The sequence below is a fragment of the Cobetia sp. PDI-12MA genome (genome assembly GCF_059507695.1).
Genome location: NZ_CM183351.1, coordinates 1,374,341 through 1,605,026 on the forward strand (window position 1 = coordinate 1,374,341; position 230,686 = coordinate 1,605,026).

Below are 230,686 nucleotides of genomic sequence, written 5' to 3' on the forward strand. Positions count from 1 at the left end.
GTTCATGAAAAGCGCCCGCCGTGCCGGCCGCATGGAGGCCCCTTACAAGGCCGCGCTGATCAAGGCCGATGAGGATTGGGAGGACCCGGATATCTGGCGTCTGATCAAGCGCGAATCGTCGCCTCTCACCGCTTCCTACTATCTGGCGGCGGTGGATCGCCAGTTCTCACCGACAGGGGAGATCGTCGAGAAACCGGAGTATCTGCAGATCCACGTCTCGCTGTTCATCCGCACCTTCTGGATGAGCGCGGCGATCACCGGGCTGTGTCTGTTGCTGGCCTATCCGGTGGCCTGGCTGCTGGCGACCCTGCCGGCCAGTCGCGGCAATCTGCTGATGATCCTGGTGCTGCTGCCGTTCTGGACCTCGCTGCTGGTGCGAACCACCACCTGGATCGCGATCCTGCAGCAGCAGGGGGTGCTCAACGACATGCTGGTGGGTGTCGGGATGCTCGCCGAGGAGGCGCGTATCCAGATGATCTACAACAAGACCGGCACCATCATCGCGATGACCCACATCCTGCTGCCGTTCATGATCCTGCCGCTGTACTCGGTGATGAAGACCATCCCGCCCAGCTACATGCATGCGGCGCGCTCGCTGGGCGCCGGGCCGATCACCGCCTTCCGGCGCGTCTACTTCCCGCAGACCCTGCCGGGCATCGGGGCGGGCTCGATTCTGGTCTTCATCCTCTCCATCGGCTACTACATCACGCCGGCACTGGTGGGCGGGCAGTCGGGCCGCTTCATCACCAACTTCATCGCCTATCACATGCAGACCTCGCTCAACTGGGGGCTGGCAGCGGCCATTGGCTCGATTCTGCTGGTCGTGGTGATCCTCTTCTATCTCGTCTACAACCGTCTGATCGGTGTGGACAAGGTCAAACTGGGGTGACAGATGGCCATACCTTCCTATGCAACTCGTGGTGAGCGGATCTGGCACTGGGTGTTCTGCGTGCTCTGCGCGCTGATCTTCCTGTTCCTGATCGGGCCGATCCTGGTGATCATTCCGCTCTCGTTCAATGCCGAACCCTACTTCACCTTCTCGGAGAAGATGCTGTCTCTGGACCCCGATGGCTACTCGTTACGCTGGTATCAGGAGTTCTTCACCTCGGATGAGTGGATGCGCTCGATCAAGAACAGCATCATCGTGGCGGTGTGCGCGACGGTGCTGGCCACGGTACTGGGCACGCTTGCCGCACTGGGGCTTTCCAGTCGCTTCATGCCGTTTCGCAATACCATCATGGCGATCCTGATCTCGCCAATGATCGTGCCGTTGATCATCAGCGCCGCGGCGATGTTCTTCTTCTTCTCGAAACTGGGGCTGACCCAGACCTATCTGGGCGTGATCCTGGCGCACACGGCGCTGGGCATTCCCTTCGTGGTGATCACGGTGACGGCGACACTGTCCGGCTTCGATCACTCGCTGACACGTGCGGCACACTCGCTGGGGGCCAGTCCGAGCCGTACCTTCTTCCGCATCATCCTGCCGCTGGTGACGCCGGGGGTGGTGTCCGGTGCTCTGTTCGCCTTCATCACCTCGTTTGATGAGGTGGTGGTGGTGCTGTTCATCGCCGGGCCGGCGCAGACCACCATCCCGATCCAGATGTGGTCCGGTATCCGCGAGGAGATCAGCCCGACGATCCTGGCGGTGGCCACGCTGCTGGTGCTGGTTTCGGTCCTGCTGCTGACGACACTGGAGCTGATTCGCCGTCGCAATGAACGACTGCGCGGCCTGACGCCGAGCTGATCTCTGTCCTCAGCCTTCAGCCCTCAGCCCTCAGCCCTCTGCTCTTGAGTGCCGGGCGATTGATAGCGGTGAGAAACAGGAGTCGCAAGAAACGCCCGCGCCCCCGCAGAGTCTGTCTGCGGGGGCGCGGGCGTTTCAGTGTCGGGCTTGGAGATAGGGTTTGGAGACAGGGCTTGAGGAAAAGCCTGCTGCGTCAGGCCGCGCCGAGTCGCTTGTAGAGCGTGGTGCGGCTTATGCCCAGTTCCCGCGCGAGACGCGAGACGTTGCCGCCCAGCGCATCCAGCGCGCTCTGCAGCTCCTCGGCACTGGAAAGATCCGGCAGCGAGGACAGGCGGCTCGGTTGCGAGGGATGGTGAGCAATCTCGCTCTCTGCTGCGGGACAGTCGTCTTCTACCGCGAGGCAGTCGTTCTGTGATGCGAGACAGTCGCCCGCCAGCATCACATGGCACGGCTCCAGGGCTGACCCATCGCACAGTGCCAGCGCCAGACGCAGCACGTTGTCCAGCTCGCGCACGTTGCCGGGCCAGTCATGACGGGTGAGGCGATCGAGGAAGGCGGGCGTGATGCGCGGCGGCTCACGTCGCTGCTCCCGGCACAGCCGTGTCAGCAGGGCACGACTCAGTCCGGCGATGTCGTGACGCTCCCTCAGCGGCGGCAGGGCGATGGTGGCGCCACACAGGCGATAGTAGAGATCTGCCCGGAAGCGCCCGGCCTTGACCAGCTCACTGAGGGGCTGATGGGTGGCGGCGACCAGTTCGAAATCGACCCGCTGCGGCTTGCCGCCACCCAGTGGGGTGACTTCACGCTCCTGCAACACGCGCAGCAGGCGCGCCTGCACATGCAGCGGCATGTCGCCGATCTCATCCAGAAACAGGCGCCCGCCATTGGCCTCGAGCAGGCGGCCTTCGCGTCCGGCGGGGTCGGCACCGGTAAAGGCGCCGCGCCGATAGCCGAACAGCTCGGCCTCGACCAGCTCATCAGGTAAGGCGGCGCAGTTGATGGCGACCAGCGGTTGATGGGCGCGATGACTGGCCTGATGCAGCGCCTTGACCACTTCCTCCTTGCCGACGCCGGTCTCGCCCTGCAGCAGCAGCGGCAGGCGTGCGTTCACCAGCCGCGCCAGCAGTTCGCAGACCCTGGCCCAGCCGGCATCGCCATGATGCAGGCGCGCAAGGCTCGGGTGGCACGCTGCCTCGCGAGTGGTGGTCTCGGCCGGTGTCTGGCTTTCCGGGGGGTCAGCCGGTGCGCGGGCCACGACCCGTGGCCTGGGCAGGACTGCGCGCAGGGTGTAGCCAGTGAAGCGTGGGTGCTGGGTGAGCGTCACACACTGCGCATCGGCGAGCTGGGCCAGCGGTGCCCAGTCCAGCTGCCAGCGTGCCAGCGGTTGGCCCAGCAGCAGGTGGATGTCGTCGCGAGTGGCGCAGCTATCGCTGTCCACTGCATTGGCCGCGCTGTCGGGGGCGTTGGCTGCGCTGTCGGCGGCGGGCGTGAGTTCAAGGTGAGCCGCCAGCAGCTGCAGTCCCCGGCGACTGGCAGCCGCGACCTGACCTTGCGGCGTGATGGCCAGCAGGGCCGCGCTGGGCGAATCCAGCTGCGAGCAGTTGAGATGCAGGCGCAACAGGTGATGGTCGTGCCCGTGCGCCTCGCCCAGACGGCGTTGCTCGATTTCATCCGCCAGTACGCCGAGCATGCCAAGGCTGTATTGGCGCACACGGTAGGGATCGCAGATCAGTCCCAGGCACCCCTCGCAGGCGCCGGGCGTCAGGCCGCGACTGGCACTCCAGCTGGCGGGTGCCAGCAGAGCGGCACTGGCGCTGGCCAGCCCCTTGAGACATTCGGCGTCATGCGCCTCGAGCGCGATGCGCGCCAGACGATTGGCGCGCGGTGCATTCAGGGTCTCGGCGATGGCGTTGTGGCCCAATGACTCCTCACGCCAGCGCGCGCCGGGGTGCAACAGGGGGGCATCATTGCCCAGCAGCTGTTGATGGCCGTAGCTTGCCAGCACCACGCCGTCGCGGTCGGTCAGCACCAGACACGCCTGCCAGTGATCGAGCAGGTTGAGAGTATGGCCGGTGACTGCTGATGCCACCGTCTCCATCAGGCTGGCGGCCTGACGCTGACGCCAGACGAGCTCCTCCGGCGGGCACCTGAGGGTTGAGGCCGGCAGCGCCGAGGGGAAAGAAGAGGGAGGAGAAGAGGGAAGCGCAGAGGAGAGAGCCGCCGCAGGCGTTGCGGAGGCGGCGCCTGGATCGAGCGCCTGATCCTCCGCGTGGCGGGCTGGATGCTTGGCCGAGTTGTGGGCAGCGTGGCGCGCTGAGTGCTTGGCGGCTTGAGGTAGTGGCATGCGATGTCCCTTGTGCGGCGGGCCTTTCAGGCCTCTGTTGTTATTGGTGCTGTTTTCGGTGCTGTTGTCGGTGCTTTTATCGGTCTGGGGGGAGTGTTCACGGCAATGTTCACTTGTGCGTGGTGAGTGTTCATTTCCGAGAACTTTGGTGTTCAGACATTGTTCACCAGAGTAGCGGCAGACGCGGCGGATGACGGGCTAGACCATGGTCTGCCCCTGCCTTGGTCGCATCTGGCAAGTCACTGAATGATCGACAAAAGAGAGGAATCTGGCGACCTCCGGTGGTCGATGGAGGGTGTCTGTGGGCAGGTGTCTGCGCGCGGCTGGCATAGGGTTCGCTTGAGGAGGGTCACCAGGTGGGCGTGAACACTCGGCAGTGGTTGGCCGTGTCCTTGCCCCGATGACTTTCACCAGACGAGACAGCGCCATGTCCTTGAGCCTTGAGGCGGTCACCCGCCGGGTTGGCCGCGAAACCCATATCGACAGGGTGGATCTGACCTTCGAGCCCGGCTCATTCAATGTGCTGCTGGGACGCACCCTGTCCGGAAAGACGTCGCTGATGCGCCTGATGGCGGGTCTCGATGTGCCCAGTGACGGACGCATCGTGATGAACGGCGAGGACGTGACCGGCCGTCCGGTGCGCGAGCGCAACATCTCGATGGTCTATCAGCAGTTCATCAACTACCCGAGCCTGAGCGTCTACGACAATATCGCCTCGCCTTTGAAGCTGGCGCGCATGGCGCCTGAGGAAATCCGCCGCCGCGTACACGAGATTGCCGAGATGCTGCATATCGAGCAGTTCCTTGCGCGTCAGCCGGCGGAGCTGTCCGGTGGCCAGCAGCAGCGCACGGCCATGGCGCGGGCGCTGGTCAAGGACGCCGACCTGGTGCTGTTCGATGAACCGCTGGTCAATCTCGACTACAAGCTGCGCGAAGAATTGCGCCACGAGATGCGCAGCCTGTTCGCGACCCGCAACACCATCGCCGTCTACGCCACCACCGAGCCCGGCGAGGCGCTGGCGCTCGGCGGCACCACCACGCTGATGCATGAAGGGCGAGTGCTGCAGTCCGGGCCTACCGAGGCTGTCTACCATCATCCGCTGAGTGTCGAGGCGGCGAAGCTCTACTCCGAGCCGCAGATCAATCTGTTCGAGGCCGAGGTGCGCGGGCGTGAGCTGGCGTTCTCCGGCGCGGCCAGTGCCGGCGAGCAGGGCAGCCGTTTCGTGCTACCCGCGCCACTGGCGGGGATCGAGAGCGGGGCCTATCGCTTCGGTATCCGTCCCAGCCACCTGGGGCTGGCGCCGCTGGCCGATGATGATCTGGAGTTCGCTGTCACGGTGGATATCGCCGAGATCTCCGGCTCCGAGACCTTCCTGCATGTCAGCAATGCCGACCACTCGCTGGTCCTGCATCTGGCCGGCATTCACGACTTCGCCGTGGATGACGCCATCCGCGTCTATGCCCCCGCCCACAAGCTGTTCGTCTACGCCGCCGATGGCGGTGACGGTGCGGGACAGCGTGGCGATGGGGCACTGATCCGTTCGCCCGAGCGACCCACCACGACTGGCGGAGGGCTGGCCTGATGGCGGAAATACATCTCAATGATCTGGCGCACAGCTACCTGGCGGCGCCCTCCGCGGACAGTGATTACGCCATCCGGCGCATGAATCATGTCTGGCAGCAGGGCGGCGCCTATGCACTGCTCGGCCCGTCGGGTTGTGGCAAGAGCACGCTGCTCAACATCATCTCCGGGCTGCTGGCCCCCTCCGAGGGCGAGGTGCGCTTCGATGATCGAGTGGTCAATCGGCTGCCGCCGGAAGAGCGCAACATCGCCCAGGTGTTCCAGTTCCCGGTGGTCTACGACACCATGACGGTCTTCGACAATCTGGCCTTCCCGCTGCGCAATCAGCGCCAGCCGGAGCACAAGGTGCAGTCCCGGGTGCGTGAGATCGCTCAGGTGCTGGAGCTGGAAGACCTGCTCACGCGACGTGCCAGCAACCTGACGGCCGATGAGAAGCAGAAGGTCTCGATGGGCCGTGGCCTGGTGCGCGATGACGTGGCCGCCATCCTGTTCGATGAACCACTGACGGTCATCGACCCCCACCTCAAGTGGAAGCTGCGCCGCAAGCTCAAGCAGATCCATGAGCAGTTCAACATCACCATGGTCTACGTCACCCATGATCAGCTGGAGGCCTCGACCTTCGCCGACAAGATCGCGGTGATGTATGAAGGCCGCATCGTGCAGTTCGGCACCCCGCGCGAGCTGTTCGAGGACCCTGCTCACACCTTCGTGGGCTACTTCATCGGCTCGCCGGGCATGAACCTGGCGAGTATCACGCTGGAATCGCAGGGCGTGCGGCTCGGCACGGGGGAGGGCGCACCCCTGCTGCATCTTCCACAAGCGCTGCTGGCGACACTGGCGGAGCGCAAGGGCGAGCTGAAGCTGGGCATCCGGCCGGAGTTCGTCGAGCTCGAGGCCAGCGACAGCTCATCGGCGGCGGTGGTTCCCGACACCCGCGAGCATTGGCTGAGTGGTCAGGTCACGCTGGTGCAGGACCTGGGGACCTACAAGGTGGTGGACCTCGACATCGGCGGCGGCTGCCTGTTCAAGGCGCGTATCGAGGAAGATGCGCCGCTGCCGGAAGGCCGCGTGCGTCTGCGCCTGCCGGCCCGCTGGCAGCGCTTCTATCTCGATGAGCATCTGCTGGATCTGTCACAGGCCGGTGCGTCCGACAGTGGTGAGGCAGAAAGCTTTGCCAGGGGGGAGAGTGGCGGCTCTGTCAGAGGGGAAAGTGGAGAGCAGCCGGGAGGGAATGCCTGATGCAACGCACACACAACAATCGTGCTTGGTGGCTGGTGCTGCCGGTAGTCATCGTGGTGGCATTCTCGGCCATCGTCCCGATGATGACGGTGGTCAACTACTCGGTACAGGACATCTTCGATCCCTCCACGCGATTCTTCGTCGGCACCGAATGGTATCGCGAGATCCTGCGTGACGAGCGCCTGCACGACTCGCTGATCCGGCAGTTCGTCTATTCCTTCGCGGTGCTGGCCATCGAGATTCCGCTGGGGATCGCCGTGGCGCTCTCGATGCCGCGCAAGGGCTTCATGGTCTCGCTGTGCATGATTCTGCTGGCCTTGCCGCTGCTGATTCCCTGGAATGTGGTCGGCACCATCTGGCAGATCATCGGTCGTGAGGACATCGGCCTCTATGGCTGGGCGCTGGGCCAGCTGGGCATCGACTACAACTACGCCTCCAATCCGGCCGACGCCTGGGTGACGGTGCTGGTGATGGATGTCTGGCACTGGACGTCGCTGGTGGCGCTGCTGTGCTATTCGGGGCTGCGTGCCATTCCCGATGTCTATTACCAGGCCGCGCGCATCGACCGTGCCTCGCCCTGGGCCGTGTTCCGCTACATCCAGCTGCCCAAGCTCAAGAGCGTGCTGTTGATCGGCATCATGCTGCGCTTCATGGACAGCTTCATGATCTACACCGAGCCCTTCGTGCTCACCGGTGGCGGGCCGGGCACCACCACTACCTTCCTGTCCCAGACCTTGACCCAGATGGCGATCGGCCAGTTCGATCTTGGACGTGCCGCTGCCTTCTCGCTGATCTACTTCCTCATCATCCTGCTGGTCTCGTGGCTGTTCTATACCGCCATGACCCATCAGGACAGTGACGACGCCTGAGGAGACGAGTGATGACCACACGCAAGCGTCTGGTAATGACGATCTATCTGCTGTTTCTGCTGGTGCCGATCTACTGGCTGCTGATCATGTCCTTCAAGTCGAATCAGGAGATTCTCGGCGGCCTGACCCTGTGGCCCGAGAACTTCACCTTCGACAACTATCGAGTGATCTTCACTGACCCCAGCTGGTACATGGGCTATCTCAACTCGATGAGCTACGTGGTGCTCAACATGCTCATCTCGCTGGCGGTGGCGCTGCCGGCGGCCTATGCCTTCTCGCGCTATCGCTTCCTGGGCGACAAGCATCTGTTCTTCTGGCTCTTGACCAATCGCATGGCGCCGCCGGCGGTCTTCCTGCTGCCGTTCTTTCAGCTCTATTCCTCGGTGGGACTGTTCGATACCCCGCTGGCGGTGGCGCTCGCGCACTGTCTGTTCAACGTGCCGCTGGCGGTCTGGATTCTGGAGGGCTTCATGTCCGGCGTGCCCAAGGAGATCGACGAGACGGCCTATATCGACGGCTACAGCTTCCCGCGCTTCTTCCTGACGTTGTTCATTCCGATGATTCGCCCGGGAATCGGGGTGACCGCCTTCTTCTGCTTCATGTTCTCGTGGGTGGAGCTGTTGCTGGCGCGAACCCTGACCTCGACGGAGGCGAAACCGATAGCGGCGGTAATGACGCGAACGGTCTCGGCCTCGGGCATCGACTGGGGCGTGCTGGCCGCCGCCGGTGCCCTGACGCTGATTCCCGGCATACTGGTGATCTACTTCGTGCGCAACCATGTCGCCAAGGGCTTCGCCCTGGGCCGGGTATGATCGGCACCAGGTCGAGCGCCGCTGTCATTGCCGTCAGCAAGTCTCTGCTGGCGGCTCACAAGAGGACATGATGATGGAATGGATGGCCTGGACACTGCCCACGTCACTCTTCTTTGCCGGTATCGGCATCCTGCTGCTGGGCATGACCGCCTGGCAGTTCGTGACCCCGACGTTGAGTCGTCAGGGCTTTCTGCCCATCGCGACCACGCGGGGCGACAGACTGTTCATCGGCCTGCTCTCCAGTGGCTGGCTGCATCTGCTGTGGTTGGGCTTTACCGACCAGGTGTTGTGGATCATCAGCATCGTGTGTGTCGTCTGGATGCTGGTGTTGATGAAGTGGGGATGACATGCGGGGAGAGGTGGAGAGGAGAGCGCTGACGACAGGCAGCGTCGCCCGGTGGCAACACGGAACTGGACAGCCTGAGGGGAGTCCCAAGCGGTTCTGACTGGCATCCGCCAGTGACATTCGCCGCTCTGGAATCTCGTTGCATGTCGTCATCTCGCTCACCGCATCGCTCGTCTGCAGATAGTGCCTCAAAAGGGGCCTTGAATGGCGATTCTCCCTCGCCGGGCCGCAAGAACCGCCGTCGACTCTGGACGGGCGTGACAGGGCTGAGCATTGCCTGCGTTGTCGTCCTCGGTTGGTGGGCCGGTACACCGCTCGCCACCTTGGACGCCACGACGCCTGATCAGCAGGTTGGGAATGGCGAAACGGAAGATGCAGGGCAATCAACATTGTGGCAGCAGTATCAGCTCCAGTGGCAGGCCAATCAGACCCGCCCAGCCGAGGCGCGCAAGCCACTGCCACTGCCTGACGTTTCCCGCGCCGGCTACCATCAGGGCGAGGCACTGCCGGCACTTGCGCTTGAGCCACATGATGCTGGTGAAGCGCCAGGAAAGGGCGAGGCAGAAAAGGTCACGCCAGACGAGAGCGAAAAAGGCGCGCTGCGCCGATTCGATGTCACGGCCTACGGCGCGGATGGCAGTGACACCCTGAGTGATCGCCGCGCCATTCTCAAGGCGCATGCCGCCATGCGTGACTGGCAGCGCCAGGGCAGTGATGACGCCGACCGCCCCGCGCGCCGCGGCGTGCTGTATTTCCCGGCGGGGGAGTACGTGGTGTATGGGGCGGCCGAACGCGACTGGTTTCATTCCCGCCTGGTGGCACTGAAAGCCGCGGTGGCGGACTCAGAACGCCAGCAGGCGCTGCGCGAGGCACTGCTCAAGATGCAGGGTTTGAGTCTGGCAGGCAGTCACTGGACCTTGATGGGCGCGGGCAGTGATGTCACGCACCTCAGGCAGACCCGGCCGATGCTGCCGTTGCACGCCAGCTGGTACTGGAGCACTCCCTGGCTGCTCCATCTGGGCAATCTGGCCGAGGGTGGCAAGCAGGAAGCATGGCAAGCCGTCACGCCGACGAGTCACCGGCAGCCGGCGGATACGCAGGACACGATCACGCTGGCGGATGAGACGGATGAATCAGATGACGCAGCGCTCGCGCCAGGCGATGAGGTGCTGCTTGAGAGCATCGACAAGCGGCCTGAGGCAGTGGCCCGTGCCCTGGCGCCCTATCAGATGGAAAAGGACGCCAGCACCGGCGAGTCACGCTGGTTGATCGAGCGTGATGGAGTGTTCAAGCGGGCGCGCTACCGCGTGGTGGCACGTGACGGCCACCGCCTCACGCTCTCGCTGCCGGTGGTGCATGAGCGCTTTCCCGGTGAGCAGTGGCGCATCGCTCGTCTGCACCCGGCGCGGGAAGTCGGGGTGCAGGGCATCACGCTCAAGGGCAACTGGCGTGGGCACTTCAAGCATCACCGCAGCGCCGAGGATGACAGCGGCTTCGGCCTTCTGGACCTGGATGGCATCACGGATGGCTGGGTGCGTGACGTACGGCTCGACAGTTTCAATCAGGGGGTGAAGGTGCGCCACAGCTCACAGCTGACACTCGAAGACGTTACGATGACCGGCAAGCCCGGGCATATCGCGATGACGATCAGTGACAGCAATCAGGTACTGGCTCGCCAGGTAGTCGACCAAAGTCATGCCTGGCATGCACCGGGAGTGGCCCGCTACGCGACCCATAACGTCTACCTTGAACTGGAGCACGCCGGTGACAGTGGTATCGAACTGCATGGTCAGCAATCGCGCGACAACGTGTTCGATCAAAAGCGCGGTGGTCATGTGCGCGACCGTTGGGGCGCCAGTGTCGGCCATCAGCCCAATCATCTGCGCGGGCTGGTGCTGTGGAATCCGGTCAATACCGGCAAGCCACATGCTGCCTGGCCCTTCATGCGCGCCGATTCTCATTTCGGCAAGGTGATCATGCCGACGGTCGTCGGGGCGACCGGGCATGCGCTGGGCATCGCCAATCGTCATGACTATGCCCGGGTGATGAATGCCAAGGGCGTGACCGAGTATGACCCCTTGCCGCCGATGGATGCCTTGCAGGCACGCGTCGAGTCACCGGGCGAGGCCGTGAAGCCTGCCTCGCTCTACCGCGCCCAACGCGAGCTGTTGCATGAGACGCAAGAGTGATAGCCAGCCGCTCGGCCCATCGAGCAGCAGGGCCGCAGTGCAACGAGGACAACAGAGCAGCAGCCAACGACAGCAGATTGGAACGGCAGGAGGACGAGCAGCACCGAGAGCAAGCAAGGCGGCGAATCGCGCCGCGCGACACGTGATTGACGGAAGTGGTTGTTGGAAGACGCGACACAACAATAACGCCAATGAAGGGACATCCCATGAGTCAGCACATCATTCGACCCGCACGCCTGCGTTACGCCATCGCCTTCGCCACGGCGGCGGGGCTCGCCGGCCTCTCCAGCCAGGCCACGGCCGATCAGTATCAGGATGCGGCAAGGAAGTGGATCGATCAGGAGTTCTCACCCTCCACGCTGAGCAAGGACGAGCAGATGTCCGAACTCGAGTGGTTCATCAAGGCCGCTGAACCGCTGCGCGGCATGGAAATCAAGGTGGCCTCGGAAACCCTGACCACCCATGAATATGAGTCAAAGGTGCTGGCCAAGGCCTTCAGCGAGATCACCGGCATCAAGCTGACCCACGACTTGATTCAGGAAGGCGACGTCATCGAGAAACTGCAGACCCAGATGCAATCCGGGCGTAATATCTACGATGGCTACGTCAATGATTCCGACTTGATCGGCACGCACTTCCGCTATGGCAAGGTCGTGCCGATCAGCGACATGATGGAAGGCGACGGCAAGGCCTTCACCTCGCCGACGCTGGATCTGGACGACTTCATCGGGCTGGATTTCACCACCGGCCCGGATGACAAGCTCTATCAGCTGCCGGACCAGCAGTTCGCCAACCTTTACTGGTTCCGTGCCGACTGGTTCGAGCGCGAAGACCTGAAGAAGCAGTTCAAGGACAAGTACGGCTACGAGCTGGGGGTGCCGGTCAACTGGTCGGCCTATGAGGACATCGCCGATTTCTTCACCAATGACGTCAAGGAAATCGACGGTGAGCGCGTCTACGGCCACATGGATTACGGCAAGAAGGACCCGTCACTCGGCTGGCGCTTCACCGATGCCTGGTTCTCCATGGCGGGTGCCGGCGACAAGGGCCTGCCCAATGGCCTGCCGGTGGACGAGTGGGGCATTCGTGTCGAGGAATGTCAGCCGGTGGGCTCCTCGGTGACACGTGGCGGCGCGGCCAACGGCCCGGCGGCCGTCTATGCCACCACCAAGTATGTCGACTGGCTGGGCAAGTACGCACCGCCGGAAGCCCAGGGCATGACCTTCTCCGAGTCCGGTCCGGTGCCGTCCCAGGGCAACATCGCCCAGCAGATCTTCTGGTACACCGCCTTTACCGCCGACATGACGCGGGATGGCCTGCCGGTGGTCAACGACGATGGCACCCCGAAGTGGCGCATGGCGCCGTCGCCGCATGGCCCGTACTGGGAAGAGGGCATGAAGCTTGGCTATCAGGACGTGGGCGCCTGGACCTTCTTCGATTCCACGCCGGAGAAGAATCGTCACGCGGCCTGGCTGTACGCGCAGTTCGTCACTGCCAAGACCGTCTCGCTCAAGAAGACCCTGGAAGGGCTGACGCCGATCCGCGAGTCGGATATCCAGTCCCAGGCGATGACCGATGCCGCGCCGAAGCTGGGCGGTCTGGTCGAGTTCTATCGCAGCCCGGCGCGAGTGCAGTGGTCGCCGACCGGGACCAACGTGCCGGACTATCCCAAGCTTGCTCAGCTGTGGTGGCAGTACATCTCCCAGGCCGCCAGTGGCGAAGCCACGCCACAGGAAGCCCTCGATGGCCTGGCCAAGGCACAGGACCGCATTCTCGAGCGTCTCGAGCGCGCCAAGGTGATGGACAACTGTGGTCCGAAGCTCAACGAGGAGCGTGATGCGGAGTACTGGTTCGCCCAGCCGGGTGCGCCGAAGGCCAAGCTGGACAACGAGAAGCCCAAGGGCGAGACCATCGCCTACGACGAGCTGCTCAAGAGCTGGAAGGAGTAAACGCGACTGGCGCGACACTGCGCCTTCGAGCAGTCTCGTGAAAGACAGCAGCAACGACAACGCCCCTGCCGGTTTCCCGGCAGGGGCGTTCTTGTGCCAGAGCGATCAGCGACAGCGTTTCATCACTGCCTCATGGCTGGCTTGCCGTTACGGCCTTCCATTACCGCTCTCAGTCACGGCCCTCAATCGCCGCTCTCAATCACGGTAGAGATCGATGCTCGGGCAGGAGCAGATCAACTGACGATCGCCGTGCACGTTGTCGACCCGGTTGACCGCCGGCCACTGCTTGGCGGCCTTGACGTGCTCGCTGGGGAAGGCGCCGATCTCGCGGGAGTAGCTGCGCGTCCACTCGGCGTCCATCAGGTCGGCCTGGGTGTGCGGCGCGTGCACCAGCGGGTTGTCTTCCAGTGTCCACTCGCCTTGCTCGACACGGGCGATCTCGGCGCGGATCGCGATCAGCGCCTCACAGAAACGGTCGATCTCGTAGAGCGACTCGGACTCGGTGGGCTCGACCATCAGGGTGCCCGCCACCGGGAACGACATGGTCGGCGCGTGGAAGCCGTAGTCGATCAGACGCTTGGCGATGTCCTCCTCGCTGATGCCGGAAGCGGCCTTCAGCGGGCGGATATCGATGATGCACTCATGCGCCACGGTGCCGTTCTTGCCGCGGTAGAGCACCGGATAGTGCCCATCGAGACGCGTGGCGATGTAGTTGGCGTTGAGGATCGCAAGCTCGGTGGCTTCACGCAGCCCCTGCGCGCCCATCATCTTGATGTAGGCCCATGAGATCGGCAGGATCGCCGCGGAACCGAAGGCGGCGGCCGAGACGGCGGTGCACTCCGGTTTCACGCCTTCCAGCGGGGTGACCACGTGGTTGGAGACGAACGGCGCCAGGTGGGCCTTGATGCCGATCGGGCCCATGCCCGGGCCACCGCCACCGTGGGGAATGCAGAAGGTCTTGTGCAGGTTGAGGTGCGAGACATCGCCGCCGAAGTCCCCCGGGCGGCAGATGCCGACCTGGGCGTTCATGTTGGCACCGTCGATGTAGACCTGGCCGCCGTGGTCGTGAACGACCTGACAGGCTTCGCGCACGGTTTCCTCGAACACGCCGTGGGTGGACGGGTAGGTGATCATGATCGCGGACAGCTTGTCGCTGTGCTGCTCGGCCTTGGCACGCAGGTCTTTGATGTCGATGTTGCCGTTGGCGTCACACTCGACCACCACCACCTTCATCGCGGCCATTGCGGCCGAAGCCGGGTTGGTGCCGTGAGCGGAGCTTGGGATCAGGCAGATATCGCGTGCGCCTTCGCCGATGGAGGCCTGGTAGCGACGGATCGCGACCAGCCCAGCGTATTCCCCCTGCGCGCCGGAATTCGGCTGCATGGAAATGGCGTCGTAGCCGGTGATCTCGACCAGGAAGGCCGACAGCTCATCGATCATCTGCTTGTAACCGACCACCTGATCCGACGGTGCGAAGGGGTGGACGTTGGCGAATTCGGGCCAGGTGACCGGGATCATCTCGGTGGTGGCGTTCAGCTTCATGGTGCAGCTGCCCAGCGGGATCATCGCGTGGGTCAGCGACAGGTCCTTGTTCTCCAGACGCTTCAGATAGCGCAGCATCTCGGTTTCCGAGTGGTAGCGGCTGAAGGTCGGGTGAGTCAGGAAGTCGCTGTCACGCTGGCAGGCCGCCGGAATCGCGCTTGCGCCCTTGGCCAGCAGGTCCTGGTCCAGCGCGGCGACGGACAGGCCGTGCTCTTCGCCGAGCAGCACGTCGAACAGCACGCCGACGTCAGCGGCGGTGGTGGTCTCGTCGAGGTTGATGGTGATGCGGCCGTCGCCATGGTGGCGCAGGTTGATCTCGTGGGTCAGTTCGCGACCGTGGATCTTGCCCTCATCCACGCCGGTCACGGTGATGGCGTCAAACCAGCTGTCGTGGGCCAGTGCCATGCCGCAACGGCTGACGCCCTCGGCGAGAATGCTGGTCAGGCGATGCACGCGGGTAGCGATGCGCTTGAGGCCCTCGGCACCGTGATAGACGGCGTAGAAGCCGGCGATGTTGGCCAGCAGCGCCTGGGCGGTACAGATGTTGGAAGTCGCCTTCTCGCGGCGGATGTGCTGCTCGCGAGTCTGCATCGCCATGCGCAGTGCCGGGTTGCCGCGTGAGTCCTTGGAGACGCCGATGATACGGCCCGGGATGGAGCGCTTGAGCTTGTCGGTGGTGGCGAAGAAGGCCGCGTGCGGGCCGCCGAAGCCCATCGGCACGCCGAAACGCTGGGAGGTACCGACGACGATATCGGCACCGAGGCTGCCCGGCGACTTGAGCAGCACCAGGCTCAGCAGGTCGGCGGCCACCACGGTCATCGCGCCATTGGCGCGCGCGGCGTCCAGCAGCGGCGCGAGGTCTCGCACCTGGCCGGTGTTGCCCGGGTACTGGAAGAGGGCGCCGAAGATGTCGTGCTCGCCGACGTTCTCTGCGGCATCGATGACCAGCTCGAAGCCGAAGTAGTCGGCGCGGGTGCGCATGACGTCCAGGGTCTGCGGCAGGACATCATCGGCGATGAAGAAGCGCTTGCTCTTGCTCTTCTTGTTGCCGCGCTGACACAGCGCCATGGCCTCTGCAGCGGCGGTGGCTTCGTCCAGCAGGCTGGCGTTGGCCAGCTCCATGCCGGTCAGGTCCATCACTGCCTGCTGGAAGTTGAGCAGTCCTTCGAGACGGCCCTGGGCAATTTCCGGCTGATACGGCGTGTAGGCGGTGTACCAGCCCGGATTTTCCAGCACGTTGCGCTGGATGACTGCCGGCAGGTGGGTGTTGTGGTAACCCTGGCCGATATAGGTCTTGAACACCTTGTTCTGACGCGCGAGGCGCTTCAGGTAGTCCAGTGCTTCGGATTCCGTGCGTGGCCCTTCGAGATCCAGCTCACGGCCCAGACGAATGGCGGTGGGCACCGTGCGGTCGATGAGCGTGGCGATGCTCTCTTCGCCCAGCGTCGCCAACATGCGCGTCACATTGGCATCGGTCGGCCCATTGTGGCGGGAGATGAAATCGTCGTGTCCGGCCAACTGGGCCAGGGTAAGCGTCTCGTGAGCCATGCAAGAAATCCTGTGCTGCAACGGGGACTGCAGAGGGCAGTCCGCGGGAGGAACATCACCGTGCCAGCGAGGAGGCTGCGGGCAGGGCGTCGGGAATCATGGGGGCATCGACATCACTGCCGAGCATGCTGCAGTTGCTTCACTCCCCGCGCGACCTGCAAGGGCGGTCGTGTCAGGGGTGTCGTGCCATCGAAACGGGGTGGCGCAATCACGAAGGTGGCTGTGCGCGAGTGTGACTTATGCGAGCACGGATACGCGCTGAAACCTCCTGCCCTGAGTGACTGCGGCCTGGACAGGAGGTTGACGGCGATCAGGCTTCGCTTTCGACCAGCTGAGAATAGGCATCAGCGTCGAGCAGCTTTTCGAGTTCGGCGCTGTCAGCGACCTTCATCTTCAGAATCCAGGCATCGTCATAGGGGCTCTCGTTGACGGATTCCGGCGCGTCTTCGAGGCTCTCGTTGACGGCGATGACTTCACCGGCCAGCGGTGCGTACAGATCGGAGGCCGCCTTGACGGACTCGATGACCCCGAACTCTTCTTCCAGTGCCAGCTCACGGCCGACTTCCGGCAGTTCGACGAAGACGACATCGCCAAGCGCCTCCTGGGCGTGGTCGGTGATCCCGATGGTCACGGTGCCATCGCCGTTGTCCTGAACCCACTCGTGACTCTCGGTGTACTTCAGCGTGGCGGGAATATTGCTCATGAGTGTTTTCCTATGTGAAAAGATTTTCTGATTCAGGGAATCGGTACGTCATTATGCCCCAAGGTCCCAGCGTGTGGCAGTGGCAGACTGCCGCGTGATGCTACGACTTTGGGCGTGTGCTGCTGACGGCCGTCCCTCTATCGTGGTCTGTCACTCCTCGGGCGTCCAGTGTCTTGCGTGGTTCACTCATGAAGCCCGCCATCATGGGCCTGCCTGGCCCATTGCTATGCATCGTTGGCCGGGCCGCCCGGCGCCTTGTTAGTGCGCCGTGACACCTCGTGAGAGGTTGAGTACCTCGCAGCAGTGCGGGAGATGGGTCGCGCCAGTGGGCGAGGATGTCCGGGTCACTGTTGCGAGGCGCTCAAACTCGCGTTATGGTGCCGGCAGTTTCTTATCGGAAACTTGTTTCCATGTTGTGTCGTGAAGACTCGGCTGTCAATGCCTGATCCCGGCTTATTCATAAGGCCGACCTGAAAACGAAGATGGCGAGTGGTTTTCTCTTGTAGAATCAGGATGTTCCTGCCAGAACACGATTCAAGAGGACCACTCGCCATGGGTGAAACCCTAACGACCTGGACGCTCTCATGCAACGGCTCTGTCCGTGTCGAGCTGAGCGGCCACCGCACCACCAGCGACAGCGGCGCATTGTTGCTGCGCGAAGCCCTCGACAGCAGTGGCGTGATCGAGGCGCTCGAAGATAACCTGGTCGATCCACGCCATCCGCTGCGTATTCGCCACTCGCTGGCCAGCCAGATACGCACCTTGGTGCTGCAGCGGGCGATGGGGTGGATCGATCTCAGCGATACCGACACGCTGCGCCGTGATCCGCTCTGGCAGCTGGCCTGCAGTGATGCGCGCGGCATGACGCCACTGGTCCAGGATAGGCCGTCCCAAGCCACGCTGTCGCGGCTGCTGACCTGCCTTGGACACAACGACAACATCGATGCCGTGCATGAAGGTCTGCTGCGGCTGGTGGCCTGGCGCCTGACCTCGCTGAAGAACGGCGAGCGTCCCAAGCAGCTGACGCTAGACATCGACGGCCTGCCGATTGAGGTCCATGGACACCAGGGCGGTTCCGCTTATCATGGCCTTTACGGTACGCGGATCTATTCGCCGCTGGTCGCCTCGTTGGCCGAAACTGGCGACATGGTCGGCGGCCTGCTGCGCGAGGGCGACGCCGGCCCCGCCGAGAACGCTGATACGTGGATCCCGCACCTGGTGAAGCGGCTTAACGAGAGCACCGGCGCCCAGGTTCGGGTGCGTATCGACGCCGGCTTCACCGACAACGACACGCTGGAGGCGCTGGAGAAGCGCAGCATCGAGTACCTGGGCCGGCTGCGCAGCCACAAGGGCTTGCAGGCGCTGGCAGCGCCCTACCTGAAGCGGCCACGCGGCCGGCCACCTGAGCAGCCTCGGGAGTGGTGCCACGACCTTGAATACCAGGCCGGTACCTGGCCAACGCCACGACGCGTGGTGCTGGTAGTTCAGGAACGCCCCGATGACCTGCTGCTGCATGCCTTCTTCCTGGTCACCAACCTCGGCAAGTTCGACTGGCCGCCCGAGAAGATCCTGGCACTCTATCGCAAGCGCGGCAGCGCCGAAGCGCACATGGGCGAGGTGAAGTCGGCGCTCGACGTGCATCTCTCGTCGACCGATCGCGGTGCCTCCACCGTCCAGGACGTGATGGCCCGCAATGAGGTGAGCCTGTTGCTGAGTCTCTACGCCTATCAGGTTCTGCATGGCCTTCGCTGCTTGCTGGGGCGCCAGACCCGGCAGGGTTGGAGCCTGAGCCGGATGCGTGAACAGGTGCTCAAGGTGGCGGCGACGCTCTCGCTGCACGCTCGGCGCATCACCGTTCACCTCGGCGATACGGCTGATAAATGGTGGCCTGCCTTGCTGAAGGGGCTGCCGAAACTGACCGCGCTTAGCTGACGTTCGGCGCAACCACCATAGCTTCAAGAATCGAGCGACCGCAGCGACGGTCGACGATGACGGCTGCTTTAACGGCGTGATTAATTCCTGAACGTTATATAGATACGACAGAAGAGCAGCATTTGGGCATGATTCAGCGGGCCGTTACGGCGTAGATAGCACCCCCGGTGCGAGAACCCAACGGCCAGCCACTTCAAGCCGCCCGATCAGGGCACTCGTGAATAAGGCGGGCTGATGCGTTCAAGCAAAGCGAACCTGATGAGAGCGCTGGAGACGCTGAACGAGGTTCACCTGAGCGTGACCGCGCCGGGCATGCGGCTCTGCATCTAGCTCGTCATTCGGTTCGGTTTGTTGTGAGACCTTTTTCGACAGTCTCGAGATCACCGGGCGAAGGATCTGCTGCCAGAAGACACGATGAGGCGATGAAACATGCGAGTTGGCGCAGTCTCATCGTACTTTTTACGCAATGATTGCCTCACCTGCCAGCGTAAAGCCCTGTTAGGCTAGTGAAGTGAGATAGCTTCCGCTAATGTGGGCTGTCCCAACGGTGAAAATGCCGTGGGAGGCTCGTCGCGGGTCGATCACCCACCTGGGGATGGCACCGCCACGAGTCACTGCGCATCGTGTGATAACAACAATTCAGCGGAGGAAATCTGCGTGGAAATGATCAGTTCCGTCTTTAGTGCCATCAATGGCGTCGTCTGGGGTCCATTGATGCTGATCCTGCTGCTCGGGGTCGGCTTCTATCTTCAGGCAGGCCTAAAGGGCATGCCGATCCGCAAGTTGGGTACCGGCTTCAAGCTGTTGTGGAATGGTCGTGCGCCGGGCAAGGATGGCGACGGCGAGATTTCTCCTTTCAATGCCCTGATGACGTCGCTGTCGGCGACCATCGGTACCGGCAACATCGCGGGCGTGGCAACCGCCATCGCGCTGGGTGGCCCGGGGGCGATCTTCTGGATGTGGATCACCGCGCTGGTCGGCATGGCGACCAAGTACGCCGAGGCCGTGTGTGCAGTGCGTTATCGTGAAGTCGATGACACCGGCAACCATGTCGGTGGCCCGATGTACTACATCCGCAACGGTCTGGGTGCCAAGTGGGGCTGGCTGGGCGGTGCCTTCGCCTTCTTCGGTTGCTTCGCGGCCTTCGGTATCGGCAACACCGTGCAGTCCAACTCGGTCGCGGATGCGCTGGAAACATCCTTCGCCATTCCGCACTGGGTCTCCGGTGTGGTGATGATGGTGCTGGCTGGCGCCGTGATTCTCGGTGGCATCAAGCGCATCTCCAGCGTGGCCGGCAAGCTGGTGCCGTTCATGGCCATCGCCTACTTCCTGGCCGGCATCATCATCCTGGTGATCAACGCCGACCAGATCGGTCATGCCTTCGGCCTCATCTTCACCTATGCCTTCAATCCGGTCGCGGCTACCGGCGGCTTTGCCGGGGCAGCAGTGATGGCCGCCATCCGCTTCGGTGTGGCGCGCGGTATCTTCTCCAATGAAGCGGGTCTGGGCAGTGCGCCCATCGCCCACGCGGCGGCGCAGACCAAGAACCCGGTACGCCAGGGTCTGGTCGCGATGCTGGGGACCTTCATCGACACCATCATCATCTGCACCATCACGGCGCTGGCGATCATCACCTCTGGCCTGTGGTCTTCCGGGGAGACCGGCGCGGCCCTGACCTCGATGTCCTTCGATCAGGCGCTGCCGGGTGTGGGCAACCACCTGGTGGCCATCGCGCTGGCGGTCTTCGCCTTCACCACCATCCTTGGCTGGTCCTTCTATGGTGAGAAGTGCTTCCAGTACCTGTTCGGTACGCGTGCCATCATGCTGTATCGCATCGTGTTCGTGATCGCGATTCCGTTGGGTGCGATGGCCAAGCTCGACCTGATCTGGCTGATGGCGGACACCTTCAATGCGTTGATGGCGATCCCGAACCTGATCGGTCTGGCGCTGCTGTCGCCGGTGGTCTTCAAGCTGACGCGTGATTATTTTGATGGCAAGGAAGTGCTGGCTGGCGAAGATCGCTGAACGACGCTGATGACTCGCCTGGCCCTACCGTGCCACTGACTGCCTTGTGCATCGCCCGGGCCACCTGATCTGGGCGGTGCAGGCGCAGGGCGCCCTGTTCAAGTCGACGGTGCTCTTGTGAGCAGTGTCCATGACAACAAGCCTCCAGAGAGCGTGTGCCGTTCGTGTGCCATCTCTGAGAGTCATCGCAAGCCAACCAGGAGAATGACGATGTCCGATTCCGCCGCAGTGACGGGTCTCAAGCAGACCGCCCTTCATGACCTGCATGTCGAGCAGGGGGCCAGGATGGTCGAGTTCGCCGGCTATTCCATGCCCGTGCAGTACCCGCTTGGCGTCAAGAAGGAGCATGAACACACGCGCGCCAAGGCAGGGCTGTTCGATGTCTCGCACATGGGGCAGTTGATCCTGCGGGGCGAGAATGTGCAGGCGGCGCTGGAGGCATTGGTGCCGACGGATATCATCGACCTGCCGGTGGGCATGCAGCGCTATGGCCTGCTGACCTCCGACACCGGCGGTATCCTGGACGACCTGATGATCGTCAATGGCGGTGAACACCTCTACGTGGTGGTGAACGCTGCCTGCAAGGATCAGGACATCGCACATCTGCGGGTAGGACTGCCGATGGATATCGAGCTTGAGGTGCTGGAAGATCGGGCGCTGCTCGCACTGCAGGGGCCGATGGCTCATGCGGTGATGCAGCGTCTGTCGCCCGAGGCCTGCGAGCTGACCTTCATGCATCATGCCCATGTCACCATCGAGGGTATCGAGTGTTGGGTCAGTCGCAGTGGCTACACCGGCGAGGATGGCTTCGAGATCTCCGTGCCCGATGCCGACGCAGTGCGCTTCGCGCGGCTGTTGCTGGCGATGGAAGAGGTGGAGTTCATCGGGCTTGGCGCGCGGGATTCACTGCGTCTCGAGGCGGGGCTGTGCCTGTACGGTCACGATCTCGATACCACCACCTCACCGGTGGAAGGCAGCCTGATCTGGGCGTTGGGCAAGGTGCGTCGTCAGGGTGGCGAGCGTGAAGGCGGCTTCCCGGGGGCCGATGTCATCCTGACCCAGATCGCCAACAAGGATCACACCCGCAAGCGGGTAGGGCTGGTCGCGCACGGGCGTGCGCCTATCCGCGAAGGGGCTGAGCTCTATGATGCCCAGGACAATCGTATCGGTGTGGTGACCTCCGGCAGCTTCGGGCCGACCTATGGCAAGCCGGTGGCGATGGGCTATGTGAGCATCGCTCACAGCGCACTCGAGACCGAAGTGTTTGCCGATGTGCGTGGCAAGCGCCTGCCGATGACGGTGACGAAGATGCCGTTCGTCGAGCAGCGCTACTATCGGGGTTGAGCACGCCGTGGCCAGATGAGACACAGTCAGCGGAATTGCCAACGAGGCGTGACGATCACCCGCTGCTGGACGCACTTTGACCAGACATGAAAAAGGGACTGCCCAGGCAGTCCCTTTTTCATGTCTGGCAGACGGGCATGTGGGAGGGGGCGATGCCCCGCGCCGTGCGCGAACGCCAGACGCAGAAAAGCCCGCCGAAGCGGGCTTTTCTGTCGGAGGAGGGGTTAGCCTCTTCCAGCCAGATCATGATCAGTCAACGATCTTGATGTTGGCGGCCTGGAGGCCTTTCTTGCCCTGGGTGACGTCGAAGGAAACCTTCTGACCGTCTTGCAGAGACTTGAAGCCTTCAGCCTGGATTTCGGAGAAGTGTGCGAACAGGTCGTCACCGTTGTCGTCCGGAGAAATGAAGCCGAAACCTTTGGTGTCGTTGAACCACTTGACTGTGCCAGTTGCCATGATCGTAATTCCTTACTGATGATATTGCCGGGAGTTACCCGATAAACGTGGGTAAAACAAGGAGGATATACACCAGGTACCGAAGTGCTTCGATCACGACTGACGATATTCGACTTGCTAACCAACGAGAGCAATACTGCGCTGCTCGGGCGGCAAGGTCAAATGAAATATCAAAAACTTATCCTTTTGCCTAATGATCGTGTGCAGAATTCGCCCGCAAATCCGTGCCAATAGTGCTGAGAATTTCGCCACATCAAGGGCGGGGAGCTCGCTTGTTTTTTTATCCCGTTATCTTGGTATGAGCGATGACGCCTGTAGGAAAAAGACCATGGTGCGGCTTTGCCTGTGCAGGAGCTTGAATGGCGCAAAGCCCCGTACGACGGGCGATAGACACAAAAAAGCCGGCAGCGATGGCAGCGCTGCCGGCGGATGGCGTCGAAGCCATCAAGGCTCTCGGAGAGAGGATGTGATGCGCCCATCACATCATGAGAGATTTTCCTCAAAAGGGTCGGCAAAAATCCGTGGGATGCCGGGGCCGTGATTCGTCACCCTCGAGCGCAATTGTTTCGTGAGTCAAAAGTGGCTCGAAGGCCAAAGGCGGCGCGAGGGTGGCCAGTGGTCGGAGGCAGAAAGTGCCTCAGGCATCCAGCTGCATTTCCGGCACGTGTTCCGGGACGACCAGCTTGCCTGCGGTCAGACGCTTGATTTCCTCGACGCTCACGCCTGGCGCGCGCTCCAGCAGGTGGAAGGCACCTTCCTTGATCTCGAGGAAGGCGAGGTCTGTCAGCACGCGACGGATGCAGCCGGCGCCGGTCAGCGGCAGTTCGCACTGGCTGAGCAGCTTGGATTCGCCGTGCTTGGAGGCGTGGGTCATGGTGCAGATGATGTTCTCGGCACCGGCGACCAGGTCCATGGCGCCGCCCATGCCCTTGACCAGCTTGCCCGGAATCATCCAGCTGGCGATATTGCCGTTCACGTCCACCTCGAAGGCGCCGAGCACCGTGAGGTCGACGTGGCCGCCACGGATCATGGCGAACGATTCGGCCGAATCGAAGATGGCAGCGCCATCGATGGTCGTCACGGTTTCCTTGCCGGCATTGATCATGTCGGCGTCGACTTCGTCTTCATAGGGGTAGCGGCCCATGCCGAGCAGGCCATTTTCGGACTGCAGCATCACCTCGATACCGTCGGGGATATAGTTGGCCACCAGTGTCGGGATGCCGATCCCCAGATTGACGTAGGAGCCGTCTTGGATTTCCTGAGCCACTCGCTGGGCCATCTGTTCGCGTGTCAAAGCCATGATTGTTTCCTTGTCTTGGGTGCCATCAGCCATGAGGCACTGTGCCTTGTCGTGAAGGCGGTCGAGAAAGTTCGCCGACGGGCCTGTCGCCCTGATGACAGCGATTCATGCCGGCGGAGCCCTGGGCTCAACGCGAGCGGACGGTGCGTTTCTCGATGCGCTTCTCGAAGTTGCCCTTGATGACGCGATCCACATAGATGCCGGGCGTGTGGATGTCGGCGGGGTCCAGTTCACCCGGCTCGACCAGCTCTTCGACTTCTACCACGGTGATCTTTCCGGCGGTGGCGGCCAGCGGGTTGAAGTTGCGCGCGGTGTGGCGGTAGACGACGTTGCCATAGCGGTCTGCCTTCCAGGCCTTGACGATGGCGAAGTCGCCCTTGATGGACTCTTCCAGAATGTAATGGCGGCCATCGAACTCGCGCACTTCCTTGCCTTCGCCGATCGGTGTGCCGTAACCGGTGGCGGTGAAGAAGGCGGGGATACCGGCGCCGGCAGCACGCATCTTCTCGGCCAGCGTGCCCTGGGGAGTGAGGATCACTTCCAGGTCACCGTCGAGCAGCTGCTTCTCGAACAGTGCGTTCTCGCCGACGTAGGAGGCGATCATTGTCTTGATCTGACGGTCTTCCAGCAGGACGCCGAGCCCGAAGCCATCGACGCCGCAGTTGTTGGAAACCACGGTGAGGTTCTTGGCGCCGAGGCGCTTGATCTCAGCAATAAGGTTCTCCGGGATACCACACAGGCCGAAGCCACCGGCGATTACCGTCATGCCATCTTCGAGGCCTGCCATGGCCTCCGCGTAGCTGGTCACCACCTTGTTGAATCCTGCCATGCGAATCTCCTTGAGTATCCAAGCTGTTGTCGTCGGGATGTCTTCATCATTGCCGACAATCCTGAGTCTGTATATATTTAATAAGTTTGTTTTTTCTATCCATTGATCAGTTTTTGATAATAATTGATTCGCGACTTATCGAGCCTGCTCGCGAGGAAAAAGCCTGCCAGACCCCATGCTGGCGGGGCTGATGCGGTAGCGGGGCGGAACGGCCTGAACTGTGCGCTCAGCCAGGTGAGAGCTTCGTGGCTGTCATCTATGACCAATGGCCTAGATGCCCTGCGAGCGCCTGCTCTGCGAGCGACAGCCAACGAACTGCGCCACATCACTTCTTGTGACATCTCTTGAAACAACCCCGGGACAGGACACGACATGACTCTCAAACAGCTGAAGGCCTTCGTGGCCGTGGCGCGCACGTTGTCCTTCGCCGAGGCGGGCACGCTGGTACATCTCTCGCAGCCGGCCCTGTCGTTGGCGGTGAAGAATCTGGAGGAGTCGCTGGGGGGGCGCCTGTTTCAGCGCTCGACCCGACAGGTCAGCCTGACGCCGGAAGGGCGCGCCTTCTTCCCGCTGGCCAGGCGTCTGCTGTCGGACTGGGAACATGCCGAGGATGAGATGCGCCAGCGCTTCAGCCTCGGGCGCGGCCGCGTGGCCCTGGCCGCGATGCCGACCTTCGCCGGCAATCTGCTGCCCGGGGTGCTGGCCGATTTTCGCCGCCAATATCCGGAGATCACCATCGAAGTGAATGACGTCATCGCCGAAGAGGTGGTCGAGCGGGTCACCGATGGTCGCGTCGAGCTGGGGATCTGCTTCGACCCCGGCGTACGCCAGGACCTGGTGTTCGAGCTGCTGTTCGAAGACCGCTATGTGGCGATCATTCCCCCCGGCCACGCCTTGCTGGCAGAGGCGCCGACCTCCATCGAGTGGTCACGGCTGCTCAAGGAAGACTTCATCACGCTGCAGCGGCCCTCGGGGGTGCGTCGCATGCTCGAGAAACGTCTTGAGGATGCGGGCATGGCGCTGCATGTCGCCTTCGAGACCCACCAGCTGGTCACCTGCGGGCGCATGGTGGCGGAGGGTCTGGGTGTCAGTGCGGTACCGGCGATGAGCGCGGCGCAGATGAGCGCGCTGGGCTGTCAGTGCCTGCCGCTGACAGGCCCCGAGGTTCAGCAGCGGGTCGGCGTGATCCGTCGCGGCCGTCATGAACTGTCGGTGGCGGTACAGGCGATGCTGGAGACCCTGCGCGCGCGTTACCCAGCGGCGGATTGAGTCCGGGGCGCAGTGACACAGGGAGCGACAACAAAGAAGGCGTTAGCGCAGGAAGAGGGCAGCAAGAAGGCAAGAGGAGAGCGAGAAGAGAGAAAGCAGAATGCACAAGAAAGCCGACCTCACCGGGAGGGCGTCAGCAGCTGGCGATAGGTCAGGCTGATGCGCAGCCCGTCGAGCTTGCGCGGCGGCAGCGCATGATGGAGGCGATCCTGACAGCCACGGCCCATCACCAGCAGCGAGCCATGTGGCAGCCACAGATTGAACGCCGGCGTGTCGGCATAGGGACTGCGCGGATGGCCCTTGAAGCGCAGGGGGCGTTCTCGTCCCAATGAAATGGCGAGCACGATCGGGCGAGTGCCCAGCTCCGGCTCGTTGTCGCTGTGCCAGCCCATGCGGTCGGCGCCGTCGGCGTAGCGATTGGCCAGCAGGCTGTTGAAATGCTCCGGGATCACGGACTCGCTGCGCCCCAGATCATCGCGTTGCGGGCTGAGCTCATGGTTGATGGCATGACGTGAAAGCTCGCCCAGTTGCCAGGCGGTCATGTGCCAAGGATTGGGTTCGAACAGGCTGCCGGAGTAGCGATAGCGGGCGCCGACATCGCCCATCCACACCTGGCGGCGTGGAATCGGGTGTGTCTTGCCATGCACGCTCAGGCTGGGGCGCTGCCAGTCGAGATCGCCCTCCAGCGTGACGAGGGCCTGATCGGCCTGCAGCGGCGTCAGGGCGCGCGGCTTGAGATAGAGCGGGTGCAGAGGGTGGCGGTACCAGCCGTGCGCGAGGGCAAGCCAGTCCTCGGGCAGCTCGCGCGGGCGAGCTGCCAGGGCCGAGCCATCCGCCGCCGTCTGGTGCGCAGCTCCATCAGCCGCGGACGTGGAATCAGAGGTCGAGAGGGCGGCGAAGAGATCATCGCCAGCAGAAGGAGTCGTCATGCGGCGAGAGTGCCAGAGCCGCGTCAGGTTGGGCAAGTGGCTCTCGATTCGCGCCGACCCGGGGCTGACGCGAGCCTCACAAGCGTCAGGTCGTCAGCAATGTCTCGAAGGTCAGGATGGCCACCTCGGCAAGGCCCAGCCCCAGCAGCGCGCCGGCCAGCACATCACTGACGTAATGCAGACCGAGGATCACTCGGGAAAGCGCGATCAGCAGTGCCAGTGGCGTGACGAGAATGGCAATCTCCGGCAGCTGCTGAGCGGTCAGGCTGGCGAAGAGGGCAGCATGCAGGGTGTGACCGCTGGGAAAGCTGTAGCGATCCAGCGGTGGCATGGTGCAGTTGATGGTATTGAAGGTGATGAACGGGCGTTCCCGACATAGTCGCGTCTTGAGTGCGCGGTAGAGCAGTGCCCCGGCGCCGGCCGCCAGGCCGAATTCCAGAAACAGCCAGCCGCCCATGGCATGGTGCAGCGGCAGGCTCAGCGTCAGCAGCGCCCACGCCGGCCAGTCGCCCAGCCGCGAGACGATACGAAACAGGGTGAGTATCGGCCGGAACAGCGCCAGGCGCGCGACCTGGCGGCACAGGCGCCACTCCAGAAGGTCCAGTCGCTCAAAGACGGGAAGGCTGCGATCGTGCATCGGGCTTCTCCTCGGCGTGACGCAGGCAGGTCAGAAAGCCCTCGGCGATGCGGCTCCAGCCCAATGGTTCGACGCGCACGCGGGCGGCACGTCCCAGTCTGGCGATGCGGGCCGGCCGCTGGCAGGCCTCCACCGCCTGTTCGATGAAGCGCTCCGGCTGGCTGCAGGGCGCCAGCAGGCCCTGGTGATCGTCGCGGATCACCTCGGCGGCCGCCGCGTAATCGAAGGCGATCACGGCCAGTCCGCTGGCCATGGCTTCCAGCACCACGTTGCCGAAGGTCTCCGACAGTGACGGGAAGACGAACAGGTCGGCGCTGGCGTAATGGGCGGCCAGCGCCTCGCCGGTCTGGAAGCCGGCGAAGATCGCCTCGGGCAGGCGCTGTTCCAGGCGCTCGCGCAGCGGACCGTCTCCCACCAGCACCAGGGCAAGGTCCGGTTGCACGGCCAGCATGGCCTCATAGGTACGGATCAGCAGGTCGATGTTCTTCTCGGCGGCCAGGCGCCCGACGTGCAGCGCGACGGGTTGCTGTGAGCTGACGCCCCATGACTTGCGCAATGCTTCGCTGCGATGACGGGGCGAGAAGCGCTCGCAATCCAGGCCGCGCCCCACCACCTGCACATGCTCGAAGCCTTGCTGCATCAGGCTGTCTGCCTGGGTGCGCGTCGGTACCAGCGTCATGTTGGCCGCATTGTGGAAGCGGCGCAGGCCGCGCCGCACCAGCGGGCGTAGCGCCTTGAGCCGGTAGTGGGTGCTGTATTGATCGAAATTGGTATGAAAGCCCGCGACCACCGGCAGGCCCAGACGGCGGGCGACCATCAGTGCGCTGATGCCCAGCGGGCCTTCGGTGGCGATATAGACGACACAGGGGCGATGCTCGCGCCACATGCGCATCAGGCGCTGCGGCGCCGGCACGCCGACCTGCACGCTGTCATACCCTGGCAGGCGGAAGCCGCGTACCTGAAGCTCCTGCTGGACACGCGGCTCCAGGCTGCCATCTCGGGTGGCGGGACGAATGAGTTGGAGCTCACAGCCGTGCGCGATGAGTTGATCGCACAGATGACTCAAGGTATGAGCCACGCCATTGATCTCCGGATGCCAAGTTTCACTGACGAAGGCAATGCGCTCCATGACGTCTCCCTAGATGACTATTGTGGTCATTATCGAGAGAGGGAGTGACGGCGGCATAACAAGCAGGTGACGAAGCGATGACACACCTTCAACCCCTCACAACTCAGAGGTATGAGGGTTGTCTCATGAATCGTCAAGCAAGGACGACAGCCACCGGCGCTATCGTCAACTGGCGGGGACTGGAGGTGGCGCCATGCCGGGCTGGCGCCGCGATGCAACGCAGCTTCAGCGCTTCTCGAGAATTTCGCGCGGGTCGATCGGCTTGCCCCCGTGGCGTACGTCGAACAGCAATTCATGCTGACCGTTGTTGCCGCGTGCGACGCGACAAAGCGGCGTGCCCGGAGTGACCTGCTGGCCCACCTTGACCAGAATCTCGCCGCACTGGGCCAGCACGCTCTGCAGGTTGCCGGAATGGTGCAGGATGACCACGTTGCCCAGTTGGCGCATGGCGTCGGCGAAGCGCACTTCGCCCCGCGCCGGCGCACTGGCGATGCCGCTGGCGGCGGTACGAATCTGCATGGGCGCCAGCTGGCCATTGCCGTTGGTGCCGAATTCACGTGTCACGCTGCCGGCGGCGGGCCAGCGCCACGACTGGCCCGGCTTCTGCAGCGGGCCGGGGTCCGGGCGGGCGACCAGGCTGCCACCGCTGGCGCGCGCGGCCGGGGCGCTGCGGCTCGGGCCACCGTTGAGCGGCACCGAGATCAGCATGCCGACGTCGAGATCATTGGGGTCCTTGCCGGGGTTGGCGGCCTGAATGCGCTGCGGGCTGGCGCCGAAATAGCGTCCGATCTTGGAGTAGGTATCGCCGGGGCGCAGCTGATAGCGATACGGGCCGCCGGAGGGCGCCCGCTCGCGCGCGGTGGGCACCAGGATGCGCTGACCGACCTTGAGGTCACGAATCTTGACGCCCGGATTGAAGCGCGTGAGGCGCAGCAGGGGAATGTCGGCATCGCGAGCGATCTGCCCCAGGGTATCGCCCTTCTGGATGGTGACCCACTGGCCGGCCGGCGAGCCGGAGTAGCTGCTGGTCGCGCAGCCGCTCAGCCACAGGCTGAGGCAGATCAGCGCCAGCCAGCGCAACGTGAGGCCGGCACGCTGCAGAAGTGGACGGTTTACGTCGGGTTCGGCCTGCGCTCGTGCCGTGAAGCCCGCGGCATCCAAGCCACATTCAGTGTTCATCAATGTCATTCCCTGCACGTGACAGTCGGGCATCCTTGTCCTTCCAGACCTGATTGAGCCATTGCTGGAAGCGCTCGCGATAGGCGGCGTCCGCATGATAGTTGCCGTCGAGCATCCAGGGCTCCAGGGGCCGCTGAGTGATGACGAGCGTGATGTTGCCCCCGTGACCGCACAGGAACTGCCAGAAACTGGCATCGGCATGTCGGTAATCGAGAGTGGCATCCAGAATACCGGAAAGTCGATCGCCAAGCGTGTTGATCACCTGGGCACTGCCGCCGGCACGCGGCTTGAGCAGGTGCTGGAAAGGGCTCTGCTGCTGGTTGTGCTTGGCGGGCGTGAAGCGAGTGCCTTCCACGAAGTTGAAGATCGCCATCGGCGCCTGACGCGAGCGCTCGCACATGCGTCGTGTCGCTTCACGATCACGCTCGGCAAGCCGTGGGTTGCTGGCCAGTTTCTGCTGGCTGTAACGGCGCATGAACGGGAATTCCAATGCCCACCAGGCAAGGCCGATCACCGGTACCCAGATGAGCTCCTGCTTGAGGAAGAACTTGGGCATCGGCGTACGGCGGTGCAGGGCGTACTGGAGAACGAAGATGTCAGTCCAGCTGCGATGATTGGCGATCACCAGCCACCAGCGACGCCGGGCAGCCCCATCGCGCAGCGATTGCGGCACTTGGATGTCCCAGCGCGGGCGCAGCACGTGGCGAATCCACAGGTTGTTGGTGCCGATCCAGCCCATGGCGAGACGGTTGAGCCCCTCCAGCATGTGCAACTGCAGGCGGCGCGATGGCGTGATCAGCTTGAGTGCGGCCAGCAGATACAGCGGCAGCGCCCAGCACAGGGTATTGATGATCAGAAAGACAAGGCTGATGACACCTCTGATACTCGACATGCATGACTCCTTCATCAGGTGGCGCCATCGTAATTCACCCAGGAGTGGATGCCCACCCCGCTTGCGTGAGGGGTGGCAACCCTGCGTTGCACGAAGCGAACGCCCCCCTCAGGTCGAATGGCGGGGCGCACGCAGCTGTGGTGAGATGCATCGCCGGTCGTGTGACTGGTCGGTGCAAGGGAGAGGTCGTGGCAGGGTTCACGCTGAAGTCACGCCGGGCACCGTCAATCATCGCCGCCGCTTCGCGGCGATATCTCAGGGAGCGAGAGTGGCATGTGGTTGCAGGGACTGTTGATCGGGCTGGCGCTGGCCGCCTTCGTGTTGATTGCCATCGAGGATGTGATCCATCTCAACAAGGCCAAGACGACCTTGTTGCTGGGCACCTTCAGCTGGTTGCTGCTGTTCATCTTCGGTCCCGCGGCCCTGGCGGTGGAGGATGTCCCCGAGGCCTTGAACGAGAACCTGCTCGAGATCGCCACCTTGTGGCTGTTTCTGATGGCTGCGATGACCTTCGTGGCCTTTCTCAATGCCAAGGGGCTGATCGCCAATCTGATCTACCGCCTGCTGCCCAAACGCATCGGGGAGCGCGGGCTGCTGTATCTGACGGGGCTCTTTGCCTTCGCCTTTTCATCGCTGGCCGACAACATCACCGCGACGCTGGTATCGCTGACCCTGGTGCTGTCGCTGGGCCTGGCGCCGAAGAAGACGCTGCGCTTTGCGGTGCTGGCGGTATTCGCCGTCAACTCCGGCGGCGTGGCGCTGATCACCGGGGATGTGACCACGCTGATGATCTTCCTGGCGGGCAAGGTGCGCATCAGCGAGCTGATGCTGCTGGCGCTGCCGTCCTTCCTCAGCGTTATGCTGCTGGCGACGCTACTGCTGCCCGGGCTGGGAGGTGAGGTGAATCTGGTGCGCGAGCCGCGCGAGACCCGGCGTCTTGATCGTCTGGTCGCCTGGCTGTTTCTGGCCACTATCCTGTCGACCCTCGGGCTCAACGTGCTGTTTGGCGTGCCGCCGCTGCTGACTTTCCTGTTCGGGATGTCGCTGATGTTCCTGCTTGGACATGTCGCTGAACGGCGCAGCGACAGCGAAGAGCGCCGTATACTTGATTACATTCGTATTATCGAATTCGATACATTGCTATTCTTCCTCGGCATCCTGCTGATGGTCGGGGCGCTCAAGGAAGCTCGTCTGCTGGAAGGCCTGGCACAGCTCTATGCCTTGATGCCGGCGATGCAGGCCAATTATCTGGTCGGGCTGCTCTCGGCACTGGTGGACAACGTGCCGCTGACCGCCGCAGTGCTCAAGGCGGATGTCAGCATGAATGATGCAGAGTGGCTGGCGCTGACCTATGCCGCAGGCGTGGGTGGCTCGCTGCTGGTGATTGGCTCCGCCGCCGGGGTGATCGCGCTTTCCAAGGTGCGTGAGGTGAGTTTCATGAGTTATCTGCGCTTCTTCCCGGCATTGTTGCTGGCCTACAGCGTGGGCTATCTGGGGGCGTACTGGCTGGGCGGGCAGATCACGAACACGCCAGTGACATTGGCGCTGTCGTCTCTGGGCTGATGTTGGGTCGCTGGAGGGCGTTCACTACGGCCACAGCCGCTGCCGCAGTCGCTGCCACAGTGGCCGTCTGAGCTACTTTTGGACGCACTGCCGGATGCGCTATCGGGAGAGGAATTGGCGCTGTTCCTGGTCGGCTGATCATTTTTTGATCAATCTGTCTGCGCTCGCCTGATCTCGATGGCGATACCCAGATGTACAGAGATTCTTCACAGCTTTTTCCACAGCTTCTGTTGATAACCTGTCTGCGACGTTAGGTTTAGAGCCTCAGGCACAAGGCGCAGGCATGGCGGGGGGTAAGCGGCGAGTCATGCGGCGATGACACCATGGGGTGTTGCCATGAAGAGTGATGGCAGAAGGGGCGTGGAGGGTATGGCATGAAAGGGCATGCCATCTTCTGCACAGAAGAGCCCCCTGCGCATGCGTAGGGGGCTGAATGCGACTCATCTCATTGCGCAGTGCTGCCAGCAGGCCATCACGCGCTGAGCTGGCACAGCGTATGTTCCGGCAGCAGTTGTTCTGCGGGACGCTGTTTTCCTTCTTGCTGAGTCGTCACCGGTGCCGTCGCCAGCAGGGCGATGCCACCCAGCACCACCATATGCTCGTCACCGTCCGCGAACACCATGCGCTGGGCGTGGGCCGGGTAGTAGTGATATTGCAGCTTGGGATTGATGGGCAGTACCGCATGATGACGCCCGGTCTGCGGTGCCATGCCGTAGGCCAGCATGCCCTCGCAGACCGCTTCCAGCGTTTCGCCAAGCTCTTCGGCATTGAAGCCGACATGGTGCAGGCGCGGCCCCATCACGGAGAGCCAGGCAGCCAGCGGGTTGGCCTCGAGCAGGCGCTCGAAGGTCGGCCAGTCCGGCATGTCCCACGGACGGCAGGGCGCGAGCAGGTTCTGACCCTTGCAGTCATCACGATGACTCTGCCTGATCAGGCGCTTGAGCAGGTCGCGATGCATCGGCGGCAGGCTGTTGGCCTGCAGTTCCGCCAGCATGACGGCAGCGCCACCATCCGGGGGAAGCAGCAGATCGACCAGCAGGCCGCGGTCGGCCATGGCGTACTGTTTCACGCGGCGATAGCCCTGGTGATACAGACTGGGCAACAGCTTCTCGCTTCTGAAGGGCCCCTGGTTCAGCGTCAGGAACATCAGATATTCAGGGTTGATGCTGTCTGGCCAGATATCCAGCGCCCCGATGTCGGGATGGCGGTGGACGAAGTCCAGCCATAGCTGCTGTTGGAATTCCTTGCGTTGCATGATGCCTCCTTGAACGGCCCCTATGACCTCAGTGCTGGAGCGATTATAGGTAGTCGTGCAAAGGGTCATTCAACGCCATTATCCGTTTTTTCGCGTTTCTTGATCGGAGAGTAAAAATGCCAGTGCTGGTGGCGTATTGCGTGGTTCTCATGGTGTGGTCGACGACACCGCTGGCCATCTCGTGGAGCGCTTCGGGCTGGCTGCCTGCCTGGTCGGCGATGGGCAGAATGTTAATTGCCGCATGCCTTGGTTACCCGTTGTTACGCATGATGGGGCTGAAAATGGACCTTTCACGTGGGGCATTGCGCAGCTACTCGGCAGCCGCTCTGGGTATCTGGGGTGGCATGTACTTCGCCTACCTCTCTGCGGCCTGGTTACCAAGCGGTATCATGTCGTTACTGTTTGGACTGGCACCCTTGCTATCAGGGCTTTATGCACGCTGGTGGTTGAAAAGTGCCCCACTTGACAAGTTGCAGTGGATGGGGTTTGCGTTGGCACTGAGTGGACTGGCCGTCGCGGTCTCGGATTCCCTCGCGTTACCGCCGGGCAGCTGGAAGGGGGTCCTGACCATGCTGCTGGCCGTCAACTGCTTTGCCGCCTCGGGGGTACTGGTGCAACGCGAGCGGGCAGGGCTTCATCCGCTGGTGCAGACGGAGGGTGCGCTGCTGGTCTCTCTGCCGCTCTATCTGGTGTGTGCGCTGCTCGTCGATGGCGTGCCGCAAGCCCTGCCGGAGGGACGCCCGATGGCTGCCATCCTCTATCTCGGCATCTTCGGCTCGCTGATCGGCTACCTGTGCTACTACTTCGTGCTGTCACGCCTGTCGGCCAGTACGGTGGCGCTGGCGACCTTGATCACTCCCATCTTCGCCATGAGCCTGGGCGCGGTGCTCAATGATGAGCTGATCTCCAGCCGTGTGCTCGCCGGGGCCTTGCTGATCGTGATCGGGTTGTGCGCCTATCTGTTCGGCCCGCAGTGGCGGGCGCGCCTGACATCCCGCCGCTTGCAGGGCTGAGCAGGCTTCGGGCCGCCATCCTGCCTGTCTCTCGCGCAGCGGATCTGCACGCAATGCCTTGCCGAATGCATCAACGACAAGGGCCGCCCCGGCAGGGGCGGCCCTTGTGTCCTTTCCGGCGCGACTGAGCGCTCTGGCGAGTCGTGCAGGCATCAATCCTGATTGTTCTGGAACAGACGCTTGAGCTCGATCATGGCGGCCTGCTCGCTGTTGACGAGCGCTTTCTGGTCGTGGCGGTGCTCATAGTTCTGCTTGAGCATGTTGTCATCCATTTCCCGGAAGGCGCGCGCCACTTCCGCCGCGCGAGCATTGGGGTAGCCCATCGCTACCAGCAATTCTCCGCCCATCTCCAGGCTGCTGGCATAGGTGTCACGAATCACGTGCTCCACGCCCAATTCCATCAGCTCCCAGGCATGGTGGCGGTTACGGGCACGCACGAACAGCTTCAGGTGCGGGAATTGATGGCGCACCATGCGCACGATGCCGGTCGAGGTCTCGGCATCATCGACCGCCACCAGCATGATCCTGGCCTGCTCGGCACCCGCCGCCCGCAGCAATTCGGCGCGGCTGGCATCGGCGTAGAAGATGCGCGACCCGAACTGACGCACGAACTCGACCTGGGTGATATTGGGGTCCAGCGCGGTGAAGTTGATGCCCTGGCTCTTGAGCATGCGCGCGCTGATCTGGCCGAAACGACCGAAGCCGGCGATCAACACCTGGGGCGTCTCCTCACCGAAGTCCTCATCATAGGGGCGCTTGGCTTCGCTGGTGGCGCCGAGGTGGCGGGCATAGCGATAGAGGAAGGGCGTGGCAGCCATCGACAAGGTCACCGCACTGATCACCAGGCTGGTGAGGGTCTGATCGAAGATGCCGGCGGCCATGCCGGCGGTCAGCAGCACGAAGTCGAACTCACCACCCTGTGACAGGACCGCGGCCAGCGGCAGGGCCTCGGCCATCTTGAGGCGTGCAACGCGTCCGACCAGCGTGATGACGATGACCTTGCCGAACATCAGTGCCAGCGTCAGCGCCAGGACGGTCAGCGGCCGCTCCATCACCAGCGAGACGTCAACCGACATGCCTACGGCCATGAAGAACAGCCCCAGCAGCAGCCCCTTGAAGGGCTCGATGTTGGCTTCCAGCTCGTGGCGGTAGACGGTATCGGCGAGCAGCACCCCGGCCAGGAAGGCACCCAGGGCCATGGACAGCCCCACCCACTCCATCAGCAGCGCCGTGCTGATCACCACGAACAAGGCCGCGGCGGTGAAGATCTCGTGGATCTCGCTGCGCGCGACCATCTTGAGCAGGCGCGGCACGACAAAGCGCCCGACGATGATGACCGCCGCGATCATGCCAATGCCCTCGGCGATGCCGATCCAGTTGGTGCCGGTGGAGGCATCGAAGTTGTCAGCGAACAGCGGCATCAGGGCCAGCAGCGGAATCACCGCCAGGTCCTGGAACAGCAGGATGGCGAAGGTCGACTGGCCGTGCGGCGTCGCCAGCTGCTGATTCTCGCTCAATACCTGCAGCGCGAAGGCGGTCGAGGACAGCGCCAGAATCAGGCCCAGCAACACGGCTGCGGGCAATTCCAGCCCCAGCCACAGGCCGACGGGGGTGAGCAAGGCACCGCACAACAGCATCTGGGCGCTGCCCAGGCCCGCAAGCTTGAGGCGCATGTCCCACAGGCGCTTGGGCTCCAGTTCCAGACCGATCATGAACAGCAGCATGACGACCCCGAATTCGGCGAAGTGCAACACTTCGCCAGGCTCCGAGATGAAGCCGATCAACGACGGACCCAGCAGCACCCCGATGGCCAGATAGCCCAGGATGGAACCGAGGCCCAGACGCTGGAAGAGTGGCACGGCAACCACCGCGCATCCCAGCAGCACGGCGCCTTCCATCAACATGTTCATGTGCGTGTCCTTGTGCATACACGGGCGGAGGAGGCAGCGATTGTCGCTGGCCCCTCCTTTTGTCGCAAGCGTCAAGACGCGCTGGATGCGACCTTGTGCGCAGCGTGTTGCTGTGAGCGGGGCATGAGTGGAGGGGATGTGACGCAGGCACAAAAAAGCCCCCGCCAATGGCGAGGGCTTCAGCAGTGAAACGACTGATGGCGGCGATCAGGCCTGCGGCATAAGAGCTTCGTCCTGCACGTACTGGTTGAACTCGGTGAAGCCACCGATGTGGGTCTGATCGACGAAGATCTGCGGCACGGTCTCGACCGGCTTGCCGATGGTCTTTTCCATGTCGGCCTTGCTGATGCCTTCTGCATGGATGTCGATGTAGCGGAAGTCGAAATCATCGCGCTTGGCGGTGAGCTCTTCCGCGAGGTCCTTGGCGCGGACACAGAAAGGGCAACCCGGACGACCGAAAATGACTGCAAGCATGAGATTCTCCTAAGGTTCGTGATTCTCGTTCAGCCCGTACTAAAGGGGCCGAGAAAATGGCGCCGGCACTGCCGGTGAGTAATCGATGACCGCCATTGTGCTTGAGCCTGCCCGGGTTTGCCAATTGAGCCGTACTACCAAAGTCATTGTGGCAATCAATCACTGCCGTGCCGGGGACTAGCCCATCAACAGCAGATTGGCGCCAAAGCCACCGACGATCAACAGCGTGAACAGGATCAGCGCGAGCAGGAAAGGCTTCATGCCCAGTGAGCGCAGACGATCGATGCGAGTCTCGACGCCCAGGCCCGCCATGGCCATGGTCAGTGCCACGCTGCCGAGGGTAGAGAGGCTTGAGTGCACTGCCGCCGGAATCTCGCCGGTGCTGTTGATGCCGGCCATGGCGATGAAGCCCAGCGCGAACCACGGAATCGTCATGCCGCCGCCGGTCTCGCGGTCATCACCTTCGGTACGGGCACGCATGGCCCACAGCTTCGGCAACAGCAGCAGGAAGGGGACCAGCATCATCACGCGCATCAACTTGACGATCAGCGCATTGGCCAGGGCGTCCGGGCCGACCGCTTCACCGGCGGCCACGACCTGAGCGACCTCGTGGATGGTGGAGCCGATATAGATGCCGAACAGGCCTTCATGCATGCCGCTCAGTGGGTAGAGCAGCGGGTAGACCAGCATCGCCAGCGAACCGAACAGCACCACCGTGGCGACGGCCATGGCGGTGGCCGCCGGGCGAGCCTTGATCATCGATTCGGTCGCCAGTACCGCCGCGGCGCCACAGATGGCGGAACCGGCGCTGGTCAGCAGTGCGGTGTCGCGGTCCAGCCCCAGCCAGCGCGTACCGATGAAGTAGCCGCTGCTCAGCACTGCGGTGATCACCAGCACATCGAGGAAGACGACGCTCCAGCCCAGGCCGAGAATCTGCTGCAGGGTGATGGAGAGGCCGAACAGGATGATGCCGAGACGCAGCAGCTTCTTGGTCGCGATATGCAACCCCGGGGAAAGCGCCGCGGCGTGCCGGCTGGTGATCGGCAGGTTGCCGACCACGATACCGCACAGCAGGGCGAAGACCAGCGGGCTGATGCCGGTGGAGGCCAGCGCCGGAATGGAATGCAGTGCCAGCCCCACCAGGGTCAGGCCGCCACACAGGGCGAGGCCCGGCAACATGCGGCGCAAGCGCTCGGCAGTGGCGGGGGGAGTCAGGGTCTGTGCGTCCATGAGCATTCTCCTTGAGGAAAGTGGCCTATCCCGTGCGGAACATGGCCTGTCTTGTTATGGGGCGTGCGCTGGCGTGGGGGGCACGGCTGTCATCGCCAAGGGCGCTTGAGCTTGCGTTGCTTGCTTAGTGCCTCCGGTTTGATGATTAGTCTATTCGGGAATATTATTCGGCAGTTAGTCGATTATTCTTTTATTACATACCGGAAAAACCGATATGCAGATCCACATCACGCTGCGTCAGTTGCAAGTGTTCGTGGCGGTGACACGCCACGGCTCCGTCAGCGCCGCGGCGCGCGAGATCGGCCTGTCGCAATCGGCGGCGAGTCAGGGGTTATCCGAACTGGAGCGTCATCTCGAGGTGCAGTTGTTCGAGCGCCTCGGTCGCCGCCTGGCCCTGAACGCCAATGGTCGCCGCCTGTTGGCGCGCGCCGAGCAACTGCTGGAGCAGACCCACGCGCTGGAACTTGAGGCCCGTGAGCCCGGCGTGGTGGATGGCAACCTGCGTGGCGAACTGGAAATCGCCGCCAGCGCCACCATCGGCACCTGGTTGCTGCCGGGGCTGGCAGGGGCCTTCATGCGCGAACATCCGGGCACCGAGCTCAATCTGCGCCTGCGCAATACCCACCAGGTGGTGGAGGCGGTGCTCAACTATGACGCCGAGCTCGGCTTGATCGAGGGCGACTGCCACGCGCCGCGCCTGATGAGCCAGACCTGGCGCGAGGATGAGCTGGTGGTGGTGGCGCCGCCGAGCCATCCGTTGGCCATGCGCGGTACGGCGCTCAGCGATGAGGATCTCGCCACGGCCGACTGGATTCTGCGCGAGGGTGGCTCGGGCACGCGGGCGGTCTTCGAGCGTGCGCTGCATGGGCGGATCGAACGTCTCAAGGTGCGAATGGAGTTGGGCCAGCACGAGGCCATCAAGCAGGCCGTGTTCGCCGGATTGGGGCTGGGGTGTCTGTCGCGGCTGTCGGTGGCGGCCGAGATCGCGCGTGGCGAGCTGGTGGTGCTGGCCACGCCCCAGCTCAACCTGAAGCGGCGCTTCTCGATGCTGTGGCACCCGGAACGTTACCGCAGCCCGCTGTGGCAGGCGGTCAAGGTCTATCTGGAAGCCAGTCCGCGCTGAGCCGTCGAGGGCGGAGCCGCCGCGCGCTTGATAGTTTGCTAACATAGGCGCTCCCCGCGATCCGGCTGCCGCCGAGCCACGCCGCTGAGCCTGAGCCACGGGGAGCGTAACGGTCTGTCTAGCGTCCATGGAGATGATGATGAGCACAACGGTCGAGCTTTATTACCACGAGAGCGATGCTCGTGATGGCGCCGAGGAACAGACAACGAGCCAGCAGGACGCGACGCCGCTGGTCATTCTTCACGGCCTGTTCGGCAGTGCCGACAACTGGCGTTCGCATATCAAGTCGTGGTCGCGGACGCGCCGTGTGATCGCGGTGGATCTGCGTAACCACGGCCGCAGCCCGCACGTGGCCGGCATGAGCTACCCCGAGCAGGCCGCGGATGTCATCGCGCTGCTCGACCGCCTTGCCATCAAGCGCTGTGACCTGCTGGGCCACTCGATGGGCGGCAAGGTCGCCATGCAGGTCGCGCTCGAGGCGCCCGAGCGTCTGCGCAGCCTGCTGGTCGCCGATATCGCGCCGGTCGCCTATGGCCACGGGCATGACGATATCTTTGCTGCCTTCGAGGCGGTGCGTGACGCGCGCCCGGCCTCACGCAAGGAGGCCGACACGGTGATGGCGCAGCATGTCGATACCCCGGCCATCCGCCAGTTCCTCGCCACCAATCTGGTGCGTCTCGACGATGGCGCCATGGGCTGGCGCGTCGGGCTGGACCATATCGCCGCGGGCTACCCGCAGATCGTCGAGGCGCCGCACGGTCAGGGGCCGGTCGAGCTGCCGGCGCTGCTGCTGTGGGGGTCGCGCTCCAACTACGTGCAGGCCGAGGGCCTGGCGACGATGCGCGAACACTTCCCTGCGCTGGAAGATGACTCCCTGGAGGCCGGCCATTGGCTGCATGCCGAGCGTGCCAGCGAGTTCCAGCAGGCGGTGGTGGCGTTTCTTGATCGCGTCGCACGCGCTTGAGTACGCCGAGCAGTCACTCCGAAAATCGTCAGCCGGCCGCGAGTGATCGGGTCATCCCGCCGGTGACCACCCACGAGCGCCTGGTGGTGGCGCTGGTCACCCTGCTGCAGTTCGCCGTCATCATGGGCTTCACCATGGTGATGGCGCTGGGCCCTGACTTTGCTACCTCGCTGGGCATTCCGCTGGATCACCTAGGCTATATCGTCGGCAGTTATCCGCTGGCCGCCGCGGTGGGTACCCTGCTGTGGACACGGCACGCCGATCGCTTCGATCGCCGCTGGGCAGTGCTGGGTTTCCTGTTCGGTGCGGCGCTCTGTCATCTGATCGCCAGCTTCGCCACCGACTTCGAGACCCTGCTGGCGGCGCGCATGCTGGGTGGGTTGTTCGGCGGGCCAGCGGCGGCGACGGCGCTGGCCATCGTGATCGACGTGGTGCCGGGAGTCCGCCGGGGGCGTGCCATGGGGCTGGTGATGGGTGCCTTCTCGGTGGCCTCGGTGCTGGGGCTGCCGTTTGCGCTGTGGTTGTCGCAGGGCTTCGGCTGGCAGGCGCCATTTCGCGCAGTGGCGCTGTTGGCGTTGCTGGTGTGCGGGCTGCTGGCCTGGATACTGCCGCCGATCCGCGGTCATCTCGATAACCCCGAGACCCGCCTGCGCAGCCGCAAGGGCACCACGATCCTGAACATCCTGGCCCAGCCCGACCATCGCCTGGGGCTGGCGCTGATCGCCACGGCGATGTTCAGCAACTTCCTGGTGATTCCCAACCTGGCAAGCTATCTGCTGTTCAATCTGGGCCTGCCGCGGGAGGATCTCGGCGGGCTCTACATGATCGGCGGCGGGCTGTCGCTGGTCGGCATGCAGCTGACGGGGCGGCTGTGTGATCGCTATGGCTGTGTCTGGCCGGGCACCATCACCTGCCTGATGACGGCGCTGGTCGGCTGGGCCTTCCTGCTGCATTCGCCGGGGCCGTCGCTGATCTGGATCGGCTTTGGCGCCTACATGCTGTTCTCGTCGGCGCGGCGTGTGACCCAGAATACGCTCAACAGCTTCATTCCCGCCGATCACGAGCGGGCAGCCTTCACCAGCACCCAGAGTGCCGTGCAGCATCTGAGTTCTGCCGCCGGCAGCTATGTGGGCGCCGGACTGCTGGTCAGCACCCCGAGTGGCGCGCTGGAAGGCATGCCGCTGCTGGTCGCGGTGCTGATGATCGCGCTGGTGATCCAGCCGCTGCAGATCCTGTGGCTGTCGCGTCGCCTGGCCCGCCGCTAGCGCTTGTGGAATCGGTACAAGATGGCGAGAGTGAGCCGGACCTAAACCCAAAACGCCCTGTCGGAGATTCCGGCAGGGCGTTTTGCATGGGGCGCGCTCAAGCGCTCAACGTCTCAGGGCGCGTTGACGTCGACGGCCAGGTGGCTCAGCGACTGGCGCTTCTTGATCATGCCGCGCTCGAACAGGAAGTCCTCGAAGTCACGGTAGCGGCCGGCATCCAGCGCGGCAGGACGCAGCGCGAAGCGCGGCAGGGTGGCGTACCAGGCTTCCTTGTTGAGCTCGGTATCCAGTGCCGGATCGGAGTCACGGAACATCTCCCAGCCTTGGTCCGGGTGGTTGATGATCCAGGCGGTGGCTTCGCCGACGGCGGCGAGGAAGCCGGCGTACTGCGCCTGCTTGCGCTCGTAGCTGTCGCTGTTGGCGACGAAGATCAGCTCGTCATAGGTCGGCACGCCTTCTTCCTCGATGTAGAAGGCGCGGCCCTTGACGCCTTCCTGAGCCATCTGGGCCAGCTCGAAGTTGCGGAAGGCGCCGGTGACGGCATCGACCTTGCGCGTCAGCAGTGACGGCGTCAGCGAGAAGTTGACGTTGGTCAGCGTGATGTCATCCAGCGTCAGGCCGCTGTGCTGCAGCATGGTGGAGAGCAGCACTTCCTCGACACCGCCGACCGAGTAGCCGACCCGCTTGCCCTTGAGGTCGGCGATCGACTGGATGTCGCTGTCGGCGCGCACCACCACCACATTCAGCGGCGTGGCGACCAGGGTGCCGATACGCACCAGCGGCAGGCCCTGATCGATCTGCAGGTGCAGTTGCGGCTGATAGCTGATGGCGATATCGACACGCTCGGCGGCAGCCAGCTTGGGCGGCACGCTCGGGTCGGCGGGGGCGATCAATTCGACATCAAGGTCGTGCTTCTTGAACAGCCCCAGCTCCTGTGCCAGCACCAGCGGGGCGTGACCGGGGTTGGTGTACCAGTCGAGCATGACCTTGAACTGCGTCAGCGGCTGCTCGGCGGTGGCAGCGTCCTTGGCAACGTCCTTCGAGTCAGCATCAGCGCTCTGTTCGTCGCCGGCTGGCGTGGCTTCCGCGGTCGGTTCAGCACCGTTCTTCGCCTGCTCGGCGGCGCCGGCAGTCGCTTCCACGGCTTCCTGACTCGCCACCGGCGCGGAGGCGGTTGAGTCGCCGTTCACTCCGACCTCGGCTTGCTGAGCGACGATTTCCGGCGCTGACTGGGTGCTGGTCGCGGCGGGTTCTGCCTCGGCGGCGTGGGCCGACATGGCAGTGGCTGGCAGGCTGCTCAGGCACAGCGTGGTCAGCAGGGTGGCGAAGGCGGTGGACAGCAGCGAGGCACGCGGTGAACGTGTCGGCTGTGCTTTGCGCCGTGGCGCCGATGACGAATGAGACATGGCGGAGTTCCTTGTGATCACAGGGTAGTGGTGCTGCCGTTCGTGGGCGGCAGTCGTCAGGCTCTTGCAGTTTGTGTCGAGCGTCGTTGCGTCTTTCGGTCATGCGGTCATGCGGTCATGCAGTATTTTTCCGAAGGCAAGGCGTGTCAGCTCAGACGTGTCAGCCGGTCGCGGTGCCAGGGCATCAGGGTGCGCAGCAGCGCATCCAGCGAGAAATAGAGCAGCAGGGAAAAGGCAACCAGCACCAGCAGGGCGGCGAACATCAGGTCGATCTCCATGCGCGCGTTGGCGTTGAGCATCAGATAGCCCAGCCCCTGGCTGGCACCGGCCCATTCCCCGATGACGGCGCCGATGGGGGCGGCAGTCGCGGCCATGCGAATGCCGGAGGCCAGCGCCGGCAGTGCGGCGGGCAGCTGGATGTGGATCAATCTGCGCCATGGGCTGGCGCCCAGGGTGTGGGCCAGATCCAGCCAGCCCTGCTGGGTCTGGCGCAGGCCGTCGTAGCCAGTGGAGGCGACCGGGAAATAGATGATCAGCGTCGCCATCACTACCTTGGACAGCATGTCATAGCCGAGCCACAGCACCAGCAGTGGGGCGATCGCGAACAGCGGTATCACCTGGCTGATCAGCAGCATCGGCAACAGCGTACGGCGCAGGCGGGGGATGAAGGCCAGCGCCAGCGCGGTGGAAAGCCCGAGCAGGATGCCCAGCACCAGCCCGGCCAGTATCTCGCTGATGGTGACGCCAGCGTGATGGGCCAGCAGCGGTGCCTTCTGGATCAGCACCTCGAGCACGGCCTGGGGCGTGGGCAGAATGTAGGGCGGTACGGCGGTAACGGCAATGATCAGCTGCCAAAGTCCCAGCAGGAGCAGCGTACTGATGACGAGGTGACGCATGGCGTGCAGACGTTTCATGCGGCCTCCTCGCTATCACGCAGGCGGGCGATCAGTTGCGCCTGCGCCGGCGGCAGGGCCGGGTCATCCAGCGGCACCGGCCGCACGGCGCCAAGCCCCGGCAGATGCTCAAGCTCGGCGCCGTGGCCCGGGGCGCTCGACGGGCGCAGCACCAGCAGTTGATCGGCAAGGCGCAATGCCTCAAGCGGGTCGTGGGTCACCATCAGGACGGTGCGGCCCTTGAGCAGGCGGCTGGCCAGATCGTGCAGCTCCAGACGGGTGATGGCATCCACCGCCGAGAACGGCTCATCCATCATCACGATCGGCGCCTGCTGATAGAGCGTGCGGGCGAGAGCGACGCGTTGGCGCTGGCCGCCGGAGAGGGCGTCCGGCCAGGCCTGCTCACGACCCTCAAGCCCGACCGCGGCCAGAAGCTCATGGGCGAGTTCGCGATTGCGCGGCCGCCGGCGCAGGTCATCGCCCAGCCACAGGTTGTCGATGACGCGCCGCCACGGCAGCAGCAGGTCCTGCTGCGCCATCCAGGCCACGCGGTCGGTCAGCGGCTGACCGTCATCGGTGGCGAGGTCGAGCTGGTGGAGATCTGACATTTCCAGGCCAGCCAGCAGGCGCAGCAGCGAGCTCTTGCCGCAGCCGGAGCGCCCCAGCAGTGCCGTCCAGCTACCAGCCTCCAGACGCGCGGAAATATCGCGGAACAGCGTGTGGCCGGCGTAATCGATTCGTGCGTTGTTGAGGGTGAGTCCCAGCGACACAGGCAATTCCGTGGTCAGGCGGCGTGCCGGCAGGAGGAAGCAGGTGACGCGCCGTGCAGGGCACGCGTCGGGGATTCCCTCCGCCGGTATCAACCGGATCAGGTTCCAGGGGTTGTCGCGCGACGTATCGCTGCGACTCTCAGCCCATTCTCGGGCACCCCCATCCAGGCCGACAGTGTAACGTCACTGTCTTGCCGGTGTCTTGTCCGACGCAAGTCGGGGCAGGGGAGACGGCGACTTTCTTGAGTGGCTTTCCTGATTGGCTTTCCTGAGTGGGGCGAAACGGACTATGCCGATGTGGCACGCCTTGGGTATGCTGAACATGACTGTAACAAGACGTGTTGCCCAAGGAGATCATCATGCCCGACACACCGGATCTCTCGACCTGTTCCAGCTATCCCGTCCCCCCGCGACGGCCGAGCGCAGCTGACGCCACGGGGGAGCCGCACCCCGTGCCCAGGGGCTGGCCCGAGGAGTCACTGACTCGACGGCTCTCGACCTATCTGGGGCAACCGCTCGAACCGCTGGCACTCGCCTGGCCGGATAGCGCCAACTGGCTGTGGCGCCAGCGTGGCGGCACGCCGGGGCTGATCAAGCTGGCGCGAACCGGGCCAGACCACGACCCCTTCTGGCACGCCATGCGCGGGGTCTTCGGTGCCGATCGCTGGGCGACGCCGGAGGGTTTGACGCGACTGGCGGGCGCCTTGCCCGCGCGCCTGCCGATTCCGCCGCTGCCCCTGACCTTCCTGGGGCGTCTCGATGGCGCGCCCATCTGGCACCTGCCGTGGTCCAGCGGTCAGCCGAGCAATCTCAGCATCACCTTCTGTGAGCTGCTGGGCGACCAGCTCGGTCGCCTGCATCAGGATACGGTGTCGGGCTTCGGTCAGCCGCTGGCGCAGCCGATGCCGCTGTTGCACTGGAATGCCCGCGTCACGCGCTTTCTGGCCCATCACCCGCGTCGCGCGGAACTCGGCACGCTGCTCAAGCGCACCTTCCCGGCGCCGACTCGCGCGGTGTGGTGTCTGCCGGACATGCGCGCCGATCAGTATCTGTGCGCCGCCACCGGCTGGGTATGGAGCGATTGGGAAGCGCTGGTGTGGGCGCCGATCGAGTTCGACTGGGCGCTGGTGGAGTTGCTGCTGGAAACGCCGGAGCAGCGTCAGGCCTTCATGAAGGGCTATTCGCGCCATGGGCGCATGGTCGATCTCGATGGCCAGCGTGAGCTGTGCCGTGCGCTGTTGTGGGCGATGGAGGCATTCGGCCCGCGGTCCTATGCTGAGCTTGCGGCAGCCCCTGCCTGGGTCTCGCCGCGCAGCCTGGCGTGAAATTCGCGTGCTGTACACTGCAAGTACATGAAAGGTGTGAAATTTCTCTGCAGCCCCTTCGCTGACATGGAATACTGTGGGTGAGTCGTCATGGACGTCATTCGAGATCTGATGTAGGGCTTGGCGGGGGAGCACTCGTGGTAGAGAACCTGAATTATTATTTCTTGCTGGCAGGCACGCTGATCGCCTTGAGCGTGTTGGCCAGCCGCGTCTCGGCGCGTCTTGGCATGCCGCTGCTACTGCTGTTCCTCGGTCTTGGCATGCTGGCGGGTGAAGATGGCGTCCTGGGCATCCAGTTCGACGACGCCTCATCCGCTTACATGATCGGCAATCTGGCGCTGGCGCTCATCCTGCTCGATGGCGGCCTGCGTACGCGGCTGTCCACGTTTCGTGCCGGCCTGAAACCGGCGCTGGTGCTGGCCACCGTCGGGGTCTTCATGACCAGTGGCCTGGTGGGCCTTCTGGCCATGTGGCTGTTTGATCTCACCCTGATCGAAGGCCTGCTGGTCGGGGCCATCGTCGGTTCCACCGATGCCGCGGCGGTCTTCTCGCTGCTGGGAGGCCAGGGCGTTCACCTCAATGAGCGTGTCGGTGCGACGCTGGAAATCGAGTCCGGCACCAACGACCCGATGGCGATCTTCCTGACCATCACGCTGGCCGAGATCCTGACCGGTCAGCTCTCCGGCGTCGCGTCGGGCATCATGAGCTTCCTGCTGCAGTTCGGTGTCGGCGCCGCCATGGGGATCGCCGGCGGCTGGTTGATCGCACGCCTGATGCGTTATCTGGACCTCGCCCCCGGTCTTTATTCGCTGCTGGCGCTGGCACTTGGCTTGAGCCTGTTCGCCACCACCAACGAGATGGGCGGCAGCGGTTTCCTCGCCATCTATCTGTGCGGCCTGATGATCGGGAATCACCCCGGTCGTCATCTGGAGCACATCCTGCCGGTGCATGATGGCATGGCACACCTCTCGCAGATCGTGCTGTTCCTGATGCTGGGCCTGCTGGTCTCGCCGTCGACCATGCTGCAGTTCGCGCTGCCGGCCGCCATCCTCAGCGTGGCGCTGATTCTGGTGGTGCGCCCGCTGGCGGTCATCCTGTGTCTCAAGCCGTTCTTCCGCTTCCGCTGGCGCGAGCTGTGGTTCATCAGCTGGGTGGGATTGCGAGGGGCGGTGCCGATCGTGCTGGCGATCTTCCCGGTGATCACCGGGGTCGAGAATGCCGGTCTCTACTTCAATGTCGCCTTTTTCGTGGTCATCATCTCGCTGCTGGTACAGGGCTCATCGCTGGCGCCGATGGCGCGCAAGTTGAGGGTGGTGGTGCCGCCGGGCGCACAGCCCAGTCGCCGCAACCTGCTCGGCATCATGCCGGTCAACGACTACGAGATGCTGGTCTATCGCGTCGACAACACGGCGCTGGAAGGCGTGGCGCTGCGCATGCTGCGCTTCCCGTCGGGGGCCAAGGTCGGGGCGCTGTTCCGCAACAAGGTGTTGATCCACCCCAAGGGCAGCACCTGTCTGCATCAGCAGGATGTGCTGTGCGTGGTAGGGCGCTCGTGTGATGTGCCAAGCCTCAACCGCATGTTCAATGGCGAGAGCCTGCAGCATGAGCAGCGCGCCTTCTTCGGGACCTTCACGCTGGAAGGCGATGCCAACATGCAGGATATCGCCGATGTCTACGGGTTGACACTCTCCCAGGGCGAGCAGCATCTGACCATCGCCGAGTTCATCACTCGTCGAGTCGGTGGGGTGCCGGTGGTCGGCGACGATGTGGACTGGCATGGCATCCACTGGGTGGTGAACGAGGTGGAAGGCAATCGCATCACCAAGGTCGGGCTGCGACTGCACTGAGCCTGACTCCGTGTCTGAGCCTGAGCCTCTGTCTGAACTTCACGCACTACGACGCCCCCATTGCACTGCGTGTAATGGGGGCGTCGTGTTTGGACTCATCAATATCGTACTCTGTTGATGTCAGGCCAATTTGTCCGTGACAGCGCCTGGCCATCCTTTGTGGCCAGCGACAAGGAGGTGACTACATGGCCAGCCCACATCCTCATCTCGCGGGCTTTCTGCGACGATTCGAGCAATTCCCGCCCGGGCTCACGGCGGATGAGAAGACCTTTCATGCCACCTTCAACATGGTCTACGTGCTGGCGGTCAGCTGCCATCTGATCTACGCCATCCTGCTGTTGTGGCTGGGTGAGATGGGCATTCTGGCGCTGAATCTGGCGATGCTGATCGTCGATCTGGTCTGCCTGCAGCTGCACCGTGCTCGCCGTGAAGCCCTGGCGGCCACGTTGATGGCGCTGGGCACCTGTGCGCAGATCAGCTTCTCGCTAAGCTATTTCGGCTCGGAGGCCGGATTCGACTACTTCTACTTCGGTGCCTTGCTGTGCATCTACTCGATCCGCATGTCGTTCATGCGGCGCGTACTTCTGTGTGCCGCCTGCCTGAGCATGCCGCTGCTGGCCTATATCATCCTGATGCTGGAAGGGCCGACCCATCTGCTGCCCGCTGGCTGGATGCTGGCATTTCGCATCATCAATCTGGGTGTATTGACCATCTTCTTCACGCTGGTGCTGGTACAGATGGGCTGGTCGGTGGAGCGCCTGCAGCAGCGTTTCGAGACGGGAGGGCGCTTCGATGCGTTGACCGGTGCCCTGAGTCGCGCGGAGCTGGTCGACAGCGGACGCGGCATGTTGATCAACAACGGGCCGCTGAGCCTGATGATGGTCGATGTCGACCACTTGGCGCTGATCAACGAGACCTGGGGTCGCCAGGCCGGTGATCAGGTGCTCAAGGAGCTGGTGCGGCGCATGCGCAGCATCCTGCGCGGGGAGGATCTGGTCGGGCGCTATGGCGGCGAGGAGTTCGTGCTGTTATGCCCGGGGCTGCATGGCGAGCGCGTCGACCAGGTGGCAGAGCGTCTGTGCAAGGGCGCTTCGGCGTTGCCATTCGTCATCAATGACGGCCTCAACAGTCTGGATGTCAATCTGTCGATCGGTGTCGCCCAGCGTCAGTCCGGCGACAAGGACCTGGAAGGCCTGATCGCCAAGGCTGACGTCAATCTGTTCCGCGCCAAGCAGGATGGCGGCAATGGCTTCGTCAGTGACACCCAGCTGGGGCCCGTGGGCGGGCCGGGCATCGCCGCCATCAATTGAGCGCAATGCACTGTGCGTAGCTCTGTCCATGGAGCACTGCGCGCAGAGCTTCGTGCACAAAGCCTGGTATACAACCCGGCGCGCCCCCGCAGAATGACGTTCATGTCTCCGGGGGCGTGCTTGTGTCAGGGCGTCACCAGGCTTGCCCTGAGATAAGTCAGCGGCGGTTGGACTGGCGCCGGCGACTCTTGCTTGCGGGCTTGGGGGCGTAGTCGCTGTTCGAGGCCGGTACCGCGAGCTTGGGTGCAAAGCCTTCCACGACCTCGCGCGTCACGAAATAGCCCAGGTGCTGCTCGATGGCGCACAGGTTGCGGAAGTCATCACGCGAGACCAGCGAGATGGCTTCACCGCTGGCCCCGGCACGGCCGGTGCGCCCGATGCGGTGGACATAATCCTCGGCGGCGTCCGGCAGGTCGTAGTTGACCACGCGCTGCAGATCATCGATGTCGATGCCCCGCGCGGCAACGCCGGTGGCCACGAGATACTTGATGGTGCCGGCCTTGAAGTCGGCCAGCAGCTGCTCGCGCATGGCCTGGCTGCGACCGCTGTGGAAGGACTCGGCGGCGATGTCACGTTTCTCCAGCTGACTCACCAGCTTGGCGGCGCCGCGCTTGGTCTCGATGAAGATCAGCGCCTGCTGCCACTGCTTCTCGTGAATCAGGTGGCTCAGAAGGGCGGACTTGAACTCCTTGTCGACCGTGATCAGATACTGGCTGATGTCGGGCGCGGTGACGTTCTCCGGTGCGATCATGATCTCGACGGCGTCCGTCACTGCGGTCTTGGCGAGCACACGCACCTGGGCCGAGAGCGTTGCCGAGAACAGCAGGTTCTGGCGCTCCCTTGGCAGCTTCTCGATGATCTTGTTGATGTCGGCGATGAAGCCCATGTCGAGCATGCGGTCCGCTTCGTCGATGACGAGAGTGCGTGTCTCGTCGAGATGGATCGCGCGGCGGGTCAGCATGTCCAGCAGGCGGCCGGGCGTCGCCACCAGGATGTCCACACCTTCGATCAGACGCTGCTGCTGGGGCTCGATCTCCACGCCGCCATACATCGCCATGGAGCTGACTTCCAGATGCCGGGCGTAGTGCTGGATGTTGTCTTCGACCTGAATCGCCAGCTCCCGCGTCGGGGTCAGGATGACGGCATGTACGCGCTTGGCGCGCACCTTGGGCGCCTGTTGCAGGGTCTGCAGGATGGGCAGCACGAAGCTTGCCGTCTTGCCGGTACCCGTTTGGGCGGCGGCGATCAGGTTGTCACCGGCCAGCACGACGGGGATCGCCTTCTCCTGGATGGGAGTCGGGGTCTGGTAGCCTTGCTCGGTGACGGCCTTGACGATGGGATCGCTCAAACCAAGGGCAGAAAATGGCATGGTGTCTCGACTTGTCTAAAGGGGGAGGGGCAAGCGCACATTCTGCGGCAAGGAATGTCTGGCGCAGTGATGCTCACTGTAGCCGAAAGTCCGCTGACGGCCCGGCGCATCATTGGGCATCGCTCAGGCAGGGTAGCGAAGTGGCGGCGATGGGCGCTGCGCGGCAACAATGAAAAAGCCCCGCCTACCTGAAGTAGACGGGGCTTTCGGAATTCAAGGTGGTGGAGGGACAGGGATTCGAACCCTGGGTAGGCTATTAACCTACGCCGGTTTTCAAGACCGGTGCATTCAACCGCTCTGCCATCCCTCCGACTCACGGAGCGAAATACTACCGAATCTGATGAGAATAGCAAGAGGTAGGCGAAGAAAAATATTCGGAAAAGCCATCGCGGACAAACACTTGCAGCAGGATGGCGCTGGGGTGAGGCCGCCGGAAGCCGCCTGCTGGTACCAGGCCATGATTCAGCTCATGACTCGGATCATGAGTCATGACCACGAAAAAGCCCCGCCTACCTAAGGTAGACGGGGCTTTCGGAATCAAGGTGGTGGAGGGACAGGGATTCGAACCCTGGGTAGGCTATTAACCTACGCCGGTTTTCAAGACCGGTGCATTCAACCGCTCTGCCATCCCTCCGACTCACGGGATGAAATACTACGGATTTTTCAGTCAGCGTCAAGGACTTGGCGTAAATTTCCTTGTCGTTCAGATGCTTGAAAGGTCGCACATGCCACAATGGCCGCGGAGACTGACGATGTCGTTGCCTTGCGCGCGCCGGATGGTTGCCTCAATGGGGCTTTTCATCGTTCTGTCTCTTGATTAGGCAAACCCCTGAGGGCATGCTGGGGTCAATTCGATGAATCCATCGTAGCAACCTGAGGATAGACACCATGGCTAACAGCTCCTGGCAGGTCTCGCAGGATACCGCGAGCCGCTCGCTCAGTACTCACAAGGTACTGCGCAACACTTACATGATGCTGGCAATGACGCTGCTGTTCTCCGCGCTGACCGCTGGCGTGGCGATGAGCATGGGCGTCGGCCGCATGAACATCTTCGTGCTGCTGATCGGTGCCTACGGCCTGATGTTCCTGGTCCACAAGACCGCGAACTCCACCGCCGGCATCTTCGCGACCTTCGCCTTCACCGGCTTCATGGGCTTCACGCTCGGTCCGGTACTGAATGCCTACCTGAGCCTGCCCAACGGCGGCCAGCTGGTGATGACCGCGCTCGGCATGACCGGCATCACCTTCGCCGGCCTGTCCGCGGTGGCACTGGTGACGCGCAAGGACTTCTCGTTCCTGGGCAACTTCCTGTTCGCCGGCGCCATCGTGCTGATTCTGGCGATGCTGGCAGCGATGATCTTCAACATCAGCGGCCTGGCACTGGCTGTCTCCGCCGGCTTCGTGCTGTTCGCCTCCGCGGCGATCCTGTTCGAGACCAGCCAGATCATCCACGGCGGGCAGACCAACTACCTGCTGGCGACGGTGAGCCTGTACGTCTCCATCTACAACATGTTCGTCAGCCTGCTGGCCCTGCTGGGCTTCGCTTCCGACGATTGATCGTCAAGCGAAGGAACATGAGACCTGCAAACGACCCCGCCTCGGCGGGGTCGTTTGCGTTCGGGTGTCAGGTGGCGTGACTCGCGCTAGAATGGCGGCCATTCATGAGCAGTCACACGAGGTTCGCATGCGTTATGCTCTGGCCGTCTACGGCGGCCCCTACAGCCAGCAGGCCAGCCATTCGGCGCTGCGCTTTGCCGATGCCCTGCTAGCGCGCGGCCATCAGCTGACCACGGTGTTCTTCTATCACGATGGCGTCTACAACGCCGCCAACATGATGGCGCCGCCTCAGGACGAGCCGCATCTGCGTGATCGCTGGCTGTCGCTTGCCGAGAACCACGCTACCCGCCTGCAGGTGTGTGTCGCTGCGGGCCTGAGGCGCGGCATGCTCGATGAGCGCGAAGCGGCGCGGCATGGCAAGCAGGGGCACACCCTCGAGGCGCCGTTCGAGCTGACGGGGCTGGGCCAGCTGGTCGAGGCGACGTTGGACAATGAACACTTGATCACCTTTGCATGACGTCATTTCTTGTCATCACTGATGATGACGCCACTTATCAAGTGAGGAGCAGACCATGAGCGATGTGATGACGGCACCCTTGGCAGGTGAAGACGCCGGGATGGCCGCCGGTGATCTGCTGGTCATGCTGCGCCATGGCCCGCATGGCAGCAGCTGGCTGCGCGAAGGGCTGGAGGCGGCGATGGTCGCGGCGGCCTTCGGACGCGAGGTCGGGCTGCTGTTCACCGGTGATGGTGTGATGGCGCTGCTGGAAGGGCAGCAGGTCGGGCCGCTGGGGCAGAAGGGCAGTGACAACCTGCTGGCGGCGCTTGAGATGTATGACGTCGAGCGCTGCTATGTCGATGCGGCGGCGCTGCGCGCACGGGGCCTGACAGCGCAGGATGTCACGCTGTTGCCGGTCACGCTGCTCGAGCACGACGAGGTGGTCGCGCTGACAGTCGCGTTCTCGCGCGTGCTGAGCTTCTGACACGTCACTGCCGCCAACGCTGGCGACTGATATGCTCGCATCAGTTTCCTGATGCCATGTCGTTGATATCTCTTGATTGATGGCCAGCGTCAGCCCCAGCTTTCCTTGCCTGGATAATTGCATGAATCTACATCTACTCAATCGTTCGCCATTCTCCAGCCGCATCCATGATGATGTGCTCAATGCCATGGGCCCGGAAGACCAGCTGCTGCTGATCGAGGATGGCGTCAATGGCGCCCTCGACAACGCCGAGCAGCACCTTGCCGGGCTTGAGGGGCGGCTGTTCGCGTTGCGCGAAGACCTTGAGTCCCGCGGCCTGCTGGGACGCTGCGCGGAGAACGTCATCGTGGTCGACGTCGACGGTTTCGTCGCCCTGACCGAGGCCGCCGACAAGACCGTCAGCTGGTTCTGAGGCGTCAGGCGCTTCTCCCTTTCAATTTTCATGCAAGACAGTGAATCAGGATCTGTATGGCCAGTAGTGAAACGGTGCGCACACTGACGCTTGATGGACGTGATATCAGACTGGATGCGGAAGGCTATCTGGTCGATCTGGATGACTGGAGCCCGGCGCTGGCGGAAATGCTGGCCGCCGAGGAGGGGCGTGAACTGACGCCGGAGCACTGGGAGGTGATCGAGGTATTGCGTGACTTCTATCAGCGCTTCTCGCTCTCGCCGGCCATGCGCCCGCTGAGCAAGGCGATGACCCAGCGGTTTGGCTCCGACAAGGGCCGCTCGCTGCATCTGATGCGCCTGTTCCCGGACAGCCCGCCCAAGGTGGGCGCGCGCATCGCCGGGCTGCCCAAGCCGACCAACTGTCTGTGACGGTCAGCAGCATGCCTGAGTCGCCTTGCCCGTCGTGGTGCGCTGCGCTCAACGCGCAAGACCCGGCAGGGATGGCGACGTACGGCGTTGTCTGCGTTACTATTCGTCACAGCGTTGCAGTGTCGGCCAGGAGGCCGACACTGCTTCAGGTCCCGCGACATGGTCGCAAGGGCATTTGAATTCAGGCGGACAAGAGTCGACTTGCATGGGAAGAGCATTCCAGAACCGTAAAGAATCAATGGCGCGTACCTCTCTCAACAAGGCACGCGTGTATTCACGTTACGGGCGCGAGATTTACGTCTCGGCCAAGAACGGTGGCCTCGACCCCAACGGCAACCTGAGCCTGCGTCGTCTCATCGAGAAGGCCAAGAAGGACCAGGTGCCGACTCACGTCATCGACAAGGCGATCGACAAGGCCAAGGGCACCGGCGGAGAAGACTTCGCTCTGGCGCGCTATGAAGGCTTTGGTCCGGGCAATGTCATGGTCATCGTTGATTGTCTGACCGACAACAACAACCGCACCTTCGGCGAAGTCCGCACCTGCTTCAACAAGGGCAAGGGCAAGCTGGGCGCGCAGGGTTCGGTGTCGCACATGTTCGACCACCGCGCCATCCTGGCCTTCAAGGGTGCGGAAGAGGATGAGGAAAAGGTCCTGGAAGCGCTGATGGAAGCCGACGTCGATGTCAGTGATATCGAGCTCGACGACGGCATCATCACGGTTCTCGCGCCGACGACCGAGTACTTCAAGGCCAAGGGGGCACTGACCGATATCTACGGTGAAGATCTCGACTTCGAAGTCGATGAGATCAGCTTCATTCCGCAGATCCATACCGAAGTCGGCGGCGATGACGCCGAGCTGCTCAACAAGATGCTCGAGCTGCTGGATGATTGTGAAGACGTGCAGCAGGTCTATCACAATGGCGAGTTCGTCTGAGGCAGCATCTTGAACGTGATGCGACTGGCGGCTTCACGCTGACAGAAATGTGAATGTCAGTGTGGGAGGTCAGTCAGAGAAAAGCCCCGTCGGCATGCCGACGGGGCTTTTTCATGTCTCGACACTCAATACTCAACGCTCGGCGTGTCTCAGCAGTGCACGCGCTTCAGCAATGTGCATGGTGCTGCGCTTGCGGGGCCGTCTCGCGTGGGTCCGCCATGCCACCCTTGACGCCATGCTTCACCAGCCAGACGTTGACGGGCCAGGCGGCGAGCAGACCCAGGCTCAAGGAAATGATCAGCGAGTTCCAGAACAGCGGCTGATGCATGCCGGCGCCGCCCGCAAGCCAGAGGTCCACGGAAATCGCCACCACTTCCATCACCACGATGGAGGCCGTCTCGCTCTTGAAGGCATCACGAATCACCTGCGGCTTGTCGTCACTGCCACCCTGCAGCATCGGGCCGACCGTCAGCAGAAAACCGAACAGGTAAGCGAAGAGGAAGGTGATGATGGCGGTGGAGATATTGCCCATGGCCAACAGGCCCACCGCCAGGCTGACGCCGACGAATTCCCCCAGTCCGCAGCCCGAGTAGCAGTGCGCGACGCTTCTCAGCCCCTTGCGGGCATCACCGTTGGCGGCGATCTGGCGGCGCCCGGCGAAACGATAGACCAGCAGGCCAACGACACCGGAGTAGAGCGTGGTCAGTCCCCACACCCACTTCATCATCGGGGCCAGGTGGGCATTCTTCGTGGTCAGATCGCGCACGACCCAGATCAGCGCCGGTACCATCAGCAACAGCCAGCACAGCAGCAGGCTCCAGTGGGAAAGTGACTCACGTAACAGGTCTTGCATGATGACCTCCGTCGAGTGGATGTTGCAGGTGGCAGCCCGCTGATGGCGCGGCCCTCCTTGATAGCTGGTGGGGGCAGCGCGCCATATCAAGGGTGGCTTGTCATCGCCTGCTCGCAACCGCCAGTTGCTTTCGCCTGACAGGGGGACAGGGGGCAGAAGAACAGGCGAGGGTGTGCTCTCACGCCTTGTTAACCTTGCCGCAAGCCTCCATGGTGAAGGATGTCGGGTATTGTCCTTGCAACGTCGCCACTTTTTCCTGGAGCCATCATGTCGAGACACGCTGCTACATCCCTCGCACGCGCCGCACGTCAATTCGCCGGTATCGGTTTGATTGCCTCGCTTGCCGCGCCAGCCGTGGCCCAGGCGGCAGACGATGAAGTCTTCGGTTGGGTGGAAAAGGCGACCATCGAGCCGTGGGGCGTGATGGTGAAGGCCAAGCTGGATAGCGGCGCGCTGACCTCCTCGATGCATGCCGAGAATATCGAGACCTTCGAGCGTGATGACGAGGAATGGGTGCGTTTCGATGTCGAGGTCGAGGATGAGACCAAGGGTGAAAAGGTCGAGAATACCTTCGAACGCCCCCTGTATCGTGACCTGACGGTGTCCGGTGCAGGCGGACGTGATACGCGCCCGGTGGTGCTGATGACGCTGTGCATGGGCGGCGAGCGCTACGAGGAGCAGTTCAGTCTGCGCGATCGTGACGGCATGAATTATCCCGTGCTGCTGGGGCGTCGCACCATTCAGAGCCTGGGTGTGCTCGATGTGCGCAAGACCTTCCAGACCAGCCCGGACTGTGCCGAAGACGCGCCGCTGCATCGCTATGAAGACAAGGAATATTCCGACCGCATCGGCGCGGCGTCCTGATCTCATGTCGCGCTGAACGCTCATTGAGGAACGCGTACCGCGCATTTTCATCACAAGAGGGGGGCCAGCATGCCGGATGCCGCCAGCCAGCGACCTCAGCGTGACGGTTTGCCACTCATCAAGATCTACTACGACGCGCGCTGCCCGGTGTGTCGTCGTGAACGCGCCCGCTACGAGCGGCTGTCGCGCCAAGACGCCAACGTGGAGTGGTGGGATGCGACGGATAACGCCGAGCATCTCGCCGCTCGCGGCATCGGCCTTGAGCAGGCATTGCTGTCGTTGCATGTCGAGACAGCGCAAGGGCAGATCCGTGAGGGCATGCCGGCGTACCGCCTGCTGCTAGCGCGTATCCCCGGCCTTGCCTGGCTGGGGTGGCTGATCACGCGGCCGCTGATCGAGCCGGCGCTGACGCGAGTCTACGACGCCTGGGTGCGGCGTCGACTGTGTCGGGATGGCAGGTTGTGAGTGCCGACGAGCCTGATGCAGTGAGCTGGCTCCCCCATGGGAAGCCCTGCTGGTTTATCATGCTCTTTTGATATGCAAATGCTAATAGTTTTCGTTAGTATGTGAGGCACTGTCTGTTTCTTCACGTCTGCGAGCTTCCCGATGATCGACGCGCTTTCCCCGCTCTTTGCCGGTCCGATGGTTGCCTATCGCGACCTGATCACTACCTACACTCAGGTGCAGGAAGGCGATGAGGCGTCGCTCCAGCGTGTCGTGCCGGCGCGCGATGTGCTCAGCCCCGGTTGGCTGGCGGCGTGCATCGCCGCGCATGGCATGCAATACGAGACCAGCTCGGCAGACGCCGCTTCTCACCACAGCGGCCCCGATGAGCAGGCGCTGCTTTCCCAGTGGTCCAAGTACCTGTTGTCCTCGATGGTATCGCTGCCGCTGGCGGCCAATCTGCTGCTGGACCATCAACTGCCGCTGGAGCTTCGGCACCTTTCGCTGCGCCTTGGCGAGCATGGCGTAGTCACTCAGCTGATACTTGATGATGCGGCGGGGCAGGGCGCAAGCCTCCCGGCGGAGATCGAGTCGGCCGATGAGGCGACGCGTCTCCAGGCTCGCTTCCAGGGCTACCTGGCACATCTTGAGGCCGTCATCGAGCGCCTCGTGCCGCACACTGCGCTGGGGCCCAAGGTCTTCTGGAGCAACGCGGCGCATTACTTCGTCTATATCGTCGGCATGCTGGAAGAGCAGGGCTGGGTCGCGCAGGCGGCGCCGGCACGTCAGCTGATGGCGACCAGAATTCTGGCCGACGGGCGGCGCAATCCGCTCTATCAGCCGGTCAGCGACGTGATGGACCGCCATGGCGAACGGCATACGCCGCGCAAGGTGTGCTGCGTGCGTTATCGCATCGAGTGTCTGGGCTATTGCAGCAATTGCCCGCTGAGCATCGAGCGTGCACCGGCCCGCCGCGCCCAGACGCGTCGGGTCGATCAGCGTGCCAACTCGCGCGCGGCGCTGATCGGTAGCGACCTGTCCTGATAGATAGCGTCCTGAGTGGCAGCTGAGGGGCAGCGTCCTGTGTTGTTCGGTGCCCTCTGGTAAGATGGCGCCCCCTGTCATTGTTCGGTATGTCGTCATGTCCTCGTCTTCGCGCCGCCCACGCGGTGCCTCCTTCGCCAAGTCCGGCGCATCCTCCCGACACGACTCGGCTGACAGACGTCAGCAGGGCACCGCGGCTGGCCGTCGAGATCCTGCGGCCCGCGAGAAGTCCAGCGCGGCCAAGGCGCCTTCCAACAAGTCGCCTTCCATCAAGGTGATCCCGGCTCGCAAGGGTCAGCTGCATCCCCGCAACCCGCATCGTGGGCGCTATGACATGGCTGCGCTGGTCAAGGCGAGCCCGGCACTGGCGGCCTTCGTGATCAAGACACCCGCTGGCAGCGAGTCCATTGACTTCGCTGATCCCGTGGCGGTCAAGGCGCTCAATCGGGCACTGTTGAGTCGCCATTACGGCATCGCCCACTGGGACATTCCTGCCGGCTATCTTTGTCCGCCCATCCCCGGGCGCGCCGATTATCTGCATTACCTGGCGGACCTGATCAGTGAAGCGAATGGCGGTCAGCTGCCGGCGGGTGAGCACGTGCGCGCGCTGGATATCGGCACTGGCGCCAACCTCATCTACCCCCTGCTGGGCAATCGCAGCTTTGGCTGGCAGATGGTCGGCAGTGATATCAGCGTGCAGGCGATCGACTCGGCTCGCGCGATCGTGAGCGCCAATCTGCGCCTCAAGGGCCAGATCGAGGTGCGTCTGCAGACTGATCGCACGCGCCACTTCGCTGGTATCTGGGGCGCGGATGAGCGCTTCGATCTGGTGCTGTGCAACCCGCCGTTCCATGCCAGCGAAGCCGATATGGCGCGGGAATCGCAGCGCAAATGGCGCGGGCTCGACAAGTCGCGCCAGCAGCGCGGCAATGGCCCACGCAAGAGTGGGTCACGTAACGCGCCTGCGCTGAATTTCGCGGGTCAGGCGGCCGAGCTATGGTGTCCGGGCGGGGAAGAAGTCTTCGTCACCCGCATGATCCAGGAGAGCCGCAACGTCGCCTCGCAGTGCCTGTGGTTCACCTCGCTGGTCGCGCATTCGGCGAGCCTGACCGGTATCAGGAAAGCCCTCAAGCGCAGTGGCGCCAGCGAGGTCCGAGTGATCGAGATGTCCCAGGGGCAGAAGGTCAGCCGCTTCGTGGCCTGGTCGTATCTCACGCCCGACCAGCGTCGGCAGTGGGGGCGGGATCACTGGCAAGGGAAGTGAAGCGTCTGTCATAGCCGTATCAAGAGAGTCTTCGACTCAATGATGTCTTTGCATTGAAGCCCCCGTCGCCCAGCGCGACGGGGGCTTCTTGCATTGGCGGTTGTCATCCGCGCTTCACTTAAGCCTGCCTTAATAGTTTGCGGGCAAACTTTCTGCCAGAAACGCGCAGCCTGCCGGTTCCGATCGCTCCAGGATCTGTCATCTATCCGGCTTGCTCGACGCCCAGTCATTGCTCAGGAGTTATTCCATGAAGTCCGCGATCACCATGACATCGCCTGGTCCAGACCACCCCTTGGCGCAGGGCGAGGAGCCCTTGTGCGGAGGAGTTTCGGTGTTGATACCGGCTCGTGATGAGCGTGACAACTTGCCGAGCCTTATTGCCGAGGTGCATGAGGCGCTTGCGGGGCAGCGCTACGAGATCATCGTGGTGGATGATGGTTCCAGTGATGGCAGTTGGAGTTGGCTCAAGCAGGCTGCGCAGGAAGATTCACGATTGCGTCCCTATCACCATGGCACCAGTTTCGGACAGAGTACTTCGCTGTGGCAGGCTGCCCGGCTGGCGCGCGGTCGATGGTTGGCGACCCTGGATGGCGATGGCCAGAATGATCCAGCGGACTTGCCGGACATGTTGTCACTGGCAACGCTCGAAAAGCTCGACCTGGTAGCTGGTCATCGCACGCAACGCCGCGATGATGCCGTCAAGCGTGTGTCATCACGCTTGGCCAATGCCATCCGACAAGCGCTGCTGCACGATGACACGCCAGATACCGGCTGCGGAATCAAGGTCATGCGTCGTGATGTCTTCCTTCGGCTGCCGTATTTCGACCACATGCACCGTTTTCTTCCGGCGCTGGTTCGCGCCCAGGGTGGCAAGGTGCAGTCATTGGCAGTCCGGCACCGCGAACGAGTGGCAGGAGTATCCAAATACGGCTTCTTCGATCGGCTCTGGGTCGGTATTGCCGATATTGTCGGAGTGATGTGGCTTGTGCGTCGCTCGCGTCTACCGTCACCGCTCGAGAATATCTTTGGCCATGCTGCCAGTGAGGCCATCGACCATGGTTCGCTGCCGTTGGTGGGGACGCACGTGTCGACGCCCTCTGCATCCGCGCCAACAAGCCTGTTTGACTCCCCCTCTAGATATCAGGCTGACGGTCACGATGCAGCAGCAGGTGACAGCAACCCGGACCAGGCCGACGTGGCGCGGGGTGCCTGCTGATGGATGTCAGTCCGTGGTGGGTCGCTGTCGGTTTTGGAGGCCAGGCGCTGTTCTCGGCGCGTTTCATCATTCAGTGGCTGGCCAGTGAGAAGGCACGTCGTTCCATCGTTCCTCGTGCCTTCTGGTGGTTCTCGCTTGCCGGTGGCATGACGCTGCTTGCGTATGCCATCCATCGCGAGGACCCGGTATTCATTGCCGGTCAGGGGGCAGGGCTTTTCATCTATCTGCGTAATCTGAGCTTGATCAAGCGGGATCGCCGGTCACTCACGTCGCCTAGCAGCGAAGCGTCGTCCCAGGCACCGCAGGAGTCCACTGTCGTCGAACACGCTTGTGGCAAGACGGAAGAATGCGCATTGGGCACTGACGACTCCCTGAAGGCCAGGCTCGCGTCGCTGGAGATAGAAAACGCCCGACTCAAGACTGAAGTGGCACACCTCCATGCCAATTCCGTTCGGCACCAAGGGACAGGCGCATGAAGGCAATGACGCCAGCTGGCGGTGTGTACCGAAGACTTTCCCGCCATCCCTGGTGGGTCCTGGGGGCGTTGTATCTATCTGTCTCTGCCATCGGGCTTGGCATGCGTATGCCGTGGCCTGCCGATGAGCCACGCTTCGCGCTCAATGGTCTCGAGATGTGGATCACGGGGGACTGGTGGTTGCCACACCGCGCGGGAGAGCTTTATCCCGACAAGCCGCCGATCTTCATGTGGCTCAGTTCCTTGTCCACTGGCTTGGTGGGGGATATCCGCATCGGCTTTGCCCTGCCATCGCTGGTGGCCGGGGCCGCGACTCTGGGGCTGAGCGTGGACCTGATTCGCCGCCTGCATGGCCGGCACACAGCCTTCATTGCCGGGCTGTGGTTGCTCGCGTCAGTGCAGTTCATCTTGCAGGCTCGTACGGCTCAGATCGACATGCTGGTTACTGCTTTCATCCTGCTGGGTAGCTGGGGATTGTTGCGGCATGCATTGCTCAATGATGGCGTGCGCTATTTCTATCTCGGCTGCTTTGCGATGGGGCTTGGCATCCTCACCAAGGGGGTCGGGTTCCTGCCGTTGCTGATGTTGCCTTTCTGGCTGATGGCTGCGCGTCACGCATCGACTTGGCGCAGCAGTGGTCGTCGCGCAGGGCAGCTGACATCACGCGAGCTGTTGATCGGACTCTGCTGGATGCTGGCGGCTCCGCTGCTCTGGGTAGGGCCGATGCTGGTGATGTCCTTCGTGTCCGGCGATTCGGAGCTTGCCGCCTATCGCGACAACATCCTGCTCAAGCAGACCGCTGAGCGATATACCGACAGCTGGCATCATCTGAAGCCTTGGCATTACTTCCTGACCAGTGTGATTCCCTGGGCATGGATGCCGCTGCTGCTGACGCTACCCTCGTGGCCGAAGGCACTCGCTCGCAGCTTCTCGCGCCGCGATCTACGAGTCTGGCTGCCCCTGGTGGGTGCGGCATTGATGGTGGTCTTCTTCTCATTGTCTCCAGGCAAGCGGGGAGTCTATATCCTGCCGGCGCTGCCGCTGTTGGTGATCGGCCTGGCACCCATGTTGCCGGGGTTCTCACGTAAGCCTCATGTCTCCTGGCTGGGGTTTGCACTTTGCGCCGGACTGGCAGGCATCTTCCTGATCGCGGCACTGCTCGGTGTCTTCGGGTACCCGGCATTGGTGACGCTTGCCGAAAAGGAGGGGGTTGTGCCGTGGGGGTGGTGGGGGCTGCTGGGTGGCAGTGGTATCGCGCTCTGTGCCTGGCTGAAACCACGGAACGGCTTGTTGGCCTTGGGGATTTGGCTCGTGGTGTTCTGGATTCTGTGGGGCACCTGGGGGGCACGATTGATGGACCCGGTTCGCAATCCTGCCCTACTGATGGCGCAGGTTGCCGAGAAGAGCGATTACCAGGCATTGGCTATTCCCGACTTTCGTGAGCAATACATCCTGCAGGCGCGCCAGCCATTGTGGCACTTCGGTTACAAGACGCCGGAGGAAGACCAATTCTCGCGTCTCTATGCATGGCTGAAGGAGGCCCCGCAGAACCGCTGGGTCTTGTTGACACCCCGCAAGCTCAAGCGGCATGCCTGTCTGGATGGTGCACAGGCCATCACATTGAATGAGCCGGATGAGCAATGGGTACTGCTACCTGGTAGCGCGGCCGTGAAATGTCAGGGCAATCCCGATGCTGCGCCGATGTATCTGGCGCCGACCTCGGTCTCGAATGAAGCGGCACAGCTGATCGGACTTCCCCAGCGACATACTCTGATGCCGGAGGTTCAGCCGTGAAGTGTCAGAAGCAACTTTCATGTGCGATATCCCTGGTGGGTAGGGGGTCCCATTCGTTGATCAACCTGAATGCCAGCGAGCGAATATGTTGGACGCTATGGGGAGTGTTGCTGATGTCAGCAGCGCTGGCACGACCCTATCTGTCCATCGATGAAACTCGCTATGTCTCGGTGGCATGGGAGATGTGGCATGCCGGCAGCGGGTTCGTCTCGACCATGAACGGGGCGGCCTACGCTGACAAGCCGGTACTGTTGTTCTGGTTGGTTCACGCCGGATGGGTGGTCTTCGGAGTCAATGATGTCTGGCCAAGATTGGTGATGCCGCTGGTCAGTCTGCTGGGTATCTGGCAGATAGGGCGTGTCGCCCGCACCCTGAGGCCGGCCACTGGCCTGGCCGATGCCGAACGGCAGAGACATGAGCTTTGGGTACGCATGGTGCGTTTGATGCTCGCCGGTTGTCTGATGTGGGTGCTCTATAGCCAGGCCTTGATGTTCGATGTGCTGTTGACGACGTGTCTACTGGGCGCGTTGCGGCCCTGGTGTACACCACAGGGAGGGCAGCCGTTCAGTCTGAGCGTCGTGCTCGAGAGTGGTGTGTGGCTGGGGTTGGCCTTGCTGGCCAAAGGGCCGGTCGCACTCTTGTGGTTTCTGTTGGTGGTCGGCTCGCGCCCCTGGTGGACGCAAGCACAAGCCCGCGAGGTGTGGGGCTGTGAGTGGCGCGGTTGGGTGTTGAGCCTGCTGCTGGGCATCGCGGTGTTGTGCATCTGGTTGCTTCCCGCCGTCATCACTGGTCCTCCCGACTATGTCGAGGATCTGCTTTGGGGCCAGACGGCAAGCCGCGTCATCTCCGCGCAGGATCATGCTCGACCGCCATGGTGGTATCTACCGTGGCTGGCGGTGTTGATCTTCCCGCTCAGCTTGCGCCCGCGATTGCTGATCGAGGGGTTTCTGGCCTCGGTTGCTCGGCGGCCAACGTCAGAGCAACCCTTGCTGAAGCTGGGACGCTTCTGGGCACTGGGCGGACTGCTGGTCTTTTCACTTATCTCCGGCAAGCAAGTGCATTATCTGATGCCGCTACTGGTACCGGTGAGTCTGCTGCTGGCCTGGGCTGCTCTGCGCCAGCCTCCGGCTCGCACATCGCTGAAACTGCTGGCGATGATCAGCGGTGGCCTGGGACTGACAAGCCTGGCGTTGGCGGTCATCGTCATGCCCGCAGGCTGGCTGGCTGATGCCTCATTTCTGCCGACCCATGCAGCGCTGGTGGCTTCGGGCAACGCAAGCCTTGCGTGTCTCATGGCGGGAGCTAGCTTGCTGGCCTTGATGGTATGGCTATGGCCTTCCGTGGATGAGGCGAGACGCTCCATCACGGCTCAAACACCTGCCGCTGAGTCACTGGGCAATAGCGCGCTGAATGCTCAGCGGCGACTGGCGCTGGGCAGCGTGTTGCTGGTGACCTGCTTGCTGGCCCTGACATTACGTCCGTTATGGCCACGTCTGGATCAGACTGCCCTGGCTCAATGGGTTCAGCACCATCAACAGGAGGGCCAGGAGGTGGCCGTCGTTGGCTGGGACTATCAGGCAACCTGGCAGTTTCTGGGGCGACTGACCCAACCGCTGAAGCAATTGAAGCGCGATTCGAGTCAGCTGAATTCCTGGCAGGCAGCGCATCCCGATGGCTGGTTGATAATCGAGGCTGACAAATGTCTGCGTCTACCCGACACGCCAGGCCCTCTGGCCGGCATGCGTGATTGGTGTCAGGCGGCAGTAGACGATGGAGACAATGCCACGCCGGTCTTTCGTCAGGGACGCCACCGATTATTGACGGTACCCGCAGCGGCATTGGGCGGCCCCTCATCAGCACCAACGGCGTTGGTCATGACCGTTCAGGAGAAACGATGAGCATGAAGATACTGGTAACTGGGGCTGCAGGTTTCATTGGTGCTGCTCTGTGTGAGCGACTCTTGAAGGAAGGCCTGCAGGTCGTCGGTCTCGACAATCTCAACCCCTACTATCCGTTGGCGCTGAAGCAGCACCGCCTGACACGTCTCGAAGCACTTGCCGGGCAGTGCGTTGCTGCCCCCGGGAATGCACGCCGGTTGGGCAGCTTTCGCTTCGTCAAGCTGGATCTTGTCGAACGTGAGACGCTTCGCACATTGATGCAGGAGGAGGAGTTTGATGTCGTCGTCAATCTGGCGGCCCAGGCTGGGGTGCGCCACTCCATCGCTCAGCCTTTTGATTATGTCGACAGCAACCTGGTCGGCTTCGTCAATCTTCTTGAGGCTTGTCGTGACACGGCCCCGAGCCATTTGCTCTATGCTTCCAGCAGTTCCGTTTACGGGGATGATACCCGTCAGCCTCTGCAGGAATCCCAGGCGGGTGTACGCCCGCTCTCGCTGTACGCTGCTACGAAGCGCTCAAATGAATTGATGGCTTACAGCTACGCGCATCTCTATGGTTTACCGGTGACAGGGCTACGCTTCTTTACCGTGTATGGTGCCCGCGGGCGCCCGGACATGGCGCCACTTCGTTTCGCACGCAAGCTGCTGGCCGACGAGGTGATCGATGTCTACAACCATGGACAGATGGCACGTGATTTCACCCATGTCAGTGATATCGTGGAGGGCATCTACCGACTTATGCACCTGCCGCCGACGCAGGAAGTGAATGCCGCTCCCTCGCGTGTCCTGAACCTCGGGCGTGGTGAGCCCATCGCTTTGGGGAACTTCATCAATGGCCTCGAGGCAGCGCTGGGTGTCCCGGCTCGCAAGCGTCTGCTGCCGATGCAGCCAGGGGATGTCGAGCGTACCTGGGCAGATACCTCGACACTCGAGACGCTGACCGGCTTTCGCCCCAGTGTCAGTCTTGCCACAGGGCTTGAGGAGTTGGCTGAGTGGGCGCAACAGTATCCGTCATTGCTGAGAGAAACCGATGATGAGCAATCGCCCCGGGTGAGATGTCCTGATGAAGCAGGCGTCGCTGCAGGTGGACATTCTGGACGCATGACAAAGGCCGGCATGTCCGCCATGACGGCCTTGGCCTTCAGTAGTGGAACTCTCTTGAAGGCCTGAGTGGGATTCAGCGGCTGTATATCTGAGGTCAGGTCGAGAAGCGTCCACCCCTACAACGCAAGGAGCCCCGCCAGTGAACTGGCGGGGCTCCTTGTATCTTGCCTGTCAGCCGCTATCAGCAGCGACCCTCGCAATTGGCAGGCTTGTCGTTGGCGATGCGCCAGTCTTCCTCGTTGGCCAGCGTGGCCAGCGGCGACAGCATCGAGAAGTCGAACTCGGTGAGGCAGGTACCGCGTTGTACGCGCTTGGGCCAGTCATGATTGGCCAGCGCCGAGCGACCGATGGCGACCAGGTCCGCGTGCTGCAGGGCGGCCTGGGCCTTCGCGACGCTGGCGACATTGCCATTGGTGATCAGCGTGATGTCTGACTCCAGTGCCTTGCGTGATTGGTCGGCAAGCGCCGTCAGGCTGAGGCTGCGCTCACGCTCGTCGTCTGCCTCGGGGAAGGCGGGGGCATCGACATCACTGCCGGTCAGGTGCAGGAAATCCAGCCCAGCTTCCATTAGCTTGGCGAGGCGCTCGCGGGCCTCGTCAGGGCCGCCCTGCCAGGTGAGCTCAGGCTCGGTCACGGTGCCCTGGGAGAGGCGCATGCCGATGACGAAGTCGGCGCCGACCGCCTCACGCACGCTGCGGATGACCGCCAGTGGGAAGGCCAGACGTGCGATGGCGTCGCCGCCCCAGGCATCGTCACGCTGATTGAAGCGCTCACTGATGAACTGGTGGATCAGGTAGCCGTTGGCACCATGCAGCTCGATACCATCGAAGCCGGCTTCCTTGGCGCGACGGGCGCTGGTGGCAAAGCCGGCGATCGCGTCATGGATTTCCGCTTCGCTGATCTCGCGGGCCAGCGGGAAGGGGCCGGAGCCACCGTAGAAGCTGAGCATCTCGCCACTGGCGCGGCTCTCGGAGGGGGCGACGACCTCGTCCTTGAAGCGGTTGTGCTGGGTCTGGGCGCCGGCATGCATCAGCTGGGCGATGAGGCGCCCACCTTGTTGATGCACGGCGTCGACCACCGGGCGCCAGCTGTCCTGCTGCGCCTGGTTGGCCAGCCCCGGCTGGTTGGCGTAGCCCTGGCTGAAGGCTTCATCGGTGTAGATGCCTTCGGTGATCAGCAGCGAGAAGTTGCCCCGCGCAAAATCGCGATAGTAATCGACCATGTCAAAGTGCACCTGGCCGTCATCCTGCGCGCTGGTGCGCGTCATCGGGGCGAGCACCAGGCGATTGTCGAGCTCCAGCCCGGCGAAGGCATGGGGGGTGAACAGTGCGGTGGTGTCTGTCATCTAGTACGTCTCCCGCGGAAAGCATTCCGCTGTCGTATCCGGTCGTAGGCCCTGAGCAACTGCGTGCACGAAGAGGTGAAGATCGACGCAGTGCGGTGGCCTGAATGAATGATCGACGGATCATCTGTATGCCCTATATCGTGCCTGCCGCACCTGGGGGTCACAAGCCGGAACGCTGGAAGGAGAGTGTTGTCGTTTTGACAACCTGTGCATGTAATTGACTGAATTTGCGAGTTTTTTTCTCAAACAATTCAGGGTTGCTGCATGAAGTGGCAACGCAGTGCTGCTTTCCATGCACATAAGCATATGCGCGCAACGACGCAGGCCCCGCTACCGTGGGTTGCGGGGCCTGCGTCTTGAGCGCCAATCGTGCCTATGGCGAGTGCTCCGTGCTGATGATCACTTGCCGTCGCACTGGGCGTTCTGCTTGCTGCTACCGGAGGGCGGGCAGCCGAACCAGTTCTCGGTCGGCTTGGCCTGGCCCGTGTTGGCGTGGCGGCCGCCCTGGCTGCCGATCTTGCCGCCATCGAGGCTTTTCTGTACCTGGTGCGTGGCGTTGTCCTTGGCTTGCTGCCGTGCCTCGGGCTGTTCGTTCTGTTGATAGTGCGCGCCGTTGTCAGCTGCGCCGTCTGCGGTGCGCTTCGAGTGGCTGGGCGTTGGCTGGCCCTGCGAGGAATGCTGGGAAGAGGCCGCGCCGCTGGTCCCTGTCTCGGTGTTCATCTCGTCGAAGGCCTGAGCCGGGGAGAGGCCCAGCAGGCCCAGCATCACTGCGGCGGCGCCGATGCCACGGCGCAGGCGGGTGCTCGCGGTAGGTCGCTTGCCTAAGAGCAGATCAGTGCGCAGGCGATGGAGAGAGGCATTGTCGTCAGTGATGGCTGTCGAGGTTCTGTAGAACATGATGAGGGGACTCCTTGCGGGTCTGGCTGCCGGTGTCGGCAGCCGCGCGGGTGAGGGATTCACCGGCGACGCATGAGGTGTCGGCAATGCTGCGCTCTCTTGCGAGTGCGCGCTGCCAGACATGAGAGGATGATGTGAGTGACTGTAACTCGGCGTTGCGCGCCGGGTAATCGATGGAACAGTTATCGGGGCATACCAAGGGAATTCAACTCTTGTTCAATAATTGGCCGTGGCGACGGGCGCACTCGTCGGGGTGGGTGGCATGTCTTGCTCACTCGAGTGAGGCGCAGCCGGCACGCGATCGATCAGACACTTGTGATGGCAAAAGGGCAGACGCCCCTTGAAGTCATGGCGTGCCATGACAATGTGGGAGGGACAGGGCAACGGCCCTGAGTGTTCACCCAGTCAAGGAGACAGGCATGACGATCAAGAAAACCGGTTCCGCGCATTGGGAAGGTAGCGTCAAGCAGGGTAAAGGCACTGTCAGCAGTGAAAGTGGTGCGCTCAAGGATCAGCCTTACGGCTTCAATACGCGCTTTGAAGATGGCGCTGGCACCAACCCCGAAGAGCTGATCGGGGCGGCCCACGCCAGCTGCTTCTCGATGGCACTCTCGATGATGCTGGGCGAGGCGGGGCATGAGCCCAAGGCCATCGATACCACCGCCACCGTCCATCTGGACAAGGAAGACAGCGGCTTCAGCGTGACGAAGATAGCCCTGGTGACCAAGGCCGATGTGCCGGGCATCAGCGAGGCAGATTTCCAGTCCACCGCCGAGAAGGCCAAGGGCGGCTGCCCGATCTCCAAGTTGTTCACCGCCGAGATCTCGCTGGAAGCCTCGCTGGTCAACTGAGGCGTCGCCTGCAGGCGAGCCGTTGCAGATGAACAGCCCTCAGGCGCTGATCACGACGACAATGACTCGCGTGACCGCAGGCATCATCTCTGCGATGCGAGCATGAAAAACCGCCCCTCGGGGCGGTTTTTTCGTTGTGCGCGCGGTGAGCTTTCCCAGCGCGTGTACTAGCGCTTGTCTGAGCCGCTTTCAGAACCGTTTGCTGACTCGCTTTCTGCCCCCTTGCCTGACCTCCTGTCTGGGCTCATTTCCATTGCCTCATCCTCGCTGATCTCGCCGGCATGCTGCATGGCATTGCGGCGCGACTGCAGCCGCGTCAGTGGCTTGCGATCCGGCGTGCAATACCAGCGAATGTTCTCGCGTGAGCATTGCTCCAGCTCGGCGATCACCTGGGCGCCGAGCAGCAGGATCACGGCGCCGATCTCCAGCCCCAGCAGCAGCACGATCAGCGTCGCCAGCGAGCCGTAGACGGCACCGACGAAGGACAGGTGGGTGAAGTACCAGCTCAAGGCGAGGCGTGTCAGCTCCCACAGGGTGGCCGCGACCAGACCCCCGACCAGCGCGCGGCGGGTCGAGACGCGGGTCTGGGGCAGTATCTTGTAGATGGCGCTGAACAGCCCGAACATGCCAACGATGCTGATCAGATAGATCACCTCGCTGCCGGCATCGCCCAGGGTCAGCTCGATGCCGGTCAGCAGCGTCAGGGCATCATTCATCGCCGAGGCCAGCGCCACCAGCAGGGTCAGCGCCAGCAGGCCCGCGCCCAGCACCATCACGAAGGCGTAGGGCAGCAGGGCGGAAATCCACGCGCTGCGCTTACGAATCACTGGATGCTGATGGAAGATCAGCGCAATGGCGTCTTCCAGCATGCGAAAGGCCAGCCCGGCGAAGAACAGCAAGCCGCCCATGCCGATCCAGCTGATCACCTCGCGATTGGCCAGCAGCTTGCGCACCGCGTCCAGCAGGATATCTTCCTGGCCCGGCCCCAGATGCTGGACCTGAATGGCGATGATGCTCATCAGGCGAGTTTCATCCACCAGGTGCGTCAGCAGCACGCAGAGCAAGGCGAACAGCGGCACGCTGGACAGCAGGATGTTGTAACCGACGCCCCCGGCCAGCAGCACGCCACGGTTGGCGATGAACTGTCCGATGACGCGCAGGGCGAAGGCCAGCAGGCGCGGCAGAAAGCGCAACAGGCGGCTGCTCACGGAGTCTGCAGCAGGGTCTGGCATGGCTGGGCATCCTCGCGTTGGTTCGTGATGTCGGTTCAAGGGGGATATCAGCCGCGCTGCCGAGCGCGATGCTGGAAGAACGTCGAGGCGGTATAGAGCGCCAGACCGCTCCAGATCAGCACGAAAGTGATCAGCATCGTCGGATGCAGGGTTTCCTTGAAGATCAGCAGCGCGATCAGAAACTGCATGGTCGGGTTGATGTACATCAGAAAGCCCACCGTGGCGAGTCGCAGGCGACGCGCCGCACCGGCAAAGGCGAGCAGCGGCAGCGCGGTGAGCACGCCGCTGGACATCATCAGCACGCTGGCGGGTAGTTCAAGCGGGCCGACATCGCTGGCCGTGAAGTGCGATTCGCCCGAGAACCACTGGCCGCCGATCAGCAGTAGCGCGAGTGGCGCGAGCATCATCGTCTCGACCAGCAGGCCCGACAGGCCATCCAGCGCGATGCGCTTTCTGAGCAGCCCGTAGGTGCCGAAGGTCACAGCCAGCGAGAGCGTGATCCACGGCAGTTCCGTCAGGCCGACCAGCTGCAGGCTCAGGCCGAGGATGGCCAGCCCCAGCGCGAACAGCTGCACGCGCGACAGGCGTTCCTTCAGGAACAGCATGCCCAGCCCGACATTGACCAGCGGCGTCATGAAGTAACCCAAGCTTGCCTGCAGTACCTCATGCACCTCTACCGCGTGGATGTAGATGCCCCAGTTGAGCGCGATCAGGATCGAGCAGGCCAGCACAGGCACAAGCTTGCGGGGTTCGGCGAAGGCAGCGCGCACCGGTGACCAGCGCCGGATGACGCTGATCAGCAGCACCATGAACACGCAGCTCCACAGGATGCGGTGCAGCAGCACTTCCCAGGCGGGAATGCCCTCGAACAGCGCGAAGTAGAGCGGAAAACAGCCCCACATCACATAGGCGCCCAGTCCGAAGCCGACGCCCTTGGCGCTCTCGCGGCGTGCCTTGGCCAGACTCTCGACAGAGGGGCTTGTCTGCTCCCGCCTCATGCGGAGTCGCTCGAACCATCCTGCGCCAGCGGTTTGCCTGCGATCTGCGCCAGCGGTTTACCTGCGATGTAGTAGCCCGACGGTTCAAGCGCGATGAAGAAGCTTTCGGCCTCTGGGTAGCCGGCCTCGTTCATGGCCTGCGCGATGGACTGGGCGCACAGATCGCGCACCTGTTTGCCACGTTCGAACCACAGCACCTCGACGAAGGGGAAGGCATCGACGAGCTGACCATCGAACACATACTGGGTGGTGATGCACTCCAGCGTGAATTCGTCGCGCGCGGTGGCGGTCGCTTCGCTCAGCTGATCGATCAGTGCGCGCGAGACAGGGGCAAGACGGGCAGGCGTGACACCGTGGAAGCGAAGCTGAGGCATGAAGCTCTCCTGTGAGTCGGGATGGGGAGGGGGCGAGCAAGCTCGCGGTGAACTGACGCCGCCGCAACCTGGTGTGGTGGCCTTGCGTTCATCGCCAATATATCACTGGCTTCTGATGCTCACACCCGCCGCCAGGGATTCGTGTGCGTGATGAGCGCTACGGCGATGACAGATCATGCTTTGCCTCTCACATCTGATCGCCACAGACGGTAGAATGAGCGCTTTCAAGGCGTGGCATGACCAGTGGCAGGGTGGGCAAGGCTCACGCCGACGCGCATCCGCCGGTCGCCACTCAAGCGCCCATTCAGTCAGCAGGGAGGCACGACGACCATGACGACACAGCCACAGGCGACTTCCCCACAAGCGAGTGCTGGCGATGCCTCGCGAGGGGCGACATTGCGTGTCAGCCTGGTGCAGACGGACCTGCGCTGGGAAGACCCGGCGGAGAACTGCCGTCTGCTCGGCGAACAGCTGGATGCCGCTGGCCTGGTCTTGGGCGCCGATGGCCGCAATGTCGCAACCGATCTGATCGTGCTGCCCGAGATGTTCGCCACCGGCTTCACCATGAATTCGCGTGAGATGGCGCAGCCGATGGAGTCCAGCGAGAGCGTCGACTGGCTCAAGGCGCAGGCCATCACCCGTGGTTGCGTGATGACCGGCAGCATCGCGGTGCTGGATGACGGCGAGTGTTACAACCGCATGCTGTGGGCCACGCCCGACGGTGAGGTGTCGCATTACGACAAGCGCCATCTGTTCCGCATGGCCGGTGAGCATGAGCGTTATGGCATGGGTTATGAGCGGGTGCTGGTCGAGCTCAACGGCTTTCGGATCCAGCTCTCTGTCTGCTATGACCTGCGCTTCCCGACCTGGCTGCGTCAGCGTCCCGTCATCGGTGGCGTGAGTGCTGCCGAGACCGCCGCCGACAGCGCCTTTGAATATGACCTGCTGCTGTGCGTGGCCAACTGGCCGGGCGTACGGCGTCATCCCTGGCGCACGCTGCTGCAGGCGCGCGCCATCGAGAATCTGGCCTATGTGGTGGGCGTCAACCGTGTGGGTGACGACGCCAACGGGCTGCACTATACCGGCGACTCCATGGTCTGCGACTTCAAGGGCGAGCCCATCCTCGACCCCGCGCCAGACCAGCCCTTCATCGAGACCGTGACGCTTGAACGCGGCGCGCTCGACGAGTTTCGAACCAAGTTTCCGGCGTGGATGGACGCCGATCATTTCACTCTGGAGGCCTGATGCGCCTGGACAAATTCCTTACCGAAACCACGGATCTCAGCCGTAGCGATGCCAAGAAGGTCGTGCACCGCGGCGATGTCACCGTGGATGGTGAGGTAGTCAAGAACACCGCGAGCGCCGTCAAGGACGGCATGCGCGTCGAATGGAATGGCGAGCACCTGGAGCTGATGGGGCTGCGCTATCTGATGCTGTACAAGCCGGCCAATGTGGAATGCACCAGCAAGCCGGGCCTCTATGAGCGCGCGCATGACCTGATCGATCTGCCCAATGTCGAGCGCCTGAGCATCGTTGGGCGTCTCGATGTCGACACCACCGGCCTGGTGCTGATGACGGATGACGGCCAGTGGAACCATCGTGTCACCTCGCCCAAGAAGGCCTGTGCCAAGCGCTATCGCGTCACCCTGGCGCGCCCGCTGGAAGGCGATGAGCTGGCGCGCGCCGTGGAGGACTTCGAGCACGGCCTGATGCTGGATGGGGAAGAGAAGCCGACGCGTCCGGCGCGTCTCGAGATGGAAACCGCCACCGTGGGTCTGCTGTGGATCACCGAAGGCCGTTATCACCAGGTGAAGCGCATGTTCGCGGCCATCGGCAATCACGTCGAAGCCCTGCATCGCGAAGCCATCGGGGCTGTCGAGCTGGACCCGGAGCTGGAGCCGGGCGAATGCCGTTTCCTGCGTCCGGAAGAGATCGCCAGCTTCTGATCGTTGGCTTCTGATGCATCAGCGCATGCATCATCAAAAGCCCCTGTCATTTTCACGAATGGCGGGGGCTTTTTCGTGCGCGTCGTTGGCCGCCGTGTCTTGTATCGATCCAACGATCGCGCTTAAGGTAGCTGTTCGTCTGCTCGCATTGTGATTTCTTTGCGGGAAGCGCGTTTTGCAGAAGTGATGTTTATACAGAGGTCGCCTTCAATCAAACGCTTGTTTCCGGTATTTTCATGACAATGGCGTATCCATAACAACAACGAGGAAAATCCACTATGTCGTCCCCCTTCACCAAGTCGTCTCCCTTTGCCAGATCCTCCCTGATGAAACCCCTGCCGCTGCGCATGGCGTTGGCGGGCAGTGGTCTGCTGCTGGCAACGCTGTCAGCGCCGGCGACTGCCGCGGAAGACGCCAGTGTCGTGTTCGCGGCGCCGCCGTGGCCGGGCGTGACCATGAAGACCGAGATTGCCTCCGAAATCTTCGAGGCGCTGGGCTATTCTCCCACCACCCGCCAACTGGGCGCGCAGATCACCTACGAAGGCATCTCGCTCGGTGAGGTCGATGTCTACCTGGCCGCCTGGTTGCCGGGGCAGAGCACCATGTACGATGCAGCGATGGCAAAGGACGCCATGGTCGACTTCGGCAATAACGTGAACGGTGCACGGGCCAATTTCGCCGTACCGCGTTATGTGGCTGAAGCCGGTGTCACTTCACTGCATGATGTCGACAAGCCGGAATTTGCCGACAAGTTCGAAAAGACCATCTATTCCATCGAGATCGGCTCGGGTTCCAGTGAAATCGCCAACCGTGCCGTCGATGAGGATATCTATGGCCTCGGCGATTGGGACCTCAAGGAGTCTTCCACTGCCGGCATGCTTGGAACAGTCGCCAATGCCATCAAGCGTGATGAGTGGGTCATGTTCGTCGGCTGGACTCCGCACTGGATGGGCGTCGAATACGACATGGTCTTCCTCGATGATCCAGAAGACCTGTGGGGGCCGGGCGGCGGCAAGAGTGACGTGAGAACTCTGGCCAACAAGAAATGGTCTGAAGCGCATCCCAATGCCTCCGTCTTCCTGGATCAGATCTCCTTTACCTCCGAGGAGCAGAGTGAACTCATCTATGGCTATGGCAAGGAAGAGCGCCCGCAGGAAGAGGTGGCGGGAACATGGATGAAGGCCAATCCGGGCAAGGTCAAGGCCTGGCTGGATGGCGTGACCACCCGTGATGGCGAACCTGCCTGGCCGGCCGTCAAGGAGGCACTTGGCCTGCCGGAGGCATGATTGACAGCTTGAAAAGGTGCCGCTGATCTTTGCGGATGCAGCACCTTGAATATAGTGGTAAGAACACGAAGCCCGCTCATTGAGCGGGCTTCGTGCGTTCTACAGCAGCGAACGTGTCAAGAAAGCGCACAGCGTCAGAGACGGGAATAGCTTCGGGTGTGTCGCGCACCAGGGGGTGAAATCACTGTCATGCAAATCTTGCATGGAAAATCCAAATAAAGAATTGGTCGCGAGATAGGGGCCTGTATCACCATCAGTCTGCACTCTGCGCTGCTTCCACGCGCAGCCAAGAACAATGACAAGAAGGAAACACTCATGGCTGATTCAGGTTCTTCCTCCGCCCCGATACCCCGCTCTCCCGGGCCCATTGCGCGCTTTCTGTCTCCCTGGACAAGACTGGCGCTGTGGAAGCAGATCTTCATCGCACTGATTCTGGGCCTGGGGCTGGGCATCGTGCTCAACCAGACCGGGCGCGCCGATATCGCCGCCGATATCAAACCGCTGGGTGACCTGTTCATCCGCGGCATCAAGATGCTGATCGTGCCGCTGGTCTTCATCTCGCTGGTCACTGGCGTGGCCTCGCTCAACAACCTCTCCAAGATCGGGCGCCTGAGCGTCAAGACGCTGGTGCTCTATCTGGGCATGACGGCGGTCGCCATCACCATCGGCCTGGGGCTGGCCACCGTCTTCCAGCCGGGTGTCGGGATCGTCCTGGGCAGCGCGGCCAATGTCGAGGTGCGTGAAGCGCCGACCGCCGTCGATACGCTGCTCGGGCTGGTGCCGACCAATGCCGTCGAAGCCTTCGCCGAAGGCAATGTACTGCAGATCATCGTCTTTGCGATCCTGTTTGGCCTCTCCATCACGCTGGTGGGGGAGAAAGCCCGTCCGGTACGCGTGTTCTTCGAGTCCGCAGCGGAAATCATCTATCGCATGACCAGCATCATCATCGCCTTCACCCCCTACGGTGTCTTCGCCCTGATGACCTGGGTGGCCGGTACCTATGGCCTGGCGATGCTCGCGCCGCTGGCCAAGGTGATCGGCATCGTCTATCTGGGCTGCTTCGTGCATGCCATCGTGGTCTATGGCGGCATGCTGCGCTTTCTGGCGCGCTTGAACCCGCTGCGCTATTTCCAGGGCAGTGTCGAGCCGATCATGCTCGCCTTCACCAGCACCTCCAGTTCCGGCACCTTGCCGGTGACCATGATGGCCGCCGAGCAGAATCTGGGCGTCAAGCGGGGTGTCTCGAGCTTCGTGCTGCCGCTGGGCGCGACCATCAACATGGATGGCACCGCGCTGTACCAGGGCGTCTGCGCGCTGTTCATCGCCCAGGCCTATGGCGTTGATCTGGGCATGACCGAATACGTCACCATCATCATGACCGCGACGCTGGGCTCCATCGGTACCGCCGGTGTGCCGGGAGCCGGCTTGATCATGCTCTCGCTGGTGCTGACCTCCGTCGGCCTGCCGCTGGAAGGGGTCGCCATCATCGCCGGCATCGATCGTGTGCTCGACATGGCACGTACCGGCCTCAACGTGGCGGGCGACTGCGCCGTCAGCTGCCTGGTCGCCAAGAGCGAAGGCGAGCTGGACGAGCAAGTCTTCAATACGCCCCACGTCATGCGCTCAGAGCTCAGTTGAGCGCTCTTGTCTGAACACCAACCGCGTCATCATCATCGGCTTGTCGGCATCCGCGTGATAAGCGTGTCAAGGACATCAGGAGAACATCGTCATGGAACGCCCCAACGCACCTTCACATAAAGCCAGCCCCTCTGTCGTCCGCTACGGCGTCGTGGGCGGCCTGGGGGCGATCGGCAGCGCGGATGTCCTGCTCAAGACGGTGCGCGCGGCGCAGTACTGCAAGCCACCGGGCGGGGTGGATATCGCCTTCGAGCAACGTCACTTCGATGACGGGCCGGGAATCGCCGCGGAGGCCTATGACCCGCTGCGACGCAAGTTCTACGTCTACAACGTGCTCAAGGACATGCAGGGCAAGGTCGAGAACGCAATGGTGCCATGCTTTCTCTCGCATACCTTCCTGGCCGAGATCACCCCGGAAATCAGCGTCAACGTCGTCGATATCTTCGATGCGCTGCTGGCGCGCATTCGCCGCGACTATCCCGAGGTGCGCAAGATCGGCGTGCTGACCTCAAGCTACGTGCGCGCCTCCGGTATCTTCGAGCAGCGCTTCGGGGAGCCGGAGGCCACGATGGCTGTCACGGATGCCACGCAAGACGGTAACCTCGTGGCAGGTGATGGCCTCGAGGTCATCTACCCCGATGCCACGCTGCAGCGTAATGCCCTGATGCAGGCCATCTATGGGGCCAGCGGCATCAAGAGTGGCCATCATGGTGGTGAGTGTCTGCAACTGTTGCTCGAGGCCTGTGATGGCCTGGTCAGTCAGGGCGCGGAGATCATCGTGCCGGGCCTGAGCGAGATTCCGGTGCTGATGGAGTCGCTGCAGCCGCTGGTGCCGGTGCCCTTGCTCGACTCCAACCTCATCTACGCCGAATACGCATTGGGCGTGGACCGCGAGCGCGAGAATCGCAACTTCAAGCTTGGCGTGCTCGGTGGGGTAGGGCCGGCGGCCACGGTGGACTTCATGCGCAAGGTGGTCAGCCTGACGCGTGCCGAGCGCGATCAGGACCACCTCAAGATGGTGGTGGAGCAGAATCCGCAGATTCCCGATCGCACCGCCAATCTGATCGGCAAGGGCGAAGACCCGAGCATCCCGATGCTCGCGACCTGTCAGCGGCTGGAGGCCGATGGCGCCAATGCCATCGCGATTCCCTGCAATACCGCGCATGCCTTCGTGGCGCGTATCCAGCCCTATATCGGCATCCCGATCATTAACATGCTGACGGCGGTGGTCGATCATATCGCGGCGATGCAGGCGCCGGTGGCGCGGGTCGGGTTGATCGCGACCAGCGGCACCGTGATCAGTCGGGTCTACCACGACATCATCGAGGCCTCGGGGCGTGAAACGCTGGTGCCCGATGCGCGCTGTCAGACCCAGGTGATGGAGGCGATCTACGGGCATCACGGCGTGAAGGCGGGCCATACGGCAGGGGAGTGCAGCGAGCATCTGCAGGCTGCCATTTCCCACCTGCTGGCGCGGGGCGCAGAAGTGATCATCCTGGGCTGTACCGAGCTTCCGTTGATCGAGCTCGATGCGGCACTGCGTGAGCGGGTAGCGCTGCTCGACCCCGCGGAAATTCTCGCGCAGCGCTGTGTGGCACTGGCGCAAGCCGAGGCCTGATTGGCGCTTCATCCATCCGATCAGCCAGTGAAGAGAGCTTGAAGAAAAGACACCCAGCGACGCGATATACTGCGCTCACGCAGGCTCGCTGTGTGCCTTTGCCTCATTCATGCCTCTCTTCAGGTGCTTTGCCGTGGAAATGAACTGGCTGGAAGACTTCCTCACCCTGGCGGTGACGCGTAATTTCTCGCGCGCCGCCACCCTGCGCAACGTGACGCAACCGGCCTTCAGCCGTCGTATTCGCAATCTGGAATACTGGGTCGGCGCCACCCTGATCGACCGCAGCCTGTTCCCCGTCGGCCTGACTCCCGCGGGCGAATCCTTCCAGCGCACCGCCCAGGATGCGCTCTCGGTATTGCGCGTCGGCCGTGATGAGGCGCTCGGCTTCGTGCCCAAGATAGAAGAAGTCGTCTCGATTTCCGCCTCGCACACGCTGGCGGTCAGCTTCTTCGTCGACTGGCATGAACAGCTGCAAAACCGACTGGGCAATCTCAAGGCACGCATCGTGCCCGACCACGTCGCCGGCTGTGTCGATGCCCTGATCAGCGGCAATTGTGATCTGATGCTGGCCTACAACAGCCCGCTACTGCCTACGCTCACCGACATCGTGCGCTATCCCTCCATCGTGCTCGGCTCCGAGCGGCTGGTGCCCGTCAGTGCCGTCGATGACGCTGGCCAGGCACTTTACTCCCTCGACAGCGACACGCCGCAACCCTACCTCTGCTACTCCAGTGACAGCTATCTCGGCCGACTGACCGCACTGATCATCGGACGCCAGAACCTCGCCGCGCGTCTCAACTTCCGCTACGAATGCTCGATGTCTGACGTGCTCAAGCGTGGCGCACTCGCCGGTAGCGGCATCGCCTGGGTGCCGGAGCGCGCCGTGCGCGACGAGCTGGCCGCCGGGCGCCTCGTCATCATCAGCGATGACAGCCACACCGCGCCGCTGGATATCTGCCTCTTCCGCCACGCCGAGCACGACCAGCGCGTGGCCGAACGCATCTGGCAAGCCTGTCTGACCGACGAAGACGAGGCCCTCGAATCAGAATGATAATTCGCTGGCGGCGTACCAGGTCAGAGGAAGAAAGCTCAGGGGGTAGGGCTGGAGAAAATGGAAAAGAAAGCCCAGAACAATGACCTGACATCATCGCCAGAGCACGACGCAAGACGGGAGCCACTGGGGCTCCCGTCTTGCATTACTGCATCTAAGCGCATCTGAGCGCATTCAACCGTATCTGATCGCATCTCAGCTCGCAGCTCTATCGACTGCAACTGCATCGGCCGCAACGGCAAGTCATGCATTGCCTCTCACGACAGTCGACGCGAATTGGCCGTCGTGCGCTTGTGCAACGGCTTGATGAAGAGGGTGCCCGTCGTCCACCACGGCGCCACCTTGCCGCCCGTCATCGCGTTCATCCACGCCTTCTGCATCACGAACCACATCTCCCAGCTGGCTGCGATCTTCTCCGACACCATCTTCTGGTTCTCGGTGATCATCTTCGGGTCCAGCGGCGACTGGGTTCCCCACAACTGAGTGCGCGACATGATGGTCGACATGGCTGTCGACCACATCTCCACCGACGTCGTGCCCAGCTTCCAGACATCGAACATCGCAGCCGGCGTCGTCGGGACCAACTCTGACCAGGCAGGTTGTTTAGCCATTGTACTCTCCAGGTAAGGAACATGAATACAGTGATACGCCTGTTTTTGTTGCAGTGCAATATGAGTTTTGACTGTGGGACGAGATCGGGCGATTCGGAGCCTCCCTTATCACCACTTTCTTTATAAATCAGTGGGTTATCGATAGCTGATGGCTCGAGAAGCCGGAATTTTCCGTGCTGAGGCGGAAATTTCCCATGGGCCTGGGGAAAGTGGACTTTTGGGATTTGTTGGCAATGTCTTACGCAGGCGTATGAATTTCCTGAAGCTCGGTACCAGTTCAGTCAGACAGTAGACGTAAGCGTTAGCGAATGGCGCGGAAAATTCCGGCGTGTAGCAGGGCGAGATAGAGGGGAGGGTGCAGCGAGGTGCGCTGAGTATCGAGTCTGGTGTCTCGTTAATGCGACGCCGGATGTCGCATTGAACTAACGATTGCTTCTCGGGCATGTCTCGACTCGGCTATTATTAGGTTTCTTGAAATCTCCTATATTCAGATATGTATTTCTCGCCAAGGCAGGACGCCATGGTGGAAGACCATGAGATGGAGCTCGCCCCAGCGGTAAGCGCCGTGCGGTAGCCGTGCTAAAAGTAGAAGGTCAGTTGATACGCTACCTCGCCGACGTTACCTCTACCAAGAAGCCCAGTACCCAAAAGAGCGAACGCCACAAGGCCAACACGCTCATCGAACACTTGGGAAAATACTCGCTCGCGGCGCTTACGCCGGAGTTGATCGCCAACTTCCGTGACACCCTTTTGAACTGCATTGGCCATCGTGGCCAGTCCATCAGCGGCAATACCGTGCGCTTGGAGCTCGCCTTGCTCGGCCATCTCTACACCGTGGCCATCCAGGAATGGGGCCTCGGCCTGACCTGCAACCCCGTTCAGAACATCCGCAAACCCAGCCCTGGAGAAGGCCGCGACAGGCGCCTGAGCCCCGACGAGGAGAAGCGTCTGTTCGCCGGCTACGGCAGCACAGCAACCCCATGCTGGCTTGGATCGCTAGAATCGCTCTGGAGACGGGTATGCGCTCCTCAGAGATCCTGACCCTCACTCGCTCACAGGTCGACGTGAGACGCCGCGTGGTGCGACTCACCGATACCAAGAACAACGAAGCCCGCCTGGTACCGCTGACTCAGGCTGCCACCGAGGTATTCAAGCAAGCGCTGAACAGCCCCGTGCGCCCGCTTGACTGTGACCTGGTGTTCTTCGGTGAGCCCGGCAGGGATGGAAAGCGTGGCCCTACGCCTACACCAAGCTCTGGAACCAAGCGAAGAAGCAAGCAGGGCTCGATGACTTTCGCTACCACGACCTACGCCATGAGGCCGTCAGTCGGCTGGTCGAGGCGGGACTATCCGATCAGGAGGTCGCCGCGATCAGTGGTCACAAGTCGATGCAGATGCTGCGGCGGTATACGCATCTTAGGGCGGAGGATTTGGTGGAGAAGCTGGATAGACTGAGGGATGTCTAATACATTAGATGATAGTTTGACTACACTGTCAGTAACGCTGAGGCTGCTTTCGACCTACAGAGCCATGCAGGCAAAGGCAATATATACGTTATTGGTGATATGTAGCATAGTTAATAAAAATTCTTGAAATTAGTTGGTTGGGTGATATTGGAAAGTTGAATACGTGAATTCGTTCACGTGGGAAACGCGTGTGCTATCTAATACCTGTTTGTTTATAAGGACGCTGGAGTATAGATGGAAGTAAGAAACATCAAGCTCTACATTGATGGTCGTTGGCAGTTGACTGACCTTAATGTTCTGACGAGAGTCTATATCCAGCTTTACGGACTTCTTTACTCTCTTGATGTCGCCGAAGATTATCTGGATGGAGAAATTCAATATATCTACGGGAAATATCCGTGGCGCGGTGGCTTCAGCGCTGTGAATTTCTATCATAACCTGTTCGTTAAAATGCCTCGAGCCTATAAGCCTGAGATCAAATCAATTCAGTATGCATCTCCAGGTTTTATTGAACTCTCTCAGTTAGTAGAGGTGGCAAGGGACGTGGCCCAAATCGTTGGTTATGTGTCTGCTGCAATCCTTGCGGGGAATAAAACATACAGTACAATCCAAAAGGGTATTAGTGAAAGAAAGCTATCTAAAATTAATTTGCGTAGCGAGGAGCTTTCGTTGCTTGAGAAAGAAAGGGTTTTTATTCACAAGTCTGTGAATGACATAGCTAGAGTCATGGGAATAAAACCTGAGACGCTCTCAAAACTCTATTTCAGAACAGAGAACAACGAGCTGGCTGTCCTCAAGATTCTATCATCTGTTTATCGGAGGGCTCGTGATTTAGCTAAGCTTCAGAATCAAGGTAAGCTGGATATAAAGAGGGATCATATTGAGAGAAGGGAAAATAAAGATCAAAGGAAGGCGGACTCGTAAGTTTTTCTCTGCTTTGAGTTGTTAATACTGACCGGAGGTATGGAGATTTGCCTGAAAGATTAGAGCTTACGAAAAACGCGCAATTCTATGTACCAAAGAACATCATTGATGATTCAATCATAAACGACGTTCTGGTTGCGGCTACTGATAATATGGTGGTAGGCTCAGAGTTTGTAATCGACCTATTCAGATCAGATAGAGTGGTAGAGGAACATGGCATAAATTATATGTGCTCAATTAGAGTCTTTCCTTCTGCCCGCCCTGTATATTTTATCGATGAAGAGCTAGAAGATAGAGTCTTCGCTTTTATTATCTTGATTGAATATGGGAATTACTTGGCTGTGTTTAAAAAAAGTTGTGCAAACATATCGGAGGTGTTAAAAGACCACTTTTCTCTTATTGATAGCAGAGATCTTAGCTCAACATTTGATGATGGCGAAGTAGAATTTCAAAAGTTAGCTTTGAGAAATATGACGGTGTCAGAAAGGGCAATGAGGGCTCGATCATACGAAGCTGCAGATTTGAAAGGCTTGCTATCAACTCATTCAGCCGGAAGGTCAATACCCTATTATTTAAAATTCAGGCAGGGAGCTGTTACAAAAACAATTTCTGGAACAGGTCGTATTGTTGAATCTTCTCAGAGAAAAACTCTTGATGAAATAGCATCTTGGGTTAAAGATCAGGTGGATAGTATTGAAAATCCATCGACTAACAATAGTTTCTTGGACTCTTTCGCAAAGAAAGTAGAGCTGGCTGATGTTCTAGCCATATGTGAGCCTTCAGCAATTCTAATAGAAAGCAATTCTTTGTACGAAAGAATTCAAAAGGATGGGTTGTCAATTCAATATAGAGCATCGAAGGGGCGTAATATCGAAGTTTCTGGGAGAGTCATAAATTCCTTGTTTTCTTCTCTTGAAAAAGTTTATGAGCTCGATTCCGACTACAATGTAGTTGGTAGGAAGGGGTGTTCTAAGCTTAGGAAGAATGAAAAAACCCTCACACTTTCATCGAAAATTTTGAGCAAGTTTCGTGTGGTAGAGAGTGGGAAAGATGTAACTTTACAGAAATTTATTATAAAAAATGGTTTCTACAGCGTAACATTTTCAGACCCCAAGTTCATGTACTTTATGGGGTCTTGTTTCGAGGATATATCGGGTATTTCTGAAATAAGTAGTATTCTTGAAATACTACAACCTAAATACCAAATTTCAGCAGTAACTTCTGAAAAGGGCTTGTTTACAAGTTCTTCCAGTGATTTTGATGCTGATTCAATGTTTGGAGTTGTTGAGAAATTGCATGAGGATGATGATTATATATTTTGCGATGACTTCGGCACGGAGTGGGCTGACCACATAACTCTAAATAAAAAAGATTCAAGTGTTAGCTTTATACACTCAAAACATGGTGATATTAGTACCTCTGCTAGCAATCTCCATGAAGTTGTTGGTCAAGGTATTAAGAATCTAGGGTATATGTATTTCAACAAAAAACAAATGCTTGATCGAATAAATGGTACGTTTTCCAATACCTACAATAACAAAAAGGTTAAGACAAAAATAAATAGAATAAGAAAAGGAAGCGTAAGTGATGCGGATAATTACCTTGATGATCTATTGAAAGATTATAAGTTGCACAGAAGGTGTATTTTGAGCTGCTCTTTCTTATCGAAGTCGTCAGTCGAGTTTGAGTTTAGAAAAATCCAAGCTGGTACGCCCGTGAGAGGCCATATAGTGCAGTTGTTATGGATATTGTCATCATTTGCGCATGCTGTGAGAGATATGAATGCAATCCCAATTGTTTACTGTAACGTGTAGTGTTAATAAGTCATTGAAAACAGAAGAATTTCTCGCTGAGCTCCTAATGTATCAGTGAAGAAGCGTTATATGAGATTTATAGGGGTGGACGAAGATAATCATAAGAGCTGTTACGATATTTTTCGATTTCATCTTTGGTGGTTGCTCGAGCATAGGGTGCTATCAAGAAGAATATTTATTTGAAGGTAGTCTGTTATCCACTGGTTGTATGTCAGATGTTACAAAGCCCAACGTCAATGAACACCGGGAAACTATGGCGAACCTTGGAGACTAACTCTTTGATTCGAAGGAGGCTATGTCAGAGGCGGGATATGTTATCAATGCCTGCAATGTCACTCCCAAGAAAGTACGTTACTGCATGGGAATTAAGAAGGTTTTAGAAGTGCGTGCCAGAGAGGTGTGCCCGACCTATGGCTCTTTCCGTAAAGATGGTACATTTTCTTCGTCCCAAGGGAGGTGGACGTGTTCGCATCATAGGGGAGTAACACGCTAAACATATAACCATGCAAGTTAAGGCGGCGGCTTTTCCTTCGTGGCTACCGCTTCCACTACGAAGCCGCGCTTGCTTACGGCGTTATATTTAGAGGTGCTGATGAAGTACGAGACAAGGGTCGTAGCCTTTATAGATATACTTGGCTTTAAGGCTTTTCTCGAAGACACCATCGATAAAGATGGCTCTGACAACGAGAACAAAATTGATCATTTGATATCTGCATATACGGCTATCAGAGACGTATGGGATCTTGACACTAAGGAGGATCTGCTTGGATCTGATTCTCCGGAATCAAAAAAGGTTTCTATTTTTTCCGATTCCATAGTAGTTTCGTTCAAGGCTGAAGAGCCCAGCGAGGTGTTTTTTACACTTCTTGAGATCAAGTGGCTAATTATGCGACTCATATCCAGAAAGATTTTGGTACGAGGTGCCGTCTCGATTGGGAAGTTTATACACAGCGACCATTACCTTTTTGGACCGGCACTGGTTGAGGCTTACACACTGGAGTCGAAAGCTGCTATGTATCCCCGCGTCATTCTGGATAGTAGTGTCATTGAAGCTAGTGCAAACGCCAAGTCTCCGGATCATTCATCGAGTCAAGAAACAGACTTTGTTAGATCGCTTTTAGAGCAAGACTCTGATGGGATGTATTACATCGACTACTTCTTTAAGGCACAGTCAGAGCTAGATGACCCTCAGTACGATTTTCCGGAGTATATAGATAATTTGGGAGACGTTATACGTAAAGGATTAATGTCTTCAAGTCATCATACTAAGGCAGACCTGCTGGTAAAGTACTCTTGGATGCGAGAGCGATATAACAAGATGGTTGAGATAGTGACCAATAAAAATTCAGTAAACCGATTGAGATCTGAAGGTTTAGAGGAGCTGGCCGACTTTTATCAAGGGCTTAAGAAAATTAGCCCAGGAAAATATAACAAGGCGTTCCAACGGTCGCAAAAAAAGCTGCGCCGTTGAACGGCGGCGTTATATCAGCACACATTGAAGGTCCGCTTTGGCCGATACCAGACCTTTAGACTGTCAAGATTTATGTAACGTGTAGTATGTTGTATTACTATACAACATACTACATCGATTGGAGGGTGGCCATCCCTCAGTGACGCATAGGAAAAATTTAGTGGCTAAAGTTTCTTCTGCCTTTCTGCTGTGACCTCAGTAGTTCGCTACTCAATTCCATCCTTTGCTGCCTAGCATTCCTCATGCTGGATATGTTTTTCCATATGCACATGTGCATGAATGATTGTGGTTATAAAAGTGCCCCTCAAGTGTCAATGAAATAAATTTCACTGACCAACGGAATCTGTCAACATAGTTGGCACATGAAGTGGTGCTGGCTTTTTAAAATCCTGCTGCCTGCGGTATCGGATCCCGCTCCGGATCCAAATGTAGCGAAGGGCGCTGTGCCGATGCTCATGGTTGTACCACTCGGTAAATTGCTGAACCCAGTCCTGAGCTTCGGCCAGGATGGCGAACCCGTCGATGGGGAAGCCCGGCCGGTACTTCAGTGGCTTGAAGGCCGACTCGGCGAAGGCATTGTCGTTGCTGACTCGCGGTCGGCTGTACGAGGGAGTGATGCCCAGGTCATAGAGCTTTTCCAGGAAGGTCGCTGCCTTCATCGGGCTGCCGTTATCTGAATGCAGAATCACGGGTTTATGACGATCTGTCAGGCTCTCTCGCCAGCAGGCTTTCTGGATCAACTCAGCGGCTAGCTCGCCAGTCTCTGTTTCATAGATCTCGTGCCCGACGATCTTGCGGCTGAAGACGTCCATGATCAGATACAGATACCACCAAGTGCCGCGTGCGGGACCGGGCAGCCACGAAATGTCCCAGCACCAAAGCTGGTTCGGCGCCGTCGCCTGGTGAGTGGTCGGTGGGCGCTTACGCTGAGGGGCCTGCTGTCGGCCCCGGTGATGTTGCTGATCATATTCATGAAGCACTCGGTATATCGTCGACTCAGAGGCCAGGTAGCGGCCCTTGTCAGCCTGGTCGGCCACGATGAAGGCCGGAGGGCGACTTCGATACTCTGGAGCGTTGCACAACGCCACGATCGCTTTTCGCTCCTCGGGAGATAGCTTGTTGGCCGGTTCCGGGCGATCGGCGTCGGGGCGGCGGTCGGCCGTCACTTCGCCTTGTGCGACCCAGCGGTAGTATGTCCGCACGTTGATGCCCATCACCTGACAGGCCTTGGCCAGCCGAGCCCCGTCACGCTGGGCGTCTTGCACCAGGGGCACGATGCGCTGGCGATCTGGGAGGCTGGTCAGTCGTCCTCGTCGTGGGTCGTGCCCCAGATCGTCTCGGCTTTTTATGACAGGGTCAACAGGGCCGCCGTCTCGGCGAGGGCCTTGTCCTTACGGTGCAGCTCGCGCTCCAACTTACGGAGCCGCTTTTGCTCCACCTTGCGAGCCTGGCGTTGTTGCTTGGCCTGCGCTGCCACGTCGTCGTTGGCGTTCATGCAGGCATCCCGCCAGGCTTCCACCTGCTCGGGGTAGAGCCCACGCTCGCGGCAATAGGCGCTGAGTTCGGCCTCGTTCAGCGGGGCCGTCTCCAGGACGATCTGGAACTTCTCCTGGCTGGTCCACTGGTCGGGCTGGGTGGAACGTGATGGCAAAACTTGTCCTCGCTCTCTGGCCTGTTTCCGCCAATTGTAGAGAGTTGTTGCAGTGATGCCTTCCTGTTTGGCCAATTCCGGGATGGTCATGCTCATAGGCGGCGCCATCTTCTTGAGGATGGCTTCCTTACGCTCTGTGGAATAACGCACGTTGATCACCTCTCACTCTGTTTAGGTGACAACTACGCTGGCAGATAGGGTTTTCTCGGCATTATAATGCATCATATAACTAAATTTAGTGGTTGTAGTGGTATGGTGAATCTGGCTACTACAGACCACTACACCTTGGGGCTAAATATATATAGGGGAGGGGCATTCATATGCTCCTACCCCCGGTGCTTTCTAGCCCTTATCCCTGCACCCCCTTGCCGCCTTCACTCCGCTGCCGGAGTAGCTGATACATCAGGTGAGCGAAGCGTTTCTCTATCCCGCCGTCTTCCAGTATCGGCATGGACATCTTCTCCTGGTCAGCCAGTGCATCGAGCAGTACGTCGTTTAGGCGCTTGGGCAGCAGGCCCTTCATGGCGTCTTCGAGGCTGTAGCTGTTGACCTGTCCCATGAGATCTTCATCGCGCTCCAGGCGTGTGGCGAGGCCATTGGCGAAGTGGAGCTTGTCGTCGTCTTGGATCTCGGCACCGTAGAGGTCATTCAGGGTATCGATGATTTCATCCAGCTTCTTCTTCTCCGGGTCCTTCGGGGTGCCGGAGCCGACCTCGGTGATCGAGTCCAGCCCGAATTCGCCTTCCTGCTCTTCCAGGCGCAGCTCCTGCTCCTGATGCTTGGTCTGGCGGTAATGCGTCAGCTCCAGCTCACTGACATCCAGTTCCGGGTCCTTGAGGCGGTCTTCCCGCAGCAGTGGGCTCAGGTGCTTGGCGAACACGCAAAGCTGCTCTAGCTCGGTGTCTTCGTAGGAGATGATCTGCGAGAGAAACTCGTAGGCGCGCACGAAGCTCTTGAGGTTCTTGCGGAACAGGTCGAGCTCATCGCGAGAGGTACCCGCATCCTTGAGTTCCTGCTCGGCACGCTTCAGGCCCATCTCATCGCTGTTCTGCTCGGCAATATTGCGCGCATCACGCCAGACGCGGATCTGCTCGGTCAGTGCGACATAGCGCTTGTTGAAGCGATCACGCGCCGGGTCACAGTAAAACGACAGCTTCGATGACGGCGCCTTGGGGTCAAAGAAGGCTTCGGCAAACTGGGTGACTTCCTGGCCATGATAGATGCCCGTCTCGTCCAGGCTCTGTTGCATGTCATAGATGACTTGCGGGTCTGACACCGTGGCCAGCTCGCTTTCCCGGTAGTAGGGCGCGAAGGCATCCAGGATATCCTGAGTGTCATTGAAGAAGTCGAGGATGAAGGTTTCCTTGCCGGGGAAGAGACGATTGAGACGCGAGAGAGTCTGCACGCACTCCACGCCCTGTAGCTTCTTGTCCACGTACATGGCGCACAGCTTGGGCTGGTCGAAGCCGGTCTGGTACTTGTTGGCGGCGATCATCACGTTGAAGTCGTCGCTATCGAGCGCCGTGGCGAGGTCGCGGCCTTTTACGCCGGCATTGAGCAGGGCGCTGGCCTCGGTGACTTCCTCAGGGATGACATCATCGGCCGGTACGCTTCCCGAAAAGGCTACCAGCGGGTGCACGTCGTCATAGCCCTTGTCCTTCACATAGGCGAGCATTGCCAGCTGATAGCGCACGGCTTCCTGCCTACTGCTGGTCACCACCATCGCCTTGGCCTGACCGTTGAGCAGATGACGCACGTTGTGGCGGAAGTGCTCGACGATGACTTCGACCCGCTGATTGATGTTATGCGGATGCAAGCGTACCCAGCGCGCCAGGGTGCGGCTGGCCTTCTTGGAATCTACCTCTATCTCGTCACCATCCGGGTGTGAGAGCTTCCATGCCGTCTTGTAGGTGGTATAGCGGCGCAGTACATCGAGAATGAAGCCTTCCTCGATGGCCTGACGCATGGAGTAGAGGTGGAAGGGGCGAGGCTTGTTGCTATCGCTAGCCGGCAGCTCCGGCTCCGGGCGTACCCCGAACAGTTCCAGGGTGCGGCCCTTGGGCGTGGCGGTGAAGGCGTAGTAGCTGATGCGCTGACTGGCACTGCGCGCGGCCACGGCGGCTTCCATCACCTCTTCGCTGCTCAGCTCGGCTTCCGGGTCATTGGTCTGCCCGGCGCTGTTGAGCAGGGCCTTCAGCTTGCCCGCAGACGAGCCCGTCTGGGAGGAGTGGGCCTCGTCGGCGATGACGGCATAGTGGCCCTCTGCCAGTTTGGGGCGCTTTTCCAGCGCATCGAAGAGGGCAGGGAAGGTCTGCAGAGTGACGATGATGATACGGGTGTTGGCGGCCAGAGCATCCGCCAGCTGTGCTGATTTGCTGGCGCTCGCGCCTTCCCGGCTGATAGGGCACACCACGCCGTAGGCATGCTCAAACTGATAGATGGTGTTCTGCAGCTGGGTGTCCAGCACGGTGCGGTCCGTCACCACGATGACGGAGTTGAACATGCGGCTGCCATCCTCGGCATACAGGTTGGCCAGCTGATGCGCCGTCCAAGCGATGGAATTTGATTTGCCTGACCCCGCGCTGTGTTGAATCAGGTAGCGGTTGCCAGCCCCCTCATTGCGTGTGGCCTCCAGCAGTTGATTGACGACTTGCCACTGATGGAAACGCGGAAAGATCATCGTTTCCTTGGTGATGCGGTTGCCCGCGAAGTCCTCACTGGTCTTCTCCTCCAGGTGGAGGAAGCGGCCGATGATCTTTAGCCAGGCATCTGGCTGCAGTACCTGCTTCCACAGATAGTCGGTGGCATAGCTGTTGGCGTCCTCCGCAGGCGGGTTGCCGGCTCCGCCTTCCTCGCTGCCTCGGTTGAAGGGCAGGAAGAAGGTCTTGTCGCCTGCCAGGCGAGTCGTCATCGCTATCTCATCCTGACGGGCCACGAAGTGCACCAGCGCGCCGCGCTTGAAGGCCAACAGCGGCTCTTCCTTGCGGGTGATGGGATCTTTCAGCGGACGGTCCTTGCGGTACTGACGCTTGGCGGCCTCCAGCGATTGCTTGAAAGCGCTCTTCAGTTCCAGCGTGGCCACCGGCAGGCCATTGACGAACAGCACGAGGTCCAGTCGTGGGTTGTAGCTGGCCTCTCCATTGCTGCTGTCCTTGGCATGCGGGGAGTAGGACACCTCCGGCACCACGCGCAGGATGTTGGCCTGATAGCGCTGCACAGACTCCGGATTCATGGCGTGGTCCGGCATGAAGCTGCACATCACCAGCGTATTACCCGGCATCTTGAAGCCGTGGCGCAACACGGCCAGCGTGCCCACCTTCTTGAGGTGACGCTCCACCTGCTGAATCAGCACCTGCTCAGGCTTCTGTGGATTGCTGGAGCAGAGCTTGTCCCAGCGCTCCGGCCAGGCAGCCTGCTGGTAGGCAATCACATCTTCGGGGTAGAGCGCCGTGGCGCGATCGTACTGACTCGCCTTGCCCAGTTGCCAGCCACTGGCGACGAGGCTATCGACGATGTCCTGCTGAAACTGCGCTTCCTTGCTATCAGCCATGAGGCATTCCTGCTTGTTCGTGAGGAGTCGGCATGCTGGCCTGACTCACTGGTACGTTACTGGGCGTAGCCTTCATCGGTGGCGCTGGGGGTCGTCATTACCACGCTGTCTTGCCAGTCCGCGTAGGTCTGGCCGGTGGCTTCTGTCTTCCAATGCTCGCGCCCATTGGCTGCACGACCGGACACCACCGCGGCGGCGGCGCTGGGGCTCGAGAAGGCCTGATCGGTAGAAAAGCAGCGTAATCCCTTTTCCGCCTCGATCAGCACCCCGTTATCACAGAGTTGCTGGTAAAGGTTCTGATAGCCCCCGCCTTTGCCTGTCCAACTACCCTTGGCCAATGACCCCTTCAAGACATAGAACTCGCCTTCGATTTCTTTGCCCAGCGCCTTGATACCGAAACGTGATACCTCTGCCACAAAGAGTGGTGATGCTTGAGCACTGATGTCTGTCGGTTCGACAATCGTGCTGGAAGCTGAGGGCTTGGGTCGCTCACGCAGGAAGTCGAAGCTGAGCACCGGCAGCACGGTGCGAATCTGTTCCATGAAGAACGCCATGTCGGCGCGGTCCGATTCCGGAAGGCCGCCGTACTCATGGGCGGTGCCATTGAGCAGACGGCATTGGCCGGCCTCACGTGCGGCCTGCATCAACAGGCTTTCGAGATGTTTGACGTGGGCCTTGGTCAGGTTCTGGTCCTTGCTTGTCACCAGGCACACCCGCTCCCAGAAGTCCTTACCGCCTTTGTCCTCCGGGCGGTTGTGCTGTTTGAGGCGGGTAGCCACATCGTCACTTTCGCCGATGTACACCGACGGCAGAGCACTATCCTCGGCGGGTGGGCCGATCAGGAAGTAGATGCCGGTGCGACTGCACTCGGGACGCTGCACCAACTGGCTCAATTTGCCCCGCGGGCCGGTGATGACATGGCCGGTCCAGTTCATGATCTCGGCTGTCATCAGGCCACTCGGTGTGCCATCGACTAGAAATAGCCGGATGCTGCGCCCCTGGCTCATACGCTGGCCTCCGCTGGCTCGGCTGCTGTCTGGTTGGCCTTTGGCGGCTGCCAGTCACGCACGTCAATTTTGCCGGTGACGGCGGCCGAAATCAGGGCAGATCGGCGCTCTTGGAGAAGGTTAGATAATTGTTCCGCTGTATCAATAGTTTGGTTGGTAGAACTAAGAAATCCTGACAGCTTGTCATAGATATCTTGCTGTTCATGTTTAGGTGGTAACGGAACCCAAGTTTCAGATAAGCTGTTAGCATATATTACATCGATAGTTGTAGAGTTGCTTGCTACCTTAAGCTGATCTGTGGCCAATGTTGTTTGGCTAAACATTAAAGTGAAGAAGGATGTAATAACAATGTGGTGGTTCAGTCTTAGTCTTATTATACAAGGATGAATGATTCCTAGACCTGCATCGCTATCAACTTCAGAGATCTTTCCTATAGTGCCTCGAGAAGTGATTAAAACATCCCCTTTTTTCACCATAAAAGAGATTAAATTTTCAAATTTTTCTTTAGTGATAAATGCAGAGTTGTTGAAATCTCTGCTAATTACTGTAGATTGATTGTATACCCTATAATCCGACTCTTCTACAAAATCATTACCCTTTATATCGCTGCCAAAAGGACCTGGTCTAATACTATCTTTGCCAGGCTGGAGAATATTTTTTACTCTTTTAGTCTCCCAATGCGCCGGCACTTCTCCCAGCCACTCCACACCGGAGTCCTTCATCGGTACATTCGGGTCCAGGCCCTTGGTGACAGCGTGCGAGATCACCGCCTGACGCTTCTCCTTGAGGAGGGCGATCAGGCGTTGTTGCTCCTCGATCAGCGCATCGATACGCGCGGTTTCGTGATCGAGGAAGGCCGCGATGGTGGTTTGTTCTTTTTCGCTAGGTAGTGTAATCGATAGGTTATCAATGGCATATTGGCCTAAGCCAACCCTAGTGAGGCCATTCGCAGATGTAGCAAAGTATCCCTTAGCTATATGTGTCTCAAAAAATAGCTTTAGATATAGGCCAACCAGCTCTTTTCTTGGTCTGGCAATAGATAAATGATAGCCGCATACCACGTTATGTAAATCCTCGGGTACATACGCAGGATTCGCTATGTCATCTGAGCTTTCAGAATCTTTGGTAAATAGTACATCGCCTTTGACTAGAGAAAATTTATTTATTTGCTCGCATGTAGCAGTCGCGCGCATGAATGACATGTCTTTGATTATTTTGTCATTGTAATAAACGTCAGTGTAGTTGCACAGGTAGACACCTATCTCTCCATCCTTGCTTTTCTTGTCAATATTGCTGGGCATTACATCGCAGACATACTTTAGGTCTGTGATAGCCCAATGTGCAGGCACTTCGCCCAGCCACTCGACGCCCGAGTCTTTGTATTCGTCATAGGCCTTGAAGCTCATGCCGACATCTCCTCGATCATCTGCTTGATGCGGTCGGTACAGGCCTTGAGGTCGGCATCGATGGCGTCCAGCGGGCGCGGCGGCACGAACTGATAGAAGTGGCGATTGAAGGGGATCTCATAGCCTTCGATGCCGAGACGGCCAGAGAGCGGGTCACGCTTGGTGTCGTCGATCCAGGCATCGGGTACGTGGGGCTTCACTTCACGCTCGAAGTACTCCAGCACCGATTGATTCATCGGCACGTTCTCGTAGTCGCGCAGGCCGCTATCGGCTTCCGGGTTGCCGTGCTTGTCACAGCAGATATCGGCGGTGTCGCTGCGCTCGCTCAGGGCGTTCAAGACGGCCTTGAGCAGCGGGGCACCGACTTTCATGCTGGCGGGAAGCTCCGCCTTGAAGGTGGCCTTGAGCACCTTGGTAAAGGCGTCACGGTTGGTGAACAGGGTGTCCGGCAGGGTGGCGCAGGCGGCTAGCAGGGCACTGCGTTCCTCTTCCTTGAGCTTCTGGATGGCCTTCTCATCATTCAGGCGGGCGAGGCGTTCCTCACTGGCCTGGAAGTCGAGGCGTAGCGGGCGCTCGACGGTGATACGGCGGTAGCCGAAGTCTTCATTGGCGAAAATCTTGCTGCGCGGCGCGCCGTCTTGCGTGAGGCTCTCGTCGTCCCCGGCAAAGCTACCGTAGAGGCGCACCAGCTCTTCAATCTGGCCGTCTTCCAGGTACTTGCGCTTGCTGCCGAGCGACTTGCGCATCTTGCTGCCCATGTCACCGGCGTTGATCAGCTGCACCTTGCCCTTGCGTGCCTGCGGCTTGCGGTTGGAGAGAACCCACACATAGGTGGCGATGCCGGTGTTGTAGAACATGTCCGTCGGTAGCGCGATGATGGCTTCCACCATGTCACGGGTGAGCAGGTAGCGGCGAATCTCGGACTCACCACTGCCAGCACCGCCGGTGAACAGCGGCGAGCCATTGAGGATGATGCCAATACGCGAGCCGCCATCGCTGGGCGCACGCATCTTGGCGACCAGGTGCATGAGGAACAGTAACGAGCCATCGGAGACACGCGGCAGGCCGGGGCCGAAGCGGCCATCGTGGCCCTTGAGGGTGTGCTCATCGGTGATCTGCTTCTGCACCTTTTTCCAGTCCACACCGAAGGGCGGGTTGGAAAGCATGTAGGCGAAGCGCTCACCGGGCAGCTGGTCATCGGAAAGAGTGTTGCCGAGCTTGATCTGGTCGATACCCTGGCCCTTGATCAGCATGTCGCCCTTGCAGATGGCGTAGGACTCGGGGTTGAGCTCCTGCCCGTGCAGCGAGACGCTGACGTTGTGGCTGATGTCCTGAATGTAGGCATCGCCCTCGGAGAGGAAGCCGCCGGTACCGGCTGTGGGGTCATACAGGGTAACGATACCACCGGGCGCGATGTGTTCTTCTTCACCGGTCATCAGCAGTGAAGTGGTGAGATGCACGATATCGCGCGGGGTGAAGTGCTCACCGGCAGTCTCGTTGGAGCTCTCGGCAAACTTGCGGATCAGCTCCTCGAAGATGATGCCCATCTCGTAGTTGCTGACGGCCTCGGGGCTGAGGTCGATCTCCGCGACGCGCTCGACCACCTTGTAGAGCAGGTTATTGTTGCTCAGCTGCAGGACGAAATTCTCGAACTCGAAGTGCTCGAAGATCTCCCGCGCGCTGGGGCTGAAGGCCTGCACGTAGCTCATCAGGTCTTCAGATGTCTGGGTTGCGGAGAGCGTACCCAGGCTAAGCGGTGACGCATTGAAGAACTCGCGCCCGGTGGCACGCATCAACAGTTTCTCGCGCAGGGTATCCGGCTTGTCGGCGTTCTCCTCCGCCACGGCCAGTGTCTTGGCCTTGGTGTCTTGCAGTACGCATTCCAGGCGGCGCAGCAGGGTGAAGGGCAGGATGATGCGCCCGTATTGAGACTGTTTGAAATCGCCGCGCAGCAGGTCCGCGATGGACCAGATGTAACTCGCCAGCTGGGAATGACTTTCCGTGTTCACGATGATGCTCCCGCGTATGGAACTGCTTCAGGATTGCAGATAAGGCTGTAGGGGCATGATAGCGCGTCATGCTCCATGACTAAATCAGGGTATGGCGAGGTGCGTCGCATATTCAGGCAGTTAGCGAAATACCATCGTCCGAGAGGGGGGGGTAGATCGCATGTGATGCGCATATGGAATCTGTGATATCTGTATGACTACCAGCATGTAGCACTGATTATCAGAGGCATAGTGACGAATGGAGTGTCTGGACAAGCGTGCGCTTTACCTTCAAGAGGTCAGCAGTTGTGGTGGGGTTCGAGCGGCAGCGGAACATCTGGATGTGAATCCTTCTGTCGTGACGCGTCAGATCCGCAGTCTGGAGAACGAGCTGGGCGTAGCGTTGCTCGAGAGAAATGGCCGCCACGTATTGCCAACGGAGGCGGGTAGGCTCGTGTTGGAGAGTTATCTCGCACAGCGACAACTCAATTCAGAGCTACGCGATACGCTGTCACGCTGGAAGAATCTGCAGACAGGGCAGGTCACTGTCTCTGTCGGTGATGGTTTCGTGGATAGCTTCATCAAGTCGGTGTTGAGCACCGTCGCAAAGCGTTATCCGGATGTGATGATCGATATACGGACCGGCATCTATGTGCCGCGCGAGCCTCATGAGATGGTGTTACATGATGAGGTGGATATCGCGGTGACTTACGGACCGGTGGTAGACCCACGTCTGGTCGTGCATTCCTTTCCCCGCGGGCCTCTATGTGCTCTCGTGGCGAGGGACCACCCTCTGGCAGATCATGAAAGCGTCTCCGTGGCGGAGTTGGCACGTCACAAGTTGATCTTCTTGCCGGAGGTTTCGGGTTCGCAGCGTCTGGTCAATGACATCTTCCGTACGGCGGGCCAGGTCGCGACGCCTTCCTATCGTTGCAATCTGCATTCCATCTCGCGTCGGATGGCCTGTGCGGGTGTTGGTGTCGCCTTCATGACGGCAGCCGCTGCACATGAAGAGGTCTCGGCGGGCCTCCTGTCTGCCATCCCCATCGAGCATCCTTTGGCAGAGGCGACCCAAGGCAATCTGGTACGCAGAGTCGGCAGACGGCTGACGCCGGCTGCCGACTATCTATGGAAGGTGATGATGGGGATGCACTGACTCAGCTCGCCATCATGTAGACCCCCGGCCCGATGGCCCAGCCCAGCGAGAGCCATAACATCAGGAAGGCCGACCAGGCGATCAGGAAGCCAAGCGCCAGCGGGAGCATGGTGGCAACGAGGGTGCCGAGGCCCATTTCCGGTTGATAGCGCTGCATGTAGACCAGCGCCACCGAGAAGTAGGGGCTCATCGGCGAGATGATGTTGGTACTGGAATCCCCGATACGGAACATCGCCTGCACGAAGGCAGGGTCGAAATCGATCATCATCAGCATGGGCACGAAGACCGGTGCCATCAGCGCCCATTGCGCGGAGCCGCTTGTCATGAAGATGTTGAGCAGAGCCGTCATCACGATGAAGGCACCGACCAGTGGGAGGCCGGTAAAGCCTGTGCTCTGCAGGATATTAGAGCCTTCAATGGCAATGAACTGACCAAGCTCGGACCACTTGAAGTAGGCGATGAACTGCGAGATCGCGAAGAACAGCACCAGTGTCGGGGCCAGCTCGCTGGCAGATTCCGCCATCTTCTGCGGGACATCGCGACTGCTGGTGATCTTGCCGACCGTCGTGCCGTACACCAGACCAATCATGACAAAGTACAGGAACATCAGCGGCACGAGGGACTTGAGGAAGGGAGAGGGGATCAAGCCGCCATCGGCATTGCGTAGCGGTGAAGCCTCAGGCAGAACCGCGATCAAGACAAGTGCTACATAGGCCAATGTGGCCAGGCCGACGCGCTTGATGCCGGTCCATTCCTCAGGCTTCAGCTCAGGCTTTTCGCCTTGTGCCGTGAAGTCCTTGCCCATGGGCAGGACACGTTGCAAACGCGGCTCCACTACCTTGTCGATGATGAGAGTCCCGACGATGGCTAGCACGAACACCGAACAGGCGACGAAGTAGTAGTTGTCGACGGGGGAAATGTAGGCCTCGGGGTCCACGAGCCTGGCAGCATCCGTGGTGATACCGGAGAACAGAGCGTCCCCCACGGTCACGAACAGACTGGCATCGTAGCCGGCGCCGGCAGCTGCATAGGCTGCCGCGGCACCGGCGATGGGATGACGGCCCACGGAGTGGTACACCATCGCCGCCAGCGGTATCAGGATCAGGTAGTTGGCATCCGAGGCGATACTGCCGCAGATACCTGCCATGAAGACGCAGAACGTCAGCAAGACCGGAGGCGCTTTCGCGACGCTGACCTGCATGAGCGTGGACATGAGACCGACCTTGTCAGCCAGACCTATCCCGAACATGACGACCAAGATGAGCCCCAAGGGCGGGAAGTTGATGAAGTTGCTGACCACGCTGGTCAACATGAACTCCAGACCCTCAGGTGATACCAGGCTACGCACATGTACCACCGCATCGCTTTGCGGATTGACGGCAGACACCCCGAGTAGGTCCAGCAGCGCCGATGCGACGATGATCAGTCCTGCCAGAATCGTGAAAAGGATGAAAGGGTGAGGGAGCTTGTTCCCTGTACGTTCGATGGATGCGAGAACGGCTTGCATTGTTGTTGTCCTTGTTATGTTGTTCTGACCGACTTGTTCAATCGCGTGCCAGCAAGTCCTTGGCCAATGACAGGAAGACACCGCCCGCGACCGGCAGGATGTCGTCGTTGAAGTCGTAATGCTCGTTGTGCAGGTAGGCACTGTCGCCGTTGCCGACGAAGAAGAAGCACCCGGGAATTTCCCTGAGGTAGAAGGCGAAGTCCTCAGCGCCCATGGTGGGCATATAATCCAGTTTCTTGATATCACCACTGACCTGATGGTGACGAGCGATCTCGAGGACCTTGTCAGACCATTCGGCGTCATTGAGGAGAGGGGGGATCTCAAGCTCATGCGCCATTCGGTAGCTGGCGCCATGCGCGCTGCACACGCCAGAAATGACTTGCTCAAGTTGACCGGCCAGTGCATCACGCGAGGAAGTGCGGTCACTGCGGATATTGATCAGGATCTCGGCTTCGCCAGGGATGATGTTGGCCGCATCACCTGCATGGAAGGCGGCTATCGTGATCACGCCTGCTTCCAGCGGCGATTTGTGACGTGCGACCAGTCCCTGTAGTTGCTGAATGATCGAGGTGCCCACGTAGATCGCATCCACTGCCAGGTGCGGCATGGCGGCATGCCCGGTTTTACCTTCGACTGTGACCCGGAAGGTGTCGTTACCCCCCATGGCCGGGCCGGGCTTGACGAATACCTGGCCGGCCGGGAAGTTCGGACGATTGTGGTAGCCGAATATCGCGGAGACTTTCGGATTCTCCAGCACACCTTCTTCGATCATCCGCGCTGCGCCATTGCCGCCTTCCTCCGCCGGCTGGAAGATCAGCTTCAGATGCCCGGACAGGGTGCCGCGCTGCTCCATGATGGCTTCAGCCGCCAAGAGGAGTGTGGCGGTATGGCCATCATGCCCGCAGGCATGCATCAGCCCACGCTTGGTGGAGCAGTGCGAAAAGGTGTTGGCCTCATCAATCGGCAGCGCATCCATGTCGGCGCGAAAGGCGATCACGGGCCCAGGACGTCCAGTGTCCAGTTCCGCCAAGACACCTGTTTCCGCAATACCCTCGGTGACCTGGTAACCCAGCTCGCGCAGTCTCTCTGCGACCACCTTCGCTGTCTGGGTCTCCTCGAACTTCAGCTCGGGGTGCTGATGGAAGTGGTGCCTGAGTGATCTGGCCGTCTCTAACTGACTGTCGGTAAACATTGATTGTCCTTGTTCTAGTTTAGGAACTGCTTGACTACGCTAGAACAAGGCGGGAGCACGAAGGGAGGCCAGAGAGCGTCGTGTTTGTTGACCTGAGTGCAACGAATATCAGAGGGCGCTCATTTTCTTGTCTCTGAATTTGCCGGTGTAGCGGGCAAAGGTGATTGCCGGTGATGCATCCTGTCTCGCACAGCTCGGCCCCTAGTGGAGGCTGCAAAAACCAGCTGATCGGCACGCGCAAGAAGCGCTGCCTCGATAACCTATTCAAGAGGTTGGGCAGACGTGTCTACGCAGGGTCGGGTATCGCCCATTCGATGGTTTAAATTCCATGCTAAAAGCGGCCTTAAATGACGACTCTGATCTTGAAGGTAAACCGACATGGTTTATTATTTATCTTAGGAACGGAACTTAAGGTCGCTTTTCTACGTGAAAATAAACCAGTTGCTACAGAAGATCCCGCGTGACGCCGTCGTGACGACCGCGTGGATGGCGTCACACGGCGTCACCTCTGATCAGGCGCGTAAACTGGCCAACAGTGGCTGGCTGCAACGCGTGGGGCACGGCGCTTACTGCCAAGCGGGGGAGCCTCTTACCTGGGAGAGCGCCGTTTTCGCCCTGCAGACGAGCGGCGACACGGACTTTCCACCGTTTTGGCCGGGTGGCCGGACGGCCCTGGCACTGCATGGCTTTGCCCACTATCTGCCGATGGGGGAGAGCACAACATATCTGTATGGCAAGGAGGCCGCTCGGCTGCCCCGGTGGTTGAATGATGCCGAGTGGGCAGGGCGGATGGTGCTCCATTCCGAAAAGGGTCTGCCAGTGCAGCTTCCCGGCAGCTTCACGGACTACGCGCCGGATGGCAGAGCCTTCAGCTTGCAGGTATCGACCCCCGAGAGAGCCGTCCTGGAGTGGATTGCCGTGACATCGAATGAACTGCTGTTCAGCAGTGAGCTGGTGGACACCTTCGACGGGCTTAACACGCTGCGTCCGCGCCGGCTGCAGGCATTGCTGGAGGGATGCCGTTCTGTGAGAACCAAGCGGGCCTTCCTGGTGCTGGCTCGCCACGCCGGGCATGCCTGGTACGCTCGCCTGGAACCACGCCGACTGAATCTCGGCAAAGGCAAGCGGCAGCTCTGCCAAGGCGGCAAGCTGGATAGGGAATATCACGTGACGGTGCCGGAGGCGTTCCTGCATGCCGATTGACGCTCGCTACCACGAACAGGTCAGTCTGTTGGTCTCGCTGCTGCCTTTTCTCAGTGGCGAGCCGTGTTTCGCACTGAAGGACGGCACGGCCATCAACCTATTCGTGCAGCCATTACCCCGTTTATCGGTCGATATCGACCTGGCCTACTTGCCGCTGGAGCCTCGTGACGAGGCTCTTCGACGCTGTCGCGAGGCGCTACAGCGATTGACAGAAAATTTCAGAGATCGACTGCCAGGTGGCAGGCCGAGCTTCAGGATAATCGCCGGGACGAGCTGAGGATCTTGGTGCGTCGAGGTCGCAGCCAGGTGAAGGTAGAGGTATCGCCGGTGCTGCGTGGCACTCTGCACCCGCCTCAGGAGCGCGATGTTGTCGAAGCTGTGAAAGACGATTATGGCTTCGCGGCGGTGCAGGTGGTGTCACTGCCGGATCTGTATGGCGGCAAGATCTGCGCCGCGCTGGATCGCCAGCAGGGAGCTATGGCGATTTTGGTTTGCGGGGGAAGATAGGAAGGGGGGGGGGCGTAACCTGTTGATTGATCTCGCCAGATCACAATCAACATGAACTGGTTGCGCTACGGGCGATCCTACTTCCCAGTCGCTTTCACAACCAGAAGCCGAGATTTCCGATCTACTGCACGAACTGCTACGCCATGGGGTACTAGATCTGATTGCCAAGGTGGAGCGGAATCTGTCAAGATGCATTATATTTTTTTAATATAAATCAAAAGATTCGTAAATCAATGAAAAAGTCAAATGCTTTATATGCAGTCATCTTCCTGCTTGTGTTATTGTCATGCTGCTTGGCCATCTGGGTTTACTATTTAAAAGAAGGGAAGGATTTACTTAACTTTACTATATCCATGGTAGGTTTTTGTATTGCATTGCTGGCTTTATTCATTGCTGTACGTACTTATACCTCAATTGATAGCGTAAATAATATTACTAAAATGGATGGTAATATACTCGACAACGAAAGGTATGTAGTTTCGTTGCCTGAACTTATAGATAAGTTCAGGTCTAAAAATGAGATTCAATTGGAAGGAGAGCTATTTGAGTCTATCGAGTTGAGATTAAAAAAATATTCCAATACAGCTGTGCTGTTTGCTGAAACTTTACAGTATTTGATTGACGTAATTGTAATTTTTCCTGCGATTTTTAATGCAGTCAATACTGACAAGGAATACTATAAGAAACGTATGGATAGAATCCTAACGATGATAGATAAAAAGCGTGATACTCTCCACTCAGTCAGTAGGGGGAATTCAATTCAAATTACTGAGAGCATCAAACTCTTCAAAGCGGTTGTTGCTTATCAAAAATTTGTTGCTGATAACAACTTTAATGTACATGCTAGCCTTCTTCATGTTCGTGGCCCGATATTGCGTAATTCAGTAACTAGAACAATCTATCATAATTATCTGGGATTGTATTATAACAAGAAGGGCATGCATTTACTGAGAGAGTCTTTGTGCGCTGCTTCAGTTGATATCTTATCGGTTGCAGGGCTTGCTCTTGTGGGCTCAAAAGTCAAATGGCTACTCCCTTCAGTTAAAGCTGATGTGCTCATGTATTTGTGGTTTGCATGTGATCACTTTGATAAAGCGCTTGAGATATCAACGGAAGATCTTATGTGGCCAGGGTTTATTAATTATAATAAGTCTAGGACGTTGTATTTTATAAATATGATCTCTGATTCAACAGAAAACTGGGTCGATGCCATGGATGCAGCAATATTATATCGATCTAGATTAAATGTGCTTATAGATGAAGTGCTGACCGAAAATCGCTCTGATACACCAAAAGTGATTAATACACATTTGAAACATTTTTTTACTCATCAAGAGGAGCTTGCTCGACTAGTGAAGTTAAACTTAATTATTTCTGATAGGGCAAGAGGTATAAAGAAACATTCTATGCTCTATAGGGGGGCAAACATAGATAATCTTCAGAAGCAACAGCTAGTTGAGCTGTTTGTAAATTGTGATAGTTTTACTAAAATAGAATCTTACCAGGAAGATGTTATTCAAGCTCTTTTCTAATCTCGATATGGGTTGATGGATTGTTGAGTTTCGGTTTTCGACTTTTCGATGTTTTATATTGACGTAGTTATTGCACTTTGCATCTTTTTCGATTTGGTAGTAAAAGTAAATAGACGCCAGCCACGTTATCTTGTTAGCATTTGCGAACTCGTGGCTGACATATTTTCTCTGGTGAAGATCTGATAATCAGTCTATGTCCCATGCTTGTTTCAATCTCGTCACGGTATGCTCCCATTTCGGTGTTGTGGGCTTGCAGATAGTGTTCTGATTGCCGAATAGGCCGACTTCGCTAAATGCTTGTGAGGCACTGTACGAAGTGATCCAGCGGACTGGCACGAGGTATTCCGCTGTCTCCTCATCCTCTTCATCGAAGGTTCGGTGGAGCTGTGGGTAGGCGGTAGCTGTGGCAATGTCGTGAAGTCTCTGAATCCCTTGATCGGTCTGGACCGTGAAATGCTCGCCTCGGCAACGCTCTCCGGTCACCTCAGCCACGCCTACGTAGCCGGTCTTGGGGATGTTGACCCAGACTCGGTCTCCCTCTGAGAGCATAGCGAGGGTCTTCGAGTACCAGGCGGCGCCACCACCGGCAATGAAGCCATAGCGTCGCGCCAACTCCCATGGACGATTATCACCGAAGGAGGCGTAAAACTCGCCATTCCAGGGCTCCTTGCGTGCCTTGCGTGGGACAGGCAGGGGCGGTTCGTCCGGGTCGATCATCCAAGCACGACTGAGGTAATGATTTCCCTGGTCCTCGAAGGCGCTGAAGAACATAGCGTTGATCGAGAGCTGGGCATGTTCGTTGAGATAGTTGATGATTCTCTCGCTGCTGGCGTCGAGCTGAGTGGCCACGACGACTAGTTGGTGATTTTCGTTGAGGGTGACGCTGTCTAGCGTGATACCGAACTTGGCCTCAAAGGCGTCCTCGAGAGACATATGAGAGCGCTGATAACGTTGGGCAAAGTTTTGATAGATTTCTACCAGCTGGTAGTCGGCCAGGCTGACGACCCAAGAGGCATAGTCGATGGCCTGAGCCACCACGTCGCGGGGTGTCTTGTCGCGCTTGAGTTCGATGACGATAACTGTGCCGTCGGCAGCAATCGCCAGCAGGTCAATCAACTTGTTGAAGTCCGTGCGTACCTGCCGGCCGATCAACAACCAGTCCCGATTGAGGATCGAGACATCCTGCATGATCTGCTCCTCTAGCAGCCCCTCATCCGCTAGCCCAGTGGGCCGCAGCTTTTGCGGCATCTCGCCTGCAGTACCTGCCAGCTTCCAGATTCCTTGTTCTATAGCCATCAGGCGCCTCCTGGTGCTTGTTAGAGAAAGCGTTGCCTCACCCAAGGCGATGCTCTACCATGGATATCAACACGGCCCCCGCCTCTTGGCTCTCACGAGCTTACGCGGGGGTTCTTTTTTTGTGTGCTCCCACCTTCATTATGCCCACCAGCGCTCTAAGCCCGGTGGAGCCCCCATGTTCTCCAGCGTTAGCCCTCTTCTGGAATGAGGCTCCGAGAATAACTCCAGATGTGCCTGTAGACGTCGATGCCACTCGGCTTCTGGGCAAACTATCAACGCCATGTGCTGCACGATACTCAATAGCAGGAAGGGGCGGGCGAGGCGCTTTGCGTCCCTGAACTTCCACGGTACTTCACCTTGCTCGGGTAGCCTTGGCTGGTCAAGGACATTGCAGTTCCAGAGCCGGCTGTTGTGCGCGCAGACGTTACGCAGGTATTCAGCGAGCGAAGTCATCTCTGTAACACCTTCCAGTCCTGAGTGCCGTATTTCTGAGCGATCCTCACTTGGTCCGGCACCTTCATTATGACGAAGAGCTGCGAGAGAGTGCTTAAGTCCGAGGTCTCGACGGCGACCCAGATCGGCAGCCGCGGCCCGTGTTTTTGCCGATAGTGCTTGATCCAGAGGCGTTCATGAATGGTGCGGAAATTTCCGGCGTGGAGTTGGGTGCTATAGAGGGAAGGGCGCAGCTAGGCGCGCTGGGGTACAGAGGCAGCGTATCGTTCAGGCGACGCAGAGTGTCGCATTGAACTGACGACCTATACCCGCAGGTGCACCAATTCAGCTATCATTAGGTTTCATGAAATTTCACATATTCGGGTTTACGGTTGTTGACCGACTTAACAGGACGTTGGGTCGTATGGTCCTTGGACGGAGCTTGCCCTGCTGCAGCGCCGTGCGGTAGCCGTGTATATCAATTTTATAGTGTCATGAAGAAGTTAAATATCCTCTATAGACCTACTTGGCCGCAGATTCTGGGGGTGATGTTTGCTTTAGTTATTGAGCCAGATTTGTTTTGGTATCCGTTTAATGCGGTCCGTAATCTATTGAATGGCTTTGGAGTGATTTAAGATGGGGAGTGGTTTGATGTTAATCAAGGTGGCTTTTTAGATGTTTTTCACTACTAGAAATAACTTAGTTAAAAAAGGCATCCCTACAGTTTGTCTTACAAAAATAAATTGGGATGACTACTCGTATTCAACAAGCTTTGATGCAGTTCTTTATCATGACGGTAAAGTGATCGAGCTTGGAGAAGTGAAGGTGATGACTACCCAGCTAGATGATGAGTCTACGCTGGACAACAGGAAAGAAAACACATCAACAAAACTGCCTGAGACTTTTGAAAAGCTTGGGGAGGATTTTTATTCTTTAGGACAGCATCTCGATTACTATAGAGGGCTTTCCGAATTAGGGAAAGAGTTAGGTGATAAAGTTCTTCATGGTTTAAGAGATACTGCAGTTTATTATCCTCCTGAAGAGGGCGTGAAAGAACATAAAGCTTTCTGGGATTCTTTGCTTAGAGGTTCTGAAGCGAAGAAGTGTTTGAAGGAAGGTCGTGACTACTATTTTGGTTGTACAAAATATTCAAAAATAGAGTTTACTTACAAGGGGTCGGTGTTTGATAAAAGCGATTCCTCGGTGCATTTTGTTTTTGATATGTTTTCGGAGCTGCCAAGCACGATAAACGTACTTATAGGGAGGAATGGAAGCGGAAAGACGCGTCTTTTGAACAGGCTTTCTTATGATATTGTTGAGAATAATGATGACTCGGTTTTTATCCCTGAAAGACCTCCAATAAGTCGAGTTGTCGCCATTTCTTACAGTGCTTTTGATGACTTTAATATTCCTGAAAAAGAAAGAGATTACAAGTACATTGGAATTAGGAAGAGAGACGAAAAGAACGGCGATTTTGTCATTAAGTCCAGCCGAGATCATTGGAAAGATGTGAGTGATGCCCTTTGGGAAATAGAGGATGTTGAGTTACTTGAAGAGGTGGAGAGGTTTATAGAGACTTCTCTTTCAGAGCATATTGAAGATGCGAAAGATTTAAAAAAACTGAAGGCATCATTTGAGAGCATGAGTTCAGGGCAGAAAATATCTTTGAGTATCATCTGCCAGCTCTCAGCATTTTTAGAAGATGATAGTCTCGTGCTTTTTGATGAACCCGAAAACCACTTACACCCAGGGCTCTTGTGGAGTTTAATGGTAAGTTTTGATAGGGTGTTAAAGAAAAAGAAATCATTTTCTATAGTGGCCACACATTCTCCCGTAATCCTGCAGCAAATTCCTAGTGATTATATAAATGTGGTCCATAGATCAGGGGCAGTAATTTCGGCTGAGAATCTTGATAACGAAAGCTTTGGCGAGAACCTTCAGGTTATTATGGAGAAGTCTTTTGGCTTTGTAGAGCCCGAGCATGACTATAAGCAAATAATTAAAAGTTTGATAAAAGACAAGGGGTATGGTAAGGACCAAATTGAGGGATTGTTCTCTAAAAGCCTAGGTCTTCAAGCTAGAGCCTTTCTTTCCACGGCAACAAAGAAGGAAAGAAATGATTAAGTTGGATAGGAAGCCGTTTTATTCCTTTAGAGGAAGCCTGAGTAAGCTGGATGCTAGTGGGAAGTCTAGGGATGTTGTGGCCCCAATAATGAGGATGAAAAGAGACTTGGAAGCGCGTGCTATTCATTACATGAGAAATAGGCGCAGTCTTGAAAATGTAGGAGTTGTTGCTAATTTTTCGAATATATCTAGTGAGTTGAAGTCATGTTACGAGGGAATGCCAGCTCCCCTTAGAGATGAGTTAGATGATTTCAGGGTTAAGGTTTTATCAAAAATAAGGCGATGTCCTTATTGCTTGATTTCTGAGCCCTATACAAACGATCACTATTTGCCTAAAGAAATATACCCGGAGTTTTCTTTTCTGAGCTGTAATTTAATACCTTGCTGTGGTTGGTGTAACGGGAAAAAAGGAACCAGGGTGGTAGAGAATGGAAAAAGGTTGTACTTCAATCCTTATTTTGACTATTTGCCGAATGATTTTTTAGGGGTTGATGTCTCTTTAAGTGAGCTTTATGTGAGTTTTCATCTTTTAAAAGAAGATGAGGTTGTTTCCACTCATGTAGAAAAGCTTGGGTTGATAGAGAGATATAACTTCCAAGGTGTTTCAGTTATAACATACGTTATTGAGATGATGCAGATGGATGAAGATTTAAGAGATACTGAATATTTCAAGCGTGAGATGCGCAGAGAGAGAATTAAATCCGAGTCTAAGTTTGGAGTTAATCATTATGAGGCGTTGATATATAAAAAGCTAGAAGAACTGGGGCCCATGGCTTGAATCAAAACCAAAAGAGGGGCGCCTAGTCAGGTGTGGTTTCTTTTTTTTAAGGGGCGGATGCAGGCTCTGAGTGCAACACTCTATTGAATTGAGGATGGCGCTTCATTGTGTTTTGCCATCAGTTCATTCATCACCTCGATAGGGCATTTGAAGTCGAATCGTTTTCGAGGCCGCATATTCAGTTCGAAGGCAATGGCATCCAGCTCTTCCTGGCTAGTCAGCGACAGATCCGTCCCCTTGGGGAGATACTGGCGAATCAGGCCATTGATATTCTCGTTGCTGCCTCTTTGCCAAGGGCTATGGGGATCACAGAAGTAGATGGCGACGCCAGTATTTTGCGTGATAGCGGCATGCCTAGCCATCTCCCGTCCTTGGTCATACGTCAGGGTTTTTCGTGCTGCCAATGGCATTCTGTTCAGCGCGGCACTGAAGCCCTCTACGGCTGAGGTCGCAGTCGCATCATGCATCTTTGCCAGTATCAAGTATCCGCTACTGAGCTCTACAAGAGTGCCAACCGCTGAGGCATTGCCTTTGCCCTTGATCAGGTCGCCTTCCCAATGCCCAGGCATCTCGCGCTTGTCCACCTCGGGCGGGCGAAGGTGAATGCTGACCATGTCGGGGATCTGACCTCGGCGGTCCGTCTCACCACGGCGAGGCTTACGCGTACTTTTGCCATGCCGCAGGCAATGGATGAGCTCTTTGCGCAGTTGCCCAACTGGCAGCGCATAGATGGCAGTGTAAATTGTCTCGCGACAGACGTAGGCGTCTTCAAGCTTGGGTAAATTCATGTGTCGAAGCTTGCCGGCGATCTGCTCAGGAGACAAGTAGCGGCGGAGAAGGTACTCGATAAGCCTGAACCGCTCAGTACCGATGGAAAGCTTTCGCTTGGGCCGGCAAAAGCGCCGACGCTTGAGTCGCGACACTTGCGCGCGTTCAGCTCGATAGTCGTTGCCCGGCACACTATTTCGGCGAATTTCGCGGCTGATAGTGGAGGGAGAACGACTTAGGCATCGAGCAATGGCTCGGAGGCTTAGGCCTTGAGAGAGGCAAACCTGGATAGTGGCACGATCGGTGATGCTGAGTTCTGAGTATGACATGAGCGCAATACCTTACAGGGAAACTCAGGTGTTGCACTCAGAATCTGCAGCCAAGAGGTTATAGGTTTGTGTTGGCATTAAATTATTTGCCTCCAAAACTTGCTGGTTGCTGATACGGTGTCTACATCGTGTCGATGCCGTATGTACAGTGATGGTGTTCGCCTGACACATGCCCCCGTGGGCTCCCTATAGTTAAGCAGTGTTTGCCGCCGCTTTCCTGAGCTCTTTCTTCGGTGACTTGGGAAGTCCTTTCTTGAACGCGGTATATGGGGGCATCCCCTTTATGTTGCGTTCATAGTGGGGGCGTTTAGCGTTGTAACTGACGAAGCAGTCATCCAGGTCTTTCGGCATCTCCTCCAGGGCTCGTACCACTTGGTACGGTCCTGGATGCGAAAGTACTCGTCCAGTGAAGTGACCCCTCCAGAGCTGCACAGACTATAGTGCAGCGATCAGGTACACCACGGGTACACACACCAGCTTCGTGTGCTATCCTCAACTTTCGCTAACCTACTGATTCAAAAGAACTGTACCTTTCGCTTCATTACGGTTGCTTTTCCTTGTGTATCAGTAGCTTATTTTTTTAAAAGCCAACTCACAATCCCCTGGTCTGATCCTGAAGGTTTCAGCCGACCAGTATCCTCCAGTCTTATTTTTCACCCCCAGCCAAGCCCCCGTACTTCCCCTTGAAATACAACAATGGCCGCGTCGTCCCTGCAACATCCAAGTTCAGTCCCTTCACTTCCCCGATCACGATCAGGTGATCACCTGCAGGGTGCTCTGCGTGAATCTTGCAGTCGAGCCAGTGCAGGCTGTCATTGATCACCGGGTTGCCGAGGGGGGAGAGCTGCCAGTCGATGCTTTGCCATTTGTCTGCGCCACGCCTGGCGAACTGGTTGGAGACGTGGCTCTGCTCGCTGGAGAGAATGTTCACGGCGAAGCGCGCTGCCTGGCGGATCTTCGGGTAGCTGAACGAGCTTGCCTTGACGCTGAAGGAGACCAGCGGCGGGTTCATCGAGACGCTGTAGAACGACTGGCAGGTGAAGCCGATCGGCTCGTCGTCGACCTGGGTGGTGATGATTGTGATGCCGGAGGCGAAGTGGCCGAGGGCTTCACGGAAACTGGTGGAGTCGATAGTGGTAGTAGTGTTGGTGTCGGAGAGTGACATGGCAGGTCCTGCAAGATTAGGGAGGTGGTAATTGTCAGCCGTGGGGGAGGGGCTGCAACGAGAGCGCGGAATTGGGCGCTGGGGTGACAAGGGTGACAAGAGTGAGAGTGATGAAAAAATGGCCGTCGTGAATTCTTCACGATGGCCATTTTTGTTTGCGGCGGTATCAGCCGCAGGGGCTTCCACTCTCGAGCACTTTCGTCGGGCCAACTCGGTTTAGAACTAGCCTGGCGCTATCTTTCAGTGCTGTGCCCTAGCCCGTGCTCTGTCTCGGTCAAGCGATCAGCGCTGCGCTTCGAGTTCCTTGCGCACGATGGCAGCGCCAGCGCTGAGTGCCTGCAGCTTGCCGCGGGCGACTTCACGGGAGAGCGGGGCCATGCCGCAGTTGGTGCAGGGGTAGAGCTTGTCGGCATCCACGAACTGCAGCGCCTTACGCAGGGTCTCGGCGATTTCTTCCGGCGTCTCGATGGTGTTGTTGGCGACGTCGATGGCGCCAACCATCACCTTCTTGCCACGAATCAGCTCGATCAGCTCCATCGGTACGTGGGAGTTGTGGCATTCCAGCGAGACGATATCGATGTTGGATTGCTGAAGCTTGGGGAAGGCTTCTTCGTACTGACGCCATTCGGAGCCCAGGGTGTTCTTCCAGTCGGTGTTGGCCTTGATGCCATAGCCGTAACAGATGTGGATGGCGGTCTCGCACTTGAGGCCTTCGATCGCACGCTCCAGCGTGGCGATGCCCCATTCATTCACTTCATCGAAGAACACGTTGAAGGCCGGTTCATCGAACTGGATGATGTCGACGCCTGCCGCTTCAAGCTCCTTGGCTTCCTCGTTGAGGATCTTGGCGAATTCCCACGCCAGTTTCTCGCGGCTCTTGTAATGGCCATCGAAGAGGGTGTCGACCATGGTCATCGGGCCAGGCAGTGCCCACTTGATCGGTTGATCAGTCTGCGAGCGCAGGAACTTGGCATCTTCGACGAACACCGGCTTCTGGCGCGAGACCGGACCGACCACGGACGGCACGCTGGCCTCGTAGCGATCCCGGATCTTGACGGTTTCGCGCTTCTCGAAATCCACGCCATTCAGGTGTTCGATGAAGGTGGTGACGAAATGCTGACGCGATTGCTCGCCATCGCTGACGATGTCGATCCCGGCGTGTTGCTGCTCCTGCAGCGAGACGCGCAGGGCATCCTGCTTGCCTGCGATCAGTGCCTCACCTTCGAGCTTCCAGGGGGACCAGAGGACCTCCGGTTCGGCGAGCCAGGACGGTTTCGGCAGGCTGCCAGCGGTAGAGGTCGGGAGTAATCTCGTCATGATGAATAACCTTGTCCTTGGAATGATTCAGATAGCGAATGTCGTTCGTCGATCAGCGCGCGCTGTTTGCGGATCAGTGAGCTGACCGATGAGGGATTTATTGGTTGGCGGACCAGTTGGCCGACCACTGCTCGAGCAGGCTCTGGTAGGGCTTGATGAAGCTCTCTTCCACGAACTTGCCCTGCTCGACGGCGAGCTGGCTGCGCTCTTCACGGTCGTACACGATGCGCGTCAGTGAATGGTCCTGCTGCTTCAGGCTCGCCTGATAGGATTTGCCGGCCACGGAGTTGGCGTTGTAGACCTCGGGACGATAGATCTTCTGGAAGGTATCCATGGTGCTGATGGTGCTGATCAGTTCCAGATTGCTGTAATCGTTGAGCAGGTCGCCGGTGTGGTAGAAGGCCAGCGGCGCAACGCTGCCTGGCGGCATGAAGTAACGCACCTTCAGGCCCATCTTGCTGAAGTAGGCATCGGTCAGGGAATCGTCGTCCTGGCGATATTCAACCCCGAGGATCGGGTGCACGTTCTCGGTCTGTTGGTAGGTCTTGGTGGTGGAGACGCTGATGCAGATGACCGGCGGCTTCTTGAAGCATTCCTTGTAAGTGGGAGAACCCACAAAGGCCTGGAACAGGTTGCCGTGCAGCTCACCGAACTGCTCCGGCACGCTGAAGGACTCCTTGCCCTTGTTGTGCTCCAGCAGGCGCACGCTGAAGTCATAATCGCGTACGTAGGACGAGAAGTTGTTGCCGGTCACGCCGTCAATGCGCTGATTCGTCTGGTGGTCGACGATGGTGGTCTGCAGGATCTCGATGATCGGCAGAGCATTGTCGGAGCGCGCGGCATCGAGATTCAGCTCGACGGAGATGATGTCCAGCTCGACGGAGTAACGGTCGCCCTTGGGGTTGTCCCAGTTGGCCAGCGCATTGAATCGGTTGTTGATCATGTTCAGCGTGCTGCGCAGGTTCTGCTGACGGCTTTCACCACGCGCCAAGTTGGCGAAGTTGGTGGTAAGGCGGGTGTTTTCCGCCGGAACGTAGTTCTCGTCAAACCGCAGACTGTTGATGCTGAAACCGAATTCGTTGCTCATGGCGTTCACCCTGATCCTGAGAGAGAAAATTCACTGTGTCGTCGACATCTTCCCGTGATCTTTCAGGCGTCTCGTGAGCGGGTTGCTCTCTGTGAGAACGCATCCATGCCGGGAGAGGCACGCTGTTCGCCATCACGTTCCGTGTGCTGGCTGTGAAGTGCAGCGTCATGGGAAGTCTTCATCAACGATCTGATGCAGGTGAGTATCTAGTGCCTGGCTCCATGAGACAAACTGGATTTTTTAATTTTCAAGTTGAGTAAGATTCATGATGAGGGTGGGCGTCATTCCTGATGCTGTGAAAGCAGGCGAAACGAGCGGGGAGTGGCATGCTCAACAAGGGCGCAATGTGAGCCGTAAGGAAGCTGAAGCGAGTAGAGGATCAAGGAGAAAGGAGAGGACAGCATACGGGCTGGCCCGAACATCTGCTCGGGCCGGCTTGCGTGGCAACCCCCTACAACTTCAGAGCACGACATGCTCATGCTTATGCACTCTTCATGCTCTTCACACTCGGCCATGAAGATGCAGCTGGTTCATGAGGCGAGCGGCTGATGATTAGGGGCCACCAGGCCGTGGCGGCGCATGCGGCGGTAGATGGTGGGGCGTGATACGCCGAGTTGACGGGCGACCTGGCTGACGTTCCAATCCGTGTGGCGTAACAGCTCGAGAAGTTCGCTGGCGTCCGCATCAGTCTCCGCATCAGCTCCTGCAGATGCGAACGCTGGAGAGGCCGGGTTCGAGTAAGCGCTGGATGCGAAGGGGGAGGCAGCGGCAAGCGGACTGGCAGACCCGCGGGCGCTGCCGGTGTGGGTCTGGCAGACCTCCGGCAGATCATCCAGGGTGATTTCATCGCCTTCCGCGGTGGCCATCGCGAAGGCAATCGCATTGCGCAGTTGGCGTATGTTGCCCGGCCAGTGATGACTCAACAGTGCACTGATGGCATCGGCGCGCAGGTGGAGTGTCTGGTCGCGTTCGGCTTGAAGCTCCGCATGCAGCTGGCGAATGAGGTAGTGGCGGTCGGCGCGCTCACGCAGTGCGGGCAGCAGGAGCTCGGCGCCGTTGAGTCGGTAGTAGAGGTCTTCGCGGAATTGCCCGCTGGCGATCAGCTCCGTGACATCACGATGCGTGGCAGTGATGACGCGAATATCCACCTTGATGGGCGTCTCGGCCCCCAGTGGCGACACCTCCCGTTCGGCGAGTACGCGCAGCAGGCGCGACTGGAGCGGCAGCGGCATGTCACCGATCTCATCCAGAAACAGCGTGCCGCCGTCGGCCTGTTGGATCAGGCCGCGCATGCCCTTGGGCCTTCCTCCCGTGAAGGCACCCGGCAGATAGCCAAAGAGCTCACTTTCAATCAGCGATTCCGGAATGGCCGCGCAGTTCACCGCCACGAAGGGCGCCTTGGCGCGTGGCCCGCTGTCATGCAGGGCTCGCGCCAACACTTCCTTACCGGTTCCCGTCTCGCCACGAATCAGGATGCTCACGTTTTCATGGCGCATGCGGCGCGCCAGCTTGAGCAGCCGATGCATGGAAGGGTCATCTCCCGCGAGCTGGTCCAGTTCGGGCACCGGGTCATCCTGCTGACTGACAGTGGGGAGGGCCCGCACCGGATAACCGCGTGGCTCGATCAGCGTCACGAAGACGATGGCGTCGTCCGCCCGCAGACGGAAGGCGCGAATCTGATCCAGGCTGGCGTGCGGAATGCTCAACAGCTCATTGAGCTCCCCATCGAACAGCTGCGTGACGGCGGGCAGGGTGGAGACCGTCCACGGTGGCCAGCGCGCCAGATGTGCATCGATCAGGCGTCGGCCTTCGTGGTTGGCGGCGATCACCTTGCCATCTTCCTGAATGGCAAACAGGCCACGACCATTCAGGTGCACGAATTCCCGCGCCGTGTCGAAGCGCAGGATCAGGCAATCCCGATAGCGATGCAGGAAGTACGCATCCTCGATCATGCGGGCATGCAGGGTGACCAGGGAGAGCGCAAAGGTCTGGCTCTCCTGCGGGCGGGGTGACTTCAGCGCCGAGATGTCGAGGGCGGCGATCACACGTCCCTGGGGATCGGTGATGGGCGCCGCCGTACAGGTCAGGTCGATGTGGGTGGCATCGAAGTGCTCACGCTGGTGGCAGGTGACGGCTGCGCCATCGTGCAGACAGGTGCCCGCCGCCGAGGTGCCGGCATAGCGCTCGTTCCAGTCCGAGCCGAGGTAGAGACCGGCACGTCGCAGCTCACTCAACTGATCACGCTGACCGCGAAAATCCACCGCGATGCCGCGTTGATCGGTGAGGATCAGCGCATAGCCATGTTGTGCGATCTGACTATAGAGCCGCTCCACCCCGGCACGCGCCACGTGCAGCAGCTCATCCGCTGATTCCTGATGATCGCGCAGCGCCTGCTGGGTGAGAACGCGGACCGGGCGAGGGCGGCTGGGGTCGAGCTGATATTCCTCCAGACAACGCTGCCACGAGCGACGGATGACGTCGCGCTGCGTCTCGGGGGAGGCGTCGCGGCCTTCGCCCAGCTGCATCAGGGTCTGGATATGCTGCCGTTTGTCGGGCTGCATCGTGTCGAGTTGGCGGGTCATGGCTGCCTCGGCGCTGGCCGTCTCGGGACGGCTCTTTTGATAGTGGCTATGGCTCTCGTGCAAGTGGCGATGGCGCTTGTGAAAGTGGCAATCGTGGTTGTCACAACAGCGGCATGGCAAAAGCGGCGTGTGCTCCTTCAAGCGTATGCGGTGTGGCGGGAGCGTCAATCACCCTGTCCTGCATCCTTGGTCGGGGCGTTACAGGTGTAACGCCCCGTGTCAGGCGTACGGCGTACAGTTGTCACAAGAAAGGTGGAGAGCCCAGCGAGGCGAGGAGGTTGGTGACGCGGTAGTGGCGAATTTTTGTCATTCACGACAAGTGCTTACGAGCTTTGTCAGTCGTGCATGACGAAGCTGGCATGCTTGATGCCTTGGATGGAAGGCGTGACTACAACATCCAACAACACGCGGAGAGACGCCATGACCGCACGCACGCCAACTCAGATCGCTCAGCAATGGCTCGATGATTTCGAGTCCTCCCTGACTCAGCGCGATATCGCCCGGGTTCTCTCGTTGTTTGGCGAGGAATGCTACTGGCGCGATTTGATCGCCTTCACCTGGAATCTCAAGACGTCGGAGGGCAAGGATGAGATCCAGTCGATGCTCGCGGCGACCCTCGAGCATGTCGCTCCCTCTCGCTGGCAACTGGATGGTGAGGCCAGTGAGGCTGGCGGCATCGTCGAAGCCTGGTTCACCTTCGAGACCGCCGATGCACGCGGCAAGGGCTTGTTGCGCCTGAAGGAAGGGCGCTGCTGGACGCTGTTGACCGCCATGCGCGAACTCAAGGAATTTCCCGAGCCGCTGGGCATGCAGCGCCCCAAGGGCGCCGAGCATGGTGCCAACAAGCAGCGTGAGACCTGGCTTGAGTCACGCCAGCGTGAAGAAGCCGAGCTGGGCTACGAGCGCCAGCCGTATTGCGTGATCATCGGTGGCGGTCAGGGCGGCATCGGGTTGGCCGCGCGGCTCAGACAGATGGATGTGCCAACCATCGTGATCGACAAGAATCCGCGTGCGGGCGATGCCTGGCGCAATCGCTACAAGTCCCTGTGTCTGCACGATCCGGTGTGGTACGACCACATGCCCTACATCCCCTTCCCGGCAAACTGGCCGGTGTTCGCGCCCAAGGACAAGGTCGCGGACTGGCTGGAGATGTACACCAAGATCATGGAGCTCAATTACTGGAGCTCCACGGCCTGTGAGAGTGCGCACTTCGATGAGGCGAGCGGCGAGTGGGTGGTCGAGGTGGTACGCGACGGCAAGCCCGTGACCTTGCGGCCCAAGCAACTGGTGCTGGCCACGGGCATGTCGGGCATGCCCAATGTGCCGCACTTTCCGGGGGCCGAAACCTTCGAAGGTGAGCAGCAACACTCCAGCCAGCACCCGGGGCCGGATGCCTATCGTGGCAAGAAGGTGGTCGTGGTGGGCGCCAACAATTCCGCTCACGATATCTGTGCCGCGCTGTGGGAGCACGACGCGGATGTGACCATGCTGCAGCGCTCCTCCACGCATGTGGTGAAGTCCAACTCGCTGATGGAAGAGGCGCTGGGGCCGCTCTACTCCGAGCAGGCAGTGCAGAACGGCATCGATCACCACAAGGCGGACCTGATCTTTGCCTCGATCCCCTACCGGATACTGCCTGACTTCCAGCGCCCGATCTTCGAGGCGATTCGCAAGCGTGATGCCGACTACTACCGTCGATTGGAGGCGGCAGGCTTCCTGCTCGATTTCGGCGATGACGACTCGGGCCTGTTCCTGAAATACCTGCGCCGCGGCTCCGGCTACTACATCGATGTGGGCGCCTGTGATCTGGTCGCCAATGGTGACATCAAGTTGCGCAGTGGCGTCGGCATCGAGCGCATCAATCCGCGCTCGGTCACTCTGACCGATGGCTCGGAATTGCCCGCTGACCTGATCGTCTATGCCACCGGCTACGGCTCGATGAATGGCTGGGCGGCACGCATCATCTCGCAGGACGTCGCCGACAAGGTCGGAAAATGCTGGGGCATGGGCTCCGATACGCTCAAGGACCCCGGGCCCTGGGAGGGCGAGCTGCGCAACATGTGGAAGCCGACCCAGCAGCAGGCGTTATGGTTCCACGGCGGCAACCTGCACCAGTCGCGCCACTATTCCCAGTATCTGGCGCTGCAGCTCAAGGCGCGGCTCGAGGGTATTCCGACGCCGGTCTACGGCCTTCAGGAAGTCCACCATCTGAGCTGAGGCCAGTGGCGCTGGGCAGTCTGCCAGCGTCATGGTAGCAGCGCAGCATTTGCAGATTTCGGTGAAAGATTCAGGAGACAACTCATGCAACTGAACGACAAGATTGCACTGGTGACAGGGGGTGGGCGCGGTATTGGCCAGGGGATCGCGCTGGCATTGGCCAAGGCGGGCGCGGATGTCGTGGTGGCGGATCTGGACCTCGCCATCGCCCGCGAGACGGCGGCAAAAGTGGAGGCACTGGGTAGACGGTGTCTGGCGCTACAGGTCGATGTCGCGGATGCGGCGTCCGTGCGGCGCTTGATTGAAGAGGCAGAGGTCGGACTCGGCCCGCTCGATATCGCCGTCAACAATGCCGGCATCATCGGCATCCATTCCATCGATGCGCTGACGGTGGAGGAGTGGGACCGCGTCATGAACGTCAATGCGCGAGGTACCTTCCTGTGTACTCAAGCCGAGGTCGCCGTGATGCGCTCACGCCGCGTCGGGCGGATCATCAACGTGGCCTCGATGGCCGGCAAGGTCGGCTTTCCTGATCTGTCGCACTACTGTGCCTCGAAGTTCGCGGTCATCGGCTTTACCAATGCCGTCGCCAAGGAAGTGGCAGCGGAAGGCATCACCGTCAATGCGATCTGCCCGGGCGTGGTGGGTACCGGCATGTGGCGGGGCGAGAGCGGGCTCTCCGCACGCTGGAGTCAGGAAGGCGAAAGCGAGCCCGCTGCATGGGAGCGCCTGCAGAAGAGCCTGCTGCCCCAGGGAGTCGCCCAGACCCCTGAGGACATGGGGCAGCTGGTGGTCTACCTCGCCCAGGCCGAACACGTGACAGGGCAGGCCATCGCCGTTGATGGTGGCTTCACGCTATAAGCTAGCGCTGATCATAGTTCGATACATGATGACAGCACGAGACAGGCCACCTCCGCTAATGGAAGGCGGCCTGTTTGTCGTGACGGCTCCTGACTCCTGTCACTTGAAGGCTTTATGACCCTCGCTCATGGGGCGGTCTACTCTGCAACCGCATAGGCTCATGCGGTTATCTGTCAGCGTGTTAGTGCCCCCGTAGTACGTCATCGCTCAAGCACTTAGGGCGAATCGAGCAGGTGCGTACCAGAGGGTCGAGTGATCAAACGTCAAGGGATCAGGCGGCGTTCCTTCATGGCCTCAAGGTGCTGAATGAGACTCTGGTGTGAGCGGCGACACATTTCTGCAAAGCCGGCTTGGCGAGCCTTCGTCAAATCAAAGACAGCGTCCTCTTCGACATGGAAGATGAAATCTCCGAAGCCACCTTGGGCAATCTTGTCGATATCTGTCTCGGCAAGTCCTTGGCGCTCTGCAAGCGTCTTCCAAGTGCCTGACACGGCAGCGAGACGTGTCTCCAACGAAATAGGTTGAGGCTCGCCAGTCTCAAGCCCAAACCAGTTGGCGATCTCTGGCCAGACGTGGCGCCACCGAATCTGATCACCATTGGTGACGTTATAGGGCCCTTGCTGGTTCTCTGCGATGGCCCACAGGGCGGCTTTGCCCACCAGATCGGCATCGCAGATGTTCAGCAAGATATCGTAGGCACGCGCCGTACCGGGGAATTGCATGGCAACACCGAGCTCCCGGCAAAGCGTGCCATAGAGACCGATAAGGTTACCGAGGTTCATGGCTGAACCCAGGGAATGGCCTATCACGATGTCGGGACGCAATGCGGTCCAACGAATTCCCTTGCCTTCGAGTTCGCGAGCCAGATCTTCATGCTCGAAATACAGGTTGGGGGGGAAATGCCGGCTGTCCTCTTCTCGAGCCGGTGTTTTGTAGACCCCGAGGTGAGCACCGTAGACCTTCCCGCCCTGTACGAAGACCTGGTGCTCGATTGACGCTTGGGATTCTTCAAGCACCTGGAAGAGGTGCCGCATCATGTCGCCATTCTGTTGTGCTTCAGTGGCAGGGTCCGGATCCGGTTTCAAGGCGGCGTAAAATACGTGCGTCACGCTGCTCAGTACATCACTTGCATCTCGCAAAGAGGCAATATCCAAGAGATCGGCGCTGATGTGGTGTCCGCTTCCCGGACCCTCTGAGGAGCGAGAGAGTGTCGTGACTCGCCATCCTGCCTCTTCAAAGGCCAATGTTGCTGCACGGCCGATGACGCCACTGGCGCCAGCGACTAATAGGTGATGTTGGCTCATGAGACTCTCCTGTCCTGTGGCGCATGATCATGGGAGGGGTCGCCCATGCCGTCGGCCCTGACAGTGGCATTGTTTGTTTTGCTAATAAATGCTCGACTGATGAATTCATCCTTCACTAGATGGTGAATAATGGATCGCTTGGCGTTAATGAAACTTTTTGTGGATATCTGTGAGCGTGGGTCAATGGCGGCGGTGGCCCGTCAGCGAGGTCAGTCCCCGTCATTGGTCACCCAAGCCTTACAGAAGCTTGAGCAGCAGGTCGGGGCCAAGCTTATCGTCAGAACAACGCGTGCCATGCATTTGACGGCGGAAGGCGAACAATTTCGAGACGACAGCGAAAGGATCCTGGCCGAGTATGACAAGGCTCTTGAGCGGATCTCGGGCACAGGGTCGCTGAGTGGCACCATCAGGCTGACGGCGACCAATGATTTTGGCCGCACGCACCTGCCACGGCTGATCGATCAGTTCCTGATACAGCACCCGGAAGTAAAATTTGAACTCGTGCTATCCGATGGAGTGTTGGACCTGGTCGATGAACGATTTGATCTGGCCATTCGTCATGGGCCGATGGCGGACCCAAGCTTGACGTCACGACGTCTCGTCAGTACCCATCGTGTTGTGTGTGCGGCACCTGCTTATTGGCAGGACGCAGGGCGCCCCCAACACCCATCAGAGCTGTCATCCCACCAGTGCATGGTGCTCGCTCGCCCAGGAGCGCCCCAGAACCATTGGGAGTTCCAGGAGGCAGGGCAGGTATTTTCCGTGACGGTGGCGGGGAACCGAATGGCCAGCGATGGTGGCGCGTTGCGCGAGTGGGCGATCGCAGGGGCTGGAGTGATATTTAAATCGATGGTGGATGTGGCAGAGGATATTGAGGTCGGACGACTGGAAGTTGTGCTGAATGACTATCGGATTCCTGAAGTGAATCTGTACGCCGTGTTTCCGGAAGGCAGATATGCAAGTCGACGGATCAGTACCTTCATCGAATTTCTTCACGACAAGCTTGGCAGTGAGAGAGAGGCCTCACACTGCCAGAGTCGTGCATCCAGCTCTCGCGCTTGAGGGCTGCCGGGGAGTGGCAAGGGCAAAGAACGACCCACATCATGTCTATGGCAGGCTGGGCCTCGGATGGCCAATCCGGTTGTAGTGGTCAAGTGTTTTTGGCCACCGATCTTTGAGCATTCCAGTAGTTCTTTTCTGCCAAGTTCGGCGGTATCCCATCGTTATGCTTGTGCGGCCTGAGGCTGCTCGATGTCTGTCAAGCTTGTTGGAATCTGTAATCAGGCGGCTTCTAATCGCTGATCCTGTTGAACCAGCGGGTCTTCCTGGTCGGGGTTCAGCCAGACTGTCCGGCGCGGTGTCCAGTTGCGGGTGGCACTGCTCCACCGCCCGGGATGTTGCCGTTTCGCCTCGGCATAGATGGCGTCTCGCCTTGCCAGCACCTCGTTATCCAGGCCGGCATGCCGCTCCCCCGGGGTGACGAACCGTATGGCGCTGTGGCGGTGTTCGTGGTTGTACCACTGCACGAAGCGCGTCACCCACTGCTGCGCCGCTGACAGGTTCTCGTATCCGTCCATCGGGTAGTCGGGCCGGTACTTGCAGGTCCTGAACAGCGACTCTGAGAAGGCGTTGTCATTGGAGACCCGAGGGCGGCTGTACGACGGAGTGATATTTAACCGCTGCAGCGTCGCCTGAAGCGTCGAGCCTTTCATGGCGGAGCCATTATCGGCGTGTAATACCAGTGGCTGGTTGATGCAGCCTTCGCGCAGCACGGCACGCTGGATTACCTCGCTGCTATTGGCCATGGACTCCTGGTCGAAGACCTCGGCATCGACGATCTTGCGACTGTAGATGTCGACGATCATGTACAGGTAGTAGAACTGACCACGCACCTGGGTCGGTAAGTAGGTCACGTCCCAGCTCCAACAGGCATTGGGGCGTGTCACCCGGTGTCGCTGGGGGTCGCCCTTGGGACGTGGAGCGCGAGCGCGGCCACGGTGGTGCTGCTCACCATGCTCCCGGAGGATGCGGTAGTAGCTGGACTCTGACGCCACGTAGCGGCCTTCTTCGTTCAGCAGCCGCGGCACGATCTGCCCAGGCGGCAGGCTGGCGAACTCAGGACGATGGCAAATCTCCAGCACCTGCTGACGCTCTTCCGGCGATAGGGCATGACGCGGGACAGGCCGCACCGCTTGAGGCCGGCGATCCTGATCGCCCCGCACCCAGCGGCGATACGTGTTGGTGCCGATGCCGAGTTCAGCGCATGCCGACTGCAGGCGTGCCCCTTGGGCACGCCCCTCATCGATCAGCTGTATGGCGTCCTGGCGATCTGTGGTGCTGATCATTCGTCCTCGTCCCCCCAGATCGCTCGGGCCTTTTTTCGCAATGTCAGTAGTGCGGCGGTTTCCGCCAGCGCGGCCTCCTTGCGGCGGAGCTCGCGCTTGAGTTCCTTGTTCTCCTGGCGCTCCGCCTTGCGTGCCTCACTCTGCTGCTTGGTGGCGGCATCGCTTCGGTCGTTAGCGCCTTCACAGCTCGCACGCCAGCGCTGGACCTGTTCGGGATAGAGGCCACGCTGCCGGCAGTATTCGGCACGCTCAGCCTCGCTGAGGGCCGCTGTCTCCAGAACGGCGTGGAACTTGTCCTGCGAGCTCCAGCCTTCGGGATCACCGCTCTGGTCAGGTAGCAAACGGCCTGCTTGCCGAGCCTTCTTGCGCCAGTGGTACAGTGTCGCAGCGGAGATGCCTTCTTCCTGGGCCACTTCTGCCACCGTGCGGTTGTGCGGCGGGAGCAGCTTCTTGAGGATGGCCTCCCGGCGCTCGTCGGAGTACTTCATCGGAACCTCATCACGCCCCATATGGTTCAGAGTCTAACAGCCGCTGATACTCCAACTAGCGTGACAGTGGGGGTGCTGTAGTAACCGATCATATAATCAGTGACAGATCGCTTCGCCGCAGCGACATCGGGATAGCCGATCTCTGGTATCCATTCCGTTTTCAGGCTTCTGAAGAAGCGCTCTGTTGGGGCATTGTCCCAGCAATTGCCACGGCGACTGAGACTCAGCGTCATTCGGTAGCGCCAAAGCATCTGCCGGAATGCCCGGCTGGTGTACTGGCAACCCTGATCCGAATGAAACAGGATATTCCGTGGCTCTCCACGCGATTCGTAGGCCATGGTCAGCGCTTTCTTTACCAGCTCCGTGTTCGGCGATAGGGACAATGCCCACCCCACGGGTTTACGAGCATACAAGTCGATGACCACTGCCAGATAAGCCCAGCGTGCCCCTGTCCAAATATAGGTAATGTCGCCGGTCCATACCTGATTGGGCTTCTTTACATCGAACTCCCGATCAAGAACATTCGGTATATCCAGGTGTGGCTGATCAGCCTTCTTGTAGGCGTGCCTCGGCGGCTGCGAACTCATCAGCCCCAGCTGCTTCATCCGCCTGCTGGCCCGATAACGACTCAACTGTATTCCTGCCTGCGTGACCATTTTTGCGATGCTGCGAGCCCCAGCAGAGCCGTTACTGACGGTATGCGCCTCGACAACCTGATCCAGCAGCTTCTGCTCAGTCTCACAAGGTCTTCTATCCCGACCACGCCAAGCCCGGTAGCTACTGCGATGCACCCCAAACACCTGACACAAGTGCTGCACCGCGTAGCTCTCTTCAAGTCGCTCGATTATCGAGAATTGCTCAGGGAGTCCGACATCAAGAGAGCGGTAGCCTTTTTTAATATTGCCTTCTCTTCTTCCACTCGCCGCAGCTTGCGCTTCAGTTCCTGGATCTCACGCTGTTCCGGCGTCAGAGCCTCACCTTTCAGCGGCGCCTTGCCTGCTCGCTCAGCCCGAAGCCTGCGTACCCAATATTCCATGGTGGATTTGCCAACTCCCATGGCCTCACACGCCGCCTTCAGCGTGTAACCCTGATCGACCACGAGTTGGGCCGCTTCCAAGCGAAATTCCGGGCTGAACGTTCTCTTCTTCGTCATCATCTGCACCTGACTGTCTCTGTGAGTGATCATACACTCAAAATCAGGTGGCCAGATTCACTATGCCACTACACACCCGATCGCCGCGGCGGCCTCGACGATCTCGGTGGGACGGCCGATGAGCACCGGCTCGGCGATGCCCAGCCTCGCCGCCTCGCGAAGCGTCTCCAGCACGGCGGCCTGGGCCGCGTTGACCACGGCGACGCGGATCGGGTTACCGCCACCGGCTCGCTGAATCAGATCATCGAGCGTCGCAAGGGCCACTGGCGTTGCCGTCTGGGTCATGTCACCTCCTGGGTGTTGGTTAATGTGCGCTGCACGTGCCGGGCGATCATCCGTTCTTCATTAGTGGCTACGACCTCTGCTTAGACGGCCCTGTAGCGTCGACATCTATAGATCCCGAGCCCGGTTGATCTGCTGGGACAGACGCATCGCCTCGTGTTCCTCCAGCTTCAAGAGCTCGCGAACGAGATCCCGAGCCTCGGGGATGTCGGCGCGTCCTTCCAGGTAGCGGTATAGCGCGATGACCTGATCGTGCAGCGAGAAGACTTCCCGGCTGATGTCTTCGAAGCCCATCTCGGCATAGGGCAAATTGCACGCCTGATGGGGTTTGATGGGCGCATGCGACAGATAATCGTAGACCCAGGTGTTTAGGGCCTTGGGGTCGGCCTGCTTCTCGAAGCTGGCCACGGTGTGCTCCAGGACCGCCTCGTGATCGGCGAGATACTCCAGCAGTGATTTGGCCCGTGCCTCCTCCTGCCGGGTGGCACAGTGCCTGAAGCACTCGGCCAACTGGGCATGCAGCTGGCGAGTCCAGTCGATCAGGTCATGAAAGGTCTCGATCTTCATTTATTGCTCTCCATTAGTGGGTTGCTCTATAGGTATTGGCTGTAAACCGGGTCGGCTTCGACTGGGTCACTCGTTCTCGCTCCACCATCCCCCGCCGTAGAGGCTGCGAAACCCCATCTCGTACATGCTGTCGCGGGTCGTGCCGGCAAGCTCCAGCGTCGAGGCGATAGAGTCGCTCAACAGCGTCTCCCATTGCCGATAGGGGGTGTCACTATCGATCGGCGCCGGTGCGGTCTCTACCATCTCGGCCAGCCACTTCACACCGGTCATCCAGGGGGAGAAGCGTTCCGAGTACATCAGCCGGCTGGTCCGCGCCGGATGCAGTTGACGCAGCACCTCGGCTGACCAGGGGGTGGTGTAAAACCGCACCCAGGGCCCGACGAAGGTCTCGTAGAGGGCCACATTGTGCTCGGAGAGCGCTCGCACCCCTTCGAACGCCGGGGCCCGGTCGGGAAAGTTCATGTCTTCCACGCGGCGCTCCTCGAAGCGCACCTGGAACTGGGGCTTGTGACAGTCGGGGTCGCCGGTGGGGTTGTCGATGCGCATCTCGTAGAGGCCAGGGGCCAGGTCATTCAGATTGCCGACGCTCTCGAGGATCGCTCGGTGCTCGAGGCGCGCCACCTTGGAGGAGACGAAGATGCCCAGATGCCCGACGTGGGGATTGAGCAGGTAGACGATACGCTGGTCGGCGGCCTTGAGTGCCGCGGTATCGGGATAGACCGCGGGGATCCAGTTGAGCGCCTGATGGGGCGGGGTGATGTTGTCGCCGCCGGAGGCGAAGATCACCAGGGGGTTGCGGATGCGCTTGAGGTCGACGCTACAGCCGGGGCAGACCTCGAGCTCGCCACGCTCCAGCTTGTTGCCGACGAAAAGGTTCTCGACGATGGCAACGATCTCCTCTTTGCTCAGGCTATAGAAGCCCGTCCACCAGCGCTCGAACTCGAGGAAGCGTTCGCGCTGGCCGTCGATGTCGGCGAACAGCTGATAGTCCTTCTGCCACAGGGTATTCGCAGGCTTGAGGGCTTCGAAGTTGGTGGCGAGGTTCGCACCGTCGAAGCGCCCGTCTCCCAGGTCGGCCATCAGGTGCGTCAGCCAGGCACCGCCAAGCAGGCCGCCGGCGAGGCGCATGGGATTGACGCCGGATTCGCCGGACCAGTAGGAGAGCGGCGAGCCGTTCAGCACCGCCGGCCCGACCAGACCCTCGCAGTCGGCGGAGAGCAGCGCGATGGCCCAGCCCGCCTGGCAGTTACCGTAGAGCACCGGCGGCTGGCCGGGGTGGCGCTCGGCCAGCGTCTCGACGAAGCGGCGCAGGACGTGCAGCACGTCCTCCAGTGTCTGGCCGGGGACGGGCTCGGGGAAGAAGATCACGAAGTAGACCGGGTGTCCCTCGTGGAGCGCCATGCCCACCTCGGAGTCGCGCTTGAAGCCGCCGATGCCTGGGCCGTGGCCGGCACGCGGGTCGACGATCATCCTGGCGGCCTAGTCTCGTCGAGGCAGTCCTCCAGGCAGTCCTCGCCGACCCGGGTGATGCGCAGCAGGGCATAGTTGGCGGGGCGCGCCAGTCGACGGCCATCCACGAGCATCTCGTAATCGAAGTCGAGCAGTGGCGGCTTGCCCGCCTGCTCATGCTCGAGCATGTTGTCCGCGCGCTCACACAGCGTGTCCAGGTAGCGTACGCCGCGTCGCCACAGGTCGGTCTGATAGGCGAGTAGCTCCGTGGCCGGGTGGCTCGGGAGGGTGCCTTCTTCGGGCTCGGGTGCGGTCATCGGGGCGTCCATCTCTGGTGGGGCGGTGGGTTGGCGCTTGCGCGGGGTTTTATGAGCCGTGGGTGGCTTGGTGGTGGATGTTTTGGCGGTCATAGTGGATACCTCTCAGTGTCAGGATGTCGTGGGCGCCGATCTCGATCCGGGACTCGGACAGGAAGCGGTACGGCGGAACCTTCAGGTTGATCGGCGCCGGCACCGCCTTGAACACGCGTCCGGCGAAGTCGAACTGGGAGCCGTGGCAGGGGCAGAAGAAGCCCCGGGCGAGTCGTCGCTGACGACCACGATCGTGCCGACGAGAAAAACGTCTGCTTTTCATGACTGCACCTCTGGGATTTTGTCCTTACAGGCGCCAGCCACTCGTACTCGCCATCCGCAGGTGCGGAATGAAGCGTGGCGTGCGGGCCGCGTAGGTCTGCCATTTGTCGCCAAACTGGCGCGCTACGTCGCGCTCTTCGTGGATCGCCAGTCGTGAGTACATCCACACCAATACCGGGAACATGACCAGGGTCAGCAGGGTGGGCCACTGCAGCAGGAAGCCGGTCATCACCAGCACGAAGCCGGCGTACTGGGGATGCCGGACATGGGCATAGAGCCCGGTGGTGGCCAGTTCTCCCCGCCGCTGGGCGGTATAGAGTGACCGCCAGCCGGCGGTGATGAGCCAGAAACCCGCGGCGATGAACACCATGCTCAGCAGATGGAACGGCCCGAAATGCGGGTTGGCCTGCCAGCCGAACAGCATCTCCAGCAGGTGGCCCGCATCGTGGCTGAACCAGTCCACCTCCGGGTGGCGCGACTGCAGCCAGCCGGAGAGGAAGTAGAGGGTCAGCGGGAAGCCGTACATCTCCGTGAACAGCGCCACCAGGAAGGCGCTGAAGGCCCCGAACGAGCGCCAGTCGCGGCGCGTCTGCGGCTTGAAGAAGCTGAAGGCGAAGAAGATGAAGATCGCCGAGTTGAGAATGACCAGGCCCCACAGCCCATAGGCGGGTACGTCATCACTCATCGCGTCCTCCCTTGTGATCATCATGCCCGCCATGACCCCCGTGGCCTCCATGTCCGCCGTGCATGAACACATGCATTAGCGGACAGGCGAGCAGGATCAGCCAGGGCAGGGCACCGAGCAGGTGCACCTTGTGCTCCTCCCAGAGCAGGAAGCCCATCACCGCCAGGGCGATCGCCACCATGAGCCAGAAGCTGCCTTTGCTGGGTCCTCGCTCCAGCCACCCCTTTTCGTCATGCATGATCAAATCCTCACCCGGCGCAGGCGCAGCGAATTCATCACCACCGACAGCGAAGACGCGCTCATCGCGAAGGCGGCGAACATCGGCCCGATCAGGATGCCGAGGAACGGATAGAGGATCCCGGCGGCGATCGGTACGCCGGCCCCGTTGTAGACCAGGGCGAAGAACAGGTTCTGCTTGATGTTGCGCATGGTGGCCAGCGACAACTTGCGGGCCCGAACGATGCCGTCGAGGTTGCCCTTGACCAGCGTGAAGCCGGCGCTTTCGATCGCCACGTCGGCGCCGGTGCCCATGGCGATGCCCACATCGGCCTGGGCCAGGGCGGGAGCGTCGTTCACCCCGTCGCCCGCCATGGCCACCTTGCGGCCTTGTTCCTGCAATTCGCGGATGATGCGGGCCTTGTCCTCGGGCAGCACGTCGGCGCGGATCTCATCGATACCCAGTCGCCCGGCCACCGCCTTGGCCGTCCGCTCGTTGTCGCCGGTGGCCATGATGATGCGAAAGCCAAGTTTGTGCAGCGCCTTCAGGGCCTCGGGGGTGGTCTCCTTCACCGGGTCGGCGACGCTGACCAGGCCGGCGATCTGGCCATCGAGCACGACGAACATCACCGTTTCGCCTTCATCGCGGCGGGCGTTCGCGGTCTCGGAGATCCGGCCGCCATCGAGGCCCAGTTCGGCCATCAGCTTGGCGTTGCCGAGGGCCACCGACTGGCCGTCCACGACCCCCTTGACGCCCATGCCGGTCACGGCTTCGAAATCGGTGGCATCGGCGAGGGATACGCCACGTTCTTCGGCGCCGGCGACGATGGCCTCGGCCAGTGGGTGTTCCGAGCCACGTTCGAGGCTGGCCGCCAGGCGCAATACCTCGGCCTCGTCATGCCCTTCCTCGGGCAGCACCGCCACCAGCTTCGGCTTGCCTTCGGTCAGGGTGCCGGTCTTGTCGACCATCAGCGTATCGACCTTGGCGAAGCCTTCCAGCGCCTCGGCATTCTTGATCAGTACGCCGGCCTGCGCGCCGCGTCCGGTGGCCGTCATGATCGACATCGGCGTGGCCAGCCCCAGTGCACAGGGGCAGGCGATGATCAGCACCGCCACCGCCGAGACCAGCGCATAGGACAGCGCCGGCGCCGGCCCCCAGATCGCCCAGGCGATGAAGGAGAGGATGGCGACGCCGATCACCGCGGGCACGAACTTGCCCGCCACCTTGTCGGCGAATTTCTGGATCGGTGCGCGGCTGCGCTGGGCGGCAGCCACCATCTCGACGATCTGGCTGAGCATGGTGTCGGCGCCGATGCGGGTGGCCTCCATGACCAGGCTGCCGTTGCCGTTGATCGTGGCCCCGGTGACCTTGTCGTCTTTGACCTTTTCCACCGGCACCGGCTCGCCCGAGATCATCGACTCGTCGATCGAGGAGCGGCCCTCGACCACCACGCCGTCCACCGGCACCTTGTCGCCGGGGCGCACCCGCAGGTGGTCGCCCACCTGCACGTCTTCCAGCGCGACCTCTTCTTCGCTGCCGTCGGGCCGGATCACCCGCGCGGTCTTGGCGGCCATGTCCATCAGCGCGCGGATCGCCTTGCCGGTGCCTTCACGGGCGCGCAACTCCATCACCTGACCCAGCAGTACCAGGGTGACGATCACCGCCGCGGCCTCGAAATAGACGCCGACGGTGCCGTCTTCCCGGCGAAAGCCGTCGGGGAAGACGCCCGGCACCAGCACCGCCACGATGCTGAACAGATAGGCCGCGCCGACCCCCATGCCGATCAGGCTGAACATGTTGAGGTTCATGGTGCGGAAGGAGTTGTAGCCGCGCACGAAGAACGGCCAGCCCGACCACAGGATCACCGGCGTGCTGAGCACCAGCTCGATCCACATCGCGTTGCGTTCACCGAAGAAGTCGCGAATGGCCCCGAGGCCCAGGTAGGGGCTCATCGTCAGAATCAGGACCGGAAGCGTGAGCACGGCCGCGACCCAGAAGCGTCGGGTAAAATCGACCAGCTCGGGATTCGGCCCTTCATCGCCGACCGTCGCCGATTCCAGCTCCAGACCCATACCGCACAGGGGGCAGGCACCGGGAGTGGTTTGGCGCACCTCGGGGTGCATCGGGCAGGTGTAGACGGCGCCGGCATGCCCGGCCGGCACCTTGTCGTACTTGCCGCCGTGGGCCGGCGCGGAGGCCCCATGACCATGCCCGTCATGCGTCTGCGAGTCGTCGCTTCCCACGGGCACGAGGTGCATGCCGCACTTGGGGCAGTCACCCGGCTGGTCGGAGACGACCTCCGGGTGCATCGGGCAGGTGTATTGGGCGCCACCCTGGCTGCCGGCGGCGTGTTGGTCCGTATCGCCGCTGCCTAGTGTCGGTGCCTCGTGCGAGGCATGCCCGTGACAATGGTCGTGTTGGTGTTGCGTCATGGAATCGTCTCCGTCGCTTCCGCGTCTTGATTCAACCTCGTGGCCCTATCTCGATAGGGTCGAAACTAATAGTGCCGTATCCAATAATCAGGAGGTGCGATCAAAGCAGAAGATCGCGCTTGCGTTGCTCGTACTCCTCGCGGTCGATTTCTCCCCGGGCGTAGCGTTCTTGAAGAAGGTCCAGGGCCGTTGGCCGCCGTTGAGAAAATGGCTCGCCCCGGCCTCGGGTCAGGCCACGCACCAGGAGAACGGCCAAGGCAATGACGATGCCCCAGAACAACACCATCATGAGCCCGCCGAAGAGCATATGCCCCCAGCCGTAACTCCCCATATACGCCATCATGTCGCCCCACATGGTCGGATCTCCTTTTCTTGTTACTTACTTTGCCCTGACGTCAGGCTAAAGCCTGCGGGTAACCCAAGGGTCAAGAGAAGGTAGAGATGAAAGTAGGCGGCTCTTGATCCCGGACAGTTTCCGACCTCTTCAGTGGAATGGAATCAACGCCGCACGCATGCGTTGAGGCCTTCGGTATTGAGTGATGGATTCGTTCATGGCCTACGCTCCGCTGTGTCGGTTGAGGCGTGTGACAAAGAAGTTGTATAGCGGGCCGAAGACCAGGGCGATGTACCAGCCGTAGCCGAAACTTTCGACCAGCCCCAGGAAGAAGCTTGACCAGCTGAGCCAAGTGAAGCCTGGCAACAAGCGCAGCCAGCTCTTATACATCGCCTGGTCGGGAAACAGCAGATCGAAGCCGACGCAAAGGATGAAGGTTACGGCCAGGAACAGCCCCAGGCTCATCCCGAGTGCGATCATGGGAATCCGCGGCGTTGCCTGAACCGGCAAGCGAGTTCCTGAACGGGGCTTGGCTGTCAACGGAGCATTGGCATCAGGCATCTTTGTTCTCCGGTTGGAGGGGCGAGGCCGTTGCACCAGGGACGAGATACTGTTCGGGCGCGGCCTCGAAGCGCTCCCGGCAGTCACGAGAGCAGAAGTAAAAGACGTGGCCATCGTGGACGCTTGGCTTGGCCCCTTTCGTTCTGACGGTCTTGCCGCAGACGGGGTCGACGTCCTCGGCTGGCGGAATCCACTCCAGCCCTTCAGTTGCACGTTGATTCCCTGGGCTATCGTTGTCGTGTTTGGTCCTGCCATGGCTGTGCCCCATGACGTGGGCGCCACAGCCGAACCGCATCATCAAGAAGAGGATTGCTGCCCAAAGCAGGAAGTAAAACAGTGCGTCCATAAAGTCTTCCTCGTGACGTCCGCTAAGCCGTACCCGATACCGAGCACTCGGGTGTGGTTGCGAATGTGCATGCACTTCTCATGGTGGGAAGAGTCTCTGCACACACAGCGGCCACTCCGGCAGTTGCCTGGATCAATGTGGGGCGGGCACGGGTTTTCTCCCACGCGGCCACGGCTGGAAGCGCGAGATGGAGATACGAGGTCGACTTAGACTCTGTAGCGTTGGGTCAAAAGGTAGACAGGAACCGAGGAGGGTGAGGGAGGGGCACTTGGCGAGCCGCTGGCGGTGACAACCCGGGGCGCTATGGCCGGGGCCGTCATGCTCAAGGGAAGGGGCTCGAGCTCCAAGTCCTGGCGCTCCAGGCGCAACAGGGCGCTGCCGACATTACGAGTGCCATGGCCATGGTGGCATCGCGGTTGAGGATAGTCTGCGTTGATGAACTCGGTGTTCGAGTGCGTATCTGCGTGAGGCTCAACGCCAACCTGGCCAGACTCAGTAGAGGAGGGAGCATCTGCCGAGGAGGGGTCATCTGCCATTGTGGCGGCGCTAGAGAGCAGTAGCACCATGCCCAGCAGGATGACCAGACCAAAGCGATGCCAGGCGGTGGCAGACCGCGAGGATTGCTTAGGAAATGACGTGTGCCTGGCCATGCGGCAGGGCTCCTGCAGAGTGATGTATATCTTAACCTAGCGCAGATTCGAACCTTGTCCATTGACACGGATCAAGACGGAGCTTGCCGTAAGCTGCAGCGGCCTCATTGAAGTGGTGACCTGGGCGAATGGCTGGGATGTAGTGGTCAAGTGTTTTTGGCCACCGAGCTTTGAGCATTCCAGTAGTTCTTTTCTGCCAAGTTCGGCGGTATCCCATCGTTATGCTTGTGCGGCCTGAGGCTGCTGTAGTAACCGATCATATAATCAGTGACAGATCGCTTCGCCGCAGTGAAGTGGACCCCATCCTTTGGACCACCTGACGGGTCGTCTAAGCTCGGATCAGGTCATCATCGGCGTCAGGCCGCCTGGATCAGTGGTTGAGAGAAGTACACTTCATCAGGTGTAGCATCGTCTAGCCCTTGGTGGGGCCGCTCTGTGTTGTACCAAGCGAAGTAACGCTTCAGATCCCCTCGCAAGTGGGCGCCGCTCTCGAAAGCCTTCAGATAAACGCACTCATACTTCACACTGCGCCAGAGTCGTTCCACGAATATGTTGTCCTGATAGCATCCCTTGCCGTCCATGCTGATCCGGACATCATGGGCTTCCAGAACTTCGGTGAACGACTGGCTGGTGAACTGACAGCCTTGATCTGTATTGAATATCTCGGGCTTTCCATAACACGCCAAGGCTTCCTCCAAAGCATCGATACAGAAGTCCGTATCCAGGGTGTTGGAGACCCGCCAGGCCAACACGCGACGGCTGTGCCAGTCCATGATGGCCACCAGGTACATGAACCCGCGCGCCAAAGGAATATAGGTGATATCGGTCGCCCATACCTGATTGGGGCGGTCGATGACTCGCCCCCGCAGCAAGTAAGGATAGATCCGATGTCCTGTACCTGGCCGGCTAGTGCATGGCTTCGGATAAATAGCCTGTAGTCCCATCCCGCGCATCAATCGCTGGACGCGCTTGCGGCTCACTGCGTGGCCCAAGCGATTGAGATAGGCTGACATCCTTCGTGAGCCATAGACCGGTGTGCGCAGATGTTCCGCGTCGATCAGACGCATTAACTCCAGATCATAGGCCCGTAGCGCCTTGCGCTGATAGTACATCGAGGAGCGACTGATACCGAGTAGCTGGCATTGACGTCGGAGGCTGATGCCGGGCGCTTGCGGCTCGACCATTGTCAGGCGCTGGGCCCGACTCAACGATCGAGCCTGCGTGACAAAAAATCCCGTTCCACCGTCAGCTTGCCGATCTCGCGATAGAGCGTATCGATCTCCTCCTGGGTCTTCTGGGCGGTTTTACTGGAACTTTTGCCCTCGAAGACGCCGGTGGCGTTGTCCAGCAGGTCGCGCTTCCACTGACTCACCATGGTTGGGTGGATCTCGAAGCGGGCTGCGATCTCTGACGTGGTCTGTTCCCCCTTGAGGGCAGTAAGGGCTACCTTGGCTTTGAACTCACTGCTGTACTGTCGACGTTTCCTGCTCATGATCAAGCTCTCCTGGTCGGTATGATCAGAGCTTAGCGCCTGGTCCGAATTCTGGGGTCCACTTCACAGCGACATCGGGATAGCCGATCTCTGGTATCCATTCCGTTTTCAGGCTTCTGAAGAAGCGCTCTGTTGGGGCATTGTCCCAGCAATTGCCACGGCGACTGAGACTCAGCGTCATTCGGTAGCGCCAAAGCATCTGCCGGAATGCCCGGCTGGTGTACTGGCAACCCTGATCCGAATGAAACAGGATATTCCGTGGCTCTCCACGCGATTCGTAGGCCATGGTCAGCGCTTTCTTTACCAGCTCCGTGTTCGGCGATAGGGACAATGCCCACCCCACGGGTTTACGAGCATACAAGTCGATGACCACTGCCAGATAAGCCCAGCGTGCCCCTGTCCAAATATAGGTAATGTCGCCGGTCCATACCTGATTGGGCTTCTTTACATCGAACTCCCGATCAAGAACATTCGGTATATCCAGGTGTGGCTGATCAGCCTTCTTGTAGGCGTGCCTCGGCGGCTGCGAACTCATCAGCCCCAGCTGCTTCATCCGCCTGCTGGCCCGATAACGACTCAACTGTATTCCTGCCTGCGTGACCATTTTTGCGATGCTGCGAGCGCCGGCAGAGCCGTTACTGACGGTATGCGCCTCGACAACCTGATCCAGCAGCTTCTGCTCAGTCTCACAAGGTCTTCTATCCCGACCACGCCAAGCCCGGTAGCTACTGCGATGCACCCCAAACACCTGACACAAGTGCTGCACCGCGTAGCTCTCTTCAAGTCGCTCGATTATCGAGAATTGCTCAGGGAGTCCGACATCAAGAGAGCGGTAGCCTTTTTTAATATTGCCTTCTCTTCTTCCACTCGCCGCAGCTTGCGCTTCAGTTCCTGGATCTCACGCTGTTCCGGCGTCAGAGCCTCACCTTTCAGCGGCGCCTTGCCTGCCCGCTCAGCGCGAAGCCTGCGAACCCAATACTCCATGGTGGATTTGCCAACCCCCATGGCCTCACACGCCGCCTTCAGCGTGTAGCCCTGGTCGACCACGAGCTGGGCCGCTTCCATGCGAAATTCCGGGCTAAACGTTCTCTTCTTCGTCATCATCTGCACCTGATTGTCTCTGTGAGCCATCATACACTCAAAGTCAGGTGGCCAGATTCACTGTGCCACTACAGGTATAGACCTTTACCAGAAACAATTCGCCGTCTGATAAAGGCGTAGCCGAGGTGAGTCCCTTCATGCTCCCGGCAGTCCGAAGATGCGAGATGGGGAATACCCTGCGGCGTGGATGTCGCAAAAAGACCGGAGCGGGACGAGTGATTCAGGCGCGATGAAGCAGTGCAAGCATTTCTTCTCGTCCCGACACCTTGTCACTGGAGCTTGTGAGTCCTCAATAGAGATGGACTGTCTGGAAACGGGCACGCGACGCCCCTTGTGCATCCATCAGCGTCAGTGTCTTGCCTTCTATCTGCCAGCCCGACACGTCATTGAGTGTCGCGAGGAAATCGCGTTCGAGCGTTGCTACTTCACCGGGACATGCCATTCGCGTGATGGCCAGGCGGCCGAAGCCGAGTTCTTGCGCATCATGGTGATATTCCCCCATCAGGCGATTGCAGCCGGTGGAGCCGGCTACTCGCGAGTCTTGTGTATGTAAGACGATATGGGCTTCACGCTTGCCTTCCACCACGGGTGTTGGCTGGTTGTCGAGTGTCACCAGCTTCCAATAGGTGTTCTCCAGTGGCTCGTCGACACCTTGATAATCCTCAGAGGATTGAGCGCCTGCGCAGCCGCCCAGGGTGAGTGCTGCGCTCATCACGGCGGCCCATGTCATCACTTGCGCTTGTTTCATGCGGGTGTCTCCCTCACTAATAGGGTGTCTACGGCGATTCGGGGCTGGGCTCCGGTAGCGCTGCAAGCCCTCGCAGATAGCGTCATCGCCAGTGTGGTCAGCTGATGCGCGGTCATCGCCAGCGTGGTCATCTGAAGCGTTGTAGGCTGAGTCAGGAAGACGCGTTACGCATTCTGAAACAATCGCCAAGGAGTTGTCATGCCAGCCACCCGCACGCCCTCGTCCGCCAGGGAGCGGATACATCTGTGGTGGGATCTGTTCATCATCGTGCTCGTGATCGCCAATCTGGCATTGCTGCTATTCGATAGTCTCTTCCTGATTCCCCCGCTGAACACGGCCTTCGAGGCCGTGACACCCGGGTTGCATGCGGCCTATGAGCAGAATATCCACGCCAATTTCCTCTCTATCGACCTGGCATTCGTCGCCGTCTTCCTGCTCGATGTGCTGGCGGGGTGGGCAGTGGCCATTGCGGAGCGGCGCTACCACCGCTGGTTCTTCTATCCCTTCGTGCACTGGTACGACGTGCTGGGGTGTATCCCGCTGAGCGGCTTCCGCCTGTTGCGTGTGTTGCGTGTGATCTCGCTGTTGTTCCGCCTGCAACGTCTCGGCTTGATCGATGTTCGCCGCTGGTACCTCTACGGGGTGGCGGCCAAGTATCTCGATATTCTACTGGAGGAGCTGACGGACCGTATCTCCCTGCGCATGCTCGATAACGTCCAGCAGCAGTTGCGCGACAGCGATGACCTCTCATCTTCGGTGATCGAGCGTGTCGTGGAGCCTCGCAAGCAGGCCTTGATCCGTGAAATTACCCAGCGCCTCGAGACCATGGCGGGGGATGTCTATACCCAGAATCGCGACGATACCCTGCGCTATGTGCGGGGCCTGGTCAGTCGCACCCTCGCCGAGAGTCCGGAGCTTCAGCGTGTCTCGCGCCTGCCCATGGGCACCCAGCTTACGAAAGGGCTGGAAAGCTCGCTGTCGGATCTGGCCTGCCATCTCGTCGATGAAGCGCTGGTCGGCCTGCGTTCCAAGGAGTTCTCGGCGCTGGTGGGGCACCTGGCAGAGAGTGGTTTCGATGCTTGGTCGCGCACTGACCCGAGGACGGAGCAGATCACCGAGCAGGTGCTGATCGACATGCTGGATCTGCTCAAGGAGCGGATCGCCGTGAAGAGTTGGCAGAAGAAATACGAGTGACGTGATGCACCAGCGTCATCCTGATAGGTAACTCGCGGCGTTCGGGATGAGATGGGGCGAGGTTTGGCGCACGGGAATGTGTTTGCGAGAATGCTGATACATTCATCCCACGCCGAGAGTCTGTGAGCCGCGAGTGTCGTCGCGCAGCGATAGCGCGGCCTGATGACACATCAGCGTCTCGCCAGCGTGGGAGCCGCGACAGGAGGTCAGTGTCATGGCGAATCCAACACGCACTGAGGTAGCCGAGTCAGCACCGGGCGTTCCGTTCGACCCGGCACAGGTGGCTGTCATCCAGCAATTCGGCGGCAGCATCACACCGCTGGAGCCGATAGGCGCCGAGGTGAGGGGAATCGATCTGTCCGCTCAGGACGCGCCGCCCGCGCCAGTTGCTGGTGGGGCGGCAAGGAGCTGCACAGTACCCATGGGATGCATCCGGCCACGCCCGATGGCAACCGGCACATCTTCCGGCTGTCGAACGATCGCCGTCACGGCATTCCCGGCGTCGGGCCGCAGTGGCATAACGACGGCAGCTTCAATACCGATACGTTCTCGCACTCCGGCTACCACATCATCCGCCCGGCCGAGAACGGCGGCGGTACCTGCTTTGCTCATCAGGGCGCGGCCCATGACGCCTTGTCTGCCGAGCGTCAGGCCTTCTGGCGCCGTCTTGCTTCGGTGAATTCCTCCTCCGGGGCCGTACATCCCGTGGTACACGAGCACCCCATCACCGGTCGCAAGTGCATCTGGCTTCATCTGGGCATGACCGGCGCAGTGATCGAGAAGCTACCCGATCAGGATGCCTTCCGGCTGCTGACCGCCGAAGAGCTGACGCAGCTCTGCCGTGAGTACAACGCCATCCTGAATGCCGGCTTCACCGAGGGTTACGCCCTCGACTTCGAGTACCAGGAAAACGACTGCGTGTTCATCGATAACCTGGCGGTCGCTCATAGGGCCGCGCCCGGCGCGCACTTGCCGGCACAGGAGCAAGGCTTGCGGATCATGCATCGCAGTACCGTGCGTGGCACTCAGGATCTGGCACCTGGCTTCGGACTGCCGCTGCAGGTGGATATCCATGGCCCCAGCCCGCTGGAGAATGGTGTATGGCAGGGCGGCGGTATCGGCTTTCGTTGGGAAGAGAATATTCCGATGCAGAACTGAGGCTGGCGCGCTCAGGTAAGACACTTGCAGCGGGACGTGCGTTACAGCGAAGTGAAGGCTAGGGCAGATCAGGGGTAGATCAAGGTGCAGACCTAGTTTCAGAGGAAAGACCAGAGTCCGTGAAGAGTTGGCATTAGCAACACGAGTGATAGGGTGGGGATATCACCCCGACCAAGCGCTGATGGGGCTGGGGAGGCACGTCAGCCGTGCTGGCCAAGAGCCTGTCCGATCACGTTTCAGGGAGAGAACCAGACTCGTAAAGGAAGCCATCATGTCATCTGCCCATGACACCGTCATCGAAAGACCCGATAGCCTGCATGCCAAGGAGTGGCTACGCGCGTACCAGCGGGTACGCGCCGCCACCGAGGCGATCTGTGCGCCGCTGCATAAGGAAGACTACATGGTGCAGAGCATGGCAGATGTCAGCCCGCCCAAGTGGCACATCGCCCATGTCACCTGGTTCTTCGAAGCCTTCATCCTGAAGCCGTTTCAGCCGGACTATCAGACGCTCGACCCCGCCTACGATCACCTCTTCAACTCCTACTACGAGACCCATGGCGTACCGTTCCCGCGCGCCGAGCGTGGCACGATCTCGCGCCCGACCGTCGACGATGTCTATCGCTATCGCGCGCACGTCGATCAGGCCATGCAAGCGCTGCTTGAGAATCCGCCACGGGAACATCTGCCCGAGATTCTTCGCCGCTTGGAGCTGGGGCTGCCGCATGAGCAGCAGCATCAGGAGCTGCTGTTGATGGACATCAAGCACATTCTGGCGCAGAACCCACTGTGTCCGGCCTATCGGGATGATCTGACTCCGGGATTGGCACCAGCCCCTGCGCAGGAGGTGCCGTCGCTTGGATGGCTGGCCTATCCAGCCGGGGTTCGCGAGATCGGCCATGATGCAGCCGAAGGTGGCTTCGCCTACGACAACGAGATGGGCCGACACCGTCAGTTCGTCGAAGCGTTCGAGATGGCCGACCGTCCGGTGACCAACGGCGAGTTTCTCGCCTTTATGCAGGACGGCGGATACGCCACCCCCGAGCACTGGCTGGCGGATGGCTGGGCGACGGTCAAGGCGGAAGGCTGGCCGGCGCCGCTTTATTGGGTCGAGCGCGACGGCGTCTGGCATCACTACACGCTAGGTGGCCTGGTGCCGGTGGATCTGAATGCGCCGGTCTGCCATGTCAGCTTCTTCGAGGCCGATGCCTACGCCCAGTGGGCGGGCGCGCGCCTGCCCACCGAGGCCGAGTGGGAGACAGTCGGTCAGGATGTCCCTCTCTCTGGTAACTTCGTCGATCAGGATTATCTACAGCCAGTCGCGGCCGCGAGCTCCGAAGGCATGCCGAGTCAGATGTTCGGCGATGTCTGGGAGTGGACGGGCAGTGCCTATCGCCCGTATCCGGGCTTTCGCAAACTGCCGGGCAGCCTGGGGGAGTACAACGGCAAGTTCATGTCCGGTCAGATGGTGCTCCGTGGGGGTTGCTGCGCCACGTCTGCCGATCATATCCGCGCGACCTATCGCAACTTCTTCCCGCCCGAGGCGCGCTGGGCGTTCTCCGGCTTTCGGCTCGCCAGGGACGGTGGGGTCTGAGGGTCTGACTCTTTCAGAACGCGCCTCAAGGCACTTTCATCTGCCGCTTTCATCTGCCGCTTTCACCCGCCAACCCGTAAAGGAGTCTTCATGGCCGACCACCTCGAACCGCGTATCACGCTGCACCCGCTATCCTCGCGGGTGCGAATCCTGGTCGGTGAGACGGTGATCGCTGACACTGGCAACGCGCTGGAATTGCGCGAGAAGGGCTATCCGCCGAGGCTCTACTTGCCGCGCGCCGATGTGGCGATGGCGGAGCTCTCGGTTTCTCACACCGTCACTCATTGTCCGTTCAAGGGCGACAGTACCTATTACTCGCTGCCGGATCTTCCTGATATCGCCTGGAGTTACGATCACCCCATCGAGGAGGTGCAGGCGATCGCCGGGCGGCTGGCGTTCGATACCGACAAGGTCATGTTGGAGGTGGAGTGATTCAGACGAACGGCTCGTCGCCAACCTGATTCTCTCGTCGATGCACAACGCTCCGTCGTGCTCTGCTTCAGAGATAAACCGATAGAGAACAGTAGCTTGGCGTTCGCCAGATGGTTAGAATCCTGCAGTTTGCTGCACCGCGCTCCTCCATCGGGCGCGGTGCAGCATTACCTTTCCCTTATCAAGGCTCAGTACTCCGGTTGGACGAATCACCTCGCTTGATTCCTTTCCGTACAGGCTGCACCAGGAGTCATGACAGTGGTTGTCCCTTCGAACATCGCGCCGGTGATGAGTGTACTGCTATGCCTCGTGCTGGCCTCCTGCGTCAGTCGTTATCTCAAGTCTCCCCGCATGAAAGGTCGCATTGGCGAGTGGCGAGTGCGCTGGATGGCGCGTCGACTCGGCAAGCAGGGTTATCGGGCCTTGCACAATGTCACCCTCAAGACCGCGAACGGCACCACCCAGATCGATCATGTGCTGCTGTCGCGTTTCGGCTGCTTCGTGCTGGAAACCAAGAACATGAAGGGCTGGATCTTCGGCAGTGAGCACGAGGCGAACTGGACCCAGCAGTTTCCTCGCCAGTCGTTCAGTTTCCAGAACCCGCTACGTCAGAATTACCGCCACCTCAAGGCGTTGGAGACGACGCTTGGCGTGCCATTCGAACACCTGCATTCGGTGATCATCTTCATCGGCAGGGCCAGGCTTAAAGGTGAGATGCCGTCCAACGTGACGCGCGGCACTGACTTCGTTCCCTTCGTACAGTCGTTTAAGACCCCTGCCTTCAGCGAGGCGCAGGTCGAGGCCATGCACGAGGCGCTGCTGACAGGGCGTCTGGCACCGACTCGGGCGACGCAGCGTGCCCATGTACAGCATCTCAAGCAGCGCAATGATTCACAGGCGAGACGTGAATGCCCGAAATGCGGCAGCCGGATGGTGCTGCGCACTGTCAAATCCGGTGTGCGTGAGGGCCAGCAATTCTGGGGATGCTCGGCCTATCCGGAGTGTCGTGCGACACAGGCGGTGTGATGACTGCCTTCACGACCCCGAACGAGGCAACATTCAAACTTGAATTTCGCTGACAGGCACTACCATCGCTCGGCACGGCGGCACTGCTTTTGAATGTGTTGACGTTGCTGCTGCAACCTCGTCCAGCCTTTGCCTTCGAGACCAGCTTGCTGTAGCTGCTCCTTGAGTATGGCTGAGTCGGATAGATCAGCGAGCGTGGTAACCATCTGTTGAATTTGGCGCTTCACAAACGGATAACTGAATCGGCACTCATCCGAAAAGGCCTGCCAATCGCGCGGTAGCAGCTGCATCGAATTGAACTCCCCGCCGAGGGAGAAGGCCATGTCTGAATCGTAACCGAGCACTATGGTGCCAACGAGGTCATAGGCTGGGGCGATCTGCCAACGACCTCGGGAGTCCTGTAACAAGGACACGTTCTTGGCATGGCCGTCACTGTTGCCAACCAGCACATTGAATATTTGCCAGCGAAGCAGCTGCTGAATGGATGCCGCTGAGGGTCGGCAGGCTTCGCGGACTGTTTGCACGATTTCTCCGAAACGTGGCCCACCGTAAGCCTGGTATTTCTGATTCCGCGACACGCCCATGGCCTGACACAGATCCTCCTGATGCAAACGCTCGACGTGTCCGCTTTCAATACCCAAGCGGTCGTAGCGTTCGACCATCAAGTAAGGATGTCGGCCGGCATAGACCATCGTGGTCCTCGGGCAGGCTATCCCCCCCAAGCGTGCCAGATTGTTCAGATACAGCTCATTCAGAATGACTTGCTCACGCCCTTCGACGGCGAATTTCAGAATATGGGTAGAGGGTTCGATTCCGATAGGTAAGTAGAGTGTATCGTTCCACAGTCGCACAGGAATCTTGTCCTGCGCGCCGGCCAGCGAGAGACGAGGGCGTTTGGCCAGAGCTCCTTCGTTCATCAAGGCATACCGCTCGCGAGCACCTGCCCATTGCGCAAGTCGATCGAGCGGCAACTCGCGGTAGTTGTCATCGAGGGATGACGGTAGGGCTCTTGACGGCGGCATGTGATCGCTCGGAAGGATCGTCAGCGCACCAGCACAATCGCCGCCGATGGTCGCCAGTAGCGAGAAGTCGTCGTCTGGTATACCCAGGCGCTTGATCAGCGCCGCCCGGGCTTGCTCTTCAGGCAGCAAATTTGCGAACCAGTGATGCGCCAGAAGGTCTTGGGGCTGCCAAGCCTTTTGGCTTAGTGGCAAGCTGTACGAAATGGCATGCCCGTTCTGTCGCCAGGTATCGTTGTATTCGAAGCCCATCAGTCGGCCATCCGTGCCGCGCCACAACGTCCCTACATGCTGCGTGTCGCGCCATACGTTCAACGAATCCGGCAATATCATGATTCGGATCCCTCCGGCGGAACAGCGGACAGCTCGATGCCTAGCGTATCAAGTACGATCAATATGCGACCCAACCCGCAGCTGTCACGGCCGTTTTCCAACTCACTCAGAAAGCGAATGCTCAACCCGCAAAGACCTGCGAGGGTTTCAAGGTTTAGCCCTTGCTGCTTGCGAGAGCGGCGAATCAACTTGCCAAGCGTTGCGGCATCATGAATGGGAACTGCTAGCGATAGAGGCATGCTAAGACCTTTCACGATAAGAAAGCGGGTTGTTGCAAACAATTTAGTATACTTAAAAATTTCCCTATAGGGATAATTAGTTAGGTATACCGGAGTAGGCCTTAATTTTTCCCTATAGGGAAAATAGTTGGTGTGCGGGCTGCAAGTGCTGCAATTTTTCCCTCTCAGGACAATTGAGGGCGATCAGGTTGTCAAAGTATCAAGGAGATCATCGCACCACGCATGAACTGCTAATGCTCCATCCGTGTGTACAGACTCGGACGGCCCACTGCACCTCCTGATTCATCCCGACCGCCGGGCGTGAGATGGCGCAGGTGGACTCTGAAGTGCAACACCGCAAGTGATGGAGGGTGATGCATCGGGGTTGGGCTATCTCTAGCTCGCCGTCCACCTGCGCTTCGGCTTCGATAGGCGACAGCCAGTATACGAGTATGCGGCCTTCGCCTTCAGCGTCGCTTCATCAGCTCCAGAAGTACCTCACCATGTATCTCACCCAGCACGTGCGTGTAGTGATGTGTCAGTGTTTGAGAGTTGCGGTGCCCGATCAACTTGGCGAGTAACTCGAGACGGTGACCTCGTGCCTTGGCATCTTTTTCCAGTACGTCGTAGACCGCTCGGCGGCAGTTCGCCAGGGCTGGGGGAGTGAAGGACCAATGCCCTCGGCAGGCGGAGGAAAGACGATCCAGGAGCTGAGGGTAGTCGTCGCTGTAGAGACGAAGTACGAGCCACGAGATCGCGTTGTGCCTCAAGAGATGAAAATCGAAGTGGATGTCCTCCAACTTCAGTCCGGGCGTGAGGGCACCTCGGAGAGACTGCCGGGCCCATGCCATGAGCGGGGTCAGCAGGCTCTCTCTTGAATAGCCCAGCGGAGAGCTTTCTGGCCCCAGCAAGGCAATGTTCTTCAAACGATGCTGGCCAGCAAAGGACTCTCGGCGCCTATCAATCCATTCTTTCACCAGCGTCATCAATTCTGGGGATATCAAAAGGTGAAGAGGAACGCTGCGCCGAGCATTTGCGGTCTTCCCAGCATGGATTTCTACGTAACAGTAGGTGGGGCCGTCATCTCCCGGCTGATTGATGATGACGTCATGCAGTGTCAATGCCATGACTTCTCCAGCTCGCAGGCCCCCGTAGTAGCCAAGGAGGAAGGCGATCAGCCAGCTGCGCCGTAATCCACTCCGTCTTCGGGAGAGCGCCCGGGTCAGATGTTCCGCCTCGTGCGGCATGATCAGATGTGTACGCAATGTACTGATGAAGCGACCTCCCTCACCCTGCACGGGGGGAATACCCGTTAATCGATCGTTACCTTGGCAGAAGCTGATGAACTGATTGAACGTCTGGAAGAAGTTGTGGGACGTCGAAGTGTCCCAGCCTTTCTGAGTCGGCAGCTGTTCGCTGATCGCCTCCATCAGTTCTCCATCCCAGAGCGTCAACCATGGGATATCGGGCAACATCATCATAGAGGTGGGCGTCAGTCGACTCAGGTAAGTCCTGAGCGTGCTGGCTTTGTTGCCTTGAGTGCTCGATTGATAAGAAAGCCATAGCAATATCCAGAGTGGATAGCTGTCCTCGCCCAGCATGTGTATCAGTCTCTTCGCGTAGCGAGACGTAATGGTGTCATGCCGCTGGATCGCGGGTTCCCCTCTGGGGGTTATCAGGCCTTCATGCTCCAGTTCAGTGATATACGCATACAGTTGGTTGCCTGCTTTCACATACCAGTCTGTTGAAAGTTGATCCTGCCAGTATCGAGGGGAGGTTGATGGTGACGATTCGTTACTCCTGACGCCTCCTCCCATAAGGAGTTCAGGGGTGTGAAGATCGGTCTCGATATCTTCCGGTTCAGAGACATCCATGGCGCCGGAAGCGCTTGACGTACTGGAAGTAGGGAGAGTTTCCGCCGAAAAAAAGAGGCTTTCGTCATGCTGCCAAGGAGAACGCCAGCTACACACTGGTAGGGGGTAGCGCCGAAGCAGCTGTGACCAGAGGGGCGCAGGGCCCAACAGTGTCGTGCACCGAAAGGCATGACGAAGCAATGAACGAACACGCTTCAGCGAAGCGGAGGAACCAGTCTTGCGTGGTGCCTGGCTATCTAGTAGCTGTGACAGACCGGTGACCAAGAGCTGATCCAGATGGGCAGTTCGCGCTTCCAATGGACTGTTTAGATCCAGCGTAGCATCCGAGGAGAACCACCATACATCTGCTTGCTGGGAGGAGGTGGCTGGTGATGGAACAGGGGACTGACGGCAAGCCCTGAGTAGCCTCCTGAGATGATTCGGGATTTTTAGCCGGTAATGGGCTGGATGTGATCGAGATAACCCTGGCAGACAGCCGACGAACCAATAGTGGGGGCCGCGCTTGGTGTTCAGGCGTGGCAGGTGCTCTGGGCTCAAGTTCAGCAAGGTATGGCGAATCACTTCTTCCTCCATCCCTAGCAGGGTACCCATGCTCAGGGCCAGGAAGAGAAGAGACTGCTCTGGCGTGCATTGGTTGGCGGGAATGCTCTGCAGGGCGCGTACCGAATCCAACACCCGTTGCTGAACCTTGATATCTCGTGATGAGGTAGCCGCGGATGAGGGTCTGACCGGGCGTTTGATACTGGTTGGAATCGTAGCCTCGAAGTCAGGCTCTCGGTTGAGATGAGTCAGTACAAGCGCGACTTCCTTGGTGACCTTTCGGGAGCTGAAGTCAAGTTCAGTTTCCTTGGCAAGCTGGATGGCGTTGCGAATCAAGGCTTGTACATCTCGCTGGTTTAAGCGTGTGGCATTGTGTCGAGCGCGAGACGGCTTGGTGGAAGGCGCACTTTGCGCTCTAGCCTGTGCCTTGGTTACCTTTTTCTTATGCCGTCGCCAGGCGTAGCGCGCGACATTCATACGGAAATGTCTGAGCTCTTCAGAGGAGGAGAAAAGGCGATGATCTGGATCATCCCAGCGACGGAATATCCTACCCAGTGTTTTCGAAAGTTCGATCGGAGACAGCTTCGGAGTTGTAAGCTCTTGGTGCGTGGCCTGGGCAGGTACATCGGTTTTCTTCCGAAGATCAATGGTGGTAATAGCGCTCATCCTCTATCTCCTTGAATGGTTGGTCCGGCGTGCTGAATGGGCCATGGGAGGTCGTCTCTGTGAAGCAGATTTGGCGTCAAGCCGCATAGTCTGGCAACGTCGGTTAGTGCGCTTCGTGTCGCCGATTGAATCAGGTTCCGATCACTGGACGGGGATTGGAGTGAATGTCCTTGGGTGGTGTGTCCAGCGAGCGCACTAAATTCAGCGTGAGAAAGTCGCGATTGGAGCGCGGTGATCATGCTGTGGCGCGTGATATTGGAAGGCTGGCGGCCCCACTGGCTCAATTCAGTTGCCAAAGGCGAAGGCATGAATGTTGGAAGATCCTTGAGCCACTGCCGCCAGTCAGCATGCTGCATGCGTTGCTGCGTCAACATTATTGTCGAGGCATTGAACTTCCATTGAACGGGGTAGGCGACTTGTTCATGCCCAAGAAAGTCTGCTTTGCCACCGTGGCGTTTCCACCATCGTTGCCATTCCTCCCGCCACTCATGCTGAAGCCGGAGCAATGCGCCAAGGGCAGGGACAAGTGGAATCTGGCGGCTTTCCTGTGCCCGAGCCGAATCCTTGTCGCGTAGCCAGAGCGTATTTTCCAGCTGCTCACATTGGGTTTTGGATCCAATTGGGCGAGCCAAGGTGCAGAGCTGCCATGCAAGTAAGGTCAGCGCTCCCAGTATCTGACCTTGCCGGGCAATGGCTTCGCCGACTGCCCGTAAGTCGCTACTACGATTCCCTTGTGAGGTAATCAATGAGGTAACCAGCATGGCGTGGTTCTTGGTAAGTTGCGTCAGCAAATGAAGCGGACGTTTGAAATAGCTCGGCTCCTGGGCTTTTGTGGATCCCACGGTGTGATCTTCGCGAGGTGTACGACAGTCTTCTTCTAACAAGGGAAATAGGCCAAGCGCAGCTTGAGCCGAGAGAAAAGCCTTCTGAATCTTGTGCAGAGGTATCGTTCGATACGTTGCCGGGGCAGAGAGTGAGAGCGGGAGCTCGCCTCGCAACCAGGTCGCGATCACTTCATCTTCACAGGCAGGCACCACCCAATGATGATGACTGGCAGACACGCGCCTCAACGTCAGGGTACTTCCCGGGCGATTATCCCCCCAGCGCTTGAGTTTTTTCTCGATTATAGATTTCAGTGCTTTGTAAGGCTGGTCGCCGGGGAGCCATATCTTTTCGGCTATGAGTGAGTGATTGAGAGCGTTGGGCAAGGGCAACGTGATGATGGTTTCGGTAGGTGCCTTGTTGACAGAGTAGTGGAGTAGCCCCTCCTCCGGTGACCAGCTGGGAATTTGATCCAGCGTCTGGCAGATGATCCACTCACGTTTGCTGTCGCTATTGAGGGGCAGCTTGGGGGATCGGGAGATTACCGTCGTCTGCAGCAAGCGCTCAGGTGCTATTCCACTGCAAAGTAGAATGCTAAGAAATGCCAAGGCTTGTCGGTTTGCAATGGCACTCTCAGATTCTATGAGAAATTCCTCATCTTTCGGTGGTTGGAAGATACGTAAAGCTGCTAGAACCTCTTCTTGTGGGCGTAGACTGATGTCTGTAGATGTCTTGAGACTGCGGGCCTGTTGCAAGAGCTGTACGCTCTCAAGGTGAAGCGCCTGATCGCCTTGTGAAAGCAGCGTGTTATGGAATAGCTCTTTCACTGGGTCGAGGGGTGAGATGCTGCTTTGGCTTAGGTCATTAGATGATGATTCATTCTGATGTTCATTGCCATCCGTGAGCTCTTCATTGTCCTCTATGAAGGTGTAGTCAAGTGCTTCGATTGACCTATCGAGGGAACAGGAATCGGTGTATTCAGCGTGGATTTGGTAAGATTCGTCACTGGCCCAGAGTGGTGAATCACGAAGAATGGTGTCGATATGTTGGCGTCTTTTTTGATTTTCATTGCGAGCTCTATGCTGTTTTCTTATTGGGCTACGAGTGAGCTGGCTCGGTTGATAAATTTCGTCAAGCAAAGCGCGTGTTGCTTCCTTATTGCGCAGATGGTTGGGATGCTCCGATGGACGATCAGTTGCTGTATCATAGGCATGAAGAAACTGTTCGAGAAGCTCCAAATCAGCATCGGAAAAATGCTCGGGAGGAGGAACTAACTGCTCTCCCAGGGTAGGGGAAATGGGTCTGGGGAAACTGTTGTGAATATCATCCAGGTCACCCCAGTTAAGTAGCCGCTTAAGCGTCTTTCTAAGCTCAAGTATCTGGGTGTAGTATTTTATGGCAGAGCTACGTGTCACAGTATGATAAGGCTGACCAAAAATCAGTCTAAGCAGCCTTCGGACACTGCTTACGCGAGGGTCAGTGAGCGACTTAAATCGGTAATTTATCGTATAATGAAGGCAGTGAGACATTCTATAATTTCGATGTGTCTCGTCTTCCATAAAAAAATGGCTTTCTAGAAACTTTTCTACTTGGGGCACAAGGTCTGGCACCGAGTAATCGGCGGCAAAGAGGCGAGCACTGAGGCGATACTCTGAGGCAATCAAGGGTGGGAGGCTCCTCTTGAGCCACTCCGGTACAAGGGGCCAGCGGGACCCGATCGCATTGAGGTCGTAATTAGCCAATATTTGGTCAGGTAGTTGGTGTTCACTCACGTGAAAGCCTCCTGTTTATCAGTCAAGCGAACTTGAAAGTGCAAGTCCCATTTGCGGATTCGAGTCGGCTTCCTCCTTGTTATTCGAGTGCTTGCTTTTTTCTTTAGCGTTGCTTTTCTTATTCATATCAGTTTGCTGCTTCCTATTATCTTTTCGTTTACTATGAGCGTTTTTATTATTTGTTTCAGCGGCAGTAGCAGCGTGTACCGTATTCCTATCTTTAGATACACCGCCTTGGTGAGTATTTGTGTTTTTATTTATTTCGTTCATGAATTTCCTGATTGAGTCAACAGAATAACGATGCCTGAACATTGATGAGATTTGCCTGCGTTTTATTGGCAAGTTTTGTTGAGTGACTACATTGCTCCATGCGTGTTGTAATCTTTCATCACTAATGAAGTTTCTGAGTATATTGTTCCATAACTTCTTTTCGTTAATTTTGATATCGCCAGTGGTATGTAGGTTGTGGATATTGATCCATTCCCAGCCAAGCTCAAGCAGAGGCTGTAGCATCTGGTAATAGAATCTCAGCACCTGGACTTCATCTTCGTTGAGTCTGCCGATATCGATCTCGATGCAAAATACACTTTGTGAGACGGGCACTTTATGTGTGGATACGATGGCTTTGATGACATGAAAATTCACGAACTCCTCGGAAGTGTGAGTCGACTGAACGTTGCTGCGGAAGCGGACAGGCGCGAGTGGCAGGCTCTCTGTCGCGACCGTTGGTCGAAAAGCATGCTCCTCGTTCATAAGCTCGGCGGTGTCCACCTCGAGTACTCGCTGATGGATGACAAGCGTCTTGTCAGCGCTGATTTTCACTAGTGACGGTGTATAGGTAGCATCTGGCATATTGATGACTCCAACGATAGGCAAAGGGGGGCCGAGACGTATGAGAGAATCATTCGTCGAGTTCATGTCCAGCAAACGCGAGTAACTTTGAGTAGTGATGATCAGTCGAGCAATACACCCGACCTGTAGAACGATATTTCTGGGAGTGCCGCCTCCTGATATATCCAAGCTGAATCAGTGTGTACTAATAGCATAACTCAAGTGGCAAGAATCTAAGGTATCTTTTAACCGTCAAAATCGACCGTTTCGAGAGCATTAGGGCTTTTTGACGTCAAACTTGGTAGATATTTTGTATTACGAGTTCTTGAGCGATTGCTTTTGTCAATTCATCGATTATTGAACGGTAATGCATTGCTCATGTTTATCAAAAGTCGTTGGCGCTGTTTTCGAAGGGGTCTGCGACCCGAATGTACTCCGTCAAGGTGCTGAGATGTCTGTGACCTGTCACGCGTTGTATCTGCTCCAGGCTCTTCCCCCGCAGATGAGCTTCAGTGATCAGGCCAGCACGCATGCTATGTGTGCTGAATCCGCGTGAAGCCAGGTTTGACCGCTCAAGCCCCCTGATCAACGCATTCTGAAAGGCAGTTCGAGAGAGTTTCGAGCCTCCTGGCCTGCCGCCCAGCGAGACGCTGCGAAATACCGCACCTCTCTGGATATGGGCGGCTTCCAGCCAGCGATACAGGAGATTGACGGGGCAGTAGGGGAGCGAGGTATCCGCATGGTGAATGGCTTTGACTTCATGTCGTCCTTCTTGATTGGTCTTGCTGCGGGAGAGCCTGACCAACACGCCTCGTGTATCCCATGTGAGGTGCTCGACACGAAGGTTGAGGACTTCGCTGTAACGAAATGCTCCATAGAACGTCAGGCAGAACATGGCGGCGTCGCGCAGATCTCGCAACTCGCTCAAATTCAGGCTATTCAGCAGCTGATGCAGATCATCTCTCATCAAGGCTGGTGCACGTTTCACCGGCACTTCATTGAGGCGTGCACAGCCGCGCATGACCCCCTTGATCATTTGCTCATTGCCCAGGGTGGGGCAATTCATGACAAGGTGCCAACGCCGTAACGAGCACAGCTGTCGCTTGAGCGTATTCGGTTTATAACCGTCCTCGAAACACCGGGTGAGGTAGTTGGCAATCTCCGTGTCGGTGCTGGGGAGGGTGCCGCCACGTCTGAGAAACATCCGTATGTCGCTTTGGAAGGCTCGGATGGTACTCGGTGCAAGGCTTGCCATGATCAGCTTTCGTGCCGAGACCGTCAGGCAAAGTCCCGGCAGAGAGTCTTGGTTTCCCTGATAGGGGATCACTTGCATTGCCTGATGTCTTCGTCTTTGAGGCGGGTGGATGCCTGTCGGTGGTCTGGACACCATGAGGGATCTCCATCGATATCGAAAAGTTGGAATGATTGCCGATATGCGCTGTGAGGCGGCCATCGAATTTCACGCTATCACCCTTCGTAAATCAGCCAACCCGAAATGCATGCTCCAGAAGGCATGGAGAGTTAAGAGTCACGCATATACTGGGTTGTTCGAGTAATGCCACTAGCAAGCGTACGATTCGTGGGTGTTGTGTTTAGGATTTGATTATAAAAAAGTGAAATCATCTTCTGTTCGATTGGGCGTGGCTGCTGAGTCGCCTCCTGTAATCAGAGCGATACCAGGCGCGCCAAGAAGGCGTTGGAGAACGCCACATCATTTGCCAGATCGAGAGTTATCTCTCGTATTCCCTCTGACAGGCTCACACACTCACTCATGGGGGCCTGAGCATGTAGCGCGCCATGCATTTCAATCGTGGGTAGTTCTCCGCTTGTGCCAGGATCGTTGGAGCCTATCGAATCATTGGCTGGAGAGACGTTTGGGGCGGGTAGTGTCGGGGAAGAGAAGGGATCCAGTTGGATCGCAGCATGCTCGTCGGGCAAGTCGTCAAAAAGCCGGTAGGCGTAGTGCCGTAACGTACTTTCGTTGAGCGCATAGAAATAGCACGCATCATCCTGTGCATGTCGACGCCGAATGATTCGGCCCAGCACCTGGCGAAAATACTGCTCGGTTCTGACGTGGCTGAGGTAGCAACATACTTGCAGGCGGGGAATGTCGATCCCTTCACTGACCATGTTGACGGAGACAATCCACGAGGTATGGCCGTAGCGAAACGCCTCAAGTCGTGCGTGCGCTCCTTCCGTCTGGCTGGTTACCAGGCACACCGTCTGACCCATCTGTTTCAGACAATCGGCGATGTCTTCTGCATGAGCAATGTTGGATGCCACCACCAATCCTGCGGCGGTCGGGTCTTTCTCCTGAAGCTGTCGTAAGCGTTGGCAGCTGACGTCCAGCAAATGCTGCTGAGGCCCCGGGTGACGCAGCAAGGCGGCGTAATGCACCCCGGGATGACGTAACAAGGCCGGGATGCTTTGGTAATACAGTGTCTCACGCTGCGTCTGCTGTTCTGCCACCAGACGTATATCGTCGTTATCTATCAGGTATATCTGGGGAGTGCGGCAGACATCATCCTGGATGGCATCACGCAGGGTATAAGTGAAGTCTGGGATCAGCGCGAGGCGGTCACTGTCAGCCGATGGCAGTGTTGGCACCGCTGGTTCCGATGTCGTGGCGACACCATGACTCGGTGCCATATAACGCAGCATGGGAAGACAGCTGCCATCAGTGCGCCAAGGAGTGCCTGACAAGGCGAGCGTAAAGCGAACATCGCGCTCCAATGCCAAGAGCGCCAATCCCCACTGATTGGCGCCGGTGGCTGCCGAGCTGGTGTAGGCGTTTTTTGCGGCGCAAGCTGTCGCGCCGGCGGCATGGTGGCTTTCGTCCCATACCAGCAAGACACGTCCTTGGCGACAGAGTTGCTTGAGGTCCTCCAGGCGGAAGCTGAGCGCTTGATAAGTCAGCGCGATACCGACATCCCCCAGCCGGCCCTGCATGGGGCGTCCCAGAATTTGCGAAAACGTTTCACGCGCACGCTCTACCACGGCGGAGGTGGGGCCCAGATAGATGACGTGATCAATGCTCCCGTCGAGAATCAGCTCCTCAGCCAGTACGGCTGCCATCAGCATCTTGCCCGCACCCGGAGTGGCCTGGCACAGGAAATGGGGTTGCTGATCCGAAAGCCGTTGAAGCGCTGTCTCAATACAACGCGCTTGCCAGGCTCTGAGTGTCGGGCTTGTCAGAGAGGGCAGTAATCGATTGATCTGACGCGGCGTCATGAGGCACCTCCAGCATGGCGTTTTGCAGAGAGCGCCAGCACGGCAGCCAGTTGTCCCTGGAGTTCGCAGGCGCGCTGAATTGCATCCTCCTGGAGTGGAGCGATGTCGGGTTTCGCCTCCGGATAGTCCTTTGCCAATTGATAGAGGTGCTCGGCTTCCGCGCTCGCGGCCCGCATGGATTTTTTCAAGGCTCGACGTTGTTCCTGCAGTGCTGCATCGAGCGGTAGATGCGATGTGCTATCGGTTTTCGACGTGGCAAGATCCTGTCGATTGCTCGGCAAGGGGATATCCGGTGAGCGCTCCGAAGTGCTATCGATGAGTTGATAGACGCGGCGGCGCTTGCCGATGGTGTCGGACTGAACAGCTTGACCATCAATGACCAGGCGATCGATCAGGTCTCCGACACGCTGCAGGACAATAATGGGTTTATAGCCCGCCAACTCTGGATGTTTCATCAGCTCGTTGCGGCAGCTGACTTTCGTGAAAGGAGTCGGTTTATCCTTCAAGGCTTTCAGCCACTGTTGGAAGTGCTGTTTGATCAACTGTCCTCGCCGATAAGCTGCGGCAGTTGAGGAATCTTGGAATGTGGGAATGCTCGAGGTGTGAGGAGGAGAGCGGTGCTGGCTCTTTGAAGTGACGGTAGATGACGAGTCGTGTGACGACGAGGTCTCAGGCGTCTGGGAAGACTCGGCTATTGCCTTGCCTGTAGCAGTGGCCGCAAGAGGAGTAGATGAGGGTGTTTGTGTGGTATGAGAAGAATTCGAGGTCATGACAGCACCTCGTTGCAGTTGCCAACGATACGTGCACGACAGTCTTGGGAAGGGGGATCGGGATAGCCGCCATAGGGGGTGGGTAGATCGGGGCTACGCGGGGATGCCGTAGTCTGAATGACCATGGTTGAAGCTCCTTTGTGTTGGAGCCGCTCCCGCTGTCGCCAAACAGTGATGGGGGCGGCCGTACACGGGTTGGCGAACCGGCCACAAAGGACACCGGCAGACCCGAGGGTCTCCCGCGCACGACCGCCATAACGCATGGCAGGCACAAAAAAAGCGCCAACCATGGTCCGGGGCGCTTATGCGCCTTTGTGGTTTCGAGTCGCCAAACCCGATCGAGGATTTTGCCTCGATAAACTGAATCTAGCAGATGAATGAGAGGCCGTAAATATCACCTGCCGGTTCGTATAGAGCGTTATCTGATTTCGTGAGAAGTGCGGGGGAGTGTTGAGTGTTATGGCGACAACATTCAAGACTGCGACGACGTGCATATCGTGGGGCGTCATTGTCTGCGCATTGAAAAGGCTGAGGCTATCTGGCCGCGAAGATTTCCTTCACTTCCTTGTCACGCACTTTTTTCGCCATGCCGGTCAGCAGCACCTCTCACTACGGGGATGGCCCCTCAGACGACGAGCACTGCTTGTTGAACATGTTGTGTCAGCAGCCCCCTCAGATGGCCAGGGCCACCAGGAAGCGAGAGACCATGTTGTAGGCGGCAACCGTGGCGACGGCTTCGGCAGTCTGCTGTTCACCGAACAGGGTCTTGAGTGTCTCGATGATGGCGCCATCGACTTCCACCTGGCGGGTTGATTGATCCGTCAACGCCAGCAGTGCACGTTCTTCTTCATTGAAACGCGATGAAATGCCTTCCTCACGCAGCGCATCACATTTTTCCTGTGTGCCGCCGGCCTCCAGGTAGGCGGGTTGGTGTACTTGCCATTCAAACTCGGCCCGATTGAGCACGGCCACGCGACACATGATCAACTCGCGATATTCCAGACTGAGCGCGAAGTCCTTGCGAACACGGCCCAGCAGCCCATTCCAGCCCGTGGCCAGGGGCACACTCTTGAGCAGGTAGCGATCGATCCCGATCAGCTCTCGGTTGGGGCGGCGTGCTTGCATGCTTTCCAGCAGGTCAGCAGGGACGGCATCGCCGTCTTGCCAGGGAGTGACACGTGGTTTTGTCTCGAGACCTGCCGCCAGGGAGGGGGAGGCGGATAGGGTGGTGCTTGATTGCGGGGAGGAGTTTGACCGTGACATGGGGCTTCCTGTGTCTAGAAAAATGCCATGCCCCGGGACGCACGCACGTGGTGGTGGTGCCTGTCGCAGGGCGGGGCAATGATGGTGGGAAGTGGCAATATGCGGGGATGGGCGATGCAGTAGGAGCATCGCCACGTGTGAGCCCTGAAACCGATTGCCTGGCTGCGCAGGTCAGTTGGTGCGATGTGGTCAGGGGGATGACCCGGTGGTCATTTGGCCGCGAAGATTTCCTTTACTTCCTTGTCGCGTACTTTCTTCGCCATGCCGGTCAACAGCACCTTGAACAGCAGGCCACTCACCAAGGTGGAGAGCGTCAAGGTGAAGAAACCGGCCAGGATCCAGTCCACCAGGACGAAGCCGCTATTCGTCAAGGTCGGGTGATAGAACACCATGCCAGCGAAGACCACCCAGTGGCTGATGCAGAAGAAGCATTGGAAGAGGTGGCCGATCATGTGGCCAAAGCGTTGTGCGTACTGACGCAACGGTGCGAACAGCTCACCCTGGGTGATCGAGATCGCTATGCTGCTGGCCGCCAGGGCCATCACGAAGCAGGTCCATAGCGCGTTCAGCGTCTCGGGGGAAAATACGGTAGTCATGGGGATCCTTGTGTGTCTTCGTCAAAGTGACGAGTGGGGGAAGTCAATGGGTCGTGCTCAATGTCTGTCGGTGCGGGTGTCTGGTTATCTCTCAGCCTTCTGTCTAGCGTGCGGTCAGCATCCGGTTGACACCTTGGGTGGCAGCATCGATGGCGCCCGCGAGGTGACCCGGGAATTGCGGCGACCATTCACTGGCAATGCCGAACAGGTGTTGATGCCAGGGACCCTCATTCGCTTCCGGTGGCGGCACCGAGACATGGGATGCCACGTCTTCCAGGTCTGCCGGGCTCGCGATTAAGGGTGAGGTAGCCCAGTCCTTGAGGACATCGCTTTGGGGACTGGCCGCCTGAGGGCCAAACAGGCGACCCAGCTGTACGCGGCAGTGCTGACGTAATGCCTCCGGCGTGATCTGACGTCGGTAACCAGCCGGTACCCCCACGAATCCGAAGAGTGCACCTAAGCCTTCCATTGGACTGGCGTCGTGAATCTCCACCATCGGGCCACGCGTGCTGCGTGCGGTACCGGACAAGCCGGTCTCGCGCCAGAAAGGACGATCGTAGACCGCGAGATACTTGGCATGGGGAGCCATCCAGGTCGCGGTCTGCTGCCACTGTGTTGCCAGAGCGCTCGGGAGTGCCGGCGTGAATTGGATATGCTGGAGTGCCTGACGTGGCGGGACGGCCAACAAGACCTGCTCCACCTCATGGTTCATGCGATGTCCGCTGCCATCCTCTGCGCTCAGCGCAATCCCGTCTGGCAAGCGCTCGAGATGACGGACGACCTGCCCAGTCAATACCTTGTCCGCGGGAATATCGCGACGCAGTCGCTCGATCAGCGCCTCCATTCCTCCCACCACACGCATGGCGGTCAGCGAATCCCTGACGCCAGCGGTGCGCAGAGGTTTCTTGTCCGTGGCGCGCTCGAGAAGGCTGTCGCCTGCCGTTTGTTGTGCAAAGCACTCCAGATCCAGTGTCTGTATCAGCTGTCCCATCTCGCGCTGATGCTCAGGCCAGAACCAGGTCGGCCCCAGGTCCAGGCGCCGACTCGTACCGGTGTCGACGCCTGCTGGCAGCAGGGACGCGATCCTTCCACCCGGGTCTGACTGAGCCTCCAGCACGAGGTAGTCCCGCATGCCTCGGCGTTCCAGCAGCCAGGCCGCATACAGGCCTGCGAGTCCGGCACCAATGATGATGACTCTTGATGAGTGCTGACTCATGGCGTCTCCTGAATGGCCAGATGCCCTGTCTTGAGGTAGAAGGTCGCCCCCTGTGTACCGGCGGAAAGCATCAGCGGTTCGCTGGCTGGCAAGCGCAGCCAGCTGCCGGCAGGGCAGGACTCGTGCCCCGGGTGCAGGCAGCCCTCCAACACGAGAAGTTCGGCACCGCCAGTGTTTGTCATCAGCGGAAGCTCGGCATGTGGCGCCATGCGCTGCAGGCTCACCTGCTCGGTGGCACTGGTATACAGTGGGCAGACCTCGCGGCCATCCTGCTCATGCCAGTTGGCCGGGTCCCGCGTGTTGATGCGTACCGCCTCATGCTCCTCGGACGGCATCTGCCGCAGCTTGACGAAGATCACGCAGCCGTCGGTGCTGCTGGAGGTGTGTCGCGAGTCTGGCGGGTTGCGCAGGTACCAGCCTGCAGGGAAGTGGAGCGAGCCATTTTCCGTGAAGGTGCCGGACAGCACGAGAATCTCTTCGCCTTGTGGATGCTCATGCGCTGAAAAGTGGGAGTCTGGTGCATATCGGACCAGGCTGGTGGCCCTTGCCTTTTCCTCCCCGATACGATCCAGCATCATGCGTTCGACGCCTCCCTCCGGGGACGGAACCCACTGGTAGTGGTCGGGTGTGATGCTGGCACGTCGTGAGAAGTCGGCATTGAGGCGCATGTAGAGCATCTCCACGTAGGCGAGAGGGGAAGAAAACCTTTTTCAATGTCTGGCGGTCATCACACCCGAGCGTCAGGGCATGAGCAGGACTGCACACATACCGTCAAGGTGTCACGATCGGTGATTGCGGGTATTCTGGAAGCTGATTGCCCATTCAACAAACGAGATTAACTAGGCAGTAGGGAAAGAAAAACTTTATCGCCATGACATCGCCCAACCATCTGAATGCCTTGCGTGCCTTCGAAGCGAGCGCCCGCCACAAGAGCTTTGCCGCTGCGGCAGAGGAGTTACACGTCACGCCTGCCGCTGTCGGTCAGCTGGTGCGTGGGCTAGAGGAGTGGCTCGGCGATTCGCTGTTTCATCGTGCCAACAGCGGCAAGACACGCCTTATCCCGACAGAGCTTGCAGAGCAGGCACTACCCGATATCCGCGCCGGATTTGAGAAGTTGTCACTCGGGGTGGAGCGTCTCAAGGATGGCACTCGGCGTAGCGTGCTGACGGTGACAGTCAGTCCTGCCTTTGCCGCCAAATGGCTGTTGCCACGCCTGCACCGTTTTCAGGCGGCGTGGCCTGACATCGATGTGCATCTGGATACCAACCACAAGCCGGTCGATTTCTCACGGGAGCGGGTGGATATCGGGGTACGCTACGGGCCGGGCAAGTGGAAGGGCGTGGTGGCACAGGAGCTGATGCATGAAGAGGTCTACCCCGTCTGCTCGCCACAGCTGCTACGTGACCCCGAGCGCTTGAAGACGCCCGCAGCCCTGTTGGATGAGACACTGATTCATGACTTGTCCATGGAAGGCCATGACGGTTTTCCCTCGTGGAACGGCTGGTTCAAGAGAGCCGGTCTCACGGATGCTGATTCATCGCGCGGTCTGCAGATCAACAATTCTGCTGCAGTGCTGCAGGCCGCGATCGATGGTCAGGGCATTGCGCTGGCGCGTGGAGTCATGGTTCACGATGATCTTGTGTCGGGGCGTTTGATCAGACCGTTTGATGGAGTGATGTGTGCCTCCTCCCTGGCGTATTACGTGATCCATCGACCCGAGGTCACCCACGTGGCCAAGGTACAGGCATTCCGTGAATGGTTGCTGGAAGAAGCCGGGCTCAGTTGCCGAATACCCTCGACGTCAGGGTCGTGAGGGCTCTGTGATCAAGCAAGTCTACCTGGCGGGTCATTAGCCAATGACATCAACGAGCAGGCATTCCGGGAATGGTTGCTGGAAGAGGTCAGCTGAGTGTTCAGTTGACGTGGTCGAGTGGGCAGGTCCCCTCGGCTTACAGCTTGAGCAGTATCGGGGTAGCCATCGCACACCTCATCCTGCCCGATAACGCGCCTGAGTACTCGAGGGACTCTCACCGAACAGACGGCGATAGTCCCGGGCAAACTGGCCCAGATGATAGAACCCCCAGTCGCTGGCGATCTGACCGATCGTGCTCGTTGACAGGGGATCGCAAAGCCGCCGCCGTACTTGATTGAGTCGGTTGAAGCGGATGAACTGCATCGGACTGAGACCAAGGATGCTGGTGAAGCTATTGTGCAGTGTCCGCTGACTGACGTGGGCGATACGACAGAGGCTCTCGATGCTGACCGGTGCAGGCTCCCCTCGGTTCATATGCTCGCGTACGCGCTCCACTACCTGCCGTCGATGGTGATAGCTGGGGTAGCGGTCGGTGAGAGGTGTCCATTCCTCAAGAATGGCGGCAACAGCCAGTGACAGAATGCCCTGATGCACCTGAACCTCGAATCCCGGCCCCTGTCGCTTGATCAGGCGGTCCATCAGGAAGGTGACCCCTCGCCGAGTCCCTTGCGTCACCCCGAGTCGCATCATGTGCTGAGGATCCCCTTCCAATAGCGTCAGTGCCGACTCCCCCGCGACCTCGAGCAGCCAGTCACGCCGTAACACGAGACAATGGATCGCGAAGGTATCGGGCGTGGTCAGCGCGAAATCCTGCCCACCCGGCTGACACATGATGTCGCCTTTCTCAAGCGCGTAACCATTGATCCGGCAGGGCTGGCGTTCAGCCGGAATGCCGATCCACAGCGAATCCGGCCAGACATGACATTGCTGGCCCAATGCCTGACTGGTGTATTCCTTGAATACCTGCATTCCCGGCAGATGGAGTTCATCGATACGCCCATAGAAGGCGCCCTGACCGTATTGGTCGTAGTGTTGTGACCAGTCGGTCAGGTTATGCGCCTGTTCATTGACGTCCCATGCCTCCCGTGTGCACTTGCCTGGTGCATGCTCGAAAACCCCGTGCTGCCAGGTGGCATCACTGTTGTCCGTTCGTGATACATCTTCGTTCATTGATCAATTAACTCATTGTTATTGTTGGTATTTCCAGATTTGCCGGATGCTGATAACGCATCACCTCGCGCTGTCGTTAGTCTGAGTCATGCAACTTTCGCGCACAGAGTTATGCCGTGAGCCAGATCGTGGGTCGTGAGATTGGCCACTGGCTTCTGAACGCAGACGAAGTGTGACACCGAGACCGCAAGATCCCCGGTCTTCCCATGTCAGCGAGGTGGTGAGATGTATACGGAAACTCTGATAAATCAAACAAGACACGAGTTGGTCACTTGCCTGGAAAAATGGCACATGGCGGAAACATCGCGGATCTCGCTGCTGACCATGTCAGAGAACGCGACCTTTCTGGCCGAGGATGACGAGGCAGGACGCAGAATCATCATTCGGGTACACCGCCCGGAGTATCACTGCCGGGAGGAGATCGAGTCCGAGTTGGCTTGGATTGATGACCTGCGCACGATGGCACGGATCAATACGCCGGCCCCGGTCATGACCACGACAGGCAGCCCTGTGCTGAGTATCTCCGCCGGCGGGCGATCCTTGTATGTTGTGGCCTTCGAGCATGTGGTCGGCAGTGAGCCGGATATCGGCGATGACTTGCCGCAGTGGTTTGAACGGCTGGGCGCGATGACTGCCACGCTGCACGAACACAGTCGTCGCTGGCAGCCCCCTGAAGGCTTCGTGCGCAAGCGTTGGGATCTGGAAAGCATGATCTCGCCCCGTGGGCTGTGGGGCGATTGGCGAAATGCGCCGGGCATGACGGTGGAAGAGGCCCAGGCCATCAATGCTGCCATCCCTTATCTCAAGTCGGAGATTGCCTTGTATGGCACGGCGCCACAGCAGTTCGGTCTGGTCCATGCCGACCTGCGCTTGACCAACCTGCTGGTGTCACAGGACAGCATGGCGATCATCGACTTCGATGACTGCGGCTTCTGCTGGTATGCCTATGACTTCGCTGCGGCGATCAGCTTCCACGAGACGGATTCGTGCATCCCGCAGCTCAGAGACGCCTGGATCAAGGGATATCGTTCGGTGGCCGAATTCCCTGCGGCAGATGAAGCAATGCTGGATACCTTCATCATGCTGCGTCGCATTCTGCTGTGTGCCTGGCTGGCCACGCATCAGGAGAGCAAGGAAGGCAAGACACTGAGTGATGGTTTCAGCCGGGATACGGCCATCATGGCGCGGCGCTATGTTCAGCAACGAGGGGGCCAGTCACGAGAGGGCCAGCAAGGTGTCGTGCAGACACCGGGCATGCAAGAACACGACGATCAGGCGGATGTTGATCGGACGAGTACAGATTGGACAGGTACAGATCGGGCAATCAATGACAAGGTGAGGATGGCGTGATGGAAAAGGTACGCGGGATTCTGGATCAGAACGCCTTCAGCATGGCGCACATCGACAAGGCAGATGCGCGAATCGGCGCACTGGTACGCAAGCGGCTGGAAACGGTAGGGCCGACGTCCATGCTCTTCTATGAGGAGCCGCTGCACATCGTACGAGGGGAGCGGGTCTGGTTGTTCGATGATCAAGGTAAGCGCTACCTGGATGTCTACAACAATGTGCCGTCCATCGGCCACTGCCATCCTCGCGTGGTCCAGGCGGTCGCCGAACAGATGGGGACCCTCAACGTGCACAACCGCTATCTGCACGAAGGCATCCATCGCTATGCCGAGCGCCTGCTGGACACGCTGCCGCGCACGCTCAATCGACTGGTGATGATGTGTACCGGCAGTGAAAGCAACGACATGGCGCTGAGGCTGGCGCGTGGCTGGACGGGCCGGCAGGGGATCATCGTCACCGAGGCGGCCTATCACGGCAACACGGCCGCCGTGACGGAAGTCTCACCATCCTCCTACAAGCAGGGAACGCCGCCGGATCACGTGCATATCCTGCCGATCTCCCGGATGAGTGAGCAGGCAGACCCGGCCGCCTGGTTCGCCGAGCAGGTGCGGTTCGGCATCGAACAGCTGGAGGCGAGGGGCCATGGATGTGCGGCACTGCTGGTCGACTCCATCTTCTCGAGCGATGGCATCTATGCAGACCCCGCCGGTTTCCTGAAGCCCGCGGTCGAACTCCTGCAGGCCCGGGGCGGCCTGTTCATCTCCGATGAGGTCCAGCCCGGCTTCGGGCGCACGGGGCAGGGGATGTGGGGCTTCTCGCGCCACGGCGTGACGCCGGATGTGGTGACCATGGGCAAACCGATGGGCAACGGCTTCCCGATGTCCGGGCTGGCGGCACGCGAGGAGTTGCTGGCGGTCCTGAATACCGATGTGGGCTACTTCAATACCTTCGGCGGATCACCGGTCGCCGTGGCGGCGGGCACGGCGGTGCTGGACGTGATCGACGAGGAAGACCTGATGGCCAATGCCACACGTCAAGGCGAGTACTTCAAGCGACAGCTCCAAGATATTCAGGCACGTTTCGAGGAGGTGAGCGATGTACGAGGCGCCGGGCTGTTCCTGGGATTGGATCTCTGTGACCCGACGCGTGACGGAGCGCCGGACGCCCAGCGCACCACGGCGTTGATCAACGACCTCAAGCGCAATGGCGTGTTGATCGGCGGGGCCGGCAAGTCCGGCAGTACCTTGAAGATCCGCCCGCCACTGTGCATTGAGCGCTCGGAAGCCGACCTCTTCCTGGACAGGTTCGAGCAATCCTTGAGAACGACTGCCAGGTAACCCACTCGCAATACGTCATGGATCATCGGTGAATAACTCCGCTTCGGAGCGGCAGGTTGCAATTGTTAAGCAGGGTATTGCACTGGCTCGTGTGGTAATGGCTCACGATGTAATTGCTTGAAGGCGTCTGGTGAGACTTTTCGATGAGGTGATATGCGCGTGTTCCTTGGCCTATTACGTGATTCATCGGCCTGGGGGGGCAACGCTTGCCAAGGTGCAAGCCTTTCGCGAGTGGTTGCTGGAGGAAAGTGGCAGCGAGTCTCGTGGATCTGATGGAAGCTGCTGATGAAGACACCGGCCCCCATGACTGACGTCTTGTTTTGAAACCATGAGCTGCAATGCAACAAGGGGAGCCTCGGCTCCCCTTGTTGCGTAAGCATGAGTGGATCTGGTCGAGGATCAGAAGTCCATGGTCAGCCCAAGGTTCAACCGGCGGCCATCCAGCACCACGCCGTAGGTGTCATTGGTGACTTCCTTGTCAGCGATGTTGTAGAGGCCAGCCTTGACGCGGGCGCTCTCGTTCAAGGCATAGACGACACCCACATCGAAGAAGGTATAGCTCGGCGTGCCTTCACTCATGCTGGTACGTGACAGGTAATCACTGGTTTCGCCACGGTAGTTCCCCTGTGCCCACAGGTTGAGGTCGTGAGTGGCTTGCCAGTCCAGCGCCACGTTGAGCATATGTTCCGGGATCTTGTTCAAGGGCTCGCCCTTGAATTCACCACTTTTCTGCTCGGAGTCGGTGTAGGTGTAGCTGGAGCTAAGGTTCACGCTTGGCGTGATGGCATAGTCCAGTGACAGCTCGATGCCCTGCATGACAGCTTCGTCGATGTTGCGGTAGGTGCTGACGAAATAGTAATCAGTGCCGGCATAGCTGCACTCGCGGAAGGCGGGATCGGAGAAACCTTCATCCGGGCCCTGGCAGAGGCGGTCTTCGGAGATCTTGTCCTTGAACTGGGTGTAGAACAGGGTGGCGCCGGCGCTGAGCGTGCCAGACTGGTTCTGGAAGACGGTGCCCAGCTCGTAGTTGGTACTGGTTTCCGGATCCAGCTCCTCGTTACCGATGATGACAGCGCTACCCCGACCGGTTCGACGTCCAAAGCCCTCTGTCGCAGCGGATAGGCTCGGCTGACTATAGCCCGTGGAAACCCCGCCCTTGAGTGTCCATTGCGGGTCAAGGTGGTAATTGGCATAGACGCGCGGCGAGAGATGTCCGCCAAATAGCTCGTCATCGTCGTAGCGCAAGCCGGTGGTGACGTTGAGGTCCTCGGTCAGACTCCATTCCATCTCGACGAATAGCGCCGCGATCCAGCGATCGACGTTATCGACGGCCCCCGGGACATTCGAATCCAGCAAACCATTGGTCTCATCGGTCAGCTGCTCGAATTTGTACTGACCGCCGAAGGTCAGCATATGGTCGCCCCAGAAGTACGTGGTCTGGTTGTTGAGCGTGGTGACTTCTTCGCGTTTCTCATCATCGGAGTCCAGCACGTTCTCCGAGATATCGTGCTGTAGATAGGTGTCCGTGAGGAAGCTGCCGTAACTTCCCTTGTGGCCAAGGGTATAGACGTCCTTATCGTAGCGATAACGACTGGTTTCGGAATCATCCGCGATGCTGACGCCAGCATTGTGAGTGTATTCTTTTTTGGAAGCGGTATAGCCGAGCGTGAACGCATTGTCCTCATCTGGCGTCAGCGTGAACTCGGCACCTCCTTGACGTGTGTCGCTATCGGGCATGCTTTCGGCATTGTCGCTACCGCCCTGGTAATCGCTTTCTTCATAGCCGGTCCAGTTGCCATGGACCTTGAGGCCGAGCAGGCCTTCGATGAGCGGCCCGCTGGTATAGAAACTCAGCTGCTGACCGTCATTGCTGATGTCGTTGAGCGAGTGGGTATATTCTGTCGTGACAGACCCTGACCAATCATCCGCCACCTTCTTGGTGATGATGTTGATGACGCCGCCCATGGCTTGTGAGCCGTACAGCGATGACATCGGTCCGCGAATCACTTCCACTCGTTCGATCATCGAGATCGGGGGGAGACCAATCTGCTTGCCTTCATCATTGCCATTGGTATTCACGGAGCGGCCAGCCGAGAGCGGGCGGCCATCGATCATGTAAAGCGTGTAGCTGTTGTCCATCCCTCGAATACTGATGTCCTGAGAATTCCCGCCCCCCGTAACATAGACGCCAGGCACATTATCCATGGCATCTGTGATGTCCGTGTACGACTGCTTGTTTAGCTGCTCGCCGGTAATGACCGAGATACTGGCAGGGGCATCCGAGATCACCTGCTCGTAGCCGGAAGCTGTCACCACCACAGGTTCCAACTGGCTGGATTCGTCAGCCTGTACGCCAGCAGGTAGGCAAGCGGCGGCGATACCGATAGCCAAGGCCGATCGAGCAAAGGGGAGTGCGGGGACTGTCATGTTCCTGGATCCTTGAGGTCGCGATTATGTCGTTATTGAGCCACGAGGTTTTTTAGGGTTGTGGGCCACTGAGTGCTCTGTTGACGTCGACTTCGGGTAAGGAATACGACAGACGTCATCGCATCAGTGTCGATCTTTTTTTTCGTATTTAAGAAAACAAATGATAAACATTCGTATTTTTTAGTTTAGGTGTGTTTCTTTGTTGTCAGAGTTGCGTTCTGCGCAACCCTCAGTGGTGGCATGGAGTCGTTCGTAAATTGCGGGTTGTGCAACGCACAGTTGCATGATTTTGAGGAAATAGCCGTGCTAGGATCGCAAACACAAATGATATTAATTATTATTCAACAAAAGGAATGTCGATGAACGTCGCTGGGCTCACCTTGTCTGTTTCTACTCTGTTGTTGGCTGCTTTACCTATTAGTGCCCAGGCACACGAAGTCGGCGGGGGAGAGCATGGCCCTTCCGTCGTGAGTTTGGACTGGGGCGCTGCCGATACGCTGGATGAGCTGGGATTAGCCGAGCACCTCGTCGGGGTACCACATCAGTCTGCGCCCGCCTATGTGTCACACCTGGTCAAAGGTCGGGCAGATATCGGCGGGCTCAAGGAGCCTGATGTCGAGGCGATCGCGGGATTGGAGCCGGACCTGATTCTGGTCACCGGTCGTCAATCTGGATCACTTGAGGCACTCAAGGCTGTGGCGGAGACGCGTGATGTCACTCTCGAAGAAGGCAACTACTTCGAGGCACTGAGCAGCAAGGTACTGAGCTTGGCGTCCCCGTATCATGCTGAAGAGAAGGCACGTGAGAAGCTGGCAGCGCTCGAGTCGGATATTGCGACGGCGCGTGAAGGGCTGGCGGAAAATCTTGACGCGTTGGTCGTGATCCATAACGACGGTCGTTATGTTCTGCGCCAGGAGCCGATCGTCACTGAGCTGCTGCAGATCGATCAGCCGGCGCTGCCGAACTCCGTGGAGCCGGTCAGCCGTGGTGAGCGTACTTTCTATCCGCTGACGCCAGCGAATATTGCCGAGATGGCGCCGGATACTCTGTATGTGGTTGATCGCAGTGCTGCCATTGGCCAGTCCCCGATGGATACTGACGCGCTTAAAGCCGCGCTGGCCGATGCTGGCGGTGCGGATATTGGTGTCACTGTGCTATCCCCGGGACTTTGGTATCTCTCCGGCAATGGCTTGCAGAGTGTGCGCGCCCAGATGGATGAGATTCTCGGAGGGCTGTAAGGCCAAGGTGCAGACAGCCTGCTGCCACACACTTTTCTGTCACACGAAGGCCAGGCATCTTGTCTGGCCTTCGTGTGTTCAGGCGTTGTTGACAGCTTTTTTCTGAGACTGGTCGGTGGCTCGGCGTTGCTTGAGTCAATCATGTAGGTCAGGCGTACCTGCATGAGGATTAGACGGATACCTTCCTGAGGCAGGGTGAGAGAAGTGTGGCCCAGTATCGTCAGTTCAGATGGTGGGGGGCTATCTCACGGCAAAGTGAATTTCGGGTGCTGGAGCCTTGCGTCGATGGCGCGCCAGGGTGCTCGAGGGGCTCTCACCAAAGAGGTGACGATAATCCCGGGCGAACTGGCCCAGATGATAAAACCCCCAGTCGCTGGCGACCTGACCGACCGTGCTTGTTGACTGAGGGTCACACAGCCGGCGTCGTACCTGATTGAGTCGGTTGAGGCGGATGAATTGCATGGGGCTGATGCCGAGAATGCTGGTGAAGCTGTTTCGAAGCGTCCGCTGACTGACATGAGCGATACGGCAAAGGCTTTTGATACAGACCGGTGCAGGTTCCGTGCTGTTCACATGTGATCGTACCCGCTCCACTACCTGTCGTCGGTGGTGGTAGCTCGGGTAGCGGTCGGTCAGGGGAGTTTTTTCCTCCAGAATGGCGGAGACAGCCAGCGACAGAATGTCCTGATGGACTTGAACCTCGAACCCTGTTTTCTGACGTTTGATCAGACGGTCCATCAGGAAGGTGACGGCTTGGCGAGTCCCTTGCGGCATGCCGAGGCGCATCGAGTGCTGCGGATCCCCTTCCAGCAGCGTGAGAGCTGACTCTCCCACGATCTCGAGCAGCCAGTCGCGGCGCAATACGAGAGAGTGGATCGCGAAGCTATCGGGTGTCGTCAGCGCGAAATCCTGCCCGCCTGGTTGACACATGATGTCGCCTTCCTCAAGCGCGTAGCCATTGATCCGACAGGGCTGGTGCTCGCTCGGAATACCAATCCACAGTGAATCCGGCCAGACATGACATTGCTGGTCCAGTGCCTGGCTGGTGTATTCCTTGAATACCTGCATTCCCGGCAGATGGAGTTCATCGATACGCCCATAGAAGGCGCCCTGACCGTACTGATCATAGTGTTGCGACCAGTCGGTCAGGTTGTGCGCCTGTTCATTGACGTCCCATGCCTCCCGTGTGCACTTGCCTGGTGCATGCTCGAAAATCCCGTGCTGCCAGGTGGCATCACTGTCGTCCGTTCGTGATACATCTTCGTGCATTGATCAATCAACTCATTGTTCTTGTTGGTATTTTCAGCTTTGCCGGATGCTGATAACGCACCACCTCACGCTGTCGTTAGTCTGAGTCATGCAACTTTCGCGCACAGATCCATGCCGCGGGCCGAGTCGTGAGTTGTGCGGTTGGCAATTCGCCCTCGGCGACGCGTGGAGAGTGACACCGAGACCGCAAGCTTCCCGGTTTTCTCAGGTCAGCGAGGTGATGAGATGTATACGGAAACTCTGATAAATCAAACAAGATACGAGTTGGTCGCTTGCCTGACGACATGGTGCATGCCCGAGACATCACGGATCTCGTTGCTGACCATGTCCGAGAACCTGACCTTCCTCGCCGAGGATGCCGAGGCGGGTCGCAGGATCATCATTCGGGTTCACCGGCCGGGCTATCACTGCCGAGAGGAGATTGAGTCCGAGCTGGACTGGATCGATGCCCTGCGCACGACGGCGCACGTCAATACGCCGGCGCCGGTCATGACCACGACCGGCAGCCCGGTTCTGACGATCTCGGCTGACCGACAGTCTCTGCACGTGGTGGCCTTCGAACATGTGGCCGGCCGTGAGCCGGATATCGACGAGGGCCTGCCGCAGTGGTTCGAACGATTGGGCGCGGTGAATGCCACGCTGCATGAACACAGTCGACGCTGGCAGCCGCCGGAAGGCTTCATGCGCAAGCGCTGGGACCTGGAAAGCATGATCTCGCCCCGCGGGCTGTGGGGAGATTGGCGAAATGCTCCGGGGATGACGGCTGTCGAGGCCGCGACCATCCATGACGCCATTGTCTATCTCAAGTCGGAAATCGCGCTCTATGGCACGGCACCAGAACGTTTCGGGCTGGTCCATGCCGACCTGCGGTTGACCAATCTGCTGGTATCGCGCGATAGCATGACGATCATCGATTTCGATGACTGTGGCTTCTGCTGGTATGCCTATGACTTTGCCGCCGCGATCAGCTTCTACGAGACGGATCCGAGCGTCCCGCAGCTCAGAGACGCCTGGATCAAGGGCTATCGTTCGGTAGCCGAATTCTCGGCGGCAGATGAGGCCATGCTGGATACCTTCGTGATGCTGCGTCGCATTCTGTTATGCGCCTGGTTGGCCACGCATCAGGAGAGCAAGGAAGGCAAGATGCTGAGCGAGGGTTTCAGCCGAGATACGGCCGGCATGGCGCGGCGCTATGTTGAGCAGCGAAGGGGCCGGTCACGAGAAGGCCAGCAAGGTATCGTGCAGTCACTTTGCGGACAAGAACACGACAGGCAAGCGAAGGGCGATCAGACAGGTATCGATCCACAAGTACGAGATCAGACAGTCAACGACAAGGTGAGGATGGCGTGATGGAAAAGGTACGCGGGATTCTGGATCAGAACGCCTTCAGCTTGGCGCACATCGACAAGGCAGGTGCGCGAATCGGCGCCCTGGTGCGCAAGCGGATGGAAACGGTCGGGCCGACGTCCATGCTCTTCTATGAGGAGCCGTTGCACATTGTCCGGGGCGAGCGGGTCTGGTTGTTCGATGACCAGGGCAAGCGCTACTTGGATGTCTACAACAATGTGCCATCGATCGGCCACTGTCATTTTCGCGTGGTCCAGGCGGTCGCCGAGCAGATGGGGACCCTCAACGTGCACAACCGCTATCTGCACGAAGGCATCCATCGCTATGCCGAGCGCCTGCTGGACACGCTGCCGCGCGCGCTCAATCGACTGGTGATGATGTGTACCGGCAGTGAAAGCAACGACATGGCGCTGAGGCTGGCGCGTGGTTGGACAGGGCGACAGGGGATCATCGTCACCGAGGCGGCCTACCACGGCAATACGGCCGCCGTGACGGAAGTCTCACCGTCTTCCTACAAGCAGGGCACGCCGCCGGATCATGTGCATATCCTGCCGATCTCCCGAATGAGTGAGCAGGCAGACCCGGCTGCCTGGTTCGCCGAGCAGGTGCGGTTCGGCATCGAACAGTTGGAGGCGCGAGGCCATGGATGCGCGGCGCTGCTGGTCGACTCCATCTTCTCGAGCGATGGCATCTATGCAGACCCTGCAGGTTTCCTGAAGCCCGCGGTCGAACTCCTGCAGGCTCGGGGCGGCCTGTTCATCTCCGATGAGGTACAGCCCGGCTTTGGGCGCACGGGGCAGGGAATGTGGGGCTTCTCGCGTCACGGCGTGACGCCGGATGTGGTGACCATGGGCAAGCCGATGGGCAATGGCTTCCCGATGTCCGGACTCGCGGCACGCGAAGAGTTGCTGGCTGTGCTGAACGCCGATGTAGGCTACTTCAATACCTTCGGTGGCTCACCTGTGGCCGTGGCGGCAGGCACGGCGGTGCTGGACGTGATCGCCGAAGAAGACTTGATGGCCAATGCAGAGCGTCAGGGTGAGTACTTTAAGCGACAGCTCCAGGATATTCAGGCACGTTTCGAGGAGGTAAGTGATGTGCGAGGCGCCGGGTTGTTCCTGGGACTGGATCTCTGTGACCCGACGCGTGACGGCGCGCCAGACGCCCAGCGCACCACGGCGTTGATCAATGATCTCAAGCGCAATGGCGTGTTGATCGGCGGGGCCGGAAAGTCCGGCAGTACCTTGAAGATCCGTCCGCCACTGTGCATCGAGCGTTCGGAAGCCGACCTCTTTCTGGACAGGTTCGAGCAGTCACTGAAGGCAACGGCGAAATGAGCCAGACAACACGATAGGGTAGCGGGTGTCAGTTGGTGTCCGAGTGGCGCGGCGCTACAGGCAGGTGCAAGACGGTGGGCGCAAATATAGCCTCGACCGGGTGCGATAGCTTGAGACACTGACGACAAGGCCCCACTGGAGGATTCCGTGGGGCCTTGTCATGTCTGGCGCGAAGTGGAGGGAAGAACGTCAGCGCTGCTTGAGCTGATCACGCAGGCCCGTCGGCACCTGCTTGATGATCAGACGGTCACTCGCTTCATCGTATTCCACCGAGTCGCCCAGCAGGTGCGAGTCAAAGCTGATCGAGACACCCGCGGCGCGCCCGGTGAAACGCTTGAACTGGTTGAGCGTCTTCTTGTCCGGCGGGATTTCCGGTGACAGCCCATAGTCACTGTTGCGAATGTGATCGTAGAAGGCTTGCGGGTGCTCTTCATCGATCAGCTCAGACAGCTGGTCCAGCGTGATCGGCTCGCCGAGCTTGGCCTGATCGGTGGCGTAATCGACCAGGGTGTCGGTCTTCTGCCGGCTGGCTTCCTCGGCCATGTCTTCCTTCTCGACATAGTCGCTGAACGCCTTGAGCAGGGTGCGGGTTTCCTGGCCGGCATCCCGCTGCTCCTGTGCGCCCAGCGTCTCGGCGAAAGCTTCGGCGAGCTTGGTGCGTCCGCGATCGCGCGCCCAGGACAGATAGGGGTGAGACGTCGAGCTGCCTTGCCACTGACTGATATCCAGTCGTGCGGCCAGCGACATCTGGGTCATGTTGAGCTGTCGGGCGGGCGTTACCGCGAGGGACTCGTCGATCGCGAAGCCATCACGATGGTGCAGCAACGCCATGAACAGGTGACGCGTCTCGCCCTGTTGGTGATCCACCACCAGCAGATGGCCGCCTGTCGGGAGGTTGTCATCGATCAACGTCATGAGTCGACTGGCAAGCGTCTGGGTCAGGCTCGCGAAATCGGTATCACCTGCGAGGAAAGATGCCAGCTCGGAGGGGAAGGCGGCAGGCGCGTCTTCATTGAAACGGCCCCAGTTCTTGGCCTTGCCGTGGTAGGCATCATTGAGCCCGGACACCAGATCCTCCAGTGCATCGGATGCCGGCAGGGCGGTGGCGGCAGGCACCAGCTGGGCCGGCGTCTCGCTATTGCCCTTGTCGATACGGTGAATGATGCTCTGCAGGATCGGCATGGAAACCTCCCTCGGCTGCGATGAATGGGCTGGGGATGATACCCGTCACGACTCCACGGTGGTAGGGAAGGCGGCACTCATGGTTGTCATGAGCGCCGAGCGGGTGATGAGCTGTGAGATCAAAGACAAGGGGCGAGCCTGCTTGCATGAGCGGCCCGCCCCTAGGTTCTTTAGGAAAACTCGGCTCGTAGACAGCGCCGTATGCAAGCTACGCATACCATCGCATAAAAGCTACGTGTAGTGGTCAAGTGTTTTTGGCCACCGAGCTTTGAGCATTCCAGTAGTTCTTTTCTGCCAAGTTCGGCGGTATCCCATCGTTATGCTTGTGCGGCCTGAGGCTGCTGTAGTAACCGATCATATAATCAGTGACAGATCGCTTCGCCGCAGCGACATCGGGATAGCCGATCTCTGGTATCCATTCCGTTTTCAGGCTTCTGAAGAAGCGCTCTGTTGGGGCATTGTCCCAGCAATTGCCACGGCGACTGAGACTCAGCGTCATTCGGTAGCGCCAAAGCATCTGCCGGAATGCCCGGCTGGTGTACTGGCAACCCTGATCCGAATGAAACAGGATATTCCGTGGCTCTCCACGCGATTCGTAGGCCATGGTCAGCGCTTTCTTTACCAGCTCCGTGTTCGGCGATAGAGACAATGCCCACCCCACGGGTTTACGAGCATACAAGTCGATGACCACTGCCAGATAAGCCCAGCGTGCCCCTGTCCAAATATAGGTAATGTCGCCGGTCCATACCTGATTGGGCTTCTTTACATCGAACTCCCGATCAAGAACATTCGGTATATCCAGGTGTGGCTGATCAGCCTTCTTGTAGGCGTGCCTCGGCGGCTGCGAACTCATCAGCCCCAGCTGCTTCATCCGCCTGCTGGCCCGATAACGACTCAACTGTATTCCTGCCTGCGTGACCATTTTTGCAATGCTGCGAGCGCCGGTAGAGCCGTTACTGACGGTATGCGCCTCGACAACCTGATCCAGCAGCTTCTGCTCAGTCTCACAAGGTCTTCTATCCCGACTACGCCAAGCCCGGTAGCTACTGCGATGCACCCCAAACACCTGACACAAGTGCTGCACCGCGTAGCTCTCTTCAAGTCGCTCGATTATCGAGAATTGCTCAGGGAGTCCGACATCAAGAGAGCGGTAGCCTTTTTTAATATTGCCTTCTCTTCTTCCACTCGCCGCAGCTTGCGCTTCAGTTCCTGGATCTCACGCTGTTCCGGCGTCAGAGCCTCACCTTTCAGCGGCGCCTTGCCTGCCCGCTCAGCGCGAAGCCTGCGAACCCAATACTCCATGGTGGATTTGCCAACCCCCATGGCCTCACACGCCGCCTTCAGCGTGTAGCCCTGGTCGACCACGAGCTGGGCCGCTTCCAAGCGAAATTCCGGGCTAAACGTTCTCTTCTTCGTCATCATCTGCACCTGATTGTCTCTGTGAGCCATCATACACTCAAAGTCAGGTGGCCAGATTCACTGTGCCACTACAGCATGTCTTAAACCCGCCTCATTCATGAGGACTCGGAACGAGCGGTCTGAAGCGGCTGGCTGGCGACTTCTCTCATCAGGATCGGTATCTACGCCATGAAAGCCCGGTGAGATATGCCCAAATGCCGCTGTTTTGTCGCCTTATTATAACTTTCAGGAATCTGTCTCAGCCGTCAACGCAGGCGTGATCGTCGGCCGCCTCTGCGGTCGCTCTATTCTTGGTACTGTGGCGGTCTCGCCGTGTATCAACTCAGCGCGGTCAGTCGTGGCAGCCCCTTCAGCAACGTGGGCCACCACTTGTCGGCGGCGGCACCAAGGTGAATGGTGATGCGTCTTGCATGCAGTGACAGCGTAGCGGCGATCTTGAGCACCTGTTCGCGCATCCGGCTCAGACTCCAGCCTTGCCGGGTCTGTCGCTCCAGCAGGCACCGCAAACCATGCAAAACCTGGTAGGCGTAGAGGTTGAGTAGCAGGCTCACCTCGTTGCGAGCCATCACGTCCTGAATCGTGGAGGTGCCGCGATCCGTCGACGAGAGATGCACGTCGAGGGCCGACTTCACCTCACCCATATGGGCCTCGGCGCTGCCGCGCTTGCGGTAGAGTGCCAGGATCTTCTCCGGCGGCCAGTCGAACTTGTTGAGGTTGGTGACCAGGAAGAAGGCATGTAGCAGCAGGTCGTCGGGGCGTTCCTGCACTACCAGTACCACGCGACGTGGCTCAGGCCAGGTACCGGCCTAGTACTCGAGATCATGGCACCATTCCCGAGGCTGCTCGGGGGGTCGACCTCGTGGCCGTTTCAGGTGCGGGGACGCCAGTTTCTGCAGACCCTTATGACTCCGTAGCCGACCCAGGTACTCGATGTCGCGGTCTTCCAGCGCTTCCAGCGTGTCGTTGTCGGTGAACCCGGCATCGATACGCACCCGAACCTGAAGTGGACCCCATCCTTTGGACCACCTGACGGGTCGTCTAAGCTCGGATCAGGTCATCATCGGCGTCAGGCCGCCTGGATCAGTGGTTGAGAGAAGTACACTTCATCAGGTGTAGCATCGTCTAGCCCTTGGTGGGGCCGCTCTGTGTTGTACCAAGCGAAGTAACGCTTCAGATCCCCTCGCAAGTGGGCGCCGCTCTCGAAAGCCTTCAGATAAACGCACTCATACTTCACACTGCGCCAGAGTCGTTCCACGAATATGTTGTCCTGATAGCATCCCTTGCCGTCCATGCTGATCCGGACATCATGGGCTTCCAGCACTTCGGTGAACGACTGGCTGGTGAACTGACAGCCTTGATCTGTATTGAATATCTCGGGCTTTCCATAACACGCCAAGGCTTCCTCCAAAGCATCGATACAGAAGTCCGTATCCAGGGTGTTGGAGACCCGCCAGGCCAACACGCGACGGCTGTGCCAGTCCATGATGGCCACCAGGTACATGAACCCGCGCGCCAAAGGAATATAGGTGATATCGGTCGCCCATACCTGATTGGGGCGGTCGATGACTCGCCCCCGCAGCAAGTAAGGATAGATCCGATGTCCTGTACCTGGCCGGCTAGTGCATGGCTTCGGATAAATAGCCTGTAGTCCCATCCCGCGCATCAATCGCTGGACGCGCTTGCGGCTCACTGCGTGGCCCAAGCGATTGAGATAGGCTGACATCCTTCGTGAGCCATAGACCGGTGTGCGCAGATGTTCCGCGTCGATCAGACGCATTAACTCCAGATCATAGGCCCGTAGCGCCTTGCGCTGATAGTACATCGAGGAGCGACTGATACCGAGTAGCTGGCATTGACGTCGGAGGCTGATGCCGGGCGCTTGCGGCTCGACCATTGTCAGGCGCTGGGCCCGACTCAACGATCGAGCCTGCGTGACAAAAAATCCCGTTCCACCGTCAGCTTGCCGATCTCGCGATAGAGCGTATCGATCTCCTCCTGGGTCTTCTGGGCGGTTTTACTGGAACTTTTGCCCTCGAAGACGCCGGTGGCGTTGTCCAGCAGGTCGCGCTTCCACTGACTCACCATGGTTGGGTGGATCTCGAAGCGGGCTGCGATCTCTGACGTGGTCTGTTCCCCCTTGAGGGCAGTAAGGGCTACCTTGGCTTTGAACTCACTGCTGTACTGTCGACGTTTCCTGCTCATGATCAAGCTCTCCTGGTCGGTATGATCAGAGCTTAGCGCCTGGTCCGAATTCTGGGGTCCACTTCAACCTTGGCGCCGGTGCTCTCGTTGAGTCGCTTCACCAGGTGCGGGATCCAGGTATCGGCGTTCTCGGCCGGGCCGGTGTTGCCCTCGCGTAGCAGGCCGCCCACCATGTCGCCGGTTTCGGCCAGCGAGGCGATCAGCGGCGAATAAATGCGGGCCCCGTAAAGACCATGATAAGCCGAGCCGCCTTGGTGACCGTGGACCTCGATCGGCAGGCCGTCGATATCGAGCGTCAATTGTTTGGGGCGCTCGCCGTTCTTCAGCGAGGTCAAACGCCAGACCACCCGTCGCAGCAGGTCTTCGTGTACGGCATCGATGTTGTCGTTGCGTCCGAGGCAGGTCAGCAGTCGCGACAATGTGGCTTGGGATGGTCGGTCAAGGGCCAGTGGCGTCATGCCGCGGGCATCGCTGCAGGCCAGCTGCCAGAGTAGGTCACGTCGTAATGTGTCGGTGTCGCTGAGGTCGATCCAGCCCATCGCGCGCTGCAGGACCAGGGTTCGCAGCTGACTGGCCAGCGAGTGGCGGATACGGAGCGGGTGGCGCCGATCGACCAGGTTGTCTTCGAGCGCCTCGATCACGCCGCTGTTGTCGAGGGCTTCACGCAGCAGCAGGGCGCCGCTGTCGCTGGTGGTTCGCTGGCCGCTCAGCTCGACACGGACGGAGCCGTTGCTGGAAGGCGTCCAGGTGGATAGGCTTTCACCCATGGCGAGTAGTACTCTTGAGTCAGACTCTTTGCGTAAAACACTGATTTTTCAAGAGAATACCATCCGTTATCTTCGTTTTCAGGTCGGCCTCATGAATAAGCCGGGTTAAAGGTTCTTCAGATCCCCCTTTTGCCTCCACCAGCGGAGGCGCGTGTTGCACGAACGGCTGTTGAGTCGATCATCCAGGTCTCGAGATCCATCAGACCATCTTCGTGAAGCCGAAGTTGAAGGCGCGACAAGACCTCCTCAAAGATACCGTCATCACGCCCTTGGCGGAATCTGGCGTAGACAGTGCTCCAAGGGCCATAACGTTCGAGAAGGTCGCGCCACTTGGCGCCAGAGCATAGAGCCCCAAAAAATGCCGTTCAGCATCTGTCTGTCGTCCTGCCTCGGCCTGCCCATCGCTTGAGTCGGTGACACAATGTGTTCGAGCAACTGCCATTGGCTATCAGAAATTTCGTAGCGTCCTGCCATACCGCACCTATGCTGGATGTGCATGGGTCACATTAGCAAAAATGACTTTTCGTACAAAACCTAGTCGTCGAAACGTCGAGCCTCAGTACGGGGGCAGGTATCTGATCAGTCAGGCAGGAATGCGGCCTGACTGCTATCCACCAGATTCGACGATAACTTTTCCGCGCTGTCGTAGAGATTCGTGAAAAAACCGCGCCACGCACACAGCAATGGCACGGCCAATGTTCAGATTAACGTTTTCAGGCTCTTCAGCAACTCTTCAACATTCCCTTCGTGACGCTTGTAATAGGTCCAAGGTCCGATGCGTTGGGATGTAACCAGTTTAGCCCGCTGCAAGACCGCCAAGTACTGTGAAATCGTCGACTGTGACAGCCCCGCACTCTCTTGGATGATGCTCACACAAACCCCAACCTTTTCAGGGTCGACCTCTTGCTCCGGATAGTGTTTTCGTGGGTCTTTGAGCTTGGCCAAGATCGCTAATCGGGCGGGGTTGTTCAAAGCCTTCAGTGCCTCTTGGATATCAATACTCATAGCAACCTCAAAACGATTTCTTTCGATATTATAATATTTAAACTACTATGGGAACGATGATCCCGCCTCATTCATGAGGACTCGGAACGAGCGGTCTGAAGCGGCTGGCTGGCGACTTCTCTCATCAGGATCGGCATCTACGCCGTGAATGCCCGGTGAGATATGCCCAAATGCTGCTGTTTTTTCGCCTTCTTATAACTTTCAGAAACCTGTCTCAGCCGTCAACGCAGGCGTGATCGTCGGCCGCCTCTGCGGTCGCTCTATTCTTGGTACTGTGGCGGTCTCGCCGTGTATCAACTCAGCGCGGTCAGTCGTGGCAGCCCCTTCAGCAACGTGGGCCACCACTTGTCGGCGGCGGCACCAAGGTGAATGGTGATGCGTCTTGCATGCAGTGACAGCGTAGCGGCGATCTTGAGCACCTGTTCGCGCATCCGGCTCAGACTCCAGCCTTGCCGGGTCTGTCGCTCCAGCAGGCACCGCAAACCATGCAAAACCTGGTAGGCGTAGAGGTTGAGTAGCAGGCTCACCTCGTTGCGAGCCATCACGTCCTGAATCGTGGAGGTGCCGCGATCCGTCGACGAGAGATGCACGTCGAGGGCCGACTTCACCTCACCCATATGGGCCTCGGCGCTGCCGCGCTTGCGGTAGAGTGCCAGGATCTTCTCCGGCGGCCAGTCGAACTTGTTGAGGTTGGTGACCAGGAAGAAGGCATGTAGCAGCAGGTCGTCGGGGCGTTCCTGCACTACCAGTACCACGCGACGTGGCTCAGGCCAGGTACCGGCCTGGTACTCGAGATCATGGCACCATTCCCGAGGCTGCTCGGGGGGTCGACCTCGTGGCCGTTTCAGGTGCGGGGACGCCAGTTTCTGCAGACCCTTATGACTCCGTAGCCGACCCAGGTACTCGATGTCGCGGTCTTCCAGCGCTTCCAGCGTGTCGTTGTCGGTGAACCCGGCATCGATACGCACCCGAACCTTGGCGCCGGTGCTCTCGTTGAGTCGCTTCACCAGGTGCGGGATCCAGGTATCGGCGTTCTCGGCCGGGCCGGTGTTGCCCTCGCGTAGCAGGCCGCCCACCATGTCGCCGGTTTCGGCCAGCGAGGCGATCAGCGGCGAATAAATGCGGGCCCCGTAAAGACCATGATAAGCCGAGCCGCCTTGGTGACCGTGGACCTCGATCGGCAGGCCGTCGATATCGAGCGTCAATTGTTTGGGGCGCTCGCCGTTCTTCAGCGAGGTCAAACGCCAGACCACCCGTCGCAGCAGGTCTTCGTGTACGGCATCGATGTTGTCGTTGCGTCCGAGGCAGGTCAGCAGTCGCGACAATGTGGCTTGGGATGGTCGGTCAAGGGCCAGTGGCGTCATGCCGCGGGCATCGCTGCAGGCCAGCTGCCAGAGTAGGTCACGTCGTAATGTGTCGGTGTCGCTGAGGTCGATCCAGCCCATCGCGCGCTGCAGGACCAGGGTTCGCAGCTGACTGGCCAGCGAGTGGCGGATACGGAGCGGGTGGCGCCGATCGACCAGGTTGTCTTCGAGCGCCTCGATCACGCCGCTGTTGTCGAGGGCTTCACGTAGCAGCAGGGCGCCGCTGTCGCTGGTGGTTCGCTGGCCGCTCAGCTCGACACGGACGGAGCCGTTGCTGGAAGGCGTCCAGGTGGATAGGCTTTCACCCATGGCGAGTAGTACTCTTGAGTCAGACTCTTTGCGTAAAGCACTGATTTTTCAAGAGAATACCATCCGTTATCTTCGTTTTCAGGTCGGTCTCATGAATAAGCCGGGCTGAAGGCATTTGAGAATGGCGTCCACTTGCGAAGGGATCTGAAGCGTTGCTTCGCTTGGTACAACACGGAGCGGCCCCACCAAGGGCTGGACGATGATATACCTGATGAAGCAACTTCCAACCACTGACCTAGGCGGCCTGACGCCGATAATGATTCGATCCGAGCTTAGACGACCTGTCAGGTGGTCCAAAGGATAGGGTCCACTTCACTTGAGGGCCGATGCCTTCGATACAGAGCTTACGTGACTCGAGCAACACTCTCATACATAAGGAGAGGCGGATGCTATATTTTACCCATATCATAAAATTTAAGTATTGACGTATCTCGATATCTAGCTATGATGGGTTTGTAGGCTAACCAAGTCAAAGGAGTTCATTGTGTTGAAGCCCAACCAAACCACTTCAAGCCATGCGCCCGACAGCCACTATGGTCATTTCATCGACAATCAATGGTTTGACGGTGAAAGTGTCGAGACCATCGACTCTACCAACCCGGCCACCGGTGCATTTCTGACCAATATCCCGCGCGGCACGGTTGGTGACGTGGATTGTGCTGTCCAAGCGGCGGCCCGCGCATTTAACTCCTGGGGCAAGACTTCTCCGGCCGAACGTGCCAACGCGCTGCTGAAGATTGCTGATTTGCTCGAAGCCGATGCTGAGTGTTTCGTGGCGTTTGAGAGCCTAGATGTCGGCAAGCCGGTTCGTGAGGCCCAAGTAGATGTGTCGTTGGCCATCGACCATTTCCGCTACTTTGCCGGTGCGATACGCAGCCATTCGGACGAAGCTTCCATGCTTGACCACCAGACGATGAGTCTGACGCTAAGCGAACCACTCGGCGTGGTCGGCCAAGTCATCCCCTGGAACTTCCCGCTATTGATGGCAGCTTGGAAGATTGCCCCGGCGATTGCCATGGGCAACACGGTGGTAATCAAACCATCAGAGATGACGCCGGTCACGATTTTGGAAATGGCAAAGATCTTCGCCAAGGTGCTTCCTGCCGGCGTGGTCAACATTGTCACTGGCCTGGGCACAGAGGTTGGGCAGGCGATTCTCGATCACCCTCAGGTCGCCAAGCTCGCCTTCACCGGCTCAACGCGTATCGGTGAAGTCGTGGCAGCAGCAGCAGCCAAGAGGATCGTTCCGGCCACACTAGAGCTTGGCGGGAAGTCGGCCAACATCATATTCCCCGATGCCAATTGGGATCGGGCTATCGAAGCGGCTGCACTTGGCATTCTGTGGAACCAAGGCGAAGTATGTGAGTCTGGTTCTCGCTTGTTCGTGCACGAGACGATCTACGAGCGCTTCGTCGGCGAGCTCAAGGAACGCTTTGAAAAGGTTCGCGTTGGCAATCCGCTCGACCTCAAGACACAGATGGGTGCCCAAATCAGCCAAATCCATACAGATCGCATCATGAGCTACATCGAGCTGGCTAAGGAAGAAGGAGCTCGCATCCTCACAGGTGGTGAGCGACTGACTGGCGGTGAATACGATGCTGGCTACTTCATCAAGCCGACGATCATCGTTGATGTGCGCAACGACATGCGCATCGCCCAAGAGGAGATATTTGGGCCGGTCGTTACCGTGCTGTCGTTTAAGGATGAGGCCGAAGTGGTGGCGCTGGCTAATGCTTCCGACTATGGCTTGGCTGGTGCAGTCTGGACCCAGGACATCAACCGTGCAATCCGTGTGGCGCGAGCCATCGAAACTGGCCGTATGTGGATTAACACCTATCATGATATTCCGGCCCACGCCCCGTTCGGTGGCTACAAGAAGTCCGGTCTCGGCCGCGAGACTCACAAGTCCATATTGGACGCGTACAGCGAGAAGAAGAACATCTACATCAGCTTGAACGAAGCACCGTTCGGTGTGTTTTGAGTGCGATTCATAGTCAAGTTTTTTTCACTAATATCGAAATTTTTAAGCATTTAGGATTTTCAATATGAGCAAAGAGATACTTTTTGAAAGCACGCAGTTGGGGCCTTACATTCTGAAAAACCGGATCGTGCTCCCGCCGCTGACCCGCTCGCGCAGTTCCCAGCCGGGCAACATTCCGAACGAACTCATGGCTGCCTACTACCGTCAGCGGGCAGGGGCGGGCTTTATGGTCACCGAGGGCGCGCAGATCGAGCCGCGTGGTCAAGGGTATGCTTGGACGCCCGGTATTCACAGCTCGGAACAGGTTGAAGGCTGGCGCAAAATCACGGCAGCGGTACATGCTGAAGGTAGCATTATATTTGCGCAGCTCTGGCATGTGGGACGGGTTTCGCACGACTCGCTGCAACCCGGCGGTGCGGCACCCGTCGCGCCCTCAGCAATCGTTGCCGACAACGTCAAGGTGTTCGTCGAAACCGGTCCGAACCAGGGCGCACTTTCGGAGCCGTCGGTGCCGCGTGCGCTGACAACTGCCGAAGTGAAGGAGTTGGTACGGCTCTACGCCCAGGCAGCCCGCAATGCACTCGATGCAGGCTTCGATGGTGTCGAACTCCACTGCGCCAACGGCTACCTCATTAACCAGTTCATTTCCGTGCATACTAATCGGCGAACCGATGAATACGGTGGCTCGCTGCAAAATCGTCTGCGCTTCCTGCGCGAGGTGGTTCAGGCCGTTGCTGATGTGGTCGGCAAGGAACGGCTCGGGGTGCGATTCGCTCCGCTGTTCACCAGCACCGTGGAAGATCGCGTCTATCTGGGGCTGGTGGAGGATGATCCCCATGAGACCTATATCGAGGCCATCAGGGTTCTCGAACAGATCGGAATTGCCTATGTCTCGATTGCCGAGGCCGATTGGGACAACGCACCAGAGCTGCCTGAGACTTTCCGTAATGACGTACGCGTCAACTTCAGTGGCAAGGTCCTTTATGCCGGTAAATATACCGTGGAGCGCGGTGTGCGCGTGGTAAAGGCAGGCTGGGGAGATCTGATTGCGTTCGGTCGTCCCTTCATTGCCAACCCGGATCTGCCTGAGCGAATCGCCCAAGGCTGGCCGCTCAACGCAGTAGACTCAGCGACGATGTATGGCGGTACTGACAAGGGATACACCGACTATCCCTCTTACCGGCCATAAGGCATTACTGGTCGCGTTCGCATTTCGGACGCGGCCAGTGGAGCTGCGTGTGCGTAATGGAAACCTTGAGGTCAGAGGAGCCTGACAATGTATTAGCCAAGTACAATCCCTTATCCCGGCTTATTCATGAGAGCGCTTCCGGAGTCATATAAAGGTTTTTGTCGCAGATATCGGTCCTCAACAGCAGCATTTGCGGCACAAGAGCCTGATTTTTATGCGAAGGACGTACTTTTCATCATTTCTATCTAACTTTCAGGCATTAACTGTGACCACCAGTCATCGTGGTGACCGTATATTCGTCAGTTAGTAGTAGTGGGATAGAAGTTCCTTTCTGAGCGCTTCAATCGCGCAGAATCGAAATTATCATCATTTCTCTAATGAAGAGGCATTCATGAAGCGGAGTAGAGAAAAGTCTTGGCATCATAGGGCAAATTCTATTCGAAGAAGGTTATTAGTGGGGTGTATAGGGCTATATCCGACTTTACTAATAGTGCTGGCTATATTGTCTCCCTTAACCAAGGGGTTAAGCTTCCCGTTAATGGTTCTTATTGAAGTGTTAGTATTGGTCCCAGTCACTCAGTTAATATCATTTCCACTGGCTGGACGAGTGGTATCACTGATGGTATATAAGATGTCTGGTGGCAAAAAACAATGAAATTATTAGTAAGTTTGACAGTGTTGATAATTACTACTTTTTACGTGCCTAATATGGGATGACGGGGTTTGGATAAATGTCCGAATGATGCTGCGTGATAACCAGTGGGAGTCACTTGAGTCTCTTCTTCCCGATAAAGTGACTGACTGTGGTGTGACCGCCAAAGACAACCGGCCTCTTTAATGAAGCTGTCCTGTCGATCGCTCGCATTGGAGCTCCTGAGCGTGACCTGCTGGTCTCCTTCGGGCGTCGGCATACCGTCTATATGCGTTACAATCGCTGGTTAAAGAAATATTTGGTCGCAGATTGCAGATGCGTTGGCCGATGACTCTGATCTCCTAACGCTTACTAAGGCAGACTTGCCTTTTGGTGGTATTGGTCGGTCGGGCTACGGCCGAGAATTGATCGGGCTCGGAATCAGGGAGTTTGTCAACCACAAGCTTATTTCGGTGGTTGATATTGACGCACCGTTCTAAATAGTGACGTGAAAAACGATGCCCTCAAGGTATTTTTTAACCATTCGATAGTCGACTGGTCGAATAAGGAGTGATAGTTCATGAAAATTTTCTACAAAACTGCTGCAATTGCAATGGGCGGGCGCACAGGAATTTCAACCCTGAACGACGGCAGTTTTTCGGTCCAAATGGTTCGGCCCGATAGTGATGAAGATGGCGTAAACCCTGAACAACTGTTTGCACTTGGCTATGCCGCTTGTTTTGACAGCGCGATGGAGATTACCGCAAGGCAGCTCAAGCTGAATGTCAAGGGGGCAAAAACTTCGATTGAAGTGGGTATCGGCCAACAATCCGATGGTGGATACGCGCTTGACCTTGACATTATTGCTCACTTACCGGGCATGGCCCGACAGGACGCACAGCGATTGGTCGAGGCGACACATAAACTTTGCCCCTACTCCAATGCTACTCGCGGAAACATCGATATCCGCTTACATATTGAAACTGAAGGAAACTGATATGAAGAATTTCGATTTTCACAACCCTACTCGAATTCTGTTTGGTAAAGGTAGCATTGCAGAGCTGAAAGATCAGGTCCCCGCTAATGCGAAAGTTTTGATTCTCTATGGCGGTGGTAGTGCCGAACGTACTGGCGTTCTAAGCCAGGTGCGCGAAGCTCTTGCTGGCAGGGTAATGCTTGAGTTTGGAGGCATTGAACCTAACCCACGCTATGCTACAGCGCTAAAAGCAGTTGAGATAGTTCGCAAAAATGCCGTCACTTTCCTGCTAGCCGTTGGGGGGGGGTCGGTCATCGATGCCACCAAATTTATTGCGGCGGCGGCAAAGTATGATGGTGATGCTTGGAATATTCTTATATCACATGGATCAGTCATTACCCAAGCAGTTCCGTTTGGCTCTGTGTTGACGCTACCTGCTACTGGGTCTGAGATGAATTCTGGTGGAGTGATTACCAATCTTGAAAAAAAAGCTAAACTGCCGTTTAGCAGTATTCATTGTTACCCGGTGTTCTCCATGTTAGATCCCGAGGTGACCTACACCTTGCCACCGCGTCAGATTGCCAACGGTGTAGTTGACGCCTTCGTTCATACGATCGAACAATACCTAACCTATCCAGCTGCTGCGTCGATTCAGGATGGTTTTGCCGAAACCCTTCTGCGTACATTGATCGAACTTGGACCCAAGGCGCTTGAGAAACCTGATGATTATAATATTCGTGCCAATTTGATGTGGGCTGCAACAATGGCTTTGAATGGGCTCATTGGTGCAGGAGTACCTCAGGACTGGGCTACTCATATGATCGGGCACGAGATTACCGCACTGAACGATACTGATCACGCCCGTACGCTTGCGGTTGTGCTACCATCATTAATGTATGATCAGCGCGAGGTCAAATGTGAGAAACTTCTCCAGTATGCCAGCAATGTTTGGGATATTCGTGAAGGATCTGATGTCGAACGCATTGATACTGCGATCGAAGCAACGCGTGATTTCTTTGAGCGGATGGGCATCAAGACTCGATTAGGCGACTATAGTGTTGATGCTGCCGGAATCGACTATATCGTTGATTCTTTACGAAATCACGGAATGACTGCGCTTGGTGAACATAAATCCATCACACCCGATGATGCTCGCCGTATTCTTGAAGCTGCTTTATAAGAATAATAGAATATGATGGCAGTAGGCGCTGTAAACAGTAAACTTGTGTTGGTAGAACGCCCAAAAAGGATGGTCGACTCAGAACACTCTGAGGTTTGAAAAAGAAGCGGTACCTGTAAGGTGCCGTACCGCCACCAAGTGGACAAAGCGCCTGTTTAGCATGATGGCTGCGTGATGAGTGGAGCCCAGATAAGGTCGATGATCGACGCTTCATCGACCACTGGGTGGGTGACACCGTAATACAGTGTCACAAGCAATCAGACCTGGTCACACTAGTTGAGCGTCGCAGCTGCCATTTACTGGCGGCAAGACTGCCTAGGGTCTAGGCGCGGCGGCAGTCCAGATCATCACGCTGTACTGGACAATGGCTCGGAATTCTTCGGATGCTAAGCGGTGGCTAAGGTCGTAACGGCGATGATGGATTTCTTTGATTTTTATCGCTCTAGGCTGCGTGGGAGCAACAAGAACACCAATTGCTTGTTCCCCAAAGGAAAAGACTTCCGCCAAGTTAGTAATTTAGTGTTATGCAAGTCGGACGAGTAGCCAAATGACCGTCCTCGAAAACGGTCCGATTATCAGACACCGGCGCAGGTGTTTGGGGGGGGGGGGGAATGCGCAGGAAGCCTGGGTGCCGCAGATAATAGCTTGTTGCTTGAATTAAGGTATTTGATTTTAACTAACAGGAATGGAGTTATATGATGATACACCTACATCACTTAATTGATTCGCGCTCAATTCGTATCTTATGGTTACTTGAAGAGATAGGTTATTCGTACAAGATAACTGGCTATTCTCGAGATGCTATTACACATTTCGCGCCATCGTCATTACTAAATATACATGCTCTAGGAAAGTCGCCAGTTGTGAATATAGATGGTGAGATTACTGTCGAGTCTGGAGCTATAACCGAAATTATTATATCTAGATTTGCTGGTTATTTGGCGCCAAGCAAATCTTCTAAAGAGTATTTTGAATATTTAGAATGGATACATTTTTCAGAAAGTTCAGCTATGCTACCTATTTTGCTTAAAATATTTAATTTACGTGAGAGCAGTGAAAAACAAACATCATTTTTAGAGAAGTATGCCGAGGATGAGTTTTTGAAGGTTTTCTGTTATCTTGATGATTCACTCAAAGATAAAAAATATATAGTAGGAGATAGATTGACAGGGGCTGATTTTATGCTTGTCTTTGTTATAGAGACAGCTCTTAATATGTCGCCTAAAAATAAGTTCCCTAACTTAATTAACTATATTAAAGGAATGCATTCTTTACCTAGTTATAAGCAGGCATTAGATATAGAGAATAAGCTAAGAGATGGTGGTTATACAGGAATAACATTGCATATAGATAAGTAGTAACCATGCATGCTTGTCAGGCCCCGTGTGGTTGACCACTTGTATGGCACCGGATTATCGGATTTCACATCGGAGGCTATCCTTGTTAGGTTTTGTACGAAAAGTCATTTTTGCTAATGTGACCCATGCACACCCAGCATAGGTGCGGTATGACAGGACGCGACGAAATCTCTGATAGCCAATGGCAGTTGATCGAAGACATTGTCTCACCGGCTCAATCGATGGGCAGGCCCCGGAAAGACGACAGACAGATGCTGAACGGCATCTTTTGGGCCCTCTGCTCTGGCGCCAAGTGGCGCGACCTTCCCGAACGTTATGGCCCTTGGAGTACTGTCTACGCCAGGTTCCGACAATGGCGTGATGACGGTACCTTTGAGGCGGTCTTGTCGCGGCTACAACTTCGGCTTCGTGAAGATGGCCTGATGGATCTCGAGACCTGGATGATCGACTCAACCGCCGTTCGTGCAATACGCGCCTCCGCTGGTGGAGGCAAAAAGGGGGATCTGAAGAACCCTTAGACCATGCGTTGGGCCGGAGTCGTGGCGGCATCACGACCAAAATCCATTTGATCTGTGATCGCTTTGGTTGGCCCATCGACTTCACGCTGTCGGCGGGGCAAGAATCGGATACGCGGTACTTCATGCCCACTCTGGAAAAGGTTCATCTACCGGGGAGTCGTGGCCGGCCACGAAAGCGTTGCCGCTACATCGTGGCAGACAAGGGCTATGACAGTGATGAGTTGCGCCGTTACTGCGACCGCGTTCGAATCAAGCCGATCATCGCTCAACGAAAGATGAAACGGAAACCCCGGCCAGGTCTCCTACGGGGTTTCGATAAACCCATGTACCGTCAGCGAAATATCGTGGAGCGCTCTTTCAGTTGGCTGAAAGAGTTCCGTCGTATTGCGACGCGATATGAGAAGTTGGCCCGTAGCTTTTATGCGATGGTATGCGTAGCTTGCATACGCCGCTGTCTACGAGCCGACTTTTCGTACAGATGTAGTGGCACAGTGAATCTGGCCACCTGACTTTGAGTGTATGATGGCTCACAGAGACAATCAGGTGCAGATGATGACGAAGAAGAGAACGTTTAGCCCGGAATTTCGCTTGGAAGCGGCCCAGCTCGTGGTCGACCAGGGCTACACGCTGAAGGCGGCGTGTGAGGCCATGGGGGTTGGCAAATCCACCATGGAGTATTGGGTTCGCAGGCTTCGCGCTGAGCGGGCAGGCAAGGCGCCGCTGAAAGGTGAGGCTCTGACGCCGGAACAGCGTGAGATCCAGGAACTGAAGCGCAAGCTGCGGCGAGTGGAAGAAGAGAAGGCAATATTAAAAAAGGCTACCGCTCTCTTGATGTCGGACTCCCTGAGCAATTCTCGATAATCGAGCGACTTGAAGAGAGCTACGCGGTGCAGCACTTGTGTCAGGTGTTTGGGGTGCATCGCAGTAGCTACCGGGCTTGGCGTAGTCGGGATAGAAGACCTTGTGAGACTGAGCAGAAGCTGCTGGATCAGGTTGTCGAGGCGCATACCGTCAGTAACGGCTCTGCCGGCGCTCGCAGCATTGCAAAAATGGTCACGCAGGCAGGAATACAGTTGAGTCGTTATCGGGCCAGCAGGCGGATGAAGCAGCTGGGGCTGATGAGTTCGCAGCCGCCGAGGCACGCCTACAAGAAGGCTGATCAGCCACACCTGGATATACCGAATGTTCTTGATCGGGAGTTCGATGTAAAGAAGCCCAATCAGGTATGGACCGGCGACATTACCTATATTTGGACAGGGGCACGCTGGGCTTATCTGGCAGTGGTCATCGACTTGTATGCTCGTAAACCCGTGGGGTGGGCATTGTCTCTATCGCCGAACACGGAGCTGGTAAAGAAAGCGCTGACCATGGCCTACGAATCGCGTGGAGAGCCACGGAATATCCTGTTTCATTCGGATCAGGGTTGCCAGTACACCAGCCGGGCATTCCGGCAGATGCTTTGGCGCTACCGAATGACGCTGAGTCTCAGTCGCCGTGGCAATTGCTGGGACAATGCCCCAACAGAGCGCTTCTTCAGAAGCCTGAAAACGGAATGGATACCAGAGATCGGCTATCCCGATGTCGCTGCGGCGAAGCGATCTGTCACTGATTATATGATCGGTTACTACAGCAGCCTCAGGCCGCACAAGCATAACGATGGGATACCGCCGAACTTGGCAGAAAAGAACTACTGGAATGCTCAAAGCTCGGTGGCCAAAAACACTTGACCACTACAAGAACCTAGGTATCGTCACGGTGCCGCCACCGCCGGATAGTCGCGATGGCAACGCCATACTGCCGGGCGAGCTCGCTATCCGTGATGCTGGAGGGCGCTGCTTGTATATCGATACGGATCTTCGGTGACGTCGTCGCTTGTTTATGAAGCTTGATCCCGCCTTATTCACGAGTGCCCTGATCAGGCGGCTTGAAGTGGCTGGCCGTTGGGTTCTCGCACCAGGGGCGCTATCTACGCCGTAACGGCCCGCTGAATCATGCCCAAATGCTGCTCTTCTGTCGTATCTATATAACGTTCAGGAATTAATCACGCCGTTAAAGCAGCCGTCATCGTCGACCGTCGCTGCGGTCGCTCGATTCTTGAAGCTATGGTGGTTGCGCCGAACGTCAGCTGAGCGCGGTCAGCTTCGGCAGCCCCTTCAGCAAGGCAGGCCACCATTTATCAGCCGCATCGCCGAGGTGAACGGTGATGCGCCGAGCGTGCAGCGAGAGCGTCGCCGCCACCTTGAGCACCTGTTCACGCATCCGGCTCAGGCTCCAACCCTGCCGGGTCTGGCGCCCCAGCAAGCAGCGAAGGCCATGCAGAACCTGATAGGCGTAGAGGCTCAGCAACAGGCTCACCTCATTGCGGGCCATCACGTCCTGGACGGTCCCCCACTGTCACGCTAGTTGGAGTATCAGCGGCTGTTAGACTCTGAACCATATGGGGCGTGATGAGGTTCCGATGAAGTACTCCGACGAGCGCCGGGAGGCCATCCTCAAGAAGCTGCTCCCGCCGCACAACCGCACGGTGGCAGAAGTGGCCCAGGAAGAAGGCATCTCCGCTGCGACACTGTACAACTGGCGCAAGAAGGCTCGGCAAGCAGGCCGTTTGCTACCTGACCAGAGCGGTGATCCCGAAGGCTGGAGCTCGCAGGACAAGTTCCACGCCGTTCTGGAGACAGCGGCCCTCAGCGAGGCTGAGCGTGCCGAATACTGCCGGCAGCGTGGCCTCTATCCCGAACAGGTCCAGCGCTGGCGTGCGAGCTGTGAAGGCGCTAACGACCGAAGCGATGCCGCCACCAAGCAGCAGAGTGAGGCACGCAAGGCGGAGCGCCAGGAGAACAAGGAACTCAAGCGCGAGCTCCGCCGCAAGGAGGCCGCGCTGGCGGAAACCGCCGCACTACTGACATTGCGAAAAAAGGCCCGAGCGATCTGGGGGGACGAGGACGAATGATCAGCACCACAGATCGCCAGGACGCCATACAGCTGATCGATGAGGGGCGTGCCCAAGGGGCACGCCTGCAGTCGGCATGCGCTGAACTCGGCATCGGCACCAACACGTATCGCCGCTGGGTGCGGGGCGATCAGGATCGCCGGCCTCAAGCGGTGCGGCCTGTCCCGCGTCATGCCCTATCGCCGGAAGAGCGTCAGCAGGTGCTGGAGATTTGCCATCGTCCTGAGTTCGCCAGCCTGCCGCCTGGGCAGATCGTGCCGCGGCTGCTGGACGAAGAAGGCCGCTACGTGGCGTCAGAGTCCAGCTACTACCGCATTCTCCGGGAGCATGGTGAGCAGCACCACCGTGGCCGCGCTCGCGCTCCACGTCCCAAGGGCGACCCCCAGCGACACCGGGTGACACGCCCCAATGCCTGTTGGAGCTGGGACGTGACCTACTTACCGACCCAGGTGCGTGGTCAGTTCTACTACCTGTACATGATCGTCAACATCTACAGTCGCAAGATCGTCGATGCCGAGGTCTTCGACCAGGAGTCCATGGCCAATAGCAGCGAGGTAATCCAGCGTGCCGTGCTGCGCGAAGGCTGCATCAACCAGCCACTGGTATTACACGCCGATAATGGCTCCGCCATGAAAGGCTCGACGCTTCAGGCGACGCTGCAGCGGTTAAATATCACTCCGTCGTACAGCCGCCCTCGGGTCTCCAATGACAACGCCTTCTCAGAGTCGCTGTTCAGGACCTGCAAGTACCGGCCCGACTACCCGATGGACGGATACGAGAACCTGTCAGCGGCGCAGCAGTGGGTGACGCGCTTCGTGCAGTGGTACAACCACGAACACCGCCACAGCGCCATACGGTTCGTCACCCCGGGGGAGCGGCATGCCGGCCTGGATAACGAGGTGCTGGCAAGGCGAGACGCCATCTATGCCGAGGCGAAACGGCAACATCCCGGGCGGTGGAGCAGTGCCACCCGCAACTGGACACCGCGCCGGACAGTCTGGCTGAACCCCGACCAGGAAGACCCGCTGGTTCAACAGGATCAGCGATTAGAAGCCGCCTGATTACAGGTTCCAACAAGCTTGACAGACATCGCTGGCCTGTTTCCGCCAATTGTAGAGGGTTGTTGCAGTGATGCCTTCCTGTTTGGCCAATTCCGGGATGGTCATGCTCATAGGCGGCGCCATCTTCTTGAGGATGGCTTCCTTACGTTCTGTGGAATAACGCACGTTGATCACCTCTCAATCCGTTTAGGTGACAACTACGCTGGCAGATAGGGCATCCGCTGCGTATTCGCCACTCGCTGGCCAGCCAGATACGCACCTTGGTGCTGCAGCGGGCGATGGGGTGGATCGATCTCAGCGATACCGACACGCTGCGCCGTGATCCGCTCTGGCAGCTGGCCTGCAGTGATGCGCGCGGCATGACGCCACTGGTCCAGGATAGGCCGTCCCAAGCCACGCTGTCGCGGCTGCTGACCTGCCTTGGACACAACGACAACATCGATGCCGTGCATGAAGGTCTGCTGCGGCTGGTGGCCTGGCGCCTGACCTCGCTGAAGAACGGCGAGCGTCCCAAGCAGCTGACGCTAGACATCGACGGCCTGCCGATTGAGGTCCATGGGCACCAGGGCGGTTCCGCTTATCATGGCCTTTACGGTACGCGGATCTATTCGCCGCTGGTCGCCTCGTTGGCCGAAACTGGCGACATGGTCGGCGGCCTGCTGCGCGAGGGCAACGCCGGCCCCGCCGAGAACGCTGATACGTGGATCCCGCACCTGGTGAAGCGGCTTAACGAGAGCACCGGCGCCCAGGTTCGGGTGCGTATCGACGCCGGCTTCACCGACAACGACACGCTGGAGGCGCTGGAGAAGCGCAGCATCGAGTACCTGGGCCGGCTGCGTAGCCACAAGGGCTTGCAGGCGCTGGCAGCGCCCTACCTGAAGCGGCCACGCGGCCGGCCACCTGAGCAGCCTCGGGAGTGGTGCCACGACCTTGAATACCAGGCCGGTACCTGGCCAACGCCACGACGCGTGGTGCTGGTGGTTCAGGAACGCCCCGATGACCTGCTGCTGCATGCCTTCTTCCTGGTCACCAACCTCGGCAAGTTCGACTGGCCGCCCGAGAAGATCCTGGCACTCTATCGCAAGCGCGGCAGCGCCGAAGCGCACATGGGCGAGGTGAAGTCGGCGCTCGACGTGCATCTCTCGTCGACCGATCGCGGTGTCTCCACCGTCCAGGACGTGATGGCCCGCAATGAGGTGAGCCTGTTGCTGAGTCTCTACGCCTATCAGGTTCTGCATGGCCTTCGCTGCTTGCTGGGGCGCCAGACTCGGCAGGGTTGGAGCCTGAGCCGGATGCGTGAACAGGTGCTCAAGGTGGCGGCGACGCTCTCGCTGCACGCTCGGCGCATCACCGTTCACCTCGGCGATGCGGCTGATAAATGGTGGCCTGCCTTGCTGAAGGGGCTGCCGAAGCTGACCGCGCTCAGCTGACGTTCGGCGCAACCACCATAGCTTCAAGAATCGAGCGACCGCAGCGACGGTCGACGATGACGGCTGCTTTAACGGCGTGATTAATTCCTGAACGTTATATAGATACGACAGAAGAGCAGCATTTGGGCATGATTCAGCGGGCCGTTACGGCGTAGATAGCGCCCCTGGTGCGAGAACCCAACGGCCAGCCACTTCAAGCCGCCTGATCAGGGCACTCGTGAATAAGGCGGGCTGAAGGCTTTCGAGAGCGGCGCCCACTTGCGAGGGGATCTGAAGCGTTACTTCGCTTGGTACAACACAGAGCGGCCCCACCAAGGGCTAGACGATGCTACACCTGATGAAGTGTACTTCTCTCAACCACTGATCCAGGCGGCCTGACGCCGATGATGACCTGATCCGAGCTTAGACGACCCGTCAGGTGGTCCAAAGGATGGGGGCCACTTCAGTGCCTGTTACGGCTATGGTCAGCGCATCGAGGTCTTCGGCAGCAAGGGCATGCTGGAAGCCCGCAACGAGACGGATACGCGACTGCGCTTCACGGGCGAGCAGGGGGTGATGGATGAACGACCCAAATGGTTCTTCCTCGAGCGCTATGCTCAGGCATTCGGGCGTGAGGTCGCCGATTTCGTCTCGGCCTGCCAAGACAAGCGAGCACCTCTGGCCGGGGCTCAGGACGGCCTGGCGGCACTTGAGCTGGCGGAAGCCGCGCTCATTTCCTGGCGCGAAGGACGCCGCGTGCTGCTCAGCGAGATTCGGTGAGCTTTTGGCACCTTGATGACCGATCAGGTGAGGCCGTACCCACAGCATGAAAAAGCCCGCCTCTGGACATTCCAGAGGCGGGCTTTTGCTTTCATGGCGTCACATTACGCCAGAGGGCTTTATACCAGCTCGCGCTTTTCTTCCCGTGCGATGCGGCGATCACGTGCGACCGCGCGGCAGATGACGATCAATACCGCCAGGGTGAGCACTGGCCATACCAGTACGTAGGTGGCAAATAGCAATGTCATGTGTGTTGTCTCCCTGTTCTGTTTCGGACGTTATCCAGAATCATGCGCCGGTGGAGGCAGCAGGCTGCGTCTGGATCGGTGTTGTCGTATCACGACCACCTGAGTCGAGTGCTTCGTCATAGTTGCCGACACGTGCGGTGATGGTGTCGAAGTCGAAGCGTTCCTGTCGGCTGGCGAGGCTCATGACCACACACACCAGAGTGCTGGTGCCGTAAGCGGTCAGTGAGGCGAGCAGAACGGTGTAGTCACGCAGGAAGTCGGTCGCGAAGATCAGCATGGCGATCATGGCGGCGACAGCAGCGATGATGCCGAGAATGCGCCCCAGGAAGCCGAATACCATCAGACCGATGATCACGCCGCCGCCGATGCTGGCGAGCAGCTCGAAGAACAGGCCGCTCATGCCCGTCAGCGGCACCAGTTCAAAGCGTGCCAGGCAGAACATCACCATCGCGACGATGACCGACGTGGTGAAGGCGGTGTTGGTCACGCGATTCCAGAAGCAGCTGGCGATGACCGGGAAAACGATCGCGCCCCACAGAGCCCCGACGAAGACCAGCATCACCAGGATATCCAGTGAGAAGCTGGCGAAGACGATGCCCAGCACCGTGGCGATGATCATGGTCAAGCGGCCGATGAAGAGCATGCGCTTCGGGTCTGGCTTGCCGCGGGCGATATTCTTGCCATAGACATCAGCCATGATGATGGCGGATAGCGCGGAAAGGTCGGAATCCGCGGTAGAGGACAGCGAGCCGATCACCAGAATGAAGAACAGCGCGATGAAGAACGGCGGCAGATACTCGGACACCATCTGCGGGATGAGGTTGTTCATGTCGCCGTTGAGCGGCTCCACCCCGAGTGTCAGTGCCATCAGGCCAATCATGCCCAGGCCGATGACGATGGCGCCATAGCCCAGCGTCGCGGTGAGGAAGGTCGGCTTGATGTGGTCTTCGTTGACGGCGAACAGGCGCTGGGAAATGGTCTGGTTACCGATCGCATAGGCCAGTACAGCGACGAAGAAGGGCGCCCCCTGGTTCAGGATGGCATCCGTCGAGAAGAAGTTGGCCTGCTCAGGCGTCAGATTATCTAGGCCAGCGACCAGCTCCGTCGGGCCGCCCATGGCGAAGAACACCGCTGGAATGATCACGATGGCGATCGCCATCAGGGCAACCAGTTGCGCGAAGTCGGTCAGTACCGAGGCGCGGAAGCCGGACCACAGGGTGTAGAACAGCACCCCCACACCCGCCATGATCACGCCTGCCTGGAAGGACAGCGGTGAGAGCACGGAGACGAGCGCCCCGGCGGCGGTGAAGTTGACCATCAGGCTGATCACGCTACCCAGCAGGTTGGAGAGCGCCAGAATCAGCTGACTGGAGGAGCCGTGGCGCGCATGGATCAGCTCGCCCAGTGTATGCGCATTGGGCGCCAGCTTGCGGAAGCGGCGACCGAAGGGGTAGATGAACAGAATCATCAGTGCACCCCACAGGCCATAGTGGATCGGCCCTGAGACACCATAGGTATAGCCGGAGGTGGCGGCGGCATAGAAGGAGGCCGCCCAGATCCAGGTAGCCGTCATGCTTGCCGCGCCCATGCCGAAGCCAACGCGATGGTTGGAGACCATGAAGGCATCGGCATCTTCATTTTTCTTGCGGATCCCCAGCGTCATCAGGTAGGTGCCGCCATAGAAGGCAAGCAGCAGCAGTACGACAGTCAGGGTAGAGAATTGATATAGCGATTCGTTGTTCAAGAACTGGCCCTCGGTAGGGAAACAGGGCGCTACGCAACGCAGTCGCCTAAGGGCAAACGGTTGTCGATAGCGACGAGTAAGGAGGGGAAGGTTCTTAGCCGTGGACGTAGTTCTGCGTCATTTGCTCAAGCAAATGGCATCCAGCGCAGCACGTGGGCCGCGTCATCAATAATCGGCAATCTCGGTCAATGAAGACGGAGTTGGTGGCACTTCCCGGTCAGGCGGGAACTTGGGGGAGGGCGGCGTGGCATGCATCTGCCTTCATCGGAATAATGATATCGCATACGCGTCCTTGTTATCGGTCAAGCCTTGCAAGGGCGCTGATGCGAGTTGTTGGTCAGCCCCAAGCTTGGCAAAACGGTGTTTTTATTTTTTCTCGTTATCAAATTCGTTGGCAACGATAAATTATGCGCATGTCAATGTCCACACCCTGGCGGGGAAAGCTTGCCTCTCATTCACCTCAACGATGATTGGACGAGCGGGTGCGACGATGTTCAGTTGCGTGACACGTGCCAGAGCAGCATGAAAGACATGACGTATTATATAAATAATATTACTCGGCATGAGTTGTGTTTATTTGCTGAGTGTTCTGAATGGTGCCAGAAAGTGAAATAAATCGTTGTCATTACGTCATGCGTATTTCTTGTCCAATGCTTGAGGAAAAGACTCCCTCAATGGCCCAAGCAACGGCTGACTCGGCGTGGAAGAGGACGTTGACACATGGGAGAGCGAGTCTTCAAAGCGGCCCAGCTGTAGGGTCTCGGATGCTCAGTTCCGGCGATGGCGTTATAGTGCCAGGTGATAGCACCACACATGGCGGCAAGGTGGTGTATGCCCAGTCCAACTATCTGTTGGAGGGCAAGCCGGTGGCAGTGGTGGGGGTCATGGTAAGGTGTCCCAAGGATGGCCATAGCATCTGCAGCATCATCTAGGGGCATCCCACCATCAGCTTGAATGGCAAGCCGGTAGCGTTTCACGGCTGTCACACGTCATGTGGGGCGGCGCTGATCTCTGCCGCGAGTGGCAAGCAGGGCCTGGGATGAGGACGTGAGCTGGTCGATGAGTTGTCTGTATTCGTTGATCCTGTAGCCCTGCCTGCGGGATCTTTCGTTCTGAATCTGCGTGAGGCCGCAGTCTCTTGTTTCAAGCGGCGCATTGCAGAGGAAGGGGCTGTATTCACGTTCAAGGTTTCATTGAAAGTCTTTCTCTGCGCCGCGGGTTTTTCAGCCAGGCAGCGAGAGATAGTGTCAGTCACTTCCCGAGACAGACCTGCTGCCACGTGACGTAACAGCTCTTGCCGTTGGGCCTATGACAACCACTGACTATAAGGGGCATCTCCATGCTCACCTTGATCGTGAAATTTGACGTCAAGCCCGAACAACTCGCTACCTTCAACCCGGCTTATTCATAAGGCCGACCTGAAAACGAAGATGGCGAGTGGTTTTCTCTTGTAGAATCAGGATGTTCCTGCCAGAACACGATTCAAGAGGACCACTCGCCATGGGTGAAACCCTAACGACCTGGACGCTCTCATGCAACGGCTCTGTCCGTGTCGAGCTGAGCGGCCACCGCACCACCAGCGACAGCGGCGCATTGTTGCTGCGCGAAGCCCTCGACAGCAGTGGCGTGATCGAGGCGCTCGAAGATAACCTGGTCGATCCACGCCATCCGCTGCGTATTCGCCACTCGCTGGCCAGCCAGATACGCACCTTGGTGCTGCAGCGGGCGATGGGGTGGATCGATCTCAGCGATACCGACACGCTGCGCCGTGATCCGCTCTGGCAGCTGGCCTGCAGTGATGCGCGCGGCATGACGCCACTGGTCCAGGATAGGCCGTCCCAAGCCACGCTGTCGCGGCTGCTGACCTGCCTTGGACACAACGACAACATCGATGCCGTGCATGAAGGTCTGCTGCGGCTGGTGGCCTGGCGCCTGACCTCGCTGAAGAACGGCGAGCGTCCCAAGCAGCTGACGCTAGACATCGACGGCCTGCCGATTGAGGTCCATGGACACCAGGGCGGTTCCGCTTATCATGGCCTTTACGGTACGCGGATCTATTCGCCGCTGGTCGCCTCGTTGGCCGAAACTGGCGACATGGTCGGCGGCCTGCTGCGCGAGGGCGACGCCGGCCCCGCCGAGAACGCTGATACGTGGATCCCGCACCTGGTGAAGCGGCTTAACGAGAGCACCGGCGCCCAGGTTCGGGTGCGTATCGACGCCGGCTTCACCGACAACGACACGCTGGAGGCGCTGGAGAAGCGCAGCATCGAGTACCTGGGCCGGCTGCGCAGCCACAAGGGCTTGCAGGCGCTGGCAGCGCCCTACCTGAAGCGGCCACGCGGCCGGCCACCTGAGCAGCCTCGGGAGTGGTGCCACGACCTTGAATACCAGGCCGGTACCTGGCCAACGCCACGACGCGTGGTGCTGGTAGTTCAGGAACGCCCCGATGACCTGCTGCTGCATGCCTTCTTCCTGGTCACCAACCTCGGCAAGTTCGACTGGCCGCCCGAGAAGATCCTGGCACTCTATCGCAAGCGCGGCAGCGCCGAAGCGCACATGGGCGAGGTGAAGTCGGCGCTCGACGTGCATCTCTCGTCGACCGATCGCGGTGCCTCCACCGTCCAGGACGTGATGGCCCGCAATGAGGTGAGCCTGTTGCTGAGTCTCTACGCCTATCAGGTTCTGCATGGCCTTCGCTGCTTGCTGGGGCGCCAGACCCGGCAGGGTTGGAGCCTGAGCCGGATGCGTGAACAGGTGCTCAAGGTGGCGGCGACGCTCTCGCTGCACGCTCGGCGCATCACCGTTCACCTCGGCGATACGGCTGATAAATGGTGGCCTGCCTTGCTGAAGGGGCTGCCGAAACTGACCGCGCTTAGCTGACGTTCGGCGCAACCACCATAGCTTCAAGAATCGAGCGACCGCAGCGACGGTCGACGATGACGGCTGCTTTAACGGCGTGATTAATTCCTGAACGTTATATAGATACGACAGAAGAGCAGCATTTGGGCATGATTCAGCGGGCCGTTACGGCGTAGATAGCACCCCCGGTGCGAGAACCCAACGGCCAGCCACTTCAAGCCGCCCGATCAGGGCACTCGTGAATAAGGCGGGTTCAAGCAGGCCTTGGCTGACAACAAGCTGGGCTCAGCGGCTGAACCGGAGATGCTGGAAATGCGTTTCTTCGCGGCCAAGGATTCTCCCACCACCATCTTCGCCTACGAGCGCTGGGCAAGCGCCGAAGCTCATCAGGCACATGTGAATCAGCCATACGCGCAAGCCCTGCTGAAACTGGCTGACACGGCGTTGGCATCGCCATTCGAGGTGATGCCCTTGAACGATACTGACCCGGCGCCATTGCATGAGGCGAACCCCAGGCACGTGCAGCCGGAAGATGAGGTATTCAGTATCTTCTTCATCTTCAAGATCAAGGAAGAATATCGCGCTCGATTGCTGCAGCAATTCACCACGCATGTGGCGAAGACGCGCAGTGAGGAGCCGGGCAATCTCGTGTTTGATCTGTATACCATCGACGGGCAGGACGACACGCTGGTGATATACGAGCATTGGCGCACGGAGTCAGACCTGTGGGACATTCACTTCCAGCAGCCCTATGCCATCGAGACAGGCAAGCTCTTGGAGCAGGCCATGGTCGGGGACATGCAGCAGTACCTGAATATCGTCAGCGAGTTCTGAGTTCTCCCGCCGGTCATTCGTTTCCTGTTTACCCATGCGATGCGCAGTCTTTAGAGGCTGCGCATTGTGCGTTCACCCCCTCCTTGAACATCAGCGTGTCATCCCACCGCCATCCACGCCTGTGAGCTCAACCAGGCGGCTGTCATGAAACCCTGCAGCGCCAGCGGCACGTAAGCTGGCAGGCCAGTGCGAGTCACGCGAATGTGATAGTTTCTGGAGCGTCCAGCCGTTTGGCGGCGCAGAGTCCCGGGCATTTTCTTCGCCGGCGGGGCAAGCGGCGCCGTGTTATTACCCGGTAGTGGCAACCCCTTCATCTTTGGTCAGGACCCCTCGTCATGAGTGATGCGTATTACCTCCACCTTACCGATCGCCTGCGCGAACAGCTGAAGGACCCTGATGCCTTTGAAGATAGGCGATTGCCCTCGGAACGCGTGCTGGCCGAGCGCTTCGATACCACGCGCGTGACGTTGCGTCAGGCGTTGGGGCAGCTGGAGGGAGAAGGGCGCATTCATCGCAGCAATCGGCGTGGGTGGTTCGTGTCGCCGCCGCGGCTGGATTACGACCCCACGCGTGACTCCGGCTTCAATGACTATGTGACGGCGCAGGGGCGGCGGCCACGGACGGAAGTGCTGCTGACCGATGTTCAGGCCTATCCACCGGCTGCGCAAGCGCTGGGCCTGGCGGCCCAGACACCGCTCTATCATATTCGCCGCCGGCGTTTCGTGGATGAGCGCGCCGTGCTCAGCGAGTCGATGTGGGTGGTGCCGGAGCGTGCCCCAGGACTGCTCGAGGAGGGCCAGTTCGGGGTGTCACTGTGGGCGGAGCTGCGCGGGCGCTATGGCCTGACGCTGGCCCACCGTGAGCTGCGCTTCTACTCCGAGTCGCTGGGGGAGCAGGCCGCCCGGGAGCTGGGGGTCGCCATGGGTAGTTCCGGTCTGACCGTACGTCGCGCTACCTTCGATGAGCAGCATCGTCCCATCGGCTATGACGAAGAGCGCTGGCTGCACAATGCGCTGTGCATCACCGTCACGCTCAAGAACAAGCCCTGAACCCGCGCTGCAGGGACACTATATGAGGTAACACTGTTTCACTGGGCCTTCAACTGACTGTCACGGGGGTGTCATTCGGCCCGCCCATACTCTTGGTATATACCAGATGGTGAGAGCCATTCATTCCAAGCGTTGGAGAGTCCCGATGTCCTTCTTGACCCGTTCCTTGCTGGCCAGTGCCGTTGGTCTAGTCGTTTCCCTCAATGCCCAGGCGGCCACCGAGCTCACCGTCTATACCGCGGTGGAGTCCGATGATCTGCAGAAATATGCCGAGCGCTTCCAGCAGGCGCATCCGGATATCGACATCAAATGGGTACGCGACTCCACGGGCGTGATCACCGCACGATTGCTGGCCGAGAAGGACAACCCGCAGGCGGATGTGGTGTGGGGCCTGGCCGCGACCAGCCTGCTGGTGCTCGAGAAGGAAGGCATGCTGTCGCGTTATGCCCCCAAGGGAGTCGAGGCGCTGGATACCAAGTTCGTCGACCCCGCCTACCGTGATGGCCAGGACCCGTCCTGGGTCGGAATGGACGCCTGGGTCGCCTCGCTCTGCTACAACACCGTCGAAGGTGAGCGACTGGGAGTGCCCAAGCCGACGTCTTGGGAAGACCTCACGCGTCCCGAGTTCAAGGGCCACGTGATCATGCCCAACCCGAGTTCTTCCGGTACCGGCTATCTGGATGTCGCCAGCTGGTTGCAGCTGTGGGGTGACGAGGGCGGCTGGGAGTACATGGACCGCCTGCACGACAACATTGCCCGCTACACCCACTCAGGCTCCGCACCTTGCAATCTGGCCGGTTCCGGCGAGGCCGTGGTCGGTGTGTCCTTCGCCTTCCGAGGCGCGCGCCTCAAGGCACAGGGCGCACCGGTGGATCTGGTTTTCCCCGAGGAAGGGCTGGGCTGGGACATGGAAGCCGCGGCGATCATGAAGGGCACCGACAAGCGTGAGGCGGCGCAGATGCTGATGGATTGGGCTGTGTCCAAGCCGGCCAATGAACTCTACAACGAAGGTTATGCGGTCGTGGCCTATCCGGGGGTGGCCAAGCCGATCGAGCATTATCCGGCCAACATCACCGAGATGATGATCGAGGCTGACTTTGCCAAGGCGGCCAACCAGCGGGATGCAGTGCTCGCCGAATGGCAGCGCCGTTACGACGGCAAGTCCGACAGTCAGTAAGTCACGCCCAGCCACCTTCGTCATTGCCCCGGCGCCTTGCGCCGGGGCCGGGAGTTTCTCGCATGTCTCTTGTGACCGCACCCCCGCGTCATCACGCCTCGCGTCAAGCGCTGCCAGCGACTGCCGGCGCCTCGCCTCGCGCGGCCTCCGGCCCTGCAGACCGGGCACCTGCGGGTGACGCAGCGCCTCAGGCACCCATCTCGCGTTCTGCGTCGTCAGATAGCATCCACCTCAAGATCAGCGGCCTCACCAAGCGCTATGGCCAGTTCACGGCCCTGAGCGAGATCGACCTCGCGATCCGCGAAGGCGAGTTCGTGTGCTTCCTCGGCCCCTCCGGCTGTGGCAAGACCACCTTGCTGCGCGCCATCGCCGGGCTTGCGCCGCAGAGCGAAGGCACCATCCACCAGCGCGGCCAGGACATCTCGCGGCTGCCGCCGCAGGCGCGCGACTTCGGCATCGTCTTCCAGTCCTATGCGCTGTTCCCCAATCTCACCGTGTCCGACAACGTGGCCTATGGGCTACGCAATCGGCGCGATGCGCGTGACGCGATGCGCCGGCGCGTGACGGAGCTGCTCACCCTAGTGGACCTGGCCGGCAGTGAAGGCAAGTATCCGGCGGCCCTGTCCGGGGGCCAGCAGCAACGCGTGGCACTGGCACGAGCGCTGGCGACCGAGCCGGGGCTGCTGTTGCTCGATGAGCCGCTTTCAGCGCTGGATGCGCGCGTACGTCTGCATCTGCGCAGTCAGATCAAGGCGCTGCAGGCACGGCTGGGCGTCACCACCATCATGGTGACCCACGACCAGGAAGAGGCCCTGGCCATGGCGGACCGCATCGTGGTGATGAACCATGGTGTGATCGAGCAGATCGGCACCCCCGCCGAGATCTATCGTCAGCCGGCGAGCGCCTTCGTGGCCGAATTCATCGGCAGCATGAACTTCCTGCAATGCTGTCCCGAGAACGCCAGTACTCTGCGTCTGGGGCAGCAGCGTCTGGAATGCGCGGCGCATGATCTTGAGGGGCTGGATCAGGCGCGTCTGGCCATTCGCCCGGAAGCCGTCTCGCTGTGCGCAGTGGGTGAGGGGCTGCCGGCGCAGGTGGAGCACGTCGAGTTTCTCGGCGCCTTCCTGCGTATCACTCTGACGCTTGAGGGCTGTGGGCAGACACTGTCGGCGGATGTGGCGCTCAAGGACAGTGAGTCACTGGGCGTGCGGGTCGGTGCCCGGGTGGGTGTGCGTCTGCCGTCCGAGGCGATCCGCCTGTACCCGCTGGTGGAGGCGCAGGCATGATGGCGCGTGCATTGCCCTTGTCGGGAAGGCTGTCAGGCGAGTCCGGCTTGCGTCTGTTGATGTTGCTGCTGGCCCTGGCGCTGCTGGTCATCGGGCTGCTGTTGCCGCTGGCCACCATGCTGATCAAGAGCGTGCAGGACCGCAGCGGCGACTTCGTCGGCCTGGCCAACTTCGCGCGCTATGTGCAGACGCCGGCGCTGGTCGGCTCGATCATCAATTCCGTCAGCATCGCGCTGATCAGTACCCTGACGGTGGTGAGTCTGGCGTTCCTGTGCGCGTACGGCATCACCCGCACCTGCATGCCGGGCAAGCGCGTCTTCCGCATGCTGTCCATCCTGCCGCTACTGGCTCCGTCACTGCTGCCAGCCATCAGTCTGGTGTATCTGTTCGGCAATCAGGGCTGGTTCAAGGATGTGCTGCTGGGGGAGAGCATCTACGGCCCCATCGGCATCGTGATGGGCATGACCTTCTGGATCTTCCCGCATGCGCTGATGATCATGATGACGGCGCTCAGCAACAGCGATGCCCGTCTCTATGAAGCCGCGGACGCGCTGGGAACGCCCAAATGGCGCAGCTTTCTGACCATCACCTTGCCGGGCGCGCGCTACGGCATCATCTCCTGCGCCTTCGTGGCCTTCACGCTGGCGATCACCGATTTCGGCGTGCCGAAGATCATCGGCGGGCAGTTCAGTGTGCTGGCCACCGATGTCTATCGTCAGGTGGTGGGGCAGCAGAACTTCCAGATGGGCGCGGTGGTCAGCGTCATCCTGCTGTTGCCGGCCTTGCTGTCCTTCGCGGTGGACCGCTGGATCCAGCGCCGTCAGGTCGCGCAGCTCTCGGCGCGCGCCGTGCCCTGGCAGCCGACGCCAAGCCCGCTGCGTGACTGGGTCTTCGCGCTGCTCTGCTATGGCGTGGCCGCCGCGATTCTGGCCGTGATTGGCACCGCCATCTATGCCTCGCTCGTGCAGTTCTGGCCCTACAACCTGAGCCTGACCCTGGATCACTACGCCTTCAAGGCGCTGGCGGGTGGTGGCTGGGACGCGTGGCTCAACTCGCTGACGCTGGCCTTCTGGGTCACCTTGATCGGCACGCTGGTCATCTTCTTCAACGCCTGGCTGACCGAGAAGAGTCAGGGCTATCGCCCGCTGCGCCAGGGGCTGCACTTCATGGCGATGATGCCGATGGCCGTGCCGGGCATGGTGCTGGGTCTGTCCTACATCTTCTACTTCAACCAGGCTGACAACCCGCTGAACTGGATCTACGGCACCTTCGCGATTCTGGTGCTCAACACCCTGGTGCATTTCTATACCGTCTGCCACCTGACCTCGGTGACTGCGCTCAAGCAGCTCGATGGGGAATTCGAGGCGGTCGGTGCCTCACTCAAGGTGCCGTTCTGGAAGACCTTCTGCCGCATCACCTTGCCGGTGTCCCTGCCGTCAGTGCTGGATATCTCGGCCTATCTGTTCATGAACGCGATGACGACCGTCTCGGCAGTGGTATTTCTCTACAACAGCGATACCCGACTGGCCTCCATCGCGGTGATGCATCTCGACGAAGCCGGGCACTTCGCCAGCGCGGCCGCCATGGCGGTACTGATCTTCTTCACCTGTCTGGGCGTCAAGCTGCTGCATGCGGTGGTCAGTCATTTGCTGTTGACCCGTGCCCAACGCTGGCGACAGGCGACCTGATTACGCCGTTGGCCGTCTTTTTTTTGTGCAAATTAACTGGTATATACCAATGAGTATTCAACATCCGTACCTGCTGACTCCCGGTCCCTTGACCACCAGTGAGAGCGTCAAGGCCGCCATGATGAAGGACTGGGGCTCCTGGGATCAGGACTTCAACACCAAGACCGCCGAGATCTGCCAGCAGTTGCTCCGCTGTGCCAATGCCAGTGAGCACCATGAGTGCGTGCCGATGCAGGGCAGCGGTACCTTCGCGGTCGAGGCGGCGCTGGGCAGTCTGATCGAGCCGACGAGTACGACGCTGGTGCTGGTCAATGGCGCCTATGGCAAGCGGCTGGTCAGTCTGCTGACCCGCATGGGGCGCGACTGCGACGTGCTGGCGTGGGGCGATGCCGAGGCGCCGTGTGCCAAGGCCGTGGCTGACAGACTCGCGGCAAGGCCCGAGATCGGTCATGTCGCCATGATTCACTGCGAGACAAGCTCCGGGATGCTCAATCCGGTGGCGGACATCGCCGAGGTGGTGGCGGCACACGGTCGTGAGCTGATCCTCGATTCGATGAGTGGCTTCGGGGCGCTGGAGATCGATGCGCAACGTACTCCGTTTCTGGCGCTGATCTCCTCGGCCAACAAATGCTTCGAGGGGGTGCCGGGGTTCGGCTTCGTGATCGCCCGGCGCGATGCGCTGCAGGCGGCACAGGGGCGTAGCCACTCATTGTCGCTGGACCTGCACGATCAATGGCAGTACCTCAAGCGCACTGGGCAATGGCGTTATACCCCGCCGACTCACGTGGTGGCGGCGTTTCACCAGGCGCTGAAGGAACACGCCGAGGAGGGCGGCGTCGCGGGCCGCCACGCCCGCTATCACGCCAACATGCAGCGACTGGTGGCAGGCATGCGTCAGCGCGGCTTCACGACCCTGCTCGACGATGCCTGGCTGTCGCCGATCATCACCACCTTCCTGAGCCCGGCACACCCGGACTTCGACTTTTCACGTTTCTACGCCGAGCTCAAGGCACGTGGCTTCATCATCTACCCGGGCAAGCTCACCGACGTGGAGAGCTTCCGCATCGGCAGCATCGGGCAGCTGGATGTCCGCGTGATGGATCAACTTCTGGCCGCCGTGGATGACGCGCTGGCCACCCTGGGTGTCGACGATGCCCGCCCGTGCGCTGACGCTGTCGCACTCAACTGACTGGAGAACTGTCATGCAATACCACACCCCGGATCGTCTGCAGGCTGCCATCTTCGATTGGGCCGGCACCCTGGTGGATTTCGGCTCCTTCGCGCCGACCCAGATCTTCGTCGAGGCCTTTGCGGAAATCGGCGTGGCCATCAGTCTGGAAGAGGCGCGCGGCCCGATGGGCATGGGCAAATGGGAGCACATTCGCACCCTGTGTGATGACCCAGCGATCGCGGCCCGTTTCGAGGCGGCCTGTGGCCACGCCCCCAGTGATGCCGATGTCACGGCGCTTTATGAGCGCTTCATGCCGCTGCAGATCGACAAGATCGGGGCGCACTCCGCACTGATTCCCGGCGCGCTCGAGGTCATCAACGGGTTGCGCGACAAGGGCATCAAGATCGGTTCCTGCTCCGGCTACCCCCGCGAAGTGCTCGAGCAGGTCGTCGCACGGGGCAAGGGCAATGGGCTGGTGGTGGACCATGTCGTGGCCACCGATGAGGTGCCCAAGGGGCGACCCTCTCCGGCGCAGTCTCTGGCCAATGTCATCGCGCTGGGCATCACTGACGTGGCGGCCTGCGTGAAGGTGGATGATACGGCGCCGGGGCTGCTGGAAGGTCGCAGTGCCGGCATGTGGACGGTCGCGCTGACCTGCTCCGGCAACGCCATGGGGCTGGATCACGCGGCGTTCATGGACCTGTCGGAGGCAGAGCTCAACGAAAGGCGTAGCGCCATCGAAGCCCAGTTCACGCCGTCCGGGCCGCACTTCATGATCGACACCATCGCGCAGCTGCCCGAGGTGATCCGCGAGATCGAGGCGCGTCTGGCGCGCGGTGAGCGCCCCTGACAGCCTGGTGACGGGGTGGCGACGCCAGGCCTGCCTGTCACCTCGCTCGCCCACCTTGATCTACCATTTCACCCCACCACTTCACTCCACCCCTTCAGGCGCCAGCCTCGGGTCCTTGCACAAGGCCTTGAGGCTGGCGTCTTCTCGCAAAAGGTAAGGACATATGCTCATTGGCGATTGCCGCCTGGTTGCCCTGAAAGCCCGTAATTCCCGCATGCCCGTCCGCATGCCTGTCCCCATGCACGGGCAAGCTCACTCTCAAGCCCAATTTCATGTTCAAGCTCAAGCTCAAGTTCAAGGCCACACGATTGCCGTGAGTGCCTCTTGAGCCCACTGGCGCTGGGACTCATCCTGATCTCGGTCTGTCTGCATGCCGGCTGGAATCTGCTCGGCAAGGGGCGGGCGCCGTCGCTGGCCTTCTTCATGCTGGCCATGGCCAGTGGTGCGCTGATCTTTGCGCCGCTGCTGGGGTTGGGGCCGTCGTTTGCCGTGCTGCCCACTGAATTCTGGGGCTGGCTGGTGGCCACCGGCCTCTGTCAGGTGCTCTACATGGGCGGACTTGCCTGGGCCTATGCGCGCGGCGAGGTCAGTGTGCTGTATCCCATCGCGCGGGCCTTGCCGGTGGTGCTGGTGCCGCTGGTGTCACTGAGTCTGCTGGGCAGTCAGGCACTCACGGCGTTGGATCTGGTCGGCATGGGGCTGATCGTGCTCGGCGCGTTGGTGCTGCCCTTGAGCAGTCCGCAGGGCCTGCGCCCCTCGACCTACCTGACGCCCGCGTTGGGGTTCGCGCTGCTGGCAGCAGTCGGCACCACCGGCTATTCGCTGATCGACAAGCAGGCGCTGGATATCATGGTGAGTGTCGGTTACTCGCCCACCTCGGCGGGCGCTGTCTTTCTGGTGTTGCAGGCCATCATGACCGTCGCTTGGGGCGCGCTGCTGGTGATGTTGCTGCCGGCAGAGCGTCGCCGCCTGCCCGCGCTATGGCGGGGGGAGCGGGGCAGCATGGTGCTGACCGGCGTGATGGTGATGGCGACCTACGGGCTGGTGCTGGTTGCCATGACGCTGACGGCGGAGGTCAGCCTCGTCGTGGCGATGCGTCAACTGTCGATCCCGCTGGGCGTGATGCTCGGGGTGCTCTGGTTGCGCGAGCGAGCGGCCATCGCCAAGTGGATCGGCATCGTCATCATGCTGGCGGGACTGTGGACCGTTGCGCTGGTGTGAGGAAAGGCGTGGCATGAGGCACAAAAAAAGCGAGACAGGCGGCTGCCTATCTCGCTTTTGTCTTTCTGCGGGCGCTGGCGGGGCATCACGTTGTCGTGAACCCCTGCACCGCCATGCTTACTTGGCGTCTGCCACCAGCATTTCCAGCGTGGCGCGCGCGCCGTTGTCGTGCAGGCTCTTCAGCGCTGCCAGGTAGGCGTCGCGGAAGCGCGGCTGATCGACCAGATCACCGAACAGTTCACGGTTGTCCAGGAAGGCAGTCGGCTCTTCGCGCTGACGGCTGGCACGCTCCATCAGCTCGTCCTTCAGCGGGTCGACCACGTCGATGGTCTCGCCTTGCTCATCCACGCCTTCTGCATAACGTGCCCAGCTGGCCACGACGGCTGCGGTACGACGCAGTTCGCCGTCGGTCTTGAGCTGTGCGTGTGCCACCGGGATCAGGAACTTCGGAATGCGGTCGGAGGTCTCGGCGCACAGACGCGCGAGGGTGTCCTTGACTTCCGGGTTGGCGAAACGCTCGATCAGCGTGCGGCAATGGGCGTCGAGATCGATACCCGGCAGCTGGGCCAGCGTCGGGCGAGCTTCCTCGTTCATGTAGCCGAGCAGGAAGTCGACGATCAGCGGGTCGTTGCAGGCTTCATGCGCGTAGCGATAGCCGGCCAGATAGCCGAAGTAGCACAGCGCCTGGTGACCGGCGTTGAGCAGACGCAGCTTCATCAGCTCATAGGGCTCGACATCTTCCACCGGCTGCACGCCGGCATCTTCAAAGGCCGGGCGGCCATGGGCGAAGTGGTCTTCCAGCACCCACTGGGTGAAGGGCTCGCAGACCACCGGCCAGGCGTCTTCCACGCCGAAACGTGAGGACAGCTCTTCGATGTCAGCCGGCGTGGTCACCGGCGTGATGCGGTCGACCATGGAGTTGGGGAAGGGGACTTCGGCTTCGATCCATGCCGCCAGTTCTGCATCACGTGCACGCGCGTAGGCAGTGAACATCTTGTGAGCGACGTTGCCGTTGCCTTCGATGTTGTCACAGGACATCACGGTGAACGGGGCGACGCCACGCTCGCGACGACGTGCCAGGGCTTCGGTGATCAGGCCGAAGCTGGTCTTGGCTTCCCCCGGGTTGGCCAGGTCGTGCTGGACGTCGGCGTTCTCGAGATTGAATTCGCCGGTGACCGGGTGGAAGTTGTAGCCACCTTCGGTGACGGTCAGCGAGACGATGCGGATCGCCGGGTCGGCCATCAGCTCGATGACGGCCTCCGGGGAGTCCGGGGCAAAGCGGTAATCGATGATGGAACCCACCACGCGCGGCTCATAGTTGCCGTCCGGGTGCTTGAGTACCACGGTGTAGAGGTGGTCCTGCGAGGCCAGGGCTTCCTGCATGCGGCGGTCGCCCGGCATCACGCCGACGCCGACGATGCCCCAGTCCAGCGCCTTGCCCTGATTCATCAGCTCGTCGAGGTACATGGCCTGGTGCGCACGATGGAAACCGCCCACGCCGAAGTGGACGATACCGGCGCTGACCGCAGTGCGGTCATAGTTCGGAGTGGCTACCTTGGCGTCCAGCTGAGTCAGACTGGCATTGGAGAGACGGGTCATGGGGAGGTCTCCTGCCGCGTGTCGCGGTCGAGTCGAGATGGGTAAAGAAAGGGTAGGTCGTAACGGCCAGCGGCGAAGGTCACCCGTGTGATTCAGGCTTCCTTCGCCGCTGGCATGGCAGGGGGCAAGCCCCTGCCGACTCAGCTAGCGGTGGCCGCTTGCTTGGGGGACTGCTTGTTGAACAGCGCCTTGCTGCGCTGCAGCTCCCAGTACGCGAAGATGAAGTAGATGATCGTCGACCAGATGGTCACGTCATAGAACAACTCACGATTCGCTTCGTAGCTGGCCAGGTCCGGGCTGCCGAAGAGTACGCGCAGCGCGAGGACCATCGGCACCGCCAGGCCCAGCACCATCCAGACGGCCTTGATGGCCTTGGTCAGACCCGAAGTGTCCTTGACCGGTGCGTGGTTGGTGGTCTCGGCCTGCTTGGCGTGCAGGGCTTCGACACGCTCCTGGAATTCCCGCTCGGCCGCTTCGGCTTTCGGGTAGGAGTCGGCTGCACCGGCAGATCTGGCCATCAGGGTGTAGAGGATGATGGAGACGAACCAGGTCGGCAGGAACAGGTAGTAGAACGGGATCACGTCGACCGTCTCGAGGCCAAAGCCGAAGATCAGTGACAGCGCCCAGGTTGCCAGTGCCGGCGTGTTGTGCTTCACGCCCTTGTAGCGCGCCCAGTAACGGCTGAAGCCGAGTTTCGGGAACAGGTGATGCTCAGCGAAGATGATCCCGCCGACCGGCACCAGCACCAGGCCCGCATAGGTCAGCAGCGGCAGCATGCTGCGATAGACGAACGGGAAGCAGCTGAGCACGGCAACGCAGATACCCACGGCCAGCGTCGCCTTGTTGCGCGACAGGTTCGGCATGGCCGACTGGGCGGCAAGGCCCGCGCGGTACAGGTTGGCGTTGGCGGTGGTCCAGCCTGCGACGACCACGATAACGAAGCCAGCGGCGCCAAGGGCGTGCAACGCCACTTCGCCCGGTTCCAGCACATCGATGCTGATACCGGCGACGGCTGCGGTGGCCGCGCCCATCAGACCGGCGGAGATCCAGGCGACATAGTGGCCGAACATCATGCCGGTGCTGGTCGCAAGGCCGGAGCGCATACGCTTGGCATAGCGCAGCAGCGCCATGTCGATCAGACCGAAGTGGGAGAAGGTGTTGGCCGCCCAGGAGAAGCCGATGACTTCCCAGATGCCGATGCCCGCTTCGCCCTGGGAGTTGATCCCGGTGAAGACGGTACTGCCGGCGACATCAATGAAACTCGAGAAACTGTTCAGGCTGGTTTCACCAGTGACGGACTCCGCCAGTTCCGGCAGCAGAACCATGCCGCCGACGGTGAACATCAGCATCAGCCACGGGGCACAGATGCTGGCGAATTCGGTCAGGGCGTTGAAGCCATAGACCGCTACCAGCACGACGATGGCTGCCACGGCCAGTGCCAGCAGGATGAACTCGAAGCTGGTGGGGTAGGCCTGGGTCTGGGCCGGAATGTCGAACAGCAGCCTGACCGCCGTGGCGGAAACGGTAATCATGGCCGCCGATATGGTGGTGAATATGACCACGTTGGCCCAATTGTAGAGCCGTGACATCGAATCACCGGCAATACGGTGAAGATAGGTGAAGAGGCTCAGACGGGTCTCGATCGCGATTGGCGTCGTGATCAACCAGAAGCTGAGCACTGCGAGGCCATTACCGATCAGCAGGCCCAGCAGGATATCCCAGATACCGGCACCGAGCGCCACGAAGGTGGCACCGATGACGAACTCGGTCGCGGCAACGTGCTCGGCGGCATAGAGACCGGCAAAGTGTGGCCACCGGTGCAGTTTATGACGTGGCACCGGCAGTAGCTCATCGTCCATATGGGCGATCTGCCGATCCAAATCTGGCGCAGTACTGGCCATGATTGGCTCCTGTTTTTTTACGGCTTGTCTTGCTGCTCCTACCCGAGATGTCACGCAGCCGCCTTGGCGATCCTGTCGGCGATGACGAGGGTAGATCGTCTATTATCGATCAAATGACTCAGGTGTGGTGCAAATGATCGGTGAATGGTCATCAAAACGCAAAGCCCGCGTGCTTGAACTTTGGGCTATGACCTCGAGTGATCATGGCTATGGAAGTCAGGAAAGCGCTGAAGGCCGCATGAAATCAGGGCTTGCGCGAGGGTGTCTCGATTCAATGACACGATTCAGCAAAATGAATTTTTCCGTTCTCACACCCCGTTCGGCGCCTGAAGCATTGTGTCCTGGCTAAAACGGCCAACGATCCAGGGCCAGATATCTCACAACTCTGAGGGTGGTCTTGCACCGATGTGGTGCGATCGGCGTACCCGGCATCGTCGCTTTCTTGCCATGCCTCAGCAGTCTCCTGATCGAGGCCCGGGAGTCGAAAGGGGAAATGGGGCAGCGGAGAGGGCAGCGGAAAGGGCAGCGGAAAGGGCAGCGAAAGTCGGGTCGCTGCGAGAGAGCACTATAAAGAGCGCTATAGAGGTGGCGACATATAAAGGTGGGTGTTGGTCAGTGGCGACATCGGTTTCGGCACAATGCGACGGAAAGTGCATGAAATAACGACAAAGAACGAGAAAAATGAGACATCTTGCGGCGTCCCCCAGTTCTCGCTAAGGTTGCGCAACACTGTTTCCTAACCAGGAAGCCCCAACATGACTCCCGGCGCTTGATTGGCGACGGGGCAAGGCGAGGAGGCCAGCCATGCGAACGCGCACACTGACCATTCTGATGATGATATTCACGCTGCTGGGAGCCCCGCTGGCTCAGGCAGGACCGCACGATAGAGGCCATGGGCATCATGACCGTGGGCATGGCCACCACGACCGCGGCCATCACGGCAAACAGCACAAGAAGCACCACAAGCAGCAGCGCCACCATGAACGCCGCCGTCATGAGGCGCGACGCCATCACCAGTGGCGCCGTGGCGACCACCTGCCGCGTCATTACTACTCCGACAGCCGCTACTGGGTGAAGGACTGGCACCATCGTCATCTGTCCAAACCGCCGCGCGGTCATCGTTGGCTGAACATCGATGGGCGCTATGTGCTGGCCGCGGTGGCGGGTGGCGCGATCACGGCCATCATTCTCAATCGCTGAATTAGTGGCCAACAGGCTGCGCTAAGCAAGACGATGAAAAAGGGGCCTCTGATGAGGCCCCTTTTTCATGTCCGATCTTCAGTGGAAAGTGCTGTCCACATGAGGCTCGATCCCCTCACGCGTAGGCACTGCATACCCAGGTCATGGTCGCGGGGGTGTCACCGTTGTAGGTGATGGCGTGTCCGAGGGTGCTGTCGAAGGCCAGGCTGTCACCGACCTTGAGCTGGATGGGGTCGTAGAGTTCGGTCCAGACCGTCACCTCGCCGCTGGTCACGATGATCTGTTCCTGGCCGGAATGTTTTTGCAGGCCGCCGAACTCCTCGAGACTGCGATTGAGCACGGTGGTTTCCAATACCATGTATTCCTTGGACGCCACATTGTTGCAGAGCGGTCGATAGCGGTAGTTGGGCGTCTCGATGACGTCTCCCTCCTGTGCTCGCGTCAACGCGAGCCAACCCCGAAATGCCGCGTCCTCCGTGTGATAGAACAGCTCGCTGACATCCACCTTCAGGCCCCTAGCGAGATTCACGATCGCCTCGAAGGTCGGCGAGATACGTCCATTCTCGATTCTCGACACGCTGGCCGCCGAGATACCTGACGCGCTGGCCACGGCCGCGATGGTCAGTCCCTTCTCCTTGCGTAGTGCCTTGAGATTGTCACCAATGGCGCCTGCCTTGCGTTCTCGGTGCTTCAGCGCGATCGGCGTTTCCTGGTGGGGTGTCATGTCAGCGTGCTCCATCGAGTTTGTCTGCTGGGTGGCGTCTGTCGCCGTTTGCCGTTGCTCAGCGCCTGTGTGGCACATGGGCGCGAGTCATCAAGTCATGCCACGGCAGGAGAGAGGCGTAAGCGCCATGATGGCGTCCATTTAGGGCTTCCACGAGCAAAATGTCGAGCAGGTATCCACATTTGACCCAATATTGCGTATATGCAATTGTGGAGGCGAATGCGCAATCGACAGTGGCCGCCCACTGGGCGTGTATCAGGCCTCAGCCTGTATCAGGCATTCGCCTGCAGGTACGCATGGCATTGCACTCTAATTAAAATAATCTTGGGAAAACAAAAATGTACGACTTCAAGAAACAGCTCCTCGGCATGGGTATCGCTGCCAGCCTGTTGGCGACTGCCACGACTCAGGCGGCGGACGTCGAGTGGAAGATGGCGACCCCGTGGGGCGGTGGGCCCTGGCTTGAACGGGATGCCAAGACCTTCGCGGACTATGCAAGCGAATTGACGAATGGCGACGTGAGCATCCAGGTATTCCCCGGTGGCACCCTGGGCGGCGCGCTGCGCGTCACCAATACCGTGAAGTCCGGTGTCGCGCAGATCAGTCACAACTACATCAACTATGACTACGGAACTGACCCGACGGCAGCGCTGCTGGCCGGGCACTCCAGCGGCCTGACACCGGAAGAATTCATGCTGTGGATGTACGAGGGCGGCGGTGTCGAGCTCTATGAAGCCTTCCGTCGCGAGGTGTTCGGCGTCGTGGCCTTCCCGTGCTCGACCCTGGGCACCGAGATTTTCCTGCACTCGAGCAAGAAGGTGCAGACGCTTGAGAACTTCCAGGGACTGCGCCTGAGAACCTCGGGTGCCTGGGCTGAAATCGCCTCACGTCTTGGGGCCTCTACCGTGGTGATGGCCGGCAGTGACATCTATACGGCGTTAGATCGCGGTGTAATCGATGCCGCGGAGTGGGGGAGTCCTGAGCTCAACAAGCCGACGGGTTTCCAGAATGTCGCGCAGTACGTCATCTTGCCCGGCATCCATCAGTCGGGCGGCATTCTGGAGTGTGAAGTGAATGTCGATGCCTGGGACGGGCTGAGCGAAGCCCAGCAGAACCAGTTGCGCCTCGCGGGCAAGCTGAGCGTGTTCGAGTCCTGGCTGGATAGCTCCTTTGCCGATCTCAAGGCCTTCAAGGAGCTGGAGGAAGGCCCCAACGAAATCGTGCAGCTGGATCAATCCTTCATCGATGCCATCTACGAAGAGACCCGTGCCTGGGAAGATGAGAAGGCGGGCGAGAATGAGTGGTTCGCACGTGTGCTTGAGTCGCAACGTACCTTCAAACAGAGCATGACGACCTGGCAGGACTACCGTTTGCCGATCGGGGAAATGGGACGCTGATTCCTCTTGAATGATGTCTCTGGCCCGGGCGATACCTGTATCGCCCGGGCTCTCTCCTTGTCGTCATCCTGGTGAGTTGCCATGAAAATCGTCGCTGTCATTGAGCGCCAGACCCGCTGGGCCGGGTATCTGGGGGCAGTCTTGATACTGCCGCTGGTGCTTGCGTTGGTCTATGAAGTCTTCAGTCGTTATGTGCTGGGAAAGCCCACCTTATGGGCGTTTGAAGTCAGCTACATGGTGATGGGCGCCATCTTCATGCTTGGCATGGCAAATGCCCTGCGTGTCGGCCAGCACGTTAGTGTGGATGTGTTGAGCCAGAATTTTGCACCGCGTCTCAGGGCTGGAGTTCATCTGGCCTGTTATGCGGTGTTGCTGCCGGTACTGATGTGGCTTGTCTGGGAGCTGTCGCTCTATGCGCTCGAGGCGTTCTCCAGCAATGAGCGCTCCGGACGTTCTGCCTGGAATCCGGTGATCTGGCCGGTCTTCGGCGTGTGGTGGCTGGGCTTCGTCTATCTGACGCTGCAGGTGATCGCGGAGATGTTGAAGCTCTGGAGCACACTGCTGGGCCATGATCATGGCGCGGAGGTGTCCTCATGAGCGACTTCATTGCCCTCATCATGTTCCCTGCGCTCATCGCTCTGATCGTGCTCGGTTTCCCGATCGCGTTCTCGATGATCGTTGTCGCTACCGTCTTTGGTGTTGCCCAGTTCGGGGATGCCGCGGCCTATCAACTGCTGACCAAGATCGAGGACACGGCGTCCAATTCCATTCTGGCTGCCGTGCCCTTGTTCATCTTCATGGGCGCGATGCTCGAGAATTCCGGCATTGCCGAGCGACTGTTCGGGGCCATCCATCTGTGGACACGTCGGATGCCCGGCGGGCTGGGCGTCGGTGCGGTCATCATGGGCACCATCTTCGCCGCCGCCAGTGGTGTCGTCGGGGCCACCGAGGCGGTGATCGGCATGCTGGCCGTGCCGGTCATGCTCAAGCATCACTACGACAAGTCGCTGATCTCCGGCACCATCTGTGCCAGTGGCTCATTGGGCACGGCGATTCCGCCTTCCATTACCGTGGTCATTCTCGGGCCTGTAGCCGGGGTCTCTGTCGGATCACTGTTCAGTGGTCTGCTGATCCCGGGGCTGTTGATGGCGCTGCTGTTCCTCCTCTATATCGTCGTGGTCTGTGCGCTGAAGCCAGCACTTGCGCCGCGACTCAAGGAAGATGAGCAGCATCCGGGGTGGGGCAAGCTGCTCACCATTACCCTGAGTGCGCTGCTGCCGACCATGAGTCTGATCCTGGTGGTGCTGGGCACGATTCTGATGGGCATCGCCACGCCGACGGAAGCGGCGGCCTGTGGGGCGCTCGGCTCCGTATTGCTGGCACTGGGGTATCGCAATCTCACGCTGTCCATCCTGTGGAACGCGGCGGTACGCACACTCAACATCACCGCGATGATTCTGCTGATCGTGCTGGGCGGCAACATGTTCGCGGGCGTCTTCTTCGCCTCCGGCGGGATGGCCACCGTACAGTCGTTGCTGCTGGATACCGGCTTGAGCCCGTGGCTGATTCTTGGCGCCATCCTCCTGATCGCCTTCCTGGCCGGTTTCGTGCTCGACATGATCTCGGTGGTCCTGATCGTCATCCCCGTGGCGATGCCGGTCATCGGCCTGCTCGGGTTCGATGAGATCTGGTTCTGCGTGGCCTTCCTGATCGTGATGCAGACGAGTTATCTGACACCGCCGTTGGCGCCCTCCATCTTCTATCTGCGTGCCATCACGCCTCCTGAAGTGACGCTGAAGCACATGTACAAGGGAGTGATGCCCTTCATCTTCCTGCAGCTGGTGGTGTTGGCGCTGATCCTGGCCTTCCCGGGACTGGCGCTGTGGTTGCCTGATGCCATCAGCGGACCGTCATGGAAATGATGGACACCTTATTGGAAAGGAATGAGTTCGTATGAGTGATGCAACACAGGAAGAGACAGGAATGGACGTCAATCTCGATCGGGCAGCGCTCAAGACGCTATGTCACGAGGTGCTGAGCCACCATGGGTTCAGTGAGCCACATGTCGATGCCATGAGTGACGCGTTGGTAGCGGCGGAAATGGACGGTTGTCGCTCCCATGGGCTCTATCGCCTGATGGGGTTCGTCGCGACACTGAACAATGGCGGTGTGGTGCCGGACGCCGTGCCGATCGTCGAGGATACGGCGCCCTCCATCGTCAAGGTGGATGCCAGGGGGGGCTTCTCGTCGCTGGCCTTCCAGCAGGGCGTGCCTGAGCTGCTCGACAAGGCGCGAGCCAATGGCATTGCCATTCTGGCCATCAATCATTGCGTGCATGGCACGGCATTGTGGGTAGAGATCGAGCGGCTGACGCGTGAAGGGCTGGTCGCTATCGCCTGCAATCCGACCCAGTCGTACATGGCCCCGTATGGTGGCAGTCAGCCTCTGCTGGGGACCAATCCCCTCGCCTTTGGCTGGCCGCGCGAGGACGGTAACCCGTACGTATTCGACTTCGCCACCAGTGCCATCGCGCGTGGCGATATCGAGCTGCATCGTCGCCAAGGGGACAAGATTCCGCTCGGCTGGGGTGTCGATCGAGCGGGCGAGCCGTCACAGGACCCGACAGAAGTGCTGGACCATGGCGCGATGCTGCCCTTCGGTGATCACAAGGGCTCTGCGCTGGCGATCATGATCGAGTTGATTGCAGGGCCGCTGATCGGCGACATGCTGAGTATCGAGTCCAGCGAACACGATCAGGGCAAGGGGAGCCTGCCATATCATGGGGAGTTGATCATCGCGATAGATCCCGTGCGCCTCACTGGCGGTAGCACCCAGCAGCACATGCTGCGCTCTGAAAGGCTGTTCGAGCTCGTGAAGCAGCAGGGCGCAAGGCTATCCTCCGAGCGTCGCTTCAAAGCTCGCCAGAAGCATCAAGAAGAGGGCGTCACGCTTTCGAGAGCCTTGTATGACGATATCCTCAAGCTGGCCTCCTGAACCTCCGTGTAGACCGAGCAGTAGAGTGATCGCTGAGAGCACACCGCGGGAAGTCACAACTGCTTGAAGAAGAACGGTCGCCTCCTGGGCGGCCGTTCTTGTATGAGGGTCTCTATCGTCGGCCTTGTCATCGGCGTTGTCATCGGTGCGGCCAACCTCACGCCTGCCGATACTGAGCGCCCATCCAGTTCTGCCTGATTATGCGCACCATAGGTTGAGCCTGCTTTTCAGCAAATGCGCAGATGCTGATAGCGTAAGGCGTATTGAGGGTGGCTGACGCCACCTGAAGGTCACGCAGGGGAGAGGCGCATGATGCTTGAGATGACATCGCGGTTTCGTGGTTGCCTGTTGGGTGGTGCGGTGGGCGACGCCCTGGGGGCGGCGGTGGAATTCCTGTCGCACGAGGAGATCCAGGCGCGCTTCGGCAGTGATGGAATAGCCGACTATGCGCCGGCCTATGGTGGGCTGGGGCGGATTACCGATGATACGCAGATGACGCTGTTTACTGCCGAGGGCCTGCTGCGCAGCCATGTGCGTGGCTGCTTGAGAGGCATCACGACGCAAAGTGGTCTGGTCAGCAGCGCCTACGAGCGCTGGCTTTACACCCAGGGCGAACGCTCGCGGCAGGAGACCGAGCAGGAATGGTTGGACAGTGGTTGGCTGATCAAGCAACGCGAGCTCCATTCGCGGCGCGCCCCGGGCATGACATGCTTGTCAGCGCTCAAGCAGATGCGTGCCTACGGTGACAGGGCGCAGAACGACAGCAAGGGCTGTGGTGGGGTGATGCGTGTGGCACCTGTCGGCTTGTTCGCGCATGCGATGGGAGCCTCCCATGAGATGTGCTTCGAACTCGGAGAAGAGGTCTGTGCGCTGACCCATGGGCACGTCACCGGCCAGCTGACCGGCGGCGTGCTGGCAGTGATGATCCAGTGTCTGGTGGCGGGGGATGCGATGGCACAGGCACTCGCGCATGCCCTGTGTATTCTCGAGCGCAAGCCGGGCTGTGATGACACTCTGCAGGCCCTGGAGCAAGCCCGCGCGCTGGCCGAGTCCGAAACGTCGGCGCCGGCCGCAGTGGTATTGCTGGGGCTGGGGTGGATCGCGGAAGAAGCCTTGGCAATCGCTGTCTACTGCGCGCTCACTGCCCGGGATTACCGCTCTGCGATTCAGCTCGCGGTCAATCACGATGGGGATTCGGATTCCACCGGGGCCATCACGGGCAATCTGCTCGGGGCGCAATGGGGCGAGGAGGCGATACCGAGTGACTGGCTGGCGCCCCTTGAACTGCGTGATGTGATCGGCGAGATCGCCAAAGACCTGCACGACTGCCCCCGCTGGGAGCTCTACACCGATGGTGGGGGCAAGGATGAAAAGTGGGCCTGGGAGAAATACCCGGGCTATTGAGGCGCGGTGCAGCAGCATGAAAAAACGCGGAGCCATCTTCCAATGGCTCCGCGTTTTCGTGTCTGGACATCAATTTTCATCGCCCGTCGCGATGCAAGGGGAGCGCAGAGGCGCAGGGAGTGCTTGAAACAGGTGACTTGAGAGGGCGTCCACGGGCTTCGTAAGCGGTTGATAATACTATGCTTATTACCAAAGTCGTAGATGAGCGTCTGTCCAGCTGGTCAGGTGAGTGACGCATTGGTTCGTGATTGGAATCAATGCTGTTCCAGTGGAGGGATATCTCGCGTGGCGGGTTTCGTCCACAATGCGCTCATTCCACATTGCACGAAACGGCAGTCTGGATTCGGTCGATGGCTGGCGCCTGTCAAGACGTCTTCCACTTTTTTGAAGATGGCATGCATCCAACCCGTTGGCGCAAGCGTAAGACTCTACAAGCACAACGGTGAGGGTTTCAGCAGGGTAGAAAGACATACTGCTGACGAATGCCTTCCTCACGATCGCGACCAAAGTTGAAGTGTCAGGCAGCGGTACCGGAGCAGACCTGAGTGACTGATCGACATTCGATCACTGGCGACATGCACCTTCATGGTTGTACAGAAGTGATGCAAAAAGCTTTCAAGGGTTTTGCGTGGTGAGGGGCTTCACCACTTACGGGTACCGAGGCAATGACAAGGCATCGCGATCTGGTTCTTTGATGGAAACAGTGAGCTGCCAGCGACACGGCTAGTGTGATAGCGAAATAATCATTAGTCTGTTAACAAGTTAGACGGGTGCAGCCGAGACTGCACACGACATCACAAGGGCAACATCGCCCAGGACAAGCAAAGGAAAATCATCATGAAAACTCTGAACCTCAAGACTCTGATCGCCGCCGCCGCTCTCGCTACCGTGAGCACTGCCTCCTTCGCAGCGGATGACAGCCCGGCCGCACAGCGTGTTCAGCAGTCCGTCAGCCAGGACGTCGTCGTCGGCACTGCCCAGCAGGCACCGACTGCCCAGGCCACCTTCGCCGATACCGGCATGAGCGTTGCCGCAGGTCGTGTCGAGACTGCCCTCAATCAGTCCGCCATCGAAGGCAAGGGTGTTGCCACCGTCAGCCGCGAGCAGGCCTTCGACAATGACGCCGGCAAGAGTGTCGCTGCTACCCGCGTTCAGCACGCTCTGAGCGACAGCAACGTCTGAGCCATTCAGTCGTCTTGCCCGGGCACTCACGCCCACTGACCACTTTGTTCATCGAGGAGAATCATCATGAAAACCATCAAGACTCTGATCGCCGCCGCCGCTCTCGCTACCGTCAGCACCGCCACCTTCGCCGCGGATGACAGCCCGGCCGCCCAGCGTGTCCAGCAGTCCATCAGCCAGGATGTCGTCGTCGGCACCGCTCAGTCAGCCGCTACCCAGCAAGCCAGCTTCGCGGAAACCGGCATGAGCGTCGCGGCAGGTCGCATTCAGCAGTCCATCAGTGCCGATCGCATCCATGGTCAGTCGCACACCGTGGCCACTGCCAGCCAGGCATTCGATAACGATGCCGGCAAGAGTGTCGCAGCGACTCGCGTCCAGCATGCCCTGAACGACAGCAACGTCTGAACCATCGTCAAGCCTGACCTGGGTTGCCGGGTCTGATCATCGCTTTGCTTTTTATCGAGGAGATACACCATGAACACTCTCAAGACTCTGATCGCCGCTGCCGCACTCGCCACCGTCAGCACTGCGTCCTTCGCCGCCGACGATAGCCCGGCTGCCAAGCGCGTCCAGCACAACGTCAGTGACAGCGTCATCCATGGCTCTGCCCAGCAAGCTCCGACCGCCCAGGCGACCTTCGCGGAAACCGGCATGAGCACCGCTGCTGGCCGTTTCCAGGTGGCATCCGGTGATGACGAGATCCGTGGCCATGATCGCTCCATCCATCTGCAGGAATTCGATGTCGCCAATGATTCCGGCGATAGCGTTGCCGGCACCCGTGTTCGTCACGCCGTGAGCGACGTCAACGTCTGAGACGCCCGACGTCTGCGTCAGGCGCTTGCAGGCCAGGTGTCTGCACTGACATGACCTTTTTCGACAGGAGAACCCCCATGCAATCCCTCAAGTCTCTATTTGCCATTGCCGCACTGTCCGTTGCCGCCACTGGCGTGGCTTCTGCCAATGACAGCGAAGCCGATGCCCGCGTCCGTGCCACCCTCAGTGATCGCGTGATCATGGGCCAGGCACAGCCGGTGACTCAGCAAGCCGCACTGCATCACGATGACGCCGTGGAAACCGGCATGAGTGTCGCTGCCAGCCGCGTCCAGAAGTCCATCAGCAACGCCGGCATCCAGGGCACCACCCGTGCACTGGCGAGCGATTCGGCTGATTACGTCAACGATGCCGGCAAGAGTGTCTCTGCTACACGCGTCGAGCATGCCTTGAACGAAAGCGCATGATCTCTCGTCGGCGGATGAACATCCTCCGACTCTGCAAGACAGCCAAGGATGCCGATATGCCATCGACTTGCCCCTGTCAGTTGCTGAATGGACCCACTGACCATCGTGTCGCGTCATGATGGTCAGTGTCCCAGAGAAGAATACGTGAGAGAGAAGAACGCTTGAGCAAGTGTTTTGGCTGAGTGGAAGCCAGTGTGGAAATGCGCACTCGTCGTCAACTGCAGAGCCCTTGCTCAAACGCTTTCCTGTCCTGAATGTCCTGTCCCGACATTCCCTGCCCGCCATTGGTGGGCTTTTTTCGTTGCATGAAGGTAATCAGCAGCGATGATCCGCAGCTGGGAGAGGCAGCCGGGACAGGCGGGACAGGCGGGCGGGACAGAATGGTGGGACAGAAAGCCGGGTCATGCCGCGACCAGCTTGGCCTCCATCAGGGTTTGCACATAGGGCGGCAGGTCCCCTGTGGCGAGGCTTGCGACATCTCCCAGGTGCTCGGTGCGGCCATTGCGCAGCACCAGTACGCGGTCCGCGAAATGACTGACCAGCCCCAGGTCATGGGTGACGAAGACCAGGCTCAGGCCGCGCTCACGCTTGAGGCGTTGCAGCAGGCGGATGATGGCGGCCTGAACCGAGACATCCAGCGCCGAGGTGATCTCGTCACACAGCAGGATGTCGGGCTCGGCGGCCAGCGCGCGGGCAATGGCGACGCGCTGCTGCTCGCCCCCCGACAGCTGGCTGGGCAGACGGTCGAGATAGAGCGCGGGCAGGCGCACCTCTTCCAACAGCGACTGGGCACGCTGGCGGGCGCCATCGCCCTTGAGATCGAACCAGCGAGACAGCACCGGCGCGAGGGATTCGAACACGGTCAGACGAGGATTCAGCGCCGTGCTGGCATGCTGGAAGATGTACTGGATCTTCTGACGCTGCACCGGACGCCGCTCGGCGACCAATCCCGCCAAGGACTCCTGACGCAGACTGAGTTGTCCGGAGACGGGGGAGAGCAGGCCGGCCAGCGCCTTGAGGATCGAGGTCTTGCCGCTGCCGGATTCGCCGATCAAGGCCAGCAGCGCGTGACCATAGGGGTGGCGCGGGCCGTTGAGGAAGTCGCGAGTCGCGGCGACCTCCACCAGCTGACCGGCGTACATCACCGCGACGCGGTCACACAGGTGAGATACCGCGCCCAGATCATGACTGACGAAGACGATGCTCATGCCCAGCTCAGCGCGCAGCGAGGCCAACAGCGCCAGAATCTCATTCTGGGTGCTGGCATCCAGGCCGGTGGCCGGCTCATCCATCACCAGCACTCGTGGGCGTTGCGCCAGGGCCAGCGCCAGACTGGCGCGTTGCTGCTGTCCGCCGGAGAGCTGGTGCGGATAGCGCTGCATCAGTACTTCGGGGTGAGGGAGGTGGACGCGTCGCAGCCATGCCACGGCCTGCTGTTCGCGTGCCGCCTTGCCTTTCACGCCCTGTGACAGCAGCGTCTCGCACAGCAGGCTGCCGAGCGTGAGGTGAGGCGTCATGGCCTTTTCGGCATGCTGGGACACCAGCCCGAGCCTGAGTTCGCCCAGCCAACGCCCCGGTTGATGATGAAAGCTCAGCTGGCGGTGCTCGTCGTGAAGAGGGCCATGACTGGTCGAGGTAGAGGCGATGGCAGAGGTGGAGGCAGTGGCAGAAGTGGAGCCAGAGGCGGGCGCAGGTGTGGCGACACTCACCTCGCCGGTGCGCACCAGGCTGCCCCGACGCAACAGGCCCAGCATGGCCGTGGCCAAGGTGCTCTTGCCGCTGCCGGACTCGCCCACCAGACCCAGAATCTCGCCCTGGCCCAGGCTGAGGTCGATACCGCGCAGCACGGGCCGCCAGGTCTGCTGGCGATCATGAAAGCCGATGTTGAGATCGCGAACGCGGATCACGGCGTTGTCCGTCATGGCGTCACCTTTGGAGTTCGGAATCATTCGGGGCGCCCCGCACGGTCGATGCCCAGTGTCTTGGCCAGGGTGTCGGCGACCAGATTGATGGCGATGATCAGGCTGGACAGCGCCACGATGGGCGGCAGTACGGCCCAGGGCGCAAACGACATGAAGCCGCGGCCATCGGCGACCATCAGTCCCCAGTCCGGGGTCGGCGGGGAGACGCCGAAGCCGAGAAACGACAGCGAGCTGAAGGCCAGCAATGCCCAGGACCAGCGCATCGCCAGCTCGACGAGGATGGTGTCGAGCACGTTGGGTTTGATCTCGCGCCACAGCAGGCGCATCAGGCTGTCGCCGCGCAGTCGTGCGGCCTGTATATAGTCAAGGCACAGCACTTCGCGGCACGCCGTGACCATCACGCGCACCACCGCCACGCCATAGAAGATGCCCAGAGTCAGGATGAAGACCAGCGGGCCGGGGCCCATCACGCCGATGACCAGCAACAGGAACAGTAGCCAGGGAATCGACAGCAGGGCGTCCACCAGGCGCATGGCGATGTTCTCGACCCGCCCGCCGATGATGGCCAACAGCATGCCGCAGGCGCTGCCCCATACCACGGCCAGCACGGCGGCCGGCAGCGAGGTGTAGATGGCCTCGCGGCCCCCGGCCAGGGTACGACTGAGGACATCGCGGCCGAGCTGGTCGGTGCCCAGCCAATGTTCGGCACTGGGGGGTAGCAGTGAAGCGAGACTGTCACCCGCGGAGATGTCATGGGGCGCCAGCCAGCGGCCAGCGACGGCCAGCAGAAGATGCAGGCCGATCAGCACCAGGCCCAGGCGGCCCTGGCGATTGGCCCACAGCAGCGCCAGGGTGTGTTGACCCGGCAGGCTGGCCAGGGCCAGCCGCGGGCCGCGTGCGGTCGTCGAGGAAGAAGCGTTCATGAGTGACTCAGGCTGTCTTGAGTTTGGGATTGAGCACGATGACCAGCATGTCGGCGACCAGATTGCACAGCACATAGGTGACGGAGAGCACCAGTGCGCAGGCCTGCACCACCGGCATGTCGCGGTCATTGATGGCCGAGATCATCAGGCGCCCCAGCCCCGGATAGTTGAAGACCTGTTCGACGATCACCACGCCGCCCAGCAGCCAGGCGATGGTCATGGCGGCCAGACTGATGGTCGGCAGCAGGGCGGCCGGCGCCAGATGACGGATCACCAGACGCCAGCGCGGCAGCTGGCGGATACGCGCCATGTTCATGAAGTCGCTGTCCATCACGCTGATGGTGTTGGAGCGGGTCATGCGCATCATGTGTGCCATGGCCACCAGCGCCAGCGTGATGGCGGGCAGCCAGACACCGGGCAGCAGGTTCCACAGGCTCTCATTGGCACCGGCCACGGTGATGGCAGGGAACCACGGCAGCCAGATGGCGAAGGCCAGGGTCAGCAGGGTGGCGCTGATGAATTCCGGCACCGTCATGGCGACCAGCACCAGGCTGGAGAGGCTGGAATCGATCCAGCTATCGCGCTTGAGCGCCGCGATCAGCCCCAGCAGGATGGCCAGCGGAATGGCCATCACGGTCGCGATGCCGCCCAGCAGCAAGGTGTTGGCCAGACGCGGCATCAAGGTATCGCTGACCGGTGCGCGACTGGTCAGCGAGGTGCCGAAATCACCACTCAGCAACTGCCCCCACCAGCTGACGAAGCGCGTCGTCACCGGCGTGTCCAAGCCAAGCTCGGCGCGACATTGGGCGAGATTGGTCGGTGTCATGCTGCGTCCCAGATAGTTGGCGCAGAAGTCGCCGGGCAGCATCTCGATCACCCAGAACACCACGCAGGCCACGAAGACCAGCGTGAAGCCGCCATACAGGCAGCGCTGCAACAGCATTGCCCACATCTCAGTTCACCTCTTGAAGATCAGGTGCCCGCTGTGGCGTCGAAGCCTCACCGAGGGGCGGCAGGCCCAGCACCTGACGCAGGCGCGGGTGGAGGGCCAGTGACTCGAGTTCAAGGCGCTCGCCCGCAGTGATTGACGGGCCGTGCAGAATGGCGAAGCGCTGATCCGACATGGCGCCGGGGCCGAAACCGTGCGTGGAGACATAGCCGGGCGCCGCCACCAGCTCCGCGTGATGGGCATGCTTGCAGGCGGGTTCGAAGCTCATGCCCGGCGGCGCCTGATAGAGCTGGATATGCTTCACATCCGGGGGCAGGAAGTCGGATGCCGCGAGCGGCGTGACGCCGAACTCGGCCAGGCGCGCGGCCTGCTCGCGTTGGCGTTCGTCATCATCACAGGCCACCAGCAACAGGCCACCATCACATTGCAGCGCGACATCCGGTAGAAGGCGGTCTGCCACCAGCGCCCGCTGGACCGGGGCATGACCATGATCACTGAAGACACACAGGTGATAGGCCTCGCGCTTGCCGATGGCTTCAAGGCCGGCCAGCAGGCTGCCGAGCTGGGCATCGACCATCATCAGGGCCCCATCGACCAGGGCGTCATCATTGCCATGCACATGCAGGCAGTAATCGGGGGTGTTGAGTTCGAGCAGCACCAGCTCTGACGTTTCGCGCTCGATCAGCGACAGTGCCTCGTTGAGCAGTTGCTGGTCATTGCTCATCGCGCGCATCAGGGCGTCATTGCGGGCGTCCCAGTGATTCAGGCGCGGCGCGGTCATGCCCTTGGCGCGCAGGTCGCCTTCCTCCCACCAGGGCGACAGATACCAGTCACAGCTCTCGGGACGGGCCAGCCCGAAGCCGAGGCTGGCCACCCGCAGTCCTGCCGCGCGCGCGGCCTCGAGCAGGGTCTCGCCACGCAGGTCCTCGACCGCTGCTGGTCGAAAATGCCCTGCAGCGGCGTTGGCGTCTGAGGCGTGACTGTGGCGATCTGTCTCTGTCCCTGTAACAGACGCAAACTCCGTCTCCGTCTCAGCATCGGGGCAATGGATGCCGTTGGAATAGATACCGTTGGAATAGATGCCGTGCACCTGAGCCGGTTGCCCGGTCAGGACGCCCGCTCGCGCGGGCATCGAATTGGCATTGGTATCGGCACCCAGGCGCTCGATCAGCAGGCCGTCTCTGGCAAGGGCATCGAGATGCGGCAGGCGCGCCCGCGTCTCGGCGAAGCGCTGACTGCTGATGCCGTCCATCAGAATCAGGATCAGGCCGGGGCGGGACATCAGCTCTCTCCCTGCTTGTCGACCTGGTGCCAGCGAATCGCGAAGTGTTCGACTGCCGGGATATGCACCTCACGCTTCATGACGCGGTTGTTGTTGAGGTGGAAGGGAATCAGCGTCGCGCCGGTCTCGGTCAGCAGCGCCTGGGCCTGGTGATAGAGCTCGGTGCGAGCTTCGTCATCCAGGGTGGCGCGCGCCTTGGCGAGCAGGGCATCGAATTCGGGGTTCTTGTAGGCCGACTCGTTCCAGTTGGCCTCGCTCTGGAAGATCTCGTTGAGCACCTGATCGGTCGGGCGCTGGCCCCAGGCCGTGGTGAAGGCCGGCTTCTTCATCCAGGCGGTGTTCCAGTAATCCGCCGCGGGCACGTTGTGCACGTTGACGGTGATGCCGGCCTCGGCTGCCTGACGCTGGTAGAGCTCCGTCATCGGGCGGAAGTAGTTGTCGACGCCGCTGGTGTAGACGTCGATCTCCAGCCCATCGGCATACCCCGCGTCGCTCAGCAGGCTGCGAGCGGTGTCGAGGTCCTGCGGGCATTGCTGCGCCAGCTTGTATTGATCGCCATTCCAGACCGGATTGTCACAGGTAATGGTGGCGCCGCCCTTGCCGAACAGCAGGTTGACCATCTCTTCACGGTCGGCCACCAGACGCAGCGCATGGCGCACGCGCACATCCTGGAAGACCTCGTCGTCGGCGCGGAACACCATGCCACGCCAGTCGCCGGTGGCGATGGAGTCGTAGTGGTAGGCCGGATTGCTGGAGAACAGGCGCAGCTGCTGGGCGTTGACGCCATTCCAGCCCGACCAGTCAATCTGGCCGGCCAGCAATGCCTGGGTGCGGGCGTTGTCATCGGGAATGCCGATCAGGTCCATGCCATCCAGCTTCGGTGCGCCTTCCCAGTAGTCAGCGAAGGCTTCGAAGGTGGTGGTACCCTGCGGATCGAATTCGACCAGCTTGAAGGGGCCGGTGCCGATGCCCTGCAGTGAAGTGTCGTCATCAAAGCCGACCGGCACGATCTTGGCGCGGTAATCCATCAGCAGAATCGGCAGGTCAGCATGGGACTGGCTGAGGCGGAACACGATCTGGCCGGCCTCATTGACGCTGACGTCCTCGATGACTGACAGCGCGGCACGTGCCGGGGCATCGCGCTCGGGGTCGAGCAGACGCGTGAAGCTGTAGATGACGTCATCCGCGCTCAGCGCCTTGCCATTGTGAAAGCTGACTCCGTCACGCAGCGTGAAGGTCCACTCATCGGCAGCGGGGTTGGCCTGCCACTCGGAGGCCAGATCCGACACCGGCTCGCCCTTGCTGCCCTGACGGACCAGGCGGCTGTAGATCAGCTGGTTGGCCGAGTAGAAGCGCGTCGGGGAGATGGGGTCCAGCGACTCCTTGCCACTGAACTCGACCCAATGCGGGGTGCGCAGTGTCTCGGCATGGGCCAGCTGGGGGACGGCCAGTTGGGCGAAGGCGGCAAGGCCGATGGCGGCGATCAAGGGCTTCTTCATGTCAGGCTCCAGGCAAGGGCAACGGTCAGGGACGGTCGTCAGGGACAGTGGTCAGATACGGTCATCAGTGACAGCAAGCAGGTTCCGCAAAACCGGGTCAGGCCGACAGGCAGGCCGTTGGTTGGCTCGTGGCGCAGCCCGCCGGGACGGTCGAACTGCGGCAACGCTGTCGTCTTGAGGCGTCATCTTTGGCGCAGATGATGACGTTTCCGTGACAGATGCCTGCCGTTGGCCGCAACAAAAACTGCGACTGTGCCTTAGAAATTCTGAGGCTCGCGTCTTCCTGCCCGTGCTAGCGGGGCTGAGAGGGCATCTCGCTGGTGACAGGATTGGCCTGAGAGGTGTGCATGGTGCTGCGCAACCAGGCACAGAAATCGTTGACCGCCGGGGCATGGCGGCGTTCTGGAGACACCAGCAGGTACTGGCTGCTGGTGCTGGGCATGCGCAAGGGGTGGGCCAGTTGCAGGCGTCCGTTCTTGATCAGGTCCATCACGAAGGACTGGCGGACGAGCAGGAAGCCATGCCCCTCGAGTGCCGCGGCAATCGCCAGACTGGCATTGCCGAACTTGAGACCGGCCGGCGGGATGTGGCCACGAAACTTCTGCAGTCGGAACCAGTCCAGCCAGCTTTCGCGGTAGCCGATGCACTCGATTCGGGGCGCGCGGGCCAGCTCGTCGAGTGGGCTCGCGGGCGAGGCATTGGGAGCGAGGGAGTGGTGCAGGAAGGTGGGGCTGGCCACGACGACCCACTGCTCATCGGCCAGTTTCTCGTACTCGCGCCCGCACCAGCCGCCGTAGCCATTGATGATCTCGATATCGACGTCGGGCTGCTCTTCCGGGAGTACCTGGTTGTGCGGCAGCACCGTGACCTGGATGTTCGGATGCAGGCGCTGGAAGTCCTTGAGCCTGGGGATCAGCCAGTATTCGACGAAGCTGTGATTGGAGCGCAGCGTCAGGCTCTGTTGCTCATCGTGCTGGAAGAGGGTGGCGGTACCGCGCTTGAGGGTCTCGAACACGCCACTGACCAGCGGCAGATAGGCATGCGCCTCATCGGTCAGCTCGATGCGATTGCCGCGGCGTACGAACAGGCTGACCGCGAGGAAGTCTTCCAGCTGCTTGACGCGCTGACTGACGGCGCCCTGGGTAATGCACAGTTCGGCGGCGGCGCGGGTCAGGCTGCCGAGGCGTGCGGTGGCCTCGAAGGCGGTCAGGGCATTGAAGGGGGGCAGGCGCTGAGCGAGGCGCTGGGAAGGGTGATAGGCAGGACGCGACATGCAGAACTCCAGCTTGACTGAGCCAGTCGCCGCATCGGCGGCTGGTGCTGAAGCCATGACTGCAGATCCTGCCGCGGCACGCGGCCGGGCGCTCATTCTTGCAGCCGTGCATGACGATGATATGACAGTCTGCGCGCATAAAAACTAAGGCTCGCCGCCAGAAAGTCTCGCTATGGCCGCGGGTCTGCGTTCACTAGCATGGCGGGCATCCACTGGCGGATCGCTCGTTTGACATGAGCGTTTGCCACACCCGTTCGTCATGCCGTGCCTTGCGGCTTGTGATCGCACTCGACAGACAGGAAGACTCTGCATGCCTCGCCTCGCGTTTGACGCCGAACAGCTTCACCTGACTCTGGATGATGGCCAGACCCTTGCCCAGCATGTGCTGTGGCTGCAAGACCATGACCCCGCCCGTCGCCATGCCAATGGCCAGCGTCTGGACAGTGTGCTCGACCTCGACTGGGACGCCGCCATCAGCGAGGCGGCGCTTGAACAGGGCGACGTCCTGCGAGTGACACTGAGCAATGCGCGCGAGATTCGCTACGGCGTCGATGAGCTGGCCGCCTTGAGCACCGGCTTCCCCGATGAGCGCAGCAGCGCGCACAAGACGCTCTGGCAGGGCAGCGAGTTCTCGGTCGCCCGGGTCGAGTGGGCTGATGTCATCGCCGGGGGAGAGGCACGTCGCAAGGCACTGGCCTGGGTCCGTGACACCGGGGTGGTGTGCCTGCGTGGCGTGCCTGTCGAGCCGGGCAAGGTGCTCGAGGTGATCGAGCAGTTCGGGTATGTGCGCGAAACCAATTACGGCAAGCTGTTCGATGTCCGCACCGAGGTCTCGCCGAGCAATCTCGCCTTCAGCAATCTCGGACTCGGGGCGCATACCGACAATCCCTATCGTGATCCGGCGCCGAGCATCCAGCTGCTGCATTGCCTGAGCAACGAGGTGGAAGGCGGCCAGACCCTGCTGGTGGATGGCTTCGCCGCCGCCGAGCGCCTGCGCGAACTGGCGCCCGAGAGTTTCACGCTGCTGACGCGCACGCGCGTGCCGTTCCGCTTCCATGACGCGGACCATGCCGATCTCAGAAGCTGGGTGCCGTTCATCGAGACCGACCACAAGGGCAACATCCGCCAGGTGCGTTACAACAACCGCTCCATCGCCTCGCTGCCGCTGCCGCTTGAGGCGCAACGCGCCTTCTATCGTGCCTATCACGACTGGGCGCGCGTGATCGGTCAGCCGGAGCAGGCCACGCGCCTGCGCCTTGCCCCGGGGGACTGCCTGCTGTTTGACAACAGTCGCGTGATGCATGCCCGCACCGCCTTCGTGGCCGGTGGCAATCGTCATCTGCAGGGCGCCTACGCCGATCTCGACAGCCTGTATTCCACTCTCAACCTGCTGGAGAACGCCCGATGATCACTCAGCCTGCCAACGCCGAGGGGATCGTCGGCCTGATCGAGGACATCTTCGCCCTGCACGGTGCGGACTCCTATCTGGGCGAGGAGGTGACCATGGCCGAACACATGCTGCAGGCGGCGCATCTGGCCGAGCAGCAGGGAGAATCCGAGTCGGTGATTCTGGCCGCCTTGCTGCATGACGTGGGGCATTACGCCAATGCGCTGCCGCCGGAGGTCTTGATGAACGGCCAGGACAATCGTCATCAGGTCAGCGGTGCCGACTGGCTGGCGCGCTTCTTCCCGGCCGAGATCGTCGAGCCGGTACGCCAGCACGTGGCGGCCAAGCGCTATCTGGTCGCGGTGGAGCCGAGCTATCGCGCCTGTCTGTCACAGGCCTCGCTGGATAGCCTGGCGCTGCAGGGCGGGGCGATGACGGAAGAGGAAGCGCAGGCTTTTGCTCAATTGCCGCAGCTCGAGGCCGTCATCAAGGTGCGGCGCCTGGATGATGCCGCCAAGGTGGCCGGCATGCAGACGCCGGACTTCGCTTACTACAAGCCGATGCTTCAGCGCTGGGTGCTGGCGGTGGGATGACAGGCTTTCCGGCATCTCAGTCCTGTTGGACATCCCAATAGGGCGGGCTGCCGAAGTATTCCGAGAAGTAGTCCAGGAAGGCGCGCACCTTGGGGGCCAGCTGGCGGTTGCTGGGATAGACCGCCCAGATGCCCGTCTCGCTGATCAAGGGCGTCTCGGGTAGCACCTCTACCAGGCTGCCTTCGGCCAGGTGGCGGTAAATGCTCCATGTCGAGGACAGGGTGATGCCCAGACCTGCGGCGCAGGCGTCACGCACGGCTTCGCCATTGTCGGTGCGGATACGCCCCTTGACGCGAATCGGCTCGACGCCGTTCTCGCACTGAAAGCACCACTGGTCCATGCCGATCAGGGTCAGGCATTCGTGTTCGTGCAGCATCGAGGGATGCGTCGGTGTGCCATGGTGCGCGAGATAGTCCGGCGAGGCGCACAGAATGCGCTTGTCCGGTGCCAGGCGCCGCGCGATCAGACTGGAATCCTTGAGGGCGGAGTTGCGGATGGCGATGTCAAAGCCGCCCTCGACCAGATCGACGATGGTGTCGGTCAGGCGCAGGTCCAGCTCCAAATCAGGGTAGCGTTCGAGAAAACCGACCAGACCCGGCACCAGGTGCATGCGCCCGAAGGAGGCGGAAGCGGTGATGCGCAAGGTGCCGCTGGGGGAGGTCGTGCCGACGCCCACGGCAGCCCGCGCGGCCTCGGCGCTGATCAGCACCTCCTCTGCGTGGGGGAGAAAGGCGCGACCTTCTTCGCTCAGTGCCACATGACGCGTGGTGCGATGCAATAGGCGCACTCCCAGACTGTCCTCGAGCTTGCGCAGGTGAGAGCTGGCGACGGCGGGCGACAGTCCCAGGTCCTCGCCGGCCTGGCTGATGTTGTTCACGGCGGCGAGACGGACGAACAGCTTCAGGTGCTCAAGATTCATGCGAGTGTCCTCATTTGCGTCGACGTGCGTGGCTCCCGGTGGGAGGCATGCCAGCAACGGCTTGGCGCAACGTTCGTGACGTCCACTACGCCCAATACTTTCAATAAAACCAATAAACTGATTGTAGTTTATCGCCGTTTATCATTCAGGCTTATGACAATTATTCTGGCTCCACATCCACGCAGGAGACAGACTCATGAAAGCGATGCTCGTCAAATCATTCGGTGGTCCCGAGGTGTTCGAGGCGGCGGAAATCGCCAAGCCCCAAGCGGCGGCAGGTCAGGTACTGGTGCGCATCGCCGCCACCAGCATCAACACCGTCGACACCATGATTCGCCAGATGGGCCCTGAGCTGCCGCTGTCTCCGGTGCTGCCGGCGCTGCTGGGCATGGACTTCGCCGGTACTGTCGAAGCCCTGGGCGAGGGCGTCGAAGGCTACGCCATCGGGGATGAAGTCTATGGCTGTGCTGGTGGCCTTGCGGACCTGTCGGGCACCTGGCCGAGTATATCGCCGCCGATGTCCGCCTGATCGCCCACAAGCCGAAGTCCCTGAGCATGGTGGAAGCCGCGGCGCTGCCGCTGGTCGGCATCACGGCCTATGAAGGTCTCAAGCGCGCCAACATCGAGGCCGGTCAGAAGGTGCTGGTTCACGGTGGTGCGGGTGGCGTGGGTCACATCGCCATCCAGCTGGCTCGTCACTTCGGTGCCGAAGTGGCCTCTACCGTCGGTCGTGATGAGCATGAGGCGCTGGGCGAAGGGCTGGGTGCCAGTGCCATCAATTACCGCAATGAGCAGGTCGCCGACTATGTGGCCAAGCACACCGACGGCAAGGGCTTCGACATCGTGTTCGACTCCGTCGGTGGCGCCAACCTGCCGACCTCCTTCGAGGCTGCGGCACTCAACGGCCATGTCTCGACGACCGTGTCCTTCATGGAAATCGACCTGACCATCGCGCACTTCAAGAGCCTGTCACTGCATGTCGTCTTCATGCTGATCCTGATGCTGCATGACTTCCGTCGTCAGCAGCACCACGAGATTCTGGCCGACATGGCGCGTATCGCCGATGCCGGCGCGCTCAAGCCGATCATCGACGACAAGGTCTTCCCGCTTGCGGAAGTGGGCCAGGCGCATGCCCGTATGGGGAGCGGCCAGGCCACCGGCAAGGTCATCGTCGGGGTCTGATTCCGTGACCGAAAGCCACATTGGCAGGACGGAATCTGTCAACATAGTTGGCACATGAAGTGGTTCTGGCTTTTTAAAACCCTACTGGCGACTCTGACCTCAGAGCAGGAAGAGATAGTCATCGCCGCTCGTGAGTTACTACGGCTGGGACTCGATGATCTACTTGTCGTTGCTCGTGAATTCCTGAATCCCAAACTGTCACGTTCCGCGCTTCAGCGCATGCTCAAACGGCGTGAAGTGCCAACTCTCGCCAAGCTGGCACGTCGAGACGCGGAAGGCGACGAGAAGCCTAAGCATCGGCCTTTCAAGGATTATGAGCCCGGGTATGTGCACATAGATATCAAGCATCTGCCCCAAAAGCCTGACGAAGATCACAAGCGTTATCTCTACGTCGCGATTGATCGTGCCACTCGGTGGGTGTATCTGGAGGTCAGATCAAGTCAATCTGCAAAGGATGCGCGGGCGTTCATGAAGCGTGTGGAAGAGGAGGCTCCCTTCACGATTCGAACCGTGCTCACGGACAATGGTAAATCCTTTACCGATCGTTTCACCGTGGGCGGCGAGCGTAAGCCCAGTAGGCATCATCTTTTCGATCAGGAATGTCAGAACCATGGCATTGAGCATCGACTGATCAAGCCAGGCAGACCCCAAACGAACGGAATGGTGGAGCGCTTCAATGGGCGTATCAGCGATGTTCTGGCGACTCGGCGTTATGACTCAAGTGAGGATTTAGAACAGACACTCGAGCGTTATTGCTGGCTCTATAACCACCACATTCCTCAGAAGGCACTACACCACAAAGCGCCTATAGCAGCAATGAAGGAGTGGCAGGTCGAACGACCTGAGCTGTTTACGCAAGCTATAGTCAATCAGACGGAACCCGACACCTAGAAAGAAATTGCCGTTGTCGTGGCTCTATTATCCCTAAGTTACAGATAAAATATTTTGTGTTTTTCAATTCTCGATGATAATGTCCCTATGTACGTCAAGATATAAGACAATAACTCAAAGGGAATTTGTCGTGAAGCTATTGAAGTCTATAAGTGTAGCTGTTTTTTTATCGGTAATAACAGGGTGTGCTTCTGTCAATATGACACCTATGGAGGACTCCACAGAAGCCAAGAAATTTGAGATGCCAAGCGAAGGTATGGCAGGC

General features: G+C 59.6%; 188 protein-coding genes, 2 tRNA genes, 17 pseudogenes and 1 riboswitch (2 of these 208 cut by a window edge). Of the genes and pseudogenes, 109 read left to right on the forward strand and 98 right to left on the reverse strand.

Going from position 1 to position 230,686, the window contains the following annotated elements; translation table 11 throughout:
- Positions 1–889 carry the 3' portion of an ABC transporter permease gene (locus tag AC5WNI_RS05895; RefSeq protein WP_368448619.1) on the forward strand. 413 nt of this gene lie to the left of the window's left edge, so the window shows 889 of its 1,302 coding nt (coding positions 414–1,302); the start codon falls outside the window, past its left edge; its stop codon occupies positions 887–889.
- 3 nt (positions 890–892) lie between these two features.
- A complete protein-coding gene (locus AC5WNI_RS05900) occupies positions 893–1,744 on the forward strand; it encodes an ABC transporter permease (RefSeq protein ID WP_175089822.1) in 852 nt (283 codons plus the stop codon).
- 193 nt (positions 1,745–1,937) lie between these two features.
- On the opposite strand, the gene AC5WNI_RS05905 is transcribed toward AC5WNI_RS05900, so the two are convergent.
- Positions 1,938–4,088 carry a sigma-54-dependent Fis family transcriptional regulator gene (locus AC5WNI_RS05905; protein WP_368448620.1) on the reverse strand — a complete coding sequence of 717 codons (2,151 nt, stop codon included), beginning with the start codon at positions 4,086–4,088 and terminating at the stop codon, positions 1,938–1,940.
- Between the two features lie 427 nt (positions 4,089–4,515).
- Between AC5WNI_RS05905 and AC5WNI_RS05910 the strand changes: the two genes are divergently transcribed.
- The 7 genes from AC5WNI_RS05910 (at position 4,516) to AC5WNI_RS05940 (ending at position 13,073) form a co-directional block, all read left to right on the forward strand.
- Entirely contained in the window at positions 4,516–5,670 is a 1,155-nt protein-coding gene (locus AC5WNI_RS05910) for an ABC transporter ATP-binding protein (RefSeq protein ID WP_175089824.1), read from the forward strand.
- Positions 5,670–6,908 carry an ABC transporter ATP-binding protein gene (locus AC5WNI_RS05915; protein ID WP_175089825.1) on the forward strand — a complete coding sequence of 413 codons (1,239 nt, stop codon included), beginning with the start codon at positions 5,670–5,672 and terminating at the stop codon, positions 6,906–6,908. Before AC5WNI_RS05910 ends, AC5WNI_RS05915 begins: the two co-directional genes overlap by 1 nt.
- The gene (locus AC5WNI_RS05920) at positions 6,908–7,777 is read left to right on the forward strand and encodes a carbohydrate ABC transporter permease (protein ID WP_176676691.1); all 870 of its coding nucleotides are present in this window, start codon (positions 6,908–6,910) and stop codon (positions 7,775–7,777) included. Before AC5WNI_RS05915 ends, AC5WNI_RS05920 begins: the two co-directional genes overlap by 1 nt.
- Positions 7,778–7,788: 11 nt before the next feature.
- Positions 7,789–8,589, forward strand: a complete 801-nt coding sequence (locus AC5WNI_RS05925; protein WP_043334505.1) for a carbohydrate ABC transporter permease — start codon at positions 7,789–7,791, stop codon at positions 8,587–8,589.
- Positions 8,590–8,662: 73 nt separating this feature from the next.
- A complete protein-coding gene (locus tag AC5WNI_RS05930) occupies positions 8,663–8,935 on the forward strand; it encodes a DUF2160 domain-containing protein (protein WP_176678314.1) in 273 nt (90 codons plus the stop codon).
- A 389-nt stretch (positions 8,936–9,324) separates the two neighbouring features.
- On the forward strand, positions 9,325–11,124 hold the full coding sequence (locus tag AC5WNI_RS05935) for a DUF4955 domain-containing protein (protein ID WP_253062122.1): 1,800 nt from the start codon (positions 9,325–9,327) through the stop codon (positions 11,122–11,124).
- A 206-nt stretch (positions 11,125–11,330) separates the two neighbouring features.
- Entirely contained in the window at positions 11,331–13,073 is a 1,743-nt protein-coding gene (locus tag AC5WNI_RS05940) for an ABC transporter substrate-binding protein (protein ID WP_175089827.1), read from the forward strand.
- A gap of 195 nt (positions 13,074–13,268) precedes the next feature.
- Here AC5WNI_RS05940 and gcvP read toward each other — a convergent pair whose 3' ends face one another.
- Both gcvP and gcvH read right to left on the reverse strand, forming a co-directional pair.
- Positions 13,269–16,163, reverse strand: a complete 2,895-nt coding sequence (gene gcvP / locus AC5WNI_RS05945) for an aminomethyl-transferring glycine dehydrogenase (RefSeq protein WP_176676693.1) — start codon at positions 16,161–16,163, stop codon at positions 13,269–13,271.
- Positions 16,164–16,473: 310 nt separating this feature from the next.
- On the reverse strand, positions 16,474–16,866 hold the full coding sequence (gene gcvH / locus AC5WNI_RS05950; protein ID WP_175089829.1) for a glycine cleavage system protein GcvH: 393 nt from the start codon (positions 16,864–16,866) through the stop codon (positions 16,474–16,476).
- A gap of 513 nt (positions 16,867–17,379) precedes the next feature.
- Here gcvH and AC5WNI_RS05955 point away from each other — a divergent pair.
- From AC5WNI_RS05955 to gcvT, 3 genes are all read left to right on the forward strand, one after another.
- Positions 17,380–18,798, forward strand: a complete 1,419-nt coding sequence (locus tag AC5WNI_RS05955; protein WP_368448727.1) for an IS1380 family transposase — start codon at positions 17,380–17,382, stop codon at positions 18,796–18,798.
- Positions 18,799–19,461: 663 nt separating this feature from the next.
- Positions 19,462–20,823, forward strand: a complete 1,362-nt coding sequence (locus tag AC5WNI_RS05960; protein WP_217485881.1) for an alanine/glycine:cation symporter family protein — start codon at positions 19,462–19,464, stop codon at positions 20,821–20,823.
- Positions 20,824–21,033: 210 nt separating this feature from the next.
- Positions 21,034–22,167, forward strand: a complete 1,134-nt coding sequence (gene gcvT / locus AC5WNI_RS05965) for a glycine cleavage system aminomethyltransferase GcvT (protein ID WP_176676695.1) — start codon at positions 21,034–21,036, stop codon at positions 22,165–22,167.
- A 249-nt stretch (positions 22,168–22,416) separates the two neighbouring features.
- Here the strand turns inward: gcvT and AC5WNI_RS05970 are convergent, their stop codons facing one another.
- From AC5WNI_RS05970 to AC5WNI_RS05980, 3 genes are all read right to left on the reverse strand, one after another.
- Entirely contained in the window at positions 22,417–22,623 is a 207-nt protein-coding gene (locus AC5WNI_RS05970; RefSeq protein ID WP_175089832.1) for a cold-shock protein, read from the reverse strand.
- A 637-nt stretch (positions 22,624–23,260) separates the two neighbouring features.
- On the reverse strand, positions 23,261–23,923 hold the full coding sequence (locus tag AC5WNI_RS05975; protein ID WP_176676696.1) for a 3-oxoacid CoA-transferase subunit B: 663 nt from the start codon (positions 23,921–23,923) through the stop codon (positions 23,261–23,263).
- A gap of 127 nt (positions 23,924–24,050) precedes the next feature.
- Positions 24,051–24,752, reverse strand: coding sequence for a CoA transferase subunit A (locus AC5WNI_RS05980; protein WP_176676697.1), 702 nt, complete (start codon positions 24,750–24,752; stop codon positions 24,051–24,053).
- Between the two features lie 372 nt (positions 24,753–25,124).
- Here AC5WNI_RS05980 and AC5WNI_RS05985 point away from each other — a divergent pair, with 372 nt between their 5' ends.
- On the forward strand, positions 25,125–26,021 hold the full coding sequence (locus AC5WNI_RS05985; protein ID WP_176676698.1) for a LysR family transcriptional regulator: 897 nt from the start codon (positions 25,125–25,127) through the stop codon (positions 26,019–26,021).
- Positions 26,022–26,140: 119 nt separating this feature from the next.
- On the opposite strand, the gene AC5WNI_RS05990 is transcribed toward AC5WNI_RS05985, so the two are convergent.
- The 5 genes from AC5WNI_RS05990 to yihG form a co-directional block, all read right to left on the reverse strand.
- Positions 26,141–26,950, reverse strand: coding sequence for an alpha-ketoglutarate-dependent dioxygenase AlkB family protein (locus tag AC5WNI_RS05990; protein WP_176676699.1), 810 nt, complete (start codon positions 26,948–26,950; stop codon positions 26,141–26,143).
- A gap of 85 nt (positions 26,951–27,035) precedes the next feature.
- Positions 27,036–27,587 carry a phosphatase PAP2 family protein gene (locus AC5WNI_RS05995; protein ID WP_176676700.1) on the reverse strand — a complete coding sequence of 184 codons (552 nt, stop codon included), beginning with the start codon at positions 27,585–27,587 and terminating at the stop codon, positions 27,036–27,038.
- Positions 27,559–28,716 carry a glycosyltransferase family 4 protein gene (locus tag AC5WNI_RS06000; protein ID WP_176676701.1) on the reverse strand — a complete coding sequence of 386 codons (1,158 nt, stop codon included), beginning with the start codon at positions 28,714–28,716 and terminating at the stop codon, positions 27,559–27,561. The genes AC5WNI_RS05995 and AC5WNI_RS06000 overlap by 29 nt, the downstream gene beginning before the upstream one ends.
- A 225-nt stretch (positions 28,717–28,941) precedes the next feature.
- Entirely contained in the window at positions 28,942–29,895 is a 954-nt protein-coding gene (locus AC5WNI_RS06005; protein WP_176676702.1) for a LysM peptidoglycan-binding domain-containing protein, read from the reverse strand.
- On the reverse strand, positions 29,885–30,787 hold the full coding sequence (gene yihG, locus AC5WNI_RS06010; protein ID WP_176676703.1) for a 1-acylglycerol-3-phosphate O-acyltransferase, YihG family: 903 nt from the start codon (positions 30,785–30,787) through the stop codon (positions 29,885–29,887). Before yihG ends, AC5WNI_RS06005 begins: the two co-directional genes overlap by 11 nt.
- Positions 30,788–31,060: 273 nt before the next feature.
- Here yihG and nhaD point away from each other — a divergent pair, with 273 nt between their 5' ends.
- Positions 31,061–32,350: a sodium:proton antiporter NhaD gene (nhaD, locus tag AC5WNI_RS06015; RefSeq protein WP_176676704.1), complete on the forward strand. Its 1,290-nt coding sequence runs from the start codon at positions 31,061–31,063 to the stop codon at positions 32,348–32,350.
- A gap of 472 nt (positions 32,351–32,822) precedes the next feature.
- Here nhaD and AC5WNI_RS06020 read toward each other — a convergent pair whose 3' ends face one another.
- On the reverse strand, positions 32,823–33,605 hold the full coding sequence (locus AC5WNI_RS06020; protein ID WP_176676705.1) for a VOC family protein: 783 nt from the start codon (positions 33,603–33,605) through the stop codon (positions 32,823–32,825).
- A 116-nt stretch (positions 33,606–33,721) separates the two neighbouring features.
- Here AC5WNI_RS06020 and AC5WNI_RS06025 point away from each other — a divergent pair, with 116 nt between their 5' ends.
- Positions 33,722–34,618 carry a DMT family transporter gene (locus AC5WNI_RS06025; protein WP_176676706.1) on the forward strand — a complete coding sequence of 299 codons (897 nt, stop codon included), beginning with the start codon at positions 33,722–33,724 and terminating at the stop codon, positions 34,616–34,618.
- 152 nt (positions 34,619–34,770) lie between these two features.
- On the opposite strand, the gene AC5WNI_RS06030 is transcribed toward AC5WNI_RS06025, so the two are convergent.
- The 3 genes from AC5WNI_RS06030 to AC5WNI_RS06040 form a co-directional block, all read right to left on the reverse strand.
- The gene (locus tag AC5WNI_RS06030) at positions 34,771–36,528 is read right to left on the reverse strand and encodes a monovalent cation:proton antiporter-2 (CPA2) family protein (protein WP_176676707.1); all 1,758 of its coding nucleotides are present in this window, start codon (positions 36,526–36,528) and stop codon (positions 34,771–34,773) included.
- A gap of 207 nt (positions 36,529–36,735) precedes the next feature.
- Entirely contained in the window at positions 36,736–37,002 is a 267-nt protein-coding gene (locus AC5WNI_RS06035) for a GrxA family glutaredoxin (protein WP_043335038.1), read from the reverse strand.
- 177 nt (positions 37,003–37,179) lie between these two features.
- Positions 37,180–38,232 carry a YeiH family protein gene (locus AC5WNI_RS06040; protein WP_253062109.1) on the reverse strand — a complete coding sequence of 351 codons (1,053 nt, stop codon included), beginning with the start codon at positions 38,230–38,232 and terminating at the stop codon, positions 37,180–37,182.
- 214 nt (positions 38,233–38,446) lie between these two features.
- Here AC5WNI_RS06040 and AC5WNI_RS06045 point away from each other — a divergent pair, with 214 nt between their 5' ends.
- From AC5WNI_RS06045 to AC5WNI_RS06055, 3 genes are all read left to right on the forward strand, one after another.
- Positions 38,447–39,355 (forward strand): LysR substrate-binding domain-containing protein, encoded by a 909-nt coding sequence (locus tag AC5WNI_RS06045; RefSeq protein ID WP_175089838.1) that lies wholly within the window; start codon positions 38,447–38,449, stop codon positions 39,353–39,355.
- Positions 39,356–39,488: 133 nt separating this feature from the next.
- A complete protein-coding gene (locus AC5WNI_RS06050; protein ID WP_175089839.1) occupies positions 39,489–40,319 on the forward strand; it encodes an alpha/beta fold hydrolase in 831 nt (276 codons plus the stop codon).
- Positions 40,316–41,584, forward strand: coding sequence for an MFS transporter (locus tag AC5WNI_RS06055; RefSeq protein WP_176676708.1), 1,269 nt, complete (start codon positions 40,316–40,318; stop codon positions 41,582–41,584). Before AC5WNI_RS06050 ends, AC5WNI_RS06055 begins: the two co-directional genes overlap by 4 nt.
- Before the next feature lie 113 nt (positions 41,585–41,697).
- Here the strand turns inward: AC5WNI_RS06055 and AC5WNI_RS06060 are convergent, their stop codons facing one another.
- From AC5WNI_RS06060 to AC5WNI_RS06070, 3 genes are all read right to left on the reverse strand, one after another.
- Positions 41,698–42,990: an ABC transporter substrate-binding protein gene (locus AC5WNI_RS06060; protein ID WP_253062107.1), complete on the reverse strand. Its 1,293-nt coding sequence runs from the start codon at positions 42,988–42,990 to the stop codon at positions 41,698–41,700.
- 146 nt (positions 42,991–43,136) lie between these two features.
- On the reverse strand, positions 43,137–43,904 hold the full coding sequence (locus AC5WNI_RS06065) for an ABC transporter permease (RefSeq protein WP_175089841.1): 768 nt from the start codon (positions 43,902–43,904) through the stop codon (positions 43,137–43,139).
- Positions 43,901–44,653: an ABC transporter ATP-binding protein gene (locus tag AC5WNI_RS06070; protein WP_253062105.1), complete on the reverse strand. Its 753-nt coding sequence runs from the start codon at positions 44,651–44,653 to the stop codon at positions 43,901–43,903. Before AC5WNI_RS06070 ends, AC5WNI_RS06065 begins: the two co-directional genes overlap by 4 nt.
- A 58-nt stretch (positions 44,654–44,711) precedes the next feature.
- A riboswitch (TPP riboswitch) is annotated at positions 44,712–44,825 on the reverse strand.
- A gap of 187 nt (positions 44,826–45,012) precedes the next feature.
- Here AC5WNI_RS06070 and AC5WNI_RS06075 point away from each other — a divergent pair.
- From AC5WNI_RS06075 to AC5WNI_RS06085, 3 genes are all read left to right on the forward strand, one after another.
- Entirely contained in the window at positions 45,013–45,978 is a 966-nt protein-coding gene (locus AC5WNI_RS06075) for a phosphotransferase family protein (RefSeq protein ID WP_176676709.1), read from the forward strand.
- Positions 45,979–46,115: 137 nt separating this feature from the next.
- Positions 46,116–47,825: a potassium/proton antiporter gene (locus tag AC5WNI_RS06080; protein ID WP_175089843.1), complete on the forward strand. Its 1,710-nt coding sequence runs from the start codon at positions 46,116–46,118 to the stop codon at positions 47,823–47,825.
- A gap of 185 nt (positions 47,826–48,010) precedes the next feature.
- Positions 48,011–49,135, forward strand: coding sequence for a GGDEF domain-containing protein (locus tag AC5WNI_RS06085; RefSeq protein ID WP_176676710.1), 1,125 nt, complete (start codon positions 48,011–48,013; stop codon positions 49,133–49,135).
- A gap of 157 nt (positions 49,136–49,292) precedes the next feature.
- Here the strand turns inward: AC5WNI_RS06085 and AC5WNI_RS06090 are convergent, their stop codons facing one another.
- From AC5WNI_RS06090 to AC5WNI_RS06100, 3 genes are all read right to left on the reverse strand, one after another.
- Positions 49,293–50,504 (reverse strand): DEAD/DEAH box helicase, encoded by a 1,212-nt coding sequence (locus AC5WNI_RS06090; protein ID WP_176676711.1) that lies wholly within the window; start codon positions 50,502–50,504, stop codon positions 49,293–49,295.
- Between the two features lie 219 nt (positions 50,505–50,723).
- Positions 50,724–50,814, reverse strand: a tRNA-Ser gene (locus AC5WNI_RS06095).
- Positions 50,815–51,047: 233 nt separating this feature from the next.
- Positions 51,048–51,138 (reverse strand) — tRNA-Ser (locus AC5WNI_RS06100).
- Positions 51,139–51,392: 254 nt separating this feature from the next.
- On the opposite strand from AC5WNI_RS06100, the gene AC5WNI_RS06105 reads away from it, so the two are divergent.
- The 6 genes from AC5WNI_RS06105 to AC5WNI_RS06130 all read left to right on the forward strand — a co-directional run bounded on the left by AC5WNI_RS06105 (position 51,393) and on the right by AC5WNI_RS06130 (position 54,800).
- Entirely contained in the window at positions 51,393–52,061 is a 669-nt protein-coding gene (locus tag AC5WNI_RS06105) for a Bax inhibitor-1/YccA family protein (RefSeq protein ID WP_054557334.1), read from the forward strand.
- Positions 52,062–52,188: 127 nt separating this feature from the next.
- Complete coding sequence (gene tusD / locus AC5WNI_RS06110) at positions 52,189–52,578, forward strand: sulfurtransferase complex subunit TusD (protein ID WP_176676712.1); 390 nt, start codon at positions 52,189–52,191, stop codon at positions 52,576–52,578.
- Between the two features lie 55 nt (positions 52,579–52,633).
- Positions 52,634–53,044 carry a sulfurtransferase complex subunit TusC gene (gene tusC, locus AC5WNI_RS06115; protein WP_253062103.1) on the forward strand — a complete coding sequence of 137 codons (411 nt, stop codon included), beginning with the start codon at positions 52,634–52,636 and terminating at the stop codon, positions 53,042–53,044.
- A gap of 121 nt (positions 53,045–53,165) precedes the next feature.
- Entirely contained in the window at positions 53,166–53,456 is a 291-nt protein-coding gene (tusB, locus tag AC5WNI_RS06120; protein ID WP_043335056.1) for a sulfurtransferase complex subunit TusB, read from the forward strand.
- A 56-nt stretch (positions 53,457–53,512) separates the two neighbouring features.
- On the forward strand, positions 53,513–53,866 hold the full coding sequence (locus AC5WNI_RS06125; RefSeq protein WP_176676713.1) for a TusE/DsrC/DsvC family sulfur relay protein: 354 nt from the start codon (positions 53,513–53,515) through the stop codon (positions 53,864–53,866).
- A 205-nt stretch (positions 53,867–54,071) separates the two neighbouring features.
- Entirely contained in the window at positions 54,072–54,800 is a 729-nt protein-coding gene (locus AC5WNI_RS06130; RefSeq protein ID WP_176676714.1) for a YebC/PmpR family DNA-binding transcriptional regulator, read from the forward strand.
- Positions 54,801–54,966: 166 nt separating this feature from the next.
- Here AC5WNI_RS06130 and AC5WNI_RS06135 read toward each other — a convergent pair whose 3' ends face one another.
- Positions 54,967–55,653 carry a DUF4396 domain-containing protein gene (locus tag AC5WNI_RS06135; protein ID WP_176676715.1) on the reverse strand — a complete coding sequence of 229 codons (687 nt, stop codon included), beginning with the start codon at positions 55,651–55,653 and terminating at the stop codon, positions 54,967–54,969.
- A 267-nt stretch (positions 55,654–55,920) separates the two neighbouring features.
- On the opposite strand from AC5WNI_RS06135, the gene rloA3 reads away from it, so the two are divergent.
- From rloA3 to AC5WNI_RS06180, 9 genes are all read left to right on the forward strand, one after another.
- Positions 55,921–56,517 carry a retropepsin-like aspartic peptidase RloA3 gene (gene rloA3, locus AC5WNI_RS06140; RefSeq protein ID WP_176676716.1) on the forward strand — a complete coding sequence of 199 codons (597 nt, stop codon included), beginning with the start codon at positions 55,921–55,923 and terminating at the stop codon, positions 56,515–56,517.
- 69 nt (positions 56,518–56,586) lie between these two features.
- The gene (locus tag AC5WNI_RS06145) at positions 56,587–56,982 is read left to right on the forward strand and encodes a thiol-disulfide oxidoreductase DCC family protein (protein ID WP_176676717.1); all 396 of its coding nucleotides are present in this window, start codon (positions 56,587–56,589) and stop codon (positions 56,980–56,982) included.
- Between the two features lie 141 nt (positions 56,983–57,123).
- A complete protein-coding gene (gene fhuF / locus AC5WNI_RS06150; RefSeq protein ID WP_176676718.1) occupies positions 57,124–58,005 on the forward strand; it encodes a siderophore-iron reductase FhuF in 882 nt (293 codons plus the stop codon).
- 97 nt (positions 58,006–58,102) lie between these two features.
- Positions 58,103–59,269 (forward strand): 23S rRNA (adenine(1618)-N(6))-methyltransferase RlmF, encoded by a 1,167-nt coding sequence (gene rlmF, locus AC5WNI_RS06155; protein WP_176676719.1) that lies wholly within the window; start codon positions 58,103–58,105, stop codon positions 59,267–59,269.
- Positions 59,270–59,600: 331 nt separating this feature from the next.
- Entirely contained in the window at positions 59,601–60,485 is an 885-nt protein-coding gene (locus AC5WNI_RS06160; RefSeq protein ID WP_253062101.1) for a glycosyltransferase family 2 protein, read from the forward strand.
- Positions 60,485–60,961 (forward strand): lipid-A-disaccharide synthase N-terminal domain-containing protein, encoded by a 477-nt coding sequence (locus AC5WNI_RS06165; protein ID WP_253062099.1) that lies wholly within the window; start codon positions 60,485–60,487, stop codon positions 60,959–60,961. Before AC5WNI_RS06160 ends, AC5WNI_RS06165 begins: the two co-directional genes overlap by 1 nt.
- A gap of 101 nt (positions 60,962–61,062) precedes the next feature.
- Positions 61,063–62,754, forward strand: a complete 1,692-nt coding sequence (locus AC5WNI_RS06170) for an ArnT family glycosyltransferase (protein ID WP_253062097.1) — start codon at positions 61,063–61,065, stop codon at positions 62,752–62,754.
- 56 nt (positions 62,755–62,810) lie between these two features.
- Positions 62,811–64,652: an ArnT family glycosyltransferase gene (locus tag AC5WNI_RS06175; RefSeq protein WP_495928919.1), complete on the forward strand. Its 1,842-nt coding sequence runs from the start codon at positions 62,811–62,813 to the stop codon at positions 64,650–64,652.
- Between the two features lie 2 nt (positions 64,653–64,654).
- Entirely contained in the window at positions 64,655–65,821 is a 1,167-nt protein-coding gene (locus tag AC5WNI_RS06180) for an NAD-dependent epimerase/dehydratase family protein (RefSeq protein ID WP_176676721.1), read from the forward strand.
- Positions 65,822–65,936: 115 nt separating this feature from the next.
- On the opposite strand, the gene AC5WNI_RS06185 is transcribed toward AC5WNI_RS06180, so the two are convergent.
- Together AC5WNI_RS06185 and AC5WNI_RS06190 are read right to left on the reverse strand one after the other, a co-directional pair.
- On the reverse strand, positions 65,937–67,100 hold the full coding sequence (locus AC5WNI_RS06185) for an oxidoreductase (RefSeq protein WP_176676722.1): 1,164 nt from the start codon (positions 67,098–67,100) through the stop codon (positions 65,937–65,939).
- A 399-nt stretch (positions 67,101–67,499) separates the two neighbouring features.
- Positions 67,500–67,997, reverse strand: a complete 498-nt coding sequence (locus AC5WNI_RS06190) for a hypothetical protein (RefSeq protein WP_176676723.1) — start codon at positions 67,995–67,997, stop codon at positions 67,500–67,502.
- A gap of 419 nt (positions 67,998–68,416) precedes the next feature.
- On the opposite strand from AC5WNI_RS06190, the gene AC5WNI_RS06195 reads away from it, so the two are divergent.
- Positions 68,417–68,848 (forward strand): OsmC family protein, encoded by a 432-nt coding sequence (locus AC5WNI_RS06195; RefSeq protein WP_176676724.1) that lies wholly within the window; start codon positions 68,417–68,419, stop codon positions 68,846–68,848.
- Between the two features lie 167 nt (positions 68,849–69,015).
- Here the strand turns inward: AC5WNI_RS06195 and AC5WNI_RS06200 are convergent, their stop codons facing one another.
- The 3 genes from AC5WNI_RS06200 to AC5WNI_RS06210 are packed head-to-tail and all read right to left on the reverse strand — an operon-like array spanning position 69,016 to position 71,452.
- The gene (locus tag AC5WNI_RS06200) at positions 69,016–70,080 is read right to left on the reverse strand and encodes a YihY/virulence factor BrkB family protein (RefSeq protein WP_176676725.1); all 1,065 of its coding nucleotides are present in this window, start codon (positions 70,078–70,080) and stop codon (positions 69,016–69,018) included.
- 47 nt (positions 70,081–70,127) lie between these two features.
- Complete coding sequence (rarD, locus tag AC5WNI_RS06205) at positions 70,128–71,078, reverse strand: EamA family transporter RarD (protein ID WP_176676726.1); 951 nt, start codon at positions 71,076–71,078, stop codon at positions 70,128–70,130.
- Positions 71,075–71,452, reverse strand: a complete 378-nt coding sequence (locus tag AC5WNI_RS06210) for a DUF1904 family protein (RefSeq protein ID WP_176676727.1) — start codon at positions 71,450–71,452, stop codon at positions 71,075–71,077. Before AC5WNI_RS06210 ends, rarD begins: the two co-directional genes overlap by 4 nt.
- 330 nt (positions 71,453–71,782) lie before the next feature.
- Here AC5WNI_RS06210 and AC5WNI_RS06215 point away from each other — a divergent pair, with 330 nt between their 5' ends.
- From AC5WNI_RS06215 to AC5WNI_RS06240, 6 genes are all read left to right on the forward strand, one after another.
- Positions 71,783–72,697 (forward strand): nitrilase family protein, encoded by a 915-nt coding sequence (locus tag AC5WNI_RS06215; RefSeq protein ID WP_176676728.1) that lies wholly within the window; start codon positions 71,783–71,785, stop codon positions 72,695–72,697.
- Complete coding sequence (locus AC5WNI_RS06220; protein ID WP_175089874.1) at positions 72,697–73,398, forward strand: pseudouridine synthase; 702 nt, start codon at positions 72,697–72,699, stop codon at positions 73,396–73,398. Before AC5WNI_RS06215 ends, AC5WNI_RS06220 begins: the two co-directional genes overlap by 1 nt.
- 326 nt (positions 73,399–73,724) lie before the next feature.
- Positions 73,725–74,684, forward strand: coding sequence for an ABC transporter substrate-binding protein (locus tag AC5WNI_RS06225; RefSeq protein WP_176676729.1), 960 nt, complete (start codon positions 73,725–73,727; stop codon positions 74,682–74,684).
- Positions 74,685–74,999: 315 nt separating this feature from the next.
- Positions 75,000–76,322: a dicarboxylate/amino acid:cation symporter gene (locus tag AC5WNI_RS06230; RefSeq protein ID WP_495928922.1), complete on the forward strand. Its 1,323-nt coding sequence runs from the start codon at positions 75,000–75,002 to the stop codon at positions 76,320–76,322.
- Between the two features lie 91 nt (positions 76,323–76,413).
- Positions 76,414–77,940, forward strand: coding sequence for a cysteate racemase (gene cuyB / locus AC5WNI_RS06235; protein ID WP_176676731.1), 1,527 nt, complete (start codon positions 76,414–76,416; stop codon positions 77,938–77,940).
- 139 nt (positions 77,941–78,079) lie between these two features.
- Positions 78,080–78,991, forward strand: coding sequence for a LysR substrate-binding domain-containing protein (locus AC5WNI_RS06240; protein WP_253062196.1), 912 nt, complete (start codon positions 78,080–78,082; stop codon positions 78,989–78,991).
- A 257-nt stretch (positions 78,992–79,248) separates the two neighbouring features.
- Here AC5WNI_RS06240 and AC5WNI_RS06245 read toward each other — a convergent pair whose 3' ends face one another.
- The gene (locus tag AC5WNI_RS06245) at positions 79,249–79,602 is read right to left on the reverse strand and encodes a hypothetical protein (protein ID WP_043335079.1); all 354 of its coding nucleotides are present in this window, start codon (positions 79,600–79,602) and stop codon (positions 79,249–79,251) included.
- A gap of 576 nt (positions 79,603–80,178) precedes the next feature.
- Between AC5WNI_RS06245 and AC5WNI_RS06250 the strand changes: the two genes are divergently transcribed.
- The 6 genes and pseudogenes from AC5WNI_RS06250 to AC5WNI_RS06275 all read left to right on the forward strand — a co-directional run bounded on the left by AC5WNI_RS06250 (position 80,179) and on the right by AC5WNI_RS06275 (position 85,276).
- The gene (locus AC5WNI_RS06250) at positions 80,179–80,643 is read left to right on the forward strand and encodes a site-specific integrase (protein ID WP_279837487.1); all 465 of its coding nucleotides are present in this window, start codon (positions 80,179–80,181) and stop codon (positions 80,641–80,643) included.
- Positions 80,622–80,753 (forward strand): annotated as a pseudogene (locus tag AC5WNI_RS06255) (tyrosine-type recombinase/integrase); the annotation flags it as partial. The gene AC5WNI_RS06250 and the pseudogene AC5WNI_RS06255, both read left to right, overlap by 22 nt.
- A gap of 149 nt (positions 80,754–80,902) precedes the next feature.
- Positions 80,903–81,067, forward strand: a pseudogene (locus AC5WNI_RS06260) (tyrosine-type recombinase/integrase); the annotation flags it as partial.
- Between the two features lie 234 nt (positions 81,068–81,301).
- The gene (locus tag AC5WNI_RS06265; RefSeq protein WP_279837488.1) at positions 81,302–81,991 is read left to right on the forward strand and encodes a hypothetical protein; all 690 of its coding nucleotides are present in this window, start codon (positions 81,302–81,304) and stop codon (positions 81,989–81,991) included.
- Positions 81,992–82,038: 47 nt separating this feature from the next.
- The gene (locus AC5WNI_RS06270) at positions 82,039–83,805 is read left to right on the forward strand and encodes a hypothetical protein (protein WP_495928924.1); all 1,767 of its coding nucleotides are present in this window, start codon (positions 82,039–82,041) and stop codon (positions 83,803–83,805) included.
- Positions 83,806–84,337: 532 nt separating this feature from the next.
- Positions 84,338–85,276, forward strand: a complete 939-nt coding sequence (locus tag AC5WNI_RS06275; RefSeq protein ID WP_279837514.1) for a hypothetical protein — start codon at positions 84,338–84,340, stop codon at positions 85,274–85,276.
- A gap of 326 nt (positions 85,277–85,602) precedes the next feature.
- On the opposite strand, the gene AC5WNI_RS06280 is transcribed toward AC5WNI_RS06275, so the two are convergent.
- From AC5WNI_RS06280 to AC5WNI_RS06305, 6 genes are all read right to left on the reverse strand, one after another.
- Positions 85,603–86,550, reverse strand: a complete 948-nt coding sequence (locus AC5WNI_RS06280) for an IS3 family transposase (RefSeq protein WP_279837516.1) — start codon at positions 86,548–86,550, stop codon at positions 85,603–85,605.
- 71 nt (positions 86,551–86,621) lie between these two features.
- On the reverse strand, positions 86,622–87,077 hold the full coding sequence (locus tag AC5WNI_RS06285) for a transposase (RefSeq protein ID WP_279837518.1): 456 nt from the start codon (positions 87,075–87,077) through the stop codon (positions 86,622–86,624).
- Positions 87,078–87,276: 199 nt separating this feature from the next.
- Complete coding sequence (locus tag AC5WNI_RS06290; protein ID WP_495928927.1) at positions 87,277–90,477, reverse strand: type I restriction endonuclease subunit R; 3,201 nt, start codon at positions 90,475–90,477, stop codon at positions 87,277–87,279.
- Between the two features lie 56 nt (positions 90,478–90,533).
- Positions 90,534–91,427 (reverse strand): GIY-YIG nuclease family protein, encoded by an 894-nt coding sequence (locus AC5WNI_RS06295; protein ID WP_279837522.1) that lies wholly within the window; start codon positions 91,425–91,427, stop codon positions 90,534–90,536.
- Positions 91,428–91,480: 53 nt separating this feature from the next.
- Positions 91,481–92,890: a restriction endonuclease subunit S gene (locus AC5WNI_RS06300; RefSeq protein WP_279837524.1), complete on the reverse strand. Its 1,410-nt coding sequence runs from the start codon at positions 92,888–92,890 to the stop codon at positions 91,481–91,483.
- Positions 92,887–94,899, reverse strand: a complete 2,013-nt coding sequence (locus tag AC5WNI_RS06305; RefSeq protein ID WP_279837526.1) for a type I restriction-modification system subunit M — start codon at positions 94,897–94,899, stop codon at positions 92,887–92,889. The genes AC5WNI_RS06300 and AC5WNI_RS06305 overlap by 4 nt, the downstream gene beginning before the upstream one ends.
- Positions 94,900–95,137: 238 nt before the next feature.
- On the opposite strand from AC5WNI_RS06305, the gene AC5WNI_RS06310 reads away from it, so the two are divergent.
- Positions 95,138–96,034 (forward strand): LysR family transcriptional regulator, encoded by an 897-nt coding sequence (locus AC5WNI_RS06310; protein ID WP_279837528.1) that lies wholly within the window; start codon positions 95,138–95,140, stop codon positions 96,032–96,034.
- Position 96,035: 1 nt separating this feature from the next.
- On the opposite strand, the gene AC5WNI_RS06315 is transcribed toward AC5WNI_RS06310, so the two are convergent.
- Both AC5WNI_RS06315 and AC5WNI_RS06320 read right to left on the reverse strand, forming a co-directional pair.
- Positions 96,036–97,541, reverse strand: coding sequence for an AbgT family transporter (locus AC5WNI_RS06315; RefSeq protein WP_495928929.1), 1,506 nt, complete (start codon positions 97,539–97,541; stop codon positions 96,036–96,038).
- Between the two features lie 37 nt (positions 97,542–97,578).
- On the reverse strand, positions 97,579–98,733 hold the full coding sequence (locus AC5WNI_RS06320) for a M20 metallopeptidase family protein (protein ID WP_279837532.1): 1,155 nt from the start codon (positions 98,731–98,733) through the stop codon (positions 97,579–97,581).
- Positions 98,734–99,159: 426 nt separating this feature from the next.
- Here AC5WNI_RS06320 and AC5WNI_RS06325 point away from each other — a divergent pair, with 426 nt between their 5' ends.
- The 4 genes from AC5WNI_RS06325 to AC5WNI_RS06340 all read left to right on the forward strand — a co-directional run bounded on the left by AC5WNI_RS06325 (position 99,160) and on the right by AC5WNI_RS06340 (position 101,975).
- Positions 99,160–99,936, forward strand: coding sequence for a type IV toxin-antitoxin system AbiEi family antitoxin domain-containing protein (locus tag AC5WNI_RS06325; protein WP_279837534.1), 777 nt, complete (start codon positions 99,160–99,162; stop codon positions 99,934–99,936).
- Entirely contained in the window at positions 99,926–100,213 is a 288-nt protein-coding gene (locus tag AC5WNI_RS06330; protein ID WP_495928931.1) for a nucleotidyl transferase AbiEii/AbiGii toxin family protein, read from the forward strand. Before AC5WNI_RS06325 ends, AC5WNI_RS06330 begins: the two co-directional genes overlap by 11 nt.
- A 29-nt stretch (positions 100,214–100,242) precedes the next feature.
- Positions 100,243–100,443 (forward strand): nucleotidyl transferase AbiEii/AbiGii toxin family protein, encoded by a 201-nt coding sequence (locus tag AC5WNI_RS06335; RefSeq protein ID WP_495928932.1) that lies wholly within the window; start codon positions 100,243–100,245, stop codon positions 100,441–100,443.
- 233 nt (positions 100,444–100,676) lie between these two features.
- The gene (locus AC5WNI_RS06340; RefSeq protein WP_279837536.1) at positions 100,677–101,975 is read left to right on the forward strand and encodes a hypothetical protein; all 1,299 of its coding nucleotides are present in this window, start codon (positions 100,677–100,679) and stop codon (positions 101,973–101,975) included.
- Positions 101,976–102,161: 186 nt separating this feature from the next.
- Here AC5WNI_RS06340 and AC5WNI_RS06345 read toward each other — a convergent pair whose 3' ends face one another.
- On the reverse strand, positions 102,162–103,271 hold the full coding sequence (locus AC5WNI_RS06345) for a DUF8606 domain-containing protein (protein WP_279837538.1): 1,110 nt from the start codon (positions 103,269–103,271) through the stop codon (positions 102,162–102,164).
- Positions 103,272–103,720: 449 nt separating this feature from the next.
- Entirely contained in the window at positions 103,721–103,957 is a 237-nt protein-coding gene (locus AC5WNI_RS06350) for an Abi family protein (RefSeq protein WP_495929172.1), read from the reverse strand.
- A 421-nt stretch (positions 103,958–104,378) separates the two neighbouring features.
- On the opposite strand from AC5WNI_RS06350, the gene AC5WNI_RS06355 reads away from it, so the two are divergent.
- Positions 104,379–105,827, forward strand: coding sequence for an ATP-dependent nuclease (locus AC5WNI_RS06355; RefSeq protein WP_279837540.1), 1,449 nt, complete (start codon positions 104,379–104,381; stop codon positions 105,825–105,827).
- Positions 105,820–106,605 (forward strand): HNH endonuclease signature motif containing protein, encoded by a 786-nt coding sequence (locus tag AC5WNI_RS06360; protein WP_279837541.1) that lies wholly within the window; start codon positions 105,820–105,822, stop codon positions 106,603–106,605. The genes AC5WNI_RS06355 and AC5WNI_RS06360 overlap by 8 nt, the downstream gene beginning before the upstream one ends.
- Positions 106,606–106,685: 80 nt before the next feature.
- On the opposite strand, the gene AC5WNI_RS06365 is transcribed toward AC5WNI_RS06360, so the two are convergent.
- The 5 genes from AC5WNI_RS06365 to AC5WNI_RS06385 form a co-directional block, all read right to left on the reverse strand.
- A complete protein-coding gene (locus AC5WNI_RS06365; RefSeq protein WP_495928936.1) occupies positions 106,686–107,702 on the reverse strand; it encodes an IS30 family transposase in 1,017 nt (338 codons plus the stop codon).
- Between the two features lie 646 nt (positions 107,703–108,348).
- Positions 108,349–108,867: a flavin reductase family protein gene (locus AC5WNI_RS06370; protein WP_279837675.1), complete on the reverse strand. Its 519-nt coding sequence runs from the start codon at positions 108,865–108,867 to the stop codon at positions 108,349–108,351.
- Positions 108,868–109,149: 282 nt separating this feature from the next.
- Positions 109,150–110,184 carry a methionine synthase gene (locus AC5WNI_RS06375; protein ID WP_279837673.1) on the reverse strand — a complete coding sequence of 345 codons (1,035 nt, stop codon included), beginning with the start codon at positions 110,182–110,184 and terminating at the stop codon, positions 109,150–109,152.
- Between the two features lie 97 nt (positions 110,185–110,281).
- A complete protein-coding gene (locus AC5WNI_RS06380; protein WP_279837672.1) occupies positions 110,282–111,271 on the reverse strand; it encodes a DUF1852 domain-containing protein in 990 nt (329 codons plus the stop codon).
- A 530-nt stretch (positions 111,272–111,801) separates the two neighbouring features.
- On the reverse strand, positions 111,802–113,853 hold the full coding sequence (locus AC5WNI_RS06385; protein WP_279837671.1) for a sigma-54-dependent Fis family transcriptional regulator: 2,052 nt from the start codon (positions 113,851–113,853) through the stop codon (positions 111,802–111,804).
- A gap of 420 nt (positions 113,854–114,273) precedes the next feature.
- Here AC5WNI_RS06385 and AC5WNI_RS06390 point away from each other — a divergent pair, with 420 nt between their 5' ends.
- Positions 114,274–116,070: an NAD(P)/FAD-dependent oxidoreductase gene (locus AC5WNI_RS06390; protein ID WP_043336840.1), complete on the forward strand. Its 1,797-nt coding sequence runs from the start codon at positions 114,274–114,276 to the stop codon at positions 116,068–116,070.
- Positions 116,071–116,154: 84 nt separating this feature from the next.
- A complete protein-coding gene (locus tag AC5WNI_RS06395; RefSeq protein WP_043336843.1) occupies positions 116,155–116,931 on the forward strand; it encodes an SDR family NAD(P)-dependent oxidoreductase in 777 nt (258 codons plus the stop codon).
- Positions 116,932–117,194: 263 nt separating this feature from the next.
- On the opposite strand, the gene AC5WNI_RS06400 is transcribed toward AC5WNI_RS06395, so the two are convergent.
- Entirely contained in the window at positions 117,195–118,235 is a 1,041-nt protein-coding gene (locus tag AC5WNI_RS06400) for an SDR family oxidoreductase (protein WP_279837676.1), read from the reverse strand.
- Positions 118,236–118,364: 129 nt separating this feature from the next.
- Between AC5WNI_RS06400 and AC5WNI_RS06405 the strand changes: the two genes are divergently transcribed.
- The gene (locus tag AC5WNI_RS06405) at positions 118,365–119,297 is read left to right on the forward strand and encodes a LysR family transcriptional regulator (protein WP_279837677.1); all 933 of its coding nucleotides are present in this window, start codon (positions 118,365–118,367) and stop codon (positions 119,295–119,297) included.
- A gap of 218 nt (positions 119,298–119,515) precedes the next feature.
- Here AC5WNI_RS06405 and AC5WNI_RS06410 read toward each other — a convergent pair.
- From AC5WNI_RS06410 to AC5WNI_RS06485, 16 genes and pseudogenes are all read right to left on the reverse strand, one after another.
- A pseudogene (locus AC5WNI_RS06410) lies at positions 119,516–121,068 on the reverse strand (IS3 family transposase).
- Positions 121,069–121,142: 74 nt separating this feature from the next.
- A pseudogene (locus AC5WNI_RS06415) lies at positions 121,143–122,224 on the reverse strand (IS3 family transposase); the annotation flags it as partial.
- Between the two features lie 57 nt (positions 122,225–122,281).
- On the reverse strand, positions 122,282–122,506 hold the full coding sequence (locus tag AC5WNI_RS06420) for a hypothetical protein (RefSeq protein WP_087720112.1): 225 nt from the start codon (positions 122,504–122,506) through the stop codon (positions 122,282–122,284).
- Between the two features lie 105 nt (positions 122,507–122,611).
- Positions 122,612–123,070 carry a hypothetical protein gene (locus AC5WNI_RS06425; protein WP_043337196.1) on the reverse strand — a complete coding sequence of 153 codons (459 nt, stop codon included), beginning with the start codon at positions 123,068–123,070 and terminating at the stop codon, positions 122,612–122,614.
- Positions 123,071–123,136: 66 nt separating this feature from the next.
- The gene (locus AC5WNI_RS06430) at positions 123,137–124,540 is read right to left on the reverse strand and encodes a DUF3141 domain-containing protein (protein ID WP_209443825.1); all 1,404 of its coding nucleotides are present in this window, start codon (positions 124,538–124,540) and stop codon (positions 123,137–123,139) included.
- Entirely contained in the window at positions 124,537–124,836 is a 300-nt protein-coding gene (locus AC5WNI_RS06435) for a DUF3141 domain-containing protein (protein WP_209443826.1), read from the reverse strand. The genes AC5WNI_RS06430 and AC5WNI_RS06435 overlap by 4 nt, the downstream gene beginning before the upstream one ends.
- Before the next feature lie 49 nt (positions 124,837–124,885).
- Positions 124,886–125,092 (reverse strand): annotated as a pseudogene (locus tag AC5WNI_RS06440) (hypothetical protein); the annotation flags it as partial.
- A gap of 84 nt (positions 125,093–125,176) precedes the next feature.
- Positions 125,177–125,836, reverse strand: coding sequence for a methyltransferase family protein (locus tag AC5WNI_RS06445; RefSeq protein ID WP_495928940.1), 660 nt, complete (start codon positions 125,834–125,836; stop codon positions 125,177–125,179).
- On the reverse strand, positions 125,829–126,074 hold the full coding sequence (locus AC5WNI_RS06450; RefSeq protein ID WP_052384922.1) for a DUF2933 domain-containing protein: 246 nt from the start codon (positions 126,072–126,074) through the stop codon (positions 125,829–125,831). The genes AC5WNI_RS06445 and AC5WNI_RS06450 overlap by 8 nt, the downstream gene beginning before the upstream one ends.
- Before the next feature lie 2 nt (positions 126,075–126,076).
- Complete coding sequence (locus tag AC5WNI_RS06455) at positions 126,077–128,485, reverse strand: copper-transporting P-type ATPase (protein WP_279837669.1); 2,409 nt, start codon at positions 128,483–128,485, stop codon at positions 126,077–126,079.
- Between the two features lie 100 nt (positions 128,486–128,585).
- A complete protein-coding gene (locus AC5WNI_RS06460) occupies positions 128,586–128,840 on the reverse strand; it encodes an SHOCT domain-containing protein (protein ID WP_043337204.1) in 255 nt (84 codons plus the stop codon).
- Between the two features lie 201 nt (positions 128,841–129,041).
- Entirely contained in the window at positions 129,042–129,380 is a 339-nt protein-coding gene (locus AC5WNI_RS06465; RefSeq protein WP_225347873.1) for a DUF5676 family membrane protein, read from the reverse strand.
- Entirely contained in the window at positions 129,373–129,726 is a 354-nt protein-coding gene (locus AC5WNI_RS06470) for a YHS domain-containing protein (RefSeq protein ID WP_052384923.1), read from the reverse strand. The genes AC5WNI_RS06465 and AC5WNI_RS06470 overlap by 8 nt, the downstream gene beginning before the upstream one ends.
- Before the next feature lie 1,006 nt (positions 129,727–130,732).
- Positions 130,733–131,868 (reverse strand): IS3 family transposase gene (locus tag AC5WNI_RS06475; protein WP_156941212.1). Its coding sequence is split into 2 segments (ribosomal slippage): positions 130,733–131,595 and positions 131,595–131,868, totalling 1,137 coding nucleotides; the frame shifts between segments, so codons are not numbered across the junction.
- A 70-nt stretch (positions 131,869–131,938) separates the two neighbouring features.
- Positions 131,939–132,972: pseudogene (locus tag AC5WNI_RS06480) on the reverse strand (IS3 family transposase); the annotation flags it as partial.
- Between the two features lie 286 nt (positions 132,973–133,258).
- Positions 133,259–133,717, reverse strand: coding sequence for an META domain-containing protein (locus tag AC5WNI_RS06485; protein WP_024953445.1), 459 nt, complete (start codon positions 133,715–133,717; stop codon positions 133,259–133,261).
- Positions 133,718–133,915: 198 nt separating this feature from the next.
- Here AC5WNI_RS06485 and AC5WNI_RS06490 point away from each other — a divergent pair, with 198 nt between their 5' ends.
- The 5 genes from AC5WNI_RS06490 to AC5WNI_RS06510 all read left to right on the forward strand — a co-directional run bounded on the left by AC5WNI_RS06490 (position 133,916) and on the right by AC5WNI_RS06510 (position 139,118).
- Complete coding sequence (locus AC5WNI_RS06490; protein WP_024953446.1) at positions 133,916–134,911, forward strand: ion transporter; 996 nt, start codon at positions 133,916–133,918, stop codon at positions 134,909–134,911.
- A gap of 426 nt (positions 134,912–135,337) precedes the next feature.
- Positions 135,338–136,069: a TauD/TfdA dioxygenase family protein gene (locus AC5WNI_RS06495; RefSeq protein ID WP_225347875.1), complete on the forward strand. Its 732-nt coding sequence runs from the start codon at positions 135,338–135,340 to the stop codon at positions 136,067–136,069.
- A gap of 271 nt (positions 136,070–136,340) precedes the next feature.
- Entirely contained in the window at positions 136,341–137,660 is a 1,320-nt protein-coding gene (egtB, locus tag AC5WNI_RS06500; RefSeq protein WP_024953448.1) for an ergothioneine biosynthesis protein EgtB, read from the forward strand.
- 90 nt (positions 137,661–137,750) lie between these two features.
- Positions 137,751–138,092, forward strand: coding sequence for a DUF427 domain-containing protein (locus AC5WNI_RS06505; protein ID WP_024953449.1), 342 nt, complete (start codon positions 137,751–137,753; stop codon positions 138,090–138,092).
- Positions 138,093–138,344: 252 nt separating this feature from the next.
- Positions 138,345–139,118 (forward strand): nuclease-related domain-containing protein, encoded by a 774-nt coding sequence (locus tag AC5WNI_RS06510; protein WP_495928944.1) that lies wholly within the window; start codon positions 138,345–138,347, stop codon positions 139,116–139,118.
- 59 nt (positions 139,119–139,177) lie between these two features.
- Here the strand turns inward: AC5WNI_RS06510 and AC5WNI_RS06515 are convergent, their stop codons facing one another.
- The 12 genes from AC5WNI_RS06515 to AC5WNI_RS06570 form a co-directional block, all read right to left on the reverse strand.
- Positions 139,178–140,470, reverse strand: coding sequence for a type II toxin-antitoxin system HipA family toxin (locus AC5WNI_RS06515; RefSeq protein ID WP_368448715.1), 1,293 nt, complete (start codon positions 140,468–140,470; stop codon positions 139,178–139,180).
- Positions 140,467–140,709, reverse strand: a complete 243-nt coding sequence (locus AC5WNI_RS06520) for a helix-turn-helix domain-containing protein (RefSeq protein WP_213115137.1) — start codon at positions 140,707–140,709, stop codon at positions 140,467–140,469. The genes AC5WNI_RS06515 and AC5WNI_RS06520 overlap by 4 nt, the downstream gene beginning before the upstream one ends.
- Before the next feature lie 446 nt (positions 140,710–141,155).
- On the reverse strand, positions 141,156–143,768 hold the full coding sequence (locus AC5WNI_RS06525; protein WP_495928945.1) for a hypothetical protein: 2,613 nt from the start codon (positions 143,766–143,768) through the stop codon (positions 141,156–141,158).
- Complete coding sequence (locus tag AC5WNI_RS06530; protein WP_495928947.1) at positions 143,765–146,254, reverse strand: hypothetical protein; 2,490 nt, start codon at positions 146,252–146,254, stop codon at positions 143,765–143,767. The genes AC5WNI_RS06525 and AC5WNI_RS06530 overlap by 4 nt, the downstream gene beginning before the upstream one ends.
- Positions 146,255–146,380: 126 nt before the next feature.
- Complete coding sequence (locus tag AC5WNI_RS06535; protein ID WP_213115140.1) at positions 146,381–147,214, reverse strand: hypothetical protein; 834 nt, start codon at positions 147,212–147,214, stop codon at positions 146,381–146,383.
- Between the two features lie 364 nt (positions 147,215–147,578).
- A complete protein-coding gene (locus AC5WNI_RS06540) occupies positions 147,579–148,526 on the reverse strand; it encodes a site-specific integrase (RefSeq protein WP_213115141.1) in 948 nt (315 codons plus the stop codon).
- Between the two features lie 332 nt (positions 148,527–148,858).
- A complete protein-coding gene (locus AC5WNI_RS06545) occupies positions 148,859–150,424 on the reverse strand; it encodes a DEAD/DEAH box helicase (RefSeq protein ID WP_368448723.1) in 1,566 nt (521 codons plus the stop codon).
- Positions 150,421–150,966, reverse strand: coding sequence for a VspR family transcription factor (locus tag AC5WNI_RS06550; protein ID WP_368448725.1), 546 nt, complete (start codon positions 150,964–150,966; stop codon positions 150,421–150,423). Before AC5WNI_RS06550 ends, AC5WNI_RS06545 begins: the two co-directional genes overlap by 4 nt.
- A 900-nt stretch (positions 150,967–151,866) precedes the next feature.
- Positions 151,867–152,457, reverse strand: coding sequence for a carboxymuconolactone decarboxylase family protein (locus tag AC5WNI_RS06555; protein WP_368448729.1), 591 nt, complete (start codon positions 152,455–152,457; stop codon positions 151,867–151,869).
- A gap of 209 nt (positions 152,458–152,666) precedes the next feature.
- Positions 152,667–153,053 (reverse strand): DUF1360 domain-containing protein, encoded by a 387-nt coding sequence (locus AC5WNI_RS06560; protein WP_153635481.1) that lies wholly within the window; start codon positions 153,051–153,053, stop codon positions 152,667–152,669.
- A 103-nt stretch (positions 153,054–153,156) separates the two neighbouring features.
- Complete coding sequence (locus AC5WNI_RS06565; protein ID WP_368448731.1) at positions 153,157–154,269, reverse strand: flavin monoamine oxidase family protein; 1,113 nt, start codon at positions 154,267–154,269, stop codon at positions 153,157–153,159.
- The gene (locus AC5WNI_RS06570; protein ID WP_495928949.1) at positions 154,266–154,937 is read right to left on the reverse strand and encodes a cupin domain-containing protein; all 672 of its coding nucleotides are present in this window, start codon (positions 154,935–154,937) and stop codon (positions 154,266–154,268) included. Before AC5WNI_RS06570 ends, AC5WNI_RS06565 begins: the two co-directional genes overlap by 4 nt.
- Positions 154,938–155,140: 203 nt before the next feature.
- On the opposite strand from AC5WNI_RS06570, the gene gcvA reads away from it, so the two are divergent.
- Positions 155,141–156,082 (forward strand): transcriptional regulator GcvA, encoded by a 942-nt coding sequence (gcvA, locus tag AC5WNI_RS06575; RefSeq protein WP_153635484.1) that lies wholly within the window; start codon positions 155,141–155,143, stop codon positions 156,080–156,082.
- 174 nt (positions 156,083–156,256) lie between these two features.
- Here the strand turns inward: gcvA and AC5WNI_RS06580 are convergent, their stop codons facing one another.
- Positions 156,257–157,252 carry a helix-turn-helix domain-containing protein gene (locus AC5WNI_RS06580; protein WP_368448734.1) on the reverse strand — a complete coding sequence of 332 codons (996 nt, stop codon included), beginning with the start codon at positions 157,250–157,252 and terminating at the stop codon, positions 156,257–156,259.
- 291 nt (positions 157,253–157,543) lie between these two features.
- Between AC5WNI_RS06580 and AC5WNI_RS06585 the strand changes: the two genes are divergently transcribed.
- Together AC5WNI_RS06585 and AC5WNI_RS06590 are read left to right on the forward strand one after the other, a co-directional pair.
- Positions 157,544–158,602 (forward strand): phosphotransferase enzyme family protein, encoded by a 1,059-nt coding sequence (locus AC5WNI_RS06585; RefSeq protein ID WP_495928951.1) that lies wholly within the window; start codon positions 157,544–157,546, stop codon positions 158,600–158,602.
- On the forward strand, positions 158,602–159,936 hold the full coding sequence (locus AC5WNI_RS06590; protein WP_153635487.1) for an aspartate aminotransferase family protein: 1,335 nt from the start codon (positions 158,602–158,604) through the stop codon (positions 159,934–159,936). Before AC5WNI_RS06585 ends, AC5WNI_RS06590 begins: the two co-directional genes overlap by 1 nt.
- Before the next feature lie 399 nt (positions 159,937–160,335).
- Here the strand turns inward: AC5WNI_RS06590 and AC5WNI_RS06595 are convergent, their stop codons facing one another.
- Positions 160,336–162,363: a TonB-dependent receptor domain-containing protein gene (locus AC5WNI_RS06595; RefSeq protein WP_153635488.1), complete on the reverse strand. Its 2,028-nt coding sequence runs from the start codon at positions 162,361–162,363 to the stop codon at positions 160,336–160,338.
- Between the two features lie 359 nt (positions 162,364–162,722).
- Between AC5WNI_RS06595 and AC5WNI_RS06600 the strand changes: the two genes are divergently transcribed.
- Entirely contained in the window at positions 162,723–163,601 is an 879-nt protein-coding gene (locus AC5WNI_RS06600) for an ABC transporter substrate-binding protein (RefSeq protein ID WP_172978637.1), read from the forward strand.
- Between the two features lie 240 nt (positions 163,602–163,841).
- Here AC5WNI_RS06600 and AC5WNI_RS06605 read toward each other — a convergent pair whose 3' ends face one another.
- Positions 163,842–164,870, reverse strand: coding sequence for a helix-turn-helix domain-containing protein (locus AC5WNI_RS06605; protein WP_495928952.1), 1,029 nt, complete (start codon positions 164,868–164,870; stop codon positions 163,842–163,844).
- 225 nt (positions 164,871–165,095) lie between these two features.
- On the opposite strand from AC5WNI_RS06605, the gene AC5WNI_RS06610 reads away from it, so the two are divergent.
- Both AC5WNI_RS06610 and AC5WNI_RS06615 read left to right on the forward strand, forming a co-directional pair.
- A complete protein-coding gene (locus AC5WNI_RS06610; RefSeq protein ID WP_495928953.1) occupies positions 165,096–166,220 on the forward strand; it encodes a phosphotransferase enzyme family protein in 1,125 nt (374 codons plus the stop codon).
- Complete coding sequence (locus tag AC5WNI_RS06615; RefSeq protein ID WP_495928955.1) at positions 166,220–167,554, forward strand: aspartate aminotransferase family protein; 1,335 nt, start codon at positions 166,220–166,222, stop codon at positions 167,552–167,554. The genes AC5WNI_RS06610 and AC5WNI_RS06615 overlap by 1 nt, the downstream gene beginning before the upstream one ends.
- Positions 167,555–167,743: 189 nt before the next feature.
- Here the strand turns inward: AC5WNI_RS06615 and yejK are convergent, their stop codons facing one another.
- From yejK to AC5WNI_RS06655, 8 genes and pseudogenes are all read right to left on the reverse strand, one after another.
- A complete protein-coding gene (gene yejK / locus AC5WNI_RS06620; protein WP_213115107.1) occupies positions 167,744–168,736 on the reverse strand; it encodes a nucleoid-associated protein YejK in 993 nt (330 codons plus the stop codon).
- Between the two features lie 244 nt (positions 168,737–168,980).
- A protein-coding gene (locus tag AC5WNI_RS06625; RefSeq protein WP_495929174.1) for an IS3 family transposase occupies positions 168,981–170,155 on the reverse strand; the annotation gives its coding sequence in 2 pieces (ribosomal slippage) (positions 168,981–169,900 and positions 169,900–170,155; 1,176 coding nt in all).
- Between the two features lie 317 nt (positions 170,156–170,472).
- Positions 170,473–171,171: pseudogene (locus AC5WNI_RS06630) on the reverse strand (transposase); the annotation flags it as partial.
- A gap of 50 nt (positions 171,172–171,221) precedes the next feature.
- Positions 171,222–172,357 (reverse strand): IS3 family transposase gene (locus tag AC5WNI_RS06635; RefSeq protein ID WP_156941212.1). Its coding sequence is split into 2 segments (ribosomal slippage): positions 171,222–172,084 and positions 172,084–172,357, totalling 1,137 coding nucleotides; the frame shifts between segments, so codons are not numbered across the junction.
- A 59-nt stretch (positions 172,358–172,416) separates the two neighbouring features.
- Positions 172,417–173,124, reverse strand: a pseudogene (locus AC5WNI_RS06640) (IS1380 family transposase); the annotation flags it as partial.
- Between the two features lie 122 nt (positions 173,125–173,246).
- Positions 173,247–173,598: pseudogene (locus AC5WNI_RS06645) on the reverse strand (transposase); the annotation flags it as partial.
- A gap of 225 nt (positions 173,599–173,823) precedes the next feature.
- The gene (locus AC5WNI_RS06650) at positions 173,824–174,129 is read right to left on the reverse strand and encodes an ArsR/SmtB family transcription factor (protein ID WP_153635493.1); all 306 of its coding nucleotides are present in this window, start codon (positions 174,127–174,129) and stop codon (positions 173,824–173,826) included.
- A 293-nt stretch (positions 174,130–174,422) separates the two neighbouring features.
- Complete coding sequence (locus AC5WNI_RS06655) at positions 174,423–175,802, reverse strand: IS1380 family transposase (protein WP_153635494.1); 1,380 nt, start codon at positions 175,800–175,802, stop codon at positions 174,423–174,425.
- 105 nt (positions 175,803–175,907) lie between these two features.
- On the opposite strand from AC5WNI_RS06655, the gene AC5WNI_RS06660 reads away from it, so the two are divergent.
- From AC5WNI_RS06660 to AC5WNI_RS06695, 8 genes are all read left to right on the forward strand, one after another.
- Positions 175,908–176,036, forward strand: a complete 129-nt coding sequence (locus AC5WNI_RS06660) for an integrase core domain-containing protein (RefSeq protein ID WP_153636822.1) — start codon at positions 175,908–175,910, stop codon at positions 176,034–176,036.
- A gap of 250 nt (positions 176,037–176,286) precedes the next feature.
- Positions 176,287–177,783, forward strand: a complete 1,497-nt coding sequence (locus AC5WNI_RS06665) for an aldehyde dehydrogenase family protein (RefSeq protein WP_213115105.1) — start codon at positions 176,287–176,289, stop codon at positions 177,781–177,783.
- A gap of 64 nt (positions 177,784–177,847) precedes the next feature.
- Positions 177,848–178,972, forward strand: a complete 1,125-nt coding sequence (locus AC5WNI_RS06670; protein WP_153635496.1) for an alkene reductase — start codon at positions 177,848–177,850, stop codon at positions 178,970–178,972.
- 1,211 nt (positions 178,973–180,183) lie between these two features.
- Complete coding sequence (locus AC5WNI_RS06675; RefSeq protein ID WP_495928958.1) at positions 180,184–180,600, forward strand: organic hydroperoxide resistance protein; 417 nt, start codon at positions 180,184–180,186, stop codon at positions 180,598–180,600.
- Between the two features lies 1 nt (position 180,601).
- Positions 180,602–181,759 carry an iron-containing alcohol dehydrogenase gene (locus AC5WNI_RS06680; RefSeq protein ID WP_153635500.1) on the forward strand — a complete coding sequence of 386 codons (1,158 nt, stop codon included), beginning with the start codon at positions 180,602–180,604 and terminating at the stop codon, positions 181,757–181,759.
- Positions 181,760–182,454: 695 nt separating this feature from the next.
- Positions 182,455–183,117, forward strand: coding sequence for a glutathione S-transferase family protein (locus tag AC5WNI_RS06685; protein ID WP_495928960.1), 663 nt, complete (start codon positions 182,455–182,457; stop codon positions 183,115–183,117).
- A 149-nt stretch (positions 183,118–183,266) separates the two neighbouring features.
- A protein-coding gene (locus AC5WNI_RS06690) for an IS5 family transposase (RefSeq protein WP_495928961.1) occupies positions 183,267–184,144 on the forward strand; the annotation gives its coding sequence in 2 pieces (ribosomal slippage) (positions 183,267–183,609 and positions 183,609–184,144; 879 coding nt in all).
- A 43-nt stretch (positions 184,145–184,187) separates the two neighbouring features.
- Positions 184,188–185,362 (forward strand): IS3 family transposase gene (locus AC5WNI_RS06695; RefSeq protein ID WP_289105110.1). Its coding sequence is split into 2 segments (ribosomal slippage): positions 184,188–184,443 and positions 184,443–185,362, totalling 1,176 coding nucleotides; the frame shifts between segments, so codons are not numbered across the junction.
- Positions 185,363–185,381: 19 nt separating this feature from the next.
- On the opposite strand, the pseudogene AC5WNI_RS06700 reads toward AC5WNI_RS06695, so the two are convergent.
- Both AC5WNI_RS06700 and AC5WNI_RS06705 read right to left on the reverse strand, forming a co-directional pair.
- A pseudogene (locus tag AC5WNI_RS06700) lies at positions 185,382–185,525 on the reverse strand (IS481 family transposase); the annotation flags it as partial.
- 231 nt (positions 185,526–185,756) lie between these two features.
- Positions 185,757–186,020 (reverse strand): annotated as a pseudogene (locus AC5WNI_RS06705) (transposase); the annotation flags it as partial.
- Between the two features lie 73 nt (positions 186,021–186,093).
- On the opposite strand from AC5WNI_RS06705, the pseudogene AC5WNI_RS06710 reads away from it, so the two are divergent.
- Positions 186,094–187,646: pseudogene (locus AC5WNI_RS06710) on the forward strand (IS3 family transposase).
- 42 nt (positions 187,647–187,688) lie between these two features.
- Here AC5WNI_RS06710 and AC5WNI_RS06715 read toward each other — a convergent pair.
- A pseudogene (locus tag AC5WNI_RS06715) lies at positions 187,689–187,811 on the reverse strand (transposase); the annotation flags it as partial.
- A gap of 50 nt (positions 187,812–187,861) precedes the next feature.
- Here AC5WNI_RS06715 and AC5WNI_RS06720 point away from each other — a divergent pair.
- The 3 genes and pseudogenes from AC5WNI_RS06720 to AC5WNI_RS06730 form a co-directional block, all read left to right on the forward strand.
- A pseudogene (locus tag AC5WNI_RS06720) lies at positions 187,862–189,076 on the forward strand (IS1380 family transposase); the annotation flags it as partial.
- Positions 189,077–189,307: 231 nt separating this feature from the next.
- On the forward strand, positions 189,308–189,454 hold the full coding sequence (locus tag AC5WNI_RS06725) for an integrase core domain-containing protein (protein WP_153636825.1): 147 nt from the start codon (positions 189,308–189,310) through the stop codon (positions 189,452–189,454).
- 75 nt (positions 189,455–189,529) lie between these two features.
- Positions 189,530–189,835, forward strand: a pseudogene (locus AC5WNI_RS06730) (Gfo/Idh/MocA family oxidoreductase); the annotation flags it as partial.
- Between the two features lie 119 nt (positions 189,836–189,954).
- Here AC5WNI_RS06730 and AC5WNI_RS06735 read toward each other — a convergent pair.
- On the reverse strand, positions 189,955–190,083 hold the full coding sequence (locus tag AC5WNI_RS06735) for a putative transporter small subunit (protein ID WP_215824257.1): 129 nt from the start codon (positions 190,081–190,083) through the stop codon (positions 189,955–189,957).
- A gap of 40 nt (positions 190,084–190,123) precedes the next feature.
- Positions 190,124–191,827, reverse strand: coding sequence for a sodium:solute symporter family protein (locus AC5WNI_RS06740; protein WP_153635503.1), 1,704 nt, complete (start codon positions 191,825–191,827; stop codon positions 190,124–190,126).
- Positions 191,828–192,591: 764 nt separating this feature from the next.
- On the opposite strand from AC5WNI_RS06740, the pseudogene AC5WNI_RS06745 reads away from it, so the two are divergent.
- The 10 genes and pseudogenes from AC5WNI_RS06745 to AC5WNI_RS06790 all read left to right on the forward strand — a co-directional run bounded on the left by AC5WNI_RS06745 (position 192,592) and on the right by AC5WNI_RS06790 (position 203,962).
- Positions 192,592–192,870 (forward strand): annotated as a pseudogene (locus AC5WNI_RS06745) (PAAR domain-containing protein).
- A 418-nt stretch (positions 192,871–193,288) separates the two neighbouring features.
- The gene (locus AC5WNI_RS06750) at positions 193,289–194,707 is read left to right on the forward strand and encodes an IS1380 family transposase (protein WP_368448727.1); all 1,419 of its coding nucleotides are present in this window, start codon (positions 193,289–193,291) and stop codon (positions 194,705–194,707) included.
- 243 nt (positions 194,708–194,950) lie between these two features.
- Positions 194,951–195,520, forward strand: a complete 570-nt coding sequence (locus tag AC5WNI_RS06755; protein ID WP_495928964.1) for a putative quinol monooxygenase — start codon at positions 194,951–194,953, stop codon at positions 195,518–195,520.
- 335 nt (positions 195,521–195,855) lie between these two features.
- Complete coding sequence (locus AC5WNI_RS06760; RefSeq protein WP_347421545.1) at positions 195,856–196,569, forward strand: UTRA domain-containing protein; 714 nt, start codon at positions 195,856–195,858, stop codon at positions 196,567–196,569.
- Between the two features lie 145 nt (positions 196,570–196,714).
- A complete protein-coding gene (locus AC5WNI_RS06765; protein WP_368448759.1) occupies positions 196,715–197,746 on the forward strand; it encodes a putative 2-aminoethylphosphonate ABC transporter substrate-binding protein in 1,032 nt (343 codons plus the stop codon).
- Positions 197,747–197,808: 62 nt separating this feature from the next.
- Positions 197,809–199,032, forward strand: coding sequence for a putative 2-aminoethylphosphonate ABC transporter ATP-binding protein (locus AC5WNI_RS06770; RefSeq protein WP_368448761.1), 1,224 nt, complete (start codon positions 197,809–197,811; stop codon positions 199,030–199,032).
- Positions 199,032–200,720 (forward strand): putative 2-aminoethylphosphonate ABC transporter permease subunit, encoded by a 1,689-nt coding sequence (locus AC5WNI_RS06775; RefSeq protein ID WP_404326922.1) that lies wholly within the window; start codon positions 199,032–199,034, stop codon positions 200,718–200,720. The genes AC5WNI_RS06770 and AC5WNI_RS06775 overlap by 1 nt, the downstream gene beginning before the upstream one ends.
- 49 nt (positions 200,721–200,769) lie before the next feature.
- Positions 200,770–201,909 carry a 2-aminoethylphosphonate--pyruvate transaminase gene (locus tag AC5WNI_RS06780; protein ID WP_131431810.1) on the forward strand — a complete coding sequence of 380 codons (1,140 nt, stop codon included), beginning with the start codon at positions 200,770–200,772 and terminating at the stop codon, positions 201,907–201,909.
- A gap of 13 nt (positions 201,910–201,922) precedes the next feature.
- Positions 201,923–202,741 (forward strand): phosphonoacetaldehyde hydrolase, encoded by an 819-nt coding sequence (gene phnX / locus AC5WNI_RS06785; RefSeq protein WP_368448764.1) that lies wholly within the window; start codon positions 201,923–201,925, stop codon positions 202,739–202,741.
- A 324-nt stretch (positions 202,742–203,065) separates the two neighbouring features.
- Positions 203,066–203,962 carry an EamA family transporter gene (locus AC5WNI_RS06790; RefSeq protein WP_153635511.1) on the forward strand — a complete coding sequence of 299 codons (897 nt, stop codon included), beginning with the start codon at positions 203,066–203,068 and terminating at the stop codon, positions 203,960–203,962.
- A gap of 117 nt (positions 203,963–204,079) precedes the next feature.
- Here AC5WNI_RS06790 and AC5WNI_RS06795 read toward each other — a convergent pair whose 3' ends face one another.
- Positions 204,080–205,561 (reverse strand): mannitol dehydrogenase family protein, encoded by a 1,482-nt coding sequence (locus tag AC5WNI_RS06795; protein ID WP_175090548.1) that lies wholly within the window; start codon positions 205,559–205,561, stop codon positions 204,080–204,082.
- Between the two features lie 140 nt (positions 205,562–205,701).
- Positions 205,702–207,462, reverse strand: a complete 1,761-nt coding sequence (locus AC5WNI_RS06800; RefSeq protein ID WP_368448767.1) for a purine-cytosine permease family protein — start codon at positions 207,460–207,462, stop codon at positions 205,702–205,704.
- An 804-nt stretch (positions 207,463–208,266) separates the two neighbouring features.
- Between AC5WNI_RS06800 and AC5WNI_RS06805 the strand changes: the two genes are divergently transcribed.
- Positions 208,267–208,662, forward strand: a complete 396-nt coding sequence (locus AC5WNI_RS06805) for an RcnB family protein (RefSeq protein ID WP_043334027.1) — start codon at positions 208,267–208,269, stop codon at positions 208,660–208,662.
- Positions 208,663–208,777: 115 nt separating this feature from the next.
- On the opposite strand, the gene AC5WNI_RS06810 is transcribed toward AC5WNI_RS06805, so the two are convergent.
- Positions 208,778–209,386 carry a helix-turn-helix domain-containing protein gene (locus AC5WNI_RS06810; RefSeq protein ID WP_172978641.1) on the reverse strand — a complete coding sequence of 203 codons (609 nt, stop codon included), beginning with the start codon at positions 209,384–209,386 and terminating at the stop codon, positions 208,778–208,780.
- A 338-nt stretch (positions 209,387–209,724) separates the two neighbouring features.
- On the opposite strand from AC5WNI_RS06810, the gene AC5WNI_RS06815 reads away from it, so the two are divergent.
- The 9 genes from AC5WNI_RS06815 (at position 209,725) to AC5WNI_RS06855 (ending at position 217,601) form a co-directional block, all read left to right on the forward strand.
- On the forward strand, positions 209,725–210,783 hold the full coding sequence (locus AC5WNI_RS06815) for a type 2 periplasmic-binding domain-containing protein (RefSeq protein ID WP_368448770.1): 1,059 nt from the start codon (positions 209,725–209,727) through the stop codon (positions 210,781–210,783).
- Between the two features lie 81 nt (positions 210,784–210,864).
- The gene (locus AC5WNI_RS06820) at positions 210,865–211,380 is read left to right on the forward strand and encodes a TRAP transporter small permease subunit (protein WP_043334025.1); all 516 of its coding nucleotides are present in this window, start codon (positions 210,865–210,867) and stop codon (positions 211,378–211,380) included.
- On the forward strand, positions 211,377–212,705 hold the full coding sequence (locus AC5WNI_RS06825) for a TRAP transporter large permease (RefSeq protein ID WP_054555879.1): 1,329 nt from the start codon (positions 211,377–211,379) through the stop codon (positions 212,703–212,705). The genes AC5WNI_RS06820 and AC5WNI_RS06825 overlap by 4 nt, the downstream gene beginning before the upstream one ends.
- A gap of 31 nt (positions 212,706–212,736) precedes the next feature.
- Complete coding sequence (locus AC5WNI_RS06830) at positions 212,737–213,777, forward strand: Ldh family oxidoreductase (RefSeq protein WP_368448772.1); 1,041 nt, start codon at positions 212,737–212,739, stop codon at positions 213,775–213,777.
- A 309-nt stretch (positions 213,778–214,086) separates the two neighbouring features.
- Positions 214,087–215,181, forward strand: coding sequence for an ADP-ribosylglycohydrolase family protein (locus AC5WNI_RS06835; protein ID WP_368448773.1), 1,095 nt, complete (start codon positions 214,087–214,089; stop codon positions 215,179–215,181).
- A gap of 837 nt (positions 215,182–216,018) precedes the next feature.
- Entirely contained in the window at positions 216,019–216,363 is a 345-nt protein-coding gene (locus AC5WNI_RS06840) for a hypothetical protein (protein WP_043334022.1), read from the forward strand.
- 66 nt (positions 216,364–216,429) lie between these two features.
- A complete protein-coding gene (locus AC5WNI_RS06845) occupies positions 216,430–216,768 on the forward strand; it encodes a hypothetical protein (RefSeq protein ID WP_054555881.1) in 339 nt (112 codons plus the stop codon).
- Positions 216,769–216,837: 69 nt separating this feature from the next.
- Positions 216,838–217,176 carry a hypothetical protein gene (locus tag AC5WNI_RS06850; RefSeq protein ID WP_043332307.1) on the forward strand — a complete coding sequence of 113 codons (339 nt, stop codon included), beginning with the start codon at positions 216,838–216,840 and terminating at the stop codon, positions 217,174–217,176.
- A 77-nt stretch (positions 217,177–217,253) separates the two neighbouring features.
- Complete coding sequence (locus tag AC5WNI_RS06855; RefSeq protein WP_043332305.1) at positions 217,254–217,601, forward strand: hypothetical protein; 348 nt, start codon at positions 217,254–217,256, stop codon at positions 217,599–217,601.
- Positions 217,602–218,002: 401 nt separating this feature from the next.
- On the opposite strand, the gene AC5WNI_RS06860 is transcribed toward AC5WNI_RS06855, so the two are convergent.
- The 6 genes from AC5WNI_RS06860 to AC5WNI_RS06885 all read right to left on the reverse strand — a co-directional run bounded on the left by AC5WNI_RS06860 (position 218,003) and on the right by AC5WNI_RS06885 (position 225,449).
- A complete protein-coding gene (locus AC5WNI_RS06860; protein WP_368448776.1) occupies positions 218,003–219,523 on the reverse strand; it encodes an ABC transporter ATP-binding protein in 1,521 nt (506 codons plus the stop codon).
- 23 nt (positions 219,524–219,546) lie between these two features.
- Complete coding sequence (locus tag AC5WNI_RS06865) at positions 219,547–220,446, reverse strand: ABC transporter permease (RefSeq protein ID WP_043332303.1); 900 nt, start codon at positions 220,444–220,446, stop codon at positions 219,547–219,549.
- Positions 220,447–220,453: 7 nt separating this feature from the next.
- Complete coding sequence (locus AC5WNI_RS06870) at positions 220,454–221,398, reverse strand: ABC transporter permease (RefSeq protein ID WP_368448778.1); 945 nt, start codon at positions 221,396–221,398, stop codon at positions 220,454–220,456.
- Position 221,399: 1 nt separating this feature from the next.
- Complete coding sequence (locus tag AC5WNI_RS06875) at positions 221,400–222,677, reverse strand: alkaline phosphatase family protein (protein WP_368448780.1); 1,278 nt, start codon at positions 222,675–222,677, stop codon at positions 221,400–221,402.
- Positions 222,677–224,176: an ABC transporter substrate-binding protein gene (locus AC5WNI_RS06880; protein WP_368448782.1), complete on the reverse strand. Its 1,500-nt coding sequence runs from the start codon at positions 224,174–224,176 to the stop codon at positions 222,677–222,679. The genes AC5WNI_RS06875 and AC5WNI_RS06880 overlap by 1 nt, the downstream gene beginning before the upstream one ends.
- Before the next feature lie 292 nt (positions 224,177–224,468).
- Entirely contained in the window at positions 224,469–225,449 is a 981-nt protein-coding gene (locus tag AC5WNI_RS06885; RefSeq protein ID WP_474374287.1) for a LysR substrate-binding domain-containing protein, read from the reverse strand.
- Between AC5WNI_RS06885 and AC5WNI_RS06890 the strand changes: the two genes are divergently transcribed.
- The 3 genes from AC5WNI_RS06890 (at position 225,448) to AC5WNI_RS06900 (ending at position 227,429) form a co-directional block, all read left to right on the forward strand.
- Complete coding sequence (locus AC5WNI_RS06890) at positions 225,448–225,597, forward strand: hypothetical protein (protein ID WP_192838059.1); 150 nt, start codon at positions 225,448–225,450, stop codon at positions 225,595–225,597. The two genes, AC5WNI_RS06885 and AC5WNI_RS06890, sit on opposite strands and share 2 nt — an antisense overlap.
- 162 nt (positions 225,598–225,759) lie before the next feature.
- Positions 225,760–226,857: a TauD/TfdA family dioxygenase gene (locus AC5WNI_RS06895; RefSeq protein ID WP_368448785.1), complete on the forward strand. Its 1,098-nt coding sequence runs from the start codon at positions 225,760–225,762 to the stop codon at positions 226,855–226,857.
- Entirely contained in the window at positions 226,854–227,429 is a 576-nt protein-coding gene (locus AC5WNI_RS06900) for an HD domain-containing protein (RefSeq protein ID WP_368448787.1), read from the forward strand. The genes AC5WNI_RS06895 and AC5WNI_RS06900 overlap by 4 nt, the downstream gene beginning before the upstream one ends.
- Before the next feature lie 16 nt (positions 227,430–227,445).
- Here AC5WNI_RS06900 and AC5WNI_RS06905 read toward each other — a convergent pair whose 3' ends face one another.
- Positions 227,446–228,348: a LysR family transcriptional regulator gene (locus tag AC5WNI_RS06905; RefSeq protein WP_368448789.1), complete on the reverse strand. Its 903-nt coding sequence runs from the start codon at positions 228,346–228,348 to the stop codon at positions 227,446–227,448.
- A gap of 196 nt (positions 228,349–228,544) precedes the next feature.
- Here AC5WNI_RS06905 and AC5WNI_RS06910 point away from each other — a divergent pair, with 196 nt between their 5' ends.
- From AC5WNI_RS06910 to AC5WNI_RS06925, 4 genes and pseudogenes are all read left to right on the forward strand, one after another.
- Positions 228,545–228,877, forward strand: coding sequence for an alcohol dehydrogenase catalytic domain-containing protein (locus AC5WNI_RS06910; RefSeq protein ID WP_368448791.1), 333 nt, complete (start codon positions 228,545–228,547; stop codon positions 228,875–228,877).
- A gap of 26 nt (positions 228,878–228,903) precedes the next feature.
- Positions 228,904–229,530 (forward strand): zinc-binding dehydrogenase, encoded by a 627-nt coding sequence (locus AC5WNI_RS06915; protein WP_368448793.1) that lies wholly within the window; start codon positions 228,904–228,906, stop codon positions 229,528–229,530.
- Positions 229,412–230,421: pseudogene (locus AC5WNI_RS06920) on the forward strand (DDE-type integrase/transposase/recombinase). The gene AC5WNI_RS06915 and the pseudogene AC5WNI_RS06920 overlap by 119 nt, the downstream one beginning before the upstream one ends.
- A 130-nt stretch (positions 230,422–230,551) precedes the next feature.
- Positions 230,552–230,686: the start of a DUF2846 domain-containing protein gene (locus AC5WNI_RS06925; protein ID WP_487886389.1), read on the forward strand. Its footprint extends 327 nt past the window's final position; the window shows 135 of its 462 coding nt (coding positions 1–135); the start codon lies at positions 230,552–230,554; the stop codon falls past the right edge of the window.

Bases quoted from the DNA above. Each gene is read 5' to 3' on its own strand.
- AC5WNI_RS06580 (WP_368448734.1), bottom strand. From the start codon at position 157,252: ATGAACGAAGATGTATCACGAACGGACAACAGTGATGCCACCTGGCAG.
- AC5WNI_RS06915 (WP_368448793.1), top strand. From the start codon at position 228,904: ATGGTGGAAGCCGCGGCGCTGCCGCTGGTCGGCATCACGGCCTATGAA.
- AC5WNI_RS06165 (WP_253062099.1), top strand. From the start codon at position 60,485: ATGGATGTCAGTCCGTGGTGGGTCGCTGTCGGTTTTGGAGGCCAGGCG.
- AC5WNI_RS06145 (WP_176676717.1), top strand. From the start codon at position 56,587: ATGCCGGATGCCGCCAGCCAGCGACCTCAGCGTGACGGTTTGCCACTC.
- AC5WNI_RS06820 (WP_043334025.1), top strand. From the start codon at position 210,865: ATGAAAATCGTCGCTGTCATTGAGCGCCAGACCCGCTGGGCCGGGTAT.
- AC5WNI_RS06210 (WP_176676727.1), bottom strand. From the start codon at position 71,452: ATGCCTCAGCTTCGCTTCCACGGTGTCACGCCTGCCCGTCTTGCCCCT.
- AC5WNI_RS06825 (WP_054555879.1), top strand. From the start codon at position 211,377: ATGAGCGACTTCATTGCCCTCATCATGTTCCCTGCGCTCATCGCTCTG.
- AC5WNI_RS06025 (WP_176676706.1), top strand. From the start codon at position 33,722: ATGCCAGTGCTGGTGGCGTATTGCGTGGTTCTCATGGTGTGGTCGACG.
- AC5WNI_RS05960 (WP_217485881.1), top strand. From the start codon at position 19,462: ATGATCAGTTCCGTCTTTAGTGCCATCAATGGCGTCGTCTGGGGTCCA.
- AC5WNI_RS06495 (WP_225347875.1), top strand. From the start codon at position 135,338: ATGCATCCGGCCACGCCCGATGGCAACCGGCACATCTTCCGGCTGTCG.
- AC5WNI_RS06220 (WP_175089874.1), top strand. From the start codon at position 72,697: ATGCGCCTGGACAAATTCCTTACCGAAACCACGGATCTCAGCCGTAGC.
- AC5WNI_RS06570 (WP_495928949.1), bottom strand. From the start codon at position 154,937: ATGCGCCTCAATGCCGACTTCTCACGACGTGCCAGCATCACACCCGAC.
- AC5WNI_RS05900 (WP_175089822.1), top strand. From the start codon at position 893: ATGGCCATACCTTCCTATGCAACTCGTGGTGAGCGGATCTGGCACTGG.
- AC5WNI_RS06400 (WP_279837676.1), bottom strand. From the start codon at position 118,235: ATGAGCCAACATCACCTATTAGTCGCTGGCGCCAGTGGCGTCATCGGC.
- AC5WNI_RS06035 (WP_043335038.1), bottom strand. From the start codon at position 37,002: ATGCTTGCAGTCATTTTCGGTCGTCCGGGTTGCCCTTTCTGTGTCCGC.
- AC5WNI_RS06340 (WP_279837536.1), top strand. From the start codon at position 100,677: ATGAAAAAGTCAAATGCTTTATATGCAGTCATCTTCCTGCTTGTGTTA.
- AC5WNI_RS06135 (WP_176676715.1), bottom strand. From the start codon at position 55,653: ATGCAAGACCTGTTACGTGAGTCACTTTCCCACTGGAGCCTGCTGCTG.
- gcvP (WP_176676693.1), bottom strand. From the start codon at position 16,163: ATGGCTCACGAGACGCTTACCCTGGCCCAGTTGGCCGGACACGACGAT.
- AC5WNI_RS06490 (WP_024953446.1), top strand. From the start codon at position 133,916: ATGCCAGCCACCCGCACGCCCTCGTCCGCCAGGGAGCGGATACATCTG.
- AC5WNI_RS06180 (WP_176676721.1), top strand. From the start codon at position 64,655: ATGAAGATACTGGTAACTGGGGCTGCAGGTTTCATTGGTGCTGCTCTG.
- AC5WNI_RS05970 (WP_175089832.1), bottom strand. From the start codon at position 22,623: ATGGCAACTGGCACAGTCAAGTGGTTCAACGACACCAAAGGTTTCGGC.
- AC5WNI_RS06795 (WP_175090548.1), bottom strand. From the start codon at position 205,561: ATGACCCGTCTCTCCAATGCCAGTCTGACTCAGCTGGACGCCAAGGTA.
- AC5WNI_RS06520 (WP_213115137.1), bottom strand. From the start codon at position 140,709: ATGCCTCTATCGCTAGCAGTTCCCATTCATGATGCCGCAACGCTTGGC.
- AC5WNI_RS06085 (WP_176676710.1), top strand. From the start codon at position 48,011: ATGGCCAGCCCACATCCTCATCTCGCGGGCTTTCTGCGACGATTCGAG.
- AC5WNI_RS06380 (WP_279837672.1), bottom strand. From the start codon at position 111,271: ATGAGCAACGAATTCGGTTTCAGCATCAACAGTCTGCGGTTTGACGAG.
- AC5WNI_RS06760 (WP_347421545.1), top strand. From the start codon at position 195,856: ATGAGTGATGCGTATTACCTCCACCTTACCGATCGCCTGCGCGAACAG.
- AC5WNI_RS06000 (WP_176676701.1), bottom strand. From the start codon at position 28,716: ATGGAGCGCATTGCCTTCGTCAGTGAAACTTGGCATCCGGAGATCAAT.
- gcvH (WP_175089829.1), bottom strand. From the start codon at position 16,866: ATGAGCAATATTCCCGCCACGCTGAAGTACACCGAGAGTCACGAGTGG.
- AC5WNI_RS06020 (WP_176676705.1), bottom strand. From the start codon at position 33,605: ATGCAACGCAAGGAATTCCAACAGCAGCTATGGCTGGACTTCGTCCAC.
- AC5WNI_RS06290 (WP_495928927.1), bottom strand. From the start codon at position 90,477: ATGGCTGATAGCAAGGAAGCGCAGTTTCAGCAGGACATCGTCGATAGC.
- AC5WNI_RS05915 (WP_175089825.1), top strand. From the start codon at position 5,670: ATGGCGGAAATACATCTCAATGATCTGGCGCACAGCTACCTGGCGGCG.
- AC5WNI_RS06125 (WP_176676713.1), top strand. From the start codon at position 53,513: ATGGCCAGTAGTGAAACGGTGCGCACACTGACGCTTGATGGACGTGAT.
- AC5WNI_RS06605 (WP_495928952.1), bottom strand. From the start codon at position 164,870: ATGCACGAAGATGTATCACGAACGGACGACAGTGATGCCACCTGGCAG.
- tusD (WP_176676712.1), top strand. From the start codon at position 52,189: ATGCGTTATGCTCTGGCCGTCTACGGCGGCCCCTACAGCCAGCAGGCC.
- AC5WNI_RS06890 (WP_192838059.1), top strand. From the start codon at position 225,448: ATGCAGAACTCCAGCTTGACTGAGCCAGTCGCCGCATCGGCGGCTGGT.
- AC5WNI_RS06030 (WP_176676707.1), bottom strand. From the start codon at position 36,528: ATGAACATGTTGATGGAAGGCGCCGTGCTGCTGGGATGCGCGGTGGTT.
- AC5WNI_RS06430 (WP_209443825.1), bottom strand. From the start codon at position 124,540: ATGATCGTCGACCCGCGTGCCGGCCACGGCCCAGGCATCGGCGGCTTC.
- AC5WNI_RS05990 (WP_176676699.1), bottom strand. From the start codon at position 26,950: ATGACGACTCCTTCTGCTGGCGATGATCTCTTCGCCGCCCTCTCGACC.
- AC5WNI_RS06650 (WP_153635493.1), bottom strand. From the start codon at position 174,129: ATGAGTATTGATATCCAAGAGGCACTGAAGGCTTTGAACAACCCCGCC.
- AC5WNI_RS06330 (WP_495928931.1), top strand. From the start codon at position 99,926: ATGCCGATTGACGCTCGCTACCACGAACAGGTCAGTCTGTTGGTCTCG.
- AC5WNI_RS06870 (WP_368448778.1), bottom strand. From the start codon at position 221,398: ATGTGGGCAATGCTGTTGCAGCGCTGCCTGTATGGCGGCTTCACGCTG.
- AC5WNI_RS06810 (WP_172978641.1), bottom strand. From the start codon at position 209,386: ATGACACCCCACCAGGAAACGCCGATCGCGCTGAAGCACCGAGAACGC.
- fhuF (WP_176676718.1), top strand. From the start codon at position 57,124: ATGATCGACGCGCTTTCCCCGCTCTTTGCCGGTCCGATGGTTGCCTAT.
- AC5WNI_RS06535 (WP_213115140.1), bottom strand. From the start codon at position 147,214: ATGCCAGATGCTACCTATACACCGTCACTAGTGAAAATCAGCGCTGAC.
- AC5WNI_RS06815 (WP_368448770.1), top strand. From the start codon at position 209,725: ATGTACGACTTCAAGAAACAGCTCCTCGGCATGGGTATCGCTGCCAGC.
- AC5WNI_RS06105 (WP_054557334.1), top strand. From the start codon at position 51,393: ATGGCTAACAGCTCCTGGCAGGTCTCGCAGGATACCGCGAGCCGCTCG.
- AC5WNI_RS06505 (WP_024953449.1), top strand. From the start codon at position 137,751: ATGGCCGACCACCTCGAACCGCGTATCACGCTGCACCCGCTATCCTCG.
- AC5WNI_RS06315 (WP_495928929.1), bottom strand. From the start codon at position 97,541: ATGCAAGCCGTTCTCGCATCCATCGAACGTACAGGGAACAAGCTCCCT.
- AC5WNI_RS06510 (WP_495928944.1), top strand. From the start codon at position 138,345: ATGACAGTGGTTGTCCCTTCGAACATCGCGCCGGTGATGAGTGTACTG.
- AC5WNI_RS05985 (WP_176676698.1), top strand. From the start codon at position 25,125: ATGACTCTCAAACAGCTGAAGGCCTTCGTGGCCGTGGCGCGCACGTTG.
- rlmF (WP_176676719.1), top strand. From the start codon at position 58,103: ATGTCCTCGTCTTCGCGCCGCCCACGCGGTGCCTCCTTCGCCAAGTCC.
- AC5WNI_RS06855 (WP_043332305.1), top strand. From the start codon at position 217,254: ATGCAATCCCTCAAGTCTCTATTTGCCATTGCCGCACTGTCCGTTGCC.
- AC5WNI_RS06090 (WP_176676711.1), bottom strand. From the start codon at position 50,504: ATGCCATTTTCTGCCCTTGGTTTGAGCGATCCCATCGTCAAGGCCGTC.
- AC5WNI_RS06455 (WP_279837669.1), bottom strand. From the start codon at position 128,485: ATGACGCAACACCAACACGACCATTGTCACGGGCATGCCTCGCACGAG.
- AC5WNI_RS06375 (WP_279837673.1), bottom strand. From the start codon at position 110,184: ATGACGAGATTACTCCCGACCTCTACCGCTGGCAGCCTGCCGAAACCG.
- rarD (WP_176676726.1), bottom strand. From the start codon at position 71,078: ATGAGGCGGGAGCAGACAAGCCCCTCTGTCGAGAGTCTGGCCAAGGCA.
- AC5WNI_RS06075 (WP_176676709.1), top strand. From the start codon at position 45,013: ATGCCCGACACACCGGATCTCTCGACCTGTTCCAGCTATCCCGTCCCC.
- AC5WNI_RS06200 (WP_176676725.1), bottom strand. From the start codon at position 70,080: ATGCCAGACCCTGCTGCAGACTCCGTGAGCAGCCGCCTGTTGCGCTTT.
- AC5WNI_RS06895 (WP_368448785.1), top strand. From the start codon at position 225,760: ATGCCTCGCCTCGCGTTTGACGCCGAACAGCTTCACCTGACTCTGGAT.
- AC5WNI_RS06560 (WP_153635481.1), bottom strand. From the start codon at position 153,053: ATGACTACCGTATTTTCCCCCGAGACGCTGAACGCGCTATGGACCTGC.
- AC5WNI_RS06770 (WP_368448761.1), top strand. From the start codon at position 197,809: ATGTCTCTTGTGACCGCACCCCCGCGTCATCACGCCTCGCGTCAAGCG.
- AC5WNI_RS06880 (WP_368448782.1), bottom strand. From the start codon at position 224,176: ATGAAGAAGCCCTTGATCGCCGCCATCGGCCTTGCCGCCTTCGCCCAA.
- AC5WNI_RS06215 (WP_176676728.1), top strand. From the start codon at position 71,783: ATGACGACACAGCCACAGGCGACTTCCCCACAAGCGAGTGCTGGCGAT.
- AC5WNI_RS06170 (WP_253062097.1), top strand. From the start codon at position 61,063: ATGCGTATGCCGTGGCCTGCCGATGAGCCACGCTTCGCGCTCAATGGT.
- yihG (WP_176676703.1), bottom strand. From the start codon at position 30,787: ATGTCGAGTATCAGAGGTGTCATCAGCCTTGTCTTTCTGATCATCAAT.
- AC5WNI_RS06555 (WP_368448729.1), bottom strand. From the start codon at position 152,457: ATGTCACGGTCAAACTCCTCCCCGCAATCAAGCACCACCCTATCCGCC.
- AC5WNI_RS06565 (WP_368448731.1), bottom strand. From the start codon at position 154,269: ATGAGTCAGCACTCATCAAGAGTCATCATCATTGGTGCCGGACTCGCA.
- AC5WNI_RS06345 (WP_279837538.1), bottom strand. From the start codon at position 103,271: ATGGCTATAGAACAAGGAATCTGGAAGCTGGCAGGTACTGCAGGCGAG.
- AC5WNI_RS06395 (WP_043336843.1), top strand. From the start codon at position 116,155: ATGCAACTGAACGACAAGATTGCACTGGTGACAGGGGGTGGGCGCGGT.
- nhaD (WP_176676704.1), top strand. From the start codon at position 31,061: ATGTGGTTGCAGGGACTGTTGATCGGGCTGGCGCTGGCCGCCTTCGTG.
- AC5WNI_RS06860 (WP_368448776.1), bottom strand. From the start codon at position 219,523: ATGACGGACAACGCCGTGATCCGCGTTCGCGATCTCAACATCGGCTTT.
- AC5WNI_RS06800 (WP_368448767.1), bottom strand. From the start codon at position 207,462: ATGGCCAGTACTGCGCCAGATTTGGATCGGCAGATCGCCCATATGGAC.
- AC5WNI_RS06185 (WP_176676722.1), bottom strand. From the start codon at position 67,100: ATGACAGACACCACCGCACTGTTCACCCCCCATGCCTTCGCCGGGCTG.
- AC5WNI_RS06600 (WP_172978637.1), top strand. From the start codon at position 162,723: ATGAACGTCGCTGGGCTCACCTTGTCTGTTTCTACTCTGTTGTTGGCT.
- AC5WNI_RS06465 (WP_225347873.1), bottom strand. From the start codon at position 129,380: ATGCCTGATGCCAATGCTCCGTTGACAGCCAAGCCCCGTTCAGGAACT.
- AC5WNI_RS06905 (WP_368448789.1), bottom strand. From the start codon at position 228,348: ATGAATCTTGAGCACCTGAAGCTGTTCGTCCGTCTCGCCGCCGTGAAC.
- AC5WNI_RS06525 (WP_495928945.1), bottom strand. From the start codon at position 143,768: ATGAGCGCTATTACCACCATTGATCTTCGGAAGAAAACCGATGTACCT.
- AC5WNI_RS06910 (WP_368448791.1), top strand. From the start codon at position 228,545: ATGAAAGCGATGCTCGTCAAATCATTCGGTGGTCCCGAGGTGTTCGAG.
- AC5WNI_RS06245 (WP_043335079.1), bottom strand. From the start codon at position 79,602: ATGGCTAAACAACCTGCCTGGTCAGAGTTGGTCCCGACGACGCCGGCT.
- AC5WNI_RS06735 (WP_215824257.1), bottom strand. From the start codon at position 190,083: ATGACATTGCTATTTGCCACCTACGTACTGGTATGGCCAGTGCTCACC.
- AC5WNI_RS06680 (WP_153635500.1), top strand. From the start codon at position 180,602: ATGAAGAATTTCGATTTTCACAACCCTACTCGAATTCTGTTTGGTAAA.
- AC5WNI_RS06195 (WP_176676724.1), top strand. From the start codon at position 68,417: ATGACGATCAAGAAAACCGGTTCCGCGCATTGGGAAGGTAGCGTCAAG.
- AC5WNI_RS06230 (WP_495928922.1), top strand. From the start codon at position 75,000: ATGGCTGATTCAGGTTCTTCCTCCGCCCCGATACCCCGCTCTCCCGGG.
- AC5WNI_RS06005 (WP_176676702.1), bottom strand. From the start codon at position 29,895: ATGAACACTGAATGTGGCTTGGATGCCGCGGGCTTCACGGCACGAGCG.
- AC5WNI_RS05925 (WP_043334505.1), top strand. From the start codon at position 7,789: ATGACCACACGCAAGCGTCTGGTAATGACGATCTATCTGCTGTTTCTG.
- AC5WNI_RS06065 (WP_175089841.1), bottom strand. From the start codon at position 43,904: ATGAAACGTCTGCACGCCATGCGTCACCTCGTCATCAGTACGCTGCTC.
- AC5WNI_RS06615 (WP_495928955.1), top strand. From the start codon at position 166,220: ATGGAAAAGGTACGCGGGATTCTGGATCAGAACGCCTTCAGCTTGGCG.
- tusC (WP_253062103.1), top strand. From the start codon at position 52,634: ATGAGCGATGTGATGACGGCACCCTTGGCAGGTGAAGACGCCGGGATG.
- AC5WNI_RS06485 (WP_024953445.1), bottom strand. From the start codon at position 133,717: ATGAAACAAGCGCAAGTGATGACATGGGCCGCCGTGATGAGCGCAGCA.
- AC5WNI_RS06425 (WP_043337196.1), bottom strand. From the start codon at position 123,070: ATGAAGATCGAGACCTTTCATGACCTGATCGACTGGACTCGCCAGCTG.
- AC5WNI_RS05930 (WP_176678314.1), top strand. From the start codon at position 8,663: ATGGAATGGATGGCCTGGACACTGCCCACGTCACTCTTCTTTGCCGGT.
- AC5WNI_RS05995 (WP_176676700.1), bottom strand. From the start codon at position 27,587: ATGCACGATCGCAGCCTTCCCGTCTTTGAGCGACTGGACCTTCTGGAG.
- AC5WNI_RS05980 (WP_176676697.1), bottom strand. From the start codon at position 24,752: ATGGCAGGATTCAACAAGGTGGTGACCAGCTACGCGGAGGCCATGGCA.
- AC5WNI_RS06470 (WP_052384923.1), bottom strand. From the start codon at position 129,726: ATGGACGCACTGTTTTACTTCCTGCTTTGGGCAGCAATCCTCTTCTTG.
- AC5WNI_RS06390 (WP_043336840.1), top strand. From the start codon at position 114,274: ATGACCGCACGCACGCCAACTCAGATCGCTCAGCAATGGCTCGATGAT.
- AC5WNI_RS06295 (WP_279837522.1), bottom strand. From the start codon at position 91,427: ATGACAGCCGAGATCATGAACTGGACCGGCCATGTCATCACCGGCCCG.
- AC5WNI_RS06435 (WP_209443826.1), bottom strand. From the start codon at position 124,836: ATGACCGCACCCGAGCCCGAAGAAGGCACCCTCCCGAGCCACCCGGCC.
- AC5WNI_RS06050 (WP_175089839.1), top strand. From the start codon at position 39,489: ATGATGATGAGCACAACGGTCGAGCTTTATTACCACGAGAGCGATGCT.
- AC5WNI_RS06835 (WP_368448773.1), top strand. From the start codon at position 214,087: ATGATGCTTGAGATGACATCGCGGTTTCGTGGTTGCCTGTTGGGTGGT.
- AC5WNI_RS06540 (WP_213115141.1), bottom strand. From the start codon at position 148,526: ATGCAAGTGATCCCCTATCAGGGAAACCAAGACTCTCTGCCGGGACTT.
- AC5WNI_RS06420 (WP_087720112.1), bottom strand. From the start codon at position 122,506: ATGACCCAGACGGCAACGCCAGTGGCCCTTGCGACGCTCGATGATCTG.
- AC5WNI_RS06370 (WP_279837675.1), bottom strand. From the start codon at position 108,867: ATGTCACTCTCCGACACCAACACTACTACCACTATCGACTCCACCAGT.
- AC5WNI_RS06655 (WP_153635494.1), bottom strand. From the start codon at position 175,802: ATGGGTGAAAGCCTATCCACCTGGACGCCTTCCAGCAACGGCTCCGTC.
- egtB (WP_024953448.1), top strand. From the start codon at position 136,341: ATGTCATCTGCCCATGACACCGTCATCGAAAGACCCGATAGCCTGCAT.
- AC5WNI_RS06830 (WP_368448772.1), top strand. From the start codon at position 212,737: ATGAGTGATGCAACACAGGAAGAGACAGGAATGGACGTCAATCTCGAT.
- AC5WNI_RS06765 (WP_368448759.1), top strand. From the start codon at position 196,715: ATGTCCTTCTTGACCCGTTCCTTGCTGGCCAGTGCCGTTGGTCTAGTC.
- cuyB (WP_176676731.1), top strand. From the start codon at position 76,414: ATGGAACGCCCCAACGCACCTTCACATAAAGCCAGCCCCTCTGTCGTC.
- AC5WNI_RS06265 (WP_279837488.1), top strand. From the start codon at position 81,302: ATGGAAGTAAGAAACATCAAGCTCTACATTGATGGTCGTTGGCAGTTG.
- AC5WNI_RS06780 (WP_131431810.1), top strand. From the start codon at position 200,770: ATGAGTATTCAACATCCGTACCTGCTGACTCCCGGTCCCTTGACCACC.
- AC5WNI_RS06850 (WP_043332307.1), top strand. From the start codon at position 216,838: ATGAACACTCTCAAGACTCTGATCGCCGCTGCCGCACTCGCCACCGTC.
- AC5WNI_RS05940 (WP_175089827.1), top strand. From the start codon at position 11,331: ATGAGTCAGCACATCATTCGACCCGCACGCCTGCGTTACGCCATCGCC.
- AC5WNI_RS06545 (WP_368448723.1), bottom strand. From the start codon at position 150,424: ATGACGCCGCGTCAGATCAATCGATTACTGCCCTCTCTGACAAGCCCG.
- AC5WNI_RS06045 (WP_175089838.1), top strand. From the start codon at position 38,447: ATGCAGATCCACATCACGCTGCGTCAGTTGCAAGTGTTCGTGGCGGTG.
- AC5WNI_RS06225 (WP_176676729.1), top strand. From the start codon at position 73,725: ATGAAACCCCTGCCGCTGCGCATGGCGTTGGCGGGCAGTGGTCTGCTG.
- AC5WNI_RS06405 (WP_279837677.1), top strand. From the start codon at position 118,365: ATGGATCGCTTGGCGTTAATGAAACTTTTTGTGGATATCTGTGAGCGT.
- AC5WNI_RS06365 (WP_495928936.1), bottom strand. From the start codon at position 107,702: ATGTCATACTCAGAACTCAGCATCACCGATCGTGCCACTATCCAGGTT.
- AC5WNI_RS06590 (WP_153635487.1), top strand. From the start codon at position 158,602: ATGGAAAAGGTACGCGGGATTCTGGATCAGAACGCCTTCAGCATGGCG.
- AC5WNI_RS06845 (WP_054555881.1), top strand. From the start codon at position 216,430: ATGAAAACCATCAAGACTCTGATCGCCGCCGCCGCTCTCGCTACCGTC.
- AC5WNI_RS05910 (WP_175089824.1), top strand. From the start codon at position 4,516: ATGTCCTTGAGCCTTGAGGCGGTCACCCGCCGGGTTGGCCGCGAAACC.
- tusB (WP_043335056.1), top strand. From the start codon at position 53,166: ATGAATCTACATCTACTCAATCGTTCGCCATTCTCCAGCCGCATCCAT.
- AC5WNI_RS06460 (WP_043337204.1), bottom strand. From the start codon at position 128,840: ATGTGGGGCGACATGATGGCGTATATGGGGAGTTACGGCTGGGGGCAT.
- AC5WNI_RS06060 (WP_253062107.1), bottom strand. From the start codon at position 42,990: ATGTCTCATTCGTCATCGGCGCCACGGCGCAAAGCACAGCCGACACGT.
- rloA3 (WP_176676716.1), top strand. From the start codon at position 55,921: ATGTCGAGACACGCTGCTACATCCCTCGCACGCGCCGCACGTCAATTC.
- AC5WNI_RS05975 (WP_176676696.1), bottom strand. From the start codon at position 23,923: ATGGCTTTGACACGCGAACAGATGGCCCAGCGAGTGGCTCAGGAAATC.
- AC5WNI_RS06670 (WP_153635496.1), top strand. From the start codon at position 177,848: ATGAGCAAAGAGATACTTTTTGAAAGCACGCAGTTGGGGCCTTACATT.
- AC5WNI_RS06840 (WP_043334022.1), top strand. From the start codon at position 216,019: ATGAAAACTCTGAACCTCAAGACTCTGATCGCCGCCGCCGCTCTCGCT.
- AC5WNI_RS06240 (WP_253062196.1), top strand. From the start codon at position 78,080: ATGAACTGGCTGGAAGACTTCCTCACCCTGGCGGTGACGCGTAATTTC.
- AC5WNI_RS06885 (WP_474374287.1), bottom strand. From the start codon at position 225,449: ATGTCGCGTCCTGCCTATCACCCTTCCCAGCGCCTCGCTCAGCGCCTG.
- AC5WNI_RS06360 (WP_279837541.1), top strand. From the start codon at position 105,820: ATGATTAAGTTGGATAGGAAGCCGTTTTATTCCTTTAGAGGAAGCCTG.
- AC5WNI_RS06355 (WP_279837540.1), top strand. From the start codon at position 104,379: ATGTTTTTCACTACTAGAAATAACTTAGTTAAAAAAGGCATCCCTACA.
- AC5WNI_RS06450 (WP_052384922.1), bottom strand. From the start codon at position 126,074: ATGCATGACGAAAAGGGGTGGCTGGAGCGAGGACCCAGCAAAGGCAGC.
- gcvA (WP_153635484.1), top strand. From the start codon at position 155,141: ATGACATCGCCCAACCATCTGAATGCCTTGCGTGCCTTCGAAGCGAGC.
- AC5WNI_RS06865 (WP_043332303.1), bottom strand. From the start codon at position 220,446: ATGAACGCTTCTTCCTCGACGACCGCACGCGGCCCGCGGCTGGCCCTG.
- AC5WNI_RS06875 (WP_368448780.1), bottom strand. From the start codon at position 222,677: ATGTCCCGCCCCGGCCTGATCCTGATTCTGATGGACGGCATCAGCAGT.
- AC5WNI_RS05920 (WP_176676691.1), top strand. From the start codon at position 6,908: ATGCAACGCACACACAACAATCGTGCTTGGTGGCTGGTGCTGCCGGTA.
- AC5WNI_RS06610 (WP_495928953.1), top strand. From the start codon at position 165,096: ATGTATACGGAAACTCTGATAAATCAAACAAGATACGAGTTGGTCGCT.
- AC5WNI_RS06130 (WP_176676714.1), top strand. From the start codon at position 54,072: ATGGGAAGAGCATTCCAGAACCGTAAAGAATCAATGGCGCGTACCTCT.
- AC5WNI_RS06310 (WP_279837528.1), top strand. From the start codon at position 95,138: ATGGAGTGTCTGGACAAGCGTGCGCTTTACCTTCAAGAGGTCAGCAGT.
- AC5WNI_RS06300 (WP_279837524.1), bottom strand. From the start codon at position 92,890: ATGAGCTTCAAGGCCTATGACGAATACAAAGACTCGGGCGTCGAGTGG.
- AC5WNI_RS06750 (WP_368448727.1), top strand. From the start codon at position 193,289: ATGTTCCTGCCAGAACACGATTCAAGAGGACCACTCGCCATGGGTGAA.
- AC5WNI_RS05955 (WP_368448727.1), top strand. From the start codon at position 17,380: ATGTTCCTGCCAGAACACGATTCAAGAGGACCACTCGCCATGGGTGAA.
- AC5WNI_RS06805 (WP_043334027.1), top strand. From the start codon at position 208,267: ATGCGAACGCGCACACTGACCATTCTGATGATGATATTCACGCTGCTG.
- AC5WNI_RS05905 (WP_368448620.1), bottom strand. From the start codon at position 4,088: ATGCCACTACCTCAAGCCGCCAAGCACTCAGCGCGCCACGCTGCCCAC.
- AC5WNI_RS06585 (WP_495928951.1), top strand. From the start codon at position 157,544: ATGGCGGAAACATCGCGGATCTCGCTGCTGACCATGTCAGAGAACGCG.
- gcvT (WP_176676695.1), top strand. From the start codon at position 21,034: ATGTCCGATTCCGCCGCAGTGACGGGTCTCAAGCAGACCGCCCTTCAT.
- AC5WNI_RS06685 (WP_495928960.1), top strand. From the start codon at position 182,455: ATGATGATACACCTACATCACTTAATTGATTCGCGCTCAATTCGTATC.
- AC5WNI_RS06595 (WP_153635488.1), bottom strand. From the start codon at position 162,363: ATGACAGTCCCCGCACTCCCCTTTGCTCGATCGGCCTTGGCTATCGGT.
- phnX (WP_368448764.1), top strand. From the start codon at position 201,923: ATGCAATACCACACCCCGGATCGTCTGCAGGCTGCCATCTTCGATTGG.
- AC5WNI_RS06515 (WP_368448715.1), bottom strand. From the start codon at position 140,470: ATGATATTGCCGGATTCGTTGAACGTATGGCGCGACACGCAGCATGTA.
- AC5WNI_RS06900 (WP_368448787.1), top strand. From the start codon at position 226,854: ATGATCACTCAGCCTGCCAACGCCGAGGGGATCGTCGGCCTGATCGAG.
- AC5WNI_RS06445 (WP_495928940.1), bottom strand. From the start codon at position 125,836: ATGAGTGATGACGTACCCGCCTATGGGCTGTGGGGCCTGGTCATTCTC.
- AC5WNI_RS06320 (WP_279837532.1), bottom strand. From the start codon at position 98,733: ATGTTTACCGACAGTCAGTTAGAGACGGCCAGATCACTCAGGCACCAC.
- AC5WNI_RS06040 (WP_253062109.1), bottom strand. From the start codon at position 38,232: ATGGACGCACAGACCCTGACTCCCCCCGCCACTGCCGAGCGCTTGCGC.
- AC5WNI_RS06675 (WP_495928958.1), top strand. From the start codon at position 180,184: ATGAAAATTTTCTACAAAACTGCTGCAATTGCAATGGGCGGGCGCACA.
- AC5WNI_RS06385 (WP_279837671.1), bottom strand. From the start codon at position 113,853: ATGACCCGCCAACTCGACACGATGCAGCCCGACAAACGGCAGCATATC.
- AC5WNI_RS06190 (WP_176676723.1), bottom strand. From the start codon at position 67,997: ATGTTCTACAGAACCTCGACAGCCATCACTGACGACAATGCCTCTCTC.
- AC5WNI_RS06775 (WP_404326922.1), top strand. From the start codon at position 199,032: ATGGCGCGTGCATTGCCCTTGTCGGGAAGGCTGTCAGGCGAGTCCGGC.
- yejK (WP_213115107.1), bottom strand. From the start codon at position 168,736: ATGCCGATCCTGCAGAGCATCATTCACCGTATCGACAAGGGCAATAGC.